The 225738-nt window shown below is 63.7% G+C and carries 222 protein-coding genes (2 of these 222 running past the window's edge); 135 read left to right on the top strand and 87 right to left on the bottom strand.

Going from position 1 to position 225738, the window contains the following annotated elements; genetic code table 11:
* Together ACFE8X_RS01315 and ACFE8X_RS01310 are read left to right on the top strand one after the other, a co-directional pair.
* Nucleotides 1-448 carry the 3' portion of a serine hydrolase domain-containing protein gene (locus ACFE8X_RS01315; RefSeq protein ID WP_375449629.1) on the top strand. The gene continues 557 nt to the left of window position 1, outside the view, so only the last 448 of its 1005 coding nucleotides appear in the window; the start codon falls outside the window, past its left edge; it ends in the stop codon at nucleotides 446-448.
* 9 nt (nucleotides 449-457) lie between these two features.
* Nucleotides 458-1573 (top strand): anhydro-N-acetylmuramic acid kinase, encoded by a 1116-nt coding sequence (locus tag ACFE8X_RS01310; protein ID WP_375449628.1) that lies wholly within the window; start codon nucleotides 458-460, stop codon nucleotides 1571-1573.
* A 218-nt stretch (nucleotides 1574-1791) separates the two neighbouring features.
* Here ACFE8X_RS01310 and ACFE8X_RS01305 read toward each other — a convergent pair whose 3' ends face one another.
* Nucleotides 1792-2226 (bottom strand): GNAT family N-acetyltransferase, encoded by a 435-nt coding sequence (locus tag ACFE8X_RS01305; protein WP_375449627.1) that lies wholly within the window; start codon nucleotides 2224-2226, stop codon nucleotides 1792-1794.
* A complete protein-coding gene (locus ACFE8X_RS01300; protein WP_375449626.1) occupies nucleotides 2223-3101 on the bottom strand; it encodes an N-acetylmuramic acid 6-phosphate etherase in 879 nt (292 codons plus the stop codon). Before ACFE8X_RS01300 ends, ACFE8X_RS01305 begins: the two co-directional genes overlap by 4 nt.
* Before the next feature lie 168 nt (nucleotides 3102-3269).
* Between ACFE8X_RS01300 and ACFE8X_RS01295 the strand changes: the two genes are divergently transcribed.
* The gene (locus tag ACFE8X_RS01295; protein ID WP_375449625.1) at nucleotides 3270-4235 is read left to right on the top strand and encodes a nucleoside hydrolase; all 966 of its coding nucleotides are present in this window, start codon (nucleotides 3270-3272) and stop codon (nucleotides 4233-4235) included.
* Here the strand turns inward: ACFE8X_RS01295 and cobM are convergent.
* From cobM to ACFE8X_RS01255, 8 genes are read right to left on the bottom strand one after another with little or no spacing between them, the layout of a single operon-like run.
* Entirely contained in the window at nucleotides 4232-4990 is a 759-nt protein-coding gene (cobM, locus tag ACFE8X_RS01290) for a precorrin-4 C(11)-methyltransferase (protein ID WP_375449624.1), read from the bottom strand. The genes ACFE8X_RS01295 and cobM overlap by 4 nt on opposite strands.
* The gene (cbiE, locus tag ACFE8X_RS01285; protein WP_375449623.1) at nucleotides 4987-6192 is read right to left on the bottom strand and encodes a precorrin-6y C5,15-methyltransferase (decarboxylating) subunit CbiE; all 1206 of its coding nucleotides are present in this window, start codon (nucleotides 6190-6192) and stop codon (nucleotides 4987-4989) included. Before cbiE ends, cobM begins: the two co-directional genes overlap by 4 nt.
* Nucleotides 6189-6950: a precorrin-3B C(17)-methyltransferase gene (locus ACFE8X_RS01280; protein WP_375449622.1), complete on the bottom strand. Its 762-nt coding sequence runs from the start codon at nucleotides 6948-6950 to the stop codon at nucleotides 6189-6191. Before ACFE8X_RS01280 ends, cbiE begins: the two co-directional genes overlap by 4 nt.
* Nucleotides 6947-7669 (bottom strand): precorrin-2 C(20)-methyltransferase, encoded by a 723-nt coding sequence (locus ACFE8X_RS01275; RefSeq protein WP_375449621.1) that lies wholly within the window; start codon nucleotides 7667-7669, stop codon nucleotides 6947-6949. Before ACFE8X_RS01275 ends, ACFE8X_RS01280 begins: the two co-directional genes overlap by 4 nt.
* A complete protein-coding gene (locus ACFE8X_RS01270; RefSeq protein WP_375449620.1) occupies nucleotides 7666-8298 on the bottom strand; it encodes a precorrin-8X methylmutase in 633 nt (210 codons plus the stop codon). The genes ACFE8X_RS01275 and ACFE8X_RS01270 overlap by 4 nt, the downstream gene beginning before the upstream one ends.
* Nucleotides 8299-8300: 2 nt before the next feature.
* A complete protein-coding gene (locus ACFE8X_RS01265; protein WP_375449619.1) occupies nucleotides 8301-9434 on the bottom strand; it encodes a precorrin-3B synthase in 1134 nt (377 codons plus the stop codon).
* Nucleotides 9435-9482: 48 nt separating this feature from the next.
* Nucleotides 9483-10232: a precorrin-6A synthase (deacetylating) gene (gene cobF, locus ACFE8X_RS01260; RefSeq protein WP_375449618.1), complete on the bottom strand. Its 750-nt coding sequence runs from the start codon at nucleotides 10230-10232 to the stop codon at nucleotides 9483-9485.
* 16 nt (nucleotides 10233-10248) lie between these two features.
* Nucleotides 10249-10596, bottom strand: coding sequence for an ArsR/SmtB family transcription factor (locus ACFE8X_RS01255; protein ID WP_375449859.1), 348 nt, complete (start codon nucleotides 10594-10596; stop codon nucleotides 10249-10251).
* Between the two features lie 246 nt (nucleotides 10597-10842).
* Here ACFE8X_RS01255 and ACFE8X_RS01250 point away from each other — a divergent pair, with 246 nt between their 5' ends.
* Both ACFE8X_RS01250 and ACFE8X_RS01245 read left to right on the top strand, forming a co-directional pair.
* Entirely contained in the window at nucleotides 10843-10983 is a 141-nt protein-coding gene (locus ACFE8X_RS01250) for a DUF1127 domain-containing protein (protein WP_375449617.1), read from the top strand.
* A gap of 203 nt (nucleotides 10984-11186) precedes the next feature.
* Complete coding sequence (locus ACFE8X_RS01245; RefSeq protein WP_375449616.1) at nucleotides 11187-11333, top strand: DUF1127 domain-containing protein; 147 nt, start codon at nucleotides 11187-11189, stop codon at nucleotides 11331-11333.
* Nucleotides 11334-11385: 52 nt separating this feature from the next.
* Here ACFE8X_RS01245 and ybaK read toward each other — a convergent pair whose 3' ends face one another.
* The 4 genes from ybaK to ACFE8X_RS01225 all read right to left on the bottom strand — a co-directional run bounded on the left by ybaK (nucleotide 11386) and on the right by ACFE8X_RS01225 (nucleotide 16373).
* Complete coding sequence (gene ybaK, locus ACFE8X_RS01240; RefSeq protein WP_375449615.1) at nucleotides 11386-11859, bottom strand: Cys-tRNA(Pro) deacylase; 474 nt, start codon at nucleotides 11857-11859, stop codon at nucleotides 11386-11388.
* Between the two features lies 1 nt (nucleotide 11860).
* Complete coding sequence (dcd, locus tag ACFE8X_RS01235) at nucleotides 11861-12409, bottom strand: dCTP deaminase (protein WP_375449614.1); 549 nt, start codon at nucleotides 12407-12409, stop codon at nucleotides 11861-11863.
* A gap of 401 nt (nucleotides 12410-12810) precedes the next feature.
* Nucleotides 12811-14100: an L-rhamnose catabolism isomerase gene (rhaI, locus tag ACFE8X_RS01230; protein ID WP_375449613.1), complete on the bottom strand. Its 1290-nt coding sequence runs from the start codon at nucleotides 14098-14100 to the stop codon at nucleotides 12811-12813.
* Nucleotides 14101-14273: 173 nt separating this feature from the next.
* Nucleotides 14274-16373 (bottom strand): bifunctional rhamnulose-1-phosphate aldolase/short-chain dehydrogenase, encoded by a 2100-nt coding sequence (locus tag ACFE8X_RS01225; RefSeq protein ID WP_375449858.1) that lies wholly within the window; start codon nucleotides 16371-16373, stop codon nucleotides 14274-14276.
* 141 nt (nucleotides 16374-16514) lie between these two features.
* Here ACFE8X_RS01225 and ACFE8X_RS01220 point away from each other — a divergent pair, with 141 nt between their 5' ends.
* The 11 genes from ACFE8X_RS01220 (at nucleotide 16515) to ACFE8X_RS01170 (ending at nucleotide 28868) form a co-directional block, all read left to right on the top strand.
* Nucleotides 16515-18074, top strand: coding sequence for an aromatic amino acid lyase (locus ACFE8X_RS01220; RefSeq protein ID WP_375449612.1), 1560 nt, complete (start codon nucleotides 16515-16517; stop codon nucleotides 18072-18074).
* 83 nt (nucleotides 18075-18157) lie between these two features.
* On the top strand, nucleotides 18158-19069 hold the full coding sequence (locus ACFE8X_RS01215; RefSeq protein WP_375449611.1) for an ABC transporter substrate-binding protein: 912 nt from the start codon (nucleotides 18158-18160) through the stop codon (nucleotides 19067-19069).
* A 188-nt stretch (nucleotides 19070-19257) separates the two neighbouring features.
* Nucleotides 19258-20445, top strand: a complete 1188-nt coding sequence (locus ACFE8X_RS01210) for an ABC transporter permease (protein ID WP_375449610.1) — start codon at nucleotides 19258-19260, stop codon at nucleotides 20443-20445.
* A 163-nt stretch (nucleotides 20446-20608) separates the two neighbouring features.
* On the top strand, nucleotides 20609-21544 hold the full coding sequence (locus ACFE8X_RS01205) for an ABC transporter ATP-binding protein (protein ID WP_375449609.1): 936 nt from the start codon (nucleotides 20609-20611) through the stop codon (nucleotides 21542-21544).
* Nucleotides 21541-22293: an ABC transporter permease gene (locus tag ACFE8X_RS01200; protein ID WP_375449608.1), complete on the top strand. Its 753-nt coding sequence runs from the start codon at nucleotides 21541-21543 to the stop codon at nucleotides 22291-22293. The genes ACFE8X_RS01205 and ACFE8X_RS01200 overlap by 4 nt, the downstream gene beginning before the upstream one ends.
* 76 nt (nucleotides 22294-22369) lie before the next feature.
* Nucleotides 22370-23731, top strand: a complete 1362-nt coding sequence (locus ACFE8X_RS01195) for a dihydroorotase family protein (RefSeq protein ID WP_375449607.1) — start codon at nucleotides 22370-22372, stop codon at nucleotides 23729-23731.
* 115 nt (nucleotides 23732-23846) lie between these two features.
* The gene (locus tag ACFE8X_RS01190; RefSeq protein ID WP_375449606.1) at nucleotides 23847-25100 is read left to right on the top strand and encodes a Zn-dependent hydrolase; all 1254 of its coding nucleotides are present in this window, start codon (nucleotides 23847-23849) and stop codon (nucleotides 25098-25100) included.
* Between the two features lies 1 nt (nucleotide 25101).
* Nucleotides 25102-26190: a DUF917 domain-containing protein gene (locus ACFE8X_RS01185; protein ID WP_375449605.1), complete on the top strand. Its 1089-nt coding sequence runs from the start codon at nucleotides 25102-25104 to the stop codon at nucleotides 26188-26190.
* Between the two features lie 275 nt (nucleotides 26191-26465).
* A complete protein-coding gene (locus ACFE8X_RS01180) occupies nucleotides 26466-28127 on the top strand; it encodes a urocanate hydratase (protein ID WP_375449604.1) in 1662 nt (553 codons plus the stop codon).
* A 46-nt stretch (nucleotides 28128-28173) separates the two neighbouring features.
* Nucleotides 28174-28461, top strand: coding sequence for a type II toxin-antitoxin system Phd/YefM family antitoxin (locus ACFE8X_RS01175; RefSeq protein ID WP_375449603.1), 288 nt, complete (start codon nucleotides 28174-28176; stop codon nucleotides 28459-28461).
* A complete protein-coding gene (locus ACFE8X_RS01170; protein ID WP_375449602.1) occupies nucleotides 28458-28868 on the top strand; it encodes a type II toxin-antitoxin system VapC family toxin in 411 nt (136 codons plus the stop codon). The genes ACFE8X_RS01175 and ACFE8X_RS01170 overlap by 4 nt, the downstream gene beginning before the upstream one ends.
* On the opposite strand, the gene ACFE8X_RS01165 is transcribed toward ACFE8X_RS01170, so the two are convergent.
* Nucleotides 28865-29722, bottom strand: a complete 858-nt coding sequence (locus tag ACFE8X_RS01165; RefSeq protein WP_375449601.1) for an NAD-dependent epimerase/dehydratase family protein — start codon at nucleotides 29720-29722, stop codon at nucleotides 28865-28867. The two genes, ACFE8X_RS01170 and ACFE8X_RS01165, sit on opposite strands and share 4 nt — an antisense overlap.
* 186 nt (nucleotides 29723-29908) lie before the next feature.
* Between ACFE8X_RS01165 and ACFE8X_RS01160 the strand changes: the two genes are divergently transcribed.
* Together ACFE8X_RS01160 and ACFE8X_RS01155 are read left to right on the top strand one after the other, a co-directional pair.
* The gene (locus ACFE8X_RS01160; protein ID WP_375449600.1) at nucleotides 29909-30076 is read left to right on the top strand and encodes a hypothetical protein; all 168 of its coding nucleotides are present in this window, start codon (nucleotides 29909-29911) and stop codon (nucleotides 30074-30076) included.
* 210 nt (nucleotides 30077-30286) lie between these two features.
* Nucleotides 30287-31297 (top strand): asparaginase, encoded by a 1011-nt coding sequence (locus ACFE8X_RS01155; RefSeq protein WP_375449599.1) that lies wholly within the window; start codon nucleotides 30287-30289, stop codon nucleotides 31295-31297.
* On the opposite strand, the gene ACFE8X_RS01150 is transcribed toward ACFE8X_RS01155, so the two are convergent.
* Nucleotides 31294-32619, bottom strand: coding sequence for a TIGR03808 family TAT-translocated repetitive protein (locus tag ACFE8X_RS01150; protein ID WP_375449598.1), 1326 nt, complete (start codon nucleotides 32617-32619; stop codon nucleotides 31294-31296). The two genes, ACFE8X_RS01155 and ACFE8X_RS01150, sit on opposite strands and share 4 nt — an antisense overlap.
* 152 nt (nucleotides 32620-32771) lie before the next feature.
* Between ACFE8X_RS01150 and ACFE8X_RS01145 the strand changes: the two genes are divergently transcribed.
* The gene (locus ACFE8X_RS01145; protein ID WP_375449597.1) at nucleotides 32772-34283 is read left to right on the top strand and encodes a helicase HerA-like domain-containing protein; all 1512 of its coding nucleotides are present in this window, start codon (nucleotides 32772-32774) and stop codon (nucleotides 34281-34283) included.
* Nucleotides 34284-34285: 2 nt separating this feature from the next.
* Nucleotides 34286-34840: a hypothetical protein gene (locus tag ACFE8X_RS01140; RefSeq protein ID WP_375449596.1), complete on the top strand. Its 555-nt coding sequence runs from the start codon at nucleotides 34286-34288 to the stop codon at nucleotides 34838-34840.
* Nucleotides 34841-34869: 29 nt separating this feature from the next.
* On the opposite strand, the gene ACFE8X_RS01135 is transcribed toward ACFE8X_RS01140, so the two are convergent.
* On the bottom strand, nucleotides 34870-35415 hold the full coding sequence (locus tag ACFE8X_RS01135) for a two-component system response regulator (protein ID WP_375449595.1): 546 nt from the start codon (nucleotides 35413-35415) through the stop codon (nucleotides 34870-34872).
* Nucleotides 35416-35520: 105 nt separating this feature from the next.
* Nucleotides 35521-37593 (bottom strand): S9 family peptidase, encoded by a 2073-nt coding sequence (locus ACFE8X_RS01130; RefSeq protein WP_375449594.1) that lies wholly within the window; start codon nucleotides 37591-37593, stop codon nucleotides 35521-35523.
* 207 nt (nucleotides 37594-37800) lie between these two features.
* Between ACFE8X_RS01130 and mbhE the strand changes: the two genes are divergently transcribed.
* The 10 genes from mbhE (at nucleotide 37801) to ACFE8X_RS01080 (ending at nucleotide 45565) form a co-directional block, all read left to right on the top strand.
* Entirely contained in the window at nucleotides 37801-40161 is a 2361-nt protein-coding gene (gene mbhE, locus ACFE8X_RS01125) for a hydrogen gas-evolving membrane-bound hydrogenase subunit E (protein WP_375449593.1), read from the top strand.
* Nucleotides 40158-40574: a Na+/H+ antiporter subunit B gene (locus ACFE8X_RS01120; RefSeq protein ID WP_375449592.1), complete on the top strand. Its 417-nt coding sequence runs from the start codon at nucleotides 40158-40160 to the stop codon at nucleotides 40572-40574. Before mbhE ends, ACFE8X_RS01120 begins: the two co-directional genes overlap by 4 nt.
* On the top strand, nucleotides 40571-40948 hold the full coding sequence (locus ACFE8X_RS01115) for a Na+/H+ antiporter subunit C (protein WP_375449591.1): 378 nt from the start codon (nucleotides 40571-40573) through the stop codon (nucleotides 40946-40948). The genes ACFE8X_RS01120 and ACFE8X_RS01115 overlap by 4 nt, the downstream gene beginning before the upstream one ends.
* Before the next feature lie 68 nt (nucleotides 40949-41016).
* Nucleotides 41017-42561 (top strand): proton-conducting transporter membrane subunit, encoded by a 1545-nt coding sequence (locus ACFE8X_RS01110; protein ID WP_375449590.1) that lies wholly within the window; start codon nucleotides 41017-41019, stop codon nucleotides 42559-42561.
* On the top strand, nucleotides 42558-43037 hold the full coding sequence (locus tag ACFE8X_RS01105; protein ID WP_375449589.1) for a Na+/H+ antiporter subunit E: 480 nt from the start codon (nucleotides 42558-42560) through the stop codon (nucleotides 43035-43037). Before ACFE8X_RS01110 ends, ACFE8X_RS01105 begins: the two co-directional genes overlap by 4 nt.
* The gene (locus tag ACFE8X_RS01100) at nucleotides 43034-43348 is read left to right on the top strand and encodes a cation:proton antiporter (protein ID WP_375449588.1); all 315 of its coding nucleotides are present in this window, start codon (nucleotides 43034-43036) and stop codon (nucleotides 43346-43348) included. The genes ACFE8X_RS01105 and ACFE8X_RS01100 overlap by 4 nt, the downstream gene beginning before the upstream one ends.
* Entirely contained in the window at nucleotides 43345-43698 is a 354-nt protein-coding gene (mnhG, locus tag ACFE8X_RS01095; protein WP_375449587.1) for a monovalent cation/H(+) antiporter subunit G, read from the top strand. Before ACFE8X_RS01100 ends, mnhG begins: the two co-directional genes overlap by 4 nt.
* Before the next feature lie 126 nt (nucleotides 43699-43824).
* Nucleotides 43825-44247, top strand: a complete 423-nt coding sequence (locus tag ACFE8X_RS01090) for a MucR family transcriptional regulator (RefSeq protein ID WP_375449586.1) — start codon at nucleotides 43825-43827, stop codon at nucleotides 44245-44247.
* A gap of 198 nt (nucleotides 44248-44445) precedes the next feature.
* The gene (locus ACFE8X_RS01085; protein WP_375449585.1) at nucleotides 44446-44835 is read left to right on the top strand and encodes a helix-turn-helix domain-containing protein; all 390 of its coding nucleotides are present in this window, start codon (nucleotides 44446-44448) and stop codon (nucleotides 44833-44835) included.
* Nucleotides 44822-45565 (top strand): DUF6456 domain-containing protein, encoded by a 744-nt coding sequence (locus ACFE8X_RS01080; RefSeq protein WP_375449584.1) that lies wholly within the window; start codon nucleotides 44822-44824, stop codon nucleotides 45563-45565. Before ACFE8X_RS01085 ends, ACFE8X_RS01080 begins: the two co-directional genes overlap by 14 nt.
* Here the strand turns inward: ACFE8X_RS01080 and ACFE8X_RS01075 are convergent.
* From ACFE8X_RS01075 to ACFE8X_RS01065, 3 genes are all read right to left on the bottom strand, one after another.
* The gene (locus tag ACFE8X_RS01075) at nucleotides 45562-45987 is read right to left on the bottom strand and encodes a SufE family protein (RefSeq protein ID WP_375449583.1); all 426 of its coding nucleotides are present in this window, start codon (nucleotides 45985-45987) and stop codon (nucleotides 45562-45564) included. The genes ACFE8X_RS01080 and ACFE8X_RS01075 overlap by 4 nt on opposite strands.
* A 25-nt stretch (nucleotides 45988-46012) precedes the next feature.
* A complete protein-coding gene (locus ACFE8X_RS01070) occupies nucleotides 46013-46729 on the bottom strand; it encodes a hypothetical protein (RefSeq protein WP_375449582.1) in 717 nt (238 codons plus the stop codon).
* A gap of 218 nt (nucleotides 46730-46947) precedes the next feature.
* Nucleotides 46948-47235 carry a hypothetical protein gene (locus ACFE8X_RS01065; RefSeq protein WP_375449581.1) on the bottom strand — a complete coding sequence of 96 codons (288 nt, stop codon included), beginning with the start codon at nucleotides 47233-47235 and terminating at the stop codon, nucleotides 46948-46950.
* Nucleotides 47236-47572: 337 nt separating this feature from the next.
* Between ACFE8X_RS01065 and ACFE8X_RS01060 the strand changes: the two genes are divergently transcribed.
* Genes ACFE8X_RS01060 through ACFE8X_RS01050 form a run of 3 tightly spaced genes read left to right on the top strand, consistent with a single transcriptional unit; the run spans nucleotide 47573 to nucleotide 50876 of the window.
* Nucleotides 47573-49381, top strand: a complete 1809-nt coding sequence (locus tag ACFE8X_RS01060; protein WP_375449580.1) for a PAS domain-containing sensor histidine kinase — start codon at nucleotides 47573-47575, stop codon at nucleotides 49379-49381.
* Entirely contained in the window at nucleotides 49378-50538 is a 1161-nt protein-coding gene (locus ACFE8X_RS01055) for a peptidoglycan-binding protein (RefSeq protein WP_375449579.1), read from the top strand. Before ACFE8X_RS01060 ends, ACFE8X_RS01055 begins: the two co-directional genes overlap by 4 nt.
* On the top strand, nucleotides 50538-50876 hold the full coding sequence (locus tag ACFE8X_RS01050; protein ID WP_375449578.1) for a DUF1491 family protein: 339 nt from the start codon (nucleotides 50538-50540) through the stop codon (nucleotides 50874-50876). Before ACFE8X_RS01055 ends, ACFE8X_RS01050 begins: the two co-directional genes overlap by 1 nt.
* Here the strand turns inward: ACFE8X_RS01050 and ACFE8X_RS01045 are convergent.
* Nucleotides 50873-52009 (bottom strand): DUF2336 domain-containing protein, encoded by a 1137-nt coding sequence (locus ACFE8X_RS01045; protein WP_375449577.1) that lies wholly within the window; start codon nucleotides 52007-52009, stop codon nucleotides 50873-50875. The genes ACFE8X_RS01050 and ACFE8X_RS01045 overlap by 4 nt on opposite strands.
* Nucleotides 52010-52197: 188 nt before the next feature.
* Here ACFE8X_RS01045 and ACFE8X_RS01040 point away from each other — a divergent pair, with 188 nt between their 5' ends.
* Together ACFE8X_RS01040 and ACFE8X_RS01035 are read left to right on the top strand one after the other, a co-directional pair.
* On the top strand, nucleotides 52198-52368 hold the full coding sequence (locus ACFE8X_RS01040) for a hypothetical protein (protein ID WP_375449576.1): 171 nt from the start codon (nucleotides 52198-52200) through the stop codon (nucleotides 52366-52368).
* 7 nt (nucleotides 52369-52375) lie between these two features.
* Nucleotides 52376-53185 carry a hypothetical protein gene (locus ACFE8X_RS01035; RefSeq protein WP_375449575.1) on the top strand — a complete coding sequence of 270 codons (810 nt, stop codon included), beginning with the start codon at nucleotides 52376-52378 and terminating at the stop codon, nucleotides 53183-53185.
* Between the two features lie 11 nt (nucleotides 53186-53196).
* Here ACFE8X_RS01035 and chrA read toward each other — a convergent pair whose 3' ends face one another.
* The 4 genes from chrA to ACFE8X_RS01015 all read right to left on the bottom strand — a co-directional run bounded on the left by chrA (nucleotide 53197) and on the right by ACFE8X_RS01015 (nucleotide 58290).
* Entirely contained in the window at nucleotides 53197-54405 is a 1209-nt protein-coding gene (gene chrA, locus ACFE8X_RS01030; RefSeq protein WP_375449574.1) for a chromate efflux transporter, read from the bottom strand.
* 69 nt (nucleotides 54406-54474) lie between these two features.
* Complete coding sequence (locus ACFE8X_RS01025) at nucleotides 54475-55023, bottom strand: hypothetical protein (protein ID WP_375449573.1); 549 nt, start codon at nucleotides 55021-55023, stop codon at nucleotides 54475-54477.
* The gene (locus ACFE8X_RS01020) at nucleotides 55020-55595 is read right to left on the bottom strand and encodes a DUF1214 domain-containing protein (RefSeq protein WP_375449572.1); all 576 of its coding nucleotides are present in this window, start codon (nucleotides 55593-55595) and stop codon (nucleotides 55020-55022) included. Before ACFE8X_RS01020 ends, ACFE8X_RS01025 begins: the two co-directional genes overlap by 4 nt.
* A gap of 532 nt (nucleotides 55596-56127) precedes the next feature.
* Complete coding sequence (locus ACFE8X_RS01015) at nucleotides 56128-58290, bottom strand: transglycosylase domain-containing protein (protein WP_375449571.1); 2163 nt, start codon at nucleotides 58288-58290, stop codon at nucleotides 56128-56130.
* A gap of 131 nt (nucleotides 58291-58421) precedes the next feature.
* Between ACFE8X_RS01015 and ACFE8X_RS01010 the strand changes: the two genes are divergently transcribed.
* Nucleotides 58422-58877 (top strand): YcgN family cysteine cluster protein, encoded by a 456-nt coding sequence (locus ACFE8X_RS01010; RefSeq protein WP_375449570.1) that lies wholly within the window; start codon nucleotides 58422-58424, stop codon nucleotides 58875-58877.
* Here the strand turns inward: ACFE8X_RS01010 and ACFE8X_RS01005 are convergent.
* Together ACFE8X_RS01005 and ACFE8X_RS01000 are read right to left on the bottom strand one after the other, a co-directional pair.
* Entirely contained in the window at nucleotides 58874-59461 is a 588-nt protein-coding gene (locus ACFE8X_RS01005) for a mobile mystery protein B (RefSeq protein ID WP_375449569.1), read from the bottom strand. The genes ACFE8X_RS01010 and ACFE8X_RS01005 overlap by 4 nt on opposite strands.
* Nucleotides 59458-59922, bottom strand: a complete 465-nt coding sequence (locus ACFE8X_RS01000) for a mobile mystery protein A (protein WP_375449568.1) — start codon at nucleotides 59920-59922, stop codon at nucleotides 59458-59460. Before ACFE8X_RS01000 ends, ACFE8X_RS01005 begins: the two co-directional genes overlap by 4 nt.
* Nucleotides 59923-60168: 246 nt before the next feature.
* Between ACFE8X_RS01000 and ACFE8X_RS00995 the strand changes: the two genes are divergently transcribed.
* Together ACFE8X_RS00995 and ACFE8X_RS00990 are read left to right on the top strand one after the other, a co-directional pair.
* Entirely contained in the window at nucleotides 60169-60813 is a 645-nt protein-coding gene (locus ACFE8X_RS00995) for a diguanylate cyclase domain-containing protein (protein ID WP_375449567.1), read from the top strand.
* A gap of 92 nt (nucleotides 60814-60905) precedes the next feature.
* Nucleotides 60906-62174: an Hsp70 family protein gene (locus tag ACFE8X_RS00990; RefSeq protein WP_375449566.1), complete on the top strand. Its 1269-nt coding sequence runs from the start codon at nucleotides 60906-60908 to the stop codon at nucleotides 62172-62174.
* A 95-nt stretch (nucleotides 62175-62269) separates the two neighbouring features.
* Here ACFE8X_RS00990 and ACFE8X_RS00985 read toward each other — a convergent pair whose 3' ends face one another.
* Nucleotides 62270-62515: a KTSC domain-containing protein gene (locus tag ACFE8X_RS00985; protein ID WP_375449565.1), complete on the bottom strand. Its 246-nt coding sequence runs from the start codon at nucleotides 62513-62515 to the stop codon at nucleotides 62270-62272.
* Between the two features lie 99 nt (nucleotides 62516-62614).
* On the opposite strand from ACFE8X_RS00985, the gene ACFE8X_RS00980 reads away from it, so the two are divergent.
* On the top strand, nucleotides 62615-63037 hold the full coding sequence (locus tag ACFE8X_RS00980; protein ID WP_375449564.1) for a hypothetical protein: 423 nt from the start codon (nucleotides 62615-62617) through the stop codon (nucleotides 63035-63037).
* Complete coding sequence (locus ACFE8X_RS00975; protein WP_375449563.1) at nucleotides 63015-64274, top strand: DNA-packaging protein; 1260 nt, start codon at nucleotides 63015-63017, stop codon at nucleotides 64272-64274. Before ACFE8X_RS00980 ends, ACFE8X_RS00975 begins: the two co-directional genes overlap by 23 nt.
* Here ACFE8X_RS00975 and ACFE8X_RS00970 read toward each other — a convergent pair.
* On the bottom strand, nucleotides 64271-64693 hold the full coding sequence (locus ACFE8X_RS00970) for a type II toxin-antitoxin system VapC family toxin (RefSeq protein WP_375449562.1): 423 nt from the start codon (nucleotides 64691-64693) through the stop codon (nucleotides 64271-64273). The genes ACFE8X_RS00975 and ACFE8X_RS00970 overlap by 4 nt on opposite strands.
* Entirely contained in the window at nucleotides 64690-64989 is a 300-nt protein-coding gene (locus ACFE8X_RS00965; protein ID WP_375449561.1) for a type II toxin-antitoxin system prevent-host-death family antitoxin, read from the bottom strand. Before ACFE8X_RS00965 ends, ACFE8X_RS00970 begins: the two co-directional genes overlap by 4 nt.
* A 97-nt stretch (nucleotides 64990-65086) precedes the next feature.
* On the opposite strand from ACFE8X_RS00965, the gene ACFE8X_RS00960 reads away from it, so the two are divergent.
* The 6 genes from ACFE8X_RS00960 (at nucleotide 65087) to ACFE8X_RS00935 (ending at nucleotide 69257) form a co-directional block, all read left to right on the top strand.
* Nucleotides 65087-66247: a phage portal protein gene (locus ACFE8X_RS00960; RefSeq protein WP_375449560.1), complete on the top strand. Its 1161-nt coding sequence runs from the start codon at nucleotides 65087-65089 to the stop codon at nucleotides 66245-66247.
* Between the two features lie 249 nt (nucleotides 66248-66496).
* A complete protein-coding gene (locus tag ACFE8X_RS00955) occupies nucleotides 66497-67339 on the top strand; it encodes a hypothetical protein (RefSeq protein ID WP_375449559.1) in 843 nt (280 codons plus the stop codon).
* A gap of 51 nt (nucleotides 67340-67390) precedes the next feature.
* The gene (locus ACFE8X_RS00950; protein ID WP_375449558.1) at nucleotides 67391-67534 is read left to right on the top strand and encodes a hypothetical protein; all 144 of its coding nucleotides are present in this window, start codon (nucleotides 67391-67393) and stop codon (nucleotides 67532-67534) included.
* Nucleotides 67535-67571: 37 nt separating this feature from the next.
* Nucleotides 67572-67928: a hypothetical protein gene (locus ACFE8X_RS00945; RefSeq protein WP_375449557.1), complete on the top strand. Its 357-nt coding sequence runs from the start codon at nucleotides 67572-67574 to the stop codon at nucleotides 67926-67928.
* 120 nt (nucleotides 67929-68048) lie between these two features.
* Complete coding sequence (locus ACFE8X_RS00940; protein WP_375449556.1) at nucleotides 68049-68645, top strand: hypothetical protein; 597 nt, start codon at nucleotides 68049-68051, stop codon at nucleotides 68643-68645.
* A 12-nt stretch (nucleotides 68646-68657) separates the two neighbouring features.
* Nucleotides 68658-69257 (top strand): hypothetical protein, encoded by a 600-nt coding sequence (locus ACFE8X_RS00935; RefSeq protein ID WP_375449555.1) that lies wholly within the window; start codon nucleotides 68658-68660, stop codon nucleotides 69255-69257.
* Here ACFE8X_RS00935 and ACFE8X_RS00930 read toward each other — a convergent pair.
* Entirely contained in the window at nucleotides 69236-69496 is a 261-nt protein-coding gene (locus tag ACFE8X_RS00930) for a DUF2442 domain-containing protein (RefSeq protein WP_375449554.1), read from the bottom strand. The two genes, ACFE8X_RS00935 and ACFE8X_RS00930, sit on opposite strands and share 22 nt — an antisense overlap.
* The gene (locus ACFE8X_RS00925; protein WP_375449553.1) at nucleotides 69471-69713 is read right to left on the bottom strand and encodes a DUF4160 domain-containing protein; all 243 of its coding nucleotides are present in this window, start codon (nucleotides 69711-69713) and stop codon (nucleotides 69471-69473) included. Before ACFE8X_RS00925 ends, ACFE8X_RS00930 begins: the two co-directional genes overlap by 26 nt.
* Nucleotides 69714-69812: 99 nt before the next feature.
* Here ACFE8X_RS00925 and ACFE8X_RS00920 point away from each other — a divergent pair, with 99 nt between their 5' ends.
* From ACFE8X_RS00920 to ACFE8X_RS00815, 22 genes are all read left to right on the top strand, one after another.
* Entirely contained in the window at nucleotides 69813-70001 is a 189-nt protein-coding gene (locus ACFE8X_RS00920) for a hypothetical protein (protein ID WP_375449552.1), read from the top strand.
* 3 nt (nucleotides 70002-70004) lie between these two features.
* Complete coding sequence (locus ACFE8X_RS00915; protein ID WP_375449551.1) at nucleotides 70005-70133, top strand: hypothetical protein; 129 nt, start codon at nucleotides 70005-70007, stop codon at nucleotides 70131-70133.
* Nucleotides 70133-70621 (top strand): HK97 family phage prohead protease, encoded by a 489-nt coding sequence (locus ACFE8X_RS00910; protein ID WP_375449550.1) that lies wholly within the window; start codon nucleotides 70133-70135, stop codon nucleotides 70619-70621. Before ACFE8X_RS00915 ends, ACFE8X_RS00910 begins: the two co-directional genes overlap by 1 nt.
* A 10-nt stretch (nucleotides 70622-70631) precedes the next feature.
* On the top strand, nucleotides 70632-71852 hold the full coding sequence (locus ACFE8X_RS00905) for a phage major capsid protein (RefSeq protein ID WP_375449549.1): 1221 nt from the start codon (nucleotides 70632-70634) through the stop codon (nucleotides 71850-71852).
* Between the two features lie 335 nt (nucleotides 71853-72187).
* Nucleotides 72188-72754 carry a phage head-tail connector protein gene (locus tag ACFE8X_RS00900; protein WP_375449548.1) on the top strand — a complete coding sequence of 189 codons (567 nt, stop codon included), beginning with the start codon at nucleotides 72188-72190 and terminating at the stop codon, nucleotides 72752-72754.
* Nucleotides 72751-73092, top strand: a complete 342-nt coding sequence (locus tag ACFE8X_RS00895; protein ID WP_375449547.1) for a phage head closure protein — start codon at nucleotides 72751-72753, stop codon at nucleotides 73090-73092. The genes ACFE8X_RS00900 and ACFE8X_RS00895 overlap by 4 nt, the downstream gene beginning before the upstream one ends.
* Before the next feature lie 2 nt (nucleotides 73093-73094).
* On the top strand, nucleotides 73095-73499 hold the full coding sequence (locus tag ACFE8X_RS00890; protein WP_375449546.1) for a DUF3168 domain-containing protein: 405 nt from the start codon (nucleotides 73095-73097) through the stop codon (nucleotides 73497-73499).
* Nucleotides 73500-73671: 172 nt separating this feature from the next.
* Nucleotides 73672-74085, top strand: coding sequence for a phage major tail protein, TP901-1 family (locus ACFE8X_RS00885; protein ID WP_375449545.1), 414 nt, complete (start codon nucleotides 73672-73674; stop codon nucleotides 74083-74085).
* A 203-nt stretch (nucleotides 74086-74288) separates the two neighbouring features.
* Nucleotides 74289-74603: a gene transfer agent family protein gene (locus tag ACFE8X_RS00880; RefSeq protein WP_375449544.1), complete on the top strand. Its 315-nt coding sequence runs from the start codon at nucleotides 74289-74291 to the stop codon at nucleotides 74601-74603.
* Nucleotides 74600-74791, top strand: a complete 192-nt coding sequence (locus ACFE8X_RS00875) for a rcc01693 family protein (protein WP_375449543.1) — start codon at nucleotides 74600-74602, stop codon at nucleotides 74789-74791. The genes ACFE8X_RS00880 and ACFE8X_RS00875 overlap by 4 nt, the downstream gene beginning before the upstream one ends.
* A complete protein-coding gene (locus ACFE8X_RS00870) occupies nucleotides 74781-75329 on the top strand; it encodes a phage tail tape measure protein (RefSeq protein ID WP_375449542.1) in 549 nt (182 codons plus the stop codon). Before ACFE8X_RS00875 ends, ACFE8X_RS00870 begins: the two co-directional genes overlap by 11 nt.
* Before the next feature lie 118 nt (nucleotides 75330-75447).
* Nucleotides 75448-76068, top strand: coding sequence for a TIGR02217 family protein (locus ACFE8X_RS00865; RefSeq protein ID WP_375449541.1), 621 nt, complete (start codon nucleotides 75448-75450; stop codon nucleotides 76066-76068).
* Nucleotides 76065-76955: a DUF2163 domain-containing protein gene (locus ACFE8X_RS00860; protein ID WP_375449540.1), complete on the top strand. Its 891-nt coding sequence runs from the start codon at nucleotides 76065-76067 to the stop codon at nucleotides 76953-76955. Before ACFE8X_RS00865 ends, ACFE8X_RS00860 begins: the two co-directional genes overlap by 4 nt.
* Nucleotides 76952-77401, top strand: a complete 450-nt coding sequence (locus ACFE8X_RS00855; RefSeq protein WP_375449539.1) for an NlpC/P60 family protein — start codon at nucleotides 76952-76954, stop codon at nucleotides 77399-77401. Before ACFE8X_RS00860 ends, ACFE8X_RS00855 begins: the two co-directional genes overlap by 4 nt.
* A gap of 69 nt (nucleotides 77402-77470) precedes the next feature.
* Complete coding sequence (locus ACFE8X_RS00850; protein ID WP_375449538.1) at nucleotides 77471-81196, top strand: glycoside hydrolase/phage tail family protein; 3726 nt, start codon at nucleotides 77471-77473, stop codon at nucleotides 81194-81196.
* Entirely contained in the window at nucleotides 81189-81956 is a 768-nt protein-coding gene (locus ACFE8X_RS00845) for a glycoside hydrolase family 108 protein (protein ID WP_375449537.1), read from the top strand. The genes ACFE8X_RS00850 and ACFE8X_RS00845 overlap by 8 nt, the downstream gene beginning before the upstream one ends.
* Nucleotides 81957-82456: 500 nt before the next feature.
* On the top strand, nucleotides 82457-82759 hold the full coding sequence (locus ACFE8X_RS00840) for a DUF2335 domain-containing protein (protein WP_375449857.1): 303 nt from the start codon (nucleotides 82457-82459) through the stop codon (nucleotides 82757-82759).
* A gap of 52 nt (nucleotides 82760-82811) precedes the next feature.
* On the top strand, nucleotides 82812-83099 hold the full coding sequence (locus tag ACFE8X_RS00835; protein ID WP_375449536.1) for a hypothetical protein: 288 nt from the start codon (nucleotides 82812-82814) through the stop codon (nucleotides 83097-83099).
* Nucleotides 83100-83128: 29 nt separating this feature from the next.
* Nucleotides 83129-83788, top strand: coding sequence for a response regulator transcription factor (locus ACFE8X_RS00830; RefSeq protein ID WP_375449535.1), 660 nt, complete (start codon nucleotides 83129-83131; stop codon nucleotides 83786-83788).
* Between the two features lie 5 nt (nucleotides 83789-83793).
* Complete coding sequence (locus tag ACFE8X_RS00825; protein WP_375449534.1) at nucleotides 83794-85161, top strand: ATP-binding protein; 1368 nt, start codon at nucleotides 83794-83796, stop codon at nucleotides 85159-85161.
* 74 nt (nucleotides 85162-85235) lie between these two features.
* Nucleotides 85236-85712, top strand: coding sequence for a hypothetical protein (locus ACFE8X_RS00820; protein ID WP_375449533.1), 477 nt, complete (start codon nucleotides 85236-85238; stop codon nucleotides 85710-85712).
* A 95-nt stretch (nucleotides 85713-85807) separates the two neighbouring features.
* On the top strand, nucleotides 85808-87004 hold the full coding sequence (locus ACFE8X_RS00815) for a hypothetical protein (protein WP_375449532.1): 1197 nt from the start codon (nucleotides 85808-85810) through the stop codon (nucleotides 87002-87004).
* Here the strand turns inward: ACFE8X_RS00815 and ACFE8X_RS00810 are convergent.
* Complete coding sequence (locus ACFE8X_RS00810; protein ID WP_375449531.1) at nucleotides 86966-89011, bottom strand: FAD-dependent oxidoreductase; 2046 nt, start codon at nucleotides 89009-89011, stop codon at nucleotides 86966-86968. The two genes, ACFE8X_RS00815 and ACFE8X_RS00810, sit on opposite strands and share 39 nt — an antisense overlap.
* Entirely contained in the window at nucleotides 89008-90084 is a 1077-nt protein-coding gene (locus ACFE8X_RS00805) for a hypothetical protein (RefSeq protein WP_375449530.1), read from the bottom strand. Before ACFE8X_RS00805 ends, ACFE8X_RS00810 begins: the two co-directional genes overlap by 4 nt.
* Nucleotides 90085-90171: 87 nt before the next feature.
* On the opposite strand from ACFE8X_RS00805, the gene ccmI reads away from it, so the two are divergent.
* The 7 genes from ccmI (at nucleotide 90172) to ACFE8X_RS00770 (ending at nucleotide 98194) form a co-directional block, all read left to right on the top strand.
* Nucleotides 90172-91290 (top strand): c-type cytochrome biogenesis protein CcmI, encoded by a 1119-nt coding sequence (ccmI, locus tag ACFE8X_RS00800; protein WP_375449529.1) that lies wholly within the window; start codon nucleotides 90172-90174, stop codon nucleotides 91288-91290.
* Nucleotides 91287-91760, top strand: coding sequence for a cytochrome c maturation protein CcmE (gene ccmE, locus ACFE8X_RS00795; protein WP_375449528.1), 474 nt, complete (start codon nucleotides 91287-91289; stop codon nucleotides 91758-91760). The genes ccmI and ccmE overlap by 4 nt, the downstream gene beginning before the upstream one ends.
* A gap of 160 nt (nucleotides 91761-91920) precedes the next feature.
* A complete protein-coding gene (locus ACFE8X_RS00790; RefSeq protein WP_375449527.1) occupies nucleotides 91921-93894 on the top strand; it encodes a heme lyase CcmF/NrfE family subunit in 1974 nt (657 codons plus the stop codon).
* Entirely contained in the window at nucleotides 93891-94370 is a 480-nt protein-coding gene (locus tag ACFE8X_RS00785; RefSeq protein ID WP_375449526.1) for a cytochrome c-type biogenesis protein CcmH, read from the top strand. The genes ACFE8X_RS00790 and ACFE8X_RS00785 overlap by 4 nt, the downstream gene beginning before the upstream one ends.
* Nucleotides 94371-94553: 183 nt before the next feature.
* Nucleotides 94554-96035 (top strand): Do family serine endopeptidase, encoded by a 1482-nt coding sequence (locus ACFE8X_RS00780; protein ID WP_375449525.1) that lies wholly within the window; start codon nucleotides 94554-94556, stop codon nucleotides 96033-96035.
* 56 nt (nucleotides 96036-96091) lie between these two features.
* Complete coding sequence (locus ACFE8X_RS00775) at nucleotides 96092-96763, top strand: response regulator transcription factor (protein WP_375449524.1); 672 nt, start codon at nucleotides 96092-96094, stop codon at nucleotides 96761-96763.
* A gap of 3 nt (nucleotides 96764-96766) precedes the next feature.
* On the top strand, nucleotides 96767-98194 hold the full coding sequence (locus ACFE8X_RS00770) for an ATP-binding protein (protein WP_375449523.1): 1428 nt from the start codon (nucleotides 96767-96769) through the stop codon (nucleotides 98192-98194).
* A 56-nt stretch (nucleotides 98195-98250) separates the two neighbouring features.
* Here the strand turns inward: ACFE8X_RS00770 and ACFE8X_RS00765 are convergent, their stop codons facing one another.
* On the bottom strand, nucleotides 98251-98805 hold the full coding sequence (locus ACFE8X_RS00765) for an ester cyclase (RefSeq protein WP_375449522.1): 555 nt from the start codon (nucleotides 98803-98805) through the stop codon (nucleotides 98251-98253).
* Between the two features lie 115 nt (nucleotides 98806-98920).
* Here ACFE8X_RS00765 and ACFE8X_RS00760 point away from each other — a divergent pair, with 115 nt between their 5' ends.
* From ACFE8X_RS00760 to ACFE8X_RS00750, 3 genes are all read left to right on the top strand, one after another.
* The gene (locus tag ACFE8X_RS00760) at nucleotides 98921-99505 is read left to right on the top strand and encodes a TetR/AcrR family transcriptional regulator (RefSeq protein WP_375449521.1); all 585 of its coding nucleotides are present in this window, start codon (nucleotides 98921-98923) and stop codon (nucleotides 99503-99505) included.
* 93 nt (nucleotides 99506-99598) lie between these two features.
* Nucleotides 99599-100015 (top strand): Ohr family peroxiredoxin, encoded by a 417-nt coding sequence (locus tag ACFE8X_RS00755; protein WP_375449520.1) that lies wholly within the window; start codon nucleotides 99599-99601, stop codon nucleotides 100013-100015.
* Between the two features lie 57 nt (nucleotides 100016-100072).
* Entirely contained in the window at nucleotides 100073-102976 is a 2904-nt protein-coding gene (locus tag ACFE8X_RS00750) for a bifunctional [glutamine synthetase] adenylyltransferase/[glutamine synthetase]-adenylyl-L-tyrosine phosphorylase (RefSeq protein WP_375449519.1), read from the top strand.
* 881 nt (nucleotides 102977-103857) lie between these two features.
* On the opposite strand, the gene ACFE8X_RS00745 is transcribed toward ACFE8X_RS00750, so the two are convergent.
* Together ACFE8X_RS00745 and pepN are read right to left on the bottom strand one after the other, a co-directional pair.
* Entirely contained in the window at nucleotides 103858-105516 is a 1659-nt protein-coding gene (locus ACFE8X_RS00745; RefSeq protein WP_375449518.1) for an ATP-binding protein, read from the bottom strand.
* Nucleotides 105517-105694: 178 nt separating this feature from the next.
* On the bottom strand, nucleotides 105695-108334 hold the full coding sequence (pepN, locus tag ACFE8X_RS00740; protein WP_375449517.1) for an aminopeptidase N: 2640 nt from the start codon (nucleotides 108332-108334) through the stop codon (nucleotides 105695-105697).
* A gap of 300 nt (nucleotides 108335-108634) precedes the next feature.
* Here pepN and ACFE8X_RS00735 point away from each other — a divergent pair, with 300 nt between their 5' ends.
* From ACFE8X_RS00735 to ACFE8X_RS00705, 7 genes are all read left to right on the top strand, one after another.
* A complete protein-coding gene (locus ACFE8X_RS00735) occupies nucleotides 108635-110485 on the top strand; it encodes an ABC transporter ATP-binding protein (protein WP_375449516.1) in 1851 nt (616 codons plus the stop codon).
* 408 nt (nucleotides 110486-110893) lie between these two features.
* Nucleotides 110894-112756, top strand: a complete 1863-nt coding sequence (locus tag ACFE8X_RS00730) for an ABC transporter ATP-binding protein (protein ID WP_375449515.1) — start codon at nucleotides 110894-110896, stop codon at nucleotides 112754-112756.
* A 104-nt stretch (nucleotides 112757-112860) separates the two neighbouring features.
* Nucleotides 112861-113124, top strand: a complete 264-nt coding sequence (locus tag ACFE8X_RS00725; RefSeq protein ID WP_375449514.1) for a type II toxin-antitoxin system ParD family antitoxin — start codon at nucleotides 112861-112863, stop codon at nucleotides 113122-113124.
* Entirely contained in the window at nucleotides 113121-113480 is a 360-nt protein-coding gene (locus ACFE8X_RS00720) for a type II toxin-antitoxin system RelE/ParE family toxin (RefSeq protein ID WP_375449513.1), read from the top strand. The genes ACFE8X_RS00725 and ACFE8X_RS00720 overlap by 4 nt, the downstream gene beginning before the upstream one ends.
* Nucleotides 113477-115357, top strand: a complete 1881-nt coding sequence (locus ACFE8X_RS00715) for an ABC transporter ATP-binding protein (protein WP_375449512.1) — start codon at nucleotides 113477-113479, stop codon at nucleotides 115355-115357. Before ACFE8X_RS00720 ends, ACFE8X_RS00715 begins: the two co-directional genes overlap by 4 nt.
* Before the next feature lie 135 nt (nucleotides 115358-115492).
* The gene (locus ACFE8X_RS00710) at nucleotides 115493-117976 is read left to right on the top strand and encodes a glycoside hydrolase family 2 protein (RefSeq protein ID WP_375449511.1); all 2484 of its coding nucleotides are present in this window, start codon (nucleotides 115493-115495) and stop codon (nucleotides 117974-117976) included.
* 108 nt (nucleotides 117977-118084) lie between these two features.
* A complete protein-coding gene (locus ACFE8X_RS00705) occupies nucleotides 118085-119005 on the top strand; it encodes a DMT family transporter (RefSeq protein WP_375449510.1) in 921 nt (306 codons plus the stop codon).
* Nucleotides 119006-119088: 83 nt separating this feature from the next.
* Here the strand turns inward: ACFE8X_RS00705 and ACFE8X_RS00700 are convergent, their stop codons facing one another.
* The 4 genes from ACFE8X_RS00700 to ACFE8X_RS00685 form a co-directional block, all read right to left on the bottom strand.
* Nucleotides 119089-119319 carry a CcdB family protein gene (locus ACFE8X_RS00700; RefSeq protein ID WP_375449509.1) on the bottom strand — a complete coding sequence of 77 codons (231 nt, stop codon included), beginning with the start codon at nucleotides 119317-119319 and terminating at the stop codon, nucleotides 119089-119091.
* Nucleotides 119319-119549, bottom strand: coding sequence for a type II toxin-antitoxin system CcdA family antitoxin (locus ACFE8X_RS00695; protein ID WP_375449508.1), 231 nt, complete (start codon nucleotides 119547-119549; stop codon nucleotides 119319-119321). The genes ACFE8X_RS00700 and ACFE8X_RS00695 overlap by 1 nt, the downstream gene beginning before the upstream one ends.
* A 46-nt stretch (nucleotides 119550-119595) precedes the next feature.
* A complete protein-coding gene (locus tag ACFE8X_RS00690; protein ID WP_375449507.1) occupies nucleotides 119596-120900 on the bottom strand; it encodes an NAD(P)/FAD-dependent oxidoreductase in 1305 nt (434 codons plus the stop codon).
* Nucleotides 120901-120979: 79 nt separating this feature from the next.
* Nucleotides 120980-122341 (bottom strand): FGGY-family carbohydrate kinase, encoded by a 1362-nt coding sequence (locus ACFE8X_RS00685; protein ID WP_375449506.1) that lies wholly within the window; start codon nucleotides 122339-122341, stop codon nucleotides 120980-120982.
* A 140-nt stretch (nucleotides 122342-122481) separates the two neighbouring features.
* Here ACFE8X_RS00685 and dusA point away from each other — a divergent pair, with 140 nt between their 5' ends.
* A complete protein-coding gene (dusA, locus tag ACFE8X_RS00680; RefSeq protein ID WP_375449505.1) occupies nucleotides 122482-123489 on the top strand; it encodes a tRNA dihydrouridine(20/20a) synthase DusA in 1008 nt (335 codons plus the stop codon).
* On the opposite strand, the gene ACFE8X_RS00675 is transcribed toward dusA, so the two are convergent.
* Both ACFE8X_RS00675 and ACFE8X_RS00670 read right to left on the bottom strand, forming a co-directional pair.
* Nucleotides 123450-124136, bottom strand: coding sequence for a TIGR02281 family clan AA aspartic protease (locus ACFE8X_RS00675; protein WP_375449504.1), 687 nt, complete (start codon nucleotides 124134-124136; stop codon nucleotides 123450-123452). The two genes, dusA and ACFE8X_RS00675, sit on opposite strands and share 40 nt — an antisense overlap.
* 67 nt (nucleotides 124137-124203) lie before the next feature.
* A complete protein-coding gene (locus ACFE8X_RS00670) occupies nucleotides 124204-125058 on the bottom strand; it encodes an adenosylcobinamide-GDP ribazoletransferase (RefSeq protein WP_375449503.1) in 855 nt (284 codons plus the stop codon).
* Between the two features lie 65 nt (nucleotides 125059-125123).
* Here ACFE8X_RS00670 and cobT point away from each other — a divergent pair, with 65 nt between their 5' ends.
* Nucleotides 125124-126149: a nicotinate-nucleotide--dimethylbenzimidazole phosphoribosyltransferase gene (cobT, locus tag ACFE8X_RS00665; protein ID WP_375449502.1), complete on the top strand. Its 1026-nt coding sequence runs from the start codon at nucleotides 125124-125126 to the stop codon at nucleotides 126147-126149.
* On the opposite strand, the gene ACFE8X_RS00660 is transcribed toward cobT, so the two are convergent.
* Together ACFE8X_RS00660 and ACFE8X_RS00655 are read right to left on the bottom strand one after the other, a co-directional pair.
* Complete coding sequence (locus ACFE8X_RS00660; protein ID WP_375449501.1) at nucleotides 126130-127152, bottom strand: HD-GYP domain-containing protein; 1023 nt, start codon at nucleotides 127150-127152, stop codon at nucleotides 126130-126132. The two genes, cobT and ACFE8X_RS00660, sit on opposite strands and share 20 nt — an antisense overlap.
* A gap of 164 nt (nucleotides 127153-127316) precedes the next feature.
* A complete protein-coding gene (locus ACFE8X_RS00655) occupies nucleotides 127317-128846 on the bottom strand; it encodes a sensor histidine kinase (RefSeq protein WP_375449856.1) in 1530 nt (509 codons plus the stop codon).
* A gap of 226 nt (nucleotides 128847-129072) precedes the next feature.
* On the opposite strand from ACFE8X_RS00655, the gene ACFE8X_RS00650 reads away from it, so the two are divergent.
* The 3 genes from ACFE8X_RS00650 to ACFE8X_RS00640 all read left to right on the top strand — a co-directional run bounded on the left by ACFE8X_RS00650 (nucleotide 129073) and on the right by ACFE8X_RS00640 (nucleotide 130658).
* Entirely contained in the window at nucleotides 129073-129636 is a 564-nt protein-coding gene (locus ACFE8X_RS00650; protein ID WP_375449500.1) for a thermonuclease family protein, read from the top strand.
* Between the two features lie 138 nt (nucleotides 129637-129774).
* On the top strand, nucleotides 129775-130254 hold the full coding sequence (locus ACFE8X_RS00645) for an Lrp/AsnC family transcriptional regulator (protein ID WP_375449855.1): 480 nt from the start codon (nucleotides 129775-129777) through the stop codon (nucleotides 130252-130254).
* 2 nt (nucleotides 130255-130256) lie between these two features.
* A complete protein-coding gene (locus ACFE8X_RS00640; RefSeq protein ID WP_375449499.1) occupies nucleotides 130257-130658 on the top strand; it encodes a VOC family protein in 402 nt (133 codons plus the stop codon).
* A 320-nt stretch (nucleotides 130659-130978) separates the two neighbouring features.
* On the opposite strand, the gene ACFE8X_RS00635 is transcribed toward ACFE8X_RS00640, so the two are convergent.
* The 3 genes from ACFE8X_RS00635 to ACFE8X_RS00625 form a co-directional block, all read right to left on the bottom strand.
* Nucleotides 130979-131359, bottom strand: a complete 381-nt coding sequence (locus ACFE8X_RS00635; protein ID WP_375449498.1) for a GFA family protein — start codon at nucleotides 131357-131359, stop codon at nucleotides 130979-130981.
* On the bottom strand, nucleotides 131360-132385 hold the full coding sequence (gene moaA / locus ACFE8X_RS00630; RefSeq protein WP_375449497.1) for a GTP 3',8-cyclase MoaA: 1026 nt from the start codon (nucleotides 132383-132385) through the stop codon (nucleotides 131360-131362).
* 95 nt (nucleotides 132386-132480) lie between these two features.
* Entirely contained in the window at nucleotides 132481-133074 is a 594-nt protein-coding gene (locus ACFE8X_RS00625; RefSeq protein ID WP_375449496.1) for a L,D-transpeptidase, read from the bottom strand.
* Nucleotides 133075-133354: 280 nt separating this feature from the next.
* On the opposite strand from ACFE8X_RS00625, the gene rpiA reads away from it, so the two are divergent.
* From rpiA to gltX, 7 genes are all read left to right on the top strand, one after another.
* Nucleotides 133355-134020, top strand: coding sequence for a ribose-5-phosphate isomerase RpiA (gene rpiA / locus ACFE8X_RS00620; RefSeq protein WP_375449854.1), 666 nt, complete (start codon nucleotides 133355-133357; stop codon nucleotides 134018-134020).
* Nucleotides 134021-134057: 37 nt separating this feature from the next.
* On the top strand, nucleotides 134058-134570 hold the full coding sequence (locus ACFE8X_RS00615) for a DUF2059 domain-containing protein (protein WP_375449495.1): 513 nt from the start codon (nucleotides 134058-134060) through the stop codon (nucleotides 134568-134570).
* A 99-nt stretch (nucleotides 134571-134669) separates the two neighbouring features.
* Entirely contained in the window at nucleotides 134670-136043 is a 1374-nt protein-coding gene (gene gor, locus ACFE8X_RS00610) for a glutathione-disulfide reductase (RefSeq protein ID WP_375449494.1), read from the top strand.
* 89 nt (nucleotides 136044-136132) lie between these two features.
* The gene (locus tag ACFE8X_RS00605) at nucleotides 136133-137509 is read left to right on the top strand and encodes a class II 3-deoxy-7-phosphoheptulonate synthase (RefSeq protein ID WP_375449493.1); all 1377 of its coding nucleotides are present in this window, start codon (nucleotides 136133-136135) and stop codon (nucleotides 137507-137509) included.
* 144 nt (nucleotides 137510-137653) lie between these two features.
* Nucleotides 137654-138571, top strand: coding sequence for a hypothetical protein (locus ACFE8X_RS00600; RefSeq protein WP_375449492.1), 918 nt, complete (start codon nucleotides 137654-137656; stop codon nucleotides 138569-138571).
* Between the two features lie 117 nt (nucleotides 138572-138688).
* Nucleotides 138689-140356, top strand: a complete 1668-nt coding sequence (locus ACFE8X_RS00595; RefSeq protein WP_375449491.1) for an NAD+ synthase — start codon at nucleotides 138689-138691, stop codon at nucleotides 140354-140356.
* Nucleotides 140353-141696, top strand: coding sequence for a glutamate--tRNA ligase (gene gltX / locus ACFE8X_RS00590; protein WP_375449490.1), 1344 nt, complete (start codon nucleotides 140353-140355; stop codon nucleotides 141694-141696). Before ACFE8X_RS00595 ends, gltX begins: the two co-directional genes overlap by 4 nt.
* Here the strand turns inward: gltX and ACFE8X_RS00585 are convergent.
* Nucleotides 141641-142783 carry a DUF2865 domain-containing protein gene (locus ACFE8X_RS00585; RefSeq protein WP_375449489.1) on the bottom strand — a complete coding sequence of 381 codons (1143 nt, stop codon included), beginning with the start codon at nucleotides 142781-142783 and terminating at the stop codon, nucleotides 141641-141643. The genes gltX and ACFE8X_RS00585 overlap by 56 nt on opposite strands.
* Nucleotides 142784-142934: 151 nt before the next feature.
* Here ACFE8X_RS00585 and ACFE8X_RS00580 point away from each other — a divergent pair, with 151 nt between their 5' ends.
* The 12 genes from ACFE8X_RS00580 (at nucleotide 142935) to ACFE8X_RS00525 (ending at nucleotide 155383) form a co-directional block, all read left to right on the top strand.
* Nucleotides 142935-143942, top strand: coding sequence for a fumarylacetoacetate hydrolase family protein (locus ACFE8X_RS00580; RefSeq protein ID WP_375449488.1), 1008 nt, complete (start codon nucleotides 142935-142937; stop codon nucleotides 143940-143942).
* A 90-nt stretch (nucleotides 143943-144032) separates the two neighbouring features.
* Nucleotides 144033-144479, top strand: coding sequence for a c-type cytochrome (locus ACFE8X_RS00575; protein ID WP_375449487.1), 447 nt, complete (start codon nucleotides 144033-144035; stop codon nucleotides 144477-144479).
* Nucleotides 144480-144734: 255 nt separating this feature from the next.
* Nucleotides 144735-146195 carry a cysteine--tRNA ligase gene (gene cysS / locus ACFE8X_RS00570; RefSeq protein WP_375449486.1) on the top strand — a complete coding sequence of 487 codons (1461 nt, stop codon included), beginning with the start codon at nucleotides 144735-144737 and terminating at the stop codon, nucleotides 146193-146195.
* Between the two features lie 512 nt (nucleotides 146196-146707).
* Nucleotides 146708-146980 carry an endonuclease domain-containing protein gene (locus tag ACFE8X_RS00565; RefSeq protein WP_375449485.1) on the top strand — a complete coding sequence of 91 codons (273 nt, stop codon included), beginning with the start codon at nucleotides 146708-146710 and terminating at the stop codon, nucleotides 146978-146980.
* A 2-nt stretch (nucleotides 146981-146982) separates the two neighbouring features.
* Nucleotides 146983-147357: a VOC family protein gene (locus ACFE8X_RS00560; protein WP_375449853.1), complete on the top strand. Its 375-nt coding sequence runs from the start codon at nucleotides 146983-146985 to the stop codon at nucleotides 147355-147357.
* Nucleotides 147344-147823, top strand: coding sequence for a GFA family protein (locus ACFE8X_RS00555; protein WP_375449484.1), 480 nt, complete (start codon nucleotides 147344-147346; stop codon nucleotides 147821-147823). Before ACFE8X_RS00560 ends, ACFE8X_RS00555 begins: the two co-directional genes overlap by 14 nt.
* Nucleotides 147817-148782 (top strand): prolyl aminopeptidase, encoded by a 966-nt coding sequence (pip, locus tag ACFE8X_RS00550; protein ID WP_375449852.1) that lies wholly within the window; start codon nucleotides 147817-147819, stop codon nucleotides 148780-148782. The genes ACFE8X_RS00555 and pip overlap by 7 nt, the downstream gene beginning before the upstream one ends.
* Nucleotides 148779-149267 (top strand): GFA family protein, encoded by a 489-nt coding sequence (locus ACFE8X_RS00545; RefSeq protein WP_375449483.1) that lies wholly within the window; start codon nucleotides 148779-148781, stop codon nucleotides 149265-149267. Before pip ends, ACFE8X_RS00545 begins: the two co-directional genes overlap by 4 nt.
* Before the next feature lie 12 nt (nucleotides 149268-149279).
* Nucleotides 149280-150896: a citramalate synthase gene (gene cimA, locus ACFE8X_RS00540; protein ID WP_375449482.1), complete on the top strand. Its 1617-nt coding sequence runs from the start codon at nucleotides 149280-149282 to the stop codon at nucleotides 150894-150896.
* A gap of 128 nt (nucleotides 150897-151024) precedes the next feature.
* A complete protein-coding gene (locus tag ACFE8X_RS00535) occupies nucleotides 151025-153067 on the top strand; it encodes a LysM peptidoglycan-binding domain-containing protein (RefSeq protein WP_375449481.1) in 2043 nt (680 codons plus the stop codon).
* 97 nt (nucleotides 153068-153164) lie between these two features.
* Complete coding sequence (locus tag ACFE8X_RS00530) at nucleotides 153165-153485, top strand: ArsR/SmtB family transcription factor (protein ID WP_375449480.1); 321 nt, start codon at nucleotides 153165-153167, stop codon at nucleotides 153483-153485.
* Nucleotides 153485-155383, top strand: coding sequence for an ABCB family ABC transporter ATP-binding protein/permease (locus tag ACFE8X_RS00525; protein WP_375449479.1), 1899 nt, complete (start codon nucleotides 153485-153487; stop codon nucleotides 155381-155383). Before ACFE8X_RS00530 ends, ACFE8X_RS00525 begins: the two co-directional genes overlap by 1 nt.
* A 39-nt stretch (nucleotides 155384-155422) precedes the next feature.
* On the opposite strand, the gene ACFE8X_RS00520 is transcribed toward ACFE8X_RS00525, so the two are convergent.
* The 12 genes from ACFE8X_RS00520 to ACFE8X_RS00465 form a co-directional block, all read right to left on the bottom strand.
* On the bottom strand, nucleotides 155423-155815 hold the full coding sequence (locus tag ACFE8X_RS00520; RefSeq protein WP_375449478.1) for a type II toxin-antitoxin system death-on-curing family toxin: 393 nt from the start codon (nucleotides 155813-155815) through the stop codon (nucleotides 155423-155425).
* 2 nt (nucleotides 155816-155817) lie between these two features.
* A complete protein-coding gene (locus ACFE8X_RS00515; protein WP_375449477.1) occupies nucleotides 155818-156057 on the bottom strand; it encodes a type II toxin-antitoxin system Phd/YefM family antitoxin in 240 nt (79 codons plus the stop codon).
* Between the two features lie 63 nt (nucleotides 156058-156120).
* Entirely contained in the window at nucleotides 156121-156696 is a 576-nt protein-coding gene (locus ACFE8X_RS00510; RefSeq protein WP_375449476.1) for a GNAT family N-acetyltransferase, read from the bottom strand.
* A gap of 37 nt (nucleotides 156697-156733) precedes the next feature.
* Nucleotides 156734-160102: an efflux RND transporter permease subunit gene (locus ACFE8X_RS00505; RefSeq protein ID WP_375449475.1), complete on the bottom strand. Its 3369-nt coding sequence runs from the start codon at nucleotides 160100-160102 to the stop codon at nucleotides 156734-156736.
* Nucleotides 160099-161364, bottom strand: coding sequence for an efflux RND transporter periplasmic adaptor subunit (locus ACFE8X_RS00500; protein ID WP_375449474.1), 1266 nt, complete (start codon nucleotides 161362-161364; stop codon nucleotides 160099-160101). The genes ACFE8X_RS00505 and ACFE8X_RS00500 overlap by 4 nt, the downstream gene beginning before the upstream one ends.
* A 14-nt stretch (nucleotides 161365-161378) precedes the next feature.
* Nucleotides 161379-161930 (bottom strand): PadR family transcriptional regulator, encoded by a 552-nt coding sequence (locus ACFE8X_RS00495; RefSeq protein WP_375449473.1) that lies wholly within the window; start codon nucleotides 161928-161930, stop codon nucleotides 161379-161381.
* A 130-nt stretch (nucleotides 161931-162060) separates the two neighbouring features.
* The gene (gene cysQ / locus ACFE8X_RS00490) at nucleotides 162061-162897 is read right to left on the bottom strand and encodes a 3'(2'),5'-bisphosphate nucleotidase CysQ (RefSeq protein ID WP_375449472.1); all 837 of its coding nucleotides are present in this window, start codon (nucleotides 162895-162897) and stop codon (nucleotides 162061-162063) included.
* Complete coding sequence (gene nadC / locus ACFE8X_RS00485) at nucleotides 162894-163775, bottom strand: carboxylating nicotinate-nucleotide diphosphorylase (RefSeq protein WP_375449471.1); 882 nt, start codon at nucleotides 163773-163775, stop codon at nucleotides 162894-162896. Before nadC ends, cysQ begins: the two co-directional genes overlap by 4 nt.
* 81 nt (nucleotides 163776-163856) lie before the next feature.
* Nucleotides 163857-164642, bottom strand: coding sequence for an SDR family oxidoreductase (locus ACFE8X_RS00480; protein WP_375449470.1), 786 nt, complete (start codon nucleotides 164640-164642; stop codon nucleotides 163857-163859).
* 307 nt (nucleotides 164643-164949) lie between these two features.
* Nucleotides 164950-166212 carry an AGE family epimerase/isomerase gene (locus ACFE8X_RS00475; RefSeq protein ID WP_375449851.1) on the bottom strand — a complete coding sequence of 421 codons (1263 nt, stop codon included), beginning with the start codon at nucleotides 166210-166212 and terminating at the stop codon, nucleotides 164950-164952.
* Between the two features lie 114 nt (nucleotides 166213-166326).
* Entirely contained in the window at nucleotides 166327-167301 is a 975-nt protein-coding gene (locus ACFE8X_RS00470; RefSeq protein WP_375449469.1) for a class 1 fructose-bisphosphatase, read from the bottom strand.
* A gap of 71 nt (nucleotides 167302-167372) precedes the next feature.
* Nucleotides 167373-172073: an NAD-glutamate dehydrogenase gene (locus ACFE8X_RS00465; protein ID WP_375449468.1), complete on the bottom strand. Its 4701-nt coding sequence runs from the start codon at nucleotides 172071-172073 to the stop codon at nucleotides 167373-167375.
* A gap of 295 nt (nucleotides 172074-172368) precedes the next feature.
* Here ACFE8X_RS00465 and ACFE8X_RS00460 point away from each other — a divergent pair, with 295 nt between their 5' ends.
* From ACFE8X_RS00460 to ACFE8X_RS00445, 4 genes are all read left to right on the top strand, one after another.
* Nucleotides 172369-173400, top strand: a complete 1032-nt coding sequence (locus tag ACFE8X_RS00460; RefSeq protein ID WP_375449467.1) for a sulfate ABC transporter substrate-binding protein — start codon at nucleotides 172369-172371, stop codon at nucleotides 173398-173400.
* A 3-nt stretch (nucleotides 173401-173403) separates the two neighbouring features.
* A complete protein-coding gene (gene cysT, locus ACFE8X_RS00455) occupies nucleotides 173404-174258 on the top strand; it encodes a sulfate ABC transporter permease subunit CysT (RefSeq protein WP_375449466.1) in 855 nt (284 codons plus the stop codon).
* Nucleotides 174248-175120 carry a sulfate ABC transporter permease subunit CysW gene (cysW, locus tag ACFE8X_RS00450; protein WP_375449465.1) on the top strand — a complete coding sequence of 291 codons (873 nt, stop codon included), beginning with the start codon at nucleotides 174248-174250 and terminating at the stop codon, nucleotides 175118-175120. The genes cysT and cysW overlap by 11 nt, the downstream gene beginning before the upstream one ends.
* Nucleotides 175121-175197: 77 nt before the next feature.
* Entirely contained in the window at nucleotides 175198-176226 is a 1029-nt protein-coding gene (locus ACFE8X_RS00445) for a sulfate/molybdate ABC transporter ATP-binding protein (protein WP_375449464.1), read from the top strand.
* A 155-nt stretch (nucleotides 176227-176381) separates the two neighbouring features.
* On the opposite strand, the gene ACFE8X_RS00440 is transcribed toward ACFE8X_RS00445, so the two are convergent.
* From ACFE8X_RS00440 to ACFE8X_RS00430, 3 genes are read right to left on the bottom strand one after another with little or no spacing between them, the layout of a single operon-like run.
* Nucleotides 176382-176666 carry a DUF6894 family protein gene (locus ACFE8X_RS00440; protein ID WP_375449463.1) on the bottom strand — a complete coding sequence of 95 codons (285 nt, stop codon included), beginning with the start codon at nucleotides 176664-176666 and terminating at the stop codon, nucleotides 176382-176384.
* A gap of 54 nt (nucleotides 176667-176720) precedes the next feature.
* Entirely contained in the window at nucleotides 176721-177281 is a 561-nt protein-coding gene (locus ACFE8X_RS00435) for a flavin reductase family protein (RefSeq protein WP_375449462.1), read from the bottom strand.
* 6 nt (nucleotides 177282-177287) lie between these two features.
* Nucleotides 177288-177893, bottom strand: a complete 606-nt coding sequence (locus tag ACFE8X_RS00430; protein ID WP_375449461.1) for a superoxide dismutase — start codon at nucleotides 177891-177893, stop codon at nucleotides 177288-177290.
* Nucleotides 177894-178002: 109 nt separating this feature from the next.
* Here ACFE8X_RS00430 and ACFE8X_RS00425 point away from each other — a divergent pair, with 109 nt between their 5' ends.
* Together ACFE8X_RS00425 and ACFE8X_RS00420 are read left to right on the top strand one after the other, a co-directional pair.
* Nucleotides 178003-178653: a helix-turn-helix transcriptional regulator gene (locus tag ACFE8X_RS00425; protein ID WP_375449460.1), complete on the top strand. Its 651-nt coding sequence runs from the start codon at nucleotides 178003-178005 to the stop codon at nucleotides 178651-178653.
* Between the two features lie 162 nt (nucleotides 178654-178815).
* Nucleotides 178816-179883 carry an ABC transporter ATP-binding protein gene (locus ACFE8X_RS00420; RefSeq protein WP_375449459.1) on the top strand — a complete coding sequence of 356 codons (1068 nt, stop codon included), beginning with the start codon at nucleotides 178816-178818 and terminating at the stop codon, nucleotides 179881-179883.
* Nucleotides 179884-180025: 142 nt separating this feature from the next.
* Here ACFE8X_RS00420 and ACFE8X_RS00415 read toward each other — a convergent pair whose 3' ends face one another.
* The 3 genes from ACFE8X_RS00415 to ACFE8X_RS00405 form a co-directional block, all read right to left on the bottom strand.
* Nucleotides 180026-180904 carry a carbohydrate ABC transporter permease gene (locus ACFE8X_RS00415; RefSeq protein WP_375449458.1) on the bottom strand — a complete coding sequence of 293 codons (879 nt, stop codon included), beginning with the start codon at nucleotides 180902-180904 and terminating at the stop codon, nucleotides 180026-180028.
* Nucleotides 180897-181838 (bottom strand): carbohydrate ABC transporter permease, encoded by a 942-nt coding sequence (locus ACFE8X_RS00410; RefSeq protein WP_375449457.1) that lies wholly within the window; start codon nucleotides 181836-181838, stop codon nucleotides 180897-180899. Before ACFE8X_RS00410 ends, ACFE8X_RS00415 begins: the two co-directional genes overlap by 8 nt.
* A gap of 68 nt (nucleotides 181839-181906) precedes the next feature.
* Nucleotides 181907-183202, bottom strand: a complete 1296-nt coding sequence (locus tag ACFE8X_RS00405) for an extracellular solute-binding protein (protein WP_375449456.1) — start codon at nucleotides 183200-183202, stop codon at nucleotides 181907-181909.
* A 230-nt stretch (nucleotides 183203-183432) separates the two neighbouring features.
* Here ACFE8X_RS00405 and ACFE8X_RS00400 point away from each other — a divergent pair, with 230 nt between their 5' ends.
* The 4 genes from ACFE8X_RS00400 (at nucleotide 183433) to ACFE8X_RS00385 (ending at nucleotide 187597) form a co-directional block, all read left to right on the top strand.
* A complete protein-coding gene (locus ACFE8X_RS00400) occupies nucleotides 183433-184671 on the top strand; it encodes an ROK family protein (protein WP_375449455.1) in 1239 nt (412 codons plus the stop codon).
* A 3-nt stretch (nucleotides 184672-184674) separates the two neighbouring features.
* Nucleotides 184675-185775, top strand: a complete 1101-nt coding sequence (locus ACFE8X_RS00395; protein WP_375449454.1) for a Gfo/Idh/MocA family protein — start codon at nucleotides 184675-184677, stop codon at nucleotides 185773-185775.
* Between the two features lie 51 nt (nucleotides 185776-185826).
* Entirely contained in the window at nucleotides 185827-186468 is a 642-nt protein-coding gene (locus tag ACFE8X_RS00390) for a ThuA domain-containing protein (RefSeq protein WP_375449453.1), read from the top strand.
* 133 nt (nucleotides 186469-186601) lie between these two features.
* Nucleotides 186602-187597, top strand: a complete 996-nt coding sequence (locus ACFE8X_RS00385; RefSeq protein WP_375449452.1) for an acryloyl-CoA reductase — start codon at nucleotides 186602-186604, stop codon at nucleotides 187595-187597.
* Nucleotide 187598: 1 nt separating this feature from the next.
* On the opposite strand, the gene ACFE8X_RS00380 is transcribed toward ACFE8X_RS00385, so the two are convergent.
* The 6 genes from ACFE8X_RS00380 to ACFE8X_RS00355 all read right to left on the bottom strand — a co-directional run bounded on the left by ACFE8X_RS00380 (nucleotide 187599) and on the right by ACFE8X_RS00355 (nucleotide 192831).
* A complete protein-coding gene (locus ACFE8X_RS00380; RefSeq protein WP_375449451.1) occupies nucleotides 187599-188360 on the bottom strand; it encodes an ATP-binding cassette domain-containing protein in 762 nt (253 codons plus the stop codon).
* Nucleotides 188357-189157 (bottom strand): ATP-binding cassette domain-containing protein, encoded by an 801-nt coding sequence (locus ACFE8X_RS00375; protein WP_375449450.1) that lies wholly within the window; start codon nucleotides 189155-189157, stop codon nucleotides 188357-188359. Before ACFE8X_RS00375 ends, ACFE8X_RS00380 begins: the two co-directional genes overlap by 4 nt.
* On the bottom strand, nucleotides 189154-190008 hold the full coding sequence (locus ACFE8X_RS00370; RefSeq protein ID WP_375449449.1) for an ABC transporter permease: 855 nt from the start codon (nucleotides 190006-190008) through the stop codon (nucleotides 189154-189156). The genes ACFE8X_RS00375 and ACFE8X_RS00370 overlap by 4 nt, the downstream gene beginning before the upstream one ends.
* Entirely contained in the window at nucleotides 190005-190952 is a 948-nt protein-coding gene (locus ACFE8X_RS00365; RefSeq protein ID WP_375449850.1) for an ABC transporter permease, read from the bottom strand. Before ACFE8X_RS00365 ends, ACFE8X_RS00370 begins: the two co-directional genes overlap by 4 nt.
* A 45-nt stretch (nucleotides 190953-190997) precedes the next feature.
* The gene (locus tag ACFE8X_RS00360) at nucleotides 190998-192464 is read right to left on the bottom strand and encodes an ABC transporter substrate-binding protein (protein WP_375449849.1); all 1467 of its coding nucleotides are present in this window, start codon (nucleotides 192462-192464) and stop codon (nucleotides 190998-191000) included.
* A gap of 118 nt (nucleotides 192465-192582) precedes the next feature.
* Complete coding sequence (locus ACFE8X_RS00355; protein ID WP_375449448.1) at nucleotides 192583-192831, bottom strand: hypothetical protein; 249 nt, start codon at nucleotides 192829-192831, stop codon at nucleotides 192583-192585.
* On the opposite strand from ACFE8X_RS00355, the gene ACFE8X_RS00350 reads away from it, so the two are divergent.
* The 3 genes from ACFE8X_RS00350 to ACFE8X_RS00340 all read left to right on the top strand — a co-directional run bounded on the left by ACFE8X_RS00350 (nucleotide 192830) and on the right by ACFE8X_RS00340 (nucleotide 194510).
* Nucleotides 192830-193258, top strand: a complete 429-nt coding sequence (locus ACFE8X_RS00350; protein WP_375449447.1) for an OsmC family protein — start codon at nucleotides 192830-192832, stop codon at nucleotides 193256-193258. The genes ACFE8X_RS00355 and ACFE8X_RS00350 overlap by 2 nt on opposite strands.
* Entirely contained in the window at nucleotides 193258-193794 is a 537-nt protein-coding gene (locus tag ACFE8X_RS00345; RefSeq protein ID WP_375449446.1) for a hypothetical protein, read from the top strand. The genes ACFE8X_RS00350 and ACFE8X_RS00345 overlap by 1 nt, the downstream gene beginning before the upstream one ends.
* Before the next feature lie 542 nt (nucleotides 193795-194336).
* Nucleotides 194337-194510 (top strand): hypothetical protein, encoded by a 174-nt coding sequence (locus ACFE8X_RS00340; RefSeq protein ID WP_375449445.1) that lies wholly within the window; start codon nucleotides 194337-194339, stop codon nucleotides 194508-194510.
* 29 nt (nucleotides 194511-194539) lie between these two features.
* On the opposite strand, the gene ACFE8X_RS00335 is transcribed toward ACFE8X_RS00340, so the two are convergent.
* The 3 genes from ACFE8X_RS00335 to ACFE8X_RS00325 form a co-directional block, all read right to left on the bottom strand.
* The gene (locus tag ACFE8X_RS00335; RefSeq protein ID WP_375449444.1) at nucleotides 194540-195037 is read right to left on the bottom strand and encodes a DUF427 domain-containing protein; all 498 of its coding nucleotides are present in this window, start codon (nucleotides 195035-195037) and stop codon (nucleotides 194540-194542) included.
* A 95-nt stretch (nucleotides 195038-195132) separates the two neighbouring features.
* A complete protein-coding gene (locus ACFE8X_RS00330) occupies nucleotides 195133-196383 on the bottom strand; it encodes a sensor histidine kinase (protein ID WP_375449443.1) in 1251 nt (416 codons plus the stop codon).
* The gene (locus tag ACFE8X_RS00325) at nucleotides 196380-197099 is read right to left on the bottom strand and encodes a response regulator (protein ID WP_375449442.1); all 720 of its coding nucleotides are present in this window, start codon (nucleotides 197097-197099) and stop codon (nucleotides 196380-196382) included. The genes ACFE8X_RS00330 and ACFE8X_RS00325 overlap by 4 nt, the downstream gene beginning before the upstream one ends.
* Before the next feature lie 205 nt (nucleotides 197100-197304).
* On the opposite strand from ACFE8X_RS00325, the gene ACFE8X_RS00320 reads away from it, so the two are divergent.
* The 3 genes from ACFE8X_RS00320 to ACFE8X_RS00310 are packed head-to-tail and all read left to right on the top strand — an operon-like array spanning nucleotide 197305 to nucleotide 203149.
* Nucleotides 197305-198648 carry an efflux transporter outer membrane subunit gene (locus tag ACFE8X_RS00320; protein WP_375449441.1) on the top strand — a complete coding sequence of 448 codons (1344 nt, stop codon included), beginning with the start codon at nucleotides 197305-197307 and terminating at the stop codon, nucleotides 198646-198648.
* A gap of 14 nt (nucleotides 198649-198662) precedes the next feature.
* Nucleotides 198663-199994 carry an efflux RND transporter periplasmic adaptor subunit gene (locus tag ACFE8X_RS00315; RefSeq protein ID WP_375449440.1) on the top strand — a complete coding sequence of 444 codons (1332 nt, stop codon included), beginning with the start codon at nucleotides 198663-198665 and terminating at the stop codon, nucleotides 199992-199994.
* A 56-nt stretch (nucleotides 199995-200050) separates the two neighbouring features.
* Nucleotides 200051-203149 (top strand): efflux RND transporter permease subunit, encoded by a 3099-nt coding sequence (locus tag ACFE8X_RS00310; protein ID WP_375449848.1) that lies wholly within the window; start codon nucleotides 200051-200053, stop codon nucleotides 203147-203149.
* Between the two features lie 49 nt (nucleotides 203150-203198).
* On the opposite strand, the gene ACFE8X_RS00305 is transcribed toward ACFE8X_RS00310, so the two are convergent.
* The gene (locus ACFE8X_RS00305) at nucleotides 203199-204119 is read right to left on the bottom strand and encodes a LysR family transcriptional regulator (protein WP_375449439.1); all 921 of its coding nucleotides are present in this window, start codon (nucleotides 204117-204119) and stop codon (nucleotides 203199-203201) included.
* Between the two features lie 129 nt (nucleotides 204120-204248).
* Between ACFE8X_RS00305 and ACFE8X_RS00300 the strand changes: the two genes are divergently transcribed.
* Complete coding sequence (locus tag ACFE8X_RS00300) at nucleotides 204249-205064, top strand: alpha/beta fold hydrolase (RefSeq protein ID WP_375449438.1); 816 nt, start codon at nucleotides 204249-204251, stop codon at nucleotides 205062-205064.
* 49 nt (nucleotides 205065-205113) lie between these two features.
* On the opposite strand, the gene ggt is transcribed toward ACFE8X_RS00300, so the two are convergent.
* The 8 genes from ggt to ACFE8X_RS00260 all read right to left on the bottom strand — a co-directional run bounded on the left by ggt (nucleotide 205114) and on the right by ACFE8X_RS00260 (nucleotide 215675).
* Nucleotides 205114-206706: a gamma-glutamyltransferase gene (ggt, locus tag ACFE8X_RS00295; protein ID WP_375449437.1), complete on the bottom strand. Its 1593-nt coding sequence runs from the start codon at nucleotides 206704-206706 to the stop codon at nucleotides 205114-205116.
* A gap of 28 nt (nucleotides 206707-206734) precedes the next feature.
* Nucleotides 206735-207901 (bottom strand): M20 aminoacylase family protein, encoded by a 1167-nt coding sequence (locus tag ACFE8X_RS00290; RefSeq protein ID WP_375449436.1) that lies wholly within the window; start codon nucleotides 207899-207901, stop codon nucleotides 206735-206737.
* Between the two features lie 17 nt (nucleotides 207902-207918).
* Nucleotides 207919-209763, bottom strand: coding sequence for an ABC transporter ATP-binding protein (locus tag ACFE8X_RS00285; protein ID WP_375449435.1), 1845 nt, complete (start codon nucleotides 209761-209763; stop codon nucleotides 207919-207921).
* A gap of 11 nt (nucleotides 209764-209774) precedes the next feature.
* Nucleotides 209775-210590 (bottom strand): ABC transporter permease, encoded by an 816-nt coding sequence (locus tag ACFE8X_RS00280; RefSeq protein WP_375449434.1) that lies wholly within the window; start codon nucleotides 210588-210590, stop codon nucleotides 209775-209777.
* A gap of 5 nt (nucleotides 210591-210595) precedes the next feature.
* A complete protein-coding gene (locus ACFE8X_RS00275; protein ID WP_375449433.1) occupies nucleotides 210596-211537 on the bottom strand; it encodes an ABC transporter permease in 942 nt (313 codons plus the stop codon).
* 71 nt (nucleotides 211538-211608) lie between these two features.
* Nucleotides 211609-213135: an ABC transporter substrate-binding protein gene (locus ACFE8X_RS00270; protein WP_375449432.1), complete on the bottom strand. Its 1527-nt coding sequence runs from the start codon at nucleotides 213133-213135 to the stop codon at nucleotides 211609-211611.
* Nucleotides 213136-213269: 134 nt separating this feature from the next.
* Nucleotides 213270-214922 carry an amidase gene (locus tag ACFE8X_RS00265; protein ID WP_375449431.1) on the bottom strand — a complete coding sequence of 551 codons (1653 nt, stop codon included), beginning with the start codon at nucleotides 214920-214922 and terminating at the stop codon, nucleotides 213270-213272.
* A 12-nt stretch (nucleotides 214923-214934) separates the two neighbouring features.
* Entirely contained in the window at nucleotides 214935-215675 is a 741-nt protein-coding gene (locus ACFE8X_RS00260; protein WP_375449430.1) for a FadR/GntR family transcriptional regulator, read from the bottom strand.
* Nucleotides 215676-216029: 354 nt separating this feature from the next.
* On the opposite strand from ACFE8X_RS00260, the gene ACFE8X_RS00255 reads away from it, so the two are divergent.
* The 9 genes from ACFE8X_RS00255 (at nucleotide 216030) to ACFE8X_RS00215 (ending at nucleotide 224384) form a co-directional block, all read left to right on the top strand.
* Complete coding sequence (locus ACFE8X_RS00255) at nucleotides 216030-217214, top strand: hypothetical protein (RefSeq protein ID WP_375449429.1); 1185 nt, start codon at nucleotides 216030-216032, stop codon at nucleotides 217212-217214.
* Between the two features lie 138 nt (nucleotides 217215-217352).
* On the top strand, nucleotides 217353-218018 hold the full coding sequence (locus ACFE8X_RS00250; protein ID WP_375449428.1) for a substrate-binding domain-containing protein: 666 nt from the start codon (nucleotides 217353-217355) through the stop codon (nucleotides 218016-218018).
* Nucleotides 218015-218353 carry a hypothetical protein gene (locus tag ACFE8X_RS00245; RefSeq protein ID WP_375449427.1) on the top strand — a complete coding sequence of 113 codons (339 nt, stop codon included), beginning with the start codon at nucleotides 218015-218017 and terminating at the stop codon, nucleotides 218351-218353. The genes ACFE8X_RS00250 and ACFE8X_RS00245 overlap by 4 nt, the downstream gene beginning before the upstream one ends.
* Nucleotides 218354-218407: 54 nt before the next feature.
* Nucleotides 218408-219931, top strand: a complete 1524-nt coding sequence (locus ACFE8X_RS00240) for a sugar ABC transporter ATP-binding protein (RefSeq protein ID WP_375449426.1) — start codon at nucleotides 218408-218410, stop codon at nucleotides 219929-219931.
* Entirely contained in the window at nucleotides 219918-220865 is a 948-nt protein-coding gene (locus tag ACFE8X_RS00235) for an ABC transporter permease (RefSeq protein ID WP_375449425.1), read from the top strand. The genes ACFE8X_RS00240 and ACFE8X_RS00235 overlap by 14 nt, the downstream gene beginning before the upstream one ends.
* Nucleotides 220865-221818: an ABC transporter permease gene (locus ACFE8X_RS00230; protein ID WP_375449424.1), complete on the top strand. Its 954-nt coding sequence runs from the start codon at nucleotides 220865-220867 to the stop codon at nucleotides 221816-221818. Before ACFE8X_RS00235 ends, ACFE8X_RS00230 begins: the two co-directional genes overlap by 1 nt.
* Complete coding sequence (locus ACFE8X_RS00225) at nucleotides 221815-222789, top strand: phosphotriesterase (protein ID WP_375449423.1); 975 nt, start codon at nucleotides 221815-221817, stop codon at nucleotides 222787-222789. Before ACFE8X_RS00230 ends, ACFE8X_RS00225 begins: the two co-directional genes overlap by 4 nt.
* Nucleotides 222790-222797: 8 nt before the next feature.
* The gene (locus tag ACFE8X_RS00220) at nucleotides 222798-223550 is read left to right on the top strand and encodes a creatininase family protein (protein WP_375449422.1); all 753 of its coding nucleotides are present in this window, start codon (nucleotides 222798-222800) and stop codon (nucleotides 223548-223550) included.
* Between the two features lie 24 nt (nucleotides 223551-223574).
* Nucleotides 223575-224384: a GntR family transcriptional regulator gene (locus ACFE8X_RS00215; protein WP_375449421.1), complete on the top strand. Its 810-nt coding sequence runs from the start codon at nucleotides 223575-223577 to the stop codon at nucleotides 224382-224384.
* Here the strand turns inward: ACFE8X_RS00215 and ACFE8X_RS00210 are convergent.
* On the bottom strand, nucleotides 224381-225738 hold the 3' portion of the coding sequence (locus ACFE8X_RS00210; protein ID WP_375449420.1) for an FGGY-family carbohydrate kinase. Its footprint extends 154 nt past the window's final position; the window shows 1358 of its 1512 coding nt (coding positions 155-1512); its start codon lies beyond the right edge, outside the window; its stop codon occupies nucleotides 224381-224383. The two genes, ACFE8X_RS00215 and ACFE8X_RS00210, sit on opposite strands and share 4 nt — an antisense overlap.

Raw genomic sequence — 225738 nt, 5'->3', positions numbered from 1 at the left:
GGCCGATCCGGGGCAATCGGCCGCTACCGAGGATTGCACCTGGCGCCACCGCGTGCTGAGCGGGGACGTGCATGACGACAATTGTGCCGCGCTACAAGGCGCCGGCCACGCCGGCCTGTTCGGCACCGCCGCGAGCATCCTCGATTTCGCCCAAGGCCTGCTGGACGGCACCGGGGCATCGGCAAAAGCCATCGCCCTGATGCGCACGCCGCTATCGGCCAGGCGCACGCATGGTTGGGAAACCGCCCATGACGGCTGGTCCGGCGGCGGTCATTGCGGGCCCGATACCATCGGCCATACCGGCTTCACCGGCACCGGCCTGTGGATCGATTTCGCGCGCGGCCGGGCCTGGACGCTGCTGACCAACCGCATCCACCCCACCCGCCATTTCGATAGCGGCATCATCGCGCTGCGCCGTGCGGTGGGTGACGCCGTCAATCAGCTATAGGAGCCTGCCATGGACCCGATCTGGGCGGTCGGCCTGATGACCGGCACGGTCTTGGACGGCAATATCGACGTTGCCCTGCTCAGGACCGACGGCGAGACCGTCGAGACCTTTGGTGCCTATACCCTGGCGCCCTATGACCGATCGGTCCGTGACCTGCTGGAGCGGGGGCAGGCCGAGGCCCGGGTGTGGAATTTCGATGGGCCCGAGCCAGCGATCTTTGCCGCAGCCGAGGACGCGTTGACCCGGGCGCAATCGGCGGCGGTGCAGCACCTGGTGAACAGCGCCGGGCTGGACATGGCCGATATCGGCATCGTCGGCTTTCACGGCCAGACCATGCTGCACCGGGCGCCCCAGCCCGGCCGCATCGGGGCGACGCGGCAGTTGGGCGACGGCGCGCTGATGGCGCGCCTACTGGGCACGCGGGTGGCCTTTGACTTCCGATCCGCCGATGTAGCAGCGGGCGGCCAAGGCGCGCCGCTATCGGCCGGCTACCACCAGGCGCTGTTGCGCACGCTCGGAACCCATGGCGAAACCGCCGTGCTCAACCTGGGCGGCGTCGCCAATATAACCTGGTGGGACGGCGCCGACACATTGATTGCCTTCGACACCGGGCCAGCCAACGCCCCGCTCAACGATTTCATGAAGGCGCGCGGGCTGGGCGAAATGGATCGCGACGGAGCGCTGGCCGCATCCGGGACGGTGGCCGAAACCCGGCTCGAAAGGCTCTTGCACCACCCGTATTTAGCCGCACCTTATCCCAAATCCCTCGACCGCTTCGATTTCACCGCCGCCATGGCGGACCGGCTCGACGACAGTGCCGGCGCCGCGACCCTGACCGCCTTCACGACAGCCGCCGTCGGCAAGGGGCTCGACCTGCTGCCCCGGCGGCCCGACAAGCTCATCGTCTGCGGTGGCGGGCGGCACAATCCCACCATCATGACGATGCTGACGCAACGGGCAGGGGTCGAGGTCGTTTCGGCCGAAGCGGTGGGTTGGCGCGGCGATGCCGTCGAAGCTGAATGCTTCGCCTTCCTCGCGGTTCGTGTCCTTCGCGGCCTGCCGATCAGTTTCCCGACGACGACAGGTGTGCTTGAACCGATGTTGGGTGGGCGATTGGCGGGGTAGGGGGTATTGCATGCGGATCTTTCAGAAACGCCGCAGTCAACACCTCCCCCTCGAGGGGGAGGATCAAGGTGGGGTGGGTTGGTCTCGATATCACGGCTCGCGTACCCCCACCCGGCCTCCCCCTGGTAGGGGGAGGGGCCGCGCTGTGGTGGCGGGATGGGGCCGGAAGCTGGATCGACAGCCCTTTCTAGGGGCTGCAGGGCCACCTGCGGGTTGGGTTATTCGGTCCCAACCAATGGTTTCTGCAAAAATACTCGTGCCCTGCCCTTGGGGAAATCGTCCAGGCTTCCGAACGCGACATAGCCTTGGCGCTGGTAGGCTTTGAGCGCGACGGGGTTGAACGTGTCGATATAGGCGCCGTGGCAGCCGCGCCGCACGGCTTCGTCTTCGGCCAGTTGCAGCATTTGGCCGGCCAGGCGCTGTCCGCGTAAACCCTCGTCGAGCCAGAGCCATTGCACGTAAAGCCAACCCCAGGCGGTATAGCCCGAAATCCCGCCGCGAATGGCCCCGGCGGCATCGCGGACCAGCACGGCGAGCGCCAGCCTGTCGGCGGGTCCGACATCGCCGGCGTTGAACGCTGTAAGACCGTCGCCGATCGCCTGCAGCTCAGCGGAGCTTGGTTGCGCCGTGAGCGTCAGCGTGACATCGCTCACGCCAGCGCCCGGCGCAGATTGCCCTTAGCGGCGTCCAGCGCGCCCTGCGCCTGTTCGGCTGTCAGCCCGCGCGCCAGCATGACCACGGCCAGCTTGATGACGCCGTCGGCCTGTGCCAGCGTCGTGCGGGCGACATCGGGCTCGGCTCCGGTCAAGTCCGCCACCATCAACACGCTGCGCTCGCGCAGCTTGGCATTGGTGGGACGCATCTCCACCATCTTGCCGCCATATACATAACCCAGCCGCACCATGACCCCGGTGGACAGCGCGATCATTGCCGCCTTCTGCGCCGTTCCCGCCTTCATGCGGGTCGAGCCGGCCAGCAGTTCGGCCCCGGTATCGAGCAGGATGGCGATTTCGGCGGCTTTGCCCACCAGCCCACCCGGATTGTTGAGCATGCCGATGGTCAGCGCCCCCAGGCGGCGCGCATGTTCAAGGCCTGCCACCACAAAAGGCGTATTGCCGCTGGCCGCGATGCCGATAACCACGTCATCCTTGCCAACGCCCAGGCCCTGCAACCCGGCGACGGCTGCATCCCGGTCGTCTTCGGCATTTTCTACCGCCCGCAGCAGAGCGCCCGGACCGCCCGCCATCAGCGTGATCGCCCGCTCATAGGGCCAGTTGAACGTGGGCGGCAGCTCCGCGCCGTCCTGCGCGGCCACCCGCCCCGAGGTTCCTGCACCCAGATAGATGATCCGCCCGCTCCCGGCCAATCGCTCAGCCATGGCCTCGATCGCCCGGGCGATATCGCCGCGCGCCGCCTGCACCGCCGCAATCGCGGCGAACTGGCCTTCGACAATGCCGTCGACCAGCTCGATGCTCGACCAGTTCTCGATGCTGGAATATCGCGACGATGCGCTTTCGGTCGTGCTCATGGGACTCGGGGGTTTCGGCTTGGAACTCTTGGGGCACACTACACTCAAACGACCGCCTTGGCAGTGCCGTTGCCGGCTTGCATTTGCATTGGCTGCGGCGCTTTGCGGTTGTTTCGACGCTGTGCGGCTGCTAGGCACGCGCACCCGTTTTTGCAGGAGCATGCCGCATTGTCCCCCACCAAAGTTATTTTCGACACCGATCCGGGCATCGACGACGCGATGGCGCTGCTCTTCTTGAAATCCTCTCCGGCGCTTGAGTTGCTCGGCATCACCACCGTGCTCGGCAATGCCTCGATCGACACCACCACGCGCAACGCACTGTTCCTGCGCCAGCACTTCGATATCGTAGCGCCTGTGGCCCGCGGTGCCGCGGTGCCATTGAACGGGGTGATCGATCCGGTTCCCGACATGGTGCACGGCGCCAATGGTCTTGGCGATATCCCGCTGCCCGAAATCAATCATTCGGCGCTGCATGGGCTGGAGGCGAGCCGCTTCATCGTCGAGACGGTGCGCGCCAATCCCGGCGAAGTGACGATCATTGCCGTCGGTCGCATGACCAACCTGGCGCTGGCGCTGCGGCTCGATCCGGAGTTTGCCCCGCTGGCCAAATCCGTCGTAATCATGGGCGGCGCTTTCGGCTTTAACGGCCATAGCGGCAATGTCACCCCGGTGGCCGAGGCCAATATCCATGGTGATCCGCTGGCGGCTGATGAAGTGTTCGCGGGCAACTGGAAAGTCACGGTGATCGGCCTTGATGTGACGCAGGAGGCCCTGATGAGCAATGCCTACCTGGCCCAACTGCGCGATGGCGCCGGGGCCGACGGCCAGCTGATCTGGGACATGACCCGGCTTTATGCCAAGTTTTACCATGACATCACCGGGGTTGACGGGGTCTATGGCCACGATTCCCTGGCCGTCGCCTATGTCATCGATCCGGCCCTGTTTACCACGCGCTCGGGGCCGATTCGCGTGGTTACCGAGGGACTGGCGATCGGGCAGACCATCCAGCAGCCCGATAGTCGCCAGTTCCGCCCAGGTCCCTGGAGCGACCTGCCGTCGCACAACATCTGCATCGCCTGCGACACCCCAGCGATCCTCGATCTTTATATGAATACGATCGTCGACGCCGCTTAATCGCGAGTGCGGAACCGCCGCTGATAATGGGGATCGTATAGGGCGCTTTCGCGAAACTCGTCGTGTCCCAGCCCCGTGCCGACAAAGATGATCGCCGTGCGCTCGATCGGCTGCGCTGCCAGTTGCGCTTCGATATCCCCCAGCGTGCCGCGCAGCACCATCTGGTCCGGCCAGGAGGCGCGCGCCACGATGGCCACGGGGCAATCCGCCCCGTAAAGCGGCGTCAGGTCCGCCACCACCCGGTCCAGCGCGTGGATGGCGAGATGGATGGCCAGCGTCGCGCCCGTCGCGCCGAATGCTGCCAATGTCTCGCCCTCGGGCATGGGTGATGCCCGGCCCGAAACGCGGGTCAGCACCAGGCTTTGCGCCAGGCCGGGGACCGTCAACTCCCGCCCCAGCGCAGCCGCCGCCGCAGCGAATGCGGGAACGCCCGGCGTCAGCGTAAAGTCGATGCCCAGGCGGTCCAGCCGGCGCATCTGCTCGGCCACTGCGCTCCACACCGACAGGTCGCCCGAATGGAGCCGTGCCACGTCCAGCCCGGCCTGATCGGCGGCAAGGTACTCCGCCTCGATCTCGTCCAGCGACATCGGCGCCGTATCGATGATGCGTGCACCGGAGGGGCAATAGGCCAGCAAGTCCCTGGGCACGATCGAGCCGGCATAAAGGCAGACCGGGCAGCGCGCCAGCAGGTCGCGACCGCGCACTGTGATAAGGTCCGCAGCGCCGGGGCCAGCGCCGATGAAGTGCACGGTCATGGCTTGGTCCAGCGCCATTGCGTGATCGGCATGGCCGGGCGCCAGCCAGTCATCGTCCCGATCGGCGCGGCGCGGTCGATGGCAATGCGGGTGAGTTGGCCGCCATGCCGGGCGTATTGGTCGAGCAATACCGCTTCCATCTGCGTGGTGACCGCATTGGCCACGAGGCGCCCGCCTTGGGGGAGCGCCGATATGGCCGCGTCCATGAGGCCCGGCTCGGTTCCACCGCCACCGACAAAAATTGCGTCCGGTCGGCCTAGGCCGGCCAGCGCCGCGGGTGCCGATCCGTGCTCGATACGCAAATCCGGTACGCCAAAAGCAGACGCATTGCGGCCGATCCGCGCCACCCGCGTGCCGTCCGCTTCGATCGCAATGGCACGCAAGCTCGGATCGGCCAGCATCCATTCGATGGCGACCGATCCCGATCCCGCGCCGATATCCCAGAGCACTTCGCCGCAGCACGGCGCCAGGGCCGAGAGCGTGAGGGCGCGGATTTCGCGCTTGGTGATCTGCCCGTCATGCTCGAACAGATCGTCGTCCCGGCCAGCCGAAAACGCGATGCTGCGGGCTGCAGGTGCAGGTATTGCGTCGATGGCACAGAGGTTCAGGGGATTGATCTCGGCCAGGTCGAACTGCGATGCCGTGGTGCTTCGAACCCGCTCGTCGGACCCGCCCAGCGCCTCCAGCACGCTGATGCGCGATGGGCCGAACCCCGCACTGTCAAGCAATTGCGCCAGCATTGCAGGTCCAGCTTCATCCGAGGTCAAGGCCAGGATACGCGCACCGGCATGCAGATGCGGGCGGATCAGATCGAGGGGTCGACCGTGCAACGACAGGGTTACTACCTCCTGCAACGGCCAGCCCAGCCGGGCAGCGGCGAGGCTGAACGATGACGGCTGGGGAAACACCTCTATTTCGGCCGCCGCGACATGGCGCGACAGCGTCGCGCCGATCCCGTAGTGGAACGGATCGCCGGAGGCCAGAATGCAAACCGCCTGATCGCGTTGTTCTAATAACGCGTTGATCGAATTGAGCAAAGGACTTTGCCAGACGCGGCGTTCGCCGGTGATGAGAGCGCCGGCCAGCGCGAGATGGCGGGCGCCACCGTAAACGATCCGGGCGTCGGCGATGCGCTGCCTGGCAGCTTCGCCGAGCCCTGCAATGCCATCCTCCCCGATGCCGACGATGGCCAGCCACCTCACCGCCCTTCTCCGCTGGAGCGGGGCGAATAGACCAGCGGCTGGCGGCCGAGGCGGGGGATGAGCCGGGTTTCGGCGGAGCCGATAATGACGCATGTCGCCATGTCGGCAAGCGTCGCGTCGGCATCCGCAAGCGTGGTGATGACAATGGCCTCGTCGGTGCGGCCGGCGGCGCGACCGAAGATGACGGGCGTGGTCCAGGGCAGCACTTCGCGCAGGATGGCGAAGGCTGAGCCAAGCTGCCACGGGCGGGCGCGGCTGATGGGATTGTAGAGCGCGATGACGAGGCCCGCGCCCGCGACGGCGCGCAGGCGCTGCTCGATGACCGACCATGGCTTGAGATTGTCGGACAGCGAAATGGCGCAGAAATCATGCCCCAGCGGTGCCCCCGTACGGGCCGCTACCGCTAACATCGCGGTAACGCCGGGCACAACTTCGACGTCGATTTCGCGCCACGAGTTAGCATCGTCCTCGATCGCCTCGCAAACCGCCGCCGCCATGGCGAAGACGCCCGGATCGCCCCCCGAGACGACGCAGACATGCGCACCCCCGGCTGCAGCACGCAACGCCGCCTTGGCGCGGCTCAACTCCTCGCGATTGTCCGAGGCGATGCGCGTCTGGTCGTCTCGCAGCGACAGGCGGTCGAGATAGGGCCCATAGCCAAACAACACCTGCGCGGCAGCGATCGCCGCGCTGGCCTGGGGCGTGATCTGATCCGGGCTGCCCGGCCCCAGCCCGACGATGACGAGCCGGCCGCTCATGGCCGCGCCACCCAGCCGGGCACCAGGATCAAGGCGAAATAGGGGGCCTGGTCATCTCCCTTGTCGACGAGGCGGATCGAATGGCCATTGGCCATGGTGCCGCGCTCCACATAGATGGCGCCTTCGAGCTTGCCGGCGGCTGCAATGGCGCGGCGAATCTTGGGCAGGTGGCGGCCGACCTTCATGATCACCGCGCCGTCGCTGTCGCCCAGGCGGCGGGTCAACTCGTTCTCCGCCAGCGTGCCGGGCAGGATGCTGAGGACATCGTCGCCCTGCACCAGTGGCAGGCCCGCATGGGACCAGCAGCCCGACATGGCGGTGATGCCGGGGATGACTTCGGTGTCGAACCGCCCGGCGAGCCGCACATGCAGATGCATGTAGGAGCCGTAAAACAGCGGGTCGCCCTCGCTGAGCACGGCCACGGTGCGGCCGGCCGTCAGGTGCGCGGCGATGCGGTTCGCCGCCTCGGCATAAAAACCCTGGATCGCCGTGCCGTAATCGTCGTGGTCACGGGCGATTTCGGTGGTGACCGGGTAATGCAGCGGCTCCTCGATCTGCCCGGTGAGCAGGTCGGCGACGATGGTCCGCGCATTGCTGGCATTGCCGCTTTTGGCGAAATAGGCGACCACGTCGGCGGTTTCGATGGCGCGGACGGCCCTGAGCGTCAACAATTCGGGATCGCCCGGACCGGTGCCGACGCCCAGCAGGCGCCCGCTCACAGTCCGGACCTCGCCAGCCCATTCAACGCGGCCGCAGTGATGGCGCTGCCGCCCAGCCGGCCGCGCACGATGGCGAAGGGCACGCCATAGGCATTGTCCGCCAGCGCCGCCTTGGATTCGGCCGCACCGACAAAGCCGACCGGCATGCCGATTATCGCCGCTGGCCGGGGCGCCCCGTCGCGCAGCAATTCGAGCAAGTGAAACAGGGCAGTCGGGGCATTGCCGATGGCAACGACCGAGCCGGCCAGGCGGTCCATCCACAGATGCAGCGCGGCGGCCGAGCGGGTATTGCCGATATGGGCGGCGATGTCGGGTGTGCGCGGATCGCGCAGGGTGCAGATGACCTCGTTATTGGCCGGCAGCCGGGCCACCGTCACCCCGCGCACCACCATTTCGGCATCGCACAGGATCGGCGCCCCGGCCTGGAGGGCTGCCCTGGCAGCGGGAACGAAGCCGGGACCGAAGACGAATTGGCGCGCCGCTTCCACGAGGCCACAGGCATGTATCATGCGCACGGCGATATCGGCCTCGTCGGGCGAAAAACCCGACAGGTCGGCCTCGGCGCGGATGATGGCGAAGGACGCCCGATAGATGGTCTCGCCGTCCTTGATGTAGTCATATGTGGTCATCGTCATCCCTGGCGGGCGGCGAGGACGGACTCAATCTCGTCCCCGCGCAGCACGGCCTGCGGCGTATCGCCTGCCGTGCCGTCAATGACAAGGCCATAGCCATCGCCGCGGCCCACCAAAGTCAGCCCCGCCGGGCGCGGGTGGGCGCAACCCTTGGCGCAGCCCGACACGTGCAAGTCGGTGCCGAAAGGTAGATGTTTGGCCAGCCGAGCAGCATCGGCCCGTGCCGGGATGTATCCGGAGGCGCAGCCCATGCTGCCGATACAGGCGCTGACGCGGATGCGCGGATCGGCAGGATCGGTGATCAGGCCGAGTTGTGCTGCCGCTGCGGTGAAGGCAGCGCCAGGGCCAATGGCGAGCAGGCCATGGTACGGCGCGAGGCGCAAGTCGGTAACGCCATGCGTCGCTGCCGCATCGGCAAGCGCGATCAGCGTCGTATGGTCGCTGCCGCCAAAGGGCAGGGCAACGCCGCTGGCGCGGGTACTCTTGAGCGCAAAGGTGCCGAGCGGCGAGACGGGACGGCGCGTGCCGATGGTCCGGCGCGGGCCGGGACTGCTTAGGGCCTGCCTGCCGAGATAGTCTTGCACGGCCGCAACCACCGCATGAGCGGGGACGGTGCGGCTTTGCTGCTGCCCGGCATCGACCTGCCAGTGCCCATTGGACATTGCCGTGACCCGGATATCGGCCTTGAGCTCATCGAGCGTGATCTGGCCTTGGCCATCGACGACGATGGTGAATTTGGGGCCCAGCCTGTCGGCCATGAAGCCGCAGTCGTCGTGGATGGCGGCAGCCAGTGCGCGAGGGTCGGCAATTTCGCGCGGATCGTCGCCGGCAAGCGGTGGCGTTTCCACCACGAGCCCGCTTTGCGTAGCCACCAGCGTTTCGGCCGCTAGGGCAAACGGGCCGGCGCTGTCCGGCCGCAGGCCGCGCACCTGCAGATTGCCGCGCAGGGTGATTTCCAGCAGGCCATTGCCATGGTTCGCCGCCAGCGTGGCGAGGCCGGCCAATTGGCTGGGCGACAGGCGCCCGCCGGCAAGGCGCAGGCGCGCCAGTAGGCCATCGCCGGTCGGCATCGGCTCATGCAGCGTCGGGCAGGCGCCGCGACGATTGGGAATGATGGGCAAGGCGACGGACATGGCAGAGCATTAGCCCATTGCAAGCCAATGGCCAACTGCGGCTATTGCTCAGTCGCGCGCACGCAGCAGGTAGATATCCATGATCCAGCCATGGCGTTCGCGCGCCGCCTTGCGGGTAGCGATGATCTGCTCGCGCACCGCGCTCAACCGTCCAGCAACCAGAATCTGGTCGGGCGTGCCGAGATAGGCGCCCCAGAAGATATCCACATCGGCGTCGAGTTCGGCGAAAGCGGTCTGCCCGTCCAGCATCACCACCGTATCGCCATGGCGGTCCCCCGACAGCAACTGGCGCCCGGTGGTGACATGCACCGGTTCGCCAACCCGGTTGAGCGCGATGCCATGGGCGGCGGTCAACGCCTGGATGCTGGTGATGCCGGCGATGATTTCGAGCCTGTAAGCGGCTGGCGCCTCGGCTCGCAGCCGCTCGAAAATGCGGATCGTGCTGTCGTACAGACCCGGATCGCCCCAGACCAGGAAGGCCGCAACGCCCCCCTCGAGAAGGTGCCGGTCGAGCAGCCCGCCGAATTGGCGCGCCAGTTCCCCATGCCAGTCGGCCACCCGCTCGGCATAGTCGCTGGTTTTCGGATCGCGCGCGGGCGGGCTGAACTCGACGGTGCGGGTCGCGGGATTGGTGACATAACGGCGCACGATATCGCGGCGCAATTGCGCCAGATCGGCCTTGTCCGCGCCCTTGTCGGGGATGAGCAGCAGGTCGGCGCGATTGAGCGCGTTGATCGCCTGGATCGTCAAATGCTCCGGATTGCCGGTGCCGATGCCCACGATGAGAATGCTCTTCATGCCGCCCCGTTCGCTCTCATGGCTCGCCCTCAGGCGCGTCGGCCGCCAGCAGGTCGCCCAGGCGATCCAGTCGCTCGACCCAATGAGTGCGGCGCGCCTTGAGCCACTGCTCGGCCAGGCTCAGCGCCTCGGGCTCGATGCGCATGGTGCGCACGCGTCCGGTCTTTTGCGAACTGACGAGACCACTGGCTTCGAGCACCTGCAGGTGCTGCACCACGGCGGGCAGGCTCATGCTGAACGGCCTGGCCAGTTCGCTGACCGATAGAGGACCCTGGCTCAAGCGCTCGACCATGCTGCGCCGGGTCGGATCGGCAAGCGCCTGGAACAGGAGGTCGAAATTGGGCGCTGCAGGTTGCTTAAGCATAATCTTAAGTAACAAGCCGGTTCTTTACTGTCAATGCGCGGCGTGGCCGATGCTACCGCGATCGGCCGGCATGGCCTTGACGGTTCCAATCTTGAGCATGCCAAGGCCCGCGCTCGGCAGCACAATTAACCGGATTAAGGATGCGTTAACCCGCGTCTGCTGCATGGCTGGCGTGAGCTATCTCCGGCTACACACGCGTCACTGGCCGCACTAGTTATAGCGCACCAGACAGAAGGGGAATTTGAAATGAACATCCGCCAGAAACTTGCTCAGTTCGCTCATTATCAGCAGACCGTGCGTGAGCTGAACGCTCTCGACAACCGCCAGCTCAACGATCTGGGCATCAGCCGCACCGACATCAAGACTGTCGCCCGCGCCGCTCGCTAAGCTTACCACCCATCGTCAGTGCTGCAGATGAAGGCGTCCCCTCGGGCGCCTTTTGTCTGTTCCATGGTTCCTAAAGCTGAAGCGAGTGTGAACGAATTGCCTTATTCGTGTGCATCAGTTGCATAATAGATGTGCATAGAGGCTGACTTCTAATCACGACCGCCCAGCTCTACATCAGGTCACCAAACGAAGGGGAACCGACCATGACCATCCGCCAGAAACTCGCTCAATTTGCCCAGTATCAGCGCACCATGCGCGAGCTCAGCAATCTCGACAGCCGCCAGCTCAACGATCTCGGCATCACTCGCGCCGACTTCAAGGCGATCGCGACCGGCAAGCGCGTCCAGTAGTCGACACCGATAGCACTGCAGATGAAGGCGTCCCTTGGGGCGCCTTTTGTTTTTAGCGGATCACATCGGCGAGCATGGCTGCCAGTGCCGCCACCGCATCCTCTGGCTTGATGCGCAGTTGCAGCCCGCGCTGGCCGCCATTGATGAATATTTCATCGAGCAGAACCGCAGTTTCCTCGACCACAGTCGGCACCTTGCGTTTTTGCCCCAAGGGGCTGATGCCGCCGACCTTGTAGCCGGTGAGACGCTCGGCATCGGCCGGCTTCATCATCGCCGCATGCTTGCCACCGACCGCCGCCGCAAGCTTTTTCATGTTCACTTCCTCGTCCGACGGCACCACGACACAAACCGGCTTGCCGTCGACCTCGGCCATCAAAGTCTTGAACACGACGCCCGGCGCCACCCCCATCGCAGCTGCCGCCTGCAAGCCAACCCGGTCAGACCCCGGATCATAGTCATAGGTTGCCGTGGCGAACGTGACACCGGCCGTGGTCAGGGCGATGGTCGCGGGCGTGGTTTTACGCAAACTACGGTTTTAACCCGGTTTGAGTTTGTTGAGCAAACATCCCGGCGTAGCCACGCTCAGGTGTGCCAGCGGTCTGTTCAAATACCAGCTGACAAACAAACATCCCCGGATCAAAAATGACAGTGTTTGGACCAAAATTAAACATTTCTAATTGCACTTGACCTGTAAAACCAGAATGAATTACTGGCGCAGTGACATGTATACTAATGCCGAGCCGAGCTAAGGAACTTTTGCCCTCGACCCTTGCCGCGAGTCGGGAAGTATATGGGATGGTGACTTTCTCTGCCGTCCATGCCAGCACAAAACTTTTCGGCTTCAACTCAAAAGGAGGCGGCACATCTTTCTGTAAATTTACAAGCTTAGCGTAACTATAGTCCGCTTGGCCCGGACGAATTTGTACACCACCCAATTCAGGCCAAATTTTAAAGGACGTTCCAAGCGTCAGATCAATTGCTGTCGAACTGATTGCCACAGACAAATCAGGCAACGGATCGATACCAACCGCTTTGTGTTCTAACGCGATGCGTATTTCACGATCGGTCAGTATCATAATTTAACCTGCTATGCTGATGCAGTTTCTTTTATATCAGAATTACTGACCCATATTCTCAATCTACCAGACACAGATTCACGAGGTAACTCGATTAACGTCCTATCTTGTTGCTTTGAAATTACTGGGCCAATATCAAGGTTAGTGGAGGATACCAAGCTTTTATCCACTATGACCTCTTCCTTAACGCCGTCCCATGTTCTCACGGCTACTATAGTCTCAGACGGCCCAGGACCATCCAGTAAGGGGGAAACTTTGAGAAACACGAAAACCTCCTAAGAACAAAAAGTGAACAGATGGTATTTGAGAGCAGGTTCAGCGCAATCGCTATGTTATCTACAGACAGCTAATGTGCGGTTTATGAGTCTGAAAGCGTGCTAAAAGATTTCAACAACATTGACTCAAACGATCCCGCTTGACCCCGCCGCCACTGCCGGCCGGATCTCGCCGACCTTCTGGCGATACCCGGCTGCCCGGTAGGCCGCGATCGGATCGATGGCGCCGCCGGCGTCGAGGCGGGCCATGGCCAGGATCGGCTCGACATCGGTGCGGAACGCTTGTTTCAGTGTTTGCGTCGCGGCCAGCGCGTCATTGCCCGCCTGATAGCCCTCGAGCGCAGTACGGTCCACGATCAGGGATTGCGCATAGGCGCGCTGCACCTCGGTGGCGCTCAGCATCAGCGATTCGATCGGGTCGGTAACGTTATGCGACTGGTCCAGCATGTGGGCTGGGTTGAAATCCGGATACCGGGTCTCCGCATCGACAAGTTCGTTGAACACCAGGAACAGGCGGTAGGGGTCAATCGAGCCGGCGTCGAGGTCGTCGTCGCCATATTTGCTGTCGTTGAAATGGAAACCGCCCAGCTTGCCGAATTGGGCCAGGCGCGCCACGATCATTTCGATGTTCACATTGGGGGCGTGATGGCCCAGATCGACCAGGCAATAGGCCTTGTCGCCCAGTTCCTTGGCGATCAGGTAATTGGTTCCCCAATCCTGCACCACGGTGGAATAGAAGGCCGGCTCATACATCTTGTGTTCGGTGTAAAGCCGCCAGTCGTCGGGCAAATCGGCATAGATGGATTTCATCGCCTCGAGGTAAAACTCGAACTGCCGGGTGAAATTGACCTGGCCGGGGAAGTTGGAGCCATCCCCGATCCACACTGTCAGCGCCTTGGAACCGATGGTCTGGCCGATCTCGATGCATTCAAGGTTATGCTCGATGGCCTGCTGGCGCGTTTCGGCAGTGTAGGCACCCAGCGAGCCGAACTTGTAGCTTTGCAACTGCCCCTTGGCATCGGCGAAGGTGTTGGAATTCATCGCGTCGAAGCCGAGGCCAAAGCGGCTGGCGGCCTGCTTGAGGCGGTTGGGATCGGCCTTGTCCCACGGAATATGCAGTGACACGGTCCTGGTCGCCTGGGTCAATTGCGCGATGACGGCGCAGTCCTCGATCTTGTCGAAGATGTCGCGCGGCTCGCCAAGGCCCGGAAACCGGGCAAAGCGCGTGCCGCCGGTGCCGACGCCCCAGGAGGGGACGGCAACGGAGAAGGCGGCGATCTTGGCCTTGATGGTTTCGATGGCGATGCCACGGCGATCAAGGCGTTCGCCGAGCGAGTCGTAGTCGGTGCGCAGAGCCGCCGCGAACTGGGCGTTGCTGGCGTTGATGGTGGATGGGTCGATGATGGTGTCGGTCATTGGTTTTCCTCCTGAGAAAGAGACCCCTTACCCGTCTCGGCCTGCGGCCGATCCACCCTCTCCCTCAAGGGGCGAGGGTTGGCATCGAGTTTGCCTATCCACCGAGCCCCCCTTCTCCCCTTGAGGGAGAAGGTGCCCGAAGGGCGGATGAGGGGTCGCTTTCTGTTTCCTTCTTACCGCGTGAACGACTGCGCGTTGCCCGCGTCCACATTGATGATATTGCCGGTCGATTTCGCCGACATGTCCGATGCCAAAAAGTAGATTGCCTCGGCGATATCCTCGGGGAAGACCGAGCGCTTCAGCAGCGAGCGCTGGCGATACATGTCTTCGAGGCCTTCCTTGTCGGTCTTGTAGGTCGATGCGCGCTGTTCGAGCCATTCACCGGCCCAGATCTTGCTGCCGCGCAGCACCGCGTCGGGATTGACCGTGTTGACACGGATCTGCTCGGCCGCGCCTTCCAGCGCCAGGCAACGCGCCAAGTGGATTTCGGCGGCCTTGGCGGTGCAATAGGCAGCGGCATTGGGCGACGCGGCCAAGCCATTTTTGGACGCGACGAAAACGACATTGCCGCCGATCTTCTGGGCGCGGAACAGGCGGAAAGCCTCGCGCGAGACGAGGAAATAGCCCGTGGACAGAATGTCCATGTTCTTGTTCCACAGCTCCAGCGTCGTCTCCTCGATTGGCGCCGAAGAGGCCAGGCCCGCATTTGACACCAGGATATCGAGGCCTCCGAATTCGACCACCGCATGGGCAAAGCCCGAGATGACGGCGTCTTCCTGGGTGACGTTGATATTGACCGGGCGCACGAAATCCGTGCCGAAGGCGGCGCCGAGTTCGTCATTGGCGGCCGCCAATGCGCTCGCATCGATATCGGCCAGCACGACGCAAGCCCCCTCGCGCAACAGGCGCGCCGCCGTGGCCTTGCCGATGCCGCCGGCGCCGCCGGTCACCAGCGCGATCCGGCCGGCCAGCGATTTCGGCTTGGGCAGGCGGGAGAGCTTGGCTTCTTCCAAGAGCCAGTATTCGATATCGAAGGCCTCCTGCTCGGGCAGGCCCTGATAGCTCGATACGCTCGAGGCGCCGCGCATCACGTTGATGGCGTTGACGTAGAACTCGCCCGAAATGCGCGCCGTCGCCTTGTCCTTGGCGAAGGTGAACATGCCGACGCCCGGCATCAGGTAGACCACGGCATTGGGATCGCGCACGGCGGGCGAATTGTCGTGCCTGGAGCGGTCGTAATAGGCCTGGTAGTCGCCGCGATAGGCGGCGATGTCCTCGGGCAGCTTGGCAATAACGGCGTCCAGGTCCGGATTGCCGGGATCGAAGGCGATGACCAGCGGACGAATCTTGGTGCGCAGGAAATGGTCGGGGCAGGAGGTGCCGAGCGCGGCCAGCGGGCGCAGATCGTTCGAATTGACGAATTCCAGCACGGCGGCGGAATCGTCGAAATGGCCCAGCTTGTGGCTGTCGGCCGAGATCAGGCCGCGAATGCGCGGCATCAGCCTGGCGGCGATGGCGCGTCGCGCCTCCGCATCGAGCGATTGCACGGCCGGCCCGCCGAAAATGCTCTTGCCTGCCGTCTGCCCTTCGAACCATTCGATCGCCTGGTTGATGATGGCAATGGTGGTTTCGTAACACGCCTTGGGCGTATCGCCCCAGGTAAACAGGCCATGGGACTCAAGAATCAGGCCCTTGGCGTTCGGGTTTTCCTCGCAGTATTTGCCCAGCCACAGGCCAAGCTCGAAGCCCGGCTTCTTCCATGGCAGCCAGCCGATGCTGCCGCCGAAAATCTGCTGGGTCAGCTCCCGCGAATTGACCGAAGCGGCGATGGCGATGATGGCGTCGGGATGCATGTGGTCCACATAGGGATGGTTCACATAGGCATGCAGCGGCGTATCGATCGAGGCCGCGCGCGGATTGAGATTGAACGTGGCGTGCGGCAGGTAGCCCACCATCTCGTCCTCGAAATCGACGCCGCGATAGAGCCCCTTGAGCGCGCGCAGCTTGTCCATGTAGAGCGTCGAAAACCCGTCGAGCTTGATCGAGGCGCTGTCGCCGCCCGAGCCCTTGACCCAGAGCACCTCGACATCCTGCCCGGTCAGCGGGTCCTTCTGCCAGATTTTCGAGGACGTATTGCCGCCTCCGTAATTGGTGACGCGCTTGTCGCTGCCCAACAGGTTTGAGCGATAGACCAGCCGCTCCGGCTCGCTCATCGCAGCGGCCTTGCCATCGTCCCACAGATTGGCGAGACGCGCGGGCGCGGTGGTGGACATGGCACTACTCCAGGGACCGAAGAACTGGCCGGACATGGCCATGGATCGCAGCAGGCTGTCAATCGCGGCCGTCCCCGCCTGGCCGGTCCAACCGCAATTGGCATATGGCATGCAGGGGCGCTATCCCATATCGTGTGGCCCATGAACCACCTTGCCGCAAACCTCACCACCCCGACCATTCGCCTGAGTGGCAAGCCGCTCAGCTTCGCCGATATCGCCCGCATCGGCACGCGGCGCGCTACGCTGGTAGCCGACGACGCGGCCATGACGCGGGTGGCGGAGGCACGTATCCTGGTGGAAGCGGCCATCGCCACGGGCCAGCCGGTCTATGGCGCCACCACCGGCGTCGGCGCCATGAAGGATGTCGAGTGGTCCGCCGACGAGTTGGACGCATTCAATCTGGGGCTGGTGCGCGCCCATCATTTCGGCACCGGCGAGCCATTTCCCGCCGATGTGATCCGCACCGCCATGGCCATTCGGGTCAATATGGCGCTGACCGGCCGCGTCGGCTGCACCACCGATCTGGTCGAGGCTTACCTGGCCTTGCTGTCCAACGATGTGGTGCCCGTGGTGCGCCGCACCGGCTCGATCGGCTGCGCCGATATCGGGCTGATGGGCCAGATCGGCGCCGTGCTGACCGGGGCCGGGGAGGCGCAATTCCGGGGCGTGCGCATGGCGGCCGAGCAGGCGCTGGCCGCTGCCGGGCTCAAGCCGTTCAAACTCGCACCGCGCGACAGCCTGGCCTCGATTTCCACCAATGCGGTGGGCTATGCCGCCGCTGCCAGCGCGTTGCGCGACGCCGCCGGCGTGGTCCGCGTGCTCCTCGCGACGGGGCTGACCACGGCCGGTGCCCTGGGCGCCTCGCGCGATCCGTGGAAGGCCGTCGCCCATGTCGGCACCGAGCGGGAGGCGGGCATCGGCGCCTGGCTGTACTTCAACGCCAAGGGCTGGGACTGGCCCGACGCCACCCACATCCAGGACCCGCTGAGCCTGCGCATGATGAGCCAGGTGTTTGCCACCGCCTTTGAAACCCTGGTGGCGACCGGCAAGATCCTGCTCGCAGACACCGGGCGCACCGATGACAATCCGGTGGTGGCCGGCGGGCAGGTGCTGACCTCGGGTGGTTCGCTGCCGCTCGATGTCACCGTGTTCATGCAGATGGCGCAACTGGGCCTGGCGCATGTGGCGCGCAATTCGTTCAACCGCTGCGTGCTGCTGGGCAATGGCGGCCGGCGCGACCTGCCGGTCAATCTGGTCTCGCCGGGCGCCATCGCCACCGGCTTCGGGCCGATCATCAAGCTGGCCGGCGAGCTTTATACCCGCGCACTGACGCTGAGCAGCCCGATTTCGGCCAATTCCCTCGTGGTCGCCGGCGGGCTCGAGGACGAGGCGACCTTCTTGCCGCTGATCGTGGAGCGGCTGGAGCGCCAGGTGCTGGCCCTGCAGCGTCTCGCCGCCATCGAGGGCATCCTTGCAGCCCAAGCCATGGACATCTCGCACGATCGTCCCGGCAACGTGCCGGGCATGATCTATACCCTGGTGCGCCAGCACGCCGGCTTCTACCTTGCCGACCGTCCGTTGTCGGAAGAAGTGGAGGCAGTGGAACGCGCCCTGGGGTCCCAGGCGTTAATGGGCGAACTTATTTCCCACTCGGCAATTATGGAATTGGATGAGTTTTTCGCGCTTGGGCCCGTTGCGTAGCATTTTCCGCCCTAGCCGAATGCGCACAAGACGATAGGTTAAGGATCAGCCGGGCCCGTGCCCCGCAGCACATGGAGAACACAATGCGCCTTTCCACCAAGCTCCTGAGCGCCGTTGCGGCGCTCGCCATGATGGCGACCGCCGCCCAGGCCCAGGTCGTCGTCTCCTCCAAGATCGATACCGAAGGCGGCGTGCTCGGCAACATCATCAAGCAGGTGCTCGAGGCCAACGACATCGCGGTGACCGACCGCATTCAGCTGGGCGCCACGCCCATCGTGCGCGAGGCCATCACCGCCGGTGAAATCGACATCTATCCCGAATATACGGGCAATGCTGCGTTTTTCTTCGAAAAGGCCGACGACCCGCTGTGGAACGATGCCACCAAGGCCTATGACGAAGCCAAGAAGCTCGACTACGACGCCAACAAGATCGTCTGGCTGGCGCCCTCGCCCGCCAACAACACGTGGGCCGTCGCGGTGCGCAACGATGTCGCCACCGCCAACAAGCTCGCCACCTTCAGCCAATTCGGTGCCTGGGTCGCCGGCGGCGGCGAGGTCAAGCTGGCCGCATCGTCCGAATTCGTCAATTCGCCCGGCGCCCTGCCCAAGTTCCAGACCGTTTATGGCTTTACCCTCAAGCCCGACCAGCTGGTGACCCTGTCGGGTGGCGACACCGCCGCCACCATCGCCGCCGCCGCCCAGCAGACCAACGGCGTCAACGCCGCCATGGTCTATGGCACCGATGGCGGCATCGCCCCCTCGGGCCTGACCGTGTTGGAAGACGACAAGGGCGTCCAGCCCGTCTACCAGCCGTCCCCGATCATCCGCGAGGCAGTGCTCAAGGAACACCCGGAAATCGAAACTCTCCTGGCGCCGGTGTTTGCCAAGCTTGACCTCGTGACCCTGCAAACGCTGAACGGCCGCGTCCAGGTCGGCGGCGAAGCGGCTGCCGCGGTAGCCACCGACTTCCTGACGACGAATGGGTTTTTGAAGTAATTCAACTCTGCGGGTGAGGAGAGATTCCCCCTCACCCGTCTCGCCCTCCGGGCGATCCACCCTCTCCCCGACGGGGAGAGGAATAGAAAGCCAGATGCCCTCTTATTCTTCTCCCCGTTGGGGAGAAGGTGGCGCGCAGCGCCGGATGAGGGGGCTTCCCGCCGCGCAATCTGAATCACAGGGGCCGTATGAGCATCGCCATCACCGCCGCTTCATCCCGCCCCGCCTGGCTGGCGCTCGATAAGCTCGGTGTGCTGATCGCCATTATTGCCGCCTTCGGTGCCATCCAGCCCTTTGCTCTGTTTCGCGCCAACCGGATCGTGCTGGGGGAGCCGCGCTTCTTGCTCGACGCGCTGCCCGGCTTTGTCTCCGGCGTCCTCATCGGCGTCCTGCTTGTCGGCTTTGCCACCGCGCTGCTGCGGTTTGCGGTGTTCGCCAAGCTCGTCGCCGGCTTTCTCGTGCTGGGTATGCTCTTCGTCCTCCTCGGCTGGTCGGCGCACTATCTGACGCCCGAGGGCGATACCTTCGCCCGCGTCTCGCCCGGCTCCGGCTTCTGGCTTTTGGTGTTCGCCTTCGCCCTTTTGGTGACGGACGCGCTGACCCGCCTGCGCCTCAGGCCGTGGCCGCGCATCGCCATCCTCGCCGCCGTCGCCATGGCCTTGGGCGCTCTGCTCTGGAGCGGCGCCTGGAACGATCTGTCGATCCTCAAGGAATACGCCACCCGGGCCGCGCCGTTCTGGCAGGAGGCGCGCACCCATCTGGTGCTGGCCTTCGGCTCGGTCGCCGTCGCCACCATCGTGGGCATACCGGTCGGCATCGTGTGCTACCGCGTCCGCCCGGTGCGGGCGGCGGTGCTCAACGTGCTCAACATCGTCCAGACCATTCCATCCATCGCCCTGTTCGGGCTCTTGATCGCGCCCCTGGCCTGGGTCGCGGCAACGGTGCCCGGCGCCCGCGCCATCGGCATTTCCGGCATCGGCATCGCCCCGGCCCTGGTGGCCCTGTTCGCCTATTCGTTGCTGCCCATCGTGTCCAATACCGTAGTGGGGCTGCAAAGCGTATCGCCCGCCGCCATCGACGCGGCGCAGGGCATGGGCATGACCGGGCGGCAGCGGCTGCTGGGCGTGGAACTGCCATTGGCCTTTCCGGTGATCCTGACCGGCATCCGCATCGTCCTCGTCCAGAACATCGGGCTGGCCACCATCGCCGCATTGATCGGCGGGGGTGGCTTCGGCGTATTCGTGTTCCAGGGCATCGGCCAGACCGCCATGGACCTGGTGTTATTGGGGGCGGTGCCCACGGTAGCCCTCGCCTTTGCCGCCGCCGTGGTGTTGGATGCGGCGGTGGAGATGACGAGCAGGGGGAGGAGAGTATGAGTTCGGTTGCCCCCTCATCCGCCCTTCGGGCACCTTCTCCCACGAGGGGAGAAGGGGAACTCGGTGGCTGTCTGAACTCAATGCCTCCCTTCTCCCCTTGTGGGAGAAGGTGCCCCGCAGGGGCGGATGAGGGGTTCTTTGAGCGCATACAAAGGCAGGTCGCATGATCGAAATTGACGACATCACCAAGATCTACGGCGAGACCGCCGTTGTCGATCGCGTGTCCATGGTCATCGATCCGGGCACCATCTGCGTCGTCGTCGGCACCTCGGGCTCGGGCAAGACTACGCTGATGCGCATGATCAACAAGCTGGTCGAGCAAACCTCCGGCGCCATCCGCATCGACGGCGAGGATATTGCCGGGATCCCCGCCTATGAACTGCGCCGCCGCATCGGCTATGCCATCCAGGGCCATGGCCTGTTCCCGCACCGCACCGTGGGGCAGAACATCGCCACGGTGCCCAAGCTGCTTGGCTGGGACAAGGCCAGGACTGCCGCCCGCGTCGAGGAATTGCTGACCCTGTTCCAGCTCGATCCGGCCCAATTTCGCGACAGGCTCCCCAACGAACTCTCGGGCGGCCAGCAGCAACGCGTCGGCGTGGCGCGTGCCCTGGCCGCCGGGCCCAACATCCTGCTCATGGACGAGCCCTATGGCGCGCTTGACCCGGTGATCCGCGCCAAGGCGCAGGAGGACCTCCTGGCCATCCAGCGCCGCTTCCAGACCACTATCGTGCTGGTGACGCACGATATGGAAGAAGCTATCCACCTGGGCACCAAGATCGCGGTGATGGACAAGGGCAAGCTGCTCCAGCACGACACGCCCCAGCAGATCATCGCCAATCCGGCCACCCCCTTCGTGGCCGAACTGATCGGCAGCGCCGAGCGACCGTTCCGCTTGTTGTCGCTGGGCAAGGTGGCCGACCATATCGAGCCGGGCAACGGGGCCGGCACCCCGCTCGATGTCGGCGTGACGCTGCGCGACGCCTATGCAGAACTGCTCTGGTCCGGGCGTCCGGCTTTGCCGGTCACGCGTGACGGGCGAGTGGTGGGGCAGGTGAGCCTGTCCCAACTGGCGCGGCTGGCGGCGCGGCCCCAATGAAGCCAGGCCTGCTCATCCGGCTGGCAGTCTTCGGCGGACTGGTGCTGTTCCTCTTGCATCCCGACAGCTTTGCCGGCTTCTTTTCCCTTTTCACCAAGAACAACCAGCCGGCCATCTACAACCAGGGCAGCCTCCTCGACATCACGGTCAACCACGTGCTGATCGTGCTCGCCGCCACGCTGGCGTCGACCATCATCGCCGTTGGCCTTGCTGTCGTGGTGACCCGTCCTTTTGGCGCCGAATTCCTGCCGCTGTCGCGCTCGCTCGCCAATGTGGGGCAAACCTTTCCGCCCGTCGCCGTACTGGCCCTGGCCGTGCCGGTGCTGGGCTTTGGCACCGCGCCGACCCTGGTGGCGCTGTTTCTTTATGGCCTGCTGCCCATTTTCGAGAACACGTTGACCGGCCTTGCCAGTCTGCCGCCCGCGGTCACCGACGCTGCCAAGGGTGTGGGCATGACCGGCTGGCAACGCCTGCTCAAGATCGAACTGCCGCTGGCCCTGCCGGTGATCCTGGCGGGGATCAGGCTTTCCACCGTGATCTCGCTGGCCACCGCCACCATCGGCTCCACCGTCGCGGCGCGCACCCTGGGCGAGGTGATCATCGCCGGGCTGACCGCGAACAACACCGCCTTCGTACTGCAGGGCGGGCTCATCGTCGGCGTGCTCGCCGTGTTGATCTATGATGGACTTTCGGCGCTGGAACGGTTTTTGATGGAGCGAACAGGGCAATTGGGCAGGGCAGCGGCGTGATTGGACATTCCCCCAACCACGGTGTCACCCCGGCCTTCGCCGGCATGACATCGATTATGTTGAAGGTTTAGCGCAGATGGCCGATTTCGACCTTGTCCTCTCCGGCCTCGTCGTCCTGCCCGACATCATCGTCGAAAACGGCTATGTCGCCGTCCGCGACGGCAAGATCGATCATGTCGGCAAAGGCACCGCCCCCGCCGCCAGGGACCGCCATGTCTTCGGCAATGCCCTGATCCTGCCGGGCGCCATCGATGCGCAGACCCATTCGCTGAGCCAGAAAAACCAGGAAGATTTCATCTGGTCCACCCGCTCGGCCGCGGCCGGCGGCGTCACCACCATCATCGACATGCCCTATGACGAGGGCAATCTGGTCTGTTCGGCCGAAGCAGTGCGGAGCAAGGTCGCGCACGCCTCGCCCCAGGCGCGCGTGGATTTCGCCCTGTACGGCACGGTGAACCCGGAGGAGGGCGCCGCCCGCATTATCGAGCAGGTCGAGGCCGGCGTCGCCGCCTTCAAGTTCTCCACCTTCGGTACCGATCCCGTCCGATTTCCGCGCATTCCGCCGGCGCTGCTGGAAGACTGCTTCGCCGCCATCGCCCCCACCGGGCTGACCGCCGGCGTGCACAACGAGGATGACGAGGCTGTTCGCGCCGCCATGGCCAGGGTCAAGGCCCTGGGCATCACAAACTATCGGGCCCATGGCCTCAGCCGGCCCCCGCTGACCGAACTGCTGGCCAGCCTGCAGATCTACGAGATCGGCGCCGCGACCGGCTGTCCGGCCCATGTCGTGCATTGCTCGCTGGGCCGGGGCTACGACATCGCCAGGAGCTATCGCGACCAGGGTTTTGCCGCCACCATCGAGTGCTGCATCCATTATCTGGTGCTCGACGAGGAAAACGACGTCAAACGGCTCGGCGGCAAGGCCAAGATCAATCCCCCGATCCGCTCCCGCGCCGAACTCGAAAAGCTTTGGGAACACGTCCGCTGGGACCGCGTGACCATGGTCTCCACCGACCATGTCAGCTGGTCGGAGGATCGCAAGACCAACCCCGACATGCTCGCCAACGCCTCGGGGGTCCCCGGCCTCGAGGTCATGGTCCCCCTGTTCGTCAAGGGCGCCATCGAGCGCAACATCGCCCTGACCACGGCGGCCAGGCTCATGGCCCGCAATCCGGCCCGCCATTTCCGCATCGACCACGCCAAGGGCGCCCTGGAGGCCGGCAAGGATGCCGACATCACCGTGCTATTCGACCGGCCCAAGGTCTATGACGCAGCGGCCAGCGGCAACAACGTCGTTGGCTGGTCGCCCTATAACGGCATCGAGCTGCCCTGGACGGTCGGGCTGACCTATCTGCGCGGGCAACTGGCGTTTGATGGCACGAGCGTGGTCAGCCAGCCGGGCATGGGGCGGTTCGTCCGGCCGGAGGTCAGGGTCTGATGCCGGCAACCCCCACCCCTATCCCCTCCCAATCTGTTTTCGGACCCTCATCCACCGAGTTTGCGGCTCGATCGTCTTCGTCCGCGGGGCTCTTTAGTCATACGCGGGCAGCGACATGATCCGCAATTCCCCCATCCGCGCCGATCGCATCGCCGCCGATATCGACGCCCTCGCCGAGATCACCGAGCCCGGTCGGCCCTATACCCGTCGCGCCTTCACGCCCAAGTTTGCCGAAGGCCGCGCCTGGTTGGAACAGCAAATCGAACACGCCGGCTTTTCCAGCCATATCGACGCGGCCGGAAACCTGATCGCTACCATTCCCGGCCGGCGGCCCGACCTGGGCACGATCATGCTGGGATCGCACTCCGATACCGTTCCCGACGGCGGCAAATTCGACGGCATTGCCGGCATCGCCGCCGCTCTGGAAGTGGCCCGCGCGCTCAAGGAGGGGAGGATCGAGTTGGATCACACCCTGGAAATCGTCGATTTCCTCGCCGAGGAGGTCTCGGTTTTCGGGGTATCCTGCATTGGCAGCCGGGCCATATCGGGCACGCGGCCCGCCGAGTGGCTGGAGCTTCGCAGCGACGATCTGAGCCTGGAGACCGCCATAGCGCAGATTGGGGGCGAGCCTGCGGCCGACGCAACCCGCAATGATATCAAGGCGTTCCTCGAACTTCATATCGAGCAGGGTCCGATCCTTCAGGATGGGCGCATCGACATCGGCGTGGTCACCGCCATTGCCGGGATTACCCGCATCGAAATCATCGTCGAGGGCCGGGCCGATCATGCCGGCACCACGCCGATGGGCTGGCGCAAGGATGCCCTGACCACCGCGGCCTGGATCACGCTCGGGGTCCAGGAACTGGGAAAGGCGCTGGCCCAGGGGCAGTTTCATTTTGCTGCAACCGTCGGCGAATTCATCGTCGAGCCCAACGCCGCCAATGTCGTGCCCGCCCGGGTGCGCATGCTGATCGACGCGCGCGCCGAGCACCGCCCGGACATGGATCGCTTCATCACCGAGCTGGAACGGGGCATTACCGGGATCGCGAAAAAAACCGGCGTCACCGTCCAGGCGCCCCGCATCGTTTCGGACAATCATCCAACCCTTTGCGATCCCACACTTTTGGATGCGCTGGACAAGGCCTGCGACACCGCCGACGCCACCCACCGGCGCATGGCCTCCGGCGCCGGGCACGACACGGCCTGGATGGCGCGGATCACTAAGGCGGCGATGATCTTCGTGCCCTGTCTCGATGGCCGCAGCCACACGCCGGACGAGTTCGCCACCGCCGACGACATCGCCCTGGGTGCCCGCGTGCTGCTGGACGCCGTGCTCGCGCTCGACAAGACCTTGCAGGAGGATCGCTAGCATGGGCCGCATTCTGACCGAAAAAGACGTGGAACCGGCGGTCAAGGGCGGCTCCGTCTATGCCGCCGGTGGCGGCGGCTGGGCCGATCACGGGCGCATGCTGGGGCTGGCGGCGGTCAATACCGGCCGGCCCGAACTGGTGAGCATCGAGGAACTCGATGCCAACGATTGGGTGGCGACATCGGCTGCCATCGGCGCGCCGGCCTCCACCACGCCGTGGGAAATGCAGGGCATCGACTACATCAAGGCGACCGCCCTGCTGCAGGACACGCTGGGCGAAAAGCTCAGCGGACTGATGGTGGGCCAGAACGGCAAATCCTCGACCCTCAACGGCTGGCTGCCCTCGGCCGTGCTCGGCACCAAGGTGGTCGACGCCGTCGGCGACATGCGCGCCCACCCGACCGGGGACATGGGCTCGATCGGCCTGGCGGGATCGCCGATCCAGATGATCCAGACCGCCGTGGGCGGCAACCGGGCCGACAATCGCTATATCGAACTGGTGGTCAAGGGCGCGACTGCCAAGATCTCGCCCATCCTGCGCACGGCGGCGGACCAGTCGGGCGGCTTCATCGCCTCCTGCCGCAACCCGGTACGGGCCAGCTATGTGCGCGACAACGCGGCGCTGGGCGGCATATCGCTGGCCTTGGCGCTGGGCGAAGCGATCATCGCTGCCGAAGGCAAGGGGCCCGGCGCGGTGATCGATGCCATCGTCAAGACCACCGGCGGCGCCATAGTGGCGCGCGGCACCGTCCACGCCAAGGACGTGGTCTATACCAAGGAAGCCTTCGACATCGGCACCATTACCCTAGGCCAGGGCGACACCGCCTCGACGTTGCATCTGATGAACGAATACATGGCGCTCGAAGATGCCGGCGGCACGAGGCTGGCGACGTTTCCCGACGTGATCACCACGCTCGACGCCTCCGGCACACCGCTATCGGTCGGCCAAATTCGCGTGGGCATGTATCTGTTCGTGCTGCAGGTGCCCAAGACGATCATCCCCCTGGCATCCAGCGTGCTGGACCCCAGCGTCTATCCATTTGTCGAGGATCGGATGGGGATCGAGCTGGCAAAGTATGCGCTGAGTTAGCTGACTTTCTTACCCTCGCCCCTTGAGGGAGAGGCAATCGCATATGCGTTATGGCAGTATCTTTCAAAGCCGCAGTGCGGCTCCTCCCCCTTCCAGGGGGAGGTTGGGTGGGGGTGCGAGAGCCGTGATATCGAGACCAACCCACCCCCACCTTGATCCTCCCCCTGAAAGGGGAGGCGTCGACTGCGACATGGCGCCAAGAGTTTTGGCTACATGCAATTTCCCTCCACTCAAGGGGGAGGGGACGATAGAGCTGAAAGCTTCGAGGTTTTGCAATGCCCACGCCCAATCCGCGTCACCCCGACTTCCCCATTCCCGGCGGGCCCGAGCTGCGCGCCAAGGGGTGGCGGCAGGAGGCGCTGCTGCGGCTCCTCGAAAACGTGCTGGCGGTGGGCGAGAACCCCAACGAGCTGATCGTCTATGCCGCCTTGGGCAAGGCGGCCCGCAACTGGGCCAGTCACAAGGCCATTGTCGAAACGCTGCTGCGCATGGACGAGGACCAGACCCTGATCATCCAGTCCGGCAAGCCGATCGGGCTGCTCAAGACCCATGCCAAGGCGCCGCTGGTGATCATGGCCAATTGCAATATCGTGGGGCAATGGGCCAAGGCCGAAGTGTTCTACGAGCTGGAAAAGCAGGGGCTGATCTGCTGGGGTGGACTCACGGCCGGCGCGTGGCAATATATCGGCAGCCAGGGGGTGATCCAGGGTACCTACGAGATTTTCATGCGCATCGCCGAGAACCGCTTCGGCGGCTCGCTGGCCGGCCGCTTCATCCTGACGGCGGGCCTGGGCGGCATGGGCGGCGCGCAGCCGTTGGCCGGGCGCATGGCCGGGGCGGCGATCCTCTGCGTCGATATCGATGCGGAACGGGCGAAAAAGCGCCAGGAGATCGGCTATCTCGAAGCGATCGCGCCGGACCTGGATACGGCCCTGGCGATGATCGAGCGGGCGGTTGCCGAACAGCGCGCGACCTCGATCGGGCTGGTCGGCAATGCCGCTGAGATTTATCCCGAAATCGCGCGGCGCGGCATCGTTCCCGACATCGTCACCGACCAGACTTCGGCGCATGACCTGGTCTATGGCTATGTGCCCAAGGGTATGTCGCTGGCCGAGGTCAGGCGGTTGCGCATCGAGGGCCCCGGCCAATTGATGGCGGCAAGCCGGGCATCCATCGCCGAGCATGTGCGGGCCATGCTGGCCTTCCAGCAGGCGGGCAGTGAAGTGTTCGACAACGGCAATCTGATCCGCACCCAGGCCAAGGCCGGCGGCGTCGAGAATGCGTTCGACATCAAGATTTTTACCGAAGCCTATCTGCGGCCGCTCTTTGCTCGTGCAATTGGTCCGTTCCGCTGGATGGCCCTGTCAGGCGAGCTGGACGACATCCGCAAGATCGACGACCGGCTGCTGGCGATGTTCCCGGACAATCGCATCGTTACCAACTGGATCGCCCTGGCGCGCCGGCATGTGCCGTTCGAGGGCCTGCCGGCACGGATCGCGTGGCTGGGCCATGGCGAGCGGACGGCGCTGGCCCGGGCGGTCAACGCCATGGTGGCGGACGGGACGCTGGCCGGCCCGGTCGCCTTCAGCCGCGACCACCTCGACGCCGGGGCGATGGCGCATCCCAACATCATGACCGAGCACATGCAGGACGGCTCCGACGCCATCGCTGATTGGCCCATGCTGGACGCCATGCTGCTGTGCTCGTCCATGGCCGACCTGGTGGTCGTCCATTCCGGTGGCGGCGGTTATGCGGGCTTCATGACATCCGCTGGCGTGACCGTGATTGCCGACGGTACCGCGGCGGCGGATGAACGGCTCGAGCGGGCCCTGACCAACGACACCGCGCTGGGCGTCATGCGCTACGCCGATGCGGGATATGAGGAGAGTTTCGCCGAGATCGCCGCGAAGGGCATCGGACATATCAAGGTTGGTTGAAATTCTGGTCAGACTAATGTAAATTCTAGACAGAATGGAGGCCGACATGGCGACGTGGCAAGTGCAACAGGCGAAGAGCCGGCTCAGCGAGGTGATTGAGAAGGCACAAAACGAGGGCCCGCAAACTATCACCAAGCATGGGGTCGATGTTGCGGTCGTGTTGTCTATCGACGAATATCAGAGACTGAGCGGTCAAAAAAAGAGAACCTTGGTCGACCATCTTCTGCTATTTGGCCCAAAATTTGATGATTTTGAACTACCCCCACGTCAAATCGATCCTCCACGTGATTTGAACCTGTTTGATGACGATGTAGATGGCGAGAGCGCTGCTTGAGCTATATTTTTGATACGAACGTGGTTTCGGAGACCCGAAAGCGTCGTGCTTCCCCGTCAATGCTCGCTTTTCTACGTTCGATCAGAGACGAGCCGACCTATATTAGCGTACTGACGTTGGGAGAGTTGCGCCGGGGCGTTGTTGGCAAGCAAGCGGCCAACCCCGAAATGGCCGATGTGTTTATGCAATGGTTGTTAGACATCGAGCGCGACTACGCGAATACGACCTGTGAGATAACGGCAGCAATTGCCTACCGTTGGGGTGAAATCACAGTAGGGCGGACGCGTCCCGCCATCGATTCTTTGATTGCGGCCACCGCGTTGGTCAATAATTTCACGGTCGTAACTAGAAACGAGCGCGATTATCGAGATTTCGGATTGCGAGTTATCAATCCCTGGACTGCCTAAACCTCGTTACGCCAGCTATATTGCGGGGAATAGCCCAGCATGCGCTTGGCCTTTTCGATGCTCAACAGCGTGCCGTTATGGGTCAGGTTGCCCTTCGTCGGAACGCCCGGAAAGACTTCGGCCAAAAGCGACATGTTGGAGCGGCTCATGACTGTATCGGCATTGGCGATAATGAAGGCTTCAAAGCCGGTGAAATCGGCCTGGATCGAGCGGCGCACGGCCTGGGCGCCATCGCGCGCATCGATATAGCCCCATAAATTCCACTTGCGGCCGCGCGGGTCGGCGTCGAATTTGGGGAAGGCGGCATAGTCTTCCGGGTTCATGACATTGGAAAACCGTAGGCCGACGATGCGCAATGAGGGGTCCCAGCGGCAGAACTGGGCGGCCATGGTTTCGTCGAGCAGCTTGCCCAGCGAATAGGCGCTTTCCGGGCGCGGGAAGTAGTCCTCGTCCACCGGGGCATAGGGCGGCGGCGTGTCGAACGGCAGGCCGAGCACGGTTTCGCTCGAGGCAAAGACGATGTTCTTGATGCCCGCGAGCCGGCTGGCTTCGAAGATATTGTAGGTGGTCGGCACGTTGTTGGCGAAGGTCTTGGCATTGGGCGCCAGACCCGGTGCCGGAATGGCCGCCAGGTGCACCACGGCATCGAAAGGCCCGCCGCGCTCGTCGACGCCGCCCAGGATGGCGCTGGCGACCTGGCCGAAATCGGTCAGATCGATCCTCACGCTCTTGCAGATCGGCTCGGGCAGCGCTTGCTGGTCGATGTTGAGCACGTCATAGCCATGCGCCACCAGATCGCGCAGCACCGCCCGCCCGAGCTTGCCGCTGCCGCCTGTCACCAGCACCTTGGCCATTCGATCCTCCTGATGTTTTAAGCACTTGGCATGCCCCGTTGCGATAACCGTAAGCCCTAACGCGAGCGCTGCCAACCCGGCGCGAATGATGAACGCTTTATGAATGGCTCTCTCAGGACCGGTTCAAGACGAATCCGGCACGCTCCCAATCATCGGGACCGGGGCAGGGTTGGGGGAACAACTGAAATGAACAAGCGCCAGGAAAAAGTCTTGATCGCTACGCTCTGCGGCCTGGTGCTGACGGCGGCCGGTGGTTTGGCGGTGCAGCCCGCGACGGCCACCGCATCCGGCATCGGCCACCTGGCGCAAGTGAGCGGCCCTGCACAATCGGATCAAGTCACCCTGCGCAAATGACGCTGGCGATCGCGGCGTCCAAAGCCTGCCGCCGCACGGGCGGTGGTCCATCTGCGAGCTTTGCGGTTCTCCCGCCGCACGGACCCTGTAGACTCCCAGATGGACTTCCACCCTTGCGGGTAGCTGCGATGGCCTGACCTCCGTCCCATGCGATGTTGACTTTTCCGGTCCGGTGCTGTTCGCAAGGCAGCCCGGACCGGAGTTTTTGCCATGCACGCCAATCCCATTCTTGCCGAACTCACCCGCGGCAACTGGCTCGAGAATATCTATCGCGGCGCTTTTGCCGTGATCGACGGCGATGGTCGCCTGATCGCCTCCGCCGGCGACATCGAGCGGGCGATATTTCCCCGCTCGGCGATCAAGTCCATGCAGGCTCTGCCGATTTTCGCCAGACACGCGGCCGACGCGTTTCACCACACCGAGGAAGAGCTGGCGCTGGCCTGCGCCTCCCACCATGGCGAAGACGCCCACGTGACGGTTGCCGCCGGCTTGCTGGACCGGCTCGGCCTGTCGGTGGCAGATCTGGAATGCGGCGCCCATGCGCCCACCAATGCGGCAGCGCGCGAGGCGCTGCGTGCCAGTGGCCGTGAGCCGAGCGCGCTGCACAACAATTGCTCGGGCAAGCATTCGGGCATGCTGAGTGTGGCGCGGGCCATGGGCGTGCCGACGGCTGGTTATGTCGGGCGCGAGCACGCCGTGCAACGCGTGGTGCGCGAGGCAGTGGAAACCGTGATCGGCGAGCCCCTGAGCGAGGGAAAATGCGGCACCGACGGCTGTTCCATTCCCACCTTTGCCGCCCCGCTGCGCGCCTTCGCGCATGGCTTTGCGCGCATGGCGACCGGCCACGGCCTGCCCGCCGACTATGCCAGCGCCGCCCAGCGCCTGTTCGACGCTGCAACCAGCCATCCGCATCTGGTGGCCGGAACCGGTCATGCCGATACCCAGATCATGGGCGCCTTTGGCGGAAGGGTGATGCAGAAGGTCGGCGCCGAAGGCGTGCACTGCGGCGCCATTCGCGACAAGGGCTGGGGCTACGCCATCAAATGCGATGACGGCAATAACGCGGCATCCACCGCCATGCTGGCCGGACTGCTGCTGGCGATCGCGGACCCCGACGCGGCGCAGACCGAACTGCTCAAGACCTTCGCCAGCCAGACCATCCGCAGCGTGCGTGGAGCCGATGTGGGCGTGTTGCGGGTCACCGGAGCGGTGCGGACCTAGTTGTTAGGGGTTTCCCCGACCGTATTGTCGAGAATGGTCAGCTGCGGATAATTGCTGGCATTGGCGATCAAATCGGTTTCGACCATGTCGGACCAGGCCATGCCGACAATGGCGCGTTCGGGCGCAAAGATCAGGTTGTTGGCGATGTGGGCAGGTCCGGCGCCGGGAGCGACGCTGACGGCGATGCCGATCAGGATGTCGTGCATGACGTTGTTGGCGACCAGCACGTTGCGCAGATAGGGACCGTATCCGGCAGCGATGGCGGGGCCCGGGACCTTGGAAATGCTGTTGCCGGTGACCGCCGCCTCGGCTTCCGCCGAGATGCCGAACGGGGTAGTGTCGGGATTGACCCGTGAGAGCGGAGCGATGTTGCGCACGATATTGCCGGTGCAGACGGCCAGATAGCCGCCCTCGTTGAAATTGGTCATCGAAATGCCGCCGGCAGCGCCATCGACAATGTTGTTCGCGATGACCGAGCCGGAAAAACCGAACTCGGAAAAGATCGCCACTTCACCCGAATTGAGGCAGGTATTGCCGCTGACCTGGGTGTCATTGGTGGCATTGAGCCGGATGGCGGTGAAGGCGCAATCGCTGATGTGATTGTCGGCCACGATCACGCCACCGGCCTTGAACACGTTGATGCCGTTGCCATTTTGGCCGTTGCCGCCACCAACCGCCTTGATGCCGGCAATGCGGTTCTGCGTGACGATGGCGCCATCCGGCCCGGCCTCGCTGCGCCAGATGCGGATGCCGGCATTGCCGCAGGCGGCAATAGTATTGCCGGTGATCAGCAGGCCGTGATTGTCGAGAGCATGGATGGCGGCGTCGGCATGATCGGCGAACGTGCAGTCGCGGACGGTGACCGCCGAACCGGTAATCGTCAGGCCCGAGCCGGTACCGCCGCGAAAGGCGCAACGGTCCAACATCACGTCCCGGCTTTGGTCGATCGAAAGCAGCGCCTGCTCGTTCGCGCCGGCCTCGAACCCGATATCGCGCAGCACCACGGACCCGGCGCCGGCTATCGTGGCGACCACATTGCCGTCCAGTCCCGCGAGAACGGTGCGGCCCGGCACGCCTTCGATGGCGACATTGCCGGGGATGGCCAGATCGCGCACGAGGATGCGTCCGGCCGGCAGGGTCAATTGAACTCCGGACGCCGCAGCGTTATCGAGCAGCGCTTGCAATGCACCGGTCTGGTCCGCACCGCTGTCCGGCACGAGCTCCGGTCGCGATTGGGCCATGCCCGGCAGCGTCGTGCCCAGCGTCGCTGCCGCCATGCTGGCCAGGACGGTGCGGCGATTGGTGGGGGCGGATTTGGTCATGGACCCAATGTGCCCGTGGCGAAACCGTGCCGCCAGCACAGACGCCGCTGATGGTAAAGCCCCGATGCACGCGCCGGCCCCGCGCTTCGTCTTGTCCCGCGCTGCCGCGAGCGGCTATAAGCCATGCCACAACGATTTGCGTGGGGCAGGCGATGTTGGTTGATGACAAGGTTTATCTGGGCACCAGCACGCGGCCGGAATACCTGGCGCTACGCTACGGCAATCGGCACGGGCTGATCACCGGGGCCACCGGCACCGGCAAGACGGTGACCCTGCAGATCATGGCGGAAGGTTTTTCGCGCGCCGGCGTGCCGGTGTTCTGCGCCGACGTGAAAGGCGATTTGTCGGGTATTGCCATGACCGGGACGGCACAGGACTTCCTCGTCAAGCGCGCAGCCGATATCGGCATGGACGATTACGCAGTTACGGCATTCCCCACCATGTTCTGGGATTTGTTCGGCCGCCAGGGCCATCCCATTCGCACTACCATTTCCGAAATGGGACCGCTGCTGCTCAGCCGCATGCTGGAGCTCAACGACACCCAGGAAGGCGTGCTCAACATCGCCTTCAAGCTGGCCGACGATGAAGGGCTGCTGCTGCTCGACCTCAAGGATCTGCGCGCCTTGCTGGTGGATATCGGGCAGCGGGCCGACGCGGTTTCCGCCACCTATGGCAATGTGGCGACGGCCTCGATCGGCGCGGTGCAGCGAGCGCTGCTGGTGCTGGAACAGCAGGGCGGCGAGAATTTCTTTGGCGAGCGGGCGCTGGACATCGCCGACCTCATGCGCACCGACCGCGACGGGCGCGGCTTCGTGTCGGTGCTGGCCGCCGATGAGTTGATGCGAGCGCCCCGTCTTTACGCGACGTTCCTGTTGTGGCTGCTGTCGGAACTGTTCGAGGACCTGCCCGAAGTGGGCGATCCGGACAAGCCCAGGCTGGTATTCTTTTTCGACGAGGCGCATCTGCTGTTCGACGGGGCGCCCAAGGCGCTGGTCGACAAGGTTGAGCAGGTGGTCAAGCTGGTGCGCTCCAAGGGTGTCGGGGTTTATTTCGTGACACAGAATCCCGTCGACGTGCCTGAGGCCGTGCTGGCGCAATTGTCCAACCGGGTGCAGCATGCCCTGCGCGCCTATACGCCGCGGGAGCAGAAGGCGGTGCGCGTGGCGGCCGAGACCTTCCGGCCCAATCCCGATTTTTCCACCGAGGAGGTGATCACCCAATTGGGTACCGGCGAGGCGCTGGTCTCGGTGATCGAGGACAAGGGCATTCCCTCGATAGTGGGGCGCACGCTGATCCGGCCCCCATCGTCGCGACTGGGGCCGATCCTGCCCGAGGAACGCCGCGCCATTCTGGCCAATTCGCCGGTGGCGGGTCTTTACGACACGGTGGTGGATCGCGATTCGGCATTCGAGGTGCTGGCCAAGAAGTCGATGGCCAAGCAGGCGGCTGAGGAGCAGCAGCGGCTCGATGACGAGCGCGCCAAGGCGGACCAGAAGGAACGTGCGGAGCGCACCTACCAGGACGGTCGCCCGCCGGCGCGGCGTGCCTCTACCCGGCAAAGCCCTGCCGAAGCGGCGATGAACTCGCTGGCGCGCACGGTCGCCAATCGCCTGGGGAGCGCGCTGGTGCGCGGTATCCTGGGCAGCCTCAAGCGCGGCCGCTGAGCATGGCGAGCAAGCCATTGGTGCTGGCGGTTTTCGCCTCCGACAGGGGCGCCGGAGACGCCGAGCGCTCCAGCATCATGACCCAGGCCGGCATGTATTTCGCCCGCCATGGTGCCAGCATCATCTGCGTGGCGGAAAATGGCGTCATCCCGGTGCCGCTGGTGACCGCGGCGCGCTCCGCCGGTGGCAGCGTGCGGATCATCGCCGACGCCAGCATCGCCCTGCCGCGCGCGCTGGAGGGGGTGCCGATGGAGGTGCTGGCCGAAACGCCCGAGCGTCTGGGGCGGGTGGCGGCGCTGGCCGATGCCTTGGTGGCGCTGCCGGGCTCGCTGGCCTCTGCCTCGGCTTTATTCGGCGCCTGGAGCGCCAGCAAGGCCAGCGGCAAAGCGATCCCAGTGGTGATGCTCAACCGGCACCGCGCCTTCGACGTTATGCGCGGCTATGCGGCCGACGTGCTGTCGCCGGGCTTGCCGGGGCACGAACGCGCCGTCCAATTCGCCGATTCGGTGGAAGATGCGTGGAACCGGGTCAGCCGCCTGGCGCAGGACAGGCACTAGGCGCCGGCCGAGGCGATCGGCGCGTTGCTTTAGCCTTCGAGGCCAGGATGGCGCGGCTTGCGGCGGTCTGGGAACAACTGCACCACATTGTCCGACGAACGCCGCGACGCGATAATGATGGGCAATAGCGGGCTGACGCGATTGCGCCGGTCGGGGCCCCGATAGCCATTGCCACCGCTGACCACGGGACGCGTATGCAAACGCGCCTGCACGCGCTGCAGCAAATGGCGCGGCGACATCGGCTTGACCAGCACCTCGTCGATACCGGCGCTGATCGACTGATGGCGCATGGGCGGTGTGATGGTGCGGGTCAGTGCGATTACCTGCACCTCCCGCGATTCGATCCGGTTATCCATCCGGATCGCCTCGACCATCTCATAGGCCGGGCGGCCTTCGCGATCGAAATCGCAGACCAGGACGTCGACCGGAGCCAGGCGCATATAGGCCAGCAAGGCCATGTCGCTGTCGAACTGGCGCACGCGCAGGCGAACATCGCCCGCCAGCACCATCGACAGGATCGAGGACAGCGCCGGCGTGGCCGCGATCACTGCAACGGTTTTGGCCGGTTCGGACACTGCGACTCCTCAATGGTAAACAAAGCGTTACCACGGTCGAACGCGCCGTTGAAGGGGGCAGTTCCGCAATTGGACAATCCGCAGTGCAAATCGCAGACGGTACCGTCAGGCGCGCCCGACAGCCTGGAGCGCGAAGGCGAAGCACATCGCGGTTTCCTTGAGCCGATCGAACCGGCCCGAGGCGCCGCCATGGCCCGCGCCCATATTGGTGCGCAGGTAGAGCGGCGCATCGCCGGTGCGGGTGGCGCGCAGCCTGGCGATCCACTTTGCCGGCTCCCAATAGGTCACGCGCGGATCGGTCAGCCCGGCCAAGGCAAAAATTGGCGGGTAGTCCTGCGCCGCGACCTGCTCATAGGGCGCATAGGCCGCGATGCGGGCATAGTCCTCGGCCGAGGACAGCGGATTGCCCCATTCGGGCCATTCGGGCGGCGTCAGCGGCAGGGTCTCGTCCAGCATGGTGTTGAGCACGTCCACGAACGGCACCTGCGCCACGATGCCGGCCCATAGATCGGGGCGCAGATTGGCGATGGCGCCCATCAGCATGCCGCCGGCCGAGCCGCCCTGGGCGACAATCTTGCCCTTGGCGGTGAACCCGTCGGTAATCAGCATTTCGGCCGCGGCGATGAAATCGGTGAAAGTATTGGTCTTGTGCTCGCGCCGTCCCTGCACATACCAGCGATAGCCTTTTTCCATGCCGCCACGAATGTGCGCGGTCGCGTGAATGAAGCCGCGATCAACCAGCGACAGGGCGGAGATGGAGAACGCCGCGGGCATCGACATGCCATAGGCGCCATAGCCATAAAGCAGGGCCGGGGCGGTGCCATCCAGCGCCATGCCCTGCCGATAGAGCACCGTGACCGGGACCTGCTCGCCATCGGGAGCGGTGGCAAACAGGCGCCGGGTGACATAGTCGGCCGGATTGTGGCCGGAAGGCACTTCCTGCTCCTTGAGCAAGGTGCGGGTACCGGTGTCGAGATCGAGATCATAGGTGCGCGACGGGGTGGTGGGCGAGGAATAGGTAAGGCGGAACACTGCCGTGTCGAATTCGTAGCCCACCGACATGCCCAGCGAATAGGCTTCCTCATCGAAATTGACGGTCTGCTCGGCATTGCTGCGCAGATCGCGCACGACGATGCGCGGCAGGCCCTCATGTCGCTCCAGGCGCAGGAGGTGGTTCTTGATGACGATGGTATCAAGGATCAGCACGCCCTGCCGATGCGGCACCAGATCGCTCCAGTGCTCGGCGCCGGGCGTGGAAACCGGCGCGGTGACCACCTTGAAGTCCTCGGCACCCTCGGCATTGGTGCGGATGTAAAGGACACCATCGCGCTCCTCGATGTCGTATTCGCGATCGGTGAGGCGCGGCGCCACAAGCCGCGGCGCGCCACCGGTCTCGGCATCGATCAGCCAGCATTCCGACGTCTGGTGATCATGAGCATCGATGACGATGAACTTGTCCGACAGGGTGCGCCCGACGCCCACGAAGAAGCCAGGATCGCGTTCCTCGAAAATGGTGGCGTCATCGTCCTGGGACGTCCCGATGACATGCAGCTTGACGCGGAACGGGCGGTGATTGTCGTCGTATTCGGTATAGTAGATTGCCGAGGAATCGTTGGTCCAGACATAGCTGCCGGCGGTTTCGATGATGACTTCGTCGCTGTCGATGCCGGTGTCGAGATCGCGAATGACGATGTCGTAATATTCCGAACCCGCGCGATCGGCCGCCCAGGCCAGATAGCGGTGCGAACGGTCATGCTCGGCCCCGGCAAAACCGAAATACCCCTCGCCCGCTTCGACATTGCAGTCAAGCAGGACGGTCTCGGCCCCGCCATCGCGCGGCGTTCGCACGATCTGGGGATATTGCTTGCCCTCGAGCATGCGCGAATTATAGGCCCATGGACCATCGGGGCTGGCAATGCCGCTGTCGTCCTCCTTGATGCGGCCACGGATTTCCCGGTAGATCGTCTCCTGCAGCGCCTCGGTCGGCTTGCCGAAATGCGCCTCGAAATAGCTGTTTTCGGCATCGAGATAGCCCCGGATCTCGTCGTCAAGCGCCGCCGGCTCCTGCATGACCTCCTGCCAGTTCACCGCGCGCAACCAATGGTAGGGGTCTTCGCGCACGATAGCGTGGTGCGTGGCCGAATGCGGCTTGCGAGCCGCGATGGGGGGAGTGCTCATGGGGAAGGTCCGGTACAAGGGCGCCAGGCGCGTCGGCGCACATGTAAGCCGGCCGGCCACGGAATGCGAGGGGCAAGCAACGCGCGTATAAGTTGGCAATCACCGGTGGATGGCGCGTGCTCCGCGCCGTTTTGACTTGTTCCCTCGCGCCCAGCCGTTAGTTTGACCGGGCCGGCCGGCGGAGTCGGTCAATGAAAGAGCCATGATTTGGGCCTGTCTCTGGATGCGAGCATAATGCTGGCGGCGCTCGCGCCCTTCGGAGCGGCCGCCTTGGCGCCGCTGGTGCAGCGCGTGGCCGGCCCGTTTGCCGGCTGGGTGCTGGCCCTGGTGCCAGCGGGGCTTTTCGTGGTCCTCTTGGGCTTTGTCGAACCCGTCGCCAGCCGGCATTTCGTGCAGGCCGCCATCGACTGGGTGCCGGCCTATGGGCTGAGCCTGGCATTTTTCGTCGACGGATTGAGCCTGACCTTTGCCCTGGCGATTTCCGGCATTGGCACGCTGGTCCTGATCTATGCCGGCGCCTACTTGCGCGGGCATCGGCACCAGGGCCGCTTTTTCGGCTTCATGCTGGCCTTCATGGGCGCCATGCTGGGGCTGGTGCTGGCCGATAACATGCTGGCGCTGTTTACCTTCTGGGAACTGACCAGCGTCACCTCGTTCCTGCTGATCGGGTTCGATCATGCGAGACAGGCCGCGCGGCGCGGCGCCATCCAGGCCCTGGTGGTCACCAATATCGGGGGCATGGCGCTGCTGTTCGCGGTGATTGTCTGCCAGCAACTGACCGGGGAATGGAATTTGAGCGGGCTGCGCGAGTTCGGCCAGTCTATGCGCGAGAACCCGGCCTATCCCGTGGTGCTGATCGCGTTCCTCCTGGCCGTGTTCACCAAATCGGCGCAGTTCCCGTTCCACTTCTGGCTGCCTAACGCCATGGAGGCGCCGACGCCGGTTTCGGCGTTCCTGCATTCGGCCACCATGGTGCAGGGCGGGGTCTATCTGCTGCTGCGGCTGACCCCGTTTTTGGGCGGCACCCAGGCCTGGACCGTGAGCCTGGTGGCCTTTGGCGGCTTCACCCTGCTGTGGGGCGCGCTGGGCGCGATCCGGCAGACCGATCTCAAGCAGGTGCTCGCGCACAGCACCATCGCCTCGCTGGGCTTGCTGGTGCTGCTGATCGGGATGGGCAGCGAAGCAAGCATTACTGCGGCCATGCTCTATTTCGTTGCCCATGCAGTCTATAAGGCCGCCTTGTTCATGGTGGTCGGCGCCATTGACCATGCGAGCGGCAGTCGCGACCTGACCGGCCTGGGTGGGCTGGCCGACGCCATGCCGGTCAGTTTCATCGCCGCGGCACTGGCGGCGCTCTCCATGCTGGGCCTGCCGCTCACCATCGGCTTCCTGGCCAAGGAGGACATGTATCTGGGCCTGCTGCAACCGCAATGGCCGCAGGTGCTGACGCTCATCGTGCTCGTGATCGGCAATGCGCTTCTGGGCGGCCTGGCGCTGGTGATCGCCGTCCGGCCGTTTCTGGGAACCCAAGTGCCGACCCCCAAGGCGCCACGCGAGGCGCCGGTGGCCATGCTCGCCGGCCCCTTGGTACTGGGCGCCATCGGTGTCGTCGGCGCGCTCAATGCAGGCTGGCTGGGGCACAGCCTGGTCGCGCCCGCCGTATCCAGCGTGCTCGGCATCGCCGCCGAAAGCCATCTGACGGCAGGGGTCGATCTGAGCGGGCTGCCGTTCTGGCTCTCGGCCGCCACGATCGTGCTGGCGCTGGCGATCTTCCTGCAAACCGAAGCGCTGCGCCGCGTACTGCGGCGAACTGCGACTGCCACGGGCTGGACTTTCGATCATGGCTTCGATGCGGCCATGTTCGGGCTGATCCGCGCGGCCGGGGCGCTGACGCGGCTGCTGCACCATGGGCGGCTGGAACTATATCTGGTCCTGGTCTTTGCAGCCTTCGCGCTGGCGGTTCTGGTGCCGGTATTCGGCCTGGGCGGGATCGATGCGCTGCTGCCCAATGCCGAGCTGGGAAACTGGTCGGCCAGGCTGAGCTGGCCGCATCTGCAGCTTTATCAATGGGCCGTGGTGGAACTGGCGGTGCTGGGGCTTGGTGCGGTGCTGTTCGTGCGCAACCGGCTGGTGGCGATCCTGTCGCTGGGCGTGCAGGGCACCGCGGTGGCATTGACTTTTTTGCTGCTGGGCGCCCCGGACCTGGCCTTTACCCAGTTCATGGTGGAAATCCTTTCGGTGGTCATCCTGGCGCTGGTCATGACGCGGCTCAACCTGGATGAGCGCGACCATCGGCAATGGGAGGATCTGGCGCGCGACGGCACGCTCGCCATCGTCGGCGGCGCCGGGGTCAGCCTCCTGCTCCTGGTGGTGCTGGCGGGCGATTTCGATCCGCGCCTAGGCGATTTCTTTACCGCTACCAGCGTTCCGCTGGCCCATGGCGCCAATATCGTCAACGTCATCCTGGTGGACTATCGCGGGCTGGACACGCTGGGCGAAATTTCGGTCGTGATGGGCGCGGGGATCGCCATCCTGGCCCTGTTGCACCGAAGGCGGGTGCGCCCATGAATACCCTGATCTTTCGCACCATGGCCGGGCCGATCGTGGTCATCATGGTGCTGTTTTCGGTGTTCATCTGCCTGCGCGGCCACAACGCACCTGGCGGCGGCTTCATCGGTGGGCTGATCGCGGCGGCAGCCATGGCCGTGCTGGGCCTTGCCAAGGGCTCGAGGGCCGCGCGCAAGGCATTGCGGCTCGATCCGCTGGGCATGGTCGGCTTCGGCGTCGTCATCGCGGCGCTGTCCGGATTGGCCTCGATGGTCACTGGATCCCCGTTCATGACCAGCATCTGGCTCGATCTGCCGCTGGGGGAGACCAGCGTGCCGCTGTCGACGCCGCTGGTGTTCGACATCGGGGTTTACCTCGTCGTGTTCGGAACGCTGACGACGATTGCGCTGGCACTCGAAGAGGATGGGCCATGACCGTCGTCCTCGCCGTGCTTGTCGGCCTGTTCATCGCCGTGGCGATTTATTTCCTCCTGTCGCGCTCGTTGATACGCATGCTGCTGGGACTGGTCATATTGGGCAACGGCATCAATTTGTTGATCTTTTCGGCCGGACGGCTGGGTGCCGGAGCCCCGCCGATCGTACCACGCGGGCTGGAACAGCCAGCCGGACCGATCGCCAATCCGCTGCCGCAGGCGCTGATCCTGACTGCCATCGTCATCGGCTTTGCCATGTTCAGCTTCCTGCTGGTGCTGGCCTTTCGCGCCTATCAGGCGATGGACGCCGAAAATACCGACACCATGCGGCTGGCCGAGCCCGAAGACGCGCCGCGTCCACCGCTGAGTTACTAGGGAAGGGGCCCATCATTTTCGATCTGTCCCGAGCCGTTTTTACCGGCACCACCGCACTAGCCGATTGGGTGATCGTCCTGCCGGTCGTCCTGGCGCTGCTGGGCGCGGCGCTGGCGATCATGCTGCAGCCGGTCCGTGGCGGTGCGGCCACGCTGGCGGTGCTGGTGACCGCGGCCATCCTGGCCTGCGACGTGATCTTGGCACTGCGTGTGCTGGATGGCGGGCCGCTCAGCATGACCATGGGGCGCTGGCTGCCCCCCTTTGGCATCAGCTTTGCCGCCGACATGTTCGGGGCGGGCTTTGCGCTGGTCGCGGCCCTGGTGACGCTGGTGGTGCTGGTCTATTCGCTGGGTGAGCCGCGCCAGCGCGACGACGGGTTCTACCCGCTCGTCCTGCTCCTCCTGGCCGGGGTGAGTGGCGCCTTCCTGACCGGCGACCTGTTCAATCTCTATGTCTGGTTCGAGGTCATGCTGATCGCCTCGTTCGGGCTGATGGTGCTTGGCGGCCGGCCTTTGCAACTCGACGGCGCAGTCAAATACGGCTTCATAAACTTTGTTGCCACCAGCTTTTTCCTGGCGGCGCTGGGCCTGCTCTATGGCGTGCTCGGCACACTCAACATGGCCGACGTTATCGGCCGCGCCTCCGGGGCCAACCCGGCAGCCATCGCCGGGGTGGCGGCGCTGATGGTGCTGTCCTTCGGCATCAAGGCGGCGGTGTTCCCGCTCAATGGCTGGCTGCCGGCATCCTATCATACCCCGCCGGCCGCGGTGTCGGCCCTGCTGGCGGGCCTACTGACCAAAGTGGGCGCCTATGCCATGCTGCGGGTCCTGGTCATGCTGCTGCCGGCCGCGCGCGAGCAGTTCGATTGGCTGCTGGCCGCACTTGCCATCACCACCCTGGTCATCGGCCCGCTCGGGGCCATCGCCGAAACCAACCTGCGCCGTGCCATCGGTTTTCTGGTGATCGGCGGTATCGGCGCCATCATCGCCGGTATCGCCATGCCGTCGCTGCATGGCGTTGGCGGCGCGGGCCTCTATATCGTTCACGCCATGCTGACGCTGACCGCGCTCTATCTTGTCGCCGGACTGATCGAGGCGCTGACCGGCCAGACCGACAGCCGCCGCATGGGCGGGCTCTATGGCGCCCACGCCCCGCTTTCCATCCTGTTTTTCATCACCATGCTGGCGGTTGCCGGCGTGCCGCCATTCCTGGGCTTCTGGCCCAAGCTCTTGTTGCTGGAAGGCGGTATGGGCGATGCCGATCTGCGCGGCGCCGGCACTGCCGGTATCGACTGGATCAGCCTTGCCATTGTGGGAGCGCTGCTGCTCAACGCCGTCCTGACGCTGATTGCCACAAGCCGGCTCTGGGCCCATATCTTCTGGCGTGAGGGGTGGGAGGGGCAAAATTCCGAACACCGCAGCGTGCCGCTCGCCGCGCTGTCCCCGCGCCGCCTGTGGTTCGGCTTTGGCGCGGTGAGTGCCCTTGTGGCGGTGATCGTCGTTGCGGGGCTGCTGCCGGACCGGCTGTTTGCAGCGGCGCTGGCGGGGGCGGGCGACATCATCGATCCCGCCGGCTATATTGCCAGTGTCGGGCTGGCCGGAGGCATCCCATGAACCTGGCCGCGCTCATGATCGTTCTGACCCTGCTTTGGGGCGCCATGACCGGCAGTTTCCATGGCGCCAACCTGCTACTGGGAGCATTTCTGGCGCTGCTCATCTTGATGGTGCTGCGCGGTCGGACCGCCGGCGTGGCCGGGCTGCGCCGCGTGGGGGCGATCGCCATGCTGGCGGGCATGTTCATCCAGGAACTGATGCTGAGCGCCGTGCGCGTGGCGCTGATCGTTCTGATGCCCGACCTGCGATCCCGGCTCCAGCCGGCGATCGTGGCCGTGCCGCTGACGCTCAAGTCGGATGTCGAAATCACGCTTCTGGCCAACATGATCACCCTGACCCCGGGGACGCTCAGCATCGATGTGTCGGACGATCACAGCGTGCTTTATGTGCATGTGTTGACGCTGAACGACCGCGAGGCCTTGCTGGCGGGCATCGCTTCGGGGTTCGAGGCACGCATCAGGGCGGTGTTCGCATGAACGGGGAGGGAGCGTTGGCACTGGCGGGTTATGCCGGCCTGGCACTGCTCGGGGTGGCCCTGCTGCTCTGTGTGGTCCGCATCGTCCTTGGGCCAAAACTGGCCGATCGCGTGCTGGCGCTGGATTTGCTGACGATCGAGGCGCTTGGTTTCGTCGCCATCCTGACTGTCCATACCGGCTACACAGTGTATCTGGATATTGCCATTGCCCTTGGTCTCCTGGGCTTTCTGGCAACCGTGGCGCTGGCGCGCTATATCCTGGTGCGCGCCACCGTCAATGCTGCCCGCGTCAATCGGGAGTCCGCCTCATGATGGCCGAGATCGCTCGTTACGTGGGCGCAGTACTGCTGTCGCTGGGCTCTGTCTTCGGACTTATTGCCGCAGTTGGCGTGTTGCGACTGCCTGATCTCTATACCCGCATGCACGCTGCATCCAAAGCCGGCGCCGTGGGCGGGGGCATGATCCTGCTGGCGGTCGCACTGGCTTGCCTCGATGGCGCGGTAGCGTCGAGAGCGGTGATCGGCATCGGTTTTTTGCTGGTGACGACGCCTGTGTCAGCTCATCTGCTGGCGCGCGCCAGCCTCAAATCGGGCGACCGGCCGGCACAGATTACCGTGAGCAACGACCTCGACATCGTAAATAAGGCGCCCAATGAGACTTAATTTGTTGAAGTGGTAACATGTTAATTGACCATGCCGGGTTGCATAAAACAGTAAAGAATCATATTAATTGAGCAAGGCGGTGATTGCCCTCATCTCCGCCCAATAAAAATAATGAAAGGCTGAATTATGAATGACACCGCTGGCGCGGCGAATGGGTACGAGAGCGACTTGATCGAACTCAGCACCGAAATCGTCTCCGCCTATGTTAGCCACAACGCTGTGAGCCCGACCGATCTGCCCAAATTGATCGCGGAAATTCATGGTGCGCTTCGTGCTCTGCAGACCAACGAGGCTCCTTTGCCGGTCGAAGAGTTGAAGCCGGCTGTGCCTGTGCGCAAGTCCGTTGCGGCCGACTACATCATCTGCCTTGAAGACGGCAAGAAGTTCAAGTCGCTGAAACGCCACCTTCGCACGCACTACAATCTCTCGCCTGAAGAATACCGTGAGAAATGGGGCCTGCCTGCCGACTATCCGATGGTGGCTCCGAACTACTCGGCGACTCGATCCAAGCTCGCCAAGGACAATGGCTTGGGCCGCAAGGCTGGTTAGATAGATGGACGACGCGGCCGGTAATCCACAAGCAATTGCCAGTACGCGTTTTGCCGACCGACCCAACGGCCGCTCCCTGTGAGCGGCCGTTCGGCTTTGATCGGCGGCTCTTGATCAAACTGTACGACTTATCCCCATCTGGCATTTCCGACCGCAGTGTGTAGGAATAAATTCCTTATACGGAGCGGAGACGGACGGATGTACAAGATGGTGGACGCGCAGGGCGCAAGAGCCGCGGCGGCGACTCAAAGCGGCCAGGCTGATTCATATGACGCGCAATGCAACAGCGTTATCACGCTGGTATCACAGGAAAAACGCGTGCCGATCCGACTGCTGCTGCACCGCTCGCGCTGCCGCAGGGACACGGCCCGTGCCCGGCAATTGGCCATGTATCTGTGTCACGTCGCACTTGGCCGCAGCTTGAAGGAAATTGCGCATATTTTTGGACGCGATAGGACAACAGTCTCACACGCTTGTGCGCTGATGGAGGATATGCGCGACAACCGCACCTTCGACGAGGCCGTGTCGGCACTTGAGCACCGCATCGAGAGCGAAGGCGAAGCGGAGACCGATCATGGCTACCGCTGAAGTGCGTGCCATGCGGTTCGTGCGGGCATTGCTGCCCAGGCATGACGCGAAAGTTGAAAATGCCGCCTATGTCGTGCAGCGAACTGACCTGGTGGCGCGGCTTGATCTGAAGGCTGTGGCGACACTGGCCGAGCTTGGCGTGCTGAGCCTGACCGGCGATATCTTGGTCGCCGGACCCAGGGCGCGGGAGTGGCTTGCCGGGCAAGCGCGCAAGGCACCGCTTGCCGAACCTGCGCCGGCACCAGCCTACAACCTGGATGAAAGCCCGTTGGCACGACTGGCCATTGGGCGCTATGGCGAGCCGCCGTTCCTTTTACCGCACCAGGTAGCAGCGGGCGAGCGGGTCCGCAGGCTCGTGGAGCGGGCGCGGCTCAGCCCGCGCCTGACCATGTCATATAATAGCACGCGCAGCGCCGGCAGTGGTGGCAGTGTCGTGGCCGACCTGTCCGACAGCGCCGTGGATGCACGCCGCAAACTCGACGCGGTGGCCAGGGCGTTGCCGCCCGATTGCAGCGGCGTGGTCTTCGATGTCTGTGGCTTGCTCAAGGGCCTGCAGACCGTGGAAACCGAGCGGCAATGGCCCCGCCGCAGCGCCAAGATGGTCCTGCGGATCGGCCTTGAGCAATTGGCGCTGCATTGGGGCCTGTCATCGCAGGCGACCGGACCCGAGGGGGCCAGCGTCGCTGGATGGCTTGATCAGCGGCTACCGTTGATCAGGCGGGACGACTAGCGCAGCGCCTTGGCTTGGCTGCGCATGCGGTTGACCATCGCGACAAGGCCGTTGGAACGCTGGGTCGTCAGGTGTTCGCGCAGGCCCAACCCATCGAACAGGGCGATCGCGTCGGTATCGGCGATCTCGCCGGCCGGGCGATTGGAATACAGCGCCAACAGAATCGCAACGAGGCCCTGCACGATCATCGCGTCGCTTTCGCCGCGATAATTGAGCACGGTATGACCGTCACGCTGTTCGCTGCGGGCCGCGAGCCAGACTTGGGAAACGCAGCCGTTGACCTTGTTTTCGGGGGTTTTCTCGTCGGCATCGAGCTTGGGCAACGCCTGTCCAAGTTCGATCAGATAGCGGTAACGGTCCTCCCAATCATCGAGGAAGGACAGGTTCTCGGCAATATCCTGGAAGGCCTGGGGCTCGTTCATGGGCTCTATCTAGGCTATGCGCCGCTCAACTTCCAGACGGCTTGGGCTTTGCCGTTGGGGGCCGGGCAGGGCTGTTGCTGGCAAGCCAGATGACATGGCGCGCGCCCCGGCCCTTGCCATTGGCCCGCACCCGCTCCTCTTCAACGAGAAATCCGGCATGCTGCAATCTTTTGGTAAAGGCGCGATCGGGCGCCGAGGCCCAGATCGCCAGCACGCCGCCGGGACGCAACGCAGCCTTTGCGGCCTTGAGACCGGCCAGGCTGTAGAGCGCGTCATTGGTCTTCACGGTCAAGCCGTCGGGGCCATTGTCGACATCAAGCAGGATGGCGTCATAGCTGGCTTTTGCCCCCTTGATCAGCCGGCCGACATCGCTCACGGCTATGGTGACGCGCGGATCATCGAGGCACGTGCCGAAGATTGCGGCCATCGGGCCTCGGGCCCAGGCGACAACGGCGGGCATCAGTTCGGCCACGGTAATTCTGGCTGCAGCAGGCAGTTCGGCAAGCGCAGCGCGCAGGGTGAAGCCCATCCCCAGCCCGCCGATCAGCATGTGCGGCGTCGTCCGGTGGCGGATGCGGCCCCAGGACAGGCCAGCCATCGCCTCTTCGGAGCCGCTGAGACGGCTGTTCATCAGGGCGATGGTGCCCAGCATGATGGAAAATTCATCGGCGCGCCGGATCAGGCGAATATCGCCGCGACCATCGGGCAGTGGTTCAGTATCGATCAGGACCCAGGGGTTCACGGTGCCGGCTTTCGCGGAAATTGCCGGGCCACCTATCGTTGGAGTTCGGCGCCCATGCAAGAAAAAGCCGCACTACGGGCAATGCTTGCGACGATTCCAGCGACAAAAAAGGCCGCAAGCACGGGGCAGCGTGCTTGCGGCAGGGGCCAGGGTCGCTTGGAGCGCGTCCTTGGGGAAGTGACGCAAACCCTGGTGTGTCGGGAGCGCTCTGGCGCTCGTTAACTCGCCCGGTCCAGCCGTGGCCGGGGATAAGGCACGTCGCGAACCGTCGGCTGCACCTGCATGGTCTGGCCGGCCGGCGAAGCATCGGGGAGTATTGCAGCCAGCACGGCCTTGCCGCCGGCGCATTGTAGACTCTCGCAAGCGATCGCCTGGACCTGCTCGGCCACGATCTGCTGCCCGGCGTTCACCGCATGATCGGTGAGGGCGGCCGGATCCAGCCCGACCCCCGGACGGATCACCATATAGGCTGCCAGCAGCCAGAATACGGAACGCGCAAGAAACATCGTCTGGTCCAAACCATCGGCAGGCAAAATCATCCTGCATACCCAGGCTAGCGGGGCCGGCTTAAGCCTGGCTGTGACATTTTGCTAAAATTTTATACAAATGCCACCGGTCGGACGGCCAAGCGGGGCAAGACCTTGTTTACGCTAATCCCCGAAAGCCTGCGCAGCGGACGCTGCAACGCCCGTCGCTGCCCGGCATTTAAGGCACTCTTAGCTTGTGGGGACGCAGTGTGATCACCAACAAGACCTGAATCAGTTCAGGCAATTGCAGGCGAAATGCCTGCCTGTGCCATTGCTGGTCCAGATCAACAAGGCGTCGTTGAAGTGAGTGTTGCCGATGCGTAGCCTGTTCTCTTTCGGCGCAAGCAAAGAGATGAGCCTGGCCGGTTCGGGCCATCGGCCCGAAATGCTGCGGCGCAAGACCCTTGCGATCAATGCACGCGCGATCATGATCGCCAGCGCCGTGGCGATGGTGCCGGCAATGATCTGCCTGGTTCTGCTTGGGGCACCGCTGCCGTTGATCATCGCCGCCATCGGACTGGCCGGCGGCATGGTTGCCCTGGCATTGCACCAGCACGGCCACTTCGATCAGGCTGCCGCGACGCAGGTCTATGCGATCATGGGGATCGGGCTGATTCTGACACTGGCCGATCGGCAATTGGCCGATGCGGGCCTCGCGATCGCCGTATTGGGGCCGGTGCACGCCTCCTTGTTGTCGCGCAACGCCATTCGCCGCCAGAGCTGGGTCGCGCTGGCCTGCATCGTCGCCGGGGCAGTCGCCGCGTCCAGTTTCCCCTTCTATCCCATGCCTGCGAACGGGCCGAGCCTGATTGCCGCCGGCGCGCTGGCCTTTACCGTCTGTGCCGCCATCGTGGCGCATTCCGCCCACCGCATCGGCGCCGGCTACGAAGTTTACGACAAGGCGCAGGTCACCGCCTATCGTCACCTGATCGAGCATGTGCAGGACGCGGTACTGCGCTTTTCGGGCGATGGCGAGGTGCTGCTGGCGTCGAGGACCTCCGAGACGCTGTTCGGCTGCCGCCGGTTCGAACTGGCCGGCTCCGGGCTTGTCGAACGGCTGCACGTGGCGGACCGGCCCGCCTATCTCACCGCCTTCGCCGATGCCAGCAAAGGCGGCAAGACCCGCATGATCGAGGTGCGGATGCGCCAGGATGGGCCGGCAGCAGGCGCGCGCGTGCCCCGTTTCATCTGGGTGGAAATCAGCCTGTCGCCAGTCATCGACGCAGAACCGCTGGAGGCCGGCTACGAAGTGGTGGCGCTGTTCCGCGACGTTACCGCGCGCAAGGACACGGAGACGGCCATGGCTGAGGCCCGGCGCACCGCCGAGGACGCATCCAGCGCCAAATCGCGTTTTCTGGCGACCATCGGCCATGAATTGCGCACGCCGCTCAACGCGGTGGTGGGGTTTTCCGAAATGATGAGCTCCGGCATTGGGGGCGAGCTGGCCCCGATGCATCGTGAATATGCCGGCCTGATCCACCAGAGTGGCAAGCATCTGCTCGAAGTGGTGCGCATGCTGCTCGACATGTCCCGGATCGAAGCCGGCAAGTTCGAGGTGCAGCCCGAGCCGTTCGCGCCCGACTCGCTGGTGCAAACCTGCTTCAGCATGGTCGAAGGCCTGGCGCGCGACCGCAACATCGCGCTGGTCGCCGATATTGCCGGCAATCTGCCGCTCCTGATTGCCGACGAGCGCGCCTGCCGGCAGGTGCTGATCAATCTGTTGTCCAACGCGATCAAGTTCAGCCATGATGGCGGCACGGTGGTGGTGAGCCTGAAGCGGCAAGGCCAAAGCCTCAACCTGTCGGTGAGCGATGCCGGCATCGGCATGGCCCCCCAATCCTTGCAGCGGCTGGGCGAAGCGTTCTTTCAAGCCAATGACGGCTTGTCGCGGCCGTACGAAGGCACCGGCCTGGGGCTGTCCATCGTCAAGGGCCTGGTCGATCTGCATGGCGGCGCGCTGCGGGCCATGTCCGAAATTGGGGCAGGGACGACGATGACAGTTTTACTGCCCATAAACGGTCCGGCAATAAAGACAGAGGACACTCCCGTGGTAACGCCGCTGCATCGTGAGCCGGCACCCTTGCAAGCGAGCCCATGGCCAAACGAAAAAAGAAAAGCGCAATGACGGCTACAACCCTGACGCGTTTGCCCCTGCTGGCCGGTGGCGCCATGGCAGCGTCCATGGCCCGTTTCGGCTTGTGGACCTGGTCGCGCTACATGCGCGCCCCGCTGGCCTCGACCGGCCTGATGGCCATGGTGACGCTGACTGCGTTGGCGGGCAGTAATGCGCTGTATTTCCAGACGGGGCGCCATCCTGCCCCCTTGTTCGCGCCATCTCCCGATGTGCCGCAAACCGCGTCGATCCCTACCCCGGCCATTGCACCAGCATTGCCGCAGCTGCGCCAGGCCGACGTGCCACAACCCGTATCCCAGCAAACCACCAGCAGCGTAAACCCGCCGTCTCCGCCGGTGGTGATGATCCCGGATGCGCCGGTAGGCAACAAGCAGGTGTTCGAGCTGCAAAAAAAGCTTGTCGAGCTTCGGCTCTTCGACGGCAGTGTCGACGGATTTTACGGTCCGATGACAGCGCGTGCCATCCGCGCTTTCGAGGAACGCAATGGCCTGGAGCCGACCGGCGCCATGTCACCTGCCATTGTCGAAGCTATCCTTGCGGCCGATGCCATGGGCATGGCGCCGCAGCCGGTACGGGTGGCAACGCCGCAACCGGCCGAGGCACCGCCGGTGCGCGTTGCCGCGATTTTGCCGCCGGTGCCGCTGGCGCCGGATCGGCCTGTCGCATCGGCCTATCCGGCCGAGGATGCGTTTGATGCGGTGACCAATTCGGCGGCCGAAACGATCGATTCGATCGTCGCCGCTGTCGGCGACAGCCGCCAGACGCCGGACGCGCCGGCAATCCGACCCATGCCCGCTCTGCCGATGCTGGCCGCCACCGCCCAGCCGATGCCGGCGCCGGTGCAGCGCGTTGCTTCCCTCGAGCCGATCGCTCCACCTCCGGCCGTCATCGCGCCTCAGCTGCAAGTCACCGCGTCAACGCCGACGGCGACCGCCAGCATCGATCCGGCCAATGACCCGCAGTTGATCGAGCAGATCCAGCGGGGTCTGGCCAGCCTTGGGTTCCTGCATGGCCCCATCGACGGCCGTCCGGGCGAGGCGACAGCCAAGGCGATCCGCACCTTCGAGATTTTCCACAACTACGCCCCGACCGGGCAAGCCAACCCGCAATTGCTGGGCCTGTTGCGGGACGCCGGCGCGTCGATCTGATGAGCGCGCTGCGCAGCGATCTGTGGTGCAGTGCCTTCGTGCGTCGCCACAACGATCTGGGACATATCTGCGTGGTGTCGCGCCGTGGCGACCCGATCGCCGGACAGGTCTGGATTGAAGTCGACCACCTGGACGGCAGCATGTCCCTGTTCACCCCCGCCCCGATGGCCAGCCGCTCCGACGACACGGCCGGACTGGTCTTCCAGCGCCGCTTCCACCGGGTCGAACCGCTCAAGGTGCGCGAGCGCATCACTCAGGAAGCCCGGTTTGATCCGGACTTCTGGGTGCTGAGCGTCGACCTGCGCGGTGACGATCCGGGAATTGACGTTATCGGCTAGCCGGCGCGTCTGACCCCGATGCGGGCCAAGGCTTCGATCGCCTGTTCCACGACCGGATTGTGCGCCGGCGCGAGTGGCACGCGACGGTTGTCGACGAAGGGCTTGTATTCCGGTTTGACCAGTTCCAGAAGGTTCACTTCCCCGCGCCAGGCACTCATCAGATAGGCCATGGCATCGGGCTCGACGCTGCCGAACAGGGTGGCGAAATCGGCAAGGGCGCGCGAACGCTCGCTGTCATGGGCCGTCGCGTGGATCAACACCTTGAGCCCTTCATAAGCGGTGCAGCCGAAGGCGCGCAGGATCACGAACAGCGAGGCACCGGTGATATCGTGGGCGATCTGGCCGCAACGGACCTCGTCGAGGCCGGTGATCTGCGCCAGCAACCGGGTGACCTCGGGGCGGCGATTTTCGGCGAACAGCTTCATCAGCGCCTTGGTAAGGTCCTGCGTCGCTACGGTGATCTGCTCGATGGTCTTCTTGATCGGCGCGACCGGCGTCTGGCGGTTCGAAAAGGCCCTGATGACCTTGGTCCGGTCGTCGTCGGACAGATCGAAAAAGGCCGGCGCCAGCAGCGCTGCGTCGAAATCGTGGCGCTTGGCCAGGGCTTCGGCCACCATGTGGTCCATCTGCGCCGAGCGGGCGAGGGCACTGAGATAGGCGCCGCGGGGCACGATGGCGGTGTTGGACGCTAACGCACGATACACCTTGCGCGAGTTCATCTGGAAGAGCTTTGCCAACACCACATTGGTCAGATCGGCGCGCCGGGCGACCGTGGCGGCGGCGGCGACATCGTAGCGCGCGATGATGTCGAGCATGGTTGTTTCCGACAGCGCCGGGGCAGCCTCGAGGAAGGCGATCAGATCTTCCCCGATATTGCCGATGACCAGCACTTCGAGCGCCGGCGACAGCGCTTCGGCCCGCCCGAGAATGGCGGCGCCCTTGGCCCGGGCCTGCGGGCCGGCAATGGGAAACAGCCGCGACGCCAGGGCCTCGAACTGCTCGGCCTCGGGGGTCGTGGGCTTGCCGCGCCGCGCATAAGCGTCGCAGGCCGCGATCAGGAGCGTGTTGGTGCGGTCAACCCCGCCGGTTTCGATCAGGAGCTGGAAGGTTTCGTAGGGTTGAAAACCGAGCATTGTGGGACCGTCGACTCGCAAAGCACCTGAATTTGGCGCGATCTCACTCTTGCAGCCAATTCGTTAGCAGACTGTTAACCTTGACGATCTCTTAATGCTCCAAAGCGTATCGGGCGTCGCGCGCTTTGATTTGCCGACATGCTGCCCCCGATAGGAACGGGGGAGCGCAGACAATTTTGGAGGCTGGCTTGGGAAAGCTCGTCAAGTTCGATCAGCACCGACCGCGCATAGGCACGCAGCCGAAACCGGACGGCCATGCCCAGATCCTGATATTCACCGGGGTGCGTTATGAACGCGGCACACCGGTTGTGCCCACCAATCGCCTCGATCCGTCGCGACCCAAGCGCAAGCGTGTGTGAACGCAGCATGAGGGCATTGCGCCTGCTCGCCTTCACCGGCGCCGCACTTGTGCTCACGGGGTGCATTGCGCGGCCGGTGGGGGACTTTGGCCGTGCCGATCCCAGCTTCACCCATGACGTGGCGATGCCGACGGTCGGGCGTCTGCTGGCCGACGCGCGCGACGAGCCGGTTTCCGATTTCAACCAGACCGACCAGGAGACCGAGATGCACAATCGCGTCTGGCGGTTTCTGGTGGCCAGCCATGCCAAGGACTGGTTCTACGACACGGCTGTGGAACTGCAGCGCACCCGGTTGACCGGGCCGACCGATGGCGTGTTCGAGACCGACCGCTATTACCAGTGGCTCAAGCAGACGCAGTATCAATCCTCGCGCACCCGCTATTCGACCGTCGGTCGCCATATCGCCGCCGATATCGATACGCTGCCCACGACGTTCCTGGCGATCTGCCTGGTGCAGGAGATCGACCGGCAGCGTGCCGTGGCTCTCAACGGCCTGAGCGGGCTGGAGCCGGAAGTCGCCGCCGACGTCGAGGCGCGCCGGATCGAGAACACGGTCCACATCAACTGGTTCGTGCGGGCGCTGACCTATCGCGACCAATCCTATGGCTATGCGCTGGATCACCTGCTGGTAGAAACCCCCCACGAGCAGTCGCTGGCCGTGGACGAAGCGCTGCGGCGGCTGGCGGTCTATGTGGAACGCGCGCAACGCGACGATTTCTGCAGCGGGACGGCAGTGACCAGCCAGAGTCGGCACGACGCGATTCCCTCGCGCTATGGACAGCGCAGCTATGGCGTCGAGGTTTTCGACATCAAGTGACTCACGGCCCGCTATGGCCAAGCTCCCAGACCGACGCCACCCAGGGCCAGGAGGACGACCACGGTCCAGGGCGGAAATTTCCAGACCGTGAGCGCCACGAACCCTGCAGCCGCCAAGGCGAAATCGGCAGGGCGCAGAATGGCGCCGGTCCAGACCGGATCATACAGCGCGGCGGCGAGCAGGCCGACTACGGCAGCATTGGCACCGCGCATCGCCGCCTGCGCCAGAGGGCGCGTCCGCACGCTGTCCCAAAAAGGCAGGGCGCCGACCAGCAGCAGGAAGCCGGGCAGAAAGATCGATACCAGGCAAAGCGCTGCGCCGACGATGCCGTTCGGACCATGCTGGGTCACTGCCCCGAGATAAGCGGAAAAAGCGAACAGGGGCCCGGGCATGGCCTGGGCTGCGCCATAGCCGGCAAGGAAATCATTGGCCGCAACCCATCCTGGCGCGACCATTTCGGCTTGAAGGAGCGGCAACACCACATGGCCGCCACCGAACACCAGCGCCCCGGAGCGGTAAAACGCCGAGGCCAGGTCCAAAGCGGGGGCGGATAACAGATGGCTCAGCAGCGGCAAACCCAGGAGCATGACGATAAAGCCCGCGAGCGCCATGACGCCGAAGCGGCGCGAGATGGGAAATTGCAGATGGCCGATTGGCGCCGTCTGGCCGTCTCGACACAGCCATGTTCCGACGACGCCACCCAGGACGATGGCGGCGATCTGGCCAAAGGTGACCGGAACGAAAACCACGACGGCGATCGCCGCGACCGCGATGGCCGCCCGCTGGCGATCCGGCGTCAGCGTGCGCGCCATGCCGAGCACGGCCTGGGCGACCACAGCGACAGCGACGATCTTGAGGCCATGCAGGAGGCCGGCAGCGATCGGCCCGTCCAGCAAAGCGGCGCCGAGGGCAAAGGTGACCAGCAAAACGGCCGAGGGCAGGGTAAACGCCAGCCATGCCGCCAGAGCGCCCAGCGGACCGCCCCGCAGCAACCCCATGGCAAACCCGACCTGGCTCGAGGCGGGACCAGGCAGGAACTGGCATAGCGCCACGAGATCGGCATAGCCGGCCTCGTCGATCCATTGGCGGCGCACCACCAACTCGTCCCGGAAATAGCCCAAATGGGCGATCGGCCCGCCGAAGGCGGTCAGCCCAAGCTGAAGGAAGGTCATGAACACTTCGAGCGGAGTGCCGAGAGGTTCGCTCGAATGCTGCGTCATGCCGATGCGGTCCGTGGCGGAAGGTGCGGCGAACTCAGACCCGAGCGTCGTGACACTTTCATGACGGCATCAGGGCGTACGCGTCCCGCATGCGACCCGGGCCAGGTCGGCTTCGAAGCGCTGGCGCATGGCCTGGTGCGGCGGCGCCAGGCGAACCAGGATGAACACGTCGTTGGACGCCGATTCGACCACCAGCAGGCCCTCGGCGATGTCGAGTTGCTGGCGGGCGAGCAGGCGCGTCTGGTCCGCATTGAAGATGCCCATTTCCAGCGTCTGGCCGATGCCATCGCGATTGGTGGTGGAATAGGTGATGGTGCCCTGGCTGTCGAACAGGGCCACCGACCAGAAGCCATCGGGCATGATGCCGCTGAGATAGGCCGGGCCCGCCGTCAGGTCGATTTGGCAAAGGCCATAGGCCAGGTCCGGATCGAGCCCGAGCGGATTGGGCGTGCCGGGCAGGATCTGGGGCAGCACGACCATCTTGTCGCGCGCATCGAGCACGCTGATGCGGCGCCACAGCGTGTCGTCGGCCAGCGCCGGCAGTGCCAGGATGACCACGATATGGATGATGCCGCCCAACAGGGCACCGCCGAACAGCCAGAGCAGGGTGCGGATCATGCGCAGGCCTCGCGCACGATCGTCGGCATGGTGACGGTTTCGGTGCCAAGGCCCGAAAACACCGCCGTATCGTAAAGCGTCAGGACCAGGTGAAAAGTGCCGCTCCCGGCCAGTTCGAGCCAGTTCTGCGGCGCCAGGCGCGTGCCGACATGGATCAGGATCGAGCCGTCTGCGGGGCGGGCGATCGTGCTGGAGCGGATCGCGGCATCCTCGCCCGGCCGCGCCAGATTGACGCCGGCCATGTCCACGGCGGCCAGGGTCCAGAACGTGGCCAGCGGCGTCGTGCCCTCGATGCGGTAGGCGCAGGCCAGTGTGAGCGGGTCGCCCGCGCTGTCGGTGGTGGCGGTAAACTGCAGCCCTTCGCTGCGGCCCAGTTGCAGCCCGGCCACGCGCGCCAGATGACCGCGCGTATAGGGATTGGGCGCGGCCGAGCCAACATCGGGCCAGGCCATCCAGGGACCCACGACGGTTGCGCCAAACAGCCGTCCGTCAGTCAGGGCGTAATAGCTGAGCCCAAAGCCAACGCCCAGCGCAACCGCGATCATCAAGAGGAGGTGGATGACAAAACGCAAGGCCTGAGGCAGCTCCCGACCACGATGGCGGACGGTTCCCATCGAATAACGACAGGCTATATCAAGCACGCCCGGGTGGAGAAAGGGTGAAACACGCGAGGGATGGGTTTGGATTTGGCGGACTGGCATCTGGCTTGGGGCACGATTTTGCCGGTGGCGCCGGGCGGCTTCTCCCCCTGCCAGGGGGAGGCTGGGTGGGGGCAGGGGGCCGCGATATCGGGGCCGGTCGACCCCCACCTTGATCCTCCCCCTGGCAGGGGGAGGCGTCGACTTGGAGGTTTGGGCAAGGGCGTTGGTCGGGTTGTATGGCTTCGTCTGCCGGAAGACTATCGCGTCAGGCTTGGGGCACGATTTTTGCCGGTGGCGCCGGGCGGCTCCTCCCCTGCCAGGGGGAGGGTGGGTGGGGGTAGGGGAGCCGCGATATCGGGGCCGTTCGACCCCCACCTTGATCCTCCCCCTGGGAGGGGGAGGCGTCGACTGAGGGGGTTGGGCAAGGGTATATCACCCGTGGTGCAATGCAAAGGTGCGGGGTTTAGAGCCCTTGGGACGTCGTCGGGATCGGGGTGCTGGCCTGGTCGGCGACGGGCTGGGTGGCGCGGAGGGTGGTGGCCAGGAGGTCGGCCAAGTCGACCAGCTTGCGCGCGGCGGCCGGGGTCAGGGTGGGCGGACGCTCGGGGGCGACCTCGATGACCTGGGCCGGATCGGCATTGGCGATCACGACGGGTTCGGGCACGAAATCGACGCCGAATACCGGCTTGATCTCGATATTGGAATGGGCATAGGCCATGAACTTCTGCCAGGCGACGGCCGGCAGATTGCCGCCCGTCAGCGTGCGGGTGGGGTGGTAGTCGTCATTGCCGAACCAGACCGCCGCCACGTAATTGCCGGTGAAGCCGCAGAACCAGGCGTCGCGATAAGATGAGGTGGTGCCCGATTTGCCCACCACGGGCACGCCCTCGATGCGCGCCTTGCCGCCGGTGCCGCCGGTGACGACGCCGCGCAACATCTGGTTCATGTTCCGCACGGTCGTTTCGCTCAGGATGCGTTCGCGCGGCGCTTCGGGATGGGCCTCGAAAATCAGCTCGCCGGTCAGCGAGGAAATGCGATTGATGCCATAGGCCGTGGTCTTGTAGCCCTCGTCGGCCAGCACCGCATAGGACGAGGTCATGTCCAGCACCGACACCGAGGCGACGCCCAGGGCCAGCGAGCGCGTGACCGGATAATCGGCGCGCAGGCCCATGCGATGGCTGAGCGCAGCGATCGGGTCGCGCCCGGTCTTGATCGACAGGGTGACCGGAACGGTATTGAGCGACTGGGCGAAGGCACTGGCCAGGGTGACGCTGCCCTTGTAGCTGCGGCCGTAATTTTGCGGGCACCAGTCCCCGATGCAGACCGGCCGGTCGGTGATCATGTCGCTGGGCGTGAGCCCCAATTGCTCGAAGGCTTCCGAATAGACGAAAATCTTGTAGGCGGAACCCGGCTGGCGGGTCGACACGATGGCGCGATTGAACTGCGACTTGCCGTAATCCATGCCGCCCACCATGGCGCGCACGGCTCCCTTGGTATCGGTGACCACCATGGCGGCCTGCTCGACATCGAACTGCTCGCCGCTGTCGCGCACGGTGGAGGTGACGGCGTCCTCGGCATATTTCTGCAGCGTCGTGTCGATGGTGGTGCGCACGACGAAATTGTTGGAGCTGTGCCGGGACGCCTCGATGATGGTCTTGGCTTCCTCGAAGGCCCAATCGAGAAAATAATTGGGCGAATTGGCATCGGCAGTGCGATCGACCGGGGAGGCCGGGTGGCGGCGGGCAGCGGTGACCTGGCCTTCGGTGAGGAAACCGGCGGCCACCATATTGGTCAGCACCAGATTGGCGCGGCCGCGCGCCGCGGCCAAGTCGACATGGGGCGCATATTTGGTAGGCGCCTTGAACAGGCCCGACAGCATGGCGGCTTCGGCCAGGTTGATGTCCTGCACCTTCTTGCCGAAGTAGAAATCGGCCGCTGCCACGACGCCGTGATTGCCGCCGCCCATATAGGCGCGGTCGAAATAGAGCTTGAGGATCTCGTCCTTGGAATAGTGCCACTCCAGCCAGACCGCCAGGAACGCCTCGTTGATCTTGCGCTCCAGATTGCGCTCAGGCGTCAGGAACAGGTTTTTCGCCAATTGCTGGGTAATCGAGGAGCCGCCCTGGGTGCCGTTCTCGCCCGAGGCATTGCTGGCGATGGCGCGCAGCGTGCCAACCACGTCGATGCCGAAATGCTCGTAAAAGCGGCGGTCCTCGGTGGCCAGGGTCGCCTTGATCAGGTAGTCCGGCATGTCCTTGAGGGCCACGCTGTCATCCGAGCGGATGCCGCGCCGGCCGATCTCGTTGCCATAGCGATCCTGGAACACGACCGAATAATCCTCGGCCTTGTTGAACTCCCCAGTGGCAGTGGCATCGAACGCCGGCAGCGCCAATGCCGTCATCAAGACCGCCCCGATGGCCCCGAAGGTGAACCCGTCCGACACCAGCTCGACGAACAGCCGCAGGATGCCGCGGACGCGGAAGATGCCCATGATGTCCTGCAGCCGCGTCCAGCCGCGCGCAAAGGATTGGCCGGATTCATAGAGGGAGGAATCGAGCCAGGCATCGGCAGCCAGCATGCCGGATTTCTTGACACGTTTTTCTTTGGTATAGAACGGGTCCTGCACGTCGATCCCCGGCTTGGCTCACGCAGTGTTGTCCGCAATCGCGGCGGCGCGCAATAATATCGCTGCAATATGATTGCCCTTGGCGACGCACAAGGGCAAACCGGCAACAGCATGAACGGGCTTGGGTTAACATGGCCTTCTGGGACGAAAAATCATTGGGCGAAATGACCCCGGCCGAGTGGGAGGCGCTGTGCGACGGCTGCGGGCGCTGCTGCCTGATCAAGCTGGAAGACGAGGACAGCGGCCTGCTGATTACCTCCGATGTGCGCTGCAAACTGCTCGATGGCGACACGTGCGCCTGCACCGACTATCCCGGGCGGCAGGCCAAGGTGCCCGACTGCATCAAGCTGACGCCGCAGAACGTCATCGAGATCAAGTGGATCCCCACCACCTGCGCCTATCGCCGCATTGCCGAGGGCAAGGGCCTGGCCTGGTGGCACCCGCTGGTCTCGGGCGATCCACAGACGGTGGTGGACGTCGGCGTATCGGTCAAGGGCCGCACCTTTCTCGAAACCGACGTGGCGCCCGACACCTGGGAAGAGCACGCGGTGGACTGGCCCGAATGGGAACCGCCCGAGAGCCTTTAGAGTCGGGCGAAGGCCAGCAAGGGCGCGAGGTCGTAGCGATCTGCGGCCTTGAGTGCGGCAATGTAGCGGTCGCGAACCCGGCTGTTGGTATCCAGGCTGGTTCTGCCCCAGGTAAAAGCCGGCACGCCAAGACGGCGGCACAGCAATTCGGCGGCAAGGCGCGTGTGACGACCATTGCCATTGGTGAACGGATGGATCAGCACGAGACCGTGATGGTAGCGGACGGCCAATTCGTCTGCGGGGTAGGTGGCATGTTCGATCCAGTATTGTGTGTTGTCTAGAAACTCGCGCAACCGGGCCGGAACCTCGTAGGATTTGCTGCCGCCAATATTGACTTCAATGGTGCGCAATTCGCCGGCCCAACGCCAGACATCGCCAAACATGCGGTGATGCAATCGTTGGAGATAGGCGCCGTCGGTCAATTTAACCCGGCTGCGGTAGGCCCATTGTCGGCCGGCCAGGATGTTGGCCTGCTCGGCTTCGTTCAGGTCGGCGCGGGTGGTGATCCAGCTTTGCAGCAGGTCGCGCTGGGCGTCTGGCTCCAGCGGCGTTGCGTTGTCGGCATTTTCGAGGAGATCGCTCAAGCGTCCAGCCAGAGGTCGCGTTCGGAAATGTGGTCGCGAATATAGTCTTGGATGATTTCGGTTCGACTGTCGGCAGAGACGCCCTGGTTTTCCAGCGCCATTGTGTGGCTGACATTGGCCATGGCCTGGGCGGCAATGACATGGGCGCGAAAGGCGACTATCTCGTTCAGTGACGTGTTTGGCACCAAGGCATAAACGAGTGTGCAATCAAGCGCTTGCGCGGCGCGGCGCAGGGTTTCCAGCCGTATCGTACCATTCGCCTCGCTTTTTTCCATATCATCGATGGACTGGGAGCGCACGCCCAGCAGTTTCCCGAGTTGGACCGATGACAGGCCCAAGGCATCCCGCAAAGCCCGTATCCAGCCTTTCGCAGGCGGCTGGAAGTGGCTGGCCGGTTTCAGAGCATCAAGGCGGGCGTCCAGTCTTGTCCGGGCCTTCTTGAGTTTTGCATTCCAGGCCATGGCGCGTCCAATGATGGAGCCAGGCTGTAGCCTGGTTTTATCAGGCTATATAACAGGCTGTAGCCTGGTTTACAAGAGGTGGTAAGCAGGCTGTAGCCTGGTTCCATTGGTTAGAACGTTGATGTGAGCGCTGGTCCTGCCGTGCGCCGCGCCTATTGCCGCTGGAAACACTGTTAACCAATATAAACCACTCGTTAACCATGTTGTGGCCTGATCGCGACAAGAGCAGCGCGCGGCAGGGATCAGATGACCGATATCGCCAGCATCAAGACCATCAACGATCCATTCTGGAGCCGTGTCCGCATGGCGCTGGGAACGATGCGCCAGGAGCGCGGGCCCGCCTATGGGCAGGCGGCGATCGCACGGTCCATCGGCATCAAGCCGCGGCTGGGCGCGCGCCTCGAGGAGGAACTGGGCCTGGCCTGGGATCGTTCGCGTGAGCGCAAGGTCTCGCTGAGCCTGCTCGTGATCGAGCTCGACCGTTTCAAGGAATACTTTACCGCCTACGGCAAGCTGGCGGCCGACGATTGCCTCATGGCGGCGATGGAAGCCATTCGCGACGCTCTGCCGCGCGATGGCGACGGCGTCTTGCGGCTGGGGCGCGCTTCGTTCGTGGTGGTACTGCCCGATTTTCCCATGCTGATGGCGCGCGCGACGGCGCTCAAGATCGCCCTGGCGGTGCGCGACGCCAGCCTCGCGCACAAGGAAAGCCATGCCGGCATCGTCACCGCCAGCATCGGGCTGGCCGTGGGCAATCCCAGCGGCAATTACGACCGCAAGTTCTTCGAAACCGCCGCTGGGGCGCTCGCCAAGGCGCAGCGGCGCGGGCTCAATCGCATCGAGGCGGTCGACCTGCGGCCCGACCAGGAGCGCAAGCGCAAGGCGGCGTAGCGCCGGCAGGGGTTTCTTCCCGGCGCAACAGCCTTTAAGAGAGCCGTCCTTTCCCCGCCCGGCGCGTGGCGCAATCGACGGAACCTTGCATCATGTCCCTGGCTTGCGGGCTCGACTTCGGCACGTCCAATTCCACCATGGGCATTGCCACCCAGGTCGGCGGGCCGCGCTTGCTGGCGCTTGAAACAGGCAAGCCGACCATCCCCAGCGTGCTGTTTTTCGGCTTCGAGGACGACGCCATCCATTTCGGCCGCGCCGGGGTGGCGGAATATGTGAGCGGCGCCGATGGACGGCTGATGCGCTCGCTCAAGAGCGTGCTGGGCACCTCGCTGATCGGGGACAGCACGCGCGTCAAGGCGCGTCGCTATGCGTTCACCGAAATCCTGGGGATTTTCATCGCCGAGCTGAAACGCCGGGCGGAAACCGAACTGGGCGCGCCGGTCGACGATGTCGTGCTGGGGCGGCCGGTGCATTTCGTCGACGATGATCCGCTGGCGGATATGCAGGCGCAGGGCCAGCTCGAGGACGCGGTTCGAGCGCAGGGGTTCCGGCACATTGCGTTCCAGTTCGAGCCGATCGCCGCGGCGCTGGACTATGAGCGGCAGGTCAACGACGAGCAGCTGGCGCTGATCGTTGATCTGGGCGGCGGCACCTCTGACTTTTCGCTGGTGCGGGTATCGCCGGACCGCGCCAGAAAGCCGGACCGCGCCGACGACATCCTGGCAACGGCCGGCGTGCATGTGGGCGGCACGGACTTCGACCGGCTGCTGTCGATGGCCAAGGTCATGCCGCAACTGGGACTGGGCAGCCCGACGCGCGACGGCAAGCGCTACCTGCCGGTGGCGCCCTACTACGATCTGGCCACCTGGCACCGCATCAACCGCCTTTACCATGCCAAGCCGCTGCGCGATCTGCTCGAAACTCGCAACGAGGCGGAGCGGCCCGACCTCGTGGCGCAGTTCATCGCCTTGGTCGAGGAGCGGCAGGGACACCGGCTGGCCGGGGCGGTGGAGGAGGCCAAGATCGCCCTGTCGGACATGGCGCACTATCGGTTCCAGTTCGCCTCGCGCGGCGCCAGCATCGATATCGCGATGACCACCGAGGAGCTGGCGCGCGCGCTGGACGCATCGGTGGAGCGGATTGCCGCGACCATCGGGGAAACGTTGCGGCGCGCCGGCGTGGGCGCCGATGCCGTCGACAGCCTGATCCTGACCGGCGGATCAACGCTGGTGCCGGCGATCGTCGCGCGCCTGCGCCTGATGTTTCCTGCGGCGGCAATGGTGCGTACGGACGTGTTGGGCAGCGTGGGGCTTGGGCTGGCCATGGAAGCGGCACGGCGGTTCGGCCCACCCCGGCCATAACGAAGTTATGCAAGAAATCCCCGCGTGACGGGGACATGCTAGTGTTCAGGCATAGTCGCGAAATTGGGTCAGCGGGGCAGGGTAACCCAAGCCGGTTATGACGCCGACTTGATTGCCTGCCAGCGGCGCAGCTGCTTGTCGGACACATCGGCCAATTGGCAGGCAAAGCGGCCCTTGATGTAGTGATTGAAGAACGCGCCACGCGATGGTGCGTCGCGCATCGCGTCGTAGAACAGTTGCGGCACCCCGAAATACTTGTAGCGCCGCCCGTTTGCGGCGAACCAGATCGAGAGTTCCTCGCGATCGGGTTTGTAGTGGATGTGGCGGATCGCAGACGACATGAACGCCTCCTGGCGTGCTGGACTCCACAGTTGAGAATCCGGCACGGAGTCAAGGCGTTCCAGCAAAACGTTAAGATCGATTCACAAATGAGTCATCGCATGAATGAGGACGCAACGGCGCCATTGGTGGCGGCTCCCGATTGGAGCGTCATCCGCGTGGAATATGAATCGCGGGCTTTTTTGCCCCGGGACATTTGCCGGCGCTATGCCGTCACCGACTCCCAATTGCGCTATCGGCGCGAGAAGGAGGGATGGACTGGCAGCCGGGCCCGCGTGGTTCGCAGCAGCGACCTGATCAACCGCATGTTCAAGATCCTCAACAAGCAAGTTCGCTTACTGGAGAATGCCGTGAAGGACCCGATAGAAAAGCAAGTCGGCGCACTGAGCACGACGGTCAAGACTTTCGAGAAACTGGTCGAGCTGAGCGCCACCGAGCGCAATGTGCAGCCGACCAACAAAAAGGACATGCGCGATCTGCGCGACAAGCTGGCCAGACGCCTTGACCAGTTCAAACAGCGCTGAGAGCGAGGCCGAAGTCGCCGAACTCTCGGACGACCAGGTTGAGGCAAAATATTACGGCTGGACGCAAAAGTGGGCGCGAGCCGATCAATTGCCTCCCGCAGGCGAATGGACAACCTGGCTGATGCTGGGCGGACGCGGTTCGGGCAAGACCAGGGCCGGCGCCGAATGGGTGAGGTCATTGGCGGCGGCAAAGGTGACGCCGATCGCATTGGTGGGCGAAACCATGACCGAAGCCATTGCGGTGATGATCCGGGGCGAAAGCGGATTGCTCAATGTTCACCCCGACGAAGAGCGGCCCGTGCTCAAGGGCACCAGCCTGGTCTGGCCCAACCGCGTCGAGGCGATGGTGATGTCGGCATCCGATCCGGACCGGTTTCGGGGGCCGCAATTTGCGGCGGCCTGGTGCGACGAGGTCGCCAAATGGCCCGATGCCGAGGCGGCATGGGACATGCTGCAGTTCGGGTTGCGATTGGGCGACCAGCCCAGACAATTGGCGACGACGACGCCCAAGCCGACGCGATTGCTCAAGCGATTGCTGGCCGATCCGTTGACCTTGGTGACACGGGCAAAGACGCAAGACAATCGGGCGCACCTGGCGCCAAACTTTATGGAAGCTGTCGTGGGGCGTTATCGCGGCTCCGTGCTGGGGCGGCAGGAGCTCGACGGCGAAATGATCGAGGATGTCCCCGACGCGCTGTGGCAACGGGCGATGTTCCTGGCAGCGGGGACGGTCGTAGCCGATCGCATCGTGGTGGCGGTCGATCCGCCGGTGACCGGAACCGAGCGTTCCGACGCCTGCGGCATCATCGTGGCCGGACGGGTGGGGGAGGGCGCTGTCGTGCTGGAGGACTGCACGTTGCGACCGGCGGCGCCCCTGGCCTGGGCGCGGCGCGCGGTGGGGGCCTTTCATGCCCATCAAGCCGACGCCATCGTGGTCGAGGTCAACCAGGGCGGCGATCTGGTCAAATCGGTGATCGCGCAAGTCGACGCCAATGTGCCGGTGCGCGCGGTGCGGGCGACGCGGGGCAAATGGCTGCGCGCCGAGCCGGTGGCCGCGCTTTATGGCCGCGGGCTGGTCCGGCACGTGGCGGGACTGAGTGCGCTGGAGGACGAAATGTGCGCCTTCGGCAATGATGGCCGCAGCGACGGCCATTCGCCCGACCGCGTGGATGCGTTGGTCTGGGCGATCACCGACCTGTTGCTGGTGGAGGTGAGCCCGAGGATGAGGCGGGTTTAGGGTGTGCTCCAGGGCGTTACGACGGGCACATCGATACCCCGGAAGTCCGCGACATTGCGGGTGACCAGGACTAACCCGTTGGACACCGCCGTGGCAGCAATCAGGGCATCGATCGGCGGCTTGGGATCTGGCACATGAAACTGAGCGCAACGGCGCGATACGGCATCATCGACGGGTAGGGTGCGACCTTCAAACATAGGTACAATAACCCCGTCGAACCAGTTGCGAATTTGCAATGCCTGGGACTGGTCATTGCGATGCAGCAATTGATGAATCCCAATCTCGAGCTCCAGGAGGGTCAATGCTGAAATGGCAAGATCGGATGTTTGTTGCGCTCGAGCCCAGCTCTGGAAACCGGCGTTTGCGGATGACTTTTTCCTGTATTCCGATACCGCGTTGGTATCGAGCAAGTACTTCATGCGTCGCCGTCTTCCTCGAAATCGTCAAAGGGGTTGGAAAACGGCTCCAATTGACGCTTCTGAATGAACGCATCCAAGTCGATGTCACCCAGGTCCTCGCTCGGCGTCAGCGCATCCCATGAATTCAGCGCAGGCTTGGTCAGCCGTTCGTATTCCGCATAGGTGGTCAGCACATAGGCCGGCTGGCCGCGATCGGTGATGATCAGCGGACCATTGTTGGCGGCCTGTTTGGCGCTGCTGGTGTTCTGGTTGAACACGCGGGACGACATGGTCTGGGATTTAACATGACGGTTCATGGTGTCACCTCCGGGATAACGTGTAGCCACGTTACTACATAAATGATGGCGGTCCAACGCCAATTGTTGCTGGCCGCTCGAAAGCAAAGGTTCAAACATGCCCCACTGGTTCAACCGCCTTGCCGGCGGGCGGTCAAACGCGCCTGCCGAACGCAAGGATTTTGCCGGCCATTCGGTGCTCAGCCTCAGCCAGCTTGGGGCGGCGAGCTGGAGCAATCGGGGGTTTGCAAGCCTGGTCAACCAGGGGTTCGCGCGCAATCCGGTGGTGTATCGCTGTGTGCGCCTGATCGCGGAGGCGGCCAATCGGGTGCCGCTGGTGATCGAGGACAATGGGCGGCGCGTGGACGAGCATCCGCTGGCGACGCTGCTCGGGCGGCCCAATGGGCGCCAATCGGGCGGGGAAATGCTGGAGGCGGTGTTCGCCTATCTGCAGACGGCGGGCAATGCCTATGTGCAGGCCGGGGTCGTCGATGGCGAGGTCAAGGCGCTGTTCTGCCTGCGGCCGGACCGGATGCGGGTGGTGGCGGGCGCCGATGGCTGGCCTTTGGCCTATGATTACACCGCCGGCGGCAAGACCTTGCGGTTGCGCCAGGACGTGGAGCCCGTCCCCGGCGTGCTGCATATGGCGCTGTTTCATCCGCTGGACGACCACTACGGCATGGGGCCGCTGGAAGCGGCGCAAACGAGCCTCGACATCCACAACGCCGCCGCACAGTGGAACAAGGCGCTGCTCGACAATGCGGCGCGCCCGAGCGGCGCGCTGGTCTATTCGATGGCGGGCGGAAATTTGAGCGCCGACCAGTTCGAGCGGCTCAAGACCGAGCTGGAGCAAGGGTTTTCGGGGGTCAGCAATGCCGGACGGCCCATGGTGCTGGAGGGCGGGCTCGACTGGAAGACCATCGCGCTCAGTCCACGGGACATGGATTTCATCGAGGCCAAGAATGCGGCGGCGCGGGACATCGCCCTGGCCTTCGGCGTGCCGCCGATGCTGCTGGGGATACCGGGCGACAATACCTATGCGAACCTGGCCGAAGCCAACCGGGCGCTGTGGCGGCAAACGCTGATCCCGCTGGTGGTCAGGGTGGCCGAGGATTTGAGCAATTGGCTGTCGCCGGCGTTCGGCGGGGCGGTGATCAAGGCCGATTTCGACGGGGTGGAGGCGCTGGCCGAGGACCGCGCGGCGCTCTGGGCCAGGGTGGGCGGCGCGGAGTTTTTGAGCGACGCGGAGAAACGGGCGATGCTGGGGATTGGCGCGTAGCGATGGCGCAGTCTGTTTACGCCAGCCTAAGAGCTTTGATCAGGACGATCCGGCGCGCCACGCTCGAATTGAAGCTCGATATCGCTATATGCGCTCTCGAGCGGCGCTACCGCCAGGACCAGCCGCGGGCACCGCAGGGTACGCCAGAGGGTGGGCAGTGGATCATCGACCTGTTGAACCTGGCGGATGGGCCGCAGGTCGCGGACCGAATGCACGTGGCCGTTGGCCCACGCTGTGATGGATTCTCCGGTGGATGCCAATCTGGTGGCACCTTGGTACTACCGGATGTTTAATATCTCCGGAAAGAAGCTTTGTTGGGATTGTGCTATAAAATTCTTGGGAATTCAGGGAGAGCCTTACGAGGAGCAACGGGCAACGCTGCAGGGCTTCGGCCCGAAAATTCCAAGTGAGGACTCAATGCTGACCCTTGTGCAAGCTCTGAACGCCATTAATGTCGGCGATGTGATTTTCGGACTAGGAGCGGGCGGTCAAGAAAAGCTGCTGCTTGTCTATAGGGCCGATGGACAGGGCTTCTCGGCGCGCCATGTTACTACACAAATGATGTTTAGGTTTGGTCGCGATGGCAAGACACGAGTGTATGCCGATGGCGGTTACATCACGATCGTTTCGACCGCCCGGCTTCCAGCGGACGTGTATGACGTTGCACTCGGGTTGGATCGCAAATTTGCGGCGCAGCCGGAATATCCAGATGGTATCCTGACCAAGGCCGAAATCGAACTATTGCGCATGCATGCCGAGTTCTTCAAGGCGTGTCTGCTGCCGGGGACAGAGACGATGGTGAGAAGGGCGGATAAACTCAACGGCGTCAGGGCGATCCTGCAGTTGGAGTGGGACCCTGTTAACGCGCGGGATAACCCTCCGGACTGGAACGAATACCTAGGTAATCTGCCCGCTTTGGTGGACCTTCTGGAGAGGCAGGCTTCGGTCGATGAGGTAGCAGATTTCCTTGCCGATGTCGCGTCGCGGCGGACGAGGACGCTGGCGGTGGCCGACCGTGGCAAAGCCGCGGCCGCCAGCCTGGTGCGATTGCGACAGAGTTGGGAATCAGCGAGGCGCGGCATATCATACTGAGTTTTCAGACCCCGTATTTTGGGAGGTGTCGTGCGAATAACAAACATTTCCATGAGCGAGCGGGCCGCCGAGATCCTCGACAAGGAAAGAGTGCCGTTCAAGCCGCGCAATTCCGGTGACGTCTTCGCGCCGATTTATATGTCGAACTACGTTGAGCCAGACGGGACGCCGGCGTCGGGGTTTCAGCCTGGCTAACCGTTCACTCGCTTTCCCCTGATGGGCTTAGCGGCAGGTGGGCACTGGCCAAGCCGGCTGGAGCGGCGGAGTTTCTCTTCATGCCGAAGTTCTCCTGGGCGCCGAAGCGACTTACCTCATCGACGTGGCGAGCGAGACCTTCGAGACGCTATCGATTGAGCCGGCGGCCGGCGAGCAGGCCGAGGACGGAAATGTCTTAATCGATATCGGGCCAGTGAATGCCCTCGCCGCGACCGATGAGGCGCCAGTTGGCGCGGGCCAGGCGGTGATCAAGGCCGATTTTGACGGGGTCGAGGCACTGGCCGAAGATAGCGCGGCACTGTGGGCGCGGGTGGGCGGCGGCGAGTTTTTGAGCGACGCTGAGAAAAGGGCGATGCTGGGGATTGGCGCGTAGCGATGGCGCAGTCTGGTTAGGCCAGCCTAAGAGCTTTGATCAGGACGATCCGGCGTGCCAGGCTCGAAATAGAACTTCTGGCCGTCAGAATCTCAAAATTGGTTAGTCGGGAGCGGGGGCATGGAAGAAAAGTCGCTCGAGGCCTGGTCGCTCGAATTGCGGGCGGCAATCGTCGACTTGCGGCTGTACCTGGCGCTGCGGCGTTTTGGGCGCGTGGTCGACGAGATGGTGCGCAAATACCGCCCGGATCAGCCCCGGACGCCGCAGGGGGTGCCGGAGGGTGGGGAGTGGACGATTGATCTTGGCAGCGCGCGTCAGCGGCGGTTGGCCGCCGAGCGCATCAGGGTGGCGCAGATCGGTCCGGCAATCCCGATTATCACACCTGAAACTATGACCCACATTATAAACTCTCATGGTTTCTACACGCCCAGGACAAGTCCACGTAATAGCAGGTTTTTTGCACAATATTCGACGCCGGCCGCCATACAAGACATGGCGAACGAGCTATATCGCCAAAGGATAGTGCCGAAGCCATGGAAAAGCGGCAACCTTTATCAATACTCAGGCGTGATAAACGACGTTGACCTGGAGACCGGCGCGATTACTCCGGTTTTCGTTGGGACGGATGGCGATGGAAATCTTTCCAATAGAGTTCTTATATTATTTAATCCTATCACCGGGCTTGTTGAAACAATGTACAATATTCCCATGGAATAAATGAGGAACATAATGGGCGGAAACGATAAAATCGAAATTACATCGAACGATTTCGACGAAATAGGCAAGCTTATTAAAATAGCTCGAAATTTATCTGAAGATGAATTCATTTTTGTGGACAAAATTTCGATAAAAATGTCAGCGCCGGTAGCCTGGGAGATCGTTTTTGACTTATCCGTGGCTGATAAGGTGGCGGAGTGGGGCTTATATACTCTCAATAGTTTTGAAGACGCTGATCCATTGTCTTTGTTTCGGGCAGACGAGAGTAATGCCTATTGCTTTCAGTTTCTCCATTGGCTCGAAGAAGTTGCCGCCGGGAGGGCGGCAGCGTTTGGGATAGATATGGAAGGTAGTTATGCCGCGTTGGTTGCCTCGGGACAGCGCTCGAACCCCATCGTCAAGTTGTCGGCGATTACCTATCCTAGTCGCCTGGACTTCGCTGTCACGATCGAGCGCCGCGTCCTGGTCCGCGACATCTACACCGCCCTGATCGCCTATTGGGAGAGCGAGGCGTTGAATGCCGCCTGGTCGCAATGGTCGAGCAAACCCAAGTGGAGCCTGCGCTCGGCCGTGGTGGAACACTACCTGGCTCAGGCCGCGCGCGTCTGGTGATGGCCGGCGAGCAGGCCAAGGATGGAAATGTCCTCGTCGATATCAGGCCAGTGAATGCCTTCGCCGCGACCGATCAGGCGCCAGTTGGCGCGGGCGGCGGCGGAGGCATCGCGGAGGCGGGGAAACCATTCGACAGGGACCGACAGTTCCCGGCCGTCGTCTAGAGTGACACGCAGGACTCTGCTCGTGACGGCGACGTCAATGGCGTGTGGTTCAGTCCTCAGAACTAAAGTGCTCATACCAGGCCTTCAGGAAGTCAGTCCGATGTTCGACGACCAATCGCCGGACGCCGCCCAATTCATGGGCACGCACACGTTGCGATGATGCCAGTTCTACAGGCTCAAGCCAATACTTGGCGAGCTTATCAGCAAATTCAACATGAATATGCGGCGGCCCGTCATTTTCCCGGCTGTAGAAAAAGAACCGATAGCCGTTGAGGCGAAGGATCGTGGGCAATAGCGCCTCCCTGTATTGCGGGCATCAAATCACGAAGCTTTGCCAAGAAATTGGAAAAGTTAGCCAAGAACTTGGAATTCTCACCCAAGGAAAAACATCATGGACGAGCTGACCAAGACCGTCGCCGAGCGGGGGGATCTGGCGCATTTGGCGCTGTTTTTGTGGGCCAGCGGGGCCAGTGCGCTGCTGGTGTGGACGCTCAAGGAGCTGGCAGCAGCCAACCGGCGGTTCAACGATTTCGTCCACGAAATTGCCAGCCTCAACCGGCTGTTCAAGAAAGGAGACTGAACCATGGCGGACAAGCAGAGCCGCGATACCGCGCAGCAGACCTTCCGGCAATTCGCCTGGAATTTGGCCGGCACGCTGGCCAGTGTCAAGGCCGGGGTGAAGCCGCCGGCGGCTAAGCCGGGTAAGCGCTGATGGCGCTGGCAAAATCGATTCCCATCGACGCGGATGGGCGGTTTTCGGGCTATGCCAGCCTGTTCAATACGCTCGATGCGGGCGGCGACATGGTGATGCCGGGAGCATTCGCGCAGAGCCTGGCCAAGCGGCGCGGGCGCGTTCGGCTACTGTTCCAGCACGATCCCAAGGAGCCCGTGGGCATCTGGGAAAGTCTGGGCGAGGACCGGCGTGGTTTGTTCGTCAGCGGCCGGCTGGTGCCGGGCGTGCCGCGCGCCGATGCGATCCGGCGGCTGATCGAGAGCCGGGCGCTCGATGGCTTGTCGATCGGCTTCCGCACCGTCAAGGCGACGCGCCAGGGCGGGCACCGCAAGCTCTGGACCATCGACCTCTATGAAATCTCGGTCGTGACTTTTCCCATGCTGGAGGACGCGCGCATCGCGCCTTCGGGCCTCTCTTCAACCGGCGCCGCGATCGCGGCGGCAATTTCCGTACTCCGCAACCCGTAAAGGATATTTCATGGACCGGACCGACGACAGTTTTGAAATCAAGGCAGGCACCGGCGACGATGACGCCGCATTCTTTGCCGAGTTCGCCGCCACCTTCGAGGAGTACAAGCGCACCAACGACCAGCGCCTCAGCGAGATCGAAAAGCGCGGCAAGGCCGACGTCCTGATCGGGAACAAGCTCGACCGGCTCAATGCTGCGCTCGACGGGCAGAAATCGGCCCGGGACCGGGCACTGGCCGACAAATCGCGGCCCATGCTCGATGGCAAATCGGGCGGGCAGGGCGACGAGTACAAGGACGCCTTTTCCGCCTATGTGAAGCGCGGCGAGGAAAAGGCGCTCTCGATCGGCAGCAATGCCGATGGCGGCTATGTGGTGCCGGCCGAAACCGAAACCGAAATCACGCGGCTGTTGACGTCCGTGTCGCCGATCCGGGCAATTGCCGGGGTGCGGCAGGTCTCGGCGGCGGTCTACAAGCGGGCGATTTCGCTGACCGGGCCAGCGACCGGCTGGGTGGGTGAAACCGCGGCGCGGCCGACCACCAATGCGCAAACTTTGGCGGAGCTGGCCTATCCGACCATGGAGCTCTATGCCATGCCGGCGGCGACTTCGGCCTTTCTCGACGATGCGGCGGTCGATGTCGGGCAGTGGATTGCCGACGAGGTGAACACGGCCTTTGCGGCGCAGGAGACTACGGCCTTCGTCAGCGGTGATGGCGTCAACAAGCCCAAGGGCTTTTTGGCTTCGACCACGGTGGCGGAAGCCGGCTGGAGCTGGGGCAATCTGGGCTATATCGCCACCGGCGCGGCCGGCGCCCTGCCGGCCAGCAATGCCAGCGATGTGCTGATCGACCTGGTCTATGCGCTCAAGGCCGGCTATCGGCAAAATGCCAACTGGGTGATGAACCGCAAGACTCAAGGCGCACTGCGCAAGCTCAAGGATGCCGACGGCAATTACCTCTGGCAGCCGGCGCTGACCGCCGACGGCAAGGCCCGGTTCATGGGGTTCGACCTGGTGGAGGCCGAGGACATGCCCAATATCGCGGCCAACTCGCTGTCGGTGGCGTTCGGCGATTTCAAGCGGGGGTATCTGATCGTGGACCGGCAGGGCGTGAGCGTGCTGCGCGACCCGTTCTCGAGCAAGCCCTATGTGTTGTTTTACACGACCAAGCGGGTCGGTGGCGGGGTGGCGGACTTTGACGCGATCAAGCTGCTGAAGTTCGCCGTCTCGTAAAATCCGTGATCCTGTCTGGCTAGAGCCAAGGCCCTGCGCTCCGGTGCTCCCGCACAGAACGTACGCTGCGCTCCGGTGTTCCGGCCTCCACTCTATGTGACTCAGGCTGACGGATTTTTCTTCGCGGCAAGCGGTGAGCTAGTAGTCGCTCCCTTCTGCCCTTGCGGGAGAAGGTGCCCGAAGGGCGGATGAGGGGTCCGTTGCAGCTTACAGTTTGCGGCGCGAACCCCTCACCCTGCAATTCTGCCGAACGCAGAATTGCGGTCCCTCTCCCGCAAGGGGCGAGGGGAAGTCGCCGCAGGGGCGGCGTTTCTAACCCGACAAGGACCAAAAAAATGACGTCATACCTTCTCGCGGGGCCCGCGGAGGAGCCGGTTTCGCTTGCCGAGGCCAAGGCTTTTCTCAAGGTCGAGGATACGGCTGAAGACGGCTTGATCACGACGCTGATCGGGGCGGCGCGATTGCATATCGAGGGCGTGACCGGCCGGGCGCTGCTGGCGCAGACCTGGCGCATGGTGCTCGACCAGTGGCCGGACAACCGCGTGGTTCGCCTGCCCGTCGGGCCATTCATCAACCTGGTCGAGATCAACGCCTATGATGATGGTGGCGGCGTGCATCCGGTACCCCTGGCGCAGGTCTTTGCTGAGCCCGACCGGCTGCTGCTGCCGGTCACCGTCGCCGGCATGCCGGGCCTGCGCGAACGGCAGGGCCTGGAGATCGACTATGTCGCCGGCTTCGGAAACGAGCCCGGGGACGTGCCCGCCGACATCCGCCAGGCGCTGCTGGTGCTGGTGGCTTATTGGTTCGAGCATCGTGACGCGGTGATCGTGGCGGGGTCCGGATCGGTGGTGCCGACGGGCTTTGACCTTTTGGTCGCAAGACATCGGCGGGCCCGGCTATGAGCGAGCGCATTCCCCTGATCGGCACGCTGACCGACCGGGTGCAGATCCGGCGCAAGGAAATGACGGCCCAGGCCGAGGGCGGGTTCACCACGCTCTACGTGCCCATGCAGACGGTATGGGCGCGGGTGCGCAGCCTGAGCGGCCGGCAATTGGAACGCGGCGACGGGCGCGCGGTCGCCATCTCGCACAGCGTGGTGTTCCGCTTTCGCGCCGATGTCGGTCCTGGTGACCAGATCGTTTATCGCGGTCGCAACCTGGACGTGGTGAGCGCCTCGGACCTCAACGGCCGGCGGGCTTATCTCAGCTGCGCCTGCAGCGAAACCAGCTTTATGGGGTAGCCATGCACGCGATCGTTTTGCTGCAGGGCGCGTTGGTGGCAGCGCTCAATGCCGATGCGGCGCTGGTGGCGCTGATCGGGACGGGAGCGGTATTCGACGCGCCGCCCAAGGGGCGCACCGGGTCGTATATCGTGGTGGCCCGGCATGATGCACTGGCGCGCGACGGGGACGCGTCACCGGGGCATGAGCATCGATTGCTGCTGCATGTCTGGCATGGCCAAGCGAGCCGCAAGGCGGCGCTGGCCGTGGCCGAGCGGGTGGTGGCGGTGGCGCTGGGCGCGGCGTTGAGCGGGACGGGGCTGGCGGTGACGCATGCCGAGCATGTGCGCACCGATACGGTGATCGATGGCGCGACGGGGCAGGCAAGGGCCGCGGTGACGCTGCGGTTTTTCAGCGAGGCAGGGTAGCGCTCTGTGCCCAGAGGCCACCCCCACCCAACCTCCCCCTCAAGGGGGAGGAGCCGCTCCACGCGTGAGGCTCGATCCACTTTAGCCCACTGTTCCACTCCTCCCCCTGTCAGGGGGAGGTTGGGTGGGGGTGATGGGAGCCCAGATTTTACAAGCAACAAAGGATACATCCATGGCAGCCCAGAGCGGCAAGGACATGCTGTTGAAGCTCGACCAGACCGGGGCGGGCAGTTTTTTGACGGTGGCGGGGCTGCGCACGCGGGCGCTGGCGTTCAATGCGTCGACGGTCGATGCGACCGACCAGGAAAGCACCGGGCGCTGGCGCGAATTGCTGGCCGGGGGCGGGGTCAAGAAGGCCTCGGTTTCGGGCAGCGGGATTTTCAAGGATGGCACGGCCGACGCGCAGATCCGCACGCTGTTCTTTGCCGGGACGATTCGCAACTGGCAGCTGATCATTCCAAGCTTCGGGGTGGTGGCGGGGCCGTTCCAGATCACCGCGCTGGAATTTTCGGCCGATCATGCGGGAGAAGTGACGTTCGACCTGGCGCTGGAAAGCGCGGGGGAAGTGACGTTCACGGTGATTTAAAGGCCCTCATGCTGACGCATCAAAGCATGGGGGAGCGCAGGACCCCTCACCCTGACATTTCTGCTGGACGCAGAAATGTCTGTCCCTCTCCCTCAAGGGGCGAGGGGCGGCTCCGGGTTTGGTTTGGCCACTGCGCCTTCCTTTCCTCTCTGGGACGCCCGAAGGGCGGATGAGGGGGCATTCCAACAAACAGGAAAAACATCATGGCCAATATTCAACGGGGCGAGATCGATGCGAGCATTGGGGGCGAGCGCAGGGTTTTGTGCCTGACGCTGGGGGCCCTGGCGGAGTTGGAGGCGCGGTTGCAGGCGGGGGATCTGGTGGGGCTGGCCGAGCGATTTTCGGGCGGGCGCGTTTCGGCGCGCGACCTGACGGCGATCCTGGGGGCGGGACTGCGCGGCGGCGGCAATGCGATCAGCGACGGTGACCTGGCGCGGCTCAGCATCGAAGGCGGGCTCAAGGGCGCGGCCGAGATCGCGGCGCGGCTGCTCAAGGCGACGTTTGGAGAGGCGGCGTGACGCCGTTTCCGTGGGCGGCAGCGATGCGGTTCGGCTTCGGGGTGCTGCGATTGTCGTCGCAGGCCTTCTGGCAATTGACTCCGCGTGAACTGGCGGCGGCATGGGCAGCCGTCGCCGGCGAACAGGTGCGGCCGCCGGGACGCTCTGAACTTGAAACGATGATGGCGAGGTTTCCCGATGGCCGATGACTATTTTCCCGACAGTTTTCGTGACGAACTGGGCGAGGTGTCGGTGGAGCTGGACCGGATCGGCACCTTGGCCGACGGGGTGGCACGCTCGATCAGCACGGCTTTTCGCGGTGCATTGAGCGAGGGCAAATCTTTCAAGAGCGTGCTGGGGGACATCGCCAAGGCCTTTGCCGACATCGCGCTCAAGGCGGCGATCCAGCCACTGGGCAATCTGCTGGGCGGGCTGGTGGGCAACCTGTTTGCCAGGGTCAATCCGGCGCTGGGCGGAATGACGCCGTTTGCCAAGGGCGGGGTGATCGCCTCGCCCGGATATTTTGCGATGGGTAACGGACTGGGCCTGGCGGGCGAGGCCGGGCCGGAGGCGATCATGCCGTTGCAGCGCGGCAGTGACGGGCGCCTCGGGGTCGCCGGCGGCGGCGGCGCGGTGCAGGTGACGTTCAACGTGACGGCGACCGATGCGAGAAGCTTTGTGAGCAGCGAGGCGGATGTGAGCGCGATGTTGCTGCGGGCGGTGAAGCGGGGGACGCGGGCGAGTTAGGCTCCACTCCATAAAGCATGGGAGGGCGCAGGACCCCTCACCGGTCTCGCGCTTCGCGCGATCCATCCTCTCCCTCAAGGGACGAGAGGTGGCTCCACTCTTTTTAGGGATTTCATCCATGGCTTTTCATGCTGTGCGCTTTCCGCTCGATGTTGCGCTGGGGGCGCGAGGTGGGCCGGAGCGGCGGACCGATGTGGTGACGCTGGCTAGCGGCGCCGAGCAGCGCAACAGCCGGTGGCATCATTCGCGGCGGCGCTACAATGCCGGTTATGGCATCAAGTCGCGCGCCGAAATGCAGGCGGTGCTGGCGTTTTTCGAAGAGCGGCGCGGGCGGCTGCATGGCTTCTTGTGGCGCGACGGGCTGGATTTTTCCTCCAATGGCGGCGTGCCGACGCCGCTCGACCAAGTGTTGGGCAATGGCACCGGTGCGCTGACCAGCTTTGCGCTGCGCAAGGCCTATGGTGCCAGTTTCGATCCGTATTTTCGTGCCATCACGCGGCCGGTGACGGGCAGCGTGCGCGTGGCATTGGGCGGCGTCGAGAAGGTGGGCGGCTGGAGCGTGGATGCAAGCACGGGCGTGATCGGGTTCGCGGTGCCCCCGGCCAATGGCGTGGCGGTGACAGCGGGCTTTCTGTTCGATGTGCCGGTGCGCTTCGATACCGACCGGCTCGATATCGAACTGGCCAGCTTCGACGGGGCCGAGGCGCCCAATATCCCGCTGGTGGAGATCTTGCCGTGAGAACGCTGGATGTGGGATTTGCCGAGCATCTGGCCGGCGGACAGACCACGCTGGCCCAGTGCTGGCGCATCAGGCGCAGCGATGGCGCGGTGCTGGGATTTACCGAGCATGACCGCACGCTGCGGTTCGACGGCACCGATTTCGTGCCTGCGCACGGGCTTGACGGGGCCGAGGCGCCGGCCCGACTGGGCGGGCAGGTCGACACCAGCCAGGTGCTGGGCGTGCTGCATGCCGATGCCATCGCCGAGGACGATATCGTGTTGGGGCGCTATGATGGTGCGGCGGTGGAAACCTGGCGCGTCAACTGGGCGGACGTGAGCCAGCGCCTGCTGCTGCGGCGCGACAGCATCGGCGAGATCGTGCGTGAGGACGGCGTGTTCCGGGCCGAATTGCGGGCGCCCCAAAGCAGCCTCAACGCGCGCCACGGACGCATCTATCAGGGGTTGTGCGACGCCGAACTGGGCGATGGCCGCTGTGGCGTGGACGTCGAGACGCCGGCGAACCGCGGCTTTGCCACTGTCGAGGCGATCGAGGATCGCTATCGGCTACGGGTGAGCGGCATCGAGGCGTTTGGCGAGGGCTGGTTCGGCTTCGGCAGGGGATTGTGGACGCTGGGGCGGCGCGCAGGATTGCGCGACAGCATCTTCGCGCATAGCCGCAACGGGGGCATCGACGTGCTGGCTTTCGGCATGGCGGTAGGCGACTGGGCCCTGCCGGGCGACACGCTGACGCTGACAGCCGGGTGCGACCGGCGCTTCGAGACCTGCCAGGCCAAGTTCGCCAACGCGGTCAGCTTTCGTGGCTTTCCCCATATTCCGGGGATCGATTTCGTGTTGCGCCACCCGCGCGCCGGCGATGCGCTCGACGGACGGGCGGTGGCCAATTGAACCGCGACCGCGTGGTCGCGGCGGCGCGACAATGGCTGGGGACGCCCTATCGCCATCAGGCGGCAACGCCGGGCGCCGGCTGCGACTGCCTGGGATTGTTGCGCGGGGTCTGGCGCACGCTTTACGGCACCGAGCCGATGGCCGTGCCGCCCTACCGGGCCGATATGCGCGATCCTACGCATGCAGGAGCACTGGTGGCAGCGGCGGCGACGTTCCTCGTGCCCGTCGAGGGGGCGTTGGCGGCGGGGCAGGTGCTGCTGTTCCGGCTCAACGGCCTGGTGGCGGCCAAGCATTGCGGGATCCTGGTTGCTCCCGACCGGTTCATCCATGCCCAGGAGCGGCTCGGCGTGGTCGAGGCGGCGCTGACCGAAGCCTGGGCCCGGCGGGTCAGCGGACGGTATGAATTTCCGGTGGTTGGCGGCGGCATCGCGGACTCCTCACCCTGAAATTCTGCTGAACGCGCATTTCTGTCCCTCCCCCTCAGGGGGCCGGGGCCTCTTCAACAGGAAACAATCATGGCAACGCTTGCGCTTTCGCTGGCTGGCAATTTCGTCGGAGGCCTGGTGGGCGGGCCGCTGGGCGCGACCATCGGGCGGGCGTTGGGGGCATTGGCGGGCAGCGCCATCGATGGGGTGCTGTTTGGCGAGGACCAGCCGAAAGCCGTGGGCGGCGATGTGCGGCTGCAGGGGTCCTCGGAGGGCGGGGCGGTGCCGCGGCTTTATGGCTGGAGCCGGCTGAGCGGCAATATCATCTGGGCCCGCGAACTCGAAGTGCTGGGCGGCGAAAATGCCGGCGCCAAGGGGATGGCGCCGCAGGACACCGAGGACGAAATCGCCGCCAGCTTCGCCGTGGCCTTCTGCGAGGGCGAGGTGCATCGGCTGGGCCGCATCTGGGCCGACGGGCAATTGCTGGAAACCAACGGGCTGACGCTGCGCTTTTATCGCGGCACCGAGACGCAATTGCCCGATGGGCTGATCGAGGCCACGCAGGGCCAGGCGCCCGCCTATCGCGGGATCTGCTACCTCGTGGTCGAGCAACTACCCCTGGGGCGGTTCGGCAATCGCATTCCCCAGTTGAGCGTCGAGCTGTGCCGGGTGGTGGGTGATCTGGAGCCGGCAATCCGCGCCGTGACGGTGATCCCGGGCGCCACCGAATTCGGCTATGACCCGAGCCCGCGCGTGCGCCTCGTGGGCCGGGGCCAGACGGTGGGCGAAAACACCCACATGGCCAAGAGCCTGAGCGACTGGAGCTGGTCGATCGACGAGCTGACGGCCCTGTGCCCGAACCTGGAGCACGTGGCGCTGGTGGTCGCCTGGTTCGGCAACGACCTGCGCTGTGGCCAGTGCACTCTTGGCCCGCGCGTCGAAAGCACCAGCCGCACCATCGAAGGCACCAGCTGGAGGGTCGCCGGACTGGGGCGCAGCCAGGTGCCGGTGGTGTCCAGCCACAATGGCGGGCCGGCCTATGGCGGCACCCCGTCCGATGCGGCGGTCAAGGCGGCCATCGCCGACCTCAAGGCGCACGGCGTCGCGGTGACGCTCTATCCGATCATCCTGATGGACGTGGCGGCGGGCAACAGCCTGCCGGACCCTTATGGCGGAACCGGGCAACCCGCTTATCCCTGGCGGGGCCGGATCACCTGCGACCCGGCGCCGGGAGTGGCCGGCTCGCCCGACAAGAGCGGAGTGGCAGCGGCGCAGGTTGCCACTTTTACCACCGGCTACCGCGCGATGATGCTGCATTACGCCCAGTTGGCGCAAGGCGCGGGCGGCGTCGATGCGATCCTGATCGGCTCGGAAATGCGTGGATTGACCACGGTGCGCGGCGCGGCCAACAGCTTTCCCTTCGTTGGTGCCCTGGTGACGCTGGCGGCGGATGTGCGCGCCATTGTCGGCAGCACCACCAAGATCACCTATGCGGCCGACTGGAGCGAATATTCGGGCTACCAGCCCCAAAGCGAGAAGTTCTTCCATCTCGATCCGCTCTGGGCGTCGCCGGCCATCACGGCCGTAAGCATCGACAATTACATGCCGCTGGCCGATTGGCGCGACGGCTCCGGTCATCCTGATGCGACACTGGCCACGACGCCCTATGAGCTGGACTACCTGGCCGGCAATATCGCGGCGGGCGAGGGGTTCGACTGGTATTATGCCAACGACACCGACCGGCTGGCGGGCACGCGGACGCCGATCAGCGACGGCGGCTATGGCGAACCCTGGATGTTCCGCTTCAAGGACATCCGCGCCTGGTGGAGCCATTGGCATTACGACCGGCCGGCGGGGGTACGCAGCGGCGTGCCGACCGGGTGGGTGCCAGGCTCCAAGCCGGTCTGGTTCACCGAACTGGGCTGCGGCGCGGTCGACAAGGGGGCCAACCAGCCCAACATCTTTGGCGACGACAAAAGCGCCGAAAGCGGGCGGCCGTATTTTTCCAGCGGCGCTCCCGACCCGCTAATGCAGCGGCAATTCCTGCGCGCCCATCAGCGGTTCTGGCGTGATCCGGCCAACAACCCCGCCGGCATGGTCGATGTCGCGAGAATCTACCACTGGACCTGGGATGCTCGGCCCTATCCGGCGTTTCCCGCTCAAACGGCCGTGTGGGCCGACGGGCCCAACCATCGTACCGGCCACTGGCTGACCGGCCGGCTGGGCGCTGTGGCCAGCGACGAGCTGGCACGCGCCGTCGCTGCCGACCATGGCGCAACGCTTGCGGCAATGCCGGCGCAGCCGTTGGTGCAAGGCTATGTGTTGGAGCAGACAACGACCGGCCGCGATGCGCTCGAACCGCTGGTGGACGCCACGGGATTGAGCCTGCGGGCTGGTAGCGCCGGCCTGGAACTGGGGCAGGCCCAAAGCCGAGCGGCGCTAGACATCCAGGGCACGGCGCTGGTGCGCCAGGATGGCGCGGTGCTGTCGCGCCGGCGCGGCGATCCCGCGGAAACCGCAGGGCGGCTGAGCCTGAGCTTTATCGATCGCGAGCGCGACTATCAGACCGGCACCGTGACCGCCCTGCGCGGCGCCGGGCCGCTGGCCGGAAAATCGCTGCCGCTGGTGCTCGATCTTGGCGGCGCGCGGGTCGCGGCGGAGCAGAGCTTGCTGGCTCAAGGCGGCGAGCGCGAAACGCTCGAATTCACCCTGCCACCCAGCGCTCTGGCGCTGGAGCCCGGCGATGTGATTGCGCTGGCCGGCATTGTCGAAGGCCCGTTCGAAATCACCGAAATTCGTGACGCCGAGGCGCGGCGGATCACGGCGCGAACGCTGGTGGCATCGGCGCCTATCGCGGTTTCGGTCGATCCGGCGCGTGCGTCGGGGCCCAGCGCTTTCGTGCAATCGCGGCCTGTCGTGGTCGCGGCGCATCTGCCGCCGGCGCTCGACGATCCGGCGCGAACGCGGCTGGCGCTGGCAGCATTTGCCCAGCCCTGGCCGGGCGCCGTGGGTATTGTCGATGGCAATGGCACCAGCGTCGCGCGGCTGACCCGACGGGCGGTGATGGGGGAAACCCAGACTGCCCTTGTCGTTGGCCCGCAGGGCATCTGGGACCGCTGGACCACGCTGACGGTCAAGCTCGATGCCGGCCATCTGGCGGCCATGGATGCCTTGGCGGTGCTGGCGGGTGCCAACCGCATTGCGGTGCAAACCGATAGCGGTGAGTGGGAAATCATCGGGTTCGCGCAGGCGGACCTCGTCGCTCCATCGACCTATCGGCTGAGCCAGTTGCTGCGGGGGCAGGCGGGGACGGTGCCGGCGATCGGCCCGGCTGCCGTCGGGCGACAGGTCATGCTGCTCGACGTGCGGGTGGGCCTGGTCGCGGCCGGCGCGCAATGGTTGGGCACCACGCTCTATTTGCGCGCCTATGCCGGCAGCGACGACCTGGCCGGAACGGCGCTGGTGGCCCAATTCGGGCTGGGACCGGCCCTCCCGCTGGCGCCCGTGCATCTGCGGGCACGGCGCAGTGGCGGCGATATCGCGTTGGGCTGGACCCGTTGCAGCCGCGCCGACGGCGATAACTGGAGTGCCGGCGACGCCCCGCTGGAGCATATGCCCGACCGCTATGCAGTGCGCATTTTCGACGGCGCCGTGCTCAAGCGCAGCTTCGAGTCCGGCACGCCGGGGACGATCTATGCGGCCGCCGACCAGATCGCCGATTTCGGCGGCTCGGCAGGCCAGTTCGACTTCACGGTGCAGCAAATCAGCCCGGTCCTGGGACCGGGGCACCTCAGCAGGGGACACTTTCATGGCTGAAACGCGCTTCGAGCTTTGCCTCGACCAGGTGCTGCAATGGGAAGGCGGCTATGCCGACCATCCCAGCGATCCGGGCGGCGCCACCAATCTGGGGATTACGCGCAAGACGCTGGCGCGCTGGCGCGCGGTGACGCCCTGGTGGTCGCTGGCCAAGACGGAGGTGCAAAACCTCGAACGCTCCGAGGCGGCAAAGATTTATAAAGGCGCCTATTGGGACCGCATCAATGCCGAGAAAGTGCCGGCTGGGCTCGATTTGGCGCTGTTCGACTTCGCCGTGAACTCGGGCCCCGACCGCGCGATCAAGTCGCTGCAGCGGCAACTCAAGGTCGTTGCCGACGGGCAGGTCGGACCGCTGACGCTGGACGCCATCAAGACCGCCATCGCGCTCAAGGGCACGGCCGGCCTCATCGATGCCCTATGCGATCAACGCCTGGATTTCCTGACGCGGCTGACGACCTTCGCCGTCTTCGGCAAGGGCTGGACGACCCGCGTCGCCGCGATCCGCAAAGCGGCTCTCGCCGCAGCGGGTGCCACGCCTTCCCGTTCGACTGAACCTCAAACCTGGAGCAGAACCATGGCTATTTTTTCGGGCTACAAGACCTATATCGTTGCCGCCTTCATGCTGATCGCGGGCCTTGCCCAAGTGCTGGGCATCGACCTGCCCAGCCTTGACGGCGCGTCGGCCGGCCACCTGATCATGGAATCTTTGGCGGTAATCTTCCTGCGCCAGGGCGTGAAGGGCGATATCGGCAAGGCTTGAGGGGTATGGAAATTGCCGTTGAATATGACCATAACACCGAATACGGTTTCCTGGTCATTCAGGGCTGGTTAATCCCGCTGGAACATAGTTTTGTGAACAAACGTTGAGCTCGAGGCTCGCGAGACGCATATGGGCGGCATGAAAAGAACGTTACACACATTCATTTTCTCGAAAACCGCTCGTGGCCTTGTTGCCGGACTGTATGCGCCTGGCCGCGTGTTTGCCCATAAGCCCATATTGCCTAACCCAAAGTACGATGGCAGTGTGGAAAAGGCATGGGCTGATGTGGGTAACGTTTTTCGCCAAGTCCTGAACGAGGAAACTCATCTTGGCAAAAAGGCCCCAAGCCGTCGCGACCCCAAAGCCAAAATCCCAGCCTAAAGACCCGTTACAGGAAGAAATTGACCGTCAAATCGGCCCGCTGGTCCCTCAAGGTCAGCGGGAAGAAATAGTAAAACGTGTCGTGGGTGTAGTTTTATCAAGAAAATTTTGCTGGACCCATCGCCTATCCCAGGCATCTGGCCGCCTATGACGATATCGTGCCAGGGTCTGCCGAACGCATAATAGCCATGGCCGAGAAGGCACAAAATCATAATATTACAATGCAGCAACAGTCACTGGGTGCTGAGATTGCGGATCAAAAGCGAGGAATGTATCTAGGCGCTGCCATTCTGCTTATACTGGTAGTTGCTGCGTTCTCAGCTGGTGCAATATATGACAACAATGTCTTGGCCGGCCTGTTATTGGGAGCCGCTGTTCTTAATGTCGTGGCTCTTTTCATACGGGGACGGTCGAACGCGTGACGCCAAGCTGCTATTCATGTCCCATTCAGCAACTTTGACCTAGGTTGCCGCCATGACCATTGTGATCTCCAAGTTCATCGCGCCGCTGGTGCTGGCCCTGGCCCTGGCAGTTGCGGGGTCAAGCGCGGCCCAGGCAGCGTGCCTGTCGTCGCTCGATGCGCAAAAGGCGGCGGAGTCCGGGGAGATCAAGTCGCTGGCGGCAGTGCTGGCTTCGGCGGGAATCGACGGCAGCGTGGAAATTCTCAGCCGGCAGGTCTGTGACGAAGGCGGGCGGCTGGTTTATGTTATTGGGGTGATCAAGGACGGCGAGGCGCAGAACCTGGTTCTGGACGCCCAATAATGCGCGGTCATGGGTCAGGGGGATGATCGATGCGTATTCTAGTGGTCGAGGACGATGCCAATCTCAACCGGCAGCTCAAGGAAGCGCTGACCGAGGCCGGCTATGCCGTCGATGTGGCCTTTGATGGCGAGGAGGGCCATTATCTGGGCGATACCGAACCCTATGACGCCATCGTGCTCGATATCGGCCTGCCGCAAATGGACGGATTGTCGGTGCTGGAGGAATGGCGCCGAGCGGGCAAGACCGTGCCGGTGCTGTTGCTGACCGCACGCGACCGCTGGAGCGACAAGGTCCAGGGCATCGATGCGGGCGCCGACGACTATGTCGCCAAGCCGTTTCACATGGAGGAAATCCTCGCCCGTATCCGCGCGCTGGTGCGGCGGGCGGCGGGGCACGCCTCCAATGAGATCACGGCAGGCTCGGTGCGGCTCGACGCGCGTTCGGGCAAGGTCACGGTGGCTGGACAATCGGTCAAACTGACCAGCCACGAATTGCGGCTCCTGAGCTATCTCATGCACCACAAGGGCAAGGTGATCTCGCGCACGGAACTGACCGAGCATCTCTATGACCAGGATTTCGATCGCGACAGCAACACCATCGAGGTGTTCGTGGGGCGGCTGCGCAAGAAGCTGCCGGACGATTGTATCCAGACCGTGCGGGGCCTTGGCTATCAGATCGCGGAAGACTGACCGCTTTGCGTAAGGGCTCGATCGCCGCGTCGCTGTTTTGGCTCTCAGCCGGCTGGCTGATCGTGGCGCTGGTGGCGACCGGGTTCCTGTTGACGGATCTGTATTCCCGCGCGCTCGATACGAGCCTGTCCGAAACGCTGGAGTTTCACGTCGAAAGCCTGGCCGGCGACCTGCTGGAAAGCGGCAATCCGCTCAGCGATACCATTTCGCTGACCGATCCCCGGTTCAACCGGCCGCGTTCGGGCTGGTATTGGACCATTCGTGATGCCGATGGCCAGCTTTACAATCTGTCCACCTCGGTCGTGGGCATCGTGCTGCCGGCGGTTACGGGTTCCTCCGATATCTCGGGCATGCGCACCGCCGTGCTGGACGACGCCTTCGGCACGCGCATGCGGGTGATCGAGCGGACCGTGACGATCGCGTCCAAGACCTACCGGATCGTGGTGACGGGCAGCCTGAGCGAGGTGCTCAAGCTGGTCGACGATTTCCGCGGGCAGACCTTCATCGTGCTGGGCGCGGTGGGGGCGATGCTGGCGATCATGAGCGTGATCGTGGCGCGCATCGCCATGCGGCCGATCTCGCGGCTGCGCAACGCCATCGAACGCGTGCGCGAGGGCGATGCCGAGACGGTGGGCGGGGTCTATCCCAATGAGATCGCCCCGCTGGCCGAGGAGGTCAACGAATTGCTGCGCTCCAATGCGCAGATCATCGAGCGGGCCCGCAACCAGGTGGGCAACCTGGCCCATGGCCTCAAGACGCCGATCGCCGTGCTGCGCAACGAAGCCGGCGCCAAGAAAGGGGTCCTGGCCGAGGTGGTGCTGACCGAAAGCGAGAAGATGAGCACCATGGTGGCGACTTATCTCGAGCGGGCGCGGCTGGCCGCACGCACCTCCGTCGTCGGCAAGAAAGCCGATGGCACCATGATCATGTTGCGGCTGACCCGGGTGATGCGCAAGATCCATCCCGATTGCACCATCGCCTTTCAGCGCCCGGACGCTTCGCTGCCCTGGTTCCGGGGCGATGAGGCCGACCTCGAGGAAATGGCCGGCAATCTCCTGGACAATGCCTGCAAATGGTCCAAGGGGCAGGTGGGGGTGCGCCTTTTGGCCGAACGCGGCGACACCGGCACGATGCTGTTGATTCGAATTGACGACAATGGGCCGGGCCTGTCCGACGAGGACGCCCACAAAGTGTTGCGCCGCGGTGTCAGGCTGGACGAGAAAACGCCCGGCAGCGGGCTAGGGCTCGATATCGTCAAGGAACTGGTGGATGTGTATGGCGGCAGCCTGGACCTGCGGCGTTCGGCGCTGGGCGGGCTGCTGGCGGAATTGCGTCTTCCCACGTCCCGGCTGACCGGCATGACCAAGAGTTGATCGACCCCCTCGATCCGACGCACTTTCGCCTCATTGCAAAAACATTGAAGCTTAGCCGATCACGAGACCCAGATATGACCCTTGCCCTTCGCCTCGCCACGCCGTTGCTCGCCTTGACCCTGGCTGCCTGTGCCAGCACCGCTCCGACGACCCAGATGGCCCAGGCCCCGGTCGTGGCGGCACCGGTATTCGTGGCGCCCGTGGGCCCCAGCCCGGCGCAGACCACCCAGGCGGCGCTGCTGACCACCAGCATCGCCAATGGCTTCGTCGATCCGGCGGCGCTGGCGATGATGACGAGCAAGGATTCTGCGGAAGCCAACAGCGCGCAGTTCTATGCGCTGCAGTTCGGCCGGCCCGGCGCGCCCCGCCAGTGGTCCGGCGACAAGGGCTCCACCGGCGCTGTCGCCGTCGGTCCCTATGTGCGGGTCAACAATCTCGATTGCCGCGACTTCACCCACACCGTCAAGATCGGCGGCCAGGACTATGTCAAGAAGGGCACGGCGTGCCGCGAGCAGGCCGGCAACTGGACCGTGGTTCAGGCCGCCGCCTGATATTCGTGATCGTGCGACCTGTTGGCGGGTAAACATTGTTTACCAGCGGCGGGTTAGGGTTAGGCAAGTCGTCGTTTCCCAACCCGATCGCTTTCATGCCCACACTTGCCGACCGTAATCTTACCGATGCCCCCCAGGAGGAGCGTCAGGTGGCGCTGCCTGCGGTAGCGCGCCCGTTTCTCGGGCTGATCGACGCGGTGATCGTGGAAGATCCCGTGGCGTTCCCCTTCGCGGGTTCGGTCGGCCGCAAGGCGGCGCAGGCAGCCTGGGTCTGGGTGGTGCGCGACCTGTGCGCCGACCTGCTCGAGCATGTCGAGACCATGGCCGCCGCAGACCTGCAGGCTTTGCTGCCGCAAATTCTGACGCACATGCAGGAAGGGCTCAGGCAGGCCGACGATTTTGAGACCGGCCGCCGGCTGCGCGCGCAATTGGGCAGCGATGAAGCCCGCGAACGGCTCCCGATCGTCATCCATGCGTTGCGCTGCCGGACGTTGCTGGGCAAGGCGCAAGCCTTCGGCAAGGCCGCCAACACCATTGCCGACGATGCCGCGCTGGGCGTGGCGCTGCAATCCATGCCGCTGCGGGACGTGCCGGTCGCTTCGCTGCTGCTGCATGCCGCCATGGGACAGATCAGCAATCCCACCCGCGTGGTCACAAGCGTGCTGCGCGTTGCCGGGGGCAGCACGGAGGCCCATATCCAGCGGTCCGGCTTTTCGCCACTGATCGACGCCATCCTCGCCCATGCGCAAAACCAGCTTCCGGCCCTCCACCCGTTGGGACCGTTCGCCGATATCGACCTGACGTGCCGTGCGCTGGATCGCTTTCATCGCCTGGCGCGCGCGCTGACCGGCTACGTGGAGTTTTCCCGCGGCAGTCAATGGACCGGCGTCCTGGCAGCGGTGACCAAGCAGGTATCCGACCGCATCGAGCCGCGTCTCAAGGACGTGGTGGCCGATATGAACCAGTCGCTGCGCAAGGCGCGCGACGGGGTGGACCGGCTCGATCACGACCGGCTGCTGGCGGCGCTCAATGGGGTCTATCTGTTGGCGACCATCCGCGAGTGCCGCGACTCGCTGGCGCTCAATGCCCTGTTCGACCAGGCGTGGAGCCAGTCGGGCCAGGCGCTCGAGCTGCACCTCAACCGCAATCTGGAACTGCTGCGGGCCAATCCGGCCGATAAACTCGTGGGAACGCGGCTGGACGCGGGCATCAAGATGGCTGAAATCCGCTTCAACCCGGACTACGCCGAAACGCTACGCCGGGCTCGCCTCACTGCCGAGCGCCGCAATTGACGCCGGCGGATCGACCGGCTCGACCAGCCTGACCGCGACCGGTCGCCCTTGGTCAAGCACCGTCATGCCCTCGCCCGGTTGCGGCGATGGCTTGCCGATCAGGGCGATGGTTTTATCCCCCTCAAGCGCCACGACCGCGCCAATGGCCTGTCGGGGGTCGTCCTGGTCCGAATTGAGGAAAATCAGCGCGCCGACCGGCAAGGTGCGTGGTTCCGACGGCGCGACAATCCAGAGATGGGCACTGAGCCCGAACCGGCCGACAAGATAGTCCGGAACGTATGGCGCCGGCGCTTGCGGGCTCAGATCGGGCAGCAGGGCCAGGCGGGCCGCATCGATCAGATCGCCGCTGGCCACGGCGCGCTCCTGGGCCACGATGCTGACGCTCTCGGCCGGAATGCCGCCCAGCTGCATGCCGGCCACGACATCGCCGATACCCAAGGCGCGCGGCTGATCGGCCAGTGACCAGGACCGTTGCGGCCGCCGGAACGGCCACCAAGCCGGGCCGCTGGGCGGACGAGGATCAGGCGGCTGGATCAGGTTGAGCCCCCCATCGAGATAACTTGGCTGTTGCATCGTTTCGGACCGCGAGACGGCAGGCGTCGGCCCGTCCGGCGTTTCGTATATCGGATCGATGGACAGCTCCACCACCGGGGTCCGGGGCGCGCCGTTGAGCGCATCGATGGCATCCCGGCCGCTATGCAGGCACGCGTGCTTGCTGACATAGCCGGCCGCACTGCCGGCCAGGGCAATGCCGCCCGGCCCGAACGTCGGCTCGATCCGGCGCCGCTCGGGGCTCCAGCGGCTCTTGCCGCCGGCCATGTGCCACAAGGTCAAATCGGGCTGCCAGCCGCCGCAAACCAGGAGGATATCTGTTGCGACGGGGGCCTCCATGGCGCTGTAGCCATCGAACGCCAGTTGCAGCGTCACCGTAAGCCCAAGGCCTTTGGCCGCCGGTTCTGCCAAGGCGGCGACCGTGCCGCCCGCCTGCGTAATGCCATAGGCGCGCGAATATTCGATGAACCGCGACTGCGGATCGGTGCGGCTGTCGGCGATCTTGCTGGTGGCGATGCCGGCGTCGCTCAGCAGCATCGGCAGCCGATAGGCGGCGCCATGCACGGTTGCGAGCAAGGCCGCGCGTCCCGTGAATACGCCATAGCGTTCGGCCAGCAGATAGGCCTCGAGCGTGCTCATCACCCGCGGCAGGCGATTGCCGGGAAACACCGGCAGCCGCTCGATGGCGCCGGTGGCCAGAACCACGCGAGGCGCGAGCAGATCGATGACTTCGCCCGAGACCATAACGCCATCAATGGTAACCCGGTGCGCCCGGACCCGGCCGGGTCGGACCGCAAGCGCCTCGGTCCGCAGCAGAACGGTGATGGCTTCGTGTGCATCCACCATGCCGACCAGCCGACGGATCGATGCGTCGGGCGTCTCGTCACCCTCCTGCGCGCCGAAATAGCGGGCGCTGCCGCCCAGCATGGGTGTGCTTTCGAGCAGCGTCACTTTTGCCCCGGCTCGAGCCGCCGCAATGGCGGCGCTCATGCCCGCGACACCACCGCCGACCACGATGACGTCAGTGGCGATCTGCGATTGCGGCGCTTGATCGTGCCAGGGCAGGGCCACTGTGCCGCGATCCAGGTCCTGGCCCAACGAGCGTCGCCTTTGGCCCAAGGCGGGCAGGCGCCAGCGTGGGTTGCTGCTCCCAACGAGATGCAGGTTTGCCCCATCGATTGCCGGCATGCGCGTCATGGGCAAGGCTTGCGCCACCTGTCCACGCATCGCGGTAACGGCCGGCGCGAAGCGCGCGCCAAGGCCGATCGGCCATCCGCCCGATTTCCCTACCGTATCGACGCCCGAGGCCAGCAGTGCGCTCAGCACCGTGTCGCCGGCAAAGCCATGCACCAGGGCCCCGTCGAGCCGGAATTTCAGCGGCCTGGTGCGGTCGATGGCGCTGCCGCTGAACGCATGCGGCGCCGCGATGTCCAGCCGGTTGGGTTGACCCTTCATGCGGTGGCCAGCGCTGCAGGCGCGTAGTCGGCCACGATCGAGGGCGACAGGCTGCGCCCGGCCAGGCGCGCCGCGAAATAATCCGTCTCTTCGGGCCGCGCCGTGCCGGTGCACCAGCGGGCCAAAGCGGGCGCCAGAAACGCGCCGATGCTGCCAAGACCGGCCAGCACCTGCGGGCCGTCTCCGACGCGGCCCATGACGGGCGCACCATCGCGGCTGCGCAAGCGCTCATGGCCCGCCCCGCCGGCCTGGCGCAATTGGCGATTGGCACCCAGCAAAACCCCGATTTCGGACACGCAGCGGTCGTGATCCCCCGCCCCGATCGCGATCACGCCCCGATGGTTGGCCTGGACGAACGCCAAGTCCGCATCCACCTGCACCATGACGCGCGACGCCATGGCAAAAGTCGGCTCGGTAAGGATCGTCGTCATCGGCTGCCGGATGAACAAGCGGTCCACGCTATCGGCAGGCAGATAGGCCAGGATCGCTTCGTCATCGGCCAGGATGGTGCGGCCCGCCAACGTGACGTCGTCGCCCCGAACGAGCCGCGCTCCACCATCGGGCGAGACCGTTATCTCCGTTTGCGACCACGGCAACCTGTCCACCGCCATGCCGTCCAGCCAGCGATCAAGGATCGGTTCGAGCCGGTCGCGCTGCAGATGCACCGCATCGCGCAGCACGATACCGGCGCGGCCCCTGCCGAACTGGTCGGCAGGGAGGCGCTCGACGGCATGGCCAAATCCCAAGGCACTGCTGAGCGTAAATGCCAGGGCCTGCTGGCCGGCCGGGGTGGCGGCAAACAGGATCGGATCGAGCCGTTGGATACTGGTGCGGCCACCGATACGAGCCAGCAGCTTGACCGTTTCGGGTACGGCTTGCGCCAGCACGGCCCAGCTGTCCGGCCGGGTCAATGGCCCCACCGACAGATCGATGCCGCGCGGTAGCCGGAATGCGGCGTGGCTGTCACCCGCCCAGACCACGGTTTGGCCGTGCGTGCTGGCCAGCAATCCCGCCAGCAGCCGGGCCAGGGGCGTCGAGCCGATAATGGCATAATCGACATGGCGTTCGCTCATGCGACAATCGCGCCCTGTGGCAATGCGTCCGGCACAAGCTTGCGTGTTTCGGTGGTTTTTCGCCGCATTTGGCTTATAGCTCGCCTCTTGCCGCAAGCCGACGTCAAGCGCCCCGGGTCCATGCTGTTCTGGTTCATTGCCATCGCCGTAACCGCCATCGCCTGCGCTGCTCTGTATTATGCGGCGGCAGGACGCATGGTCAACGCGAGCGGACCTGAATTGGGCGACTCCAACAGCCATTTTCGCCTGGTGCTGGCCGGCATCGATGCCGATCTGGCCAATGGCACGCTGGGCGAGCCCGAAGCCGTTGCCGCCAAGGGCGAATTGGCGCGCGAACTGCTGCGGCATCAGGGCGAGGCCACGGCAAGTTCGAAGAACGAACTCGGGCGCGGCGCGATTCTTGCCTGTGCTGCGGCGATCGCCATGATCAGCCTTTTGACCTATGCCATGCTTGGCAGTCCCGGCCTGCCCGGCCAGCCGCTGGCGGGCCGCGCCGAGGTGGCGGCCAGGGATATCGATCTTGACACGGCGGTGAGCCGCATCGAGCAGCAATTGGCGAGCAATCCAAACGATTTGCGCGGCTGGACGGTGATCGCCCCGGTTTACCTGCAGACGGCTCGCTACGCGGAAGCCGAACACGCCTACCGCCGGATCATCGCGCTAGGCGGCGCTACCGCGCAAACCCAGACCAGCCTGGCTGAAACGCTGATGCTGCAAGCCGATGGGGCCGCTGCCGGCGAGGCCATGACGCTGCTCCAGAGCGCGGCGGCAAGCGATCCCGGTCACGTGCTGTCACGCCTCTATATCGCCGCCGAGTTGACCCGGACCGCCCGCTATGACGAGGCTGTCGCGGCATGGGATGCGGTTCTGGCGCTTTCCAAGGGCAACGAATCTTGGCTTGCCGCAGCGAGGGAGGGCAGGGCGGTCGCGGACAATCGGGGCGTGGTGCCCGCAGGTGCCGCAACGGGCGCGGCAACCGCCGATGCCATCAGCCAGATGGTGTCGGGACTGGCGACCCGGCTGGCGGCCGAGGGCGGCACCATTGAAGAATGGACCCAACTGGTGCGCGCCTATGTCGTGATGGGCGACCTTGCCAAGGCCCAAACCGCCTATGATGATGCGCGCGCCGCCTATCCCAGGGCCTTCGAGCGCGGCGAACTCGATACCATTGCCCTCGATGCCGGATTGCAGGGAACCACGCCATGACCATGCCATCCGCCATGCGCCGCAAGGGCTGGACTCGCAAGCAGAAACGCCTGGCGGTGATCGCGGGGCTCGCTGCCGTCATCGCGCTGGCAACGACGCTGGTGCTGGTGGCATTGCGCGACCAGATCGTATTTTTCTATTCACCCTCCGATATCGCCACGCGCGACGTTGCCCCCGGCCAGCCGATCCGGCTGGGCGGGCTGGTCAAGGACGGCTCCTGGATCCGCGACGGCGACAGCAATGTGTTCGTCGTGACCGACGGGCGGGCCGACCTCAGCGCATCCTATACCGGCATCCTGCCCGACCTGTTCCGTGAGGGGCAGGGCGTGGTCGCCGAGGGCAGCCTGACGCCGGACGGCAAATTCCTCGCCAGCAACGTGCTGGCCAAGCACGACGAAAACTACATCCCCAAGGAAGTCGTCGAGGCGCTCAAGGCCAGCGGCGAATGGCGGCCGGAGGGGGCGCAATGATGGATTCGCGCTTGCAGATCGACCCCCACCTAGCCTCCCCCTTCCAGGGGGAGGGACTGTTCCGTGGACTTGACTCGATAGCGCCTGCTGAGTGGAGAGGTTCCTCCCCCTCCCAGGGGGAGGTTAGGTGGGGGTTGCCGGAGCACGCAGGAACCAGATCATGAGCATCGAACTGGGCCATTTCGCGCTGATCCTCGCCTTCGCCATTTCGGCAGTGTCGGCCATTGGCGGTTATCTGTTCTGGCGCAGCGGCGCGCGGATTTCGCGCTTTCTGAGCCAGGGCGCGGTGTTACAATTCGTGCTGGTGGCGGCCGCTTTTGCCGCATTGATCCAGGCCTTCGTCACCTCCGATTTTTCCCTGGCGCTGGCCGCCAACAATTCCCATTCGCTCAAGCCGCTGATTTTCAAGATATCGGGCGTCTGGGGCAATCATGAGGGCTCCATGGTCCTCTGGGTTTTGATTTTAGTCAGTTTCGGCGCCCTGGTCGCGGCGTTCGGGCGGCGCCTGCCGGCCGATCTGCTCAGCCTGGTGCTGGCGACGCAAAGCCTGCTGGTCGCCGCCTTCGCCGGATTTACCCTGTTCACCTCCAACCCGTTCGAGCGCATGGTGCCGCCCCCCCTCGATGGCGCCGATCTCAATCCGGTGCTGCAGGATATCGGCCTCGCTATCCATCCGCCGCTGCTTTACGCCGGCTATGTCGGCTTTTCGATCTGCTTTTCCTTTGCCATCGGCGCACTGATTTCGGGCCGCATCGACCAGGCCTGGGCGCGCTGGGTGCGGCCCTGGGCGGTGCTGAGCTGGTTGTTCCTGACCCTGGGCATCGCCATGGGCTCCTACTGGGCCTATTACGAGCTGGGCTGGGGCGGCTGGTGGTTCTGGGACCCGGTGGAGAATGCCAGCTTCATGCCCTGGCTGGCCGGGACAGCGCTGCTGCATTCGGCGCTAGTGATGGAAAAGCGCAATGCGCTCAAAATCTGGACGATTTTTTTGTCCATCATCACTTTTTCGTTGTCGCTGCTCGGCACGTTCCTGGTGCGCTCGGGCATTCTGACCTCGGTGCATACCTTTGCCAGCGACCCGACGCGCGGGCTGGTGCTCCTGGCGCTGCTGGCGCTGGTGATCGGCGGCGCCTTCGTGCTGTTCGCGCTGCGCGCCTCGGCTTTGCGCAGTGGCGGGCTGTTCGCGCCGGTCAGCCGCGAAGGTGCCTTGATCCTCAACAATCTGTTCCTGGCCACCGCTATGGGCGCGGTCCTGGTCGGCACGCTCTATCCGCTATTGCTCGACGCTCTGGCCGGCACCACCATTTCGGTGGGCGCCCCCTTTTTCAATCTCACCTTTGCGGCCTTGATGGCGCCCTTGCTGCTGGTGCTGCCCTTCGGGCCCATGCTGGCTTGGAAGCGTGCCGACGTGGTTGGCGCCGCCCAGCGCCTGATCGGGGCGGCGGCGCTGGCGATTTTCCTCACCATCCTGATTTCAGCCCTGGGCGGGGTCTCCATCTCGATGGCCCCCATCGGATTGCTGCTCGGCTTCTGGGTGGCCTTCGGCGCCCTGGCCGAACTGATCGACCGCAGCCGGCTGGGCCGCATACCCCTGCCGGAAAGCTGGCGGCGCCTTGTCGGCCTGCCCCGTTCGGCCTGGTCGACCGCGATTGCCCATTTCGGCGTCGGCATCGCCGTGCTCGGCATCGTCGCCGCAACCGCCTGGGAAACCGAATTGGTCACCACGCTGAACCCCGGCGAACGCGCCGAATTGTCCGGCTACACCATCGCTTTTGACAGCTTCACCCAAGTGCAGGGCAGCAACTACCTGGCTGACCAGGGGCACTTCACCATCACCGCGCCAGGTGGGGAAACCCGCACCATCGTGCCCGAGCGCCGCACCTATGTGGCCACCGGCACCCCGACCACGGAAGCGGCGATCACCACCTACGGTTTTTCCCAGCTCTACCTGCAATTGGGCGAGCCGCTGCGCGACACTCACGTCGTTCGCATCTGGCACAAGCCCTATATCACGCTGATCTGGATCGGCGCCCTGCTGATGGCTGCGGCGGGCGCCCTGTCGCTCACCGACCGGCGGCAGCGCGTCGGCGCCCCGCGCCAGGCCGCAAAGCCATTGCCGAGGCCGGCCGAATGAACTGGCTGCGCGCCCTTGCCCTATGCGTCATCCTGGCGATAACCCCTGCCGCCTTCGCGGTTGGCCCTGACGAAATCCTGGCCGATCCGGCGTTGGAGCAGCGGGCGCGCGATATCTCGGCCGAACTTCGCTGCCTCGTCTGCCAAAATCAATCCATCGATGACAGCGATGCCGATCTCGCCAAGGATTTGCGTGTCCTGGTGCGTGAGCGCCTGGTGGCCGGCGACAGCGACGAGGCTGTGCGGCAGTATCTGGTCGATCGCTATGGCGAGTTCGTGCTGTTGCGCCCGCGTGTGGAGGCGCGCACGCTCATTCTCTGGTTTGCCGCCCCCGCGCTCTTGATACTGGGCCTGCTGGTCCTGTTCGTCATGGCCCGGCGTCGCCAAGGCTCCATAGCCGCCGAACTCAGCCCCGACGAGCAGGCCGCCTTGCAGGCTTTGCAGGCATCCAGGGACACCGGCCCACCCTCGCCTTGAATCTCGGGCCGCATTGCCGGTCTGTGCTGCCTGTTACGAAAGTTTAATGTGGGCGCAACCTCGCAGCAAGGCACACCCTTTCATAACCAGGGCCACAAGCTGTTGAGAGCTTAATCCAGGAGATCGATTCTCATGCGCCCGACTATTCTTTCGCGTACCCGCCGCTGGCTCGGAGCCTCTGCCTTGGCGTTGCTCGTCGGCATCGGCGGGGTATCCACGGCATTCGTGCTGACCGGCCAGGCGGCCACTGCCCAGATCCAGCCGGCGGCGCAGATCGTCGTTCCCCCGACGGCCCAGCCGCAGCAGGGTTTTGCCGACCTGGTGGATGCGGTCAAGCCCGCTGTCGTATCGATCCTGGTCGAGGCCACGGAAGGCCCGCAGGACGTGCAGCGCGGCGGCGGCAATTTCAACATGCCCGACCTGCCCAAGGATCATCCCTTCCACGATTTCTTCCAGCAGTTCGGTGATCAGTTCGGCGGTCGCGGCGGCGATCAGCAGGAACCGACCCCTCGCAAATTCATGGCAGCCGGCTCCGGCTTCGTGATCTCGGCCGACGGCTATATCGTCACCAACAATCACGTGGTGGAAAGCGCCACCAAGGTCACCGTAGTCTTCGACAATGGCGATGAAGACACCGCCACTATCGTGGGCACCGACGAGCGCACCGACCTGGCCGTGATCAAGATCGACCAGAAGGACCTGCCCTTTGTCAATTTCGAAACCGATCCGAGCCGCGTTGGCGATTGGGTCGTTGCCGTCGGCAATCCCTTTGGCCTTGGCGGCACCGTCACCGTGGGCGTCATCTCCGGCAAGGGCCGCAATATCGGCGGCTCCAGCTATGGCGATTTCCTGCAGATCGACGCGGCCGTCAATACCGGTAACTCGGGCGGCCCCGCCTTCAACAGCCGCGGCGAGGTGGTCGGCGTCAACACCGCCATCTATTCGCCAAATGGCGGCAATGTGGGCATCGCTTTCGCTATTCCCGCCGCGACCGTCAAGCAGATCGTCGGCCAGCTGATCGATAGCGGCTCGGTGACCCGCGGCTATCTCGGCGTGTCCATTCAGGACGTCACGCGCGATATCGCCGACGGCGTGGGCCTGCCCAACGCCAAGGGTGCCATCGTGCGCGAGCCAAGCGGTGACTCCCCGGCCGGCGCTGCCGGCGTCAAGTCGGGTGACATCATCACCGCCGTCGATGGCGATGCGATCGACGACGCGCTGGACCTCAGCCGCACCATCGCCGGCAAGGCGCCCGACACCACCGTCGAGCTGACCATCTGGCGCGACGGGGCCGAGCAGAAGATCTCGGTCAAGCTGGGTACGCTGACTGAAGATACCGCCCAGGCCGAGCCGACCGCACCGACGCCTCCGGCCGATGTGGCTCCCGCGCCCTCCAGCGTCGGCCTGACCCTGGTGCCGAACTCGGACGGCACCGGCGGCCTGTTGATCCAGGATATAGCTGCGGACAGCCCGGCCGGTGAACGGGGCTTCGCCGTCGGCGATGCCATCCTTGAAGTCGACAACAAGCCGGTGGCCAGTGTCGACGAGTTCGAGGCCGCTCTTGCCGCCGTCAAGACCAAGGGCTTGACTACGGCACTGATCAAAGCCAGCCGTGGTGGCGAAGCCCGCTTCATCGGACTGCCGCTCGCCGCTTCCGCCAACTAAAAACCTTTGGCTCCGGTGTTTGCACCGGAGCTAACCTGCCATTTGGGGAGCCCGCGGTGAAGATATTGCTGATCGAAGATGATCGGGAGGCCGCCAGCTACCTCATTCAGGCCCTCGACGAGGCCGGGCACGTCACCCACCATGCCGCCGACGGCGAAACCGGCTACGCCATGGCCTCGGGCATGGACTACGACGTGCTGATCGTCGATCGTATGCTGCCCCGGCGCGATGGCCTCTCCATCGTGGAATCGCTGCGCGCCGAGGCCGACAAGACCCCCGTGCTCATCCTGTCGGCCTTGGGCGAAGTCGATGACCGGGTCACCGGCCTGCGCGCCGGCGGCGACGATTACCTCACCAAGCCCTACGCTTTCACCGAGTTACTCGCCCGCGTCGAAGTGCTCGCGCGCCGCTCCAGCCCCTCCGAAGCCGCGACCGGCTACGAAGTCGGCGGATTGTCGCTCGACCGGCTCAGCCGCAAGGTCGAGCGCGAGGGCGAGACCGTGCTGCTGCAGCCGCGCGAATTCCGCCTGCTCGAATATCTGATGAAGAACGCCGGTAAGGTCGTGACCCGCACCATGCTGCTGGAAAATGTCTGGGATTATCACTTCGATCCCCAGACCAATGTCATCGACGTGCACATGTCGCGCTTGCGCTCGAAAATCGATAAGGGTTATGCCACCCCGCTGCTGCACACCGTGCGCGGGGCTGGCTACATGATCCGCGAGTAGGCCTTGCATCGGCTGTCCCAACTCTGGCGCACCTCGACGGTCAGGCTGACGGCAACGTTCATCCTGATCTTCGTGCTGTTCGCCATCCTGCTGCTGGCTTTCATCACCTGGCAGTCCAGCGTCCAGATCCAGCGCCAGCAGACCGACGACATCGATCGCGAAGTGCGCCTGTTACAGCGCATCGAAATGAACCAGGGCATTCGCGCCCTGGCCTTCGCGGTCGATCGGCTGTCGCGCCAGCCCGGCCCGGGCGTCTATTTCCTGGGCGATGCATCGGGGCAATATCTGCTGGGCAATGTCAGCGATATTCCGGTCGAAGCCGTGCGCGACCCCGGCATCTACAGCTTCGACTACGAGCGCAACAGCCCCCTCGACCAGGCCGATACCGGCCCCGCCCGCCGCCCGCCGCGCCAGGGTTTTGCCGTGGCCCGTTCGGTGCTGCTGGATAGCGGCATGCGCCTGGTCGTCGGGCGCGACGTGGTCGAGCGCCGGGGCTATTCGGCCATCATCGTGCAGAGTTTCCTTGTCGGCGTCATCGGCATCATCCTGTTTTCCGTGGTCGCTGGCGGCATTACCGCCCGCCGCGTGCTGCGCCGCATCGACGCCATCCGCGATACCTCCACCAAGATCATGTCCGGCAACCTGTCCGAGCGGGTTCCGCTGACCAAGCGCAACGACGAGTTCGACGGCCTGGCGACCAATCTGAACGCCATGCTGGACCGCATCGAAGCCCTCCTGCAGGGTCTCAAGGAGGTCACCGACAATGTGGCGCATGACCTCAAGACCCCGCTGACCCGGTTGCGCAACCAGGCCGAGACGGCGCTGCGCGATGGCGCCAGCGAAGCCACGAGGCAAAAAGCCCTCGAAACCACCATCACCGAGAGCGACCGCCTGATCCAGACCTTCAACGCCCTGCTGATGATCGCCCGGGCCGAGGCCGGCGCTCCCTCCGGCGCCCTGAGCGATGTCGACATCAGCGCCGTCGTCGCCGATGTCGCCGAGCTCTACGGCCCGGTGGCGGAGGACGAGGGCATTACCATTGAGACCGCGATCACCCCGGACGTGCATCTGCACGCCAATCGCGAACTGGTCGGCCAGGCCATGGTCAACCTGCTCGAAAATGCGGTGAAATATGCCAAGCCGATCGCCGGCCCGGGTGGGCGCATCACGGTCGGGCTGCGGCAGCCCGATGGTCGGGTCATCATCGAAGTGGCCGACAACGGACCGGGCATCCCGCCCGAAGACCGCAAGCGCGTGCTCGAGCGCTTCGTGCGGCTGGACGTCAGCCGCACCGAGGCCGGTTCAGGGCTGGGCCTGTCCCTGGTCAACGCCGTCACTCGCCTGCACGGCGGAACCTTCCGCATTGAAGACAACACTCCCGGCGTTCGCGCCGTCATTGATCTGCCACACACGTCAAGCCCGAAGGCCTGATGGCAACGCCTTCCCCTTGGGGAAGGCGCCATTACGCAAGCGATGGGCCTTGCCCTTCAGCGATCGTATGGCTGGGCAGCAACATCGTAGAAGGGCTGCGGCAGGCCCTTGACGCCGAGTTGAACGAAGGCCCGCGGCCAGTCGAACTGGTCCCAGTGCTCATAAAGCTGGCCATCGCGCACCGTCCAGATGTCGATGGCATCGAATTCCAAGGCCTGTCCCGCAGGCGCGACCCCCAACAGGGGCGCCCCGGTCAGCGTGCCCGTCCAGCTCCACCGGGTGACCACCCGCTGCTCGGTCGCAAACACGTCATACAGCACGAATTTGGCGTCCGGCATGGCGTGGTAGATGACGGGAATGAAGCCGATCAAACCCTGCCGGCCCTCGGCCAGCAGCGGATTGTGCTGGATGTAGTCCGTCGCCACGATCCGGTTGAGGATGTCGGTTCGTGCGGTTTCGTCCTGGGTGTTGAGCATCACCTCGCTGAACGTGCGACCGAGCCATTCATTGTAGGGCGCGGTGCCGGGCGCCGCCGGCGGCTCGGTCAAGCCCTGCGCCAGGGCGGGGCCCGCCAGGGCGACAAATGTGAGGGCCACAAGAATATTGCGCATCGGGATCACTCCATCATCGTGCATCAGTGCACACCAAGCTAATAAATTATCGATCGATCAAAAACAAGAGACAAAAAGATTTGCTATTTTGGTTGTTCGTTCCTAAATTGGTGCCATGCCAAGAACGCGCGAGTTCGATATCGACGAGGTCACCGAAAAGGCCATGCAGGTCTTCTGGCGGCAGGGCTATGCCGCTACGGCCATGTCCGACGTCTATGCCGCGACGGGCCTGAAGGCCGGCAATCTGTACGGCGCCTTCAAGGACAAGGACGCCCTGTTCCGGCACTGTTTCGCCGCTTACGCCAAACGCTTCCGCGCCACGCTGCCGCAAGACCTCAAGGGTCGTCCGGCGATTGCCGCATGGATAGCGATCCAGTGCGATCTGGCAACGCAAGACCCTGATAAAAAAGGCTGCTTGATCATCAATACCGTTGCCGAGCGTGAGCTGCATAGCCCGGAAACACGGGCCTTGGCGGCCGGCCGCCTGTCCGAGATCCGGGATTTTTTCATGCAGAACCTGTCTTATGCCGCCGCGCGTGGAGAAATCTCCGGCACCCCCGATATCGTACCCGCTGCCGATGCCTTGCTCGGAACGGTCGTGTCCATCATGACGCTTGGCCGTGCGGCCGTCGACCCGGCCGTGATCGAGCATGTCGCGCAGATGGCTGTCGATCGACTGGTGCCAAGTTTCGATAAATGATCGAACGATAAAGAATATAATTGATCGATCGATCCTGATCGTGTAAGACGTCTCCAACGGCAGCCACAGGGGCCGCCCTTCAAGGAGGCGATGGTGAGCAAGGATCTCTATACGGCCCGCGTGGCTGTGACCGGTGGACGCAATGGCAGTGCCAGCAGCGACGACGGGCGTCTCGCAGTCGGCCTGGCGCTGCCCGAAGCTCTTGGCGGTTCCGGCGAGGGCACCAATCCCGAACAATTGTTTGCCGCCGGATTTGCCGGCTGCTTCACCTCGTCGCTCAAGCACGCCGCAAGCCAGCTCAAGGCGCGGCCCGACGCCATTGCGGTCGATGCCGAGGTGGTGCTGACACTGTCCGACGACGGTCGCTATGGCCTGCGGGTGACCTTGCGGCCAGGCCTGTCAGGCATTAGTCCCGACCTGGCCGGGCAAGTCATCACCGAGGCCGAGCGTATCTGTGCCTATACCAATTCAACTCGGGGCCTGGTTGGACTGCACATCGAGCCGGTCTGAGACCGCAAGCAGGGCCCGGTGGTTGGCCACCGGTCCCTGCGGCTTGCAGCGCTCGCCGTGGCACGCTATCCCTCGCCCATGGCCCTCAAGCTCAAGCCCCTTCCGCCCGTCGAAACGCCGCGTTTCCAGGGCTGGCTGGCCGAACTGCCGGCCCACCTGACGTCCATCTTCGGGGCCGCCGCTGCAAGCCTTGGCCCGCTTCTTGAGTTGGCGCCCTATCTCTTCAGCCTGGCCCGATCCAACCCAGATTGGCTGGCCGCCGCCTTGGACAGCGACGCCGACATCGTCTTCGCGACCATCCTGGAAACGGTGGCCGCGGCCGGGCGCACGGCCCCCGACGAGGCTACCCTCTCCCCCATCCTCCGCCTCGCCAAAGCCCGTACCGCGCTTCTCGCCGCCATTGCCGAAACCGGCGGCGCCTGGACCACGGCGCAATCCACCGCCGCCCTGTCCGATCTCGGCGATGTCGCCCTCGATGCGGGACTGAACCTGCTGATGCGCCAAGCCTGGGGCAGGGGCCTGCTGACGCTGCCCCTTGATCAGGCCACCGCCGCCAATTCCAGCCTCGCCATCTTCGCGCTGGGCAAGCATGGCGGGCGCGAGCTGAACTATTCCTCCGATATCGACATCGTCGCCTTCTACGATCCCGAGGCAAACATCCTCGCCGATCCCGCCGAAGCCGGTAAAATCTATACGCGGATGATCCAGAAGCTGGTCGCGCTGATGCAGGAGCGGCGCGCCGGTTCCTACGTGTTCCGCACCGATCTGCGCCTGCGCCCCGATCCGGGCTCGACCCCGCTGGCGCTGTCGGTCGATGCGGCGCTGGCCTATTACGAATCGCGCGGCCAGAATTGGGAGCGCGCCGCTTGGATCAAGGCGCGGGCCTGCGCCGGCGACCGGCAGGTGGGCGCGGCGTTCCTCAAGCAATTGACCCCCTATGTCTGGCGCAAGCACCTCGACTACGCCATGATCGCCGATATCCAGGCGATGAAGCGCCAGATCAATATCGCCAAGAAGGTCGGTGATATCCGCGTCGAAGGCCACAACGTCAAGCTTGGCCGCGGCGGCATTCGCGAGATCGAGTTCTTCACCCAGACCCAGCAATTGATCGCCGGCGGCCGCGACCCGCAATTGCGCGTCAAGCCGACGGCCCAGGCCCTGGCCGCCCTGGCCAACGCCAATTGGATCACTCCCAAGGCTGCCGCTGACCTCATCCGGACCTATTGGTATCTGCGCGCCGTCGAAAACCGGTTGCAGATGCTGGCCGACGAGCAGACCCACATCATGCCCTCGACGCCCGAACAGGTCGCGGTCATCGCTCGCTTGCTGGGCGAGGCCGACCTGGCCCGGTTCGAAGCCGCCTACCGCGCCGCGCTCGAGCTGGTCGCCCTCTACTATGCCGAACTCTTCACCGAGGGCGAGTCGCTGGGCAGCGGCGAAGGCAACCTGGTCTTTACCGGCAGCGACGACGATCCCGAAACGCTGCAAACCTTGGCGCGCCTGGGATTCGCCGACCCATCCCAGGCCATCGAGACCGTTCGCAAATGGCACTATGGCGGCTATCCCGCAACCCGCGCCGCCGCCGCCCGCGCCCACCTGACCGAACTCCTGCCGGCCCTGCTGGCAACTTTGGGCACCGCCGGCAATGCCGACCAAGCATTGGCGCGGTTCGACAATTTCCTGTCGCGCCTGCCCACCGGCGTCCAATTGTTCGCGCTGCTGCGCACCCATCCGCAATTGCGCACCTTGCTGGTTCAATTGCTGGCCTCGGCCCCGCGTATGGCCGAATCGGTCATCCACCGCGCCCATGTCATGGACGGCCTGATCGATCCGGCCTTTGCCGACGATATCACCCACCGCGACGTGCTGGTGGGCAAGGTCGACACCTTCCTTGCCGAAGCGCGCTCCTATGAGGAAGTCATCGATCGCGCCCGCATCATCGGTCAGGAACAGAAATTCCTGATCGCCGCCGGCCTGCTGTCGGGCACCGTCAGCGCGACCATGGCCGGCGAACAGTTTACCGCCCTGGCCGAAACGCTGCTGCAGCGCCTGTTCGGCACCGTGCGGACCGAATTCGAGCGCCGCCACGGCACTGTTCCGGGCGGGCGTGTCGCCCTGCTGGCATTCGGCAAGATGGCCAGCCGCGAAATGACGGCGACCTCCGATCTCGATTTCATCCTGCTCTATGATGCACCCGATACCGACTCCGATGGCGGCAAGCCGCTGGCCACCAGCCATTATTTCACCCGGCTCACCCAGCGCCTGGTCGCCGCCATCACCGCCCCAACCGCCGAAGGGGTGCTCTACGAAGCCGATATGCGCCTGCGCCCATCCGGCAATGCCGGTCCGCTTGCCACGAGCCTTCCAGGCTTTCGCCTCTATCATCGCGACAATGCTTGGACCTGGGAGCACCTGGCGTTGAGCCGGGCGCGCGTGGTCATGGCTGATGGCCGTCTCGGCCATGAAGTCGATGCCGCCATCGCCGAGGTCATGCTGCGCCATCGCGATGTCGACAAGACCATTGCCGAGGTGGTCTCGATGCGCGCCCTGATGGCGCGCGAACGCCCAGCCCGCCATCCTTTCGATCTCAAGCTGGCCGCCGGCGGCCTGGTCGACCTGGAATTCATCGCGCAATCCGCCCAGCTCGTGGCCGGGCAGGTCATTGGCCTGCCCCAAGCCCTGACCGCGCTGGTACTGCGGCGCTTAGGCGAAACCGGCCTGGTTCCCGAGGGCGCCCGTCTGGCCGAAATCCACGATATCTATTCGATTGTCCTCCAGGTCATGAGCAGCGCCTTGGTGCATCCCTTCAAGGACGAAGCCTGGACCGATGCATTTCGCGAAGTGCTGGCCGGGCTGACGCATTACCCCGATTTCAGCCGGCTGGAACTGGACTTGCGCGCCATGCAGGCCGAAGTGAACACCGCAGCACAAGCCTGGTACGCAAGCGCCAGCAGGCTCTGAGCACGAGTTCGCCTCGTACCCCTGCGCAGCGGCAGTTGAAGGATGCGCTGCAAGCTCCAGGCCCCCGCATCGCACCCCTCACTCTGATACGCCCACACCCCTGCCAAAATCTCCCAGTCGATACCTCCCCCTTCCAGGGGGGAGGATTAAGGTGGGGGTCTGCCAGCCCCGATATCGTGGCTCCCGCACCCCCACCCACCCTCCCCCTGACAGGGGGAGGAGCCGTCCGGTGACCCTCGCAGGATCGCGCCAAGCCAGATGCGACAGTCCTGTCTTTTATGGCAGAGGGCCGTCGCATATCACTAAGCCTCTTGGCAAAATACCTCAGTCGATACCTCCCCCTTCCAAGGGGAGGAACAAGGTGGGGGTAGACTGGCCCGATATCGTGGCTCCCGCACCCCCACCCACCCTCCCCCTGACAGGGGGAGGAGCCGTCCGGTGACCCTCGCAGGATCGCGCCAAGCCAGATGCGACAGTCCTGCCTTTTATGGCAGAGGGCTGTCGCATATCACTGAGCCTCTTGGCAAAATACCTCAGTCAATACCTCCCCCTCCAGGGGGAGGATCAAGGTGGGGGTTTCCCATCCCCTATACCGGAGCCGGACACCCTGGCCCTTACCCTGCCTCTCAAGACAGCAATCGCATCTGGCTTTTAGCACCGTCCTGCCAGCACCACCGGGCGGCACCTCCCCCTTGATGGGGGAGGTTGGGAGGGGGTGCAAGAGCCCCGATATCGGGCCCAGTTCACACCCAACATTGACCCTCCCCCTCAAGGGGGAACCATCGACTGGGACATTTGGCCAAGAGCCCTGGTCACATGCGCCACCAGGCCTCAAGTACGACCAACGCCATTCCCATGTCGCCGAAAAACCATTTCCTATGCTATTCCGCCGCCTGCAGCTCATTTGCCGTTTGCAGCGGCAGGGAGATCGCCACCGTCGTCCCCAGCGACAGGCTGGAATCGATGGCGATGCGTCCGCCGCTGAGTTCGGCAATGGCCCGCGCGATGGAAATACCTAAGCCCGGGCCGACACCCTCGCGGGTAAACGTGGCATCGCCCCGCGCGAAGGGATGCGACAGGGTTTCCAGGCGCTCTTCGCTCATGCCGATGCCGGTGTCGGAAATCTCGATCACCACCCCGTCGGGCGCGGCGAAAGCAGCCACGTTGATCCGACCGCCCGCCGGCGTGAAGCGCACCGCGTTTTCCACGATATTGGACAGCATCCGTTGCAGCCCCAGCCTGTCGCCGTTGAGCATGGCCCCGGTCTGCGCGCCAACGACCACGCTCAAGCCGGCGCGCACTGCCTGGCCGCGGAACCGCTGCACCACGCTCTCGATCAATCCGTCCACGGCGACCCGATCGCTGCGCATCGGCTTTTGGCCGCTTTCGAGCTCGGCAAGATCCAGAATGGTCGCGAAGGACGCTAACAGATGCTCGCCCGATGCCTTGATGGACTGCACGTAATCGGCATAGCGCGCATCGCCCATCGGCCCATAGGTCTGTTGCCGCATCAGTTCGGCAAAGCCGATGATATGATTGAGCGGCGTGCGGATATCATGGCTCAGATGGGCCAGGAAATTGGTCTTGGACCGGCTGGCGGCTTCTGCCTTGAGCTTTTCCTCGTGGAAGCGCCGCGCCAGCGTGCGTTGCTCTTCGCGAATGGCGTTGAGCAGCGTGTCGGTCTTCTTGCGCTCGGTGACATCGGACACCAGCGTCATGAAGCTGCCATCGCCCAGCGGCCGCTCGTCGATCAACAGGCACGAGCCATCCTCGCGATGCAGCTCCAGCAGGCGATTGCTGTCGTCTTCGTTGAGCAGCTTCATATAGCCACCCACGATCAACTGCTTGACCGCATCATGGTAGGTCGGATTGCGACCGCGCAAGTTCAGGCGGTCGCGATATTGCGTGTTGCAGACGATCAACTGTCCGTCCGCCGTCCAGCAGGCAATGCCCATCGGAACGGCCATCGCCAGGGTCTGGTAATGGTGGCGTTGCGTGGCGTCCGGCATCTGGTTGGCCGATCGGCGCCGATAGGTCAGCCCGATGATCAGCAAGGCTGCCGCATAGGCACCCAGCCCACGTTGCCACACCCCGTCCAACGCTTGGTTCGGCCCCATGGCGAGCGACAACGTGCCCAGCGAGCCTACCGGCAGATCCGTGCTGACCAGTCCGGCGCGCGCCGGCTCGCCGCCGGCGTGCAGGCTCACCCGCACCGTGTCGGAATAGCGCTGCGCGACTGCCGCCAGCCTTGCCGAAACCACTTCGGGCGGCAATTCTGCCAGATCCTCGATTATCAGGCGGCCGATCGAGGCCAGGTCGCCCCGTGCGTCCTGGATTGCGCGGGCACTGTCGAACAGCACGAACAGGGTGGCCGCAAGGATTGCCGTCAGCGCCACGGCGGTGGTGACGGGTGCGAGCCTGTGCCGGATCGATGGCCCGGACTTGGCAGCTATTGCGCGAGTTTCGCCCCGCATGTCCGTCGTATCTGCGCCCGCGCCGTATCGCCCAGCGCTGACGCCGGATACCTCCGCCGACCGCATGCAAGTCTCCATGATTGCCGGGGAAAGATGCCCGCCCGATTTGCCCTTAACAAATCATGAATCACGTGAGCCCCTCCTGTCCAGAGCCCCTTTTTGTCCGATTCCGACAGTTCGCGGAATTCGCGAGTCGCCAGAATCACTTAGTCGAGATGAAAAATTCTTCCAATATTTCGGCAGTTTAGCCTTGCAAAGTGCGGGTCAGTATATCCGCCGTGTTGCGGCTCAATTCGCCCTTGGCCTGCAGCGCGGTCAATGCGGCTTTGGCCGCATCGCGCCGCACCGGCTCCAGCATCGGCCATATCCTGAACCCGGTCAGCACCCGCGCCGCGACCTGCGGATTGCGGGTATCCACATCCGCCACGAAGTCCGCCACGAAGCGGAAGCCCGCCCCATCGGGCCGGGCGAACTGGGTGGGGTTGTTCATTGCGAAGGCCCCGGCCAGCGCCCGCAGCCGGTTGGGATTGTTCCGGGGGAAATTCGGGTCCGCCAGGATCGCCTTGACGCGCTCCAGCACCCCATCGTCCTGCGCGCTGGCCGAAACGCTCAGCCACTTGTCCAGCACCAGCGGATCGCCGGTGAACCGAGTGCGGAAATCGGCCAGCAGCAGCGGTGCTTCCGCCGTCCAGACCGCCCCCGACACCGCCAGCGCCGCGAACCTGTCGGTCATGTTGGTGGCGCTGTGATATTGCTGCGCCGCCAGCGCCGGGCCATTGCTCGCCCCGCTGGTCACCAGCAAGCCAAGCAGCCGGTTGCGCAGGGCCCGCCGCCCCGAACTCGCCGCGTCGGGGGCATAGGGCAAATCGCTCGCCAGCGCCGCATAGGCGGCCGTGATCTGCCCCTCCAGCGGCCCGAACACCGCCTGGCTCAGCTGATCGCGCACCCCGTGCACCTTGGCCGGGTCGATATCCTTACCGATCGCACGGGCAATCAGTGACTCTCCCGGCAGGGCCAGCGCCAATGCCTTGAACGCATCATCCAGATTGGTGTCGTCCAGCGTGTCGGCCATTGCCTGGCTCAGTGCCGCGACAGCACTTTCGGCCCATGGCGTGCCATTTGCTGCGCTCACCGCTAACGCCATGCTAACATCTTGCAGGGCTTGCCAACGCCCAAACGGGTCGCTGTCGTGCCGCGCCAGAAACAGCCGGTCGTGCTGTGTCAGGCTGCTGGTCATGGTCACCGGCGCCGAAAACGCGCGCAGCAATGACGGCACCGGCTTGTTGGCGACGCCGCTGAAGCTGATCTCGGCGCTCTCGCTCTCAAGGATAATCAGATCGTCCCGAACCGTGCCGCCGCTCACCCCGGTCCAGCCCATCGGGCTGCCGTTCGGCCCGATCAGGCCGAACTTGATCGGCATGACCAGGGCCTGCTTGCTCGGTTGCCCCGGCGTCGGCTCGGTCGCCTGTGCCAGCTTGAGCGTATAGGTCTGGCTGGCCGCATCATAGCTGTCGGTGACAGTCAGCTTGGGTGTGCCGGCCTGCAGATACCAGGTCTTGAACTGGTCCAGGTCGATCTGGTTGGCTTCCGCGAACACTGCCAGGAAGGCCTCGATAGTCGTCGCCTGCCCGTCATGGCGCTCGAAGTAAAGGTCCATGCCCTTGCGGAACCCGGCCTCGCCCACAAGCGTCGCCAGCATGCGCACGATCTCGGCGCCTTTTTCGTAAACAGTCGCTGTATAGAAATTGTTGATCTCGCGATACTGGTCCGGGCGCACCGGGTGGGCGAGGGGGCCGCCATCCTCGGGGAATTGCGCCGAGCGCAGCGTCTGCACATCCGAGATGCGCTTGACCGCGCGCGAGCGCTCGTCGCTGGTAAATTCCTGATCGCGATAGACCGTCAGTCCTTCCTTGAGGCAAAGCTGGAACCAGTCGCGGCAGGTGATGCGGTCGCCGGTCCAGTTGTGAAAATATTCATGCGCGATCACCCGCTCGATATTCTCATAATCGCCGTCGGTTGCCGTATCCGGCTTGGCGAATACCAGCTTGTCGTTGAAGATATTGAGCCCTTTGTTCTCCATAGCGCCGAAATTGAAATCCGACACGGCGACGATGTTGAAAATGTCTAGATCGTATTCGCGCCCGAACCGGCGTTCGTCCCAGGCCATCGAGCGCTTGAGGCTGTCCATCGCCCAGTGGCACTGCTCCTGCTTGCCGTGCTCGCAATAGATCGCCAGATCCACCTTGCGGCCCGAGGCGGTGGTGAAACTATCGGTGATCGAGCCCAGGTCTCCCGCCACCAGGGCAAACAGATAGGCCGGCTTGGGATGGGGGTCCTCCCACACCGCATAGTGCATCCCGTCGCCGGCCTCGCCCGTGCCGACCAGATTACCGTTCGACAGCAATACCGGCGCCAGCGCGCGCGGCGCGGTCATCGTCACCTTGAACACCGCCAGATTGTCCGGCCGGTCCAGATAATAGGTAATGCGGCGAAAGCCCTCCGGCTCGCACTGCGTGCACCAAGTGCCGCTGGAGCGATAAAGCCCCATCAGCCGCGTATTGGTTTCGGGCTTGAGGATCACCTCGGTTTCCAGCACGAAGCGGCGCAGCGGCGGCTGCACGATGGTCAAACTGTTCGCGTCGGCCGCATAAGCCGACATCGCAAGCGGTGCCCCATCGATGGCGACCGAGGTCAGGTTCAGCTCGTTCCCGTCCAGCACCAGCGGCGTACCCGGCTCGGTGCCCGCGCGCGGCTCCACGCTTAACAGCGCCCGCACCCGTGTATTATCCTCGAGGATCCTGAAATCCAGGTCCACCGCAACGATGGCGTAGGGACTTGGCGCATAGTCCTTCAGGTACATGGTATGTTCAGTTTCAGTGCGCATGAACGGGTCCGGTCCTGACGAGACTCTGAAATCGACTGTGGCCTGCATGCAACAGCAGTCTCTGCCCAATCGTGTATTCTGTGCGGCCAGCGACCGCGTGAGCTTTCTTCTACGCCAATTGGGACGGCATTGGGGAGGGGGTATTGCCGGTCGCTATGCACTGCTCCTCTGCGCGTTATTACCGTATCGAGCAGGATCCGAATTTCCCGGCCGGCTTGTCCGCCATTGGCTGCCGCAGCACGTGGTGCGAAGGCGAGCGGTAATGGCGATCCCGCCCGGAACCTGATTATGGTGACTGTGATGCTGCGCTGGTTTGAACGGCGACTCGATCCTTATCCCGCAGATGAACCTAGCGAGCCCCCCAAGGGTCTCCTGGCGTTCTGCCTGTATTACAGCCACGGCGCCAAGAAATGGCTGGCGCTGATGGCCGTCACCGCCGGGCTGATCGCAGCCGGTGAAATTACGCTGTTCGGCTTTATCGGCGATGTCGTCAACTGGCTGGCTGCCGCCGACAAATCGACCTTCCTCGCCACCGACGGCTGGAAGCTGGCACTGATGGCCCTGTTCATCGCCGTCGTGCTGCCCGCACTGGCCTTGCTCAGCACGGCGACGATGAACCAGACGCTGCTCGGCAATTTCCCGCAGCGCATCCGCTGGATGAGCCATCGCTATCTGATCCGTCAGTCGATGAGCTACTTCCAGGACGAATTTGCCGGCCGCATTGGCGCCAAGCTGATGCAGACCTCGCTCGCCGTGCGCGAGGTGGTGATGAAGCTGCTCGACATGCTGGTCTATGTCGTCGTCTATTTCACCGGCGCGGTGGTGCTGGCTGCCGCCACCGACTGGCGCCTGGCCGTGCCGTTCCTCCTCTGGCTGGCCGCTTACATCGCGCTGATGCGCTACTTCATTCCGCGCTTGGGCAAGATTTCCCAAGCCCAGGCCGATGCTCGTTCGTTGATGACCGGCCGCATCGTCGACAGCTACACCAACATCGCCACCGTCAAGCTGTTCTCCCATTCCAACCGTGAGGAAAGCTATGCCCGCGAGGCGATGGACCAGTTTCTCGAGACGGTCTATCGGCAGATGCGCCTGTTCAGCGTGCTCAACGTGCTGGTGATCTGGTCCAATGCCTTGCTGCTGGCCTCGGTTGGTGGCGTCGGCATCTGGCTATGGCTGGGCAATGCCATGTCGCCGGGCGCACTCGCCGTATCCCTGGGCCTGGTCATGCGCTTTCAGGGCATGAGCCAGTGGGTGATGTGGGAAATGTCGGCTTTGTTCGAAAATATCGGCACGGTACGCGACGGCATATCCTCCATCTCGCTGCCCCGCATTGTCTCGGACCAGCCGGGCGCCGAGCCGATCGGCACCGTCAAGGGCGATATCGCCTTCAAGGACGTATCCTTCCATTACGGCAAGGCCAGCGGGGTCATCGAGGGCTTGAACCTGGCCATCAAGCCCGGCGAAAAAATCGGCCTCGTCGGCCGCTCGGGCGCCGGCAAATCGACCATCGTCAATCTGCTGCTGCGGTTTTACGACCGCGAAAGCGGCGCGATACTAATCGACGGCAAGGACATAGCCGGGGTCACGCAGGACTCCCTGCGCGCCAATATCGGCGTCGTGACCCAGGACACCTCCCTGCTGCACCGCTCGGTCAGCGAAAACATCGCCTATGGCCGCCCCGACGCGACCGAGGCAGACATTCGCCATGCCGCCGAACAGGCCGAAGCATCCGATTTCATCGCCACCCTGACCGATCCTCATGGCCGCAAGGGCTTTGAAGCCCATGTCGGCGAGCGCGGCGTCAAGCTCTCGGGCGGCCAGCGCCAGCGCATCGCCATTGCCCGCGTGCTGCTGAAGAACGCGCCCATCTTGGTGCTGGACGAAGCCACGTCCGCCCTCGACAGCGAAGTGGAAGCTGCGATCCAGAGCCAGTTGCAACTGCTGATGACCAACAAGACCGTCATCGCCATCGCCCATCGTCTCTCCACCATCGCCATGATGGACCGCCTGGTGGTCATCGATGGCGGCACCATCATCGAGCAGGGCACCCACGCCCAATTGCTCGAACTGGGCGGCGTCTATGCCGGCCTGTGGAACCGCCAATCCGGCGGCTTCATCGACGCCGACACTGTGGAGGACGCCGCGCAATGATTGCTTTCTACTGCGGTGCCAGTTTGCCGGCCGCGGAAAACCGATTATGCACCGACTCACCTCGCCCCTCAGGGGAGAGGTCGGCGCGTAGCGCCGGGTGAGGGGTGCGGTGGTGCAATGGAATATCGTGTTGCAGCATCTCACCCCTCACCCTAGCCCTCTCCCCTGAGGGGCGAGGGGACGATAGACCCCAAGACCGGGTTCATGACGACAGGCCTCCCACCAGGGAGGCACACGACACCAGTTACAACCAAAGGAGACTCCAAATGGAAAACAATATGGAAACGGCCAATCCCGCGAGCGCGAACCATCCAATTCACCGCGTCAGACGCAAACCCATGGACCGATACCGACCCTGAGCTGAGCCCCGAAACTCTCTCAGGCGCGGCTCACAATAACGAGCTTACGATGTTCAACCGCGTCATTGCCTATTTCGACAATCTCTATTCGCCCGTCGCGCTCGCCCAAAACCGGCAGCCGCCAATGGGACTCACGCCCTTCACCAGATATTTCATCGGCCAGTTCAGGGCTGCATTCGCGGTCCGCATGGGTCTCGTCGCCATCGGATCGATCGCCGATGCGCTGATGCCGGTCTTTGTCGGCCTCGTCGTCGGCATGCTGGCAACCACCGCGCCGGGGCAGATCTTCGCCGTTCATGGCCAGACCCTGCTCTGGATGATCGTCGTCGTGGTGCTGGTGCGCCCGCTGACCTTCATGCTGGACACCCTGATCCGCAATCACTCCATCGTGCCCAACCTGGTCAATCTGGTGCGCTGGCAAAGCCACTACCACGTCATCCGCCAAAGCTGGACCTTCTTCCAGAACGACTTTGCCGGCCGCATTGCCAATAAGATCATGCAGGCTGGCGATGCCATCGAAACCGGGGTGAACCTGGCCATCGACGCCGCCTGGTACGCACTGATCTTCGTCGTCGTGGCGATCATCGTGCTGGCCCAGCTCGATCTGGTGCTGCTCGTGCCGGTTGCCGTCTGGCTGCTGCTCTATGCCATCCTGTTTTCCATCACCATGCCGCTGATTGCCCGCTATTCCGAGGAAATGTCGGAAAGCAAATCGGTAATGACCGGCCGCATCGTCGACAGCTACACCAATATCCAGACCCTCAAGACCTTCTCCACCGGCGAACACGAGGACCGCTACGTCTCGGACTCGATCACGGACCACACGGTGTCGTTCCGCAAGCTGATGCGGGTGTTCACCTATATGTGGTCGATCCTGTTCATGCTGAACGCCGGCCTGGTGGTCTCGATCACCTGGCTGGCGCTGGCCGGCTGGAACGATGGCGTGCTGGCGGCAGCGGCAGTCGCCACGGTGATCCCGTTTGCGCTCCAGATCATGAACATGAGCGGCTGGATCCTGGAGATCGGTTCCAACATCTTCCGTCAGGTGGGCACGGTGCGCGATTCGATGATCACCGTCGCCCAGCCCCTCACCATGCTCGATATTGCCGAGGCCAAGCCCATGACAGTGACGCGCGGTGAACTGGTCTATGACAATGTCAGCTTCAACTATTGGCGCGGCAAGCAGGGCAGCGTCATCGACAACTTCCATCTGACGGTCGCTCCCGGCGAAAAGATCGGCCTGGTTGGCCGTTCCGGCTCGGGCAAGTCCACCCTAGTGAACCTGGCCCTGCGCATGTTTGACGTGCAGGATGGCGCTATCCGCATCGACGGGCAGGACTTGCGTGACGTCACCCAGGAAAGCGTCCGTGCCGCCATCGGGCTTGTCAGCCAGGACACCTCCTTGCTGCATCGTTCGATCCGCGAAAATCTCAAATACGGCCGCCAGACCGCGACCGAAGAAGAGATGATCCGGGCCGCCGAGCAGGCCAAGGTCCATGATGTCATCATGGGCCTAACCGACCCCAATGGTTTTACCGGCTACGACGCCCAGGTGGGTGAACGCGGGGTCAAGCTGTCGGGTGGCCAGCGCCAACGCGTCGCCATCGCCCGCGTTCTGCTTAAGAATGCCCCGATCCTGGTGCTCGACGAGGCCACCTCTGCCCTTGACAGCGAGGTGGAGGCAGCAATCCAGGAGCAATTGACCAGCCTGATGCAGGGCAAGACGGTGATCGCCATCGCCCACCGCCTCTCCACCATCGCCGCCATGGATCGCCTGGTGGTGCTGGAACAGGGCCAGATCGTGGAGGAAGGCACCCACGCCCAACTCCTCGCTTCGGGCGGCCATTACGCCCATCTCTGGGAACGCCAGTCCGGCGGCTTCCTCGACCTGGACAGTAAAGCGGCCGAATAGGCACGATCGCCCCGGTGTGAACGCAAACTCACATCGGGGCCATCACCGCTCAATTGACAATAATTGCCAATGGCGTATTTTTTTTGTCATTCACAGGTGCCGCCATGCCGACAATGAACATCAATCTAACCGACGAGTTCGCCCGGTTCGTTTCAGGTGAAATCGCGGCCGGAGAATATGCTTCCGCCAGCGAAATGGTCAGGGACGCCCTCCGACTGATGCGGCGCGATCGCGAACTGGATGCCTACAAGCTGCAAATGCTGAAGCAACACATCGATCTAGGGCTATCCCAGGGGGACAATGGGGACTATTCCGATCGCACCGTCATGCAGATCGCGACCAGTATACTCGACGAGGATGATGTATGAGGCTACGGCTTACCAAAAAAGCCGACGCTGATATCGCCGCTATCCTCAGGACCACCAGAAAACTCTTCGGCAAGAATCAGGTTCTTGCCTATGCCGGTATCATCGATAAAGCCATGACGTTGATCCTGCAGGCGCCTGAGCACCCAAGATGCCGCCCTCACGACGACTTGGTGGCCGGCGTCAAGTCGCTCCATCTGGATCACGCACAGGGCAGGCGCGGCAGCGCGTATCACCTGATTTTCTTTCTGAAGAAAACCGCCTCGAACGGGGAAAACGAAATTTTAGTTGTCGCAGTTCTCCATGAAAGGATGATCCCGCGGCGGCATCTAGCAAGAGCGATTCGAGATATCCAATGAGTCTGTTCGACCCCCTCCATCGCATCTTTGAGTCCTGGCTGGACCCCTTCAAGACCCCGGATAATCTGGAACCGCCGCTCGCGACACCGCGCTTCTTCTGGCATTATATCGCCCAGGCCAAGCTGCCGTTCCTTGCCTTGCTCGTTCTCGGCGGGGCCGTGGCCTTGGTCGAGGCGGCTTTGTTCTACTATGTCGGCCGCCTCGTCGATATCCTGGATGCAGCCAACCAGGCCGACGGCTGGGCAGGGCTCATTGCCGGCTATGGCCCCGAACTGCTGGTCATGCTGGCGGTCGTGCTCGGCATTCGCTTCATCGTCACCTGGCTATCGGCGGTGGTGGAAGAGCAGACCGTCAATCTGGGTTTCTACAACCTGGTGCGCTGGCAGGCCTATGCCCACGTGATCCGCCAGAGCCTGTCGTTTTTCCAGAACGATTTCTCCGGCTCCATCGCCTCCAAGGTCTGGCAAAGCGGCGGCGCCGTTGGCGATTTTATGGTTGCCCTGCTGCAGGTCGTTTGGTTCATCGCCATTTATGCGCTGACCACCGTCGTCCTGGTCGGCCAGCTCGACTGGCGCCTGGCGGCCGCGGTGATCGCCTGGATCGTCCTGTTCTCCGGCCTTGCGCGCTATTACGTTCCGCGCATGCGCAAGCGCTCGGCAGCCGCCGCCGAAGCGGCTTCCGCGCTGACCGGTCGCATCGTCGACAGCTACAGCAATATCCAGACTCTCAAGCTGTTCGGCCAGGCCGACGAGGATGATCGCTTCGTCAAGCGCGGCTTCGTCAGCTTCATTGCCGCCATGACTACACTGGCCCGCACTTTAGTCGGCGTCCGTTCGGCCATGGGCATGCTCTCGGGCATTGCCATTGCCGGCATTGCCGCGCTCGCCGTCCAGCTTTGGACCCAAGGCCTGATCACCGTGGGCGGCGTGGCCTTCACCCTTGGCCTCGTACTGCGCCTCTACAATCTCCTGGGCCGCATGATGAACCAGCTCAACGGCCTAATGCGCAATTACGGCACGGCGCAGAACTCCGCCGAACTCATCGGCCGCCCGCTCGGCCTGATCGATGTTCCAGGTGCCAAGCTCCTGGAGGTGCCGGCCGGCGCCATCCATTTCGAGCACGTATCCTTCCACTACGGCAAGAGCTCCGGCGTCATCGACAATCTCGATCTCACCATCCGCGCCGGCGAACGCGTCGGCCTGATCGGCCGCTCCGGTGCCGGCAAGTCGACGCTCGTCAATCTGCTGCTGCGCTTTTACGATCTGCAAGGCGGGTGCATTACCATCGATGGCCAGGATATCTCACAGGTCACCCAGGCCTCGCTGCGCGCCCGCATTGGCGTGGTAACCCAGGATACCTCGCTGTTGCACCGCTCCGTGCGCGCCAATATCGTCTTCGGCCGCCCCACCGCCAGCGAGGAGGAAATGGTCAGTGCCGCCGAAATGGCCGAGGCCGACGAATTCATCGAACTGCTGTCCGATTTCAAGGGCCGCACCGGCTATGACGCCCAGGTCGGCGAACGCGGCGTCAAGCTTTCGGGTGGCCAACGCCAGCGTGTCGCCATCGCCCGCGTCCTGCTCAAGAACGCCCCGATCCTGATCCTGGACGAGGCCACCTCCGCCCTCGACAGCGAGGTCGAAGCTGCCATCCAGGGCCAGCTGGAAAACCTGATGACCGGCAAGACCGTGATCGCCATTGCCCACCGTCTGTCCACCATTGCCTCGATGGACCGCCTCGTGGTGCTGGATCGGGGTCATATCGCGGAAATGGGCACCCATGCCCAGCTCCTGGCGCAGGGCGGCCACTATGCGCAACTCTGGACGCGGCAGTCCGGCGGCTTTCTTGATCTTGCCGATACGGACGCCGTTTCGCCCTGAATTTTCGCCTCCCCATTGGCATCCACGCGAAGTCCAACTAGAAACCTTGCTTGGTGAAATCGTTTCAGACACTGGTTTTACGCTGGAATATCGTTAATATGCGACGCTAACATGCTTAGCGCGAGGGAGAGAAAATTGTCCGAAGCATTGTCACACGGCGCGGCCACATCGCTTGATCTGGCTGGCTCCTTTATTTTGACCTCGCCCGCCAACGACACGCGCGTCGATATCGCGCTGCCGGGCGACGTGCACGCCGCCCTGCTGGCCGCGGACCGCATTCCCGACCCATATTTCGGCGAGAACGAGAAGGTCGTCGATTGGGTCAACCGCGCCCCCTGGCATGTCGAGCGCAGCTTCACCGCCACCCAGGCCGATATCGATGGCTACCTGACCCTGACGCTAGCCGAGGTCGATTGTATCGCCACCATCCTGCTCAACGGCGAAGTCATCGCCAAGACCCAGAATGCCTTCATCCGCTACGACCTTGACGTCACCGGCAAGGTCCATGCCGGTGACAACACCCTGCGCATCGAGTTCGAGGTCACGCGTGACGTCGCCAAGGCCCGCGCCGACGCCCACCCGTTTCCCATCCCGTTCACCTACAATTATCTCACCAATGGCCTTGAAGGCGTGCACATGAATTTCGTGCGCAAGGCGGCCTGCCATGCCGGTTGGGACTGGGGCGTCTGCCTGATGCCTATCGGCGTTTACGGCACCATGAGCCTGCGCAAGACGCGCCTGGCCCGCCAGGACAGCGTTCAGGTCGACCAGGCCCACGGCAAGTCCTCGGTCGAACTGGCGATAAAGACTCGCATTTTTGCGTTCGCTCACGGTGAGGTGGAACTTGAACACACCATTGATGGCCAGACCGTCACCGACAAGGTCGCGGTTCGCCAGGGCGACAATGTCGTCACCCACCATGTCACCATTCACGACCCCAAGCTCTGGTGGCCGGCCGGGCAGGGCGCGCAGCCGCTCTATGAGCTGACCACCACGCTCGAAGGCGAAAAAACCACCCGCAAGCTTGGCCTGCGTAACCTCGAATGGATCATCGAGAAGGACGAGATCGACCACTCGTTCAAATGCCGCGTCAATGGCCGCGACATCACCATGATGGGCGCCAACTGGATTCCCGCCGACGCCATCCCTACGCGCATCACCCCCGAAGTGATCCGCGACCTGCTCGAAAGCGCCAAGGCCGGCAACATGAACATGCTGCGCATCTGGGGCGGCGGCCAGTACGAGCCCGACTACTTCTACGAGCTCTGCGACGAACTGGGCCTACTGATCTGGCACGATTTCATGTTCTCCTGCATGAGCTACCCCTCCAATCGCGAATTCCTCGACGACGTGCGCACCGAAATCAGCCAGCAGGTCCGCCGCCTCAGCCACCACGCCTGCATCGCGCTTTGGTGCGGCGACAACGAAGTCATCGGCTCGCTCGGCTGGTATCCCGAAACCAAGGCGGCGCCCGAGCGCTACGTCGCCAATTACGACCGCCTCAATTCCATGCTCGGCAATATCGTCGAGGATGAGGACCCGATCCGCCGCTTCTGGCCGTCCTCGCCCTCCATGGGCTATCTCGATTTCTCCGACGGCTGGCACGCCGATACCCGCGGCGACACGCACTATTGGGACGTCTGGCACTCGGCCAAGGCGTTCGAGGCCTACCGCACGGTCAATCCGCGTTTCGCCTCCGAGTTCGGCTTCCAGTCGTTCACCTCGATGAACGTCATCGAAACCTTCGCCGACCCCAAGGATCGCAATCCATCCTCGCCGGTCATGGAAATGCATCAGCGCAACAACGGTGGCAATGCGCGCATCCTCGAAACCATGACGCGCTACTTCCGCTTTCCGCGCGATTTCGACCAGATGGTGTTTCTGAGCCAGGTCCAGCAGGGCCTCGCCATCAAGACCGCCATCGAATATTGGCGCTCCACCAAGCCGCGCTGCATGGGCACGCTCTATTGGCAGATCAACGATATCTGGCCGGTAGCCTCCTGGGCCAGCCTCGATTACGGCGGGCAATGGAAGCTGCTCCACTACATGGCCAAGCGCTTCTACCTGCCCATCAACGTCGTCGCAGTCCCGAGCAAGGACAATAAGGAGATCGCGCTTCGCGGCATTAACGACACCGCTAGCAAGGCGGAAATCCATCTGGAGGTTCGCGCCGTCAAAATCGGCGGCGGCGAGCGCGTGCTGCATGAAGGCAAGGCGGAGATTGGCCCGGACGCAGCCAAGGAACTCGAGACGATCAAGTTCAAGAAGCTCGAAGCCGATGAATTCCTGTTCTTCTCCTGGACCGACGAGGATGGCGCCTTGCTGGGCGAGAACGACTTCTTCCCCAAGCCCTACAAGGCCTACGACATCGTGGCTCCGGCGATCACCACCACCTGGTCGACAATCGATGGTAAGCCCGCCTTGACCTTGACCACCGACAAGCCAGCCTTGTTCACCACCGCCACCGTCGATGCCCCCGGCTATTTCTCCGATAACGCCGTTACCCTCCTGCCGGGCCGCTCAACCGTTCTGACCTTCAATGCCCGGCACGGCGCGACGCCCTCGATCGACAGCCTTGCCGCTAGCCTCAAAGTGCGGGACTTGTCACAGACGTTCTAAATACTTCGCATGCAAATATTTTACGCCGCCCCGTTATTGACAGGGGCGGCGCCATCTTCCATCGGTTGCGGACGGCGTGTTCCTCCTGCGTCGCTGTCCGGATCAGTCATGTCCACTCTCATCGCGCCTGTCGAAGAGCGCCACAATTCCGGTATCGGCATTCTGCTGCTCTCGCAGTTGATCCTGATCTTTCTCGATACCTCCGCCAAATGGATGTCAACGCAAGGGATCCCCACCGGCGAGATCGTCTTCATCCGCTATGCCGTCCATGTCGCGCTCATCTTGGCCATCGTCTGGCCATTACGCGGCAGAGCTTTGTTCAGCACGGCCAATTGGAAACTCGAAGTGCTGCGCGGCATCTGCCTGCTCGCCACCACCGGTGGCAATTTCCTCGCCATGCGCTATTTGCCGCTCACCATCACCGGCGCACTGATCTTCACCAGCCCGCTCATGGTCTGCGCCCTGTCAGGCCCGCTACTGGGCGAAACCATTGGCTGGCGGCGCTGGCTGGCCATCCTGGCCGGCTTTATCGGCATCCTGATCATCGTTCGCCCCGGCACCGAGGCATTCCAGCCGGCATCCCTGCTCGGCCTGGCGGCAGCCTTCTTCGTGGCGCTGTTTTCCATCATCACGCGCAAGCTGGCCGGCGTCGATACCGCCATGACCCAGCAGTTTTACGCCGGCGCCGTGGCCTTGGTCATCGTCACGCCCGTGGCGTTCACCGGCTGGACCTGGCCATCGGACGGCATCACCTGGCTGGCCTTTTTCGGCGCAGGAACCGTGGGCATGACCGGCCACGTCCTGATTTCGGTCGCCCACCGCTTCGCGCCGCCCTCGACCCTCGCGCCGTTCAACTACCTGACCTTGCTGTACCTGGCGCTGGTGAGCTGGATTGTCTTCAGCCAACCGCCCGATGCCTGGTTCTTCCTCGGCGCCGGCATCATCATCTTGAGCGGCCTCTACATCTGGCTGCGCGAACGCGCGCTCAATAAGCGCACGACATCGGTGGATGAGGCGATCCTGGATTAGAAAAATATTGGTTGCGGTCAGAACCCAAGCAGGATCATGTCGAGCGCGTCTGCAATACTGTCGCTCTGAGCTTTAAGCGAAGTCTACACTGAGCCTAGTCTCGTAACCGGAATCGCGGCGAGATACTGCGTCGCCAGAACTAGCTCGTGCCCATCCACTCGGAAAATCGGGTTGAGCTTGCGGGCCGCCTCAAAACCCGTTGCTCGCGGGATAAGGGGAATGACAACGCGCGTGTTTAGTTGGCTCAGCCTATCTGCCTGCACGTCGAGATATAGGTCGACGTCTCGACCTCGATACACGTCGAAGCGCGCCATCAGAACTGACGGTATCTCTCGAGCGGCAGGCCGTACTTTTCCACATACTCATTGGAGCTGCGGATCGCCTCGACGCTTTCTTCCTGCCAAACGCGCCGGAGTTCGTCAAGCTCAGCCTCGGTCATGTTGGCTTTAGCTGCCCGAAATGCCGCTGCTGGTAGGTCGAGTATCTTGACCATCTCGTCGCGCGTCAGTCTTGATTTAGTGTCCTTACGCAGCGATGTCGCCATTTCAGCCTCCTAAACCAGGCCAATATGCGCGCTGGAGCCTGTGCCTTCAACGCTCATGCATGTGCGCCGCCGATTTGCCCGACGTGCTCTGCTCCTCCACATCCCCCTGCGTAATCAACCGAGCGCTCCTTTGCCCGCTGAGATAAATCCACAGCCAGCTCAGCGCTACGGCGATGCGGTTCTTGGCGTCGATCAGGAAGTAGATGTGCGCCAGTCCCCACACCCACCAGGCGATCCGGCCGGTAAGCTTGATCCACCCAAAATCGATCACCGCCGCGCGTTTGCCGATCGTGGCGAGGTCGCCCGCGTGCCGATAGCGGAAGGGGTGGGGACTGGTGTCGCCCGCTAGCCGCGCCTTGATCGTGGCCGCAGCGTGCTTGCCCCCCTGCTTGGCCGCATCGCCCACCCCCGGAATGGGTTTGCCATCTGGCATGGCCAGGCTCGCCGTGTCGCCGATCACGAAAATCTCCTGATGGCTGGGCACCGTCAGATCGGGCTCTACCTTGACCCGCCCGGCGCGATCGGCTTCAAGCCCCAGCCATTTGGCGGCCGGCGACGCCTGCACCCCTGCAGCCCAGATTATGGTCTTGCTCGCCACTCGCCTGCCGCCATAGTCGACCCCATCGGCATCGATCGCGGTCGCCGCATGGCCCAGCTCGACATCCACGCCCAATGTGGTCAAGGCCTTATGGGCGTACGCTGACAGGTCGGCTGCAAAATTCCCGAGCACCGCCGTGCCGCTTTCAATCAGGACGACGCGCGCCTCATCGGTTGCCAAGCTGCGAAACTCATCGCGCAGGCTGGTATGGGCGAGCTCGACTATGGCGCCCGCCATTTCCACCCCCGTGGGCCCGCCGCCGATGATGACGAAGGTCAACAGCGCTTTACGCAATTGCGGGTCGCTCTCGCGCTCAGCCGCCTCGAACGCCAGCAGCAGCTTGCGGCGGATCGTGGTCGCGTCCTCCAGCGTCTTGAGGCCGGGGGCGAACGGCTCCCATTCGTCATGCCCGAAATAGGCGTGCCGCGCGCCGGTGGCGATGATCAGGCTGTCATATGGCAGGCTACTGCCATCATCGACCTGCACCGTCTTGGCGACCTTGTCGACACCTGTCACGCTCGCCAAAATCGTGCGCACTTCCGGACGGTGCTTGAGAATATGCCGAATCGGCCAGGCGATTTCCGAGGTGCCGAGCGCCGCCGTCGCCACTTGATAGAGCAGCGGTTGAAACAAATGATGATTGCGTCGGTCGATCAGGGTAATATCGACAGCCGCCCCTTTAAGCGCCTGCGCCGCGGCAAGCCCGCCGAACCCGCCGCCCACGATCACCACGCGATGTCTGCCGGTAGCCATTGCTGCTTCCTGTTCTCTAGGGAGATTGTGGCGTGCACGGCGCATCCACAACGGCTCGCCCGGCACGTAAGACCTGCGGCTACAGCCGCTCCCGCCAGCGCGCGCAATACGCCTCGAACCCTTGCGCCTGCAGCGGCACACGCACCAGCCCCGGCGTTGCGGTGGTGCCTTTGCCACTAAACAACATGCTCGCCCCTAGGCTTGTTCCCGTCGCGTCGCCCGAGGCGCTGACCGGAACGCCGGTTAACGCGGCCAGCGCCTGCCCGAACAGTGTGTTGCGCGCCAGTGGCCCCTCGATGATGATCTGCCGCCCGATTCCGGACAGCTGCAGGCACTGCCGCGTCACCAATGCCAGGTAGAGCGACACCGCCGCCGTGCGCTCGCCTGCGCTCAATTGCTCCGACGCAATCGTCCAGCGGCCGATCGACCCGGGGAAGGGGCCCACGCCAGCGACGAAGCTGGGCAGCACCCGCATGTCCTGGGCAATTACCTTGGCAATATCGGCGGCGCCCGGCTCAACGGCGCTCGGCGCCAGCATGTCAAATTCGCGGCCGCCCATGAATCGCGCCGTCGGCACCGCCCGTCCGAACGCGTCCACGTTGGCAAGGCTGTCACGCTCGGGGTCGAGATGGGTGGTAGCCCCGCCCACGGTCATGGCGATGACCCAGGTGCCGGTCGACAGGATCGTGAACGGTGCCTCGTGCACGCCCAGATGCGGCAGCAATGACGCGTTGGAATCGTGAATGCCGCAGGTGACCGGCGTATTGGCTGGCAAGCCAGTCGCTTCGGCAACCGCCGGCAAAATCGATCCCAACACGGTATTGGCGGGCTTTACAAAGGGAAACAATCCGCTCCAGCCTCGCTCCGCCACCATGCCGGAAAACGTTCCGGCTTCCGGCGCCCAGAGATCGGTGTGACAGCCCAGCGACGTCACCTCGCTCGCCATCACCCCGGTCAGCCGCCAGGCCCAATATTGCGGATAGGTCAAGATTGCCGTGACTGCCGCGAAACGATCCACATGGGCCTGCGATTGCCAGAAAATTTGCGCCCCCAGATTAAGGCCATTGGGCAGTCGTGGCGACAGGGTTTCGCTAAACGCCGGGCGAACCTGCCCATAGGCCGCGCTCGTGTCGTCGGGTCCCTTGTGCTCGTAATCCAGCACCGGCATGGCCAGTTCATCCCCAGCCATCAACGCGCCGGTCGCGCCATGCGTGGTAATTGAAATGCCCTCGATCCCATGCTGGGCATGAATGTCCCTGAGGCTCTCAAGGATGAACGCCGCCAGCCGTTCCACGTCGGCGTGTGGATAAAGGCCGTCCTGTCGAACGGTATTAGGCGTGCTGTGCACCGCAAGTTGCGAGCCGGTTTCGGCATCGATCAACAACACCTTGGCGTTGGTTTTGCCGATATCGATCACGGCGATGAAGCGGGGTGAAGCCATGACGCTACTCGATGCAAGTTCGGACCATCGCGCCATAGCGCACTTTGAGCCGGCGCGCGATAGCTGGCCCGTTGCCCGCCGCAACCCAGCCCCGCCGGGTAGGACTGGCCTCCGGTCGGAAAATCCTGTATTTCCGGGCCATGAACGATGCTTTGACCCGTGGCCGCCGCTTTTCGGTCGCCCCCATGATGGATTGGTCCGATCGCCATTGCCGCTATTTGCACCGGCAATTGACGCGTCACGCCTTGCTGTTTACCGAAATGGTCACCAGCGCCGCCATCATGCATGGTGATGCCGAGCGTCTCCTGGGCTTCGATCCCCTCGAGCAGCCTGTTGCGGTCCAATTGGGCGGCTCCGACCCTGGCGAACTCGCCCGCGCCACGACCATTGCCGATCGCTTTGGCTATGCCGAAATCAACCTCAATGTCGGCTGCCCGTCCGATCGCGTCCAGTCCGGCCGCTTCGGCGCCTGCCTGATGGCCGAGCCTGATCTGGTGGCCGATTGCGTCCGTGCCATGCGGAGCGCCACCGATCGTCCGGTCACCGTCAAATGCCGCATCGGCATCGACGACCAGGACACCGAGGAAAGCCTCGATCGTTTTGCCGATGCCATGGTCGACGCCGGGGTCGTGGCGCTTTATGTTCATGCTCGCAAGGCCTGGCTCAATGGCCTGTCGCCCAAGGAAAACCGCACCATTCCGCCGCTCGATTACGATCGTGTGCACCGCCTGCGTGCCCGCCTGCCGGTGCCGGTGATGATCAATGGCGGCATCGAGACCTTGAGCGATGCCGAGGTCGAACTGGAGCAAATGGACGGCGTCATGCTCGGCCGCGCGGCCTATCACGATCCCATGCTGCTGGCCCATGTCGATGCGCGTATCTTCGGCGAGGACGTTCCGCCAGTGACCCTGGAGACCGTGATGCACGCCATGGCCGACTATGCCGCGCGCCATCCGGCCCTGCGCATCAACCAGGTCACCCGCCACATGCTGGGCCTAGCCAACGGCCTGCCTGGCGCCCGGCACTTCCGCCAAATCCTGAGCGTCGAGGCCTGCCGTCCCGGTGCCGGGCCCGAAGTCATCGCCATGGCGCTCGATGCAGTGCGCCCTCAGTCAGTGAGTTCCAGCGAGTTGCTGGTTACCGCATAGCGGCTGAGCGTTTCCAGGAACGTCATCCCGAGCAGGCTGGTGTCCAGGGCTCCCGCTTCCGCCACGAAAGCGCGCACGCCTTTACGCTTGATCCCGCCCACTTCCATGCCATCCAGACTTACCCGCGCTGCCTGTCCTGTGCCATTGGCGGTCGCTACCGGAATGGTGAACCGCAGCGTCGATGTATCTATACCCGCCGCCTGTGCATCGGCCAGCGTCAACACCACGGCGCTGGCGCCCGTATCGAAAATCATTGGCGTCGTATGCCCGTTGATGCTGGCTTGAAGCTCGAAATGCCCGCCCATGTCGCGCCGGAACGTTGCAGTGCCCCGCTCCTCGTCGATCATCGCCACGCCCGGCTGGAACTCGCCCGCAACCCGGCCAACCATCCCGGTCAGCTCGTCACGATAGGCATAGCTCACGCCCGCTACCGCGAAAATGCCGATCCAGAGCACCAGGCTTCCCAGTAGCTCCGACGCGGCCCGCCGGCGGGAAAACGCACCCCCGGCAAAAACGATCAGGATCACGACCAGGGGGATTACCTGCGCCGTCTGCATCTGCGTTAGCCCAAGCAGCCCGCCTGCATCGGTTCCCACGATCAGCGCCAGCCCGCAGGCAATCAGCAGGGCAATTCCGATGAAGATCATGCTGTTCGTGCCCCGCTCTGCGCCACCCCATCATAAAGGCATGCCGCACAGCTTTTTCAAGGCATTCTCAAACGAACGCCAGCAACGCGGTGAGCATGGCGATCTCCAGCAGCGCGATCAGCGCTCCGATCAGATCGCCCGTCTGCCCCCCGACCAGCAGCCGGCACAGCGCCGACCAACCCGCTGCCACCACGGCCGCCAGCAGCAGCGCGACGGCCAGTGCCACGACGCTCGTCGCCGGCCCCGCCAGCACGAAAAACAGGATCAGCGCCAGCGCGGCACCCACGGCAAAGCTGCGCTTGCGCAATCGCCCTGCCGTTGCCGCGGCACCCTCGGTCCGCGCCGGCGCCAATGCCACCGCCAGCCACAGCGCCCCAGACCGCGCGGCAACCCCGGCCGCCAGCCAGATCGCCGCCGCCGCAAGCGGATTGATCACCGCTATCCCACCAACGCCCACGACGCGCAACACGATGAACAGGCACAAAGCCGCCACCCCATAGGTGCCGTGCCGGCTGTCCTTCATGATCTCCAGCCGTCGCGCCACCGTGCTGCCGCCGAATAGCCCGTCCGCTGCATCGGCCAAGGCATCCTCCGCCATGGCTCCGCCGGTCACAATCGCCGCGCCCACCGCCAATGCTGCAGCAAAATAAGCCGGAACTCCCAGTAGCGTTGCCCCGATCAGCAGCGCCACCGGACCAATTCCGATCGCCAGGCTCGCGAGCGGTAGCGCCATGGCGATCCGGTTCAGATCGGGAATTTCGTGCGGACTATCGCCGGTCGGCAGCCGCGAAAAAAACCGCAGCGCCATGATGAAATCGGCCTTGAGGCCCGCCTCGGGCGCGGCCCCGAGAGGCACACTGGGCTCGCGCACCTCGCCTCGCGCGATCGTCTCCGCGGCTGACGCCACATCGCCCTGGTTCAATTGCTTTTCCCGCCCGATTGCGCAACAAGTCCGGCACTTCCTAGCACCATCATGCCGGACCTGCCATGCCCGCCCCGCTTCACGCTGCCTATGCCGATGTTATCGAGCTTTTGACTATCGTGCCCGATGGCGATGAGGCGGCAGTGGCGGCCGTGCGCGGCCACGACGCGAAGCTGACCAAGCCCGCCGGCTCGCTTGGTCAACTGGAAAGTCTGGTTGAATTCCTCGCCCGCTGGCAGGGTCGCGCCAAGCCCCGACTGGACAATCCCATGGTCACCATTTTCGCCGGCAATCATGGCGTGACCGACCAGGGCGTCTCCGCTTTTCCACGCGAAGTCACTGCTCAGATGGTAGCCAATTTCACCAATGGCGGCGCCGCCATTTCCCAGATTTGCGCCCTGCACGAAATCAATCTGCGCGTCTTCGAGCTGGCATTGGAATTGCCCACCGGCGACATCACGCTCGGGCCGGCCCTTGACGACAAGATGTGCGCCGCCACCATTGCCTACGGCATGGAGGCCATTGCCGGAAAGCCGGACCTGATCTGCATCGGTGAAATGGGCATCGGCAACACCACTGTGGCTGCCGCGATTTACGCCGCTTTGTATGGCGGCACGGGCGCCGATTGGGTCGGCCGCGGCACCGGCGTCGATGATGCCGGCCTCGCCCGCAAGACGGCCGCTGTCGACCGCGCCTTGGCCTTTCACGGCGACGCGCTCGATCATCCCCTTGCCATCCTTGCCCGTGTCGGTGGTCGCGAGATTGCCGCCATGCTGGGCGCCTTGCTGGCCGCCCGCCACCAGAAAGTCCCGGTGATCATTGATGGCTTCGTCGCCACGGCTGCAGCCGCGATTGCCCATGCCGTCAACCCGGCTGCGATCGATCATTGCCTCTTCGCCCACGTGTCGGCCGAAGGCGGCCACGCGCGCGCGCTTGCTGAAATGGGCCAGACCGGCCTGCTCGATCTGGGCTTGCGCTTGGGGGAGGGGAGTGGCGCCGCGCTGGCGGCTGTCCTGGCCAAGACCGCGTTGCACCTGCACGACAATATGGCGACCTTCGAAAGCGCCGCCGTCAGCGGGAAAGGGAGCTGACCGCCCCGACCTTGGGCAGCATGATCCGGCCCAGTTCGCGCACCAGGCTGGTCTCCAGCTTGCCCTCCCTGGCCATGGCTTCAAGGATGGCCATGGCTTGCGCCGGCGTCTTGCCGTCCTTGTAGCTGCGCCGCTCGACCAGCGCCGCATAGATATCGCAAAGGGTCATGATCCGCGTCAGATCGTCGATCTGCCGGCCGCTTAAGCCATCGGGATAGCCGCTGCCGTCCAGCAGTTCATGGTGGTGGCGCACGCTGCGCAGCGTGGCCGCGTCGATATCGCTGCGCGCTCGCAGATAGTCGTAGCCGCTGACCGGATGCTGGCGCATTACCGCCTGCTCTTGCGGGTTGAGCGCGCCGGGTTTGTCGAGGATGGCCAGCGGCACGACCGCCTTGCCGATATCGTGCAGCAGCCCGGCCACCGTCAGCCGGGCGACATCGCGCTGGGCCATGCCCGCCATGCTCGCGAACGCTCCGACGACACCAGTCACCAGCATACAATGCTGGAAAGTGCCTTGGTGATGGCCCTTGACCGTCGCTAGCCAGTCTTCGACGCCAACGCCGACAATGCTGCCGGCGATCTGCTCGCCAACGGCAAGAACTTCGGCGGTGTCCAGTTCGACATTGCCGATCATCGCCTTGAAACTGTTGTCGATTGCCGACACGCCCGAGGCGATTGACTGCACTACTGCAGCATCCTCCGAACGACCATCCGACAAATGCTCGGCAATCGCCGCCGCAATCTCGGACGCCCTGGCCGGACGGGGTATTTGCTTGTCGGCACCGAGCACGGCGGCGTGCACGCTGGTCACCCGCACTGTCGGATCGGTCAGAAACACCATGCAGCCCCGGCCGCGCTGGGCCAGCGCCAGCTTGAGCTTGCGCACATGATCGATCCGGCGCAGGTCGAGATCGAACACTACGCTGGGATCGCCAGCCAGGATCGAGGCGTCGAAATGGTCGATCAGCATCACGTCGGCGCCCAAGCTTTTCGCCAGCGCCAAACTATCCCCACGACCCGTCGCTTCGACCACGAATATGATAGCATTCGGGTAACGCTGAGACAGCATAACCGGCTCCTTGACGCGCTAAGTCTAGCGCCAAGAAGTTGTTTGTCTCATAATGCGTACGAAGAACTACGTGTACAAAACGTACAAATGCGGGAATATCACCCGGCCTCGGAATAAATTTCCAGTCGGCTCTTCCTTTCCACCACCGGCGCCAGTGCATCCATCACCCTGGCGCGCGGAAAGGTGGCGATGACTTCGGTGCCGAACCGCACCTTGGAAAAGAGGTCAAACCGGCCCTGATGCAGGTCCATGATTTTCTGCACGATCGGCAGGCCAAGGCCGGCGCCCTGCTCGGCGGTCTTTTGCGCCAGCGAGCCCTGGCCGAACGAGGACAGGACGGTGGCGATTTCATTTTCGGGGATGCCCGGTCCATTGTCCTTGACCGAGACCATCTGCCCACCATCGCCGCTGCGCGTCACCATCAACATGACCTTGCCGTGCTGCGGTGTGAACTTGATGGCGTTGGACAGCAGGTTCAGCACCACTTGGCGTACGGCGCGCTCGTCGCCCCACAGCTTGGGCAGGTTATTGCCGAAGCTGTAGCTGAGTTCGATCCCCTTGGCCTTGGCGCGCAGTTCCATCATCCGCCGGCAATCTTCGGCGATGTCGACCAGCGACACCACTTCCTCGTTGAGGTCATACTTGCCCGCCTCGATCCGGCTCAGATCCAGCAATTCGTTGATCAGGTTCAGCAGATGCTGCCCGCTCGAATGGATATCGCCGGCATATTCCTTGTATTGCGGCACCTGGTGGGTTCCCAGCAGCTCCGATTTCAGCACTTCGGAGAACCCGATAATGGCATTGAGCGGGGTGCGCAATTCATGGCTCATCGTCGCCAGGAACTGCGATTTGGCGATATTGGCCTGCTCGGCATGGCGGCGCGCCTCATCGGACATGTGCCGGGCTTCCTCCAGTTCGCTGATCAGGGAGTCTTTTTCGGCCTGGTGGGTGATGGTCTCGAGTTCGGAGCCGTGCAGCTGCCGCGCGAGGTAAACAAAGAAGATTTCCCCGAAAATCGCCACGGCGCCCAGCGTATAGTTGAGCGTACCCCCGATCGCGATCAAGGTGATGGACACCGTCAGCGTCACCGGCAGCGTGCTCATCAACGTCGCCGGCGGTAAGGTGTGGGTGGCGACCGCATTGGCAGCGACCCCGACCAGCACCATGGCAAACATTACCGGCGTCAGGCTTTGCGGGTCCGCCACCAGCGTGAATAGCGCCAGCAGCGACCAGGCCAGGCCATAGACCGTCTCGCCGAACACAAAGCTCGTGGTCCATTGCCCGGCATTGAACTTGGAGGCGTGGTTGGATTTGAAGCGTCGCGCCATCAGCACCAGCGCGAGCAGGCTGATCAAGACCATGCCGGCCCACAAGGCGGCAAACAGGGCCGGCACCCACAGGCTGGAAACGAAGGCCAGGATGACCACGATGGCGGCAATCGGCAATGCCGAGGTCAGCCGTGAATCGGCGTAGTCGTGCATCAGCTCGAAATCATAGGAGGCGCGCGTACCCGAACTCGATGTCAGGCGCTGGCGCGCATCGAGCACGGTCTTGTTGGCGGAGCGCTTGCTGTCCCGGCCCATCAGGGACCGAACATCCGCTTCGATATCAGCCGGCTGCGACGGCATCACACTCTTACTCGTTACTCAACGCGGCGAACCGGATACGCATTCGCCAGGGATATCGAAGTCTTTGTCAGGCCAAATAAAACAGGCCAGGTTTAACAAACGGTGCGCACCTTGCTAGGGTGTATCCCGAACAAAACCAGCGCCTCGCAACCCGCCATGGCCTTCATATCGGCACATCTCGGGCTGGTGAACAAACACTAGCGACGCGTAGTTAACGGGCGGTGAAGTGCAGCGGCAAAACCTTGGGCAATGGCGACCTTTCCGCAGCCGGTTCGGTGCCCTTGCGGCCATCGCCATTCTTTTGACCTGCGCCGTGCTGGCCGGATGGCTGGACGAAGCGGGGTCGCCGGTTTCCGGCCGGCCCCGCATCAGTGATGGCGACAGCTTTCACCTCGGCGCCGACCGCATTCGCCTGCTGGGCATCGATGCTCCCGAACTCGACCAGACCTGCACCGATGCCGATAGCCGCAACTGGCCCTGCGGGCGCGCAGCGCGGGACAAGCTGGTCGATCTGGTGGCCGCCCAGTCCCTGACTTGCCAGCCCGACGGCCATGATCGCTTCGGCCGGATCCTGGCCATTTGCAGCGCCGGCGGGCGCGATCTTGGCCTGCAGATGGTCGCGGCCGGACTAGCCGTTTCCGCCGATGACTATGGCCGCGAGGAGGCCGCTGCGCGCGTCGCCCGGCGCGGCCTTTGGGCGGGCACCTTCGATTTGCCGCGCGCCTGGCGTGACGCGCACGGTCGCGAGGCCGAAGCAAATGCGCCCTGGAGTTGGTTACCCGGCCTTTAACAAAACGCCTGGCCTTGCGTCTTCGGGCAAATACGCAAGAATATTGCGCCTTACGGCAAGTTGTGGCATTCAGTCGGAAAATTGACCAAGTTTTTTGGCGTATTGCCGAAACCTGATTGCGCGGGGGCGTGAATGGCATTGGACAAGATCGATCGAAAAATCCTGACGCTGCTGCAAAAGGATGCCACCATGCCGGTGGCCGAAATCGGCCGCAAGGTCGGCCTGTCGACCACCCCATGCTGGCGTCGTATCCAGAAGATGGAGGAAGACGGCGTCATCAAGCGCCGCGTGGCCGTGCTCGATCCGGTCAAGGTCAATGCCGGCGTTACGGTGTTCGTGTCGGTCAAGACCAACGAGCATAGCGAGGGCTGGCTGCGCAAATTCGCCGCTGTCGTGGAAGACTTCCCCGAAGTTGTCGAATTCTATCGCATGAGCGGGGACGTGGATTACCTGCTGCGTATCGTCGTGCCCGATATCGGCGCCTATGATGCCTTCTACAAAAAGCTCATCGCCAAGATCGCCCTGACCGATGTCAGTTCGTCTTTCGCCATGGAACAGATCAAGTATACCACGGCGCTGCCGCTCGACTATGCCCTCATCACCGATGACGACAAATAGCCATGCTGCTGGGCTTTGAACATATCGGCATGACCTCGGGCGATCTGGACCGCGCCATCGCCTTTTACTGCGACCTGCTCGGTTTCAAGCTGGTGCTGCGCAAGCCCCAGACGCAGGGCGAACTGGCCTTCCTCGACGCGGGCGGCGGCATGCTCGAAATCTTCGCCCCGGGCCCCGGTATCCAGCCCGCTCGCGACGTACCGCAAGGTGAAGCCGGCGCACGGCATCTGACCTTCGCCTTCACCGATATCGGCACCGTGATCGAGCAATTGGCCACTGCAGGCGTCGACATCATCGAGCGTCCGCGCCGGGCCCACAACCAGGAAATGTTCAAGCGCGTCGCCTTCGTGCGCGACCCGGACGGCATCATCATCGAACTTGCCGAACGCGCCGAGGGTAGGTGAGGGCTTAGGCTTCACGGCGGCATTGGTTTGGTCGATGCGTTCTCGCCTCGAGGGGCGGCTATCGGATATCGAAAAAAGTGCAGTCGATACCTCCCCCTTCCGGGGGGAGGATCAAGGTGGGGGGTTGCCGGCCTCCATATCGGGGCTCCTGAACCCCCACCCGACCTCCCCCTGGCAGGGGGAGGAACTGGCCGGTGGTATGGGTGAGATTGTGTCAAGCCATGGGCGATAGCTCCGCCCCTCAAGGAGAAAATCAAGCTGGGGTTGCTTGCGGCGCGCCCAAAACAAGACTGCCAAACCGCAACGAAGTCCGAATAGGCCTATTGCTGGTTCTGCGGCAGCCCGTCGGCGATATCGTAATAGTCGCCCTTGTCGGCCACGAAGATATGCATTGAGAGTTTGGTATCGGTCGGCGTATCGAACACACCCATCGAAATGCCGATCCGGTCGGCCGCGATGATATCGAAAAACAGCGACGACCCGCATACCGAGCAAAACCCGCGCCGCACTTTTTCCGATGACTGAAACCAGGTCACCTTGTCTTCGCCGCTGATGCTGACGGCCGAACGCGGCACATCGGTGCCGGCTTCGTAATGTCCCGTGTGCTTGCGGCACTTGGTGCAATGGCAGGCCGTTGGGGCGGCCAGCTCGCCCTCTACCGCGAAGCGAATGGCGCCGCACAGGCACGATCCCTTGTGCATCTAGCCCCCCGTCACGCTCATGTGCCGCCCCAGTGCCGGCTGCGGTCGAGCACGGTCGATGACGAAATCATGCCCCTTGGGCTTGAGCAGCATGGCCCGGTCCAGCGCCGCATCCAGGCCCGCCATGCCTTCATCCCGCAGTGCATCGCGCAGGTTGACCTGGTCATCCTGCCCCAGGCACATGAACAACTGCCCAGTCGCGGTCAATCGCACCCGATTGCAACTTTCGCAGAAATTGTGGCTCATCGGGGTGATGAAGCCGAGCACGCCACCGGTTTCGGCCACCCGCACATAGCGCGCCGGCCCGCCTGTGCGCTGGTCCAGCTTTTCCAGCGTATAGTGCTGCGCCAGCCGGTCATGCACTTGCTTGAGCGGCAGGTAGCTGTCGACCCGGTCGATGCCCACTTCGCCCAGCGGCATGCCCTCGATCAGCGTCAGTCCCATGCCGCGACCATGCGCCCAGGCCATCATCGGCTCGATCTCGTCCTCGTTGACGCCGGCCATGGCGACCATGTTAATCTTGACGGCCAGCCCGGCCGCCTGCGCCGCATCGATCCCGGCCATGACATCGACCAACCGGCCGCGCCGCGTGATCGCCGCAAAACGATCCGCATCCAGCGTATCGAGCGACACATTCAGCCGCCGCACGCCGGCCGCAGCAAGAGCTTGGGCATGCTTGCTCAACTGGCTGCCGTTCGTGGTGATCGTCAGCTCGTCCAGCCCCCGCCCGACATGTCGCCCGAGCGAGCGGACCAGCGCCAGGATATCCTTGCGCACCAGTGGCTCACCGCCGGTCAACCTGATCTTGTTGACCCCGCGCGCCACGAACGCCGTCGCGATTGTTTCGATTTCCTCGAAGCTGAGCACGTCCTGTTTCGGCAGGAACGTCATGGTCTCGGCCATGCAATAGACGCAGCGAAAATCGCAACGGTCGGTTACCGAAATTCGCAGATACGAAATATGCCGGCCATAACGGTCGACCAGCGGTCTGGCATTTGGCGCGATACTGGCTAGGGGCAGGGTCATCGCACAAATCTAACGGTCATCGCGCCGATTTCAAAGCCTTGCCGCAACAAAAAAGGCCAGCGCGATGGCTGGCCCTTTCAATTATGCGCTATCCTTTAGTGGTGCACCACCACCAGGGCGCCCACTTTGACGCGCTCGTACAGGTCAACCACGTCTTCATTGGTCAGGCGGATGCAACCCGAGGAGACCGCCTGGCCGATAGACCATGGCTCCGAGGTTCCGTGCAGGCGATAAAGGGTCGAGCCGATATACATGGCCCGTGCTCCCAGGGGGTTGTCGGGGCCGCCCGGCATGAACGCGGGCAGGTCCGGGACACGCTTGCGCATGGCGGCCGGCGGGGTCCAGCCCGGCCATTCCGCCTTGCGGCTCACATGATGCGTGCCCGACCAGGTAAAGCCGTCGCGGCCTACGCCGATGCCATAGCGCACCGCCCGGCCATCGCCGAGCACGAAATAGAGCCGGCGTTCCCCGGTTTCCACGATGATCGAGCCTGGCGCGTACTTGCCGGCGTAAGCCACTTCCTCGCGCGGGATCGCGCTGCGACCGCGGTTGCGTGTTGCCACCACGGACGCTTCTTCCCAAGCATTGGAGTTGGGATTATAGACGCGCGCCGCCATGGCGGGAACGATCAATGAAAAGGACAGCACTATCGACAGCGCGATCGCTGTCGTGGATTTCAATATGGACATTCGCCGACTGTGCCTCTGACAGTTGAACACACCGCAACGACTCGGGCTGTTCAAGAATGGAATTTGCATACGCGGTTCAAGAATTTGCGGAAAGGGCGCTGCCCTGATTCCGCCACAGTCCGACGACCTTCCACACATTGTGTTGCCATCCGGTTACAATCGTCGTTCACCAATCTGTGATCGTCGGGTTGACATGAGGGTAGTGTAGTCCCATCACCAGCCGAAGTTGGGACGAGAGAAGCCGACCGTGAGCGAAGCATTGAAGCGGCAGGCCGCCGCCATGGCCATCAACGATCTGCAGCCGGGAATGCGCCTGGGACTTGGGACCGGCTCCACCGCGCGCCATTTCGTGGACCTGCTGGGCGAACGGGTCGCCGCCGGTTTCGAATGCCTCTGCGTGCCGACATCCGAGGTGACCGCCGCCCAGGCGCGCGCCCTGAACATTGCGCTGACCGATCTGGACACTATCGATCATCTCGACCTGACCATTGACGGTGCCGACGAAATCGGCCCCGGCCTGAGCCTCATCAAGGGAGCCGGCGGAGCGCTGTTGCGCGAGAAGATCGTCGCCGCCGCCTCGATCGCCATGATCGTGATCGCCGACGCCAGCAAGGTGGTGACCACGCTGGGCCGCTTTCCTTTGCCGATCGAAGTCAATCGCTTTGGCTTGGGCGCAACAAAGCGGGCATTGGAGAGCGTGCTGGCGCAATACGATACCCAGGGCGGGCTCGTATTGCGGCGAACGAGCGATGGCGCCAGCTTCATCACCGATGGCGGACACCTGATCCTCGATGCATTTTTTGGCCGCATTTCGCAGCCAGAAGCGCTGTCACGGACACTGCTGGACATCCCGGGCGTAGTGCAGCACGGACTGTTCCTGGGCATGTGCAAAAAGGCTTATGTGGCAACCGCGGATGGCGTAAGAACCATTCAGACACAAGACTGATGCCGAGCGTGGCGCAGCACAAACGGGGTATTGCAGGATGATGGGTGTTTTGACGCGCGCCAAGGCGCTGTTCGCGATCGTGCTGAGCGCGACCATTGTTGCTCTGGCCATGCCGGCCATTGCCCAGGAAGTCGCTCCCGAGCATCTGGCACTGGCGCGTAAATATGTCGACCTGACCGATCGCGGGGCGATCTACGAGACCACGCTGGTGGAAACCGCCATCCAGACCATGCGCCAGATCGTGACGCAAAACCCCGAAATTTCCGTACAGACCAACGACGCCATCACCAAGGTGCTTGAAGACTACAAGGGCCGCAAGGGCGAGTTGCTCGACCAGTTCGCCCGTGTCTATGCCATCCGGTTTTCCATGGAGGAGCTCACCCAGATCGTGGCCTTCTACGAATCGCCCGTCGGCACCAAGCTGTCTGAGGCAAACAGCGATTTGAACGTGGATTTGCAGCGGGTCCTGGCGGTCTTCAACAACAATGTGGGCCAGGAATTCTTTGCCAAGGTGCGCGCCGAACTGCGTGCCAACGGCGTACAGATCTGATCGCCGGGGCCTTGATCTCGACCATGGCCCCGCCTTGAGCGGGGCCTTTTTTTAAGCCAGGCGCCACCCGATATAAGGGGTCCCGCAGGAGTTCTTCCCATGAGCGAGCCATATGACCTCGTCGTGATCGGCGCCGGCTCAGGCGGCGTTCGCGCTGCCCGCATGGCCGCATCCTATGGCGCGCGCGTCGCCGTGGTCGAAGAGTTCCGCGTCGGCGGCACCTGCGTCATTCGCGGTTGCGTGCCCAAAAAGCTCTATGTCTATGCCAGCCGCTTCTCTGAAACGTTCGATGTCGCGCAAAGCTTTGGCTGGCAGGTCGACGCCAAGTTCGATTGGCCGACCCTGGTCGCCAACAAGGAAAAGGAAATCTCCCGGCTGGAACAGGCCTATATCGCCGGCCTCGAAAAACCGGGTGTCGAGATTATCCACGATACGGCGGCGGTGACCGGGCCCAACAGCGTGCGGCTGCTCGACAGCGGGCGTGAGATGGACGCCAGGATCATTCTGATCGCCACCGGCGCCCATCCCTCCATTCCCTCCATTCCCGGGGCCGAGCTGGCGATTACCTCCAACGAGGCGTTCGACCTGCCGGCTCTCCCTCACTCGATCCTGATCGAAGGCGGGGGCTATGTCGCGGTGGAATTTGCCACCATCTTTGCCGGCCTGGGGGTCGATACCACCATCATCTATCGCGGCGAATGCCTGCTGCGCGGCTTTGACGACGACATTCGCAAGGGACTGGAAGCGGGCCTTCAGGATCGCGGCATCAAGCTGATCCACCAGACCACGATCCGAGCGCTGTCCCGGGACGGGGACAATATATCGGCCAGCTTCAGCGATGGCGTGGTCGCGCCCTATGGGGCGGTAATGTTCGCCACCGGTCGCGTGGCCAATGTCGGCAATCTGGGGTTGGAGACCGCCGGGGTCGAATTGTCCCCGTCGGGCGCTATCGCAGTGGATGCCTATTCGCGCACCTCGTGCCCCTCGATCTATGCGGTAGGCGACGTGACCGGCCGCGTCCAGCTGACGCCGGTGGCGATCCGCGAAGGCTGGTATTTCGCCGAGACCGTGTTCAACAACAATCCGCTGGCGGTCGATCATTCGCAAATTCCGACGGCGGTGTTTTCCGATCCCGAACTGGGCGTTATCGGGCTGACCGAAACGGAAGCGGCCACCCATGGCGATATCGACGTCTATCTCGCCCGCTTCCGGCCGATGATCAATACGCTCTCCACCAAGACGGAGCGCACCATTCTCAAGCTGATCGTGGGCGCCGATGGCGGCAAGGTGCTGGGCGTGCATATCCTCGGGCCCAGCGCTGCCGAAATGATCCAACTGGTCGCCGTCGCCATGGGCATGGGCGCGACCAAAGCCGATTTCGACCGCACCATGGCGCTGCATCCCACCGCTGCCGAGGAACTGGTGACCTTCAAAGGGCCCAGCTACACCTATCGCCAAGGCGCCAAAGTCTAGCCCGATAGGCCTTGGCAGGGGGCGCCGGCCTTGCTAGACCGCCCGCACTGGCCGATTGGCCGCCCGGAATGGCGTAAGCGAGGCGTAAGATGAGCGACTGGACCCCGGCAAGCTGGCGCGACAAGCCCATTTCGCAGGTTCCCGCCTATCCAGATGCCGCGGCCTTGCAGGAAGCCGAACGGCAGCTGGCGAGCTTTCCCCCACTGGTCTTTGCCGGCGAAGCGCGCGATCTCAAGACCCGGCTGGCCGCTGTTTCTCGAGGCGAGGCATTCTTGTTGCAGGGCGGGGACTGCGCCGAAAGCTTTGCCGAGCACGGCGCCGACCACATTCGCGATTTCTTCCGCGTCTTCTTGCAGATGGCGGTGGTCCTGACCCATGGCGCGTCCAAGCCGGTGGTCAAGGTCGGCCGGGTTGCCGGCCAGTTCGCCAAGCCGCGCTCCTCGGACACCGAAGTGATCGACGGCGTCGAACTGCCCAGCTATCGCGGCGACATCATCAATGCCATCGAGTTCAACGCGGGCGCGCGCATTCCCGATCCGGACCGCATGTTGCAGGCCTATCGCCAGTCGGCGGCGACGCTCAATCTGCTGCGCGCCTTCGCCTATGGCGGCTATGCCGAATTGACCCGCATCCACGAATGGACCGTGGGCTTCATGAAGGGCTCCAACTGGTATCCGCGCTACGAGGAAGTGGCCCGCAAGATCGACGATGCCATCACCTTCATGGCGGCGCTTGGGCTCAATCCAGACAATACCCCGGCCTTGCGCCAGACCAGCTTTTTTACCAGCCATGAGGCGCTGCTGCTCGGCTACGAGGAAGCGCTGACGCGCCGCGACAGCATCACCAATGATTGGTACGCCACCTCCGGCCACATGATCTGGATCGGGGATCGCACCCGCCAGCCCGATGCCGCCCATGTCGAATATTTTGCCGGCATCAACAATCCCATCGGCATCAAATGCGGCCCGACCCTGGCCAACGAGGACCTGCTGCGCCTGCTCGACCGGCTCAATCCCCACGATGAAGCGGGCCGCATCACGCTGATCGCCCGTTTCGGCTCCGACAAGATTCACCAGCATTTGCCGCGCCTGATCGATACCGTGCAGCGCGCCGGTCGCAGCGTGGTCTGGTGCTCCGATCCAATGCACGGCAATACCATCAAGGCCTCGAACGGCTACAAGACGCGCCCGTTCGACCGGGTCTTGTCCGAGGTGCGATCGTTTTTCGAGATTCACCGCCAGCTCGGCACCTATGCCGGCGGCGTGCATATCGAAATGACGGGCGACGACGTTACCGAGTGTGTTGGTGGCGTTTCGGCGGTCACCGAAGCCTCGCTGTCGGATCGGTATCACACCTATTGCGACCCGCGCCTCAATGCCAGCCAGGCACTGGAACTGGCCTTCCTTGTGGCCGAGGAAATCGGCGGCCAGCAGCGCCCGGGCGCCCGCCTCGCCGCCGGAGAATAGCGGCGGTTGCCGGTGTGCGACGGTTGGGAAATGCTGAGCACCAAAACGCGCGGGCAGGGCGTTTCCGGTTTAGCGGAACATTAACCCTAATGGTTCAATAATTCTCCCAATGGCCGAGAGGGCCTTTTGTCCGGGAGTTCCATCATGCCCCGCTCGCTGAGTTGCGTTGTGGCGATCGCCGCGCTGAGTATTGCCGTCCCCGCCCTGGCGGCCGATTACGATGCCTATCCCGAACTGCGTCCCTCTTATCCCGACGATTGGGAAACCGGCGAGGACAACCCGCTGCGGTTCGAGGCCGGGTTGCGCTATTGGTATTCTATCGGCCAGCAGGATGTCGAAGACAGCGGGCAAACCTATTCCGCCTCCGATCGCAGCCACATCCTGGAGGGCCACTTCCGCATCGATGACCTTTCGACCAGCTCGTTCGTCAAGGGCAATGCCGGCTATGCAGTCGTCACCGACGGCGAATATTCCAACACGCTTGACCCGGACGACACCGATTTTACCGGCGGCCAGATCGGATATGCGGGCGCCGATTTCGGCTGGATGCCGCTGGGCAGCGAGACCGCCAAGTTCGGCCTTCTGACCGGCTATCAGTTCAGCCGCGAATCGCCAGGCCGTCAGAATTACGACGTCGATCACGTTGATGGCCTCAACATTCATGAACTGCGTCTGGGCGTCACCGGTCATGCCGACCTGGGCGGCATGTTCGATCTCGATGCCGAACTGGCCGCCGTTCCCTATGCCTATGCCTCGGGCGCTACGGCCGAAGTCCCGTTCGCCGACACCGTAGTGCAGGGCATCACGGTCAATCGTCGGCAAACCGAAATGACCGGCGCACTCTATGGCGCCAGCGGACAATTGATGCTCGGCATCCATCCGACCGAGAATCTGACACTGCGCGTTGGCGGACGGGCCTCATATCTGACCGGCTCGAACAGCACCACGACCCGTCAGTGGAATGCGGCGACGCCGGACTCCTTCCTCTATTCCAGCGCCCTTCTGGACGGCTTGTCGCTTTGGCGTTACGGCGCCCTGGTCGAACTGACCGGCCGCTTCTGATCGCTGCTTGGCCTCGGCTTTGTCCGCTTGCCCTTGCCGGGGTGAGCGGCTAAGTCTTGCGCGCATTCGGCCAAGCACCGACATGCGGCAATTGCAATAGCCAACGGGCCGTCCAAATTGACAGATCGCCTTCGCATCGCACTCGCTCAGCTCAACCCCAAGGTCGGCGCGATAGCAGCCAATCTGGCGCTTGCCCAAACGGCGCTGGCCGACGCCGAAGCGGCCGGTGCCGACATCCTGATGTTCTCCGAATTGTTCCTGACCGGCTACTTTCCCGACGATTTGCTGTTCAAACCGCAATTCGTGACCGACGCGATCGCCGCCGCCCAGGACCTGGTGGCCGCCACCGCCAAGTCAGCCGTTTCGGTGATCCTGCCGACGATCTGGCTGGACAAGGCCGGGCTGCATAACGCCGTTCTGGTCGCCGAAAACGGCAAGATCATTGCCACGCGCTTGAAGCGCGAATTGCCCAATACCGACGTCTTTTACGAGCGCCGTTATTTCGAGCCGGGTCCGCTGTCGCTGCCGGTGTCCATCAAGGGCGTCCTGGTCGGCATTCCGATCTGCGAGGATATCTGGCATCCCTGGGTTTGCGAGCACCTCGTGCGCGAGGGGGCCGAAATCCTGCTGTGCCCCAACGGCTCGCCCTATTGGAAGGACAAGCAGAGCACGCGCTACAAGCTGGTCCGCGACCGGGTCGCGGAAGACCGGGTGCCGCTGCTCTATCTCAACCAGGTCGGCGGCCAGGACGAACTGGTGTTTGATGGCGCGTCCTTTGCCATGGAGCCGGGCAATCGGCTGGTGCTGCAGGGGAACTCGTTCGCCACCGATTTCATCGTCTCCGATTGGGCCCGTGGCAGCGACGGCTGGACCTGCACCAACGGCGAGGTCAAGGACCTGACGTCAGTCGAGGAAGCGCCCTGGCGCGCCTGCGTGCTGGGGCTGCGCGACTATGTGCACAAGAACGGCTTCAGCCAGGTGGTGATTGGCCTGTCGGGCGGCATCGACAGCGCCGTGGTCGCCGCCATGGCGGTCGACGCGTTCGGCCCGGACAAGGTCCACTGCATCATGCTGCCCTATCGCTACACCTCACAGGCCAGCCTGACCGACGCCAAGGCCTGCGCCGGGCAGCTCGGCGTGCGCTACGACGTCGTGGCTATCGGCGATCCGGTCGATGGAGCGCTGGCCGAACTGGCGCCGATCTTTGCCGGCCGGCCTGCCGACCTGGCCGAGGAGAACATCCAGTCCCGCATGCGCGGCGTGGTGTTGATGGCCGTGTCCAACAAGCTGGGATCCATGCTTTTGACCACCGGCAACAAATCCGAGATGGGTGTGGGTTACGCCACCATTTATGGCGACATGAACGGCGGCTTCAATCCGCTCAAGGACTTGCTCAAGATGCAGGTCTATGCGCTGGCCGCCTGGCGCAACACCCATGTTCCCGGCGATTGCCTTGGTCCCGCCGGCGAGGTCATTCCGCAGCCGATCATCGACAAGGCGCCCAGCGCTGAATTGCGCCCGGACCAGACGGACCAGGACAGCCTGCCGCCCTATCCGGTGCTCGATGCGATCCTGGAAGCCATGGTCGAGCAGGAACTCTCGATCGGCGAGATCGTCGCCATGGGTCATGACCTGGCCCTGGTGCAACGCATCGAAAAGCTCGTCAACATCGCCGAATACAAGCGCCGCCAGGCGGCGCCGGGGCCGAAACTGACGCGCAGGGCATTTGGGCTGGGCCGCAAATACCCAATCACCAATGGCTATCGGGACGCGACCAAGGGATGACGCAGACCCCGGGTTCAACCAAAGTCCGCTACGCACCCTCGCCCACCGGGCGCATCCATCTCGGCAATGCCCGCCCGGCGCTGCTCAACTGGTTTTTCGCCCGCGCCCATTGCGGCCAATATGTGCTGCGCATGGACGATACCGACCTGGCCCGCTCGACCCGTGAATCCGCCGACAGCATCGAAGCCGATCTCGCCTGGCTCGGCATCACGCCTTCGCTGCTGGTCCGCCAGTCCGAACGCACCGCGCTTTACGATGCAGCTGTCGACAGGTTAAAGGGAGCCGGCAGGCTCTATCCGTGCTACGAGACCGAGGACGAACTTGACCGCCGGCGCAAGCGGGCGCGCGCCTTGGGCAAGCCGCCGATCTACGACCGCGCCGCGCTCAAGTTGAGCGATGCCGATCGCGCCAGGCTCGAAGCCGAGGGGCGCAAGCCGCATTGGCGCTTCAAGCTTGATGGCAAGCCGGTGCATTTCGAGGACCTGATCAAGGGAGCCCAGACGGTCAATACCGCCTCCATGTCCGACCCCGTCCTGGTGCGCGAGGACGGCAGCTATCTCTATACGCTGCCCTCGGTGGTCGATGACATCGATCTGGGCATCACCCATGTCATTCGCGGCGAGGATCACGTCTCCAATACGGGCACCCAGATCGAAATCTTCGAGGCCCTGGGCGGCCCGGTGCCCGCATTCGCCCATCATAACCTGTTGACCGATGCCGAAGGGCAGGGGTTTTCCAAACGGCTCGGCTCGCTGTCGATCGGCGACCTGCGCGCCCAGGGCTACGAGGCGATCGCCGTGGCGATCATGGCAACACTGACCGGCACGTCGCTGCCGGTCGAGCCGCATGCTTCGCTCGACGAAATCGCCGGCAAACTCGAATTTTCGGCCATCTCCCATGGCCCGGCCCGTTTCGATCCGGCCGAACTCGACAGCCTCAATGCCCGCATCCTGCACGCCATGAGCTACCAGGCGGCGCAGCCTCGCCTTGCCGAGCGCGGCATTGCTGGCGAAGAGCTCTGGCTGGTGTTGCGCAACAATCTGGTCAAGTTCGACGATATCGCCGATTGGGCCAGGCTCGTGACCGGGCCGGTACAGCCCGTTATCGACGAGCAGGACCGCGCCTTTATCGCCACCGCGCGCGAGCTGCTGCCGCCCGAGCCGTGGACGCTGCAAACCTGGGCCGACTGGACCGACGCCATCAGGGCGGCGACCGGGCGCAAGGGCAAGCCGCTGTTCATGCCCTTGCGCATGGCCCTGACCGGGCGTCATGACGGGCCCGAGCTTAAGTCCCTGCTCCCGCTGGTTGGGCGTAAGGCGTGTCTGGACCGACTACTCTGACCACCTTGTCCCCGAACTGCACCAGGCGCAGCTCGGTATCGGCATTCTGAACCACCGGCTTGGCGGCCGGCGCCTCGCCGGGGCCCGGCGGGCGTGGCCGGGGCAGGGGAATATCCAGCAAGGCGATAGTTGACATAGCCGCTACGGGTGCGGGCGCCGGCGCCGCGACAGGCATTTGCCGCCGTGGATCGCGCAACGGCAGGGGAAAGCTGCTTTCCCCCACCTGCACCACGCTGCGCGCCTCACCATTGGGCGATTGCATGCTGATGATCGAGCCGCCACCCACCGGGGCGCTCTTGCAAGTGCTGGTCGTATCGATGGCTTCCCGATAGGCAAAGGCGCTCGGCAGGTCGGTATAGGCCGCCCCCGTCATGTTGCGCATCTGCTCCACGTCCTGTCCCGGATTGTCGTAAAAATACAGATCGACCGCCGCATTGGGACACATGGCGTGGCATTGCGCGGCATCGCTGGGCAGATAGTCCTGCAGCGTCGAATAGCTGATCGGCCAGAAGTAGCCGTCGCTGATCCGCACGCAGACCGTGCGCACCGTGGAATAGCCACCATAGCCCCAGTAATCCTCGTCGCCGATCATCTGGCCGTCGCTGAAATCGCCCTCCGACGTGGTGCCGAAGATGCGATCGAAGATCGACTGGCGCTCGGTGTTCATCGTCGCGCTCGAGCCCTGGTCGGCGCCGCAGCCGAAACGGGCCAGTTCCTGCAGGATGGCTTCGCGCTGCTGGGCGACCGCATTGGCGGTTTCCACCGACTGGTTGATATTGGCATAGTCCTCGCGCAATCGCAGCACGTCGCGGCCCAGGCCCTGGCACTGCGGCGACAGCGTGCGTCCCGCCTTGGCATCGGCATTGCAGCCATTGCGGACATAGGCGCTTTCGGCGTCCTGCACCTGCTGCCGCAGCCCGCGCGCATTGCCCGAATTGCTCTGCATGTTCTGGAAATCGCCATTGCGATCGAACTGGCGCAGCATACCCTGGAGCCGAGAACAGCTCGACGACTGCGCATAGGCAGCGCTGGCATCGAGCCCGACGCAGATCATCGCAACCACCAGGGCCGCCAGCATCCGCCACATATTTGGGCCTGTCGCCACCATCTCGTCCCGTCTGTTAGGCGTGTTCGACCCGCCTTAACGCACCGGCGAGTCGCAAACCAACAGTATAGTGCCCGCAGCGATGCCGTGATAGCACCGCTGCTGTCACACCCCCGCGACGAGGCCTGGCCGCATGAAATTTGCAACACTTCGCAATGGCCGGCCCGATGGCCAGCTCGTCGTGGTCTCGAGCGATTTGCAACGCTATGTTTCGGCCGGCCGCATCGCTCCCACCCTGCAGGCGGCCCTGGATGACTGGGCGGCGCTGCTGCCCGCCTTGAGCGCACTTGGCGCCAACCTTGATGCCGGCGCCATCGCCGGTCAGCCATTCGATGCGGCGCTCGCCATGGCGCCTTTGCCCCGCGCCTTCCAGTGGATCGACGGGGCCGGCTACATGGGCCATCTCGAGCGGGTGCGCTCGCTGCAGGGCAGTATCGACGCCGAGCTGCAATCGACGCGCCCGCTGCTCTATCAAGGCGGCTCCGACCAGCTTTCGGGCGCCAACGACCCCATGATCGTGCCCGAGGACGGGCTGGCGCTGGATTTCGAGGCCGAGGTGGCGGTCATCCTGGGCCCGGTGCCGATGCGCCCGACCGTGGCCGAGGCTGCCGCCGCCATTCGCCTGGTCACGATCTGCAATGACGTATCGCTGCGCCGCCTGGTCGCCGACGACTTGAAAAACGGCTTCGGGTTTTTCCACGCCAAGCCTGCCACCGCCTTCGCGCCGATCGTGATCACCGCCGATGCGCTTGACGGCGCCTGGCGCGGCAATCGCCTGCACCTGCCGGTGCGAATCAGCGTCAACGACACGCTTTATGGCCAGCCCAATGCGGGCGTCGACGTGCATTTCGACTTTCCGGCGCTGATCGTCGAGGCCGCGCGGACCCGTAGCCTGGCGGCTGGTACGATCATCGGCTCGGGCACCATTGCCAACCATCATGACGAAAGCCTGCCGATCAAGCGCGACGGCATCGGCTTTGCCTGCATCGCCGAGGCGCGTACGGCCGAAAAAATCAAGTTCGGCCGCGCCCGCACACCGTTTCTCAAGCCCGGCGACGTGGTGCGCATCGGCGCCATGAACAGCGACGGGCAATCGGTCTTCGGCGATATCAACCAGACCGTGATGCTGCTCAAACGCTAGCATCGCGGTAACATTGCCGTGTCATGGTTGGGACCTTGCCGCGCCCATGCAACTCTGCTCCTGGGTTCGCTGCAGGTGAGGGTGCAAATCATGTCGATCAAGAAAATTTCTGCGATGGCGATTGCCGGTCTGATGACGATCGGGGTCGTCTCGGTGTTTGCCCAGGACGCATTCGTGGCGCCGGCCACTCCTGAAGAAGCCGTCACCATGCGCCAGCAGTTGATGAAACAGGATGGCGGCCTGATGCGCACGCTGGCCGGCCTGACCGGTGCGGAAGCCGCAGCCGCGCTCCAGACCATGTTGACCAACTACACCCATATTCCGGCCCTGTTTCCCGAAGGCTCGATCGGCGACAGCAAGGCGCTGCCGGCAATCTGGGAAAACTGGGACGCGTTCAACGCTATCGTCGAAACCGGCAAGACTGCCGCGACCGACGGGATCGCCGCCGCCGAAGCCGGCGATGCGGCAGCCTATGCGGCAGCCCTCAAGACGTTGGGCGGCACCTGCGGCCAGTGCCACCAGCAATTCCGCGGCTAGCCTGCCCGGTTTCAGTTCGCCTCCAGAGCGATTGGGCGGCACGCAAGTGTCGCCCTTTTTTATGGCTGGTGGTTTGCACTTGATTTTTTCCATGCCTGCGGCCAATCTGGCGCCATGAAGACCCTTCGCGTTAATCCAATTAACGGCTGCATTATTACCTGCTAACCACTCGTTGGCGGCGCGGTCTTCTTCATGCAAAAATCCTGACCCGAGAAGAGCGCACTGCCTGCCTATCCGCATGGCCAGGACGCCCATATGACCTCGCGAACGCCGCCGCTCACGCTCTACAACACTCTGACCCGCACCAAGGAACCCTTCGTTCCCATCGATGCGGCCAATGTGCGCCTTTATGCTTGCGGGCCGACGGTTTACGACTTTGCCCATATCGGCAATGGCCGCATGGCCATCGTTTTCGACCTGTTGTTCCGGTTGCTCCGGCAGGTGTATGGGGCCGAGCACGTCACCTATGTGCGCAACATCACCGACGTGGATGACAAGATCAACGCCCGCGCCGCGCGCGATTTCCCCGGCCTCGACCTGAATGAGGCGATCCGCAAGGTCACTGGAAAGACCGCCGGGCAATACCAGTCCGACGTGGCGGCGCTCGGCTGTCTCGAGCCGACGGTCCAGCCGCGCGCCACCGACAATATCGCGGGCATGCAGTCGCTGATCGGGACACTGCTGCAGCGCGGCAATGCTTATGAGGCGGGTGGCGAGGTCCTGTTCGCGGTCGGCTCGATGCCCGATTATGGCAAGTTGTCGGGCCGCAATCCCGAGGACAACCTGGCCGGTGCCCGCGTCGCTGTCGATGCGCATAAGAAGAACCCGGCCGATTTCGTGCTGTGGAAGCAGTCCTCCGCCGACGAGCCCGGCTGGGACAGCCCCTGGGGCCGCGGCCGGCCGGGCTGGCATATCGAATGCTCGGCCATGAGCGAGCGCTATCTGGGCCCGTTGTTCGACATTCATGGCGGCGGCCTCGACCTGATCTTTCCGCACCACGAAAACGAAATCGCCCAATCGCGCTGCGCCCATGGCACCGCGGCCATGGCCAATGTCTGGATGCACAACGGCTTCCTGCAGGTCGAGGGGGAGAAGATGAGCAAGAGCGTGGGGAATTTTTTCACCATCGCCCAATTGCTTGAAACCACCGATTTCGGCGGCCGCCAATGGCCCGGCGAAGTGTTGCGGCTGGCCATGCTGATGACGCAATATCGACAGCCAATCGACTTTACTACCAACCAACTTCAATTCGCAGAGAGCAAACTTCGGCATTGGCATGAGGCGGTGTTTAGTCAGTCACCTCGTCCTTCAATTTGGTGGGAGGTATTTAGCGACAGAGGCTGGCATTTGCCTCCGTCTCAACAGCTTGTTGATGCTTTGGCAGATGATTTAAACACTCACCTAGCTCTTTCCTATCTGGACAAGACTGGCCGGCCAAAAACTCCCTTGGAGGCAGAACAACTGGCCTCCGATCTTAGCTTTTTAGGCTTTGACATGATTAGTTTTTGGAAATCCTACAGCGACACCATGGCAACTTTATCTGACGAGGCAGAAATCCGTGCTTCAATTGCATCGCGCCTCGGCGCTTTAGCCAGCAGGGATTTCGCCACCGCCGATCGAATCCGGGCTGAACTGGCCGAGCAGGGCATTGCGCTGATGGACTCAAAGGATCCAGAAACGGGTGAGCGGGTGACGACGTGGGCGGTGAAGCGGTGAGCCCGCAGGCCCCCTCATCCGGTCCTTCGGACCACCTTCTCCCACAAGGGGAGAAGGGGAGCTCCACTCTTGCCGTAACCACCGAATTCATCTCGCCCCTTGGGGGAGGGGGTGTCAGAGGAGCGGGTAACGGTGTGGGAGGTGAAGCGGTGAGGCCGCAGGCCCCCTCATCCGGTCCTTCGGACCACCTTCTCCCACAAGGGGAGAAGGGGAGCTCCACTCTTGCCGTAACCACCGAATTCATCTCGCCCCTTGATGGAGGGGGTGTCAGAGGGGCGGCTAACGGTATCGGAGACGAAGCGGTGAGGCCGCAGGCCTCCTCATCCGGTCCTTCGGACCACTTTCTCCCACGAGGGGAGAAAGGGAGTTCCACTCCTGCAGTAACCACCGGGTCCCCCTCTCCCCTTGTGGGAGAGGGTGCCCGAAGGGCGGGTGAGGGGGCTGCTTCCCGGCTGGTTTCCTTTGCCCGTTCCATGCGCCATATCCCTACGGAGGCGGAACGCGCTCTTTGGATGGTTTTGCGCAGCAGACGCCTGGCGAATTATAAATTTCGTCGCCAGGTTCCGATGGGCCGCTACATTGCGGACTTTCTCTGTTTCGACCCGAAGCTGATTGTTGAGGTCGACGGCAGTCAACACAGTGGCGACAAACGAGATATGGCCCGCGACGCCGATCTGGAACAACGAGGGTTTCGGGTCCTTCGCGTCTGGAACAATGACGTTCTAGGCAATCCGGCATCAGTCAGCGAAGCAATTTGGGCTGCAATACAGGACATCAAACCATGAGCATTTTCGATCATCTTGGCTTTGCCGTTGGGGATTTCGATCGGTCGGCGGCGTTTTATGATGCGGCGTTGGCGCCGTTGGGCATTAAGCGGGTGACGGCGTTTGAGTATCCTGGCGGGCAGGGGATCGGCTATGGCAGTGGCGAGCCGCAGTTCTGGATCAATTCGGGGGCGGCGCTCCGTGATGGCGTCCACATCGCCTTTGCCGCCAGGTCGCGGGCGCAGGTGATTGCGTTTCACGAGGCTGCGCTGGCCGCGGGGGGGCGCGACAATGGCGGGCCCGGCATTCGCGAGCAGTATCATCCTAATTACTACGCCGCCTTCGTGCTCTATCCCGATGGCCACAACATCGAAGCGGTTTGCCATGCCCCCCAATAAGCCTGCCGAACTCACCGGCGGTTGCCAATGCGGCACGGTCCGCTTCAGCGCGCGGCTGCTGGGCCGGGGTTCGATCTGCCATTGCCGCATGTGCCAGAAGGCGTTTGGCGGCTTTTTCGGGCCGCTGATCACGGCCCATGATGCGCGCTGGACCCGTGGCGAACCAAAGTGGTTCCAAAGCTCCAACGCGGCGCGACGCGCCTTTTGCGGCAATTGCGGCACGCCGCTGGCCTATGAAACGCGCTTCGGACTGGAACTGGCGATCGGCGCCTTTGACGATCCGGACCTGGCGGCGCCCAGCATCCAGGTCAATCCGGCCGACAAGCTGGCGCTTTTTGACGGCCTGACCAGCCTGCCGGTGCGCACCGATGATGGCGAGTGGCGTGATTTTCTGGCGGGCATCCACTCCAACCAGCACCCCGACCATGACACCACCGACTGGCCGCCCAAGGGAGACCGATCGTGAGCCATTTGCGCACCTATTACCCGTTGATCGAGCCTTATGCCGCGGGACATCTCGATGTCGGGGACGGTCACCAGATTTATTGGGAGCGCGTCGGCACGCCCGGGGCCAAGCCGGCGGTGTTCCTGCATGGCGGGCCGGGTGGCGGGCTCAGTCCCAACCAGAAGCGGGTGTTCGATCCGGCGCGCTATGACGTGCTGCTGTTCGACCAGCGCGGCTGTGGCCAGTCCACGCCCCATGCATCGCTGGAGCACAATACGACCTGGGACCTGGTCGGCGATATCGAGAAGCTGCGCGTCATGGTGGGCGTCGAACAGTGGCTGGTATTCGGCGGCTCCTGGGGCTCGACGCTGGCACTGGCCTACGCCCAGACCCATCCCGAGCGAGTGAGCGAGTTGATCCTGCGCGGCATTTTCGCCCTGCGCCGCTCCGAACTGCTCTGGTACTACCAGGAAGGCGCCTCCAACATATTTCCCGACAAGTGGGAAGCGTTCCTGGCGCCAATTCCCGAAGCCGAGCGCGGCGACCTGATTGCGGCCTACCGCCGGCGCCTCGTGGGTGAGGACGAGGGCGAACGGCTTGCCGTCGCCAAGGCCTGGGCGAGCTGGGAAGGCGAGACGCTGACGCTGCTGCCCGATCCTTCGGTCACCACGGCCTTCTACGATGCCCATTTTGCCCTGGCGTTCGCGCGCATCGAGAACCATTATTTCGTGCATGCCGGCTGGCCGGACGAAGGCCAGTTGATCCGCAATGCCGGCTTGTTGCGCGATATTCCGGGCGTCATCGTGCAAGGCCGCTACGATATGGCGACCCCTCCCGTCACGGCGTGGGACCTGCACCGGGCTTGGCCGGAAGCCGAATTTCATTGGGTCGAGGATGCCGGCCATGCGCTGAGCCAGCCCGGCATCCTGCACCAACTGATCCTGGCCACCGACCGCTTTGCCGGGGGAGAGTTCATATGAGCCAGACCTTGGCCGGCGGCTGCCAATGCGGCGCAGTGCGCTATCATTTCACCGAGCGGCCAGGCGGCGCCCATATCTGCCACTGCCGCATGTGCCAGAAGGCCTTTGGCGCCTTCTATGCCCCCTTGGTCGGCGGGCCGCGATCGACGTTTGCAATTACGCGCGGCACGCTGGCGGTGTTTAATTCCTCGGACCTGACCGAGCGCGGCTTCTGCGCCCAATGTGGTACGCCGCTGACCTTCCGCTATCGCGACAGCCAAGGCATTTCGGTATCCATCGGCTCGCTGGACGATCCTTCGGCATTTCCGCCGATCGACCAGCATGGTGTCGAAAGCCGCCTGCCATGGGCGAACGGTTTGGGCCATTTGCCGGATCGACGCACCACCGAAGCGGAGGACGCGGACAACGCCGCTGCCATCAAAGCCAGCAATCACCAGCATCCCGATCACGATCACGATACGGCCAGTTGGCCGCAGCCGCATTAGAGTATCCGCGTCATGACCAAAGAGCGCCTTTATATCTTCGACACCACGCTGCGCGATGGCGCGCAGACGGCCGGCATCGAGTTTTCGCTGGAGGACAAGATTTCGATCGTGGCGCTGCTGGAACAGCTTGGCGTCGACTATATCGAGGGCGGCTATCCCGGCGCCAATCCGGTGGATAGCGAGTTTTTCAGCCAGCAGCGGACCACGCGAGCAACGTTTACCGCGTTCGGCATGACCAAGCGGGCAGGGCGCTCGGCGGCCAACGATCCGGGCGTACAAGGCATTCTGAATTCGAAGGCGGATGCTGCCTGCTTCGTGGCCAAAGCCTGGGACCATCAGGTGGAGACCGCGCTGGAAATCTCGCTCGAGGAAAACCTGGACAACCTGCGCGACACCGTTCTCGCCGGCGTCGCGTCCGGCAAGGAAACGCTGATCGACTGCGAGCATTTCTTTGATGGCTTCAAGGCCAATCCGGACTATGCCCTGGCCTGCGTCAGGGTGGCGATCGAGGCGGGCGCCCGCTGGGTCGTGCTGTGCGACACCAATGGCGGCACCATGCCGTCCGAAATCGGCGCCATCGTCGGCCAGGTGCTGGCGATCGCGCCAGGCGACAAACTGGGCATTCACGCCCATGACGATACCGGGCAGGCTGTCGCCAATACGCTGGCGGCGGTCGAGGCCGGGGTGCGGCAGATTCAGGGCACGTTGAACGGGATTGGCGAACGTTGCGGCAATGCCAACCTGGTGACGCTGATCCCCACCTTGGCGCTGAAGCCGGCGTTCGCGGATAAGTTCGACACCGGCATCGACGCCACGCGGCTCGAGCGGCTGACGCAGGTGTCGCGGGCTTTCGACGATCGGCTCAATCGAGCGCCGGCGCGGCAGGCGCCCTATGTGGGCGCGTCGGCCTTCGCCACCAAGGCGGGCATCCATGCCTCGGCCCTGAACAAGGATTTTTCCAGCTACGAACACGTGCCGCCCGAAAGCGTCGGCAACGAGCGCAACATCATGGTCAGTCAGCAGGCCGGCAAATCCAATTTGCTGACGGCGCTGGCACGGCACGGCATCGTTCTGGCCAAGGACGACAGACGGCTGGAAACGCTGCTCGCCACGGTCAAGGAGCGCGAAGCCATCGGCTATTCCTATGACGGCGCCGATGCGTCCTTCGCCGTGCTGGCGCGGCGCGTACTGGGCAGCTTGCCCGATTTCTTCCAGGTGGAAAGCTATCGTGCCAGCGTCGAACTGCGCCACAATGCCCGCGGCGAGGAGGCGATCGTCACCGAGGCCGTGGTGAAAATCCGCGTCGAGGACGAATTGCTGATGTCGGTGGCGGAAGGCAATGGCCCGGTCAATGCGCTCGATCTGGCGCTGCGCAAAGATCTCGGCAAGTATTCGCGCGACATCGAGGATCTCGAACTGGTGGATTTCAAGGTCAGAATCCTCAACGGCGGCACGGGCGCGGTCACCCGTGTATTGGTCGAAAGCCGCGACGGCACCGGCGAGCGCTGGTACACGATCGGGGTTTCCCCCAACATCATTGATGCATCCTTTGAGGCGCTGTATGAATCGATTACATATAAACTGTTGAAGGCTGCTGCGGCACAGGCGACAACAGCGCTTTCTGCTTAATCGGCAACGCTACGGACACCGTATCATCGCCTTTCGTCCTGGAGGACAAACTGGCCGACCCCGCCCCGAAACAACCTCTCGCTCTCACCCTCGGAGCGGCCGCGGTCACTCTGCTGGTCATTGTCGGCGTGCTTACCGGTCCCTCTGTCGTCAATTGCTTCAACAGCGAAGACGGCATGGGCATTTGCCTGCGCGGCAAGATGGTCAATGCCGGCATTCTGCCGCAGCCGGCCGCCACGCCGGCGCAGCCTGCAGCGCCGGAAATGGCAGCCGTGGCGATCGCGCCCGAAACCAGCGCGCCGGCAACAGCCGTTGCCACGCCCGAACTGGATGTCGCCCCGCCTGCCGCGGCGCCGGACAATCTGCTTGCGGCAACCTTCGGTCTGTTGCGCGCCGAGCCCGATGGCTCCGTGGTCATCGCCGGCAGCGGCACGCCGGGCAGCGAAGTCGAGGTGTATTCCAATGGCGACCTGCTGGGCCGCACCAAGGTCGAACCCAGCGGCGACTGGGTGCTGGTGCCCGATGCGCCGATAGCGCCCGGCGGCACCGAACTGACCCTGGCCGAGGCCGGCAAGGATGGCCGCGCGCCCGAATCCTTTGTCGTGGTCATCAACGACGACAAGACCAGCGAGCCGCTGGTGGTGGCCAGCACGCCCGGCGCCGCCAGCGAAGTGCTGCAAGGGCTGACGCCTCCGGCTGCCGGAACCACGACGCAGCTTGCCGCCGCCGAGCCTGAGGCGAGCATACCGCCCGAACCGGCGGCGGAAACGCCGGTCCCCGTACCGGCTCCGCTGGCCGCCGCCGATGCGCTTGAACCTGCCGCACCCGCCGCCGTGGCATCCGCCGAGCCAGCGGCGCCTGTTCCTCCAGCCAAGCCTTTGGGAATTGCGGAGACGCCTGTCGCCGCCGCGCCGCAGGACGACACTGCACCAGCCGAAACGCCGGTGGCCGAACCGTCGCCTGCCCAGCCGTCGGTTGCGCAGCCGTCGGTTGCGCAGCCGCCGGTTGCCGAACCGACGCCTGCAGTTAGGACGCCCGCAGCAGAGACGCCCGCGGTTGAGACGCCAGCAGTCGAGCCATCGGCGGCCGAGACGCCCGTAGTTGAGGCACCAGTAGCCGTGCCGCCGGCCGCGCCGGACATCGCCGTCGCCACCGCCGAGCCTGCGGCGCCGGCTGCGCGGGAGCCGGTTGCCGCGCTGCCCAATGTGCCGCCGACGATCGACGCCATCGAAATCGAGGGCGCCAGAAGCTTTTTTGCCGGCGGCGGGCCGGAAGGCGCCATCGTGCGGCTTTATGTCGACGGCAAGTATATTGCCGATGCCATGGTCGCGGACGGCCGTTGGCTGGTGGAGGCCGGCAATGTCCTGACCAAGCCCAACCAACGCATTCGCATCGACATGCTCAAGCCCGGCACGGGCGACGTGGCGGCCCGCGCCGAGGTTGATTTCCGGGTCGACGTACCGGCCCCCCCGCCCCCCACCATCGCTGCCGCCGAGCCGCCGGAGCCTGCCAAGGCGATGGCGCCTCCGGCACCTGCCGCTACGCCACCGGCGCCGCAGGTCGCCGCGGCGCCCCCGGCCCCGACCAAGCCGATCCCGCTCAACGACCTGGCGGCAGCCGACGAAAAGGCGCCCCCCGCAGCCGTCATCGCCGCAGACAATCCTGTTGCTGAGCCCGCCGACAAGACCACCTCGGCAAGCCCGCCCGTGCCGCAGCCAATGCCGGCTTCGCCCCCGGCTGCGCCAGCGCCGACCGATCTGGCGGTCGCCGACACCGAACCGCCGGTATCGGTCCCCAAGGCCGATACACCGGCTCCCGCTGACGCAGCGCCTGCTGCCGAGACCGAGGCACCGGCCGACCTGACGGTCGCCGAGACCCAATCGCCGGCATCCGTCCCCGAACCGGTGGCAATCTCGCCGGCTGAAACAGTACCGCCGGCCGAGAGCGAGGTGCCGACCATGGTGGCGGTTGCCGTCGGCGATCCGGAACTGGCGCGCTTTGCCTCGGGCAAGGCAATTATCCGCCACGGCGATAATTTGTGGACCATTGCGCGCCGGGTTTATGGTGCCGGCATCAAATATACCGCCATCTATGATGCCAATGCCGGGCAGATCCGCAATCCCAACCGGATCTATCCCGGCCAGGTGTTCGACCTGCCTAAAGGCAATTAGTCCGGGGCGCGCGGGCGGCCTCGGACCGTCCGCGCCCCTTTGGTCTTGCGCCACCGCCAAGCTTCTTTTATCGTAAGTTACCGATAAAGGGTGAGCCATGCGCGACGACGACATTGCTGCGATCATGCGGGCGCTGGGCCATCCGGTGCGCCTCAATATCCTGCGGATCCTGGCGACGCAGCAGCAGGGGCAATGCTGCTGTGCCGACGTGACAGAGTCGCTCCCCCTCGCCCAGTCGACGGTTTCCCAGCATATCAAGGTTTTGCTCGACGCCGGGCTGATCGTGCGGCAACCGCGCGGCACGCGGAACTGTTACATTGTCCAGCATGACCGGCTGCAAGCCTTGGGTGCGGCCTATTCCGGCCTGGTCCACGGCCTGTCGGGGACCGGCACCGTCCTGGAAGCGGAACCAGCTTAATGACAATTGATAATCGCGGGACGACCAAGCCCTCCGTAAGCGCGGACGAAGGCTCGTTGCTGGGCACGGTGGGCAATCTGTGGCCCTATATGTGGCCGGAGGGACGGCCCGATCTCAAGCTGCGGGTCGTGCTAGCGATCGGCGCGCTGCTGGTGTCCAAGGTGGCGACGACGCTGATCCCCTTTACTTATAAGGGCATTATCGATGGCCTTGACGGCACCGCGCCGAGCAATGCCATGGTCATGGGCCTGGCGGTGCCGATCGTGCTGCTCGTCGCCTATGTGCTGGGCAACATCGTGGATGCCGGTTTCCAGCAATTGCGCGACGTGCTGTTTGCCAGTGTCGGCCAGCATGCCGTGCGCAAGCTGGCGCTACAGACGTTTCATCACTTGCACCGCCTGTCGCTGCGCTTCCACCTGGCGCGGCGCACCGGCGGATTGAGCCGGGTCATCGAACGCGGGACCAAGGGCATCGAAACCATCGTGCGCTTCACGATGCTCAACATTGCCCCCACGATCGTCGAGTTCGTCATCACCGCGGTGATTTTCGTCGTCATGTTCGGCATCACCTATCTGGGTGTGCTGGTGGTGACGATCTGGGGCTACCTGTATTTCACCATCAAGGCCTCGAACTGGCGCATCAGCATTCGCCGCGACATGAATGCCAGCGACACCGACGCCAATGGCAAGGCCATCGACAGCCTGCTCAATTTCGAGACGGTGAAATATTTCGCCAACGAAAAGATGGAGGCTGAGCGCTACGATGCCTCCATGGCCGGCTACGAACGCTCGGCCATTCGCATCTGGACCTCGCTGGGATTTCTCAACTTCGGCCAGGCGCTGATTTTCTATGCCGGCTTCCTGATCATCGGCGTCATGGCGGTGATGGGCGTGATGAACAACACGCTGACGTTGGGCGACTTCGTGCTGCTCAACACCTTCCTGATGCAGATCTACCGGCCGCTCAACTTCATCGGCTTCGTCTATCGCGAACTGCGCCAGGGGCTGACCGATATCGAGGAGATGTTCAAGCTGCTCGATCAAAAGCCCGAGGTGATCGACAAGCCCGCTGCCAAGCCGCTGGCCATCAGCGGGCCGGTCATCCGGTTCGACAACGTCACCTTCCACTACGATCCGGATCGGCCCATTCTCAAGGGCGTCAGCTTCGAGGTGCCGACAGGCAAGACCGTCGCAATTGTCGGCCCGACCGGCGCCGGCAAATCGACAATTTCGCGGCTGCTCTACCGCTTTTACGACGTGACCGGCGGCGCCATCACCATCGACGGGCAGGATTTGCGCGACATCACCCAGGAAAGCCTGCGCGCTGCGATCGGCATGGTGCCGCAGGATACCGTGCTGTTCAACGACTCCATCGGCTATAACATCGAATATGGCCGCCCCGGCGCCACGCCCGACGAGGTGCGCAGCGCCGCGGCAATGGCGCAAGTGGGCCCCTTTATCGAAACGCTGCCCAAGAGCTACGACACGCCGGTGGGCGAGCGCGGGCTCAAGCTGTCGGGCGGAGAGAAGCAGCGCGTCGCCATCGCCCGCACCATCCTCAAGGCGCCGTCCATCCTGATCCTGGATGAAGCAACCTCGGCGCTCGATACCAAGACCGAACGCGATATCCAGTCGGCGCTCGATATCGTCTCGGCAAACCGCACCACCGTGGTGATCGCCCATCGTTTGTCCACGGTGATCAATGCCGACGAAATCCTGGTGCTGCGCGACGGGCTGGTGGCCGAACGCGGCAATCATATCGTGCTGCTGCAAAAAGCGGGTCTTTACGCCCAGATGTGGGACCGCCAGCGCGAAGCCACCGAGGCGGAGGAGCAATTGCTGCGCACCGCCAACGACCCGGACGGCTTCGTCAAGCGCGGACTGCCCGCCGCGGAGTAAAGGCGCGGCTTGCGCCGGCGTGCCGCCGATGATGGGCAGCTAGGCGTTCGGATCGAACGGGGCCGTATGGTCGCGCAGCCAAGCGTCGATCTCGTCCTTGCGGAACGTTCCGGCTTCGAGATTGGAATAAATGAAAACTATCCATTCTTCCTCCGAGCCGACAGGTTGCATCCCGTTTGCTTCAAGGAAAATTATCGTGCTGGCTAAGGCCACACGTTTGTTCCCGTCAACAAAGCCGTGGTTCATTGCCAAGCTTTCCCATAAAGCTGCGGCTTCCTCGATCAGGTCTGCATAATACCCGGTCTGCGGACGCATCAACGCTGACAGGATCAGTCCCTGGTCCCTGACGCCTTGGCCGCCACCATAAAGCTGAATTTGCTCCTGATGAATCCACAGTACATCCTCAAGGGTGAGGTAGGTTCGATCGGCCATGACTATTTAGCCAAAGCTTCATAAACCTTGCCCCAACGCTTTACGCTCTCGCGATGAAGCTTGACCACCAAAGGATTGACGCCCACGGGGCCACCTAATGCTACAAGACGTCCATATTGCTCCGGCGAGATGAGTATCGCCACGTCGCGGCCGTTCTTCTGGATGCGCACAGGCTCGGCTTGGGCCATTTCCAGCATTTGACCGAACTTATTTTTGGCATCGGTTGCGGTGATTTCGGACATGGTGATCTCCCGTGCTACTGGTAGCTAAAATAGCTATTTTGTATATCGACTACAATAGCTAAATTAGCTCATCGTTTCCACAACAAATTCGCGGACGAGCCAATCTTCGCCGTCGAATTGGCGTTGGATCGCTGTCGCTTCGTAATCCGACAGGGTTGGCGCCCAGAATGCAGCGGCGCGGAGGTTGTGCTCGATAACCGCGACATGCCACCGGCCGGGATGCCGTTGCAGAATGCCGGAAGCAGCCGCCTTGCCCAAACCGCGACGCCGATACGCCCTCAGGACAAAGAATTCGGCCATAAACCAGCAGGGGTCGAGGCCGGTGACAGGGCAGTGCTCGATCACCAGCGCAAAGCCGGCCAGTTCGTCGTCGCAGTATATCAAATAGGGGTGCTGCCAGAACCTGTCGAGAAAGTCGTATTCGAACCGCCCGTCACTCCCGACGGGGAAGGGCCCTTCGTCGGTCATGTCATAGAGATAAAGCTGAATGAGATTGGCGATAGTAGACTTTTGGGCGTCTTCAGCGCGTCTGACGGTGAATTCTCTATCTGGCATCATTGGGGTCCCCGCTGCGTCAGCATGCCAGCCGGTGAAAGCAAAATCCATCAGCGCGTAACCGTCATAAAAAAAGGCCCGCATCGCTGCAGGCCTTGCACTGCTTGGAGGTCGCAGTAACTTATTCGGCGGCTTCGGGGCGACTGACGATGGTGACGCCGTTGCTTTCCTTTTCCACCAGCCCGGCATCCGAGCTGACGATGTAGCGCCTGGTGCCATCGGCATCGGGCGGGATCTCGACCGCCATGCCGTCGAACCCGGCGGGCACCGCCGACGCAGTGCGGCGGCGGAACGGGCTGGTGATCCAGTTGCCGAGGCGGCCCGAATGATGCGCCGCCCATTTGACCTGGCGCCACATCACGGTGGGCGCGGTGATCATCACCGGCACCATGATCAGCGTCAGCGCGGTCGATACGAACAGCCCCGACACCAGTGCCGCCGACAGGTGAATGAACCACGAACCGGCAATGCCGCCCACCACCACTTCGCGGCGGATGAAATCGAACTCGACGTTAAACGCCATCGGGATCACGCCCAGGGCAGTCACGGTGGCGGTGAGCAGCACCGGGCGTACGCGTTGCGCCGCGGTGATCAGCATCGCCTTGATCGGCTCGACTTTTTCATCGCGATTGTAATGATTATAGGTGTCGATCAGCACGATGCCGTTTTTCACCACGATACCGGCCAGGGCCACGATACCCAGGCCTGTCATGATCGCCGAAAAGCTCATTCCGGTGACCACCATGCCGAGCATCACGCCGGCGATCGACATCACCACCGTCATAAGGGTCACGATGACCTGGTAGAAGCTGTTGTATTCGATCAGCAGGACCATCGCGATCAGCGCCAGCGCCGAGAACAGCGCAGCGATGATGAACGCGTTGGTGTCGTCGACCTGCTCGGCCGCACCGCCATAAACTATGTTGACCGAGGCGGGCCATTCCTGGGTTGCCTGCCACTCCTTCAGCTGCGTCACCTTGGCGTCCGTCGTCACCGCTTCGCCGCTGGCATTGGTGGGGTTCAGGTTGGCCAGCACGTCCATCGCATAGACGCCGTTCCGCCGCTCGATATTGGCGACCTTGGGTGTCGCCGTGCGCTTGATGAAGTTCGATACCGGCACCAGGCCCTGAGCGGTCGCGATCCGCATCGAATCCAGCGCATCGAACGTGCGCTCCTCTTCGGGCAGGCGAACGCGGATATCGAGCTCGTCGGTGCCGTCGTCCGGGCGATAGCTGCCCAGCTTGACCCCTGAAGTGACCAGCTGGACATAGGGGCTGAGCTCGCGCACACCGATGCCGTATTTGGCCGCCTCGACGCGGTCGATCGTCACTTCCCAGTCGATGCCGGGTGAGGGGCGGCCATCTTCGACGTCGATGGTATCGCCGAGCTCGTTCTGCACGTAGTTGCGCAGCTTGGCGACGGACGGGCCCAAATCCTCATAGACGGTGCTTTCCACCCGCAGATTGATCGCCTTGCCGGCCGGTGGCCCATTTTCCTGTGCCGCGATCTGTACCGACAGCCCGGAAATATCTGCGACGCGCTCGCGGATGTTCTGGAAGATTTCCTCGGCCTTGACGCGCTCGTTATAGGGCGCGAGCTGCAGGTTGAACGAGCCGATCGTATCGGCCGGAGCCGCAGTGCTCGTGCCGCCGCCATCACCCCCGCCATTGGCGAAGGTCATGATGACGTCCTGGATGCCCTGCACCTGCATGATGTCGGTCTCGACCTCCACCAGCAGGTCGCGGATTTCGACCGGCGAATAATTGCCGCGGGCGATCACGTTGACGGTGCCGAATTCCGGCTCGGAAGCGGGAAAGGCCTCGGTACCGGTCGGATTGGCGATATAGGCGTAGAACATTGCGGCGACCAGCGAGAAGCCAACCAGCAGGGTGATGACCGGATGGCGCAGAAGGTGCTGCAGCATGCGGACATAGCCGCCGGTCAGGCCCTTGACCTTCTTGGGATCGAATTTGTCGGCATACATGACCATGTCCGCCGCTTCCTTCGCCTTGGGATCGACGTGGGTCGAGGCGATGATCGCGCCGATGATCGGCATGAAGATCAGGGCGGACACGAGCGAAGCGATCATCACCACGATGACGATGATGGGCAGGTAGCTCATGAACTTGCCGATGATGCCCGGCCAGAACAGCAGGGGCACGAAGGCGCCCAGCGTCGTCAGGGTGGCCGAAACCACCGGCACGAACATCTTGCGCGCCGCCATGATGAAAGCCTCCCGCTTGGGGACGCCCTCCATCAGTTTTCGCTCGGCATATTCCACCACCACGATCGGATCGTCGACGAGCACGCCCACCGCGAGCACCAGCCCGAACATGATCATCATGTTGATGGTCATGCCCAGCATCTGCACCACGAGGAACGCGATCATGAACGAGATCGGGATCGACATGCCGATCATGATCGCCGGGCGCAGGCCAAGCGTCGCCACGCAGGTGATGAGCACGAGGGCCACGGCGGTCAGCACCGCAGCTTCCAGCGAGCGGAACAGGCCCTTGGTCGTCTCGGCCTGGTCCACCAGGAAACTGGTGGTGATGCCGTTGGGCCAGTCGGCGGTGTATTCGCTGGTGACGCGGCGCACTTCGTCCGAGACGGTGATGACGTTGGTGCCCAGCTTCTTGGACACGCCGAGCGTGATTGCCGGTTGCCCGTTCACGTGGGCATATTGGGTCGCATCCTCGAAGGTGCGGGTGATGGTGGCTACATCGCCAAAGGTGACGACGGTGTCCCCGGAGGTCTTGACGGGCAAGGAATACACATCGGCCGCATTGCTGATCAGGCCCGGCACTTCGACGTTGAACGAGCCTTGGCCGGTATCGAGCGTACCGCCCGGCACCACCATGTTGTTCTTGGCCAGGGCATCGAGCAGTTGAGCCGCCGTCAGGTCATATGCCTCGAGCTTGTTGAGATCGACCGTAATGGCCAGCACTTCGTCGCGGGAGCCTGAAACCGTCACGCTCTGGACGTCCGGCAGCGCCTCGAGCTGGTCCTGCAGGTCATTGGCGCGCTGCACCAACTGACGCTCCGGCGCGGTGCCATAAAGCGCCACCGAAATCACCGGCATGTCGGTGAACGAGATTTCCGTGACCGTCGGCTCGTCGGCATCGTCGGGCAAATCGGCCGCGATACCGTCCAATGCGGCGCGGACATCGCTCAGCGCCTGGTCCTTGTCGGCATTGACGTTGAATTCAAGAAAGACCGACGCGTGGCCGGTGGTCGAGGTGGAGGTATAGTTCTCCAGCCCGTCGACGTCCTTGACCCGATCCTCGATCGGCTTGGCCAGCAGGCTTTCCGCATCGCGCGGCGACACGCCCAACTGGCTGACCGAAACGTAGAAATACGGAATGTCGATGGCCGGGAAGCTTTCCTTGGGCAGCGACACATAGGCCGAAAGGCCCGCCCCGAGCAGCACGACCATGACGGTCAGCACCACGCGTGGCATCCGCAGAACATGTTCGAGGAAATTGATCATGATGCCGTACCCTCAGTGGCCGAAACGTTGGTTGCGGTGACGGCCTGGCCGTCATTCACGAATTCCTGGCCGACGGTGATGATGTCGACCTTGGCAGGCAGGCCCAGCACCCACACGCCCTCGCGCGTGTCGCTGGCGATCTGGATCGGATAGAACTTGGCCTTGTCGCTTTCGACGGCCCGAACCCCCAGTATCCCCTCGTCGTTCAGCGTCAACACCGACTGCGGCACCAGGTGGGCTGGAGCCGTCCCGACATTGACCGTCGCCTCGGCAGTCACCCCGTCGCGCACCCCGCCATCGGGATTGGGAACTTCGATTTCGATCGGGAACGAGCGCGTTGCCGGGTCGGCCGTGGACGAGATGAAGCTGACCTTGCCCTCGACGGTCTGCCCGGTGACGGTGCTGATCGAGGCGTCAAGGCCGATCCGCGCCAGCCCGATGCGGCTTTCGGGTACCTGGGCCACGAACACCATCGGGTCCAGCTGGACGATGGTGGCGCAGGGCGTACCCATGGCCAGCATCGAGCCAGCGGCAGCCAGCGGTTCCTCGACGATGCCCGCCACCTTTGCCATGATCTCGGTGCGGTCCAGTTCGGCCTTGGCATTGTCCAGCGACGCCTGGGCGGAGGTCACCGAAGCCTGGGCAGCGCTCAAGGCGACTTCCAGCGGCCGGCTGGTATTGGCGGCAGCCAGGCCCCGTTGACGCAGATCGGCATTGGTATCGAAATCCAGCTGCGCCTGCACCAGCGAGGCGTTGGCCTGCGCCAGCCCGGCTTCGGCCTGGTTCACGGCGGCCTGGCGGGTGCCCTGGTCCAGCGTGCACAGCAAGTCGCCCGCGGCAACCTTTTGCCCCTTGGTAACCGAAACGCTGTCGATGATACCTGCAGTTTCCGCCACGGCGCTGACGGATGCCTTGGCCTCGGTGCGGCCACGCAGCGGCACATCGATCGGCATGGGCTGTGCCTGGTAGGTGACCGTGCGCACCGACTGGGCCGGCACCGAGGCGCCAGTGGTCTCTTCATTGCGCTGGGCAATGGTAAGTTCCGGATCGATGGTGGTGTCCGACACGTGCTCGGCCAGCACCCCCGCATCGGCCAGCTGGGTCGCGATCGGGCCGTGCTCCTCGCCTTCGATGATCGAAACGATCGGCCGCTCGCCCTTGCCTGGGCCGTTGCCGCCGACCACCAGCGAACCCGTCGCGAGCCAAGCGCCCGCACAGATCAGAATGAGAAAGGCCAAGCCGTAAGACAGTAGTGCACGCATACTCGATTTGCCCCTTATTCAGCCGCGTCTTTTAGCGTCGATTCGGCTTTCGCCAATTTGATCAGTCCCTGCATATGGGAACGCAGATGCTGTTCGCCAACCGTCATTATTGCACGGCCGTAATTTATCACCCATGTGTCCGAGGCATTGCAGCTGCGCTCCGCAATGAGGTCTTCCATCTTTTTCTTGGATTGTGTCATGTGCTCCAAGTACTCGTTCAGCCGCGTTTCCACCAAATCGGCGGGCAGCAAATGCGCAAACCGGGCGAACAGCAGGAACGGGCTACGGAAGATTTCTTCGCCCAATGGCTCGTGCAACGCCCCGATAAAGGCCGCGCGGCCGGCCCCGGTTATGGAATAAACCTTTTTGGACGGCTTGCCGTCCTGCCGCTCGACTCGGCTATGCACCAATCCGTCGGCCTCGAGCTTGGCCAGCGCGGGGTAGATCGAGCCGAAACTAGCCTCCACGAAATACGAGCAGTCACCCTCGACGCACAGCCGACGGATTTCGTAGCCTGTGGCATCGTCTTCGTATAAGATGGAAAGGCAGACTGTTCTGACGTTCATGCGACAACTCCGCCGAGCATATGCCGGGCCGTAATATGCCGGTTCTTTATATGCTCGTCGTCAGCGATGCAAGCGTTAGCTGATGCCCATAGCGCCAAGACGTTAAGCCTTGGTTGCCAAATAGCGCCGTTCAATCGACCAGCCGGCGCATTTCTTCAGCGGCGCGGAGCGCTAAGGCACGGTTCGATGCCGCGACGAAATAGGGATTGAGGAAGCGGCTCATCGCTTTGCCGTAGCCCAGGCGCCCTCCATCCAGTGTCAGCACGGCCCCGCCCGCCGCTTCCAGCACGGCCTGCCCGGCGGCAGTGTCCCATTCGCATGTGGGGGTAAAACGCGGATAAAGCTGTGCATCGCCTCGCGCGAGCAGACAGAACTTAAGCGACGAACCCACCGAAACGTCGCTCCCCACCTGCATGCTCTGGCACAGCGCTGCAAGGGCCGAATGGCCGTGCGAGCGGCTGGCGACGATCCTCAGGGGATCGGCGGGCCGGGTCGAGATTGCCCGGATGTCGAGCGCTTTTCCCGTGACCGTATTGCAGGCGTAAGCCCCCTCGCGGTCCCCCACGAAAGCCTCGCCGGTCGTTGGCGCCAGCACGACGCCCAAGACCGGCAAGCCATCTTCGACCAACGCGATATTGACGGTGAACTCGCCGTTGCGCTTGACAAATTCCTTGGTGCCGTCCAGCGGATCGACCACGAAGAAACGATCGCCCAGAACGGGAATGTGCCCCGCCGAAGCGCTTTCTTCAGCCAGTACCGGAATGCCCGTCGCCCGCAATGCGTCCAGGATCACTGCCTCGGCCGCAGCGTCGGCTTCGGTCACCGGGGAGCCGTCGGGCTTGTCGACTGCGACGAACGGCCGCGCATAGACCTCGTTGATGACCCGGGCCGCATTAATCGCCGCCGCAAGGCAAAGATCGGTCAACGCACGATTGGTGGCTTGAGCCGGAACAGCCAGGATGCTCATGGTTTGGCCCCTGCGATCTCGACATCGAGCCCCAGGTCCAGCGGCGTGGCGCCCATGGTGATCTGGCTGGTGGAGATGAAGTCGACCCCGGTTTCGGCGATGGAGCGCACCCGGTCCAGTTTGACATTCCCCGACGCCTCCAGTGTCGCGCGTCCGGCATTGATGGCGACGGCGCGGGCGAGCATGGCGTTGTCCATGTTGTCGAGCAGGACGATCCGCGCCCCGGCGGCAAGCGCTTCCTCCAGTTCGAGCAGACTCGTGACTTCGATTTCGATCGCCACCAGATGGCCGGCAAAGGCGCTTGCCGACTGGTACGCCGCGGTAACGCTCCCCGCCACGGCGATATGGTTGTCCTTGATCAGGATCGCGTCATTGAGGCTGTAGCGGTGGTTGGCGCCTCCGCCGCAGCGCACCGCATATTTCTGGAAGGCGCGCAGGCCTGGAATGGTCTTGCGGGTATCGCAGATGCGCGCCTTGGTGCCCGCGACGGCATCGACGTAAGTCCGCGTCAGCGTGGCAATGCCGCTGAGATGGTTGAGGAAATTGAGCGCCACGCGCTCTGCCGACATGACCAGCCGGGCAGGACCGGAGACGGTGGCGATAATCTTGCCGGCAGCGACCGTGTCCCCGTCGGCAAGCTGCGGTGCGAAATTGACGTTACTGCCGACCAGCCGAAAAGCGGCTGCGGCGAGGTTGAGGCCAGCGATGACGCCGGGCTCACGGGCCGATAGGGTCGCCGTGGCGGTGGCAAATAGTGACAGCGTGGCCTGACTCGTCAGGTCGCCGGCCAATCCCAGATCCTCCTCCAATGCGGCCAGAACGGCGCGCTCTACCAGGTGGTGGGGGAGTTGGGCGGGAAAGCTGGTTGGGCGGGACATGGCGAAACTCTTCGGGAGCCGCTGATGTACGCGTGGCACGAGACGGTTGCAACACTGCGGGGATAGCCCCCCGCACAAAGCTTAGCGCAGCAAGCTCTGGCCGCCGTCGATCCAGATCGGCGTTCCGGTAATATGCCGAGACGCGTCCGACGCCAGGAACAGCACGGCGTCGGCGATATCCTGTGCCTTGCCCGGCACGCCGCCGGTCAGGGGGATATCGCCTTCAGGAAATTCGACCGGAATTTCGGTCCGTTCCTTGTCGCGCTGGGCCGTGTTGTCGGAAATTTCGGACTCGATGGCGCCGGGGCAAATCGCATTGATGCGTATTTTGCGATCACCCAGTTCCAGCGCCAGTTGCTGCACCAATGCCAATTGCCCCGCCTTGGTGACGGAATAGGCGCTGGCGCCGGGCGTGGTGAAGGTGCGCGTGCCGTTGATGGACGAGATAACGATGATCGAGCCACCGCCGGCCCGTTGCAGATGCGGCACGGCATGGTGAATGGTCAGGTACGTGCCACGCAGGTTGACCGCGATGGTCTTGTCCCATTCTTCTGGCTTGAGGCTTTCGATAGGCGCCCAGACCCCATTGATGCCCGCATTGGCCACCACGATATCGAGCCGCCCGTAATGGCTGACGGTGCGATTGACCAATTCGGCCATCGCCTCTGCGTCGGCGGTATCGGCGGTGAGCGCCAGAGCCTCGCCGCCGGCGATGCGGATTTCGCTGGCGGTCTGGTCGACTTCCTCGGCGGTGCGGCTCATCACAACGACATGGGCGCCGGCCTTGCCCAGCGTCAGCGCCGCCGCCTTGCCAATGCCAGAACCGGCACCGGTCACCAGCGCCACTTTACCGTTGAGATCACTCATTTTGCTCTCCGTTTCCCGCTCAACGCGTGAGCGCCCGAAACGTGGCAGGGTAATTCCAAAGGCTGAGCGTGGCGTCCCCTTCTTGTTGGGGAGGGCTACCGGATTTGGCTCGTCGCGATTCCCTACGGTGCCACTGAGCGGCTCCTCCCCCTTCAGGGGGAGGGTGGGTGGGGGTATGAGAGCCCGAATATTGGGGATGGAAAAACCCCCACCTTGATCCTCCCCCTGGTAGGGGGAGGTGTCGACTGGGGCATTTGGATAGGGGTTCTGGCGATAGCCCTCCGCCAGGGGAGAGATCCAGGCGATCCTAATGCTTGCCGTGGTCGGTGTGAATGATCGCCGACGTGATGCCGCCGCTGGCGGGGTAAAGCGGGATCAGGCAGGCCTGCAGCGCATGATAGATATCCGGCTTGCCGATGAAGAGGCGAGAGGCCGGCGTCAGGTCCTCGCGCAGTTCGGACCGCCAGCCGCCCCGCTCGTGATCGATCACGTGATTGGCGGCAAAGTCCCACAGATTGCGATACCAGACCTGGAAATAGGGATCGCGATCATAGGCGCACAAAAACGCCGCCGCGCCGATCGCCTCGCTGACCGGCCACCACAGCTTTTCGCGCATTTGCGGCGTGTCGTCCCAATCCAGATTGTAGAAGAAACCGCCATAGCGGTCGTCCCAGCCCAGCTCGATCGCCTGGCGGAACAGGTTGCGCGCCGCGTCGGTCAGCCAGGACAGGCGTTTTTCGCCCAGGATCCACAACTGGATCAGCAGCCGCGACCATTCCAGCCAATGTCCGGGCGTAGTGCCCGCGGGGCGGAACATTTCGGAGCCCAGATAGCTCTTGTCCAGCTCCCACTTGTCGTTGAAATGCTCGGCGACGCGATGGCCCAGTGGCACGGCCTTCTTGCCAATGATCAGATCGGCGATGCGCTCAGCCTTGACCAGGTACGCCTTGTCGCCGGTCGCCTCGAAGGCGGCCATCAAGGCTTCGGTCATGTGCATGTTGGAATTTTGCCCGCGATAATCGCTGATCGGGGACCAGTCGCGGTTATATTCCTCCGACACGGCGCCGATCTTCTCGTCCCAGAAGCGCGTATTGATGATCGCGGTGACGTCGGCGATCATCTGGTCGGCCAGGGGATGGCCGGCGAGCTTGGCGCTGGAGGCGGCCAGTAGCACGAAAGCATGGCCATAGGCCTGCTTCTTGTCGTCGGTGAAGCCAGTGTCGTCATGGCCCCAGACATAGCCGCCATGCTGGGCGTCGCGGTGCTTGTCCCACAGATCGCGCATGCCGTGATCGACGATCTCGTCGGAGCCGGGCCGGCCGAGCAGGCTGCCAATGGCAAAGCAATGCACCATCCGCGCGGTGACGTGGATCTGGCGGATGTCGTTATCGATGTTGAGCGGATGGCCGTCATCGTCCAATTCGTGAAAGCCGCCCTTGGAATTGATCGAGGCTTTCTCGAAAAAATCGAACAGCCGATTGGCCTGTCGTGTCAGGAACTGGCGATGGAATGGCCGCGCAGTCCAGGGGCTCGAATTGGTCTGCGGCAGCGTATAGCTTTTCTTGGTCATCATTGCTCCCGACCAGCGAAACGGCGGCTGGTCCCATGTTGCCGACCTTATAGGCGGCGTGTCGCAACGTTGCAATTTGGTTGAGGCGAAATCGGGGAGTTTTAAGCCGTGGCTCTATGGCTGGCGGGCATAAAGCGCGTTGACCCGCTCGACCTCGTCCTTGGACCCCACGATCACTGCAACGCGCTGGTGGATGTCGTCGGGCTGGACCTCGAGGATGCGGCCGCGGCCCGTCGTCGCCGATCCGCCGGCCGCCTCGATCAGCATGGCCATTGGATTGGCTTCGTAGAGCAGGCGCAGGCGGCCGCCGGTTTTAAGGTTCTCGCTGTCGAGCGGATACAGGAAAATACCGCCACGCATCAGGATGCGGTGGATGTCGGCCACCATCGAGCCGACCCAGCGCATGTTGTAGCGCTTGCCGGCCGGGCCGGTTTCGCCGGCGACGTTTTGCGTGACGTAGTCGGTGGTCGCCGCATCCCAGAAGCGTTCGCGCGCCGTGTTGATGGCATATTCGCCGGACGATGCGGGCACGACGAGGGCATCGTGCGACAGCTGCCACGTGCCGGTATCGTCCAGCGTAAAGCAGACCGTGGATGGGCCGAAGGTCAGCACCAGGCTGGTTGCGGGACCGTAGGCGGCATAACCCGCCGCCAGCTGGCGCGTTCCGGGCTGCAACAGGTCGGGATTGGCTGGATCGACCGCGAGGACGGAAAAAATCGAGCCTACGGTGACGTTGGTATCCAAGTTCGACGAGCCATCCAGCGGATCGCAAGCGACCATGAAGCGGCCCTGATTCTCCAGGTGAAGGGCTTCATCCAGCTCTTCGGAGACCAGAATCGAAATGTCGGCATTCCGGCGCAAGTGCTTGATGAATATGTCGTTGGAGATCACATCGAGCTGTTTTTGCGCCTCGCCCTGCACGTTGGTGTGCCCGGCCAGCCCGGTCTGCCCGGCAATCGGGGCCAGCCGCAATATGCCGGACAATTCGGCGCAGGCAGCGGCGATGGTCTCGATGACGCCGGAAAGGTTGAGGTCCAACCCATTATTGGCGACGGCGGCGGCAAGCCAGTGGGCAAGGGGCTGGGACATGGATGCTCTCGGTTGTTGGCCGACCAGTGTCGCGATGATCGCGACGCTGGCAAGCGCGACTTTGGATGAACTTACGACGCCTGCGCCAAATCCGCCAACAAGCCTGCGGCGACCGATAGCCGGGCTACGGTCAGCGTGCCCTGTGTCAGTTCCGCTACCGATTGCGCGGCACGTTCGATGCCGGGCGTATGAGACGTCCACGCCTGCAATTTCTCGCCGACGCTGCCGGCGCCGGCGGCGAGCACGTCGGCGGTGAGGTCGCGCTGGGCGCGCAGCAGGTTGGCGAGGGCACGGTCGAGCGCCATGCGCTCGAAGCGGTCGGAGAGGACCAGGGTGCGCCCCTGCTCGATAACGGGCCAAAGCGAGAATTGCGCCAGAACCGCAAAGAATGCGTCGGCCGCCAGAGCCACCGGCACTGCGCCGCGCTCGCTGACCAACGCGATATCGCTGGCGAACGACAGGACGCCCAGTTCGGCGATACGTTGGGCAATGTCGCCTGGAACGGACTGGGCTGCCAGTGCCTGCGCGCTATTGCCGACAGCGGTGGCGAGCGGCGCGGGCAGGGTGGTGGCGAGCAGGGTCCTGAGGCTGGCGACGGCGTCGGCATGGCGCGATACGAGGGCGGCCAGGCCCTTGGTCACGTCGGCATTGCGCAGGAACCACAGGGTTTCCTGGCGCCGCAGCGCCTCGACGTTGGCATAAAGCGACAGTTGTACCGACCCGCCGACGAGGCCATCCAGGCCATCGATCGCGGCATCGATCTCGGTCAGGCCGTAGATGTCGCGGGTGGCGGCATAGGCCAAGGCGATTTCCCCGGCGCTGGCGCTGGTGGCCCCCGTCAGTTCGGTGACGAAGGCGGGGCCGCCGCGATTGATCATGGCATTGGCCAGCACCGTGGCGATCACCTCGCGGCGCAGGCGATGGGTCTCGACGGCGTGCGGATAGGTTTTGTGCAAGGTTTCGGGGAAATAGCGGAACAACTCGCCCGCAAGATAGCCGTCGTCCAGCGCCGTATCGGCGAGCAGGTCGGCATAAAGCGTGAGCTTGGCATAGGCCAGCAGCACCGCCAGTTCAGGGCGGGTCATTGCCTGTCCGGTCGCGGCGCGGGCGTCGAGCGCCGCATCGCCGGGCAGGAATTCGACGGCGCGATCGAGCAGGCCGCGCGTTTCCAGCCCGGCCATCAATTCGCGATGGTCGGGCAGTTCGGAGAGGCCCGCCCGATGGGCCAGGGAAATAGCGAGCGGCTGCAGGTAATTGTTGCGCAGGCAGAGCGCGGCCACTTCATCGGTCATCGAGGCGAGGAAGGCGTTGCGCTGCTCCTGCGTCAAGGTGCCGTCGGCCAGGAGCGGCTGCAGCGTGATCTTGATATTGACCTCGAGGTCAGAGGAATTGACACCGGCCGAATTGTCGATGGCGTCCGAATTGATCCGGCCGCCCGCAAGCGCATATTCGACGCGGGCGAGTTGCGTCACGCCCAGATTGGCGCCTTCGCCGACCACCTTGGCCCGAAGCTGGCTGGCGGTGACGCGGACCGCGTCATTGGCGCGATCGCCGACGCCGGCATTGGTTTCGCTGCTGGCGCGGACATAGGTGCCGATGCCACCGAACCAGAGCAGGTCCACATCGGCCTTGATGATGGCCGAGATGACTTCGGCCGGTGTGGCATGGGCGCCGGTCAGGCCGAGCAGCGCTTGCATCTGCGGGCTGAGCGGAATGGCCTTGAGGCTGCGTGGGAAGACGCCACCGCCTACCGAAATTGGCGCCTGATAGTCCTGCCAGCTCGAACGCGGCAGCGCGAACAGGCGATGCCGTTCGGCCAGGCTCGCTTGGGTGTCGGGATCGGGATCAATGAAGATATCGCGGTGATCGAACGCCGCCAGCAGCCGGATTTCGCCGGACAGCAGCATGCCATTGCCGAAGACGTCGCCGCTCATGTCGCCGACGCCGACCACGGTGAACGGCTCGGCCTGGATATCGCGATCCATCTCGCGGAAGTGCCGCTTGACCGCTTCCCAGCCGCCGCGCGCCGTGATGCCCATTTCCTTGTGGTCGTAACCGGCCGAACCGCCCGAGGCGAAGGCATCGCCCAGCCAGTAGTCGCGCCCGATGGCGATCCCATTGGCAATGTCGGAAAAGCTCGCCGTGCCCTTGTCGGCTGCTACCACCAGATAGGGGTCGTTGCCATCGATGCGGATGGTGTCCCTGGGCGGCACGACGTCATTGCCGACCAGATTGTCGGTAATATCCAGCAGCGCCCCGATGAAGATTTTGTAGCTGGCGACGCCCTCGGCCGCGAAGGCCTCGCGCGCCATGCCAGCGACCAGATGCTTGGGCACGAAGCCGCCCTTGGCGCCGACCGGCACGATAACGGCGTTCTTGACCTGCTGCGCCTTGACCAGACCCAAAACCTCGGTGCGGAAATCCTCGGGCCGGTCCGACCAGCGGATGCCGCCACGGGCAATGGCGCCGAAACGCAGATGCACGCCCTCGACACGCGGCGAATAAACGAAGATTTCGCGATAGGGGCGGGGCGCCACCATGGCCTCGACCTTGGCGCAATCGAACTTGATCGACAGGGCAGGGCGCGCATTGCCATCGACATCCTGCTGCCAGGCATTGGTGCGCGTGGCGCTTTCCACCAGGTTGAGGAACCGACGCACGATGGTGTCTTCGTCGAGCGATGCCATGGCTTCAAGCGCCGCGGCGATATCGGCGCGGGCCGCTTCGGCATTTCCGGTCCGGACCGGATTGAGCCGCGCATTGAACAGCCCGATCAAGGCTGCGGCGGCGGCGGACTGCGTCACCAAAACCGAGGCAATGTAACGCTGCGAATAGGAAATACCGATCTGGCGCAGATAGCGCGACAGCGCCCGCAGCAATGCCGCATCCTGCCAGCCAAGCCCGGCGCTCAGCACCAGAGCGTTGAGCCCGTCGCTTTCGGCACGACCTTCCCATACCGCCAGCAGCCCCGCTTCGACCGACGGGGCCAGCAGGGCCAACTCGAACGCCTTGCCATCGGCGCGTTCCAGCACCAGGTCATGAATATAGCGCTCGGCGCCGTCGCGCGGCTTGAGCGTATAGGTGCGCTCGTCGATGACCCGGAACCCGAAGGCTTCCAGCATCGGAACCCGGTCGCTGAGCGGAATGGCGCTGCCGTAATGATAGAATTTGAGACCCAGCGCACCATCGCCGCCGGTGCGGCCATGCAGGCGAATGGCAATACGCGTATCGTCGGCCAGGGTGCGGAGCACGGCGATATCGGCCAGCGCGTCGACGGCGTCATGGCGCGACTGGTAGGCGGCCGAGAAGGCATTGCGGTAATCGCTGGCGGTGCCGGGATCCTGCGCCTCTGCCATCAGCATGTCGCCAAAGCTCGCCGTCAGTTGCTCGACGCGCGCTTCCAGCTCCGCGCGGCTCGGACGCGGCGTCGGCCCGGCGACACGACCAATGATGACGTGCAGGCGCACGAGATCGCCCTCGGGGAAGTGTGGGTAATAGGCCGAAATGCGGCCATCGTATTTTTCGGCAAGATATTGTGCGATGCGGGCACGGGCCTGGCTGTCGTAGCGGTCGCGCGGCACGAACACGAGGACCGACACGAAATTGTCGAACCGGTCGATGCGCGGCAGGACCCGCACCCGCGGCCGGTCGTAAAGGCTGGCGATGGCGCTGGTGAATTCAAAGAGCTGATCGGTTTCAATCTGGAACAGCTCGTCGCGCGGATAGGTATCCAGCGCGCTCAGCAGCGCCCGGCCGTCATGACCCAGCGGATCGAGCCCGGAGCGGCGCATGACTTCGCCCAGCTTGCGCCGGATGATCGGCACATCGCTATGCGCCGTTGCCATGGCTTGCGAGGTGAACAGTCCGACAATGCGCAATTCGCCAGCCGCCAGGCCATCGGCGCCGTAAAGCTTGACCCCGACATAGTCCATATGCTGCCGACGATGCACGCGCGCGCGAATATTGGCCTTGGTCACCAGCAGCGGTTCGCTGGAGGCCATGAAATCGGCATGGGCTGGCGTGCTCTCGACGAACTCGGCGCCGCTGCGCAGCACCCTGACATTGTCATCGGCCAGGATGCCGAGCCCGGTATCGGGAACCGCTTCGAGCTGGCCGCCCGCCAGCCGATATTGGCGCGCGCCCAGGAAGGTGAAATTGTTCTCGGCCAGCCAATCGAGAAACAGCACCGCTTCGTCGCGCAGCTTGGCCGGCACGGCGACCGTCGTATGCAAGTCCGCTGCCGCCCGGCGCACCCGCTCCAGCATGCCCTGCCAGTCGGCCACGGCATTGCCGACATCCGCCATGGTGGCGCGCAGTTCGTTTTCGAGCGCGGCCAGATCGCCGACAGGATCGCTGTGGATATGCAACACGCTGACGGCGCGCCCACCCTGCGCGACTACCTGGCCGTTTTCCAGATGCACGACAGGGTGAGCGAACAGCCGGATCGTTCCTCCGGCGGCACGCACCGCGGCAAGCGCGCTGTCGACGATGAAAGGCGTATCTGGAGAAATGATGTCGATCGTTAGCGGATCACCCGGACTGGCAGGGGGTGTCACAACGATGTCGCTGCTCGCCCCGTCGCTGACGAGCACCCGCCCGTAGCTGCGCCGTGCCATATTTTCAAGCTGCCCGGCCGTTAGCGCCGACAAGTCTTCGGCAGCGCTGGCCAGGATTGCCGCCCGCAGGAACAATGCGAAGCCCGGATTGTCCTGCCACAGGGCATCAGCCCGTCCCAACAGCGCGTCGCGGACGGGTTGCACATTTTGCTGCACGGTGATTCTCCCTGGCCTGGCGTCCGGCTTAGCGCGCGGATCGCTTCGTCGTTGCGCCACGTGCGTACCCGGTCACGACGATATCCTAATGACAATGAGTATTAGGATCCTGTTAGGTTTTGAAATGAATTTGCGCTCGTGAGCCGGTTTGGCCGGACAGGCGATACTTTTCTGTTGCTCCAGCGGTTTTTGGCAAAGCATTTTCTGTTTGCAGTCATTGAAAGCAGGGCAGGTGCTTTGTAATACCCTAGCGTTCGAGTAGTGTTTGCCCACAGCTTTTGAGGGAGCCAGAGATATGAAAGCCGCCGCCAGAATTTTTGCCTACGCCGCCTTGGCCGCGTCTCTGACCATGGGCTTTGCGGTCACCGCCCACGCCCAGGATCGCAGCATCATCAACGTGTCCTATGACCCGACGCGCGAACTCTACGTTTCCTACAACGAAGCCTTCATCAAGCATTGGCAGGACACCAAGGGCGAAACCGTTGGCGTGGAAACGACCCATGGTGGCTCCGGCGCCCAGGCCCGCACGGTCATCGACGGGCTGGATGCCGACGTCGTTACACTGGCGCTGGAAAGCGACATCAACGCCATCGCCGATGCCCCCGGTGCCCTGATCAAGGCGGACTGGCGCGGCACGCTGGAAAACAACAACGCGCCCTATACCTCCACCATCGTGTTCCTGGTCCGCAAGGGCAATCCCAAAGCCATCAAGGACTGGGGCGATCTGGTCGCCGATGGCGTCGAAGTGATCACGCCCAATCCCAAGACCTCGGGCGGCGCCCGCTGGAACCTGCTGGCGGCCTGGGCCTGGGCCAAGGCGCAGCCGAACGGCACCGACGAGACGGCGCAAGCCTTCGTTACTGAACTCTACAAGCACGTCCCGGTGCTCGATACCGGTGCGCGCGGCTCCACCACCACCTTTGTGCAGCGCGGCATTGGCGACGTGCTGCTGGCCTGGGAAAACGAGGCCTACCTGGCGCTCGAGGAACTGGGCCCCGATGCCTTCGAGATCGTCTCGCCATCGCTGTCGATCCTGGCTGAACCCCCTGTTGCCGTGGTCGACGTCAATGTCGACAAGAAGGGCACTCGCGATATCGCCGAGGAATATCTGAAATATCTCTACTCCCCCGAAGGCCAGACCATCGCGGCCGCCAACTTCTACCGTCCGTTCAAGCCCGAACTGGCAAAACCCGAAGATGTGGCGCGCTTCCAGGATATCAAATTGGCGACGATTGCCGATTTCGGTGGATGGCGCGAAGCGCAGCCCAAATTCTTCGGCGATGGTGGTATCTTCGACCAGATCTACGCACCGGTAGCAGGGCAGTAACACATGAATGCAACCACCCCAAAACGGGATGGTTGGCGACTGAAGCAGCCGAGCGTCATACCGGGTTTCGGTTTGACGCTCGGCTTCACGCTCGCCTACTTCTCTTTGATTATCCTCGTTCCCTTGGTCGCGCTCGGCATTCGCAGTGCCGGGCTGGGCTTTGATGGCTTCTGGAAAGCGGCGACCGATCCGCGCGTGCTCGGCGCGCTGCGGGTCAGCTTCGTCACCGCCCTGATTGCGGCCGGCGTCAATGTCATATTCGGCACCCTGATCGCCTGGGTCCTGGTGCGCTATCGCTTTCCCGGCCGGCGGATATTCGACGCGGTGGTCGATTTGCCGTTCGCGCTGCCCACGGCAGTGGCCGGCATTGCGCTGACCGCCATCTATGCCTCCAACGGCATCGTCGGTCAGTGGTTTCCGTTCCGCATCGCCTATACCCCGACGGGTATCGTCATTGCCATGATCTTCATCGGCCTGCCCTTCGTGGTGCGCACCATCCAGCCGATCCTCGAAGAGGTGAGCCGCGAGGTCGAGGAAGCCAGCGCCACGCTTGGCGCCACGCGCTTCCAGACCATCACCCGCGTCATCCTGCCCAGCCTGACGCCGGCCATCCTGACCGGCTTCGCCCTGGCCTTCGCGCGCGGCGTCGGCGAATATGGCTCGGTGATCTTCATCGCCGGCAATATTCCCTTCGTTTCCGAAATCGCGCCGCTTCTGATCTATATCCGGCTGCAGGAATTCAACTATGTCGGCGCCACGGTCATTGCCTCGGTCATGCTGATTATTTCGTTTGCGATCCTGTTCTTTATCAACCTGGTCCAGGCCTGGAGCCGCAAGAGGTTTGGCTATGGCAACTAAAAGCAAGCTACTGCATCGCCATCATGCCTCTCCGGTCAGCGAAACTCGGTCGGTGCAGGTGCTGGCGATCTTTGCCTGCCTGCTGTTCATGGCCCTGTTTTTGATCCTGCCCCTGGTGTCCGTCTTTACCGAAGCCTTTGCCAAGGGGATCGGCGCGTATTTTTCCGCGCTGGGCAACAAGGATGCACAAAGCGCCATCCGGCTGACGCTGCTCGTCGCTGCCGTCGCGGTGCCCCTCAATGTCGTGTTCGGCATCTGCGCCTCATGGGCCATCGCCAAGTTCGAGTTCAAGGGCAAGGCCTTCCTGATCACGCTGATCGATTTGCCGTTTTCCGTTTCGCCGGTCATTTCGGGCATGGTCTATGTGCTGCTGTTCGGGGCCGGCAGCGTTTTGGGGCCCTGGCTCAAATCCTATGGCATCGAAGTCCTGTTCGCGCTGCCGGGCATCATTCTTGCCACCATCTTCGTCACCTTTCCCTTCGTTGCCCGCGAGCTGATCCCACTGATGCAGGACCAGGGCACCGGCGACGAGGAAGCGGCTTTGTCGCTCGGCGCCAACGGCTGGCAGACTTTCTGGCGCGTCACCGTGCCCAATATCCGCTGGGGCCTGCTCTATGGCGTGCTGCTGTGCAATGCCCGCGCCATGGGCGAGTTCGGGGCGGTGGCCGTGGTGTCCGGCAAGATCCGCGGCCAGACCACCACCATCCCGCTGCAGGTGGAAATCCTCTACAACGAGTACAATGGCGCCGCAGCCTTCGCCCTGGCGTCGCTGCTTGCCATGCTGGCGCTGTTGACACTGGTGCTGAAGTCGCTTCTGGAATGGCGCTTTGGCGATGAACTCGCGGCCACCGGCCGTCATTAGAGCATGATCCGGAAAAGTGGCTGCCGGTTTTCCGAAACGATCATACTCCAGATCTAGACGTTAGGACCACACTGTACATGGAAGTTCGCATCGCCAATGTGCGCAAGGAATTCGATCGTTTTCCCGCGCTGCACGACGTTTCGCTCGATATCCGCTCGGGCGAACTGATTGCCTTGCTGGGCCCCTCCGGTTCGGGAAAGACCACGCTCCTGCGGCTGATTGCGGGGCTCGAAGTGCCCACGGCTGGCCAGGTGTTTTTCGGCGATATCGACGCTTCCGAAAAGACGGTGCAGGAGCGCAATATCGGCTTCGTGTTCCAGCATTATGCGCTGTTCCGGCACATGACGATCCTGGAAAACGTGTCGTTCGGTCTCAAGGTGCGTCCGCGTGCGACCCGTCCGCCGGCAGGGGAAATCCGCCGCCGGGCCATGGAATTGCTCGATCTGGTCCAGCTCTCGGGGCTCGAGAAGCGCTATCCCAACCAGCTCTCGGGTGGCCAGCGCCAGCGCGTGGCCCTGGCGCGCGCCTTGGCGATCGAGCCGGGCGTGCTGCTGCTCGACGAGCCGTTTGGGGCGCTGGACGCGCAGGTGCGCCGCGAATTGCGCAAATGGCTGCGCGAGATCCACGATCGCACCGGCCACACTACGGTGTTCGTGACGCACGACCAGGAAGAGGCGCTCGAACTGGCCGACCGGCTCTGCGTCATGAGCCAGGGCAAGATCGAGCAGGTGGGCACACCCGATACCGTCTATGACAGCCCGACCTCGCCCTTCGTGTTCGGCTTTATCGGGGAATCCAGCGAACTGCCGGTCACGGTGGAAAATGGCGAACTCTGGTCGGGCGGCCGGGCCATTGGCGTGCCGGCGCGCGACAGCACGGCCGGCGAAGCCCGACTGTTCTTTCGCCCGCACGATGTCGAACTGGTCGAGCACGACGCGTCGCTCGCAGGCGTGGTTACCTCATCACGCCGCGTCGGAGGCACGAGGCGCGTCGAGCTTGAAATTGGTGGCGATGGCCACAAGGTGGAAATCGACCTGCCCTTCGATCACCCCGCCGGCGAAAAGACGCGGCTGGCATTCCGGCCAAAACGGTGGCGGTTGTTTTAGGCAAGCCCCCTCATCCGCCCTTCGGGCACCTTCTCCCACGAGGGGAGAAGGATGGCTCTGTGCATGGGTAAACGCGGTGCCACCCCTCGCCCCTTGTGGGAGAGGGACAGCTTGCGACGCGTTCAGCGGAGCAAGCAGGGTGAGGGGGCCTTGGCCTAGTGCAGCGTCACCGGCTCCACCACAGTCCCGGCCTTGCCCTTTTCCACCGGCTCCGGGCTGGCCCAGAAGACCACATAGAGCAATTCTTCGCCGCCCTCGTCGGTGATTTCGATGGAGCGTGGGGCCTTGGGATCGTCGCCGTCGCCTAAGGCGCGGCCGATGATGGCTTGGCCCATTTCTGCCGCCCGGCGCTCGGCGGCGTCCAGGTCGTCGAGTTCGTGGCCGTTGTCGTCGCGGACGACGCCGTCGTCGGTGCGATAATGAAAGTAATATTTGGGCACGATGATCTTCCTGGCGGGAAGGGGAAAGACCGCAAGCAAGAGATGGTTGCGAGGCTAACGAGTGTGCTCGCCCGAACCCTGGTCCGTCAATGACCTGTAGCGATGCCGGTGCCAGATCAGGGGCTCGGCGGCAGCGGCGATTTCGCTGTTGATGATGGCGCCGGCAAACAGCACATGGGTGCCGGTGTCGATCGAGCCGATCAGCTCACAATCCAGCGTTGCAGCCGCCCCCATCAGCATGGGATTGCCCGAGGGCCAGGCCCGCCAATCGCCATAGGTAAAACGATCATCGCCCAGCTTGCCGGCAAACGCATCCCCGATGGTCTCCTGGCCTTGGGCCAGCATGGCCAGTGAAAAGCCGCGCGACATCACGATCAGATCGGCCAGCCGCGCGGTGATATCGATAGACACCAGCACCGAGGGGGGCGTGGCGCCAAGCGACAGGGCGGCTGTAACCGTCCTGCCGATCGTCTCGTGCGCATGGGCCGTGGCGACGACCGACACGGTCGCGGCCAGCCCAGCCATGGTCTCGCGGAATTCGGCAAGTCGAACCGGCGGATGCACCGGTTCGCGCAGGCGCAACTCTGTCAGCGCAAAACCGTCTTCGGGCAACACGGCAAATCAGGCCGAAAGATTGGCTTCGGCGAACTCGTAATTGGCCAGCTTGTCGAGGAAGTTGGTCACGTAGTCCGGGCGACGATTGCGGAAATCGACGTAGTAGCTGTGCTCCCAGACGTCGAGGCCCAAGAGCGGCTTGCCTTCGCCGGTCGCCAGCGGATTGGAGCCGTTCGGGGTCTTGGCGGTCTTGAGCTTGCCGTCGGTGCCCAGCACCAGCCAGGCCCAACCCGAGCCGAACTGCGTGGTCGCAGCGGTCTTGAACGCCTCCTTGAACGCCTCGACGCTGCCGAAATCGCTGACGATCTTGGCTTCGAGCGAACCCGGCAGCTTGCCGCCGGTGGGGCTCAAGGCATTCCAGAAGTGGATGTGGTTCCAGTGTTGCCCGGCATTGTTGAACACCGGTGCCATATCGGCCTTGCCATTGGCGAACAGCACGATTTCTTCAAGGCTCTTGCCCTGCAGGTCCGGATTCTTTTCGACAAAGCCGTTAAGGGCGGTGACATAGGCCTGGTGATGCTTGTCGTGGTGCAGCTCAAGCGTTTCCTGGCTCATGCCGTTGGCGGCAAGGGCAGCGTGGGAATAGGGCAGGTCGGGAAGCGTGAAGGCCATGAAGGGCTCCTCTGTTTCGGTGCGCGGCGAATCTTGCAATTCTCCGCTGGGACGTATAATCCAAGCCATGGCTTTGAAAACCATCGACGCGCGCAAGTCAAGTCAAGGTATGCAAAACACCCTCTGGTCGCCACGCGATCCGGCGGAGCGTATCCTCATGGCGCTCAAGATGCACGGCGCATTGTCGGCGGCCCGGCTGGGCGAACTGGTGGGCACGACCGGAGAGGCGGCGCGTCAGCAATTGCTCCGGCTCGCCGCCGATGGCCTGGTTGCCGCCACGGGCGAGGCAGGGGCGGTGGGGCGGCCGTTGCAGATCTGGAAGTTGACGCCAGCCGCCGCAAGCCGCTTTCCCGATACCCACGCCGCCTTGACGGTGCAGATGCTCGATATCGTGCGCGATACCCTGGGCGAAAGCGCGCTCGACGCCATCGTGGGCGCCCGCGAAAGCCAGACCTTGGACAGCTATGGCGCCGCCATGGCCGATTGCATCAGCTTGCGCGACAAGGTCGCCGCGCTTGCCGACATCCGATCGGCGGAAGGCTATATGGCTCAATGGAGCGAGCATGAGGACGGCAGTTTCGTGCTGGTGGAGAACCATTGCCCGATCTGCGCCGCCGCCGCCGTCTGCCAGGGGTTCTGCCGGGCCGAGCTCGACGTGTTCCGCGCCGTTCTCGGCGCCGAGGTGCGGCGCGACGAGCACATGCTCGCCGGTGCCCGCCGTTGTGCCTATACCATTGCACCCGCCAGGGATGGCGAATGAGCCGAAGCCGCCGTTCAAGGGCGACGCAATTCTGACGCGGCCAAGCGTGCACTCATCCTGAATTGAAGCCGGATGCACCAAACCGGCGTTGATTTCCTGCGCAATCCAAATAATATCAACCTCAATAGACCGGCGGTTACCGGCATGGGTGGAGGTTGAACAATGGCATCACTGGATCTGCGCAATATCGAAAAGGGCTATGGCACCGTTTCGGTGATCAAGGGCATCGACCTGCATGTCGATGAGGGTGAATTCGTCGCGTTGGTCGGCCCGTCGGGCTGCGGCAAGTCGACAATCCTGCGCATGATCGCCGGCCTTGAGGATATCACCGGCGGCGAAATCGCCATCGGCGACGAGGTGGTCAACGATATGACCCCGCGCGAGCGCAACATTGCCATGGTGTTCCAGAGCTATGCGCTCTACCCGCATATGACGGTGTCGCGCAATATGAGCTTCAATCTGGAACTATCCGGCAAGCCCAAGGCCGAAATTGCCCAGCGCGTGGCCAATGCCGCGCGCATGCTGGAACTGGAGCCGCTGCTCGATCGCAAGCCGAGCCAGCTCTCGGGCGGGCAGCGCCAGCGCGTCGCCATGGGCCGCGCAATCGTGCGCGATCCATCCGTGTTCCTGTTCGATGAACCCCTGTCCAACCTCGATGCCAAGCTGCGCGTGCAGATGCGCGGCGAAATCAAGGCCTTGCACAAAAAGGTCGGCGTCACCTCGATCTACGTCACCCATGACCAGGTCGAGGCGATGACACTGGCCGATCGCGTCGTGGTGCTCGACAAGGGCGTCATCCAGCAATCGGGGACGCCGATGGAGCTGTACCGGCACCCGGCCAATATTTTCGTCGCCGGGTTCATCGGCTCCCCCGCAATGAATTTCCTCGACGCCGCCATTGTCGGCGACGGCAAGGCGAAAACCAGCGAGGGCGTGGTGTTCGACTTCGCGCCCGGCAGCGCGGTGACCGCCGGACAGGCGGTGGTGATCGGTCTGCGGCCCGAGCATTTGCTGCTCGACGGCCCCGGCACGGTTCTGGAGGGCGAAGTCGAATATGTCGAGCCTACCGGCGGCCAGACTTTCGTCAACTTGCTGATCGGCGGTCGCGCAATCACGGTCGTCGTCAGTGGCGCTGTCGACGTCCTGGCCGGCAGCCGTCTCAGCGTCCGCGCCGGCCGTGACCAGGTCCATGTGTTTGATGCTTCGAGTGGCGTGCGCGTGAGCGCTTAGGCGTAGCCACGCCCTCGTGGTTCGAGGCTCGTAAGAACTCGCACCTCACCATGAGGGGTACTGGAAAACGGTGATTTAACAGTAGCCCTCATGGTGAGGTGGGAGCGCAGCGAGCCTCGAACCACGAGGGCGTGCCCCGATGCTACTTCACCGCCCCCGCCGTCAACCCCGCGATGATGTGCTTTTGTGCGGCAAAGAACACGATCACTGTGGGCAGGATGGTCAGGGTGATGAACGCCAGGATCAACTGCCAGTCGGTCGAGAATTCGCCGCGATACACCATGATGCCGAGCGGCCAAGGATATTTGCTGTCCGAGTTCAGCATGATCAAGGGCAGGATATAGCTGTTCCAGCTGCCCACGAACGAGATGATGCCCACGGTGGCGATGATGGGCCGGCTCAGCGGCAGGCAGATATGCCAGAAAAATCCCAGATACCCGGCGCCATCGACGAAGGCGGCATCGAACAGCTCATTGGGCAGGTTCTTGAAATAATTGCGGAACAACAGGATGCTCATGCCCAGCCCGAACGCCACTTGGGGCAGCACCACGCCCCAATAGGTATCCAGCAGACCCAGGTCGCGAATGCGGATGAACAACGGCAGGATGGCAGTCGCTGCCGGAAACATCAGCCCGACGAGGAAATAGTTCAGCAAAAAGTCTGAGCCGAAGAATTTCACATGCGCGAAGGTGAATGCCGCCATCGAGGCGAACAACAGCGTCAGGAACACCGTCAGCCCGGCAATGAGCAGTGAATTGCCCATCTGCAGCCAATAGCGCTGGCTGACGATGATATCGCCGTAATTGCTCCACATCCACGTCGATGGCAGGCCGAACGGATTGCCCCGCAGATCGCCCAGGGTCTTGAGGCCGCCCAGAGCGGTCATGACCAGCGGCACGATGACGATGCCGGCGACGATGACCAGGCTGGCATAAAGATAGGTCTGCGTGCCGGCGCTGGGGCGTCGGCCGTTGCCGGGCGCGGTCGCTGCGTCGATGGGCTGGGCTGCGATCTCAGTCATTTTTCATGAACACCCGCTTGTAGCTGAATGCCAGCGTGACACAGATGACGAACAGCACCACGCCGACCGCCGAGCCAAAGCCGACCTGCATGCGCATGACCCCGAACGAGAACAGGAAGGTGACCAGCGTCTGCGTCGCGTTGGATGGACCGCCCCCGGTCAGGGGCATGATCATGTCGAACAATTGCAGCGAGCCAACCACCGCAAAGAACACCGATAGCCGTACTGTGGAGCCGAGCAGGGGCAGGGTAACGCTATAGAATTTCTGCCAGCCGGTGGCGCCGTCGATATCGGCGGCCTCCAGAACGCTCTTGTCGATCGCCTGCAGGCCCGCGATGAACAGCATCATGTGAAAGCCGAAATACTTCCAGATGATCACCCCGAGCACGGCATAGATAGCCACGCTTTTGTCCGCCAGCCAGAACGGCGGCTCGGCGCCAAAGGTACGCCAGATGCCGGCGACTAGTCCGAACTCCCCGTCATAAACAAAGCGCCAGATCATGCCCGCGGCTACATCGGCGAGCACATAGGGTAAAAAGAACAACAGACGGAAGGTGACGGCGCCCCGGATGCGGCTCGACACCATGGTGGCCAGCCACAGCGCCAGAGGGATCTGAACGCAGATCGAAATAACGATGATCAGGCCGTTGTTGATCAGCGCCTGGCGAAACGCGCCGTTGCGAAAGATCAGCTCGTAATTCTTGGTGCCGATCCACTGGTCGGGCAGCCCATAGCCGTTCCAGTTGTAGAACGAATACCACGCCGCTTCTCCCATCGGCAGGATGACGAACACCGTGAACAGCAACAAGGCAGGGGGCAGGAACAAGGCCAGCACGGCCCATTTGCCGCGGATTTGCCCCCGCTGCCGCCGGTTGAGGCCGAGGAACGTCGCGGGGCGTCGGGGCGTGTCGGCAGTGAAAGTGGCTTGGCTCATTGCGTATATCGCTCCACGCCCGGACCGGAAAAAGCCGCCGCCATGCTTGGGCATGGCGGCGGGCAGGGTTACATTTCCAGCGAGAACGCATCCTGGATCTGCTGCAGCGCGTCTTCGGGCGACAACTGGCCGGAGACGATCTCAACCGACATGTCGTTGACCACGCGGCCCACATTGGGACCAAGGTCCTGGTCGAGATAGTTCTGGTGCCAGGTGGCCGCAGCCATCTGCGCGGCGCTTTCTGCGAGCGAGGGGTCCTTGACGCCGTCTTCGGCACCCAAGGTGGTCGGCAGCATGTCGTTGCGTTCCGCCATGGTGCGCTCGTTGTCGACATTGATCAGGAACTTGAGGAAATCCTCGGTCTCCGGCGGCGCATCGGTGGTCACGACCCAGCCGTTCAGGCCGCCAAAATCGTCGGTGATCAGCCCCGGCGCGCCGGTGATCACCGGAAACGCGAAGCGGCCGACATTGTCGGCAGCCAGGCCCTTGCCGTCGGTGGCGGCCTGCGCCTGGGTCTGGGGCGTTGCCGTATTTTCAAAGCCCAGCAGGATGGCGGCGCGGCCATCGGCGAACACGGCCTGCGTATCGGGCCAGGTGGCGCCGAGATAACCGTCCTGGAACGGCTCGATCTTACCCAGGTCTGCCAGGTGCTGGCTGGCCTTGACGAAGGCCTCGCCCTGGAAGCCTTCCCCGGCCTTTGCCGCCTCGAACCCAGCCTGGCCGGCTTCGCGCATCGCCAGATAGCTCCAATAGAAGTGCAGCGGCCATTTCTCGCCACCACCTCCGGCAATCGGGGTAATGCCCGCATCCTTGAGCTTTTGCACGGCCGCCAGGAAATCATCCCAGGTGGCGATCGTCGTGGCGTCGACGCCGGCCTGCTCGAACAGGGCCTTGTTGTAAAAGAACGAGACGACGCCCTGCTGGAATGGGGCCGCCCACACTTTGCCATCGATGCTCAAGCCATCGACGGCGGCCGGCGAGATCGAGGCGCGCCAGGCGCCGCCATCGGCATCCATCGCCGCGGTGATGTCGCGAATCTTGCCGGTATCGGCCTGCGCCTTCAGCACGCCGCCGCCCCAGGTGTAGAACATCGACGGCGCATCGGCCGATTGCAGCAGCGTCGGCAGCTTGGCCTTGAAGGCTTCGTTCTCGAGGAATTGGAATTCGATCTTGACGTCGGGATGGTCGGCCTCATAGGCGGCGGCGATATCCTGCCACACCTGGAGCCTGGCCGGGTCGGTCTGCAGATGCATCCATTTGATGGTACTTTGCGCATAGGCGGCGGACGCCCCGGCGGTCAGGGCAATGGCGCTGAACGCCAATACAAACGTTCGCCGCGTGGCGCGGCCGATATGCAATGTCATGGTATCCTCCAGCATCGGACATATTTGTCCTTGATGCGCATTAAATAACGCGCGGCTGCATCCGCCTGTCAAGGCCCTGTAAAATTAACACGCAGCATCAGGGGAAAAAATCGCCGGATGCCGGGTGTTTTGTTCTTGCGCCTCCGCAAACGGCGCGGCTACAAGTTCGGCACTTAATTCGCGTCGCGATGTAAATTCGGGACGCGACACAACCGAGTCCCGCTTGCGTCATGAAGACTGCCGACCCCGAATTGATGCGCGCGATCAACCGCTTCCACGTGCTCGACACCATCAGGCGGTTCGGCACGATCTCGCGTGTCGAGATCGGCGAGCGCACGGTGCTGTCGGCCACCACCGTTTCGGCCATCACCGCGTCCCTGCTCGATGACGGGCTGATTTCCACGCGGCACGAGGGGGATCTGCGCAATAGCGGCAATCGGGGCCGGCCGCGCGTCATGCTGACGCTTAACCCGGAGGCGGCACGGGTCGTCGGCGCCAAGATCGCCTCCAATCGCCTGGTGTTCTGCGTCACCAATTTCCAGGGCGATGTGCTGGCCGGACTGACCTTGCCGGTGCGGGTCGATCGCCTGCCCATCGAGGTTATCGCCGATCTGGTGGAGGACGGCGTGCGCCGCTGCGTCATGGATGCGGGCCTGGCGCTCAACGAAATCAAGACGGTGGCGCTGTCGCTACCGGGGATTATCGAGCATGGCAGCGGCCGGGTGCGTTCCAGCGCCGTGTTTCGCGATGCCAACGTCTCGCTCAAGGAAGCCATGGTCAAACGGCTGGGCATCGACACCATCGTGGAAAGCGACGCCAACGCCATCACCATGGCCGAGCACTGGTTCGGCCGTGGCCGCGACTGCGACGATTTCGTCCTGGTGGCGGTCGAGGAAACCCTGGGGCTGGGCGTGTTGCATGGCGGGCAATTGTTCCGCGGCGCGCGCGAACTCAGCCTGACCTTGGGCGACATGATCATGGGCGCCGACCCCGAACACGCGGTCAAGCTGTCCGAGCTGGCCAGCGAGCAGGCTATCCTCAATGGCGAGCACGGCGATTCCAGGGTGCGCGACGCCATCCGCCTGGGCCAGGGCATGGGCCGTGTACGCGGGCTGATTGAAGAGGGCGACAACGAACTGCGCATTGCAGCGGCGCGCGCCGGTTCGGCCCTCGGCATCGCCATCGCCAACCTGGTTGCGCTGTTCGCGCCGCCGCGGGTGATCCTGGTCGGCTCTACCCTGGCGCTGGGCGATTACCTGCTGGATTCACTGCGCCTCGCCTTTGCCAAGGCCATCCCGGAGCCGCTCAAGACCGTAGCTCAAATCGTCATCGACGATGTGGGCGATGAGCTCTGGGCGCGCGGGGCGGCTGCAGTGGCACTGGGCGAACTCTACGGCTCGCCCTGGGGCACCACCGGCCCGGCGCGGCGCAGCACGATCGATTATTCGCAAACGGAAACGGGGAGATAACCTGTGCAGAAACTTGGCATCGGCATTGTCGGCTTAGGCAATATTTCGGCGGCTTACCTCAAGGCCAGTAAGGATTTTCCCATTCTGGACATTCGCGCCGTTGCCGACATGAACCCGGCCGCCGCCCAGGCGCGCGCCAATGAGTTCAGTCTCAAGGCCATCCCGCTCGACGACATCTTCACCGATCCTTCGATCGAGATCATCCTCAACCTGACCATCCCCAAGGCCCATGTCGATGTCGGCCTGCGCGCCATCGATGCCGGCAAACATGTCTATTCCGAAAAGCCACTCGGCATCGTCTTCTCCGAGGGCCAGAAGCTGGTTGCCGCCGCCAAGGTCAAAAACCTGCGCGTCGGCTCGGCGCCGGACACCTTCCTGGGCGGCGCCCACCAGACCGCGCGCGGCATCATCGATGACGGCACCTTGGGCCAGCCGGTCGGCGGCACCGCCTATTTCATGTGCCCCGGTCATGAGCGCTGGCACCCCAATCCGGCATTTTATTATGAAGCCGGCGGCGGCCCGATGCTCGACATGGGGCCCTACTACATTACCGACCTGGTCAATTTGCTGGGTCCGGTCGCCAAGGTTTCGGGCTTCGGCACCATGGTGCGCCCGACCCGCACCATCACCGCCAAGGAACGCGCCGGCGAGGTCATCCCGGTGCACGTGCCGACCCATGTCGCAGGCACGCTGGTCTTCGTCAATGGCGCGGTCGTGCAGGTGACGATGAGCTTCGACGTTGCCGCCCACAAGCATGGGCCGCTGGAAATCTATGGCACCGAGGGCACGCTGATCGTGCCCGATCCCAACCATTTCGGTGGCCAGATCGAGCTGCTGAAAAAGGGCGGCGAGTGGAGCAATGTCGAAACCGACATGCCCTATGCCGGGGAGGGCAATTACCGCTCCATCGGGCTGGCCGACATGGCCCATGCCATCGTGTCCAACCGCCCGCACCGCGCCAATGGCGATCTCGCGCTGCACGTGCTCGAAGTCATGGAAGCGTTTGAAACGTCATCGCAATCGGGTCGGGTCGTTGACATCACAACGCCCGTCACCCGCCCGGCGCCGCTATCGGAATCGCTGGTCAACGGCCGGCTGGGCTAAGCCTCGGACCAAGAGACGCGGTGAAATTAGATAGAATCGAGGAGAAAACCAATGCGTGAAGCACTGATCGTCTGGGGCGGCTGGAGCGGCCACGAGCCTGAACAATGCGCCGCCATCATTCGCGGCATGCTCGAGGAAGACGGGTTCAAAGTCTATGTCGAAAACACCACCGAGGCCTTTGCCGATCCCTCGATCCGGGATCTGAGCCTGATCGTGCCGATCTTTACCATGTCAAAGATCGAAAAAGAGGAATTGTCCAACCTAACCGCCGCAGTGCAGGGCGGCGTCGGCCTTGCCGGCTATCACGGCGGCATGGGCGATGCGTTCCGCGAGGCGGTGGACTACCAGTTCATGGTCGGCGGGCAGTGGGTGGCCCATCCCGGCAACATCATCGACTACCGCGTCGATATCACCCGGCCCGACGATCCGGTCATGGCGGGCATTGCCAGCTTCGCTTATCATTCCGAGCAATATTACATGCACGTCGATCCCTCCAACGAGGTGTTGGCGACCACGACGTTCAACGGCGATCATGCATCCTGGATCGATGGCGTGACCATGCCGGTGGTATGGAAACGCCGTCATGGCGAGGGCCGCGTGTTCTATTCTTCGCTCGGCCACGTCGCCAGCGAATTCAAGGTGCCCGAGATGAGCACTATTCTGCGCCGTGGCATGAACTGGGCGGCGCGGTAGGTCTGGCGGCCGCGGCCTGTTCACTCCTCCCTTCGGGAGAGGTGAAGAGGACTTCGCGTACAAACCTGTTTCCTCCCCCTGATGGTCAGGGCTAGTATCAGGTTCCACGCCGCGCCGACGTCCCGGACCTGCCATGAGCTTCCAAGCCCTCGTCACCGAAAAATCCGATCGTGGCGACATCACGTCCGGCGTACAGACCCTGGATGACGCCCGCCTGCCGGACGGCAATGTGACCGTCGCCGTCGACTGGTCCGGGCTGAATTACAAGGACGGCCTTTGCCTGACCGGCGGAGGCGGGCTGGTCCGCAGCTATCCCCATGTCGGTGGCATCGATGCGGCGGGCCGCGTTCTGGACAGCACCGATCCGCGCTACGTGCCCGGCGACGAAGTTATCCTGACCGGCTGGCGGGTCGGGGAAACGCGCTGGGGCGGTTTTGCCCAAAAGCTGCGGCTGGATGCCGACTGGCTGGTGCCGCTGCCTGCAAATTTCTCCACGCGCACCGCCATGGTGCTGGGCACCGCGGGATTGACCGCCATGCTCGCCATCGACCGGCTGGAAGCCAATGGCCTCGTGCCCGGGCAGGGCGAGGTACTGGTTACCGGGGCTGGCGGCGGCATCGGCTCGATCGCCATTCATCTGCTGCACCGGCTGGGCTATACGGTAGTGGCGATGTCCCGCCGCCCGCAGCTTGCCGATGACCTGCGCCGGCTGGGCGCCGACAGCATTGTTGGGCGCGACGAACTGATGGCGGCGCCCGACAAGCCGCTCGAAAGTGCTCGCTGGGCCGGCGTGGTCGACGCGGTCGGCGGCGCTGTTCTGGGCAAGGTGCTCAAGCAGGTCAAATATGGCGGCGCTGTTGCCGCGATCGGTAATGCTGGCGGCATCGAACTGGCCATCAGCGTTTTGCCGTTCATCCTGCGCGGCGTGGCCGTGCTGGGGATCGATAGCGTCACCCAGCCCTATGCGACACGCCTTGCCGCCTGGAACCGCCTCGCCGACCTGTTCGATGCCACGCTGTTCGAGCCTTCCGTCACTGAGATCGCACTGTCCCAATTGCCCCAAGCTGGTCTCGATATCCTGGCCGGCAGGGTCCGCGGCCGCACCCTGGTCAACCTCCGGAAAAGCTAAGTCACGGCCCGCCCGAGGCGTTTGGCATGCGCGGGGCGCTGTCGATCAGCCGGCGCGTATAGGCATGGCGCGGCGCTGCCAGGATCTGGCGCGTCTTGCCGCTTTCCACGATCCGGCCGCGCTCCAGGATCACGATGTCTTCGCACAGCGACGCCACCACGCCCAGATCGTGTGAGACGAGCACCAGCGTCATCGACTGACCTAGCGTCTTGAGCAGATCGACGATGCGGATGCGGGTGGACAGGTCGAGCGCGCTGACGGCCTCGTCGGCCAGCACCAGTTCGGGCCGGGCGACGATGGCGCGGGCAATGGCGATGCGCTGGCGCTGACCGCCGGAAAATTCGTGCGGATAGCGCCCCATGGCGTCCGCCGACAGCCCCACCGACACCAGCGCCGCTGCGACGGCCTCGCGGTGCGGCCCGGCAATGTGCAGCGACTGCAGGGGTTCGGCGATGATGCCATGTACGGTCTGGCGGGGGTCGAGCGACGAATAGGGGTCCTGGAACACCGCCTGTACCGCGCGCCGGTATCGGCGCATGAACGAGCGGTCGCCCGGATCGAGCATCTGCTCGCCAAAGCGGATCATGCCCCTGGTCGGCCGGTTGAGCCCCAGCAAGAGGCGCAGCAATGTGGTCTTGCCGGAACCGGACTCCCCCACAATGCCCAAATTGTTGCCGCGGCGGACGACGAGGCTGACTTCCTCGAGCACCGGCCGGTCGCGCCGATAGGCAAAACTCACGCCCTCGACTTCAATCAGGTTCATGGCGCCCCATCCAGCGCCCGGTCGAACGCCCGCGCCGCCGCGACCAGCGTCTGCGTATAGTCGTGCCTGGGCGCGCCCAGCACGTCACGGACATGGCCCTGTTCGACGACGATCCCGTGGCGCAGGACGATCAACCGGTCGACCACCTTGGCCACGACCGGCAGATCGTGGCTGATGAACAGCAGCGCCATCCCGTCTTCGCGCACCAGGCTATCCAGCAGCTTGAGGATTTCCGCCTGCGTCGTCACGTCAAGGGCCGTGGTCGGCTCGTCCGCGATCAGCAATGCGGGCCGGCAGGCTACCGCCATGGCAATCGCCACGCGCTGCCTTTGCCCGCCGGAAACCTCGTACGGATAGGCGGTGGCGATGCGCTCGGGCTGGGGCAGGGCGACGCGCTCCATGAGCGCCAGCATCGCGGTGCGGATGCCTGCCGGATCGAGCCCTTCGCGCCGAAAACGCCGGCGCAGCGGCTCCTCGATCTGGCGGCCCAGCCGCATCAGCGGATCAAGCGCGGTCAGCGGTTCCTGGAAGATCATCGCCGTGACGCGGCCGCGCAGCCCTTTGAGCGTGCGTTCGGGCGCTCCGATGACCTGCGTGCCTTCAAGCGTGATCGAGCCGGTGGCGACGATCGTGCGCGGCAACAGCCCGGTGATGGTTAGGGCGGTCAGCGACTTGCCCGAACCCGATTCCCCGATCAGCCCCACCCGTTCGCCGGGCGCAATGGACAGCGACACATTCGAGACCAGCGCCGTGGTCCCGGCCGAAACGGTCAGCCCCTCGACCGACAGCAGGCTCATGGCAAGCCGCGCCGCGTGGGGTCGCCGATATCGCGCAGGCCATCGGCCAAGAGGTTGATGCCGATGACGAGGACGAGAAGGGCAAGACCGGGCGCGATGGCGCCGAACGGCGCCGTATAGACCGTGCCCTGCGCCTCCTGCAGTAACCGTCCCCAGGAGGCGTTGGGTGGCGGGGCGCCCAGCCCGAGATAGGACAATGACGCCTCGGCGATCACCGCGAGCCCGAATTGCAGCGCGAAATTGACCAGCAGCGTCGGCCAGATATTGGGCAGCACGTGCTTGCGCACGATTGCCGGCCATGAGGTGCCAGAGGTGCGGGCTGCAGTAATGTAGTCCAGCCGCAGCACCCGCTTGGCGAGAATCCGGGTGAGGCGCGCCACGATCGCCGACAGGGCCACGCCAAGGGCTAGGATCGCCGACCACAGGCTGGCCGTATCACTGGCCGCAACCACGAGCATGGCCAGCAAAAGGGTTGGAAAGGCGATCAGGATATCGAATGCTGCCGCGAGCGCATCGTCCAGCAGCTGTGTGGCGAATGCCGAGACGACGCCCAGCGTCACCCCGATACCCGCCCCGATCGTCACGGCCCCGGTTCCCACGACGAGGGCGATCCGCGCCCCGATCATCATCTGGGCAAAGAGGTCGCGCCCGAGCCGGTCGGTGCCCGCCCAATGCAGCAGCGACGGCGCTTCCAGCCGGCCACCGGCCGTGCTGGACGGATCATAGGGCAACCATACAAGGCTCAGCAGCGCGACCGCGACATTGACCCCAACCAGCACCAGCCCGATCGCGAACAGCCAGGAGCGTCCGGGCCGGGCGCGGCTTGATGGCGCCGTGTCGACGACGCTCATGCCGATCCCCCCGAGCGGTCGCGCAGGCGCGGATCGACCAGACGCTGGACCAGATCGGCGGCAAAACCGATCAGCAGCACCAGTAGGGTGGATACGAACAAGACGCCCTGCACATTGGGATAGTCGCGCTGCGCGATGCCCAGCAGCAGCATCGAGCCCAATCCGGGCAGCGCGAACACCTTCTCCACCACCACCGCGCCCAGGAAAGTCGACGCCAGTTCGATCCCCAGGATGGAAATGATCGGCACCACGCCGTTGCGCACGCCATGGCGCAGCAGTGCCTCGGTAAATCCTGAGCCCATGGCCCGCGCCGTGCGCAGATAGTCGCTGCCCAGGACGTCCTGCGTGGCCGAGCGCACATAGCGCAGGAGCGACGCGGCCATGACGATGGCGATCGTCAGCACCGGCAGCGCCAGATTGCGCAGCGCGTCGAACGGCTCCGCCCACCCCTGGCGTGGAAATCCGCCAGAGGGGAACAGCCGGATATTGATGGCGAAGGCGGTCACCAAAAGGATGCCGACCCAGAACACGGGAATGGCGATGCCCAGTTGCGACAGCACCGAGATCGCCGCGCCGTACCAGCGATCCGCTTTGACCGCCGCCACGATCCCCAGGGGCACGGCGAGGATGATGGCCAGGAGGAACGACAGGATAGTCACCGGGATGGTCACCGTCAGCCGCTCGGCGATTTCCGCGCCCACCGACGCCTGGCTGACGAACGATGTGCCCAGATCGAACCGCGCCAGGCTGGTCACGAAGCGCGCGAATTGCTCCACGAGCGGCAAGTCGGAGCCTACCTGTGCGCGGGCGGCAGCGATCTGCTCGCCGGTGGCGCCGACACCCAAAAGGGCATTGGCCGGATCGCCTGGCAGTAGGCGCAGCAGCGCGAACAGCACCATTGCGGCCAACAGCAGCGAGACCAGCAGGATAGCGAGCCGGCGCAGGATGTAGCTGAGAATGGGCAGCCCCTTTCGCCGGCTCTGGCGGCGCTAGTCCGCGGTTTTTTCGATATCGTAGGCGAAGAACTGCGAGTTCAGTCCGTTGACCGGATAGCCCGTCACCGAGGCAGCCGATACCACGATCTGCGGATAAAGGTACAGCCAGTCGGACGCGGCGTCTTCGGCGATCAGGGTATTGGCCTCCACCAGGTTGGCAGTCTGATCCTCGACCGTTGCGCTGGCTTCGGCCTGCTTGATCAGCTCGATGACCTTGGGATTATTGTAGCCCCAATAGAAATCCGGATTGCCGTAGAACACGATATCGCGGTGGTTGACGTGCTCCTGCAGCGTCGCCGCGAAATCCAGCGACTGGTAGACCTTGGTGTACCATTCATTGGCGGTGATGATGTTGATCTCGACCGTAATCCCAACCTTGGCCAGTTCGCTCTTGATAAATTCGGCCACGATCGGGTGCGGATCGTAATCGGGCGTATCGAGCGTGAAGGTGAAGCCGTCGGCATAGCCGGCTTCGGCCAGGAGCGCCTTGGCGCTCTCGGGATCGTAGGCGTCGACCGCCGTCAGATCGACATACCATGGATCGGTGGGCGGAACGAACGAGCCGATCAACGTACCATATTCGCCCCAGATGGACTCCAGCAGCTTCTTGTCGTCGATGGCGCGGGCGATCGCCTTGCGCACCTTGACGTTATCGAAGGGGGCGACGCGATCGTTGAAGGCCAGCAGTTCCTTGGTGGTCGATTGCCCGTCGGTGACGGTGAAATCGGCATTGTCGGCGAACTGCGCCAGAGCGTCCGGGCTCTGCACCGAGGTGATGATGTCGACGGCGCCGGTCAGCAGCGCATTGTTGAGGGCCGTGGCATCGATGAAATAATTGAAGGTCACACCCGCATTGGTCGGCGCATCGCCCCAATAGGCGTCGTTGCGCTCCAGCGACAGGGTGGAGCCCCGCCGCCAATCGGCAAGCGTGTAAGGTCCGGTGCCATCCTCGCTGTCGGTCAGGCTGGTGGCCGTGTCGTTGACGACCCACACATAGCTCAGATTGTAGGGCAGGGAGATCGACTTCTCCGACAGTGTGATCACCACCGTCGCATCGTCCGGCGTCTCGATGCCGACAATGGTCTTGAGGCTGTTCTTGCGCGAACTCTTGGACGCCTCGGCCGTCACCCGCTCGATGCTGGCCTTGACGTCGGCGGCTGTGAGCGGATCGCCCGAATGGAAGGTCACCCCCGGCTGCAGCGTGATCGTATAGGTCAGCCCGTCCGCGCTGACGCTATAGTCGCTTGCCAAGGCGTTTTCGACGGTGCCAGCATCGGTCAGTGCGAACAGCGCCTCATAGACATTGCCGTTGAACGCCTCGTTGATGCCCTGTCCGGCCCCGGCCGTGTTGTCGAGGTTCTGCGGCTCGTAGAGCGAGCCGATCTCGATCACCGCCTCGGGATCGAACGCCGCCTGCGCCAATGTGGCGGGACTGGCACCCAGCATTGCCGCCAAAGCCATGCCGGCGGCGATTGTGCGCGCGCCGAACTGCCGCCGTGACATGCTGTTCGGTAAAGTGGAAGTCCTCATGTGCAGCGCTCCTGGTCATGCCGCCCGGATCGGGCGGGGCGCACGGTTATCACAACCGCCTTGCGCCATAATCGATGCTATCGATACCCTGCAACGCCATCCAAGCAAACGGTCGCGGGAACGGCGCAATTCCATTTTCATCGGTGCGGGCGAAATCGATCTGCGCAATTCGCTCCGCTTTTGATAAAGCCGTTCTTTGCCGCCGTTCACTCAATTCTTTGGCTTGCACGAAGACGTTTGTGGGACGATCCATGGGCAGCCGTTCACCTGTCTCCAGCCGTCGAAAGTGTATTGCCATGCCCAATATCGTTGCTCGCCCCACCACTGTCGATGCCACGCTCGATCATGCCGGGCAAGGCTCGGTCCAGGCCAGATCAGGCGCCGCTGCCAGGCTGGCCAATCTTGCTTCGGACGAAGGCTTCACGCCACTCGAATTCATGGATGCGGCCTTGGCCGGCTGCCTGGTGCTGAGCGTGCGGATCGCGGCGCGCAAGCTTGGCATGCTGGATCGCCTCGTCAAAGTCGATGTCAGTGTCACCCACGAAAAAGCGGCCGAGCCACCCTCCCGGGTTGCCTCCTTCACAACCGCCTTCATGATCGAGGGAGAATTTTCCCGCGAGGAACGACAAGCCCTGATCGCCGAAGCCCATGCCATCTGCACCGTCGGCAATACCTTCAAGCATGGTGCAAGCATCAGCGATGTCGAGCCGGCATTGGCTGGCTGATGCCCCACATCAGCCAGCTTTCCTATGGCGATGCCACGCCTGAACAGCAGCAGGCCCATGACGAAGAACTGCGCCTGCGCGGCCGGATGACCAATATGAAGCGCACGCTGCTGCATTCGCCAGCGGCGCTGCGGGTCTATGGCGAATGGTTCACCTTGCGCGACCTATTGCGCCCGATTCTGGGCGATCGCGCGATCTGGATGTTCGCCTACGCCATCAGCCACGCCTCCGGCAGTCTAATCGGCACCAATTTCATGCGCCGCGCGCTGATTCAGGGCGGTGACGATCCCGATGCGCTGGATCCAACGGCGGCCGAGGCGTTGCTGGTGCGTTTGGGCAGCACCATTGGCACGGATCCCAAATCCGTCCCGGACGATGTCTGGGCGGCTCTTGGTGCCATCTACACGCCAAAAACCTGTGTCGAGCTGATCGCCTTTGCCGGGTTGATGATCGCCACCAACGTTTTTTCCGACGCCGTCGGGGTTGAACTTGATGCAGAACTGCAGCCGTTTCTCGCGCGCGCTGCAGCGCCATAACGGTTTGGCCGATCAAATCGATGTTGCGTTGCAGCCTTGGCGCGGCGATGAAGCGGTCGGACTGCCAAACCTTTCCGCCAGAACCCAGTCCAACATCACTCTGGCTGTCCCGTACCTTCCAGTGCGACGGTGCCCGACCTTTGCGTTAACATCGTCTTAATTTTACATTTGCGAGCGGGGTCGATGTCGCGCTATAGCGAGGGTGCGGTGCGGATTCCAGAAACAGGATGAGCTGAATGCGTGCCCTTGTAGCAAGTGTCGTTTTGACACTCTTTTCCCTCTATGGTGCTGTTCCGAGCGCATTGGGCCAGGACACCTCATTCTCCTTCAATGGCCAGTGCGTCGCCAGCGGACCGTTTCTGCTGACGGACTTGCCTATAGAATATGCCGATTTCCGGCCCAGCGTCAGACGCCAGCTCTCCGCGATAGGCTATACCGCAATCAACGTCGGTTGCGTCCCCAGCCTTGAATGCAAGGTTGCTTCCCAGGATACCGAGGTGCGTCGCCAGGCTCGCAAACCGTGTGCGGCCGCAGCCAGGGCCATGGTGCAGACCTTGCCCAGCCAAAAGCGCCAGATTGCGACCAAAGCCATCACCATCCGGGTCGTTACCTCGACCGAGGAAGAAGCGGGCACCTATCTGACCATGACACCGGGAGTTATCGATCTCTCGGGCGCCAAGGCTCCAATCGGCGGCGCCAGGCCATTGAGCAACTGAAACCGTCGCCCGCCGTCGTACTCGGCGGGCTACCAGCCCATTGATCCCGGGTCGCCTTTGAATGGCCCGACTACATTGGCGGTAATCCAACCACCATAAAAACCGCCGGGCTGTGGCGTAACGGCTTCGCCGCCCACCAGACACCGCTCCATGCTCCCCGCGTAAAAAGCCACCGCGTTTGCAAGCGCCGCGTAGGGCGGGAGCGGCGCAGGATAGCTCCACGCCGCGCGATGCGCGATCTCGCCGTTGCTGAGGACATCGAAGTAGCGGGCGGCTCCTTTCCACTCGCAAAGACTGCCGCCCGGGGCCGGAACCAGTGCACCCGCGGCGATAAAGGCCTGATCGATATAATAAACTGGCGGATGACTGGTTTCGAGCACGCGCCAACACTGCGGTGCATCGACGATTTGGGCGCCTGCGAACACGATCTGGACGCGCTTGAGGAACGGTTCGAGCCGAGGCGGGCGCGGATAATCCCAAACGCTTTCCTGACCCGGCTTTGGCACTGTCGGCATCACAGGCGGCATCGGCTCGCTCCTAGTTCGATACGCATTGCTGGGCGCAATGATCCAACGCGTGTTCCATTTCATGGCCAGGGATAACACCGTCGGCGAGACCTTGCCTATTCAATGCTCGGCAATGCGAATGCAATCGTTTGTTCGAGCCCTCTGCTCTGCCGGTTCCTGATTGTCAGGGTGCCGCCGCTTCGCTCGACGATTTCTGCGGCCAGCGCCAGCCCCAGACCTGCGCCGGGGACCGTTTGCAAGCGGCCTGGTTCCGCCCGGAAGAATGGCTCGAATACGCGTGCCAGGAGGTCGTCGGGAATCCCGGGCCCTTCGTCCCGGATCGTGATCGTCGCGTTTCCAGCCCTGGTATGCAGTTCGGCGGTGGCGGATTTTCCGTGAGTGGCGGCGTTGATCAAAAGGTTTCGCAGCGCACGGCGCATGGCCAGAGGCGGCAGCGGAAGCGCGGCATGATCCAGTTTGCCGAGCTGGAGTGCATATCCGTGCTTGATCAGGTCATGAACTTCGCCGGCCAGCATCTCGTCCAGCCAAACCATCTCGAGTTGCGCCTGGCTGACTTCTTCGCGAACCAGGCCGATGGCGCTGTCGGCAATCCGCTCAAGCTCGTCGATATCCTTGAGCCAGGACGCCCGCTCTTCGTCGTCGAGAAATTCCGCCCGCAGGCGCATGCGCGTCATCGGCGTCCTGAAGTCATGTCCGGCCGCCGCGACCAGTCTCATGCGGCTTTCCATGGCGGCCCTAAGGCGGTCGGATAGCCGGTTGAGCATCATCGCTGTTTCGATCGTTTCCCGGCTGCCCACCTCCGGCACATGGGGAAGCACCCCATCGGGACCCACGGTGCCAACTGCCCTTTCGAGCACGGCAAACGGACGGGTCACGCGATACGCCATGACCAGCGATACGACAACGACGCAGACCACGACCAGTCCCATCCACGCCCCCATGATCACGAGGAAGTCCATCGGTGGACGAAGATCTTTCGGAAAATCGATGTCGACCCGTTCGCTGCCGATGGTGACCACGGCGACGGGCGTATCGGTCTGCGGATTGTCGTAAACCGTGACGGGGAGGGCAATTCCGTCTTTTGAAAGCTGATCCCGAATGGCTTGGCTCAGATCGGCGCGGACGGGGCCGAGCTGATCGATCTCACTTTGGGTCATGCTGAGGAAGCTCGAGCGTCCAGGGTTGATCACCCCGTTCAGGGCCCTGATCTGAAAGGCCATGGGTCCAACCATCCTTGCGGGTAGTGGATAGGTGATCGCGACGATACTGGCCAGCGTCCCGACCGCCAGCACCAGGACGATGGCGCCGATCAAGATTGCAGCGATGCGAAGCCGTAACTGCGTCAAGTCGTTCCCTCGGCGCGATCGACCCGGGTTGCCAATTGGTAGCCGCCATTGCGCACCGTCTTGACGATATCCTCGTCTCCCGCATCACGAAATTTGCGGCGGATACGGCTGATCAGAACATCGATGGACCGATCGACGACGTTGACCTCGCGTCCCTGGGTCAAGTCCAGCAACTGCTCGCGTGACAATATCCTGCCGGGACGGTCCAGTAGCGCCTGAAGCAGTTGAAACTCTGCGCCGGTCAAATCCAGCGAATAACCCTTTGGACTGATAACCGTACGTTCGGTGGGATCGGCGATATAGCCTGCAAACCGGTAACATTCGCGCGTGCCGCCCGCAGACGCGCTTTCTCCGGCCCGGCGGAGCACCGCCCGGATCCGGGCGACCAGTTCACGCGGGCTGAACGGTTTGCCGATATAATCGTCGGCGCCCAGTTCCAGCCCGACGATGCGGTCGACCTCTTCTTTCAGTGCCGTGGCAAGAATGATGCAAATGCCCGGATTACGGTTGCGCAGGCGTCGACAGATGTCGAGGCCCGAACCGTCGGGCAGCATGACGTCCAGAATGACGAGATCGAACTGAGCGTCAGCCATGCGCTCGTCGAACTCCGCGCGACTTCCTGCCGCGGAAACGCGAAAGCCTTGCTCGGACAGAAAGCGACTGAGCAGACGTCGTATCTCCGGATCGTCATCGACCACCAGAATGCTTGCTACCATGACGACCTCCCTGCCGGCATTGATAGCCTAGCCCTGCGCCACGTCCAGCTTGAAGGTGTTACGCAATGTTGCCAAATCCAGCTTGGCAACATTGAGCAAGAAGATTCTCCGAGCCGGACATGTTCGGCAATGAAACGTTGTCGGCTAGCAACATCGGCGCGCCACACAGGTGAAGTCCTTCTGGAGTTTCGCTGTGCTGCGCTCAATGACCACCGCAATTATTCTTGCATCGACGCTTGCCGGCTGCACCACTCTTGGTCCCGCCTACCAGCCCCCGACCATCAGTTCGGCTGTGACCTACGGCTCGAACGTTCGCGGGGCAAAGACGATAACAGCCAAGGTGCAATGGTGGCGCGCATTCAACGACGCCACGCTCGACCGCCTGGTCGACACCGGATTGGATCAGAACCTCACCGTCGCCCAGGCCCTGGAACGGGTGGTGGCCGCTCGCGAGAGCGCCGTCTCGACCGGGCTCAACAACGTGCCGTCGGGCGCGGCGCTTGCGCAAGGTTTGGCAAGTGGCGCTACGTCCGGCGATACCGATTTCAGTGCCTCCGCGAGCGTGTCGCCCGGCTGGGAGATCGACTTGTTCGGTGGGCTGGCAAAGCAGCGTGAAGCAGCCCAGGCCACGCTGGACGCCGCCATCGAGGAGGCTAACGGGGCGCGGCTTTCATTGATCGGAGAAATTGCCCAGAACTATCTGCAGGCGCGTGGCTACCAGGATCGTCTCTATATAGCGCGCTCGACCCTCGAGAGCCAGAACCGTACGCTCAGCGTCACCCGGCAGCGAAACGAAGCCGGGCTTACGAGCAATCTCGATCTTGCACAGCTGCAGGGTGAGGTCAGCACCACTGCCGCAACGATCCCGACCCTTGAAATCGCGTTGGGCGAGGCCATCCACCGATTGGGCGTGCTGCTTGGTCAAGAACCCAAGTCTCTGCGGGCACTTTTCAGCGATGACTCGCAAGTTCCGCGGTTCAAGACTTCGGTGTCGCCCGGCGTTCCGGCAGATTTGATGCGCGATCGTCCCGACATCCGCCAGGCCGAGCGTCAGCTCGCGGCAGCGACTGCCGATATTGGCGTTGCCGAAGCCGATCTCTATCCAAGCCTGTCGCTGTCGGGAAATCTGACCGTTGCCAGCACAACCACCTGGTCCATCGGACCCGCGCTCAGCCTGCCGGTTTTCAATCGCGGGCAACTCAAGCAAACCGTGCTGATCGAGCAATCGCAAGCCCGCCAATCCTATCTTGGCTATAAGCAAACAGTGCTCGAGGCCGTCGAGGAGGTTGAAAATGCACTCGTCGGGCTGAATCGACAGCAGACACGCCGAAATCAACTCGCCAACAGTTATGCGAGTTATTCCCAGGCGACAGAACTCTCCGAGGAGCGATACGCTGCCGGTGAGACCACGCTCATCACGCTGCTGACGGCACAGCGCTCGCTCTATTCGGCGCGCGACTCCCTGGCCCAAAGCACGGTCGAGGTTGGCCTGCAGTATATCGCCCTCAGTCTTGCCCTTGGCGGCGGCTGGGACCCTTCATTGCGCTGATCAAGGCCGAAAACATGAACAAGTTTGCACTTCCATTGGTTTGCACGCTGCTTTTTTCAACTGCCGCACTTCCTGCGCTCGCCCAGCCGGCAGGCGGTCCACCCGGCGGCATGCCCGGCATGGGTGCGCGGGGACCCACCGAAGTTGGCGTTATCACCATGCAGCCGGAAGCCGCGCCTATCACCACGGTGCTTCCCGGCCGTGTCATCGCTTCCGCGACGGCAGATGTGCGTCCCCAAGTTGGTGGAGTCGTAACGCAGGTGTTTATCCGCGAAGGGCAGCAGATCGTTGCCGGGGAACCCATTGCCACCATCGACCCGTCCACCTACCAGGCCGACGTCGCGGTTGCACAGGCTTCGGTCGCCAGCGCCCAAGCTCAATTGCCCACCGCGCAGGCAACGGTCGATCGATATCAAGCCCTCGTCAATTCGGGCGGTATCAGCGAAGCTGAACTCGACACCGCTCAGGTCACGCTTGCCCAGGCCAAGGCCACCCTTGCCGGCGCACAGGCTCAGTTGCAGGTCGCCAATCTCACGCTGCAGCGGTCCACGATCACCGCCCCGATCTCGGGCATCGTCGGTACCGTCAATGTCCAGCTCGGGTCCTTGCTGACCGCGAACCAGGCCGACGGGTTGACCACCATCAGGCAGATCGATCCGGTGGACATCACGCTCGTCGAGAGCAGCGCCAACCTGCTGAGCTCCAGGCAGGCCATGCGAGACCGCCAAGCCACGCCGGACGCCGCCCGGCCCCCAATGCTCACGGTGACGCTCACGCTTGAGGATGGCACCCTCTACGACCAGAAAGGCAGCGTTTCCAGCATGGATCTGGTGGTCAGCGAAACCACCGGCACCTTCACGCTGCGCGCCAGCATGCCGAACCCCGTGCGCATGCTGCTGCCCGGCATGTTCGTGCGGGCGACCATCGATTTCGGCGAGCAGGACGGCGTTTATCTCGTCCCGCAACGCGCCGTGACCTTTGACGCGGATGGCAAGCCCACAGCCTTCTTCGTCGGTGCCGACAACAAGGTTGAGCTGCGCATACTGACCACCGAGCGAGTCGTCAACAATTCCTGGGTCGTCACGGCCGGCATTGAGTCCGGTGACCAGCTCATCATGGATGGACTGCAAAAAGTGCAGGTGGGCAGCGCAGTCAGCCCGTTGGAAGTGACCGTGGACGCCGATGGCGTGATTTACCAGGAACCGCCCCAAGCGCTGCCGCAACCAGGCTTTTCTCCCGCAGGAGCACCTCCGGCGGGCGCTGTCCCGCCCGCAGATGCGGCGGCGACGGGCGAAGCGCCTGAAACCGGCTCGGCGACCGCTCCGGCGCAACAGGGGGCCAACTGATGTCGGTTCCAGCCTCGCAGTCGCCGGCAGCCTCGGGTATGCCAACACGTCGTTCGATGTCGAGCTTCTTTATCGCTCGTCCGATATTTGCCATCGTCCTTGCCATCGTTACCTGCCTCGCCGGAGCGGTCGGCATCTATTCGCTGCCCATCTCGCAATACCCGGAAGTCGCCCCGACAACGATCACCATCCAGGCGGCCTATAGCGGTGCGACTGCCGAGGCGGTCGAGAACTCGGTGACGACGGTTATTGAATCAGCGATGACGGGGTTCTCTGACCTGCTCTATATGGAGAGCTCGTCCTCGACCGGCTCTGCCAGCGTCACCCTGACCTTCGGCAATGCGATCGATGCCGATATTGCCCAGGTTCAAGTTCAGAACAAACTGGCGCTTGTCGAGAGCAACCTGCCGGACGTCGTGCAGCAGGCAGGCCTTACGGTCAACCGTTCCGGCAGCAGCATCCTGATGGTCGGCAACATCATCTCCAAGGACGGTCGCTACACCTCGTCCGAACTCGCCGAAATCACCAGCACCACGATTGAGCCGGTGGTCGAGCAGGTCGAAGGCGTAGGCAGTATTTCGTCCTTCGGCTCCGGCTATGCCATGCGCATCTGGCTCGATCCGCTTTCATTGGCGCAATACAGCCTCACGCCAAGCGACATCACGGCGGCCATCCAGCAGCAGAACGTTCAGGTTTCGGTGGGTGCCCTGGGCTCGTCTCCGACGACGGCGGGTCAGCAATTGCGCGCCACCATGACGGCACAGTCGCAATTGCAGACCGTGGCCGAGTTCGAAAACATCATTCTAGTGTCGGGAAGCGACGGCGGCACCGTGCGGTTGAGCGACGTGGCGCGCGTTGAACTCGGGCTCGAATCCTACGGGCAGGAGTCGTCCTACAGCGGTGTCGCTTCCGCCGGCTTCGGCGTTCAACTGGCCAGTGGAGCCAACGCCATCAACACCGCCAACGGCGTACATGCGGCGCTTGACCGGCTGGCGAACACCCTCCCCGAAGGCGTGGAAGTCGTCTATTCTTATGAAACCACGCCTTTCGTGGAACTTTCGATCGAGAAGGTCATCTACACCCTGATCGAGGCGATTGCCCTGGTCTTTGTCGTCTTGCTGGTGTTCCTGCAGAACTGGCGTGCCACGCTCATTCCGATGATCGCCGTGCCGGTGGTGATGCTGGGCACGTTCGGTGTCCTTGCCATGTTTGGCTATTCCATCAATACGCTGACCATGTTCGCCATGGTGCTGGCAATCGGCCTTCTGGTCGACGACGCCATCGTCGTGGTCGAAAATGTCGAGCGCATTATGAGCGAGGAGCACATCTCGGCCCGCGAGGCGACCGAGAAGTCGATGGATGAAATTCTTGGCGCCGTCATCGGCATTGCTGCAGTGCTGACGGCGGTCTTTCTCCCCATGGCCTTCTTTTCGGGCTCGGTCGGCGTCATCTATCGCCAATTCTCCGTGACCATCGCGTCGGCCATGATTCTGTCGGCAGTCGTCGCCATCGTGCTTACCCCCGCGCTTTGCGTCTTGATGCTCAAGCCGCATGACCCCGACCGTCCACGCCGCTTCAATCTCTTTGGTTGGTTCAATACCGGCTTTGCCAATCTCACCGGCGGGTATGTCGGCGCGGTTGGACAGGTGATCCGCCGTCCTTTTGTCGTGCTGGTGGTTTTCGCTGGCCTGCTTGGCGGTGCCTATTGGCTCTATACCCAGCTGCCCACCTCCTTCCTTCCCGAAGAAGATCAGGGCGTGCTCTTGACCATTATTACCCTGCCCGATGGAGCAACCGCGGCCCGCACCCAGGCGGCGATGGACATCGTGGAGAACTACTATCTCACCCAGGAGACCGACGCGGTTGAAAGCGTATTCATGATCCTGGGCTTCAGCGTCGGCGGCGGTGGCGGTGAAAACAGCGCCATGGCCTTCGTCCGGCTGAAGGATTTCGACCAACGAAAGCAAGACCGTCTCTCCGCGTCCGCGATATCCCAGCGGGCATTGATGTATTTCTCGCAGATCCGCGATGCCCAGGTGTTTGCCCTCGCACCGCCGGCAATCCAGGGCCTGGGCACGTCCAATGGATTCGAAATGGTGCTGCTCGACCAAGCCAATAATGGGCCCGAAGCGCTTGGCGAAGCCAGCAACGAGTTGGCCCGGCTTGCAGGCCAAACCAGCGAAGTCACTAATGTGCGCGGCAATACCGGCGATCTCAACAGCCAGCTCAAAGTGGTCATCGATCAGGAGAAAGCCGGCGCCCTGGGCATCGACTTGTCGGCCGCGAACGCGGTGCTGAGCGTTGCCTTCGCCGGCGCCAACGTCAATGACTTCATCTACAACGGCGAAATCAAGCCGGTCATGGTGCAAGGCGACGCCCAGTATCGGCGGCAGCCCGACGATATCAAAAGCTGGTTTGCCAAGAACCGGGACGGCGAAATGGTGCCATTCTCTTCCTTCGCCACCACGCAGTGGGTCCAGGGCTCGGCATCGTTGGCCCGCTTCAACAGCACGCCATCGGTGTCGATGAGCGGCAACAACGCCCCTGGGGTATCTTCCGGCGCGGCCATGGACAAGATGGAGGAACTGGTTGCCGGCATGGACGGCGGCTATGGCGTCGCCTGGGAGGGTTTGTCCTATCAGGAGCGACTGTCGGGCTCGCAGGCGATCCTGCTTTACGCCGTGTCCATCCTCGTGGTTTTTCTGTGCCTCGCAGCGCTCTATGAAAGCTGGAGCATACCGTTCTCGGTTATCCTGGCCTTGCCGGTGGGCGTCGCCGGCGCCCTGCTGGCCGCTTACCTGTTCGGCCAGAGCAACGACGTCTATTTCCAGGTCGGGCTGCTCACGACGATGGGTCTGTCCGCCAAGAACGCCATCCTGATCGTCGAATTTGCCCGCGACCTGAGGGCGCAAGGCATGAGCGTCATCGAGGCCATCACTGGTGCCGCCCGGATGCGATTGCGCCCGATCGTGATGACGTCGCTCGCTTTCCTGCTCGGCGTCATCCCCCTGGCCACTTCAAGTGGCGCCGGCTCGGGCGCGCAAAACGCCATCGGCATTGGCGTCGTCGGCGGCACTCTTGCCGGCACCTTGCTCGGCATCTTCTTCGTTCCGGTCTTCTTCGTCCTCATTGGCAGGGCGTGGTCGAAGGCCTGAACGAGAACCGGGGCAGCTCCACCGCGCTGCCCCGGCCCACCGGATCACGCTACGACTGCCCGTGCTCGTCCCCGCTTTTGGTGGTGCTGCGCAGGACGGTGCTGAGGGCGCCCGACAGGAAATCGGCCACGCGGCGAATGCGGGCATTGCTGCGAACCTCCTCGCTCATGACCAGCCAGACCGGCAGGGCGCCCAACCGCAGCCCGCCATCGACCTGTTCGAGTTCGGGATGGCGCTTTGCCAGAACCACCTGAGCGATCCCGATGCCCGTGCCTGCCAGCAGCAGGTTCCAGGTCAGCATGCCATCATCGGTTCGCAGCGCAAATTCCTCGCGGGTCAGGTGGATGTCGTGGCCGGCAAAAGCGCGGATGAGGAGGTCGCTGCGATCAAGACCGATGAGATCGTGCTGCCGGAGATCGTGCTTTGAAGCCACCCGGCCACGGCGTTCGAAATAGTCGCGCGTAGCAAACAGCCCCATAGCCGTGTCTCCGAGCTTGCGGGCGATAAGGGCGTTCTGCGTCGGATCGGCCATGCGAATAGCGATGTCGGCATCCCGGCGAAGCAGGTTCTGGTTGGCGTCAGAGGCGACAATCTCGATCTGTATGCTCGGCTCGGCCTGCCGCAGGGCGGCAACAATTGGCGGTAGCATGAGGTTGGCGACGATGACCGATGCCGTGATCCTTACGGTACCGAACAGCTGCTGCGAGCGCCCTTGGGCCTTTAAACTCAACGCCTCTGCCGCTGCCCCCATGGCACGCGCATCATCGATCAGGCCCAGCGCTGCCTTCGTGGGGTCCAGTCCCTGCGCAGACCGCGTGAACAGGATCACCCCGAGCGCCGTCTCCAGTTCGCGAATGTGCCGGCTCAACGTCGGCTGTGTCGCCCCCATGCTTCTGGCTGCCGTGGACAGCGAGCCGCTCTCCACCACAGCTAGGAAAGATCGCAGCAGCGTCCAGTCGAGGGTATTCATTTTTGGAACGACGCTATCTTTTATTGCCCGATTATTATCCGAAAATAAGGCAGCTACATTAGTGAGGTCAACAGAACAGATCGCGGCCCTGACCGGCGATCCAGATCAAAACGCAGAAACGGAAACATCATGAACACCACCGCAACCCAGACCCAGTTCATCTCCACCGAGGGCGGCCGCATCGCCTTCGAGGATACCGGCGGCAACGGCCCCGCGATCCTTGCCATTCCCGGCATGGGCGATCTGCGCTCCGAGTATCGCCTGATCCGGCCGGCCCTGCAGCAGGCCGGCTACCGGGTGATCACCATGGATGCCCGCGGCTTCGGCGAAACCTCCGCCAAGTGGACCGATTTCTCTGCCCGCGCCGTCGGCCGCGATGCAGTTGCGGTCCTCAAGCACCTCGGCACCGGCCCGGCCACCATCATGGGCAATTCATTCGCTGCCGGGTCCGCGCTTTGGGCTGCCAAGGATGCACCGGAGCAGGTCAACGGTGTCGTGCTGCTGGGGCCGATCGTCCGCGATCTCCAAGCGTCCTTCGTGCAGAAACTGTCGGTGAAAGTCGGCTTTGCCGGGCCCTGGCGCGTCGGCTTCTGGACCATGTACTGGGACAGCCTGTTTCCCACCCGCAAGCCCGCCGATCACGCCGAGGTCAAGTCGGCCATTACGCAGAACTTGCGGGAGCCGGGACGCATGGATGCCCTTCTGGCCATGCTGTCCCTGTCCAAGGCCGATACGGCGGCCATTCTCGAGGCAACCCACGTGCCCGCGCTTATCGTAATGGGCACCAAGGACCCGGACTTTAACGACGCGGTCGAAGAAGCCCGCATGCTGGCGGGCAAGCTCAATGCCGAAACCATGATCGTCGATGGTGCCGGCCATTATCCCCATGCCGAAATGGCCGATCTGGTCGCGCCGCGCATCCTGTCGTTCATCAAGGCCCTGTAGGACGACGTAGCAGCCGCAGGGCATGAACGATCACTTTCGGCCTCCTTGCTCAATAACCCAGTGCCATGCCGTCCTTGCGATGGTCAGATCCGCCGATCAGCAAGCCCCTGGCGTGATCGATGAAAATGGCCTGGCAGCCGCCGATCGGATCGGTCGCCCAGGCGGTGCGGTGGCCGCGCGCCACGAGATCATCGCGCACGGCCGCGCCGAAGCTGGGCTCGAGGGTCAGCAGGCCATCGAAGGCAAAGCTGCGCGGCGCTTCGTTGGCGCGCTGGGGATCGTAGCCGCGATCGAGGACGTGGCTGAGGAAGTGGGCATGGCCGGTCGCCTGGAACTGGCCGCCCATGACGCCGAACGGCATGACGGGAGTGCCGTTCTTCATCAATAGTCCGGGAATGATGGTATGCAACGGCCGCTTGCGCGGTGCCAGTTCGTTGGCATGACCGGCGGTCAGCGAGAAGCCGCTGCCGCGGTTCTGCAGCAAGACGCCGCTATCGGGAGCGTAGATGCCGCTGCCGAAGCTGGCAAAGATGGAATTGATCAGCGAAACGCTGTTACGATCGCGATCGACTACAGTAAGATAGACCGTGTCGCTATGCACCGGGCCATCCCAGATTTCGGGAGCCGACGCCTGGTCTAGGCGGATTTTGCGGCGCAGGCCGTCAATATGGCTGTCGGCAAGAATGTCCTCGACGCTGACCGTCATATGGGCCGGGTCGGCCAGCAGGGTGTCGCGAAGGCGGTAAGCGCCCTTGGTCGCCTCCGCGAGCAGGTGGATGCGGTCGGCCTCGCTGACGGCACCGTCCGACAAGTCAAAACCATCGAGAATGCGGGCGATGACCAAGGCGGCTAGCCCTTGGCCATTGGGTGGGCATTCCAGAATGTCATGGCCGCGAAACGCGGCGCTGATCGGGGCAGTCTCGAAGCCGCGATAGGTGACAAAATCTTCGATCGTATGTGTTCCGCCCAGGGCACGGAGCGTGGCGGTGATTTCCGCGGCGACAGCGCCGTCGTAAAAAGCATCGCGGCCACGGGTAGCGACAGCCCGTAAGGTTCGGGCCAAGGCCGGGTTGGCGAAGCGATCGCCGGTGCGCGGCACCTTGCCGCCGGGGGTGAACTGCGCGCGGGCGGGCGCATGATGCTCGAGGCGGGAGCGATAACGCGCCCAATCGGACGCCACGCGGCCAGTGACGCGGAAACCGTTTTCCGCCAAGGCAATAGCCGGCGCCAGAAGCTGGGGCAGTTCGAGCCGGCCATAGCTGGCCGAGAGCTGGCACCAGGCGTCCACGGCGCCGGGAATAGTGACGGCATGCGGCGATGCTTCGGGAATGACCGTCAATCCGGTGGCCCGTAGCGCCTCGGAGGATACGCCAGCCGGTGCCCAGCCCGAGCCATTGAAGGTGGTGACGGGTCGGCCATCGGCCGGGGCGACAATGGCGAAACAGTCGCCGCCGATCCCGGTCATGGCGGGCTCGACCACGCATTGCACGGCGACTGCCGCAATTGCGGCGTCCATCGCATTGCCACCGGCGCGCAAGATGTCGATGGCAGTCAGCGTCGCCAGGGGATGCGAAGTGGCGGCCATGCCGTTTTCGCCCAGCGCAGCCGACCGGCCCGGCATGATGTAGTCACGTTCCAGCATGATGTCTCCGCACGTAGGATATTGCAGTTCAGGCGGCGGGCATTCGGGTTTCGACCAGCTCGGCCCAATAGGATGCGCCGGAGGGGATGGCCTCGTCGTTGAAATTGTAGAGCGGATGGTGCACGTCGGCCGTGTCGCCATTGCCGATCTGGATGTAAGCGCCGGGGCAAGCTTCCAGCATATAGGCAAAATCCTCGCCGCCCATGATGGCCGGTGCGTCGACCACGGCGCGACCGGAGACCTTGCGCGCCACCTCCGCGGCATATTCGGTTTCGGTCTCTGCATTCACCATCGAGGGATAACCGCGCTCCCACAACGTCGTGGCGGTGCCACTAAAGACAGTAGCGGTCTGGCCGGCGATGGCAATCAGGCGCTCCTCCGCCATGGCGCGAATGGCCTTGTCGAAGGTGCGCACCGTGCCGCGCAATTGTACCCGCTCGGGGATGACGTTGTAGGCCTCGCTCTCGGTGCGAAAACTGGTGACCGAGACCACCACGGAGTGCTGCGGGTCGGTATTGCGCGAGGCGATGGTTTGTAGTGCGAGGACGATATGGCTGGCGATGACGGTGGTGTCGATCGTGACATGCGGCTTGGCCGCGTGGCCGCCCTTGCCGGTGACGTCGATGGTGAAATTGTCCGTCGCTGCATAAAAAGCGCCGGGCCGGATCGAAAAACTACCGACGGGCAGGCCGGGCTGGTTGTGCATGCCATAGACTTCCTTGATCGCGAAGCGCTCGATCAGGCCGTCATTGACCATGGCTTGACCCCCTGCGCCACCTTCTTCGGCGGGTTGGAAGATGACCGCCACGCTGCCGTCGAAATTGCGCGTTTCGGCCAGGTATTTAGCGGCGCCGAGCAGCATGGCGGTGTGGCCGTCATGGCCGCAGGCATGCATCTTGCCCGGCGTCCTGGAGGCATAGGGCAGGCCGGTGGCCTCGAGAATTGGCAGCGCATCCATATCGGCGCGTAGGCCAACGACATGCCCGCGCGTATTCATGCGGCCCTTGATCACGCCGACTACGCCGGTGCGTCCAATGCCTTCGACCACCTCGTCACAGCCGAATTCGCGCAGCTTGGAGGCCACGGTCGCCGCGGTGCGGTTGGTGTCGTACATCAGTTCGGGATATTGGTGGATGTCCTGGCGCCATGCGGTGATCTCAGCATGCAGGTCGGAAACGCGGTTCTTGATCGGCATTGTCTGCTCCTAGAGTTCTAGTTCTGCTGTTGCAGCACGAAATGGCCGGGGCTCACTTCGTCATAGGTGGATGGCGCGGGCATATGCCCTACCGGAAACACCGGCGAGGCAATGGCGCGGAAACTGCGGTCGTCATGCAACCGGCGTTGCCGCGGATCGGCGATCGGCACAGCCGCAAGCAGCGTGCGGGTATAGGGGTGACTGGGATTTTCGAACACATCGGCGCGAGTGCCCAGTTCGACGATGCGCCCCAGATACATCACCCCGATATGGTGCGACACCCGCTCGACCACGGCCATGTCATGGCTGATGAACAGGAAGGACAGGCCCAGATCGCGCTGCAACTGCATCATCAGGTTGAGGATTTGGGCGCGCACCGACACGTCGAGCGCCGAGACCGCCTCGTCGGCGACGATCAGCTTGGGGCTGGTCGCCAGCGCCCGGGCAATGGCGACGCGCTGGCGCTGGCCCCCCGAAAGCTCGTGCGGAAACCGGCGCATGAAGGCGCGCGGCAATTCCACCCGGTCGAACAGATCGGCCACCATGTCGTCGAGCGCACTGCCCGAGGCGATGGCGAAATTGATCAGCGGCTCGCTGACCTGGTCGCGCAGGCGCATATAGGGATTGAGTGAGGCGAACGGGTCCTGAAACACCATCTGCATGTCGCGGCGCGCGCGGCGCAGATCGGCGGCGCGCAGCGCCCGCACGTCCCAGCCGTCAAGCGTGACCGAGCCGGAATGGGCTTCGATCAGGCGCAGGATCGAGCGGCCGGTGGTGGACTTGCCACAGCCCGATTCACCGACCAGCGCCAGCGTTTCCCCAACATTGACGGAGAAACTCACATCTTCGACGGCGTGCACATTGGCGGTCGTCAGGCGCAGCGGGCCGCCCTTGATCGGAAAGCGCGTGGTGAGGTTCTTGACCTCCAGCAACACCCTCGGGGCGCGGACGGCGGCTTGTGTCGCCTCGACGATCGGCGCCGCCGTCGCGCCCATGATCGGCATCGGCTCGGGCGCCGCCTTGCCGGTCATCGCACCGAGCTTGGGCACGGCGGCGAGCAGGGCGCGGGTATAGTCCTCGCGCGGGGTCTCGAAGATTTCGTTGACCGGCCCTTCCTCCACGATATTGCCGCGATACATGACCACGACACGGTCGGCCATCTGCGCCACCACGGCCATGTCGTGCGTGATGAACAGCACGGCCATGTTGTTTTCGCGCTTGAGGCGATCGATCAGGCCCAGGATTTCGGCCTGGATGGTCACGTCCAGCGCCGTTGTCGGCTCATCGGCGATCAGCAGGCGCGGTTCGCAGGCCATGGCCATGGCGATGACGACGCGCTGGCGCATGCCGCCCGAGAGTTCGTGTGGATATTGTTTGAGGCGCCGCTCCGGCTCGGGGATACGCACCGATTGCAGCAACTCCAGCGCCTTGGCATGAGCGGCCTCGCCGCTGAGGCCCTTGTGCACCTTCAGACCGTCGGTGAGTTGCCGCTCGATGGTAAAAACCGGGTTGAGTGACGTCATCGGCTCCTGAAAGATCATGCCGATTTCGTTGCCACGGATCGAGCGCATCTCCTCTGGACTGGCCTTGGTGACGTCGATGACCTCGCCGCTGGCGCGGGCAAAGCGCAGGCTGCCGCCGGTAATGCTTCCGCCGCCGAATTCGACCAGCCGCATCAGCGACAGCGAAGTCACCGATTTGCCCGATCCGCTCTCGCCCACGACGCAGACAGTCTCACCCGGACGGATGGCGAAACTGACATCCTCGACGCCGACCACGGTCGTGCCGTCGATTTTGAACTCGACGCGCAGCCTCTCGATGGACACCAGCGGGGCAGGCGCGGCGATCGTTGTGTAGGGCATGACGGGCTCCATTATCGTGCCCTCGGGTCGAGCACGTCCCGCAGCACGTCGCCGAACATGTTGAGGCCGAGCACGGTCAGCGCCACGGCGATGCCGGGCACCAGCGCGGTCCAGGGCGCCACGTCGAGATAGTCGCGCGAGGCCTGGATCATCAGGCCCCAGGACGATTGCGGCGGTTGCGTGCCCAGGCCCAGGAACGACAGCCCGGCTTCCGCCAGGATCGCTAAGGCCAGGCTGATCGTCGCCTGGACAATGATCTGCGGCATGATATTGGGCAGGATATGCCGGATGATCATCTGTACGTCATTGGTGCCCGAAGCGCGCGCCGCCTCGACATAGGGCATCTGGACCACACGCAGCGCCTCGCCGCGCACGATGCGGGCAAGAAACGGGGTAAAGGCGATGCCGATGGCGATGATGGTGTTCTGCAGGTTCGGTCCCAGCATGGCACTGATGGTCAGCGCCAGTAGTAAGGCGGGGAAGGCCAGCAGCGTATCGACCAGGCGCATCAGCACGTTGTCGACATGGCCGCGCGCATAGCCCGAAATGATGCCGAGCGGCAGGCCGATGACGATACTGGTGACGACGGCTGCCAGTGCGATGGTCAGCGAGGTCTGCGCCCCCAGCACGACGCGGAAGAACAGATCGCGTCCGAGCTGATCGGTGCCGAACGGGTGGGCAAAAGTCGGGCCGCTGAGCCGGGCGCGCATATCCATGCGGGTGGCGAAATCGGCGGGAACGAGCATCGGGCCGAGAATGGCGACGAGCAGCATCAGGCCCAGCAAAGCGATGCCGATCAGGCCCTTGGTGGTGAGGAAACGCTTCACTGCACTCACCCCAACCGCACGCGTGGATCGACAAGCAGATAGAACAGATCGACGAGGAAATTGGTCAGCATCACCACGGCCGCAATCAAGAATACCGAGGCCTGGATCAGCGGCACGTCCCGGTTGAGCAGCGCCTGATACGTCAGCCAGCCCATGCCGGTATAGCCGAACAAGGTTTCCACCACGATGATCGAGCCGAACAGATAGCCGATCTGCAGGCCCGCGATCGTTGCCACCGGCCCGATGGCATTGGCCAGGGCGTAGCGCCACACGACGGTGCGTTCGGACAGGCCCTTGGCGCGGCTGACGCGGATGAATTCCTGACCCAGAATACCCACCATGGTCGAGCGCGTCATGCGGGTCAGATGCGCCATCAGCCCCAGCCCCAAAGCCAGGGCGGGCAAAAAGGCGTGGTAGATGGACTGGGTGAAATCCTCGCCCGGATCGCTGAACCCGCTGGAAGGAAACCAGCCCAGGGTGCGTGCGAACAACAGGATCAGCATGATGCCCCAGAAGAAATCCGGCAAGCTGACACCGAACAGGGCTGCGCTGGAGCTGACCGTATCCTGCCACTTGTCGCGATGGACCGCCGACCAGACGCCAAGCGGCACCGCCACAGCCAGCGCAATGGTCATCGACATGACGACGATGATGGCGCTGGCGGTGGCCTTCTGCAGCAGCAGCGTCGCGATCGGCACCTTGAAGATCAGCGAATTGCCCCAGTTTCCGGTCAGCATGCCGCCGATCCAGTGGAGGTATTGGATATAGATCGGATCGTTCAGCCCCAGCGATTCCCGCAATCCGGCCAGCGCCTCGGGATTGCTCTGGGTCCCCATGATCATCATCGCGACATCGCCCGGCAGGATATTGGTGACCGCGAAGGTAATCATCGAGATCAGCAGCAGCGTCAGCACGATGGAGAGCGTGCGATTGAGGAAATAGCTCATGCGGCCTGCCTGAATAAGGGTCGGTCAAGATCGACCGGTCCACCGAAGCGGGCCGGCCGGCGCGAAGTAGGTCAGGCCTTGAGCCAGACCTTGTGGAACTGCAGCGCGTTGCCGTTCGGATGCACGAGCGTATCAAGCCCGCCGACGCTGGTCTGGGCCGCGGCCGAGCCGTTGCGGAACCAGATGACCACGTCGAGCGCCTCATCGAACACGCGCTGCTGCACCTGCTTGTAGATATCGGCGCGCGCCGTGCCGTCGACGGTGACGCGGGCGCGTGTGACCAGCTCGTCGATGACCGGGTCGTTGATGTGGCGATAGTTGAAACCACCGGTCGAGTGATAAAGGCTGTAATAGAGAAAGTCGGATTCCCACAGGCCGAAGAAGTTCATCATCGACATCTCGAAGTCCTTGTCGGTCCACACCTGGCTCAGCCAATCGGCCCAGGTGAGTTGCTCGATGGTCAGCTCGACCCCGGCCTCGCGGAACCATTCCACCAGGATTTGCGCCGCTTCGATGTGATAGGGATAATTGGTCGTGGCTTTGAACACGATCTTGAGCGCGCCGGGGGCATAGCCGGCTTCGGCGAGCAGCGCCTTGGCTCCGGCGATGTCCTGCGCGCGGTTGAGCAGGGCGGTATTATAGGCCGAGGAGGTCGGATAGCTGGGTGATGCGGTGATCTTGCCCTGGCCCCACAGCGCGCCCTGCAGCAGCAGTTCCTTGTCGATGACCATGTCGAAAGCCTGGCGAACCTTGGGATTCTTGAACGGCTCGAAATCGTTGTTCATGTTGATGAAATCGAAATTCAACGGGAACCACGACACGGTTTGCAAGCTGGTGTCGCCCTTGATCTCTTCCATCCGGTCGGGCGGAATATCGTTGATCATGTGCAATTCACCGGTTCGCAGCCCGGTCAGGCGCACGGTCGGCTCGGTAATCTCGCGGGCAACGACGCCATCAAGATAGGCCGGGCCATCCCAATACTCGTCGAACCGCGCCAGGGTAACGGCATTGCCGGCCTCGTAGCTGACGAACTTAAACGGACCCGCGCCGGTCGGCGTCGTGCCCTGGATGTCGCCCGAGTCCTTAGGCATGATGACGCCGGCGCCGTTTTCGGCCAGGCGCGACAGGAATGGCGCATTGATCTGGCTCATCTTGATGACCAGCGTCATCTCATCAGGGGTTTCCATCGAGGCGACATTGTTGAACACTTCGAAATTGACCGCGCCGGTCGCCGGGTCCTTGCAGCGTTCGAACGAATATTTGGCGTCGGTCGCCGTTAGCGTCGCGCCGTTGTGGAACTTGACCCCTGGCCGCATCTTGAACGTGTAGGTCAGCCCGTCGGGGGCCTCCTCGAAGCTTTCGGCCAGTCCCGGAATGACGTTGAGGTTGGCGTCCACCGTGACGATGGAAGAATGCACGTTCTGCAGCACGCGGCTGGTCGAAGCGGTGCCGGTTTGGTGCATATCGAGGTTCTGCACCGTTTCGGAATGCCCCCAGATCAGCGTACCGCCGGTAACCGGCGTTTCCTGGGCCACGACCGAGAGGGTGGTGAGGTTGGTGAACACGGCGGTGCTGCCCATGAGGGCGGCGGTCGACATCAGAAAATCCCTGCGCTTCATGATCGATCCCTGCGGTTGAAGTAATCGGCCGGTGCTCCGGACGAAGTGGCGAAAGACATGCGACCGGTCCCGCTATTTGCGGGCTTCTGATAACGGGCCTGGCGATGTTCCGCTCAGGCGGCAAAGCCTGGGCGGCGGCTGGCGACATCGAGCTCACGCTCCAGCGCCATGCCCAGATTGAGGATCGTCCCCTCGTCGAACAGCCTGCTCCAGAGCGATATGCCCTGTGGCACGGTGAAAGTCGGGCCGGATGTATTTTCGTCGCCCACCGTCAGCTTGCCCGAGCCCAGCGAGGCCAGGGCGCGCGAGCCCAGTTCCAGAAATCCTGCGCGCAGATGCAGGCAGGGATGCCCGGTGAAATTGCTGGCGATCAGCATTGGCCCGGTCATGAACGGCCCGATCAGGGCATCGACTCGATTGAACACGCCGTCGAGCGCTTGCATCACCTGATAGCGCAGCCGGTCGAGCTGGATATGATCGACCGCCGAAAGGAACCGCGCCTTGCGGAAGGTATTGGGCCAGGCGCCGTCGTCCTGCCAGGTCAGCGTGTCGTCGCGCCCGCTCAGCGTGAGTTCCTCAAACGCCGCGGCGGCTTCTGCGTAAAGGATGTTCATCAGCGCGCCATAGGGCAGGTCGGGCAGGGTGACTTCCACCACTTCGATGCCGAGCCGGCGCGCCGCCGCCAGAGCGGCATGGTCGACCGCGGTAGCGCCCTCGCCAAAAGCATCGGGGATATAGCCCAGCGTGATGCCGGCAATTCCAGCGCCGGCGTCGAAATTGAACGGCGCGTCGATCGAAGAGCGATCCGCCAGGTCGCCACCGTTGATGGCTTTGAGGACAATGGCGGTATCCTCGACCGACCGGCAGATCGGGCCGACCTTGTCGAGCGACCAGCATAGTGCCATGCCCCCCGCGCGAGACACGCGGCCGAAGGTGGGGCGCAGACCCGTCGTGCCGCAGCGCTGGCTGGGCGAGGTGATCGAGCCCAGCGTCTCGGTACCGATGGCGAAAGCGCAGAGCGCCGCTGCCGTCGCCGAGGCCGAGCCGGCACTGGAGCCGCTCGAGCCTTCATTGAGGTTCCATGGATTGCGGGTCACCCCGCCATACCAGATATCGTTATAGGCCAGCGCCCCCAGCGTCGTCTTGCCGAGCAGAACCGCGCCCGCCGCGCGCAGCATGCCCACGATGCTTGCATCGGTCTCTGGCACGCGGTCGCGGAACGGCTCGGCGCCCCAGCCGGTGACGATGCCGGCCGTATCGAACAGGTCCTTGAGCCCGTAGGGAATGCCGTGCAAAGGCCCCAGGTTGACCCCGGCCCGCAACAGCGCATCAGCCGCATCGGCTTCGGCCAGTGCGCGTTCGGGCGTCACCATGGCAAAGCATTCGAGCTTGGGATCAAGCAACGTGATGCGCGCCAGATAGATTTCCGTCAGCCGCCGGCTGGTCAACGTACCCGCGCCGAGCCAGGCGGCAAGCTGGGTAATGGGTGCGAAAGCGATATCCTCGTCATCTCCGGGAGCGGTCACGCTGGCTGGAGTGCTGAACCGCGTGCCCTTGGCCGACGGCAGGCTGAAACCGGGCAGGCGCGGATCAAAGCGCGATGCCATGGGCACGCCATTGTCCAGCGGCGTTGCGCGGCGCAACGCCGCCGAGGCAATCTGGCCCTCCAGATTGTCCACCATCTGCTGCCGCTCACTGGCGCTATAGGCCACGCCCAGCACCCGTTCCGCCGCTTCGATATCGTTTGTGGTCAGCGGCTGCGTCATGTGGGCTGCTCCCTAGGATTGGGCGAGGTAGGAGATTGGGGTCGGGGGCGGCGTGCCGAAGAGCTTGGTGATATTGCCCATCAGTGTCGACAAATGGTTGTGCATGGCCCGGCCGGCGGCGTCGGCCTGGCCAGCCGCGATCGCCTCGATAATGGCGCGATGCTCGCCATCGCTGACCTTGAGCGTTTCGAGCGAGCGCGCCTTGGCCCGCATCTGGCGCCAAGTCTCGCTGGTGCGCACTTCGTCGAGCAGGGCGACCATCGTCATCAGCGGACGATTATGCGAGCACTCGGCAATCAGGCGGTGCAGCGCACCGTCCCACAATTCCGTACTGTCGGCATCGCGTGACTCGGCCACCCGACCCGCCAGATGGCGCATGCGGGCGATATCGTCGGGCAGGGCGCGACTGGCGCAGAGCGACGCCAGCATCGGCTCGATACAGAGCCGCGCCTCCATGACCTGGATCGGCGTTGTATCGCCAACGAGCGCCGCTGCCACCACGCCGGCAGGATCGGGTTCCCGCCCGGCAAACGTGCCCTTGCCTTGCCGCCGCCACACCAGCCCTTCGGCTTCGAGGGACTCGATCGCCAACCGCACGGCCCGCCGGCTGACAGCCAGATTGACGCAAAGTTCTCGCTCAGTCGGCAGCCTGCCCTCGGCCCCAAGCGCGCCACTCCTGATGAGGTCCATCAGGCGGGACCGCACGATCAAGGAATTATTGCTGACGCCTTGGCTATCCATCTGCTTCAGCAAGGCCCGAACCAATTTTACATTGGTACAAAGCTTACCGGGGCGTTAAAGCGAGTCAATGGCTAATTTTACAGCGACAGAGTTTTCTGGCGTATTTTGAGGCAAACTCCTGTTAAGCACTTGGACATGTTGTTAAAAATTTTGGCTATCAGGCTTCAGCCGCTGACCTGAATCTTGGAAATCCTTTGCTGCCACATCGCGAGCCTTTCCAGACCATGCCAGGTTGCTTCATTAAGCCGGCTGTTGCCGCGTTACGAAAACTCACTTGAAGGCAATCGCCGTCAGCCCTGCTTGAGTCATTCTTGACAAGTTGTCCGCACAACAGGACAAATTCGGTTTGCCGGATTGGAGACTGCCATGCATCTGTCGATGTGGACATACCCTTGGGACGTTCAGGATTTGACGCCGCAGCGCGCGGTCGACGATTTGGCAGGGAGCGCCGGCCTGAACTGCATCAGCCTTGCAACGTCTTACCACGCCGGTCGCTTCCTGCAGCCGCGCAGCCCGAAGCGGAAATCCTACTATCCCGAGGATGGCACGATTTATTTCCGGCCGACGCCCGCGCTGTGGGAAGGGCTGGTGATCCAGCCCAAGCTTGCGGATGTGGTTGCCCACGACGACGTCTTGGCTGATCTGGTGCGCCGTCGCGATAGGGGCGGCATGAAAGTGTCGTGCTGGACCGTTTGCCTGCACAATACCAGGTTGGGCATGCTGCATCCCCACGCCGTCACGCGCAATGCCTTTGGCGATCCCAACTACTACAATCTCTGCCCCTCTAATCCAGATGCGCGGGCCTATGTGACGACCTTGGTCCAAGACGTTACGCATGGCTACAAGCCCGACGTGATGGAACTTGAAAGCCCCTCTTTCATGGGCTTTGCCCACGAATTCCATCACGAAAAAGATGGCGTCGGCATGGTTGCCGAAGACGACTTCCTGTTATCGCTGTGCTTCTGCCCGTCCTGCATTGAACGCGCCGCCAAGGCTGGCGTCGATGCCGAACAGGCGCGAGCGACGGTGCGACAATGGATCCTGGACATGAGCGAGCGGGAGATCCCGGCGGCGCGCTGGCCCGACTTTCCGGCGGCCGGGCTCGATGTGTTCAAGCCATGGCCAGAGGTTCATGCCTATCTGATGTGGCGGTTCGAGCCGGTGACCAGCCTGGTGCGCGACATCCGCGAGCGCGCCTTCGGCGGCACGAAGGTCTATCTCATCGATCTCAAGGATGGCTGGCTTGGCGGTTGCGACATTGCCCAGATCGGCAAGGTTTGCGACGGCGCTATTCTGTGTGCCTATTGGATGGAGCCTGCGGCCGTCGAGGCACTCATGCGCGAAGGCCGCCTGGCGCTCGGGCCGGACAAATATCTTGGCGCCGGGTTCCGGGTGTTCTATCCGGAAATGCCGTCGTCCGAAGCGCTGATCGATCGCAGCAGGGCCGCCATTGCCGGTGGAGCCAACGGTATCAACTTCTACAATTACGGCCTGATCCCTGAAAAGCGCCTGGGCTGGGTGCGCCGAGCCGTGGACGCCATCAATGGCTGATTGCCTCTAAATGCACCACAAAACGATGCCGCCGGAATTTTGATCGGTCAGCTTGACTCGTTGTATGGACAAGATAGCATCTTGCTCGAGATGAGGGTCGCCATCGCTTCACCTGCGACCAGTCGAAGGGAGCTTTCAATGCACAAAAGGATGATGGGAATCCTTTCTGCGGCTGTGATGATCGCCGGTATGGCGACGTCGGCGTTGGCTGCGGACAAGTACACGATTGGCTACGACAATTATTTCATGGGCAATAGCTGGTCTGTCCAGCTGGCAGCCGAATTCAAGGCCGAGGCCGAGCGCATGGCCGATCGCGTCGATGTGGTTTACGTCGAAAGCGAGGGCAAGACGGAAAAGCAGATCTCCAATATCGAGGATCTGATCACCAAGGGCGTTGATGCCATCATCACCACGCCCAATTCGCCGACCGCAATGATCCCGGTGTTGAAGAAGGCCCGCGCCGCCGGCATCAAGGTCGTGCTGCTGGCCTCCACGATCAAATCGCAGGATTATGATGCGCTGCTGACCGTCGATGACGTGGCAATCGGCACAGCCGGTGCCACCTGGCTGGTCGATCAACTCGGCGGCAAGGGCAAGATCATCGCGCTGAACGGTATCGCCGGCATCTCCGTCAGCGACGATCGGTTTAACGGCGCCAAGGCCGTTTTCGATGCCAATCCCGGCATTCAGATTCTATCGGCCGTCGATGCCTCTTGGGACTATGCCCAGGGCAAGCTTGCCGTGTCGAACCTGCTCGCCGCCAATCCGGAATCGACGGGGTGTGGTCGCAGGGCGGCGCCATGACCCTGGGCGCCATCGACGCTTTCGAAGCGGCCCAACGTCCACTGGTGCCGATGACCGGCGAAGACAACAATGGCTATCTCAAGCGCTGGAAAGCTCTGGAATCCACCGGCTTCAAGTCGATCGGCACGGCTAAGCCAACCTGGCTTGGTTCCGAGGCTCTCAAGGTCACGGTGGACCTGCTTGATGGCAAGGATGTTCTGCGCGACACCCTCCTGCCGGTGCCCACCATTACCGAGGCCAATATCGACGAGTATGTGAAGCCGGATCTGTCGGACTCGTTCTGGGCCAGCACGCGCCTCAGCGATGACCAGGTCAAGGCGACCTTCGCCAACTGATGTTTCGGGCCGGGCAGGTTTTCTGCCCGGCCCCTGCCAACCGGACCGATGCTTATGTCTTCACCGCCATTGCTATCGCTGGCCGGCGTCTCCAAATCGTTCGGCACCAACAAGGTGCTCAAGGACGTGTCCTTCGCCGTGCACCCGGGCGAAGTGCTGAGTCTCATTGGTGAAAACGGTGCTGGCAAGTCGACGTTGATGCATATCATTGCCGGTACCTTCGCTGCCGATAGCGGCGAGGTGCTGTTCGATGGCGCCAGCTATCGTCCGTCATCGCCCAAGGCTGCCCGCGCGCGTGGTGTGGCGCTCGCCCTGCAGGAAACATCTGTCCTGCCCGACCTGACGGCGGCGGAGAACGTCTTTTTCGGCTCCGAACCTCGCAATCGGCTTGGCCTCATCGACCAGGGTGCCCTCCACAGGGCCGCCGCAAGCCTGTTTGACGACCTTGGATTTACCTTACGGCCCGACCAGCTCGGCGGTGCCCTGTCGGCGGCAGAGCGGCAGATGGTGGAGATCGCGAAGGCGGCCCGGCTCGAGCCCAGGCTGCTGATCCTCGACGAACCCACGGCGTCGCTGTCCGCGCATGAGGCAAATCTTGTCCTCGCCGTCATGCGCAGGCTGACCGAGCGCGGCGGCTCGGTCATCTTTATTTCCCACCGCCTCGACGAAGTTCTGGTTGCCGGCGATCGGGCTGTCGTGCTCAAGGACGGTGTTCTCACCCTCGACGCCGAGCGCGGCACCTTTGATCGCGACAGCCTGGTCAAAGCCATGGTCGGCCGAACCCTGGTCGATGTGTTTCCCCGGCGCCCCTCGGGCATAGCGGCCAATGAGGTCCGCTTCAGCGTCGATAACGGCCAGGCCAAGGGCCTCAAACCGATCAGTTTTGCCGTAAGGATGGGAGAGATCGTGGGCTTCGCCGGTCTCGAAGGGCAGGGCCAGCGTCCACTGGCGTATGCCCTGGCTGGCGTTGCCCCATTCAAGGCCGGCACGGTCAGGCTCGAGGGCAAGCCGCTCGATCTCTCCAGCCCATCTGCGGCCATCCAAGCCAGCATCGCGACCATTCCCGATGATCGCAAGCATGAAGGCCTGGCCCTCGATCTGCCAATCAAGATGAACATGAGCCTGTTCGCGCTGTCGAGGCACACCCGATGGGGTGTGCTCCCGCTGCGGGCCGAACGCGAATTTGCCGAGGCGGCGCGCGACCGCTTCATGATCCGTTCGACCGGCATCAATCAGAATGTGCGTCAGCTCTCCGGCGGCAACCAGCAGAAGGTGGTCTTTGCCCGCTGGCTTGCCGAAACGCCGAAGGTGCTGGTGCTCTACGAGCCCACCAAGGGCGTCGATATCAACGCCAAGACCGAAATCTACCGGCTGGTCGGCGAACTGACCGAACAGGGCGTATCCGTTGTTCTGATCAGTGCCGACATGCTCGAACTCATCGGCCTTTGCGACCGCATCAATGTTCTTTACGAGGGCGCAATTTCGGGCAGCCTCGATCGCGCGGAATTTTCCGAGGAAGAGATCATGCGCCTGGCTGCGGGCCCCCTCGAGCAGGGAGCCCTGCATGCCTTGGGTTAAAGGCTCCATCCGCTTCAATCTCAGCCTGGCCTTACCCTCTCTGGTGCTGGCACTGCTGGTAGCGCTGATCGTCGGTTTTTATACGCCATCCTTCCTGCTCGCCGGCAACCTGGGCAATCTCGTCAATCGCGTCGTTCCCCTCGGCCTGGTGGCCCTGGGAGAAGCTATGGTGTTGTTTGCCGGGCGCATCGATCTGTCCCTGGGCGCCATCATGAGCCTGGCGACTGCTCTGATGGCGACGCTGTCGGTGCAGATCGGCTGGCTCGCCATCCCGGTCGCGCTGGCCGGCGGTGCACTATGCGGCCTTTTTACTGCTGCCGGCATCGTGCTGCTGCGCGTCAATCCGCTGATCATGACGCTGGCCACCAGCGCAGTGGTCAAGGGCGTCACGCTGCTGATTCTCCCATCGCCGGGCGGCGAGGTCGATTACACCTGGTACGAGCTGTTCTTTGGCATGGACGAGCCGCTCGGGCTGCCGCTCTATCTGATCCTCTCCGTTTTCCTCATTGCCTTCGTGGTGCTCGGCTGGACCCGCTTTGGCCGCACGCTTTATGCCATGGGCTCGGATGAACGCTCGGCCTATGCCAATGGCGTTAATGTCCGGCTGATGGATGTCGCGGTCTTTACCCTGGCCGGCATGCTGGCCGCCAGCGCCGGCATTGTCATGTCGATCCGCATTCTCTCGGGCGATCCGCTGATCGGGGATCCCTATACGCTCGATGCGATAGCGGCCGCTGTGCTCGGCGGCGTGGCGCTCAAGGGTGGGCGCGGCAATGTGCTGGGTGTGCTTTTCGGGGTGGTGGCGCTGGTGCTGATCAGCAATGCCTTCAACCTGCTCGAGATCGACACCAATATCCAGGCCATCGTCAAGGGCCTGATCTTCGTGCTGGCGCTGGTATTCTTCATGCGTGGCAAAGCCGGGGAGATTGCGTGATGAACGAGGTCATCGCTCAACTCAGGCCATCGGCCGCCAGCCTGCGGGCCCTGGTGCTGCTTGTGGTCCTGCTGGCGGTGTTCTTCTTTGCCCTTGGCCGCTTCTCGCCCACCCTGGCGCTCGACAATATCCGCCAGGCCGCGCCGCTGGGCGTCGTTGTGCTCGGCCAGGCGATCGTCTTGATGATGGGGCGGCTCGACCTCTCGGTTGGCGCCACCGCCTCGCTCGCCAATATAGTGCTGTCCTCGGTGTTTGCCGGCAACGTGGACAATATGGCGCTGGCCCTTGCGGCGACGCTTGGGGCCGGCGTGCTGGTGGGGCTGGTCAACGGCATCATGGCCACCAAGCTGCGCATCCCGGCGTTTCTGGCAACGCTTGCCACCTCGTTGATCATTGCCGGGCTGATCATCTATTTCACCGGCGGCTCGCCGCGCGGTTCGGTGCCCCCCGGCTTCCGCGCCATTACAGAAAGCTGGCTGGCCGGTCTGGTGCCTTATTCGGCGATCATCTGGCTCGTGCTGCTGGCCGCGACCCTGTTCCTCGTCCACTTCACCATGCTGGGCCGCAAGATGCTGCTCTCGGGCGCCAATCCGGTCGCCGCCCACCACACCGGCATTCCCGCCGATGCCCTGGTCATCCTCAGCTTCGTGCTCTGCAGCCTGTTGGCCAGTGTTGGCGGCATCCTGTTGTCGGCGATCACCGGCATGGCCAGCATCGGCGTGGGCAATGCCTATACGCTCGATTCCATTGCCGCTGCCGTCATCGGCGGCGCGGTCTTCGCGGGCGGCGTCTTTCTGCCGCTCGGCGCGGTGGCCGGCACGCTGATCCTGTTTTTCGTGCAGAGCCTTCTCTATCTGCTGTCCTTGCCCCCGGCAGCCAAGTTCATCGTCCAGGGCGGCATCATTATCCTGGCACTGGCGTTGGCCAATATCCGACAGGGGAAATCCTCATGACCTTTATCCGCACGCTGACCGGCGATATCGATCCGTCCGAACTGGGTTTGACCTATGCCCATGATCATCTTTTCTGCGTTCCGCCGCTGTGGAAAGAAAAGAAGATCGACGATTTCATGATCGATGACCTCGAATCTTCGATCAAGGATGTCGAGCTGTTCACGGCCCAGGGCGGGCAAGCCGTCTATGACGCCACCGCCATCGATTACGGCCGCGACCCCACCGCCCTCAAGGCAATTTCGGACCGTACCGGCATCAAGATCATTGCCACCGCCGGCTTCAACAAGGCGGTCATGTGGCCCGGCCAGATGGCCGGCACTGGCGGCACCTTCCAGCAGTGGATCGATGGCCATTCCCGCGCCCAAATCCGCGACCATGTGGCGAGCGAAGTGACCACCGGCATGGACGGCACCGACCTGCGCGGCGGCGTCGTCAAGTTCGGCACGGGCTACAACACCATCAGCGACAGCGAGGACAAGGTCATGCGCGCGGTGCTCGATGCGCATAAGCAAACCGGTGCGCCGCTGCATTCCCACACCGAACTGGGCACCATGATTTTGGAGCAGTTGGCCATCGTCAAGGCCGAGGGCGTCGACCCGACCCAGCTGACCATCGCCCATGTCGATCGCAACCCCGATCCCTGGCTGCACGCCAAGGCCGCCCAGACCGGGGCGTTCCTCTGCTTCGATGGCATTAGTCGCATTAAATATCACCCCGAAAGCGTGTTGATCGACTGCATGCTGCAACTGGTCAGGCGCGGCCATGAACAGCAACTCATGGTCGGCGGCGACATCGCCCGGCGCACCATGTACCGCAACTACGGCGAAGGTGGCCTTGGCCTTGGCTACATCCTTGAAAGCTGGGTTCCCCGCTTCATCGAGGAAGCCGACGAAGCCGGCTTTGACGGCAAGGGCCTCATCCACACCTTCATGGTCGAAAATCCCAAGCGCGCCTTCGTTTTTAACAGTTGAGTCAGTCCGTGTTTTCCCACCAAGCCGATGTCGAACGCCTCAACGATGCGCAGATGCGGGCATTGCTGGCCAGCCGGCCTGTCGCCCTGCTGCCGATGGGAGCCGTCGAATCCCATGGCGAGCATCTGCCGGCCGGGACCGACAATATCCTGGCCCGCCGTCTCGCCGTGGCGCTGGTCGAAAAACTGGCTGGTTCGGTGCCAGTGATGCTGCTGCCGCTGCTGCCGTTTGGCCAGGTCTGGTCGCTGTCCGACGCCCCTGGCTCGTTCACGTTGTCCAATGAAACGGTAACGCGCATCATTCTCGAGATCGCGCGCTCGACCAAGGCCAAGGGTCTGGCGACCATGGTCATCGTCAATGCCCATTACGGTAACGCCGCCGCCATCCGCGACGCACAGCGCCTGCTCAAGGAAGAAGCGTTTACGCTTGCCCTGTTCAACTATCCGGGTGCCGATATCCCGACCAGGGCCGTGCGTGAAAAGCCCATCGTGCATGCCTCGTTCATGCATGCCTGCGAGATCGAGACCTCTTACATGCTGCATCTCGCGCCCGAATATGTGCGCATGGAACTGGCGATCAGCAACTATCCGCAATTCCCCGCCGATTTCGCCGAGATTCCCTATCGCTGGAGCGAGTTCTCGGCCAGCCCGGTGCTGGGTGACGCAACGGCGGCAACGGCCGAAAAAGGCAAGATAATCCTGGATGCGGTGATCAATCGGATGGCCGAACTGGTCGGAGAGCTTTATTCTCGCCAGCCCTAGGTCCCATTCTTCCAGGAATATACTTTGAAAGCCGAACCAGCCGCGGCCCGCGATCATCGTCCGATCTACATTCAGGTGGCCGAAAGCTTGCGGGCCCGGATATTGTCCGGTTATTACGATGACCGGCTGGATGGCGAACTCAAGCTCGTCCAGGAATGGAAAGTCAGTCGCCGCACCATCCAGCAGGCGATCGAGATCCTCGTCGACGAGGGCCTTCTGGGCCGCCAGCAGGGCGCCGGCACCTTCATCAACCATCGCGGCGTTGCCAAGCGCTACCGCGCCATCACCTCCATCACCGATGGCATCGTCGCCCAGGGCATGCGCGCGCGCTATCGCATCCTCAGTTCCGGCCTTGAGCCGGCCACCCCGCGCGGCACCGAGTTCTTCGGGCTTTTGGCTGGTGACCAGGTCTATGCCCACCGTCGCCTGGTGCTGGCCGACGATCGCCCGGTCGCGGTAGTCAGCACCTTGCTCAATCCGCAGGTGCTCGATGGGCTCGAACTCTCTCACCTGGACAAGGGGCTGTACAGCACCCTGCGCGAGCATTACGGCCGCACCATCGTGCATGCTCAGGACCACTATCGGCCGGTGATCGCCGATGCGGAAATCGCCGGCCATCTGCGCCTCGAGCCCGGCACGGCGATCTTTTTCGCCCAACGCCGGGCGGTTGATCAGGATGGCAAGCCGATGGAGCTGTCCGACATCGCCATGATCCCGGTGCCGCTGGAAATCGCCATCAGCCAGGTCGGTGCCGACTGGATCGGCAAGCCGCCACTGACGGCAGAGCCTTGGGATTACCGTGTCGGTTTCGGAGATTTCGGCGCCACGCCTTAACGATAGAGCGGTGCCACCCCGTCCAGCATTGCCTTGCTGACCTGCTGGTAGCGTCTGAAAGCCACGTCGTAGGCGGGCTTGAGCGCCGCATCCGGTTCATGACGGTGTGCCAGCACGAACGTCTGCCGACAAGCCTCGGCCAACGAGCCGTACCAGCCGATCGCCGTCCCCGCCAGAAGAGCTGCGCCTTTGGCGCCGAATTCGGTTCCGGCCGGAATTTCAACGGGTAGCCCGGTCACGTCGGCGATCATCTGCGACCAGAACGGGCTGCGGGCCCCGCCGCCAACGAGCCTGATGGCGTTGATCGGGCGTCCGATGGCTTCGTAGCAATCGCGGATGGCGTAGGCGACGCCTTCGAATACCGCGCGGACCAGGTCGGAACGGGTATGGCTGGGGTTGAGCCCGGTAAAGGTCGCGCGAGCCCCCGGTTCGAGCCGCGGCGCAATGATGCCGATAGGACTGAGATAGGGCACATAGGTCAATCCATTGGTGCCCGGCCTGCCGCCGGCGGCGATCGCGTTGAGGCCGTCATAGGGGTCAGGCAGCGCTTTTAGATCCGGGCACAGCGCATCAAGGCACCAATCCATATTGGTCGTGCCGGCCACGTTGACCATGGTCTTGAGCCACAAGCCGCCAGGAATGGTGAAAAGAATGCCCATGTCGCGCGGCGTGAACACCGGCGTGGTGGACAGCACGCCATTAAGGCACGTGGTGCCCAGGACCGTGCAGGCCACGCCTTCCGCAGCCGAACCGGCGCCGATGACGCAGGCCGGCAGGTCCCCCGCGCCGATGGCGATCGGCAATCCGGGCGGCAGCCCGACAATTGCGGCAGCATGCTCACTCAAATAACCGCCCAGCGCGTCAGAAGCGCGAACCTCGGGCAACAGATGCGCAAACGCTTCCGTACCGAACAGCTTCAGCAATTGGGGATTGAAGCATCGACCATGGGCCGTGCCGGGGCCAATGGCGGCATCGGTCTCGTCCGTCGCGATTTCGCCGGTCAGCCTCAGGCGGATATAGTCCTTGGCAGTCAAGATGCTAACTGAGCGCTCCAGGATGTGGGGCTCGTTCTCGGCCAACCATGCGAGCACCGGCAGGGTGCAACCGAGCTGCATGACCTGACCCGAACTGTCGAACAATTGCGACATCAGGTCTGGATTGGCCTCGCACAGGCGGTTCATCAAACCCTGCGCCCGCCCGTCATTCCACAGGATGCCGGGCCGCAGCAGTCGATGGTCGGCGTCGATCATCCAACCGCCGATCATGACTGCGGTAATGGCCAGTGCCTTGATATCCCGCGGATCGGCCCCAACCTTGGCAACGACCTCGCGACAGACGTCAACGACCGCCTGCC

This window comes from uncultured Devosia sp. (assembly GCF_964244875.1).
In the GTDB taxonomy this organism is placed as follows: Bacteria; Pseudomonadota; Alphaproteobacteria; order Rhizobiales; family Devosiaceae; genus Devosia.
This window is presented reverse-complemented; position numbering and strand designations above follow the sequence as displayed.

What these genes read in the sequence shown, in the direction of transcription:
- ACFE8X_RS01310 (WP_375449628.1), top strand. Translation starts at nt 458, where the DNA reads ATGGACCCGATCTGGGCGGTCGGCCTGATGACCGGCACGGTCTTGGAC.
- ACFE8X_RS01300 (WP_375449626.1), bottom strand. Translation starts at nt 3,101, where the DNA reads ATGAGCACGACCGAAAGCGCATCGTCGCGATATTCCAGCATCGAGAAC.
- cobM (WP_375449624.1), bottom strand. Translation starts at nt 4,990, where the DNA reads ATGACCGTGCACTTCATCGGCGCTGGCCCCGGCGCTGCGGACCTTATC.
- ACFE8X_RS01280 (WP_375449622.1), bottom strand. Translation starts at nt 6,950, where the DNA reads ATGAGCGGCCGGCTCGTCATCGTCGGGCTGGGGCCGGGCAGCCCGGAT.
- ACFE8X_RS01270 (WP_375449620.1), bottom strand. Translation starts at nt 8,298, where the DNA reads ATGACCACATATGACTACATCAAGGACGGCGAGACCATCTATCGGGCG.
- ACFE8X_RS01265 (WP_375449619.1), bottom strand. Translation starts at nt 9,434, where the DNA reads ATGTCCGTCGCCTTGCCCATCATTCCCAATCGTCGCGGCGCCTGCCCG.
- cobF (WP_375449618.1), bottom strand. Translation starts at nt 10,232, where the DNA reads ATGAAGAGCATTCTCATCGTGGGCATCGGCACCGGCAATCCGGAGCAT.
- ACFE8X_RS01255 (WP_375449859.1), bottom strand. Translation starts at nt 10,596, where the DNA reads ATGCTTAAGCAACCTGCAGCGCCCAATTTCGACCTCCTGTTCCAGGCG.
- ACFE8X_RS01250 (WP_375449617.1), top strand. Translation starts at nt 10,843, where the DNA reads ATGAACATCCGCCAGAAACTTGCTCAGTTCGCTCATTATCAGCAGACC.
- ACFE8X_RS01245 (WP_375449616.1), top strand. Translation starts at nt 11,187, where the DNA reads ATGACCATCCGCCAGAAACTCGCTCAATTTGCCCAGTATCAGCGCACC.
- dcd (WP_375449614.1), bottom strand. Translation starts at nt 12,409, where the DNA reads ATGATACTGACCGATCGTGAAATACGCATCGCGTTAGAACACAAAGCG.
- rhaI (WP_375449613.1), bottom strand. Translation starts at nt 14,100, where the DNA reads ATGACCGACACCATCATCGACCCATCCACCATCAACGCCAGCAACGCC.
- ACFE8X_RS01225 (WP_375449858.1), bottom strand. Translation starts at nt 16,373, where the DNA reads ATGTCCACCACCGCGCCCGCGCGTCTCGCCAATCTGTGGGACGATGGC.
- ACFE8X_RS01220 (WP_375449612.1), top strand. Translation starts at nt 16,515, where the DNA reads ATGAACCACCTTGCCGCAAACCTCACCACCCCGACCATTCGCCTGAGT.
- ACFE8X_RS01215 (WP_375449611.1), top strand. Translation starts at nt 18,158, where the DNA reads ATGCGCCTTTCCACCAAGCTCCTGAGCGCCGTTGCGGCGCTCGCCATG.
- ACFE8X_RS01210 (WP_375449610.1), top strand. Translation starts at nt 19,258, where the DNA reads ATGAGCATCGCCATCACCGCCGCTTCATCCCGCCCCGCCTGGCTGGCG.
- ACFE8X_RS01205 (WP_375449609.1), top strand. Translation starts at nt 20,609, where the DNA reads ATGATCGAAATTGACGACATCACCAAGATCTACGGCGAGACCGCCGTT.
- ACFE8X_RS01200 (WP_375449608.1), top strand. Translation starts at nt 21,541, where the DNA reads ATGAAGCCAGGCCTGCTCATCCGGCTGGCAGTCTTCGGCGGACTGGTG.
- ACFE8X_RS01195 (WP_375449607.1), top strand. Translation starts at nt 22,370, where the DNA reads ATGGCCGATTTCGACCTTGTCCTCTCCGGCCTCGTCGTCCTGCCCGAC.
- ACFE8X_RS01190 (WP_375449606.1), top strand. Translation starts at nt 23,847, where the DNA reads ATGATCCGCAATTCCCCCATCCGCGCCGATCGCATCGCCGCCGATATC.
- ACFE8X_RS01185 (WP_375449605.1), top strand. Translation starts at nt 25,102, where the DNA reads ATGGGCCGCATTCTGACCGAAAAAGACGTGGAACCGGCGGTCAAGGGC.
- ACFE8X_RS01180 (WP_375449604.1), top strand. Translation starts at nt 26,466, where the DNA reads ATGCCCACGCCCAATCCGCGTCACCCCGACTTCCCCATTCCCGGCGGG.
- ACFE8X_RS01175 (WP_375449603.1), top strand. Translation starts at nt 28,174, where the DNA reads ATGGCGACGTGGCAAGTGCAACAGGCGAAGAGCCGGCTCAGCGAGGTG.
- ACFE8X_RS01165 (WP_375449601.1), bottom strand. Translation starts at nt 29,722, where the DNA reads ATGGCCAAGGTGCTGGTGACAGGCGGCAGCGGCAAGCTCGGGCGGGCG.
- ACFE8X_RS01160 (WP_375449600.1), top strand. Translation starts at nt 29,909, where the DNA reads ATGAACAAGCGCCAGGAAAAAGTCTTGATCGCTACGCTCTGCGGCCTG.
- ACFE8X_RS01155 (WP_375449599.1), top strand. Translation starts at nt 30,287, where the DNA reads ATGCACGCCAATCCCATTCTTGCCGAACTCACCCGCGGCAACTGGCTC.
- ACFE8X_RS01150 (WP_375449598.1), bottom strand. Translation starts at nt 32,619, where the DNA reads ATGACCAAATCCGCCCCCACCAATCGCCGCACCGTCCTGGCCAGCATG.
- ACFE8X_RS01145 (WP_375449597.1), top strand. Translation starts at nt 32,772, where the DNA reads ATGTTGGTTGATGACAAGGTTTATCTGGGCACCAGCACGCGGCCGGAA.
- ACFE8X_RS01140 (WP_375449596.1), top strand. Translation starts at nt 34,286, where the DNA reads ATGGCGAGCAAGCCATTGGTGCTGGCGGTTTTCGCCTCCGACAGGGGC.
- ACFE8X_RS01130 (WP_375449594.1), bottom strand. Translation starts at nt 37,593, where the DNA reads ATGAGCACTCCCCCCATCGCGGCTCGCAAGCCGCATTCGGCCACGCAC.
- ACFE8X_RS01120 (WP_375449592.1), top strand. Translation starts at nt 40,158, where the DNA reads ATGAATACCCTGATCTTTCGCACCATGGCCGGGCCGATCGTGGTCATC.
- ACFE8X_RS01115 (WP_375449591.1), top strand. Translation starts at nt 40,571, where the DNA reads ATGACCGTCGTCCTCGCCGTGCTTGTCGGCCTGTTCATCGCCGTGGCG.
- ACFE8X_RS01105 (WP_375449589.1), top strand. Translation starts at nt 42,558, where the DNA reads ATGAACCTGGCCGCGCTCATGATCGTTCTGACCCTGCTTTGGGGCGCC.
- ACFE8X_RS01100 (WP_375449588.1), top strand. Translation starts at nt 43,034, where the DNA reads ATGAACGGGGAGGGAGCGTTGGCACTGGCGGGTTATGCCGGCCTGGCA.
- mnhG (WP_375449587.1), top strand. Translation starts at nt 43,345, where the DNA reads ATGATGGCCGAGATCGCTCGTTACGTGGGCGCAGTACTGCTGTCGCTG.
- ACFE8X_RS01090 (WP_375449586.1), top strand. Translation starts at nt 43,825, where the DNA reads ATGAATGACACCGCTGGCGCGGCGAATGGGTACGAGAGCGACTTGATC.
- ACFE8X_RS01085 (WP_375449585.1), top strand. Translation starts at nt 44,446, where the DNA reads ATGTACAAGATGGTGGACGCGCAGGGCGCAAGAGCCGCGGCGGCGACT.
- ACFE8X_RS01080 (WP_375449584.1), top strand. Translation starts at nt 44,822, where the DNA reads ATGGCTACCGCTGAAGTGCGTGCCATGCGGTTCGTGCGGGCATTGCTG.
- ACFE8X_RS01075 (WP_375449583.1), bottom strand. Translation starts at nt 45,987, where the DNA reads ATGAACGAGCCCCAGGCCTTCCAGGATATTGCCGAGAACCTGTCCTTC.
- ACFE8X_RS01065 (WP_375449581.1), bottom strand. Translation starts at nt 47,235, where the DNA reads ATGTTTCTTGCGCGTTCCGTATTCTGGCTGCTGGCAGCCTATATGGTG.
- ACFE8X_RS01060 (WP_375449580.1), top strand. Translation starts at nt 47,573, where the DNA reads ATGCGTAGCCTGTTCTCTTTCGGCGCAAGCAAAGAGATGAGCCTGGCC.
- ACFE8X_RS01055 (WP_375449579.1), top strand. Translation starts at nt 49,378, where the DNA reads ATGACGGCTACAACCCTGACGCGTTTGCCCCTGCTGGCCGGTGGCGCC.
- ACFE8X_RS01050 (WP_375449578.1), top strand. Translation starts at nt 50,538, where the DNA reads ATGAGCGCGCTGCGCAGCGATCTGTGGTGCAGTGCCTTCGTGCGTCGC.
- ACFE8X_RS01045 (WP_375449577.1), bottom strand. Translation starts at nt 52,009, where the DNA reads ATGCTCGGTTTTCAACCCTACGAAACCTTCCAGCTCCTGATCGAAACC.
- ACFE8X_RS01035 (WP_375449575.1), top strand. Translation starts at nt 52,376, where the DNA reads ATGAGGGCATTGCGCCTGCTCGCCTTCACCGGCGCCGCACTTGTGCTC.
- chrA (WP_375449574.1), bottom strand. Translation starts at nt 54,405, where the DNA reads ATGACGCAGCATTCGAGCGAACCTCTCGGCACTCCGCTCGAAGTGTTC.
- ACFE8X_RS01025 (WP_375449573.1), bottom strand. Translation starts at nt 55,023, where the DNA reads ATGATCCGCACCCTGCTCTGGCTGTTCGGCGGTGCCCTGTTGGGCGGC.
- ACFE8X_RS01010 (WP_375449570.1), top strand. Translation starts at nt 58,422, where the DNA reads ATGGCCTTCTGGGACGAAAAATCATTGGGCGAAATGACCCCGGCCGAG.
- ACFE8X_RS01000 (WP_375449568.1), bottom strand. Translation starts at nt 59,922, where the DNA reads ATGGCCTGGAATGCAAAACTCAAGAAGGCCCGGACAAGACTGGACGCC.
- ACFE8X_RS00995 (WP_375449567.1), top strand. Translation starts at nt 60,169, where the DNA reads ATGACCGATATCGCCAGCATCAAGACCATCAACGATCCATTCTGGAGC.
- ACFE8X_RS00990 (WP_375449566.1), top strand. Translation starts at nt 60,906, where the DNA reads ATGTCCCTGGCTTGCGGGCTCGACTTCGGCACGTCCAATTCCACCATG.
- ACFE8X_RS00985 (WP_375449565.1), bottom strand. Translation starts at nt 62,515, where the DNA reads ATGTCGTCTGCGATCCGCCACATCCACTACAAACCCGATCGCGAGGAA.
- ACFE8X_RS00980 (WP_375449564.1), top strand. Translation starts at nt 62,615, where the DNA reads ATGAATGAGGACGCAACGGCGCCATTGGTGGCGGCTCCCGATTGGAGC.
- ACFE8X_RS00970 (WP_375449562.1), bottom strand. Translation starts at nt 64,693, where the DNA reads ATGAAGTACTTGCTCGATACCAACGCGGTATCGGAATACAGGAAAAAG.
- ACFE8X_RS00965 (WP_375449561.1), bottom strand. Translation starts at nt 64,989, where the DNA reads ATGAACCGTCATGTTAAATCCCAGACCATGTCGTCCCGCGTGTTCAAC.
- ACFE8X_RS00960 (WP_375449560.1), top strand. Translation starts at nt 65,087, where the DNA reads ATGCCCCACTGGTTCAACCGCCTTGCCGGCGGGCGGTCAAACGCGCCT.
- ACFE8X_RS00950 (WP_375449558.1), top strand. Translation starts at nt 67,391, where the DNA reads ATGAGCGAGCGGGCCGCCGAGATCCTCGACAAGGAAAGAGTGCCGTTC.
- ACFE8X_RS00940 (WP_375449556.1), top strand. Translation starts at nt 68,049, where the DNA reads ATGGAAGAAAAGTCGCTCGAGGCCTGGTCGCTCGAATTGCGGGCGGCA.
- ACFE8X_RS00935 (WP_375449555.1), top strand. Translation starts at nt 68,658, where the DNA reads ATGGGCGGAAACGATAAAATCGAAATTACATCGAACGATTTCGACGAA.
- ACFE8X_RS00930 (WP_375449554.1), bottom strand. Translation starts at nt 69,496, where the DNA reads ATGAGCACTTTAGTTCTGAGGACTGAACCACACGCCATTGACGTCGCC.
- ACFE8X_RS00920 (WP_375449552.1), top strand. Translation starts at nt 69,813, where the DNA reads ATGGACGAGCTGACCAAGACCGTCGCCGAGCGGGGGGATCTGGCGCAT.
- ACFE8X_RS00915 (WP_375449551.1), top strand. Translation starts at nt 70,005, where the DNA reads ATGGCGGACAAGCAGAGCCGCGATACCGCGCAGCAGACCTTCCGGCAA.
- ACFE8X_RS00910 (WP_375449550.1), top strand. Translation starts at nt 70,133, where the DNA reads ATGGCGCTGGCAAAATCGATTCCCATCGACGCGGATGGGCGGTTTTCG.
- ACFE8X_RS00905 (WP_375449549.1), top strand. Translation starts at nt 70,632, where the DNA reads ATGGACCGGACCGACGACAGTTTTGAAATCAAGGCAGGCACCGGCGAC.
- ACFE8X_RS00900 (WP_375449548.1), top strand. Translation starts at nt 72,188, where the DNA reads ATGACGTCATACCTTCTCGCGGGGCCCGCGGAGGAGCCGGTTTCGCTT.
- ACFE8X_RS00895 (WP_375449547.1), top strand. Translation starts at nt 72,751, where the DNA reads ATGAGCGAGCGCATTCCCCTGATCGGCACGCTGACCGACCGGGTGCAG.
- ACFE8X_RS00890 (WP_375449546.1), top strand. Translation starts at nt 73,095, where the DNA reads ATGCACGCGATCGTTTTGCTGCAGGGCGCGTTGGTGGCAGCGCTCAAT.
- ACFE8X_RS00885 (WP_375449545.1), top strand. Translation starts at nt 73,672, where the DNA reads ATGGCAGCCCAGAGCGGCAAGGACATGCTGTTGAAGCTCGACCAGACC.
- ACFE8X_RS00880 (WP_375449544.1), top strand. Translation starts at nt 74,289, where the DNA reads ATGGCCAATATTCAACGGGGCGAGATCGATGCGAGCATTGGGGGCGAG.
- ACFE8X_RS00870 (WP_375449542.1), top strand. Translation starts at nt 74,781, where the DNA reads ATGGCCGATGACTATTTTCCCGACAGTTTTCGTGACGAACTGGGCGAG.
- ACFE8X_RS00865 (WP_375449541.1), top strand. Translation starts at nt 75,448, where the DNA reads ATGGCTTTTCATGCTGTGCGCTTTCCGCTCGATGTTGCGCTGGGGGCG.
- ACFE8X_RS00850 (WP_375449538.1), top strand. Translation starts at nt 77,471, where the DNA reads ATGGCAACGCTTGCGCTTTCGCTGGCTGGCAATTTCGTCGGAGGCCTG.
- ACFE8X_RS00845 (WP_375449537.1), top strand. Translation starts at nt 81,189, where the DNA reads ATGGCTGAAACGCGCTTCGAGCTTTGCCTCGACCAGGTGCTGCAATGG.
- ACFE8X_RS00835 (WP_375449536.1), top strand. Translation starts at nt 82,812, where the DNA reads ATGACCATTGTGATCTCCAAGTTCATCGCGCCGCTGGTGCTGGCCCTG.
- ACFE8X_RS00830 (WP_375449535.1), top strand. Translation starts at nt 83,129, where the DNA reads ATGCGTATTCTAGTGGTCGAGGACGATGCCAATCTCAACCGGCAGCTC.
- ACFE8X_RS00820 (WP_375449533.1), top strand. Translation starts at nt 85,236, where the DNA reads ATGACCCTTGCCCTTCGCCTCGCCACGCCGTTGCTCGCCTTGACCCTG.
- ACFE8X_RS00815 (WP_375449532.1), top strand. Translation starts at nt 85,808, where the DNA reads ATGCCCACACTTGCCGACCGTAATCTTACCGATGCCCCCCAGGAGGAG.
- ACFE8X_RS00810 (WP_375449531.1), bottom strand. Translation starts at nt 89,011, where the DNA reads ATGAAGGGTCAACCCAACCGGCTGGACATCGCGGCGCCGCATGCGTTC.
- ACFE8X_RS00805 (WP_375449530.1), bottom strand. Translation starts at nt 90,084, where the DNA reads ATGAGCGAACGCCATGTCGATTATGCCATTATCGGCTCGACGCCCCTG.
- ccmE (WP_375449528.1), top strand. Translation starts at nt 91,287, where the DNA reads ATGACCATGCCATCCGCCATGCGCCGCAAGGGCTGGACTCGCAAGCAG.
- ACFE8X_RS00790 (WP_375449527.1), top strand. Translation starts at nt 91,921, where the DNA reads ATGAGCATCGAACTGGGCCATTTCGCGCTGATCCTCGCCTTCGCCATT.
- ACFE8X_RS00785 (WP_375449526.1), top strand. Translation starts at nt 93,891, where the DNA reads ATGAACTGGCTGCGCGCCCTTGCCCTATGCGTCATCCTGGCGATAACC.
- ACFE8X_RS00765 (WP_375449522.1), bottom strand. Translation starts at nt 98,805, where the DNA reads ATGCGCAATATTCTTGTGGCCCTCACATTTGTCGCCCTGGCGGGCCCC.
- ACFE8X_RS00760 (WP_375449521.1), top strand. Translation starts at nt 98,921, where the DNA reads ATGCCAAGAACGCGCGAGTTCGATATCGACGAGGTCACCGAAAAGGCC.
- ACFE8X_RS00745 (WP_375449518.1), bottom strand. Translation starts at nt 105,516, where the DNA reads ATGCGGTCGGCGGAGGTATCCGGCGTCAGCGCTGGGCGATACGGCGCG.
- pepN (WP_375449517.1), bottom strand. Translation starts at nt 108,334, where the DNA reads ATGCGCACTGAAACTGAACATACCATGTACCTGAAGGACTATGCGCCA.
- ACFE8X_RS00735 (WP_375449516.1), top strand. Translation starts at nt 108,635, where the DNA reads ATGCTGCGCTGGTTTGAACGGCGACTCGATCCTTATCCCGCAGATGAA.
- ACFE8X_RS00730 (WP_375449515.1), top strand. Translation starts at nt 110,894, where the DNA reads ATGTTCAACCGCGTCATTGCCTATTTCGACAATCTCTATTCGCCCGTC.
- ACFE8X_RS00725 (WP_375449514.1), top strand. Translation starts at nt 112,861, where the DNA reads ATGCCGACAATGAACATCAATCTAACCGACGAGTTCGCCCGGTTCGTT.
- ACFE8X_RS00720 (WP_375449513.1), top strand. Translation starts at nt 113,121, where the DNA reads ATGAGGCTACGGCTTACCAAAAAAGCCGACGCTGATATCGCCGCTATC.
- ACFE8X_RS00715 (WP_375449512.1), top strand. Translation starts at nt 113,477, where the DNA reads ATGAGTCTGTTCGACCCCCTCCATCGCATCTTTGAGTCCTGGCTGGAC.
- ACFE8X_RS00705 (WP_375449510.1), top strand. Translation starts at nt 118,085, where the DNA reads ATGTCCACTCTCATCGCGCCTGTCGAAGAGCGCCACAATTCCGGTATC.
- ACFE8X_RS00700 (WP_375449509.1), bottom strand. Translation starts at nt 119,319, where the DNA reads ATGGCGCGCTTCGACGTGTATCGAGGTCGAGACGTCGACCTATATCTC.
- ACFE8X_RS00695 (WP_375449508.1), bottom strand. Translation starts at nt 119,549, where the DNA reads ATGGCGACATCGCTGCGTAAGGACACTAAATCAAGACTGACGCGCGAC.
- ACFE8X_RS00690 (WP_375449507.1), bottom strand. Translation starts at nt 120,900, where the DNA reads ATGGCTACCGGCAGACATCGCGTGGTGATCGTGGGCGGCGGGTTCGGC.
- ACFE8X_RS00685 (WP_375449506.1), bottom strand. Translation starts at nt 122,341, where the DNA reads ATGGCTTCACCCCGCTTCATCGCCGTGATCGATATCGGCAAAACCAAC.
- dusA (WP_375449505.1), top strand. Translation starts at nt 122,482, where the DNA reads ATGAACGATGCTTTGACCCGTGGCCGCCGCTTTTCGGTCGCCCCCATG.
- ACFE8X_RS00675 (WP_375449504.1), bottom strand. Translation starts at nt 124,136, where the DNA reads ATGATCTTCATCGGAATTGCCCTGCTGATTGCCTGCGGGCTGGCGCTG.
- cobT (WP_375449502.1), top strand. Translation starts at nt 125,124, where the DNA reads ATGCCCGCCCCGCTTCACGCTGCCTATGCCGATGTTATCGAGCTTTTG.
- ACFE8X_RS00655 (WP_375449856.1), bottom strand. Translation starts at nt 128,846, where the DNA reads ATGCCGTCGCAGCCGGCTGATATCGAAGCGGATGTTCGGTCCCTGATG.
- ACFE8X_RS00640 (WP_375449499.1), top strand. Translation starts at nt 130,257, where the DNA reads ATGCTGCTGGGCTTTGAACATATCGGCATGACCTCGGGCGATCTGGAC.
- ACFE8X_RS00635 (WP_375449498.1), bottom strand. Translation starts at nt 131,359, where the DNA reads ATGCACAAGGGATCGTGCCTGTGCGGCGCCATTCGCTTCGCGGTAGAG.
- moaA (WP_375449497.1), bottom strand. Translation starts at nt 132,385, where the DNA reads ATGACCCTGCCCCTAGCCAGTATCGCGCCAAATGCCAGACCGCTGGTC.
- ACFE8X_RS00625 (WP_375449496.1), bottom strand. Translation starts at nt 133,074, where the DNA reads ATGTCCATATTGAAATCCACGACAGCGATCGCGCTGTCGATAGTGCTG.
- rpiA (WP_375449854.1), top strand. Translation starts at nt 133,355, where the DNA reads ATGGCCATCAACGATCTGCAGCCGGGAATGCGCCTGGGACTTGGGACC.
- ACFE8X_RS00615 (WP_375449495.1), top strand. Translation starts at nt 134,058, where the DNA reads ATGATGGGTGTTTTGACGCGCGCCAAGGCGCTGTTCGCGATCGTGCTG.
- gor (WP_375449494.1), top strand. Translation starts at nt 134,670, where the DNA reads ATGAGCGAGCCATATGACCTCGTCGTGATCGGCGCCGGCTCAGGCGGC.
- ACFE8X_RS00605 (WP_375449493.1), top strand. Translation starts at nt 136,133, where the DNA reads ATGAGCGACTGGACCCCGGCAAGCTGGCGCGACAAGCCCATTTCGCAG.
- ACFE8X_RS00600 (WP_375449492.1), top strand. Translation starts at nt 137,654, where the DNA reads ATGCCCCGCTCGCTGAGTTGCGTTGTGGCGATCGCCGCGCTGAGTATT.
- gltX (WP_375449490.1), top strand. Translation starts at nt 140,353, where the DNA reads ATGACGCAGACCCCGGGTTCAACCAAAGTCCGCTACGCACCCTCGCCC.
- ACFE8X_RS00585 (WP_375449489.1), bottom strand. Translation starts at nt 142,783, where the DNA reads ATGTGGCGGATGCTGGCGGCCCTGGTGGTTGCGATGATCTGCGTCGGG.
- ACFE8X_RS00580 (WP_375449488.1), top strand. Translation starts at nt 142,935, where the DNA reads ATGAAATTTGCAACACTTCGCAATGGCCGGCCCGATGGCCAGCTCGTC.
- ACFE8X_RS00575 (WP_375449487.1), top strand. Translation starts at nt 144,033, where the DNA reads ATGTCGATCAAGAAAATTTCTGCGATGGCGATTGCCGGTCTGATGACG.
- cysS (WP_375449486.1), top strand. Translation starts at nt 144,735, where the DNA reads ATGACCTCGCGAACGCCGCCGCTCACGCTCTACAACACTCTGACCCGC.
- ACFE8X_RS00565 (WP_375449485.1), top strand. Translation starts at nt 146,708, where the DNA reads ATGGTTTTGCGCAGCAGACGCCTGGCGAATTATAAATTTCGTCGCCAG.
- ACFE8X_RS00555 (WP_375449484.1), top strand. Translation starts at nt 147,344, where the DNA reads ATGCCCCCCAATAAGCCTGCCGAACTCACCGGCGGTTGCCAATGCGGC.
- ACFE8X_RS00545 (WP_375449483.1), top strand. Translation starts at nt 148,779, where the DNA reads ATGAGCCAGACCTTGGCCGGCGGCTGCCAATGCGGCGCAGTGCGCTAT.
- cimA (WP_375449482.1), top strand. Translation starts at nt 149,280, where the DNA reads ATGACCAAAGAGCGCCTTTATATCTTCGACACCACGCTGCGCGATGGC.
- ACFE8X_RS00530 (WP_375449480.1), top strand. Translation starts at nt 153,165, where the DNA reads ATGCGCGACGACGACATTGCTGCGATCATGCGGGCGCTGGGCCATCCG.
- ACFE8X_RS00525 (WP_375449479.1), top strand. Translation starts at nt 153,485, where the DNA reads ATGACAATTGATAATCGCGGGACGACCAAGCCCTCCGTAAGCGCGGAC.
- ACFE8X_RS00520 (WP_375449478.1), bottom strand. Translation starts at nt 155,815, where the DNA reads ATGGCCGATCGAACCTACCTCACCCTTGAGGATGTACTGTGGATTCAT.
- ACFE8X_RS00515 (WP_375449477.1), bottom strand. Translation starts at nt 156,057, where the DNA reads ATGTCCGAAATCACCGCAACCGATGCCAAAAATAAGTTCGGTCAAATG.
- ACFE8X_RS00510 (WP_375449476.1), bottom strand. Translation starts at nt 156,696, where the DNA reads ATGCGGGCCTTTTTTTATGACGGTTACGCGCTGATGGATTTTGCTTTC.
- ACFE8X_RS00505 (WP_375449475.1), bottom strand. Translation starts at nt 160,102, where the DNA reads ATGATCAATTTCCTCGAACATGTTCTGCGGATGCCACGCGTGGTGCTG.
- ACFE8X_RS00500 (WP_375449474.1), bottom strand. Translation starts at nt 161,364, where the DNA reads ATGCGTGCACTACTGTCTTACGGCTTGGCCTTTCTCATTCTGATCTGT.
- ACFE8X_RS00495 (WP_375449473.1), bottom strand. Translation starts at nt 161,930, where the DNA reads ATGAACGTCAGAACAGTCTGCCTTTCCATCTTATACGAAGACGATGCC.
- cysQ (WP_375449472.1), bottom strand. Translation starts at nt 162,897, where the DNA reads ATGAGCATCCTGGCTGTTCCGGCTCAAGCCACCAATCGTGCGTTGACC.
- nadC (WP_375449471.1), bottom strand. Translation starts at nt 163,775, where the DNA reads ATGTCCCGCCCAACCAGCTTTCCCGCCCAACTCCCCCACCACCTGGTA.
- ACFE8X_RS00480 (WP_375449470.1), bottom strand. Translation starts at nt 164,642, where the DNA reads ATGAGTGATCTCAACGGTAAAGTGGCGCTGGTGACCGGTGCCGGTTCT.
- ACFE8X_RS00475 (WP_375449851.1), bottom strand. Translation starts at nt 166,212, where the DNA reads ATGACCAAGAAAAGCTATACGCTGCCGCAGACCAATTCGAGCCCCTGG.
- ACFE8X_RS00470 (WP_375449469.1), bottom strand. Translation starts at nt 167,301, where the DNA reads ATGTCCCAGCCCCTTGCCCACTGGCTTGCCGCCGCCGTCGCCAATAAT.
- ACFE8X_RS00460 (WP_375449467.1), top strand. Translation starts at nt 172,369, where the DNA reads ATGAAAGCCGCCGCCAGAATTTTTGCCTACGCCGCCTTGGCCGCGTCT.
- cysT (WP_375449466.1), top strand. Translation starts at nt 173,404, where the DNA reads ATGAATGCAACCACCCCAAAACGGGATGGTTGGCGACTGAAGCAGCCG.
- cysW (WP_375449465.1), top strand. Translation starts at nt 174,248, where the DNA reads ATGGCAACTAAAAGCAAGCTACTGCATCGCCATCATGCCTCTCCGGTC.
- ACFE8X_RS00445 (WP_375449464.1), top strand. Translation starts at nt 175,198, where the DNA reads ATGGAAGTTCGCATCGCCAATGTGCGCAAGGAATTCGATCGTTTTCCC.
- ACFE8X_RS00430 (WP_375449461.1), bottom strand. Translation starts at nt 177,893, where the DNA reads ATGGCCTTCACGCTTCCCGACCTGCCCTATTCCCACGCTGCCCTTGCC.
- ACFE8X_RS00425 (WP_375449460.1), top strand. Translation starts at nt 178,003, where the DNA reads ATGCAAAACACCCTCTGGTCGCCACGCGATCCGGCGGAGCGTATCCTC.
- ACFE8X_RS00420 (WP_375449459.1), top strand. Translation starts at nt 178,816, where the DNA reads ATGGCATCACTGGATCTGCGCAATATCGAAAAGGGCTATGGCACCGTT.
- ACFE8X_RS00415 (WP_375449458.1), bottom strand. Translation starts at nt 180,904, where the DNA reads ATGACTGAGATCGCAGCCCAGCCCATCGACGCAGCGACCGCGCCCGGC.
- ACFE8X_RS00410 (WP_375449457.1), bottom strand. Translation starts at nt 181,838, where the DNA reads ATGAGCCAAGCCACTTTCACTGCCGACACGCCCCGACGCCCCGCGACG.
- ACFE8X_RS00405 (WP_375449456.1), bottom strand. Translation starts at nt 183,202, where the DNA reads ATGACATTGCATATCGGCCGCGCCACGCGGCGAACGTTTGTATTGGCG.
- ACFE8X_RS00400 (WP_375449455.1), top strand. Translation starts at nt 183,433, where the DNA reads ATGAAGACTGCCGACCCCGAATTGATGCGCGCGATCAACCGCTTCCAC.
- ACFE8X_RS00390 (WP_375449453.1), top strand. Translation starts at nt 185,827, where the DNA reads ATGCGTGAAGCACTGATCGTCTGGGGCGGCTGGAGCGGCCACGAGCCT.
- ACFE8X_RS00385 (WP_375449452.1), top strand. Translation starts at nt 186,602, where the DNA reads ATGAGCTTCCAAGCCCTCGTCACCGAAAAATCCGATCGTGGCGACATC.
- ACFE8X_RS00380 (WP_375449451.1), bottom strand. Translation starts at nt 188,360, where the DNA reads ATGAACCTGATTGAAGTCGAGGGCGTGAGTTTTGCCTATCGGCGCGAC.
- ACFE8X_RS00375 (WP_375449450.1), bottom strand. Translation starts at nt 189,157, where the DNA reads ATGAGCCTGCTGTCGGTCGAGGGGCTGACCGTTTCGGCCGGGACCACG.
- ACFE8X_RS00370 (WP_375449449.1), bottom strand. Translation starts at nt 190,008, where the DNA reads ATGAGCGTCGTCGACACGGCGCCATCAAGCCGCGCCCGGCCCGGACGC.
- ACFE8X_RS00360 (WP_375449849.1), bottom strand. Translation starts at nt 192,464, where the DNA reads ATGGCTTTGGCGGCAATGCTGGGTGCCAGTCCCGCCACATTGGCGCAG.
- ACFE8X_RS00350 (WP_375449447.1), top strand. Translation starts at nt 192,830, where the DNA reads ATGCCCAATATCGTTGCTCGCCCCACCACTGTCGATGCCACGCTCGAT.
- ACFE8X_RS00355 (WP_375449448.1), bottom strand. Translation starts at nt 192,831, where the DNA reads ATGGCAATACACTTTCGACGGCTGGAGACAGGTGAACGGCTGCCCATG.
- ACFE8X_RS00345 (WP_375449446.1), top strand. Translation starts at nt 193,258, where the DNA reads ATGCCCCACATCAGCCAGCTTTCCTATGGCGATGCCACGCCTGAACAG.
- ACFE8X_RS00340 (WP_375449445.1), top strand. Translation starts at nt 194,337, where the DNA reads ATGGTGCAGACCTTGCCCAGCCAAAAGCGCCAGATTGCGACCAAAGCC.
- ACFE8X_RS00335 (WP_375449444.1), bottom strand. Translation starts at nt 195,037, where the DNA reads ATGCCGCCTGTGATGCCGACAGTGCCAAAGCCGGGTCAGGAAAGCGTT.
- ACFE8X_RS00325 (WP_375449442.1), bottom strand. Translation starts at nt 197,099, where the DNA reads ATGGTAGCAAGCATTCTGGTGGTCGATGACGATCCGGAGATACGACGT.
- ACFE8X_RS00320 (WP_375449441.1), top strand. Translation starts at nt 197,305, where the DNA reads ATGACCACCGCAATTATTCTTGCATCGACGCTTGCCGGCTGCACCACT.
- ACFE8X_RS00315 (WP_375449440.1), top strand. Translation starts at nt 198,663, where the DNA reads ATGAACAAGTTTGCACTTCCATTGGTTTGCACGCTGCTTTTTTCAACT.
- ACFE8X_RS00310 (WP_375449848.1), top strand. Translation starts at nt 200,051, where the DNA reads ATGTCGAGCTTCTTTATCGCTCGTCCGATATTTGCCATCGTCCTTGCC.
- ACFE8X_RS00305 (WP_375449439.1), bottom strand. Translation starts at nt 204,119, where the DNA reads ATGAATACCCTCGACTGGACGCTGCTGCGATCTTTCCTAGCTGTGGTG.
- ACFE8X_RS00300 (WP_375449438.1), top strand. Translation starts at nt 204,249, where the DNA reads ATGAACACCACCGCAACCCAGACCCAGTTCATCTCCACCGAGGGCGGC.
- ggt (WP_375449437.1), bottom strand. Translation starts at nt 206,706, where the DNA reads ATGCTGGAACGTGACTACATCATGCCGGGCCGGTCGGCTGCGCTGGGC.
- ACFE8X_RS00290 (WP_375449436.1), bottom strand. Translation starts at nt 207,901, where the DNA reads ATGCCGATCAAGAACCGCGTTTCCGACCTGCATGCTGAGATCACCGCA.
- ACFE8X_RS00285 (WP_375449435.1), bottom strand. Translation starts at nt 209,763, where the DNA reads ATGCCCTACACAACGATCGCCGCGCCTGCCCCGCTGGTGTCCATCGAG.
- ACFE8X_RS00275 (WP_375449433.1), bottom strand. Translation starts at nt 211,537, where the DNA reads ATGAGCTATTTCCTCAATCGCACGCTCTCCATCGTGCTGACGCTGCTG.
- ACFE8X_RS00270 (WP_375449432.1), bottom strand. Translation starts at nt 213,135, where the DNA reads ATGTCGACCGCCGCCCTCATGGGCAGCACCGCCGTGTTCACCAACCTC.
- ACFE8X_RS00265 (WP_375449431.1), bottom strand. Translation starts at nt 214,922, where the DNA reads ATGACGCAGCCGCTGACCACAAACGATATCGAAGCGGCGGAACGGGTG.
- ACFE8X_RS00255 (WP_375449429.1), top strand. Translation starts at nt 216,030, where the DNA reads ATGCATCTGTCGATGTGGACATACCCTTGGGACGTTCAGGATTTGACG.
- ACFE8X_RS00250 (WP_375449428.1), top strand. Translation starts at nt 217,353, where the DNA reads ATGCACAAAAGGATGATGGGAATCCTTTCTGCGGCTGTGATGATCGCC.
- ACFE8X_RS00245 (WP_375449427.1), top strand. Translation starts at nt 218,015, where the DNA reads ATGACCCTGGGCGCCATCGACGCTTTCGAAGCGGCCCAACGTCCACTG.
- ACFE8X_RS00240 (WP_375449426.1), top strand. Translation starts at nt 218,408, where the DNA reads ATGTCTTCACCGCCATTGCTATCGCTGGCCGGCGTCTCCAAATCGTTC.
- ACFE8X_RS00235 (WP_375449425.1), top strand. Translation starts at nt 219,918, where the DNA reads ATGCCTTGGGTTAAAGGCTCCATCCGCTTCAATCTCAGCCTGGCCTTA.
- ACFE8X_RS00230 (WP_375449424.1), top strand. Translation starts at nt 220,865, where the DNA reads ATGAACGAGGTCATCGCTCAACTCAGGCCATCGGCCGCCAGCCTGCGG.
- ACFE8X_RS00225 (WP_375449423.1), top strand. Translation starts at nt 221,815, where the DNA reads ATGACCTTTATCCGCACGCTGACCGGCGATATCGATCCGTCCGAACTG.